This is a genomic window from Fredinandcohnia onubensis, assembly GCF_002734215.1.
GTDB lineage: Bacteria > Bacillota > Bacilli > Bacillales > Bacillaceae_L > Ferdinandcohnia > Ferdinandcohnia onubensis.
Window position 1 is genome coordinate 1 of the sequence record NZ_NSEB01000011.1, and the last position, 230686, is coordinate 230686.

Annotated in this window: 222 protein-coding genes and 1 other annotated feature (1 of these 223 cut by a window edge); of the genes, 29 read left to right on the forward strand and 193 right to left on the reverse strand. The window is 37.1% G+C overall.

Features of this window, described 5'->3' with window-relative positions; genetic code table 11:
• Positions 1-317 precede the first annotated feature (317 nt).
• The 17 genes from CKK03_RS12400 to CKK03_RS12480 all read left to right on the forward strand — a co-directional run bounded on the left by CKK03_RS12400 (position 318) and on the right by CKK03_RS12480 (position 22808).
• Entirely contained in the window at positions 318-1853 is a 1536-nt protein-coding gene (locus CKK03_RS12400) for a carboxypeptidase M32 (RefSeq protein ID WP_099362893.1), read from the forward strand.
• Positions 1854-2052: 199 nt separating this feature from the next.
• On the forward strand, positions 2053-3327 hold the full coding sequence (locus tag CKK03_RS12405; RefSeq protein WP_281254506.1) for a Na+/H+ antiporter NhaC family protein: 1275 nt from the start codon (positions 2053-2055) through the stop codon (positions 3325-3327).
• Between the two features lie 260 nt (positions 3328-3587).
• The gene (locus CKK03_RS12410; protein ID WP_099362895.1) at positions 3588-4106 is read left to right on the forward strand and encodes a P-loop nucleotide/nucleoside kinase family protein; all 519 of its coding nucleotides are present in this window, start codon (positions 3588-3590) and stop codon (positions 4104-4106) included.
• 243 nt (positions 4107-4349) lie between these two features.
• Positions 4350-5132, forward strand: coding sequence for a glucose-1-phosphate cytidylyltransferase (rfbF, locus tag CKK03_RS12415; RefSeq protein WP_099362896.1), 783 nt, complete (start codon positions 4350-4352; stop codon positions 5130-5132).
• A gap of 17 nt (positions 5133-5149) precedes the next feature.
• Complete coding sequence (locus CKK03_RS12420; protein WP_099362897.1) at positions 5150-6250, forward strand: NAD-dependent epimerase/dehydratase family protein; 1101 nt, start codon at positions 5150-5152, stop codon at positions 6248-6250.
• Positions 6247-7500, forward strand: a complete 1254-nt coding sequence (locus CKK03_RS12425; RefSeq protein ID WP_099362898.1) for a UDP-glucose dehydrogenase family protein — start codon at positions 6247-6249, stop codon at positions 7498-7500. The genes CKK03_RS12420 and CKK03_RS12425 overlap by 4 nt, the downstream gene beginning before the upstream one ends.
• 66 nt (positions 7501-7566) lie before the next feature.
• Positions 7567-9420, forward strand: a complete 1854-nt coding sequence (locus tag CKK03_RS12430) for a glycosyltransferase (RefSeq protein WP_099362899.1) — start codon at positions 7567-7569, stop codon at positions 9418-9420.
• Positions 9421-9437: 17 nt separating this feature from the next.
• Positions 9438-10403 carry an NAD-dependent epimerase/dehydratase family protein gene (locus CKK03_RS12435; RefSeq protein WP_099362900.1) on the forward strand — a complete coding sequence of 322 codons (966 nt, stop codon included), beginning with the start codon at positions 9438-9440 and terminating at the stop codon, positions 10401-10403.
• 54 nt (positions 10404-10457) lie between these two features.
• Positions 10458-10865, forward strand: a complete 408-nt coding sequence (locus tag CKK03_RS12440; RefSeq protein ID WP_180271243.1) for a polysaccharide biosynthesis C-terminal domain-containing protein — start codon at positions 10458-10460, stop codon at positions 10863-10865.
• A gap of 405 nt (positions 10866-11270) precedes the next feature.
• On the forward strand, positions 11271-14216 hold the full coding sequence (locus tag CKK03_RS12445; RefSeq protein ID WP_180271244.1) for a fibronectin type III domain-containing protein: 2946 nt from the start codon (positions 11271-11273) through the stop codon (positions 14214-14216).
• A 545-nt stretch (positions 14217-14761) separates the two neighbouring features.
• Positions 14762-15043, forward strand: coding sequence for a heterocycloanthracin/sonorensin family bacteriocin (locus tag CKK03_RS12450; protein ID WP_245864124.1), 282 nt, complete (start codon positions 14762-14764; stop codon positions 15041-15043).
• A 178-nt stretch (positions 15044-15221) separates the two neighbouring features.
• Positions 15222-17186 (forward strand): putative thiazole-containing bacteriocin maturation protein, encoded by a 1965-nt coding sequence (locus CKK03_RS12455; protein ID WP_099362904.1) that lies wholly within the window; start codon positions 15222-15224, stop codon positions 17184-17186.
• On the forward strand, positions 17186-19129 hold the full coding sequence (locus tag CKK03_RS12460) for a TOMM precursor leader peptide-binding protein (protein ID WP_099363270.1): 1944 nt from the start codon (positions 17186-17188) through the stop codon (positions 19127-19129). Before CKK03_RS12455 ends, CKK03_RS12460 begins: the two co-directional genes overlap by 1 nt.
• 21 nt (positions 19130-19150) lie before the next feature.
• Complete coding sequence (locus tag CKK03_RS12465) at positions 19151-20719, forward strand: SagB family peptide dehydrogenase (protein WP_099362905.1); 1569 nt, start codon at positions 19151-19153, stop codon at positions 20717-20719.
• Between the two features lie 52 nt (positions 20720-20771).
• Positions 20772-21095, forward strand: a complete 324-nt coding sequence (locus CKK03_RS24240; RefSeq protein WP_425432864.1) for a tannase/feruloyl esterase family alpha/beta hydrolase — start codon at positions 20772-20774, stop codon at positions 21093-21095.
• Between the two features lie 229 nt (positions 21096-21324).
• Positions 21325-22104: an SDR family NAD(P)-dependent oxidoreductase gene (locus tag CKK03_RS12475; RefSeq protein WP_099362907.1), complete on the forward strand. Its 780-nt coding sequence runs from the start codon at positions 21325-21327 to the stop codon at positions 22102-22104.
• Between the two features lie 359 nt (positions 22105-22463).
• Positions 22464-22808, forward strand: a complete 345-nt coding sequence (locus tag CKK03_RS12480) for a hypothetical protein (RefSeq protein ID WP_099362908.1) — start codon at positions 22464-22466, stop codon at positions 22806-22808.
• 91 nt (positions 22809-22899) lie between these two features.
• Here the strand turns inward: CKK03_RS12480 and CKK03_RS12485 are convergent, their stop codons facing one another.
• Positions 22900-23157 carry a hypothetical protein gene (locus tag CKK03_RS12485; RefSeq protein ID WP_099362909.1) on the reverse strand — a complete coding sequence of 86 codons (258 nt, stop codon included), beginning with the start codon at positions 23155-23157 and terminating at the stop codon, positions 22900-22902.
• Positions 23158-23293: 136 nt separating this feature from the next.
• On the opposite strand from CKK03_RS12485, the gene CKK03_RS12490 reads away from it, so the two are divergent.
• Positions 23294-24475, forward strand: coding sequence for an alanyl-tRNA editing protein (locus CKK03_RS12490; protein WP_099362910.1), 1182 nt, complete (start codon positions 23294-23296; stop codon positions 24473-24475).
• Positions 24476-24506: 31 nt separating this feature from the next.
• On the opposite strand, the gene ytvI is transcribed toward CKK03_RS12490, so the two are convergent.
• The 4 genes from ytvI to CKK03_RS12510 form a co-directional block, all read right to left on the reverse strand.
• Complete coding sequence (gene ytvI / locus CKK03_RS12495; RefSeq protein ID WP_099362911.1) at positions 24507-25580, reverse strand: sporulation integral membrane protein YtvI; 1074 nt, start codon at positions 25578-25580, stop codon at positions 24507-24509.
• A gap of 137 nt (positions 25581-25717) precedes the next feature.
• Positions 25718-28162: a DNA topoisomerase IV subunit A gene (gene parC / locus CKK03_RS12500; protein ID WP_099362912.1), complete on the reverse strand. Its 2445-nt coding sequence runs from the start codon at positions 28160-28162 to the stop codon at positions 25718-25720.
• Between the two features lie 6 nt (positions 28163-28168).
• The gene (gene parE, locus CKK03_RS12505) at positions 28169-30151 is read right to left on the reverse strand and encodes a DNA topoisomerase IV subunit B (RefSeq protein ID WP_180271246.1); all 1983 of its coding nucleotides are present in this window, start codon (positions 30149-30151) and stop codon (positions 28169-28171) included.
• Positions 30152-30379: 228 nt separating this feature from the next.
• A complete protein-coding gene (locus CKK03_RS12510; RefSeq protein WP_099362914.1) occupies positions 30380-30793 on the reverse strand; it encodes a CoA-binding protein in 414 nt (137 codons plus the stop codon).
• Positions 30794-31074: 281 nt separating this feature from the next.
• On the opposite strand from CKK03_RS12510, the gene plsY reads away from it, so the two are divergent.
• Entirely contained in the window at positions 31075-31686 is a 612-nt protein-coding gene (gene plsY / locus CKK03_RS12515) for a glycerol-3-phosphate 1-O-acyltransferase PlsY (protein ID WP_099362915.1), read from the forward strand.
• Positions 31687-31854: 168 nt separating this feature from the next.
• Here the strand turns inward: plsY and CKK03_RS12520 are convergent, their stop codons facing one another.
• Complete coding sequence (locus CKK03_RS12520) at positions 31855-33639, reverse strand: S9 family peptidase (protein WP_099362916.1); 1785 nt, start codon at positions 33637-33639, stop codon at positions 31855-31857.
• 193 nt (positions 33640-33832) lie between these two features.
• Between CKK03_RS12520 and CKK03_RS12525 the strand changes: the two genes are divergently transcribed.
• A complete protein-coding gene (locus tag CKK03_RS12525; protein ID WP_099362917.1) occupies positions 33833-35020 on the forward strand; it encodes a CapA family protein in 1188 nt (395 codons plus the stop codon).
• Between the two features lie 34 nt (positions 35021-35054).
• On the opposite strand, the gene CKK03_RS12530 is transcribed toward CKK03_RS12525, so the two are convergent.
• The 6 genes from CKK03_RS12530 to acnA all read right to left on the reverse strand — a co-directional run bounded on the left by CKK03_RS12530 (position 35055) and on the right by acnA (position 39872).
• Complete coding sequence (locus CKK03_RS12530) at positions 35055-35480, reverse strand: acyl-CoA thioesterase (protein ID WP_099362918.1); 426 nt, start codon at positions 35478-35480, stop codon at positions 35055-35057.
• Between the two features lie 134 nt (positions 35481-35614).
• Complete coding sequence (tlp, locus tag CKK03_RS12535) at positions 35615-35848, reverse strand: small acid-soluble spore protein Tlp (protein ID WP_099362919.1); 234 nt, start codon at positions 35846-35848, stop codon at positions 35615-35617.
• A gap of 128 nt (positions 35849-35976) precedes the next feature.
• Positions 35977-36114: an acid-soluble spore protein N gene (locus CKK03_RS12540; RefSeq protein ID WP_010282192.1), complete on the reverse strand. Its 138-nt coding sequence runs from the start codon at positions 36112-36114 to the stop codon at positions 35977-35979.
• A gap of 100 nt (positions 36115-36214) precedes the next feature.
• The gene (locus CKK03_RS12545) at positions 36215-36346 is read right to left on the reverse strand and encodes an FbpB family small basic protein (protein WP_099362920.1); all 132 of its coding nucleotides are present in this window, start codon (positions 36344-36346) and stop codon (positions 36215-36217) included.
• Positions 36347-36505: 159 nt separating this feature from the next.
• On the reverse strand, positions 36506-37030 hold the full coding sequence (locus CKK03_RS12550; protein WP_099362921.1) for a TlpA family protein disulfide reductase: 525 nt from the start codon (positions 37028-37030) through the stop codon (positions 36506-36508).
• Positions 37031-37163: 133 nt separating this feature from the next.
• Positions 37164-39872: an aconitate hydratase AcnA gene (gene acnA, locus CKK03_RS12555; protein WP_099362922.1), complete on the reverse strand. Its 2709-nt coding sequence runs from the start codon at positions 39870-39872 to the stop codon at positions 37164-37166.
• Between the two features lie 219 nt (positions 39873-40091).
• On the opposite strand from acnA, the gene sspO reads away from it, so the two are divergent.
• Entirely contained in the window at positions 40092-40241 is a 150-nt protein-coding gene (gene sspO / locus CKK03_RS12560) for a small acid-soluble spore protein SspO (RefSeq protein ID WP_077617929.1), read from the forward strand.
• 45 nt (positions 40242-40286) lie between these two features.
• On the opposite strand, the gene CKK03_RS12565 is transcribed toward sspO, so the two are convergent.
• A complete protein-coding gene (locus CKK03_RS12565) occupies positions 40287-40541 on the reverse strand; it encodes a hypothetical protein (protein ID WP_099362923.1) in 255 nt (84 codons plus the stop codon).
• A gap of 129 nt (positions 40542-40670) precedes the next feature.
• Between CKK03_RS12565 and CKK03_RS12570 the strand changes: the two genes are divergently transcribed.
• Positions 40671-40814: a small acid-soluble spore protein P gene (locus CKK03_RS12570; protein WP_099355277.1), complete on the forward strand. Its 144-nt coding sequence runs from the start codon at positions 40671-40673 to the stop codon at positions 40812-40814.
• Between the two features lie 24 nt (positions 40815-40838).
• Here CKK03_RS12570 and selA read toward each other — a convergent pair whose 3' ends face one another.
• Entirely contained in the window at positions 40839-42254 is a 1416-nt protein-coding gene (gene selA, locus CKK03_RS12575; protein ID WP_099362924.1) for an L-seryl-tRNA(Sec) selenium transferase, read from the reverse strand.
• A gap of 150 nt (positions 42255-42404) precedes the next feature.
• Here selA and CKK03_RS12580 point away from each other — a divergent pair, with 150 nt between their 5' ends.
• Positions 42405-42800 (forward strand): Hsp20/alpha crystallin family protein, encoded by a 396-nt coding sequence (locus tag CKK03_RS12580; protein ID WP_099362925.1) that lies wholly within the window; start codon positions 42405-42407, stop codon positions 42798-42800.
• 22 nt (positions 42801-42822) lie between these two features.
• Here CKK03_RS12580 and CKK03_RS12585 read toward each other — a convergent pair whose 3' ends face one another.
• Positions 42823-44082 (reverse strand): SpoIID/LytB domain-containing protein, encoded by a 1260-nt coding sequence (locus CKK03_RS12585; protein ID WP_099362926.1) that lies wholly within the window; start codon positions 44080-44082, stop codon positions 42823-42825.
• 132 nt (positions 44083-44214) lie between these two features.
• Between CKK03_RS12585 and CKK03_RS12590 the strand changes: the two genes are divergently transcribed.
• Positions 44215-44649: a DUF2621 domain-containing protein gene (locus CKK03_RS12590; RefSeq protein ID WP_099362927.1), complete on the forward strand. Its 435-nt coding sequence runs from the start codon at positions 44215-44217 to the stop codon at positions 44647-44649.
• A gap of 43 nt (positions 44650-44692) precedes the next feature.
• Here CKK03_RS12590 and CKK03_RS12595 read toward each other — a convergent pair whose 3' ends face one another.
• The 3 genes from CKK03_RS12595 to CKK03_RS12605 all read right to left on the reverse strand — a co-directional run bounded on the left by CKK03_RS12595 (position 44693) and on the right by CKK03_RS12605 (position 46350).
• Positions 44693-45154 (reverse strand): CcdC family protein, encoded by a 462-nt coding sequence (locus CKK03_RS12595; protein WP_099362928.1) that lies wholly within the window; start codon positions 45152-45154, stop codon positions 44693-44695.
• A gap of 84 nt (positions 45155-45238) precedes the next feature.
• Positions 45239-45598 (reverse strand): response regulator, encoded by a 360-nt coding sequence (locus CKK03_RS12600; protein WP_099355282.1) that lies wholly within the window; start codon positions 45596-45598, stop codon positions 45239-45241.
• A gap of 44 nt (positions 45599-45642) precedes the next feature.
• Entirely contained in the window at positions 45643-46350 is a 708-nt protein-coding gene (locus CKK03_RS12605) for a cytochrome c biogenesis CcdA family protein (protein WP_099362929.1), read from the reverse strand.
• Between the two features lie 210 nt (positions 46351-46560).
• Here CKK03_RS12605 and CKK03_RS12610 point away from each other — a divergent pair, with 210 nt between their 5' ends.
• Positions 46561-46731 (forward strand): aspartyl-phosphate phosphatase Spo0E family protein, encoded by a 171-nt coding sequence (locus CKK03_RS12610; RefSeq protein WP_099362930.1) that lies wholly within the window; start codon positions 46561-46563, stop codon positions 46729-46731.
• An 11-nt stretch (positions 46732-46742) separates the two neighbouring features.
• On the opposite strand, the gene CKK03_RS12615 is transcribed toward CKK03_RS12610, so the two are convergent.
• Both CKK03_RS12615 and CKK03_RS12620 read right to left on the reverse strand, forming a co-directional pair.
• Positions 46743-48527, reverse strand: coding sequence for an ABC transporter ATP-binding protein (locus tag CKK03_RS12615; protein WP_099362931.1), 1785 nt, complete (start codon positions 48525-48527; stop codon positions 46743-46745).
• 3 nt (positions 48528-48530) lie between these two features.
• Positions 48531-50279, reverse strand: a complete 1749-nt coding sequence (locus CKK03_RS12620; protein ID WP_099362932.1) for an ABC transporter transmembrane domain-containing protein — start codon at positions 50277-50279, stop codon at positions 48531-48533.
• A 164-nt stretch (positions 50280-50443) separates the two neighbouring features.
• On the opposite strand from CKK03_RS12620, the gene CKK03_RS12625 reads away from it, so the two are divergent.
• Positions 50444-50833 (forward strand): VOC family protein, encoded by a 390-nt coding sequence (locus tag CKK03_RS12625; protein ID WP_099362933.1) that lies wholly within the window; start codon positions 50444-50446, stop codon positions 50831-50833.
• A gap of 85 nt (positions 50834-50918) precedes the next feature.
• On the opposite strand, the gene CKK03_RS12630 is transcribed toward CKK03_RS12625, so the two are convergent.
• From CKK03_RS12630 to CKK03_RS12645, 4 genes are all read right to left on the reverse strand, one after another.
• The gene (locus CKK03_RS12630) at positions 50919-51143 is read right to left on the reverse strand and encodes a YneF family protein (RefSeq protein ID WP_099362934.1); all 225 of its coding nucleotides are present in this window, start codon (positions 51141-51143) and stop codon (positions 50919-50921) included.
• Positions 51144-51230: 87 nt separating this feature from the next.
• Positions 51231-51671 carry a sporulation inhibitor of replication protein SirA gene (gene sirA, locus CKK03_RS12635; protein ID WP_099362935.1) on the reverse strand — a complete coding sequence of 147 codons (441 nt, stop codon included), beginning with the start codon at positions 51669-51671 and terminating at the stop codon, positions 51231-51233.
• A 145-nt stretch (positions 51672-51816) separates the two neighbouring features.
• A complete protein-coding gene (gene tkt / locus CKK03_RS12640; protein ID WP_099362936.1) occupies positions 51817-53820 on the reverse strand; it encodes a transketolase in 2004 nt (667 codons plus the stop codon).
• A 112-nt stretch (positions 53821-53932) separates the two neighbouring features.
• A complete protein-coding gene (locus tag CKK03_RS12645) occupies positions 53933-54163 on the reverse strand; it encodes a DUF896 domain-containing protein (protein ID WP_099362937.1) in 231 nt (76 codons plus the stop codon).
• Positions 54164-54570: 407 nt separating this feature from the next.
• Here CKK03_RS12645 and lexA point away from each other — a divergent pair, with 407 nt between their 5' ends.
• Positions 54571-55197: a transcriptional repressor LexA gene (gene lexA / locus CKK03_RS12650; protein WP_099362938.1), complete on the forward strand. Its 627-nt coding sequence runs from the start codon at positions 54571-54573 to the stop codon at positions 55195-55197.
• Positions 55198-55287: 90 nt separating this feature from the next.
• On the opposite strand, the gene glnA is transcribed toward lexA, so the two are convergent.
• The 135 genes from glnA to CKK03_RS13330 form a co-directional block, all read right to left on the reverse strand.
• Positions 55288-56622 carry a type I glutamate--ammonia ligase gene (glnA, locus tag CKK03_RS12655; protein WP_099362939.1) on the reverse strand — a complete coding sequence of 445 codons (1335 nt, stop codon included), beginning with the start codon at positions 56620-56622 and terminating at the stop codon, positions 55288-55290.
• Positions 56623-56675: 53 nt separating this feature from the next.
• Positions 56676-57077 (reverse strand): MerR family transcriptional regulator, encoded by a 402-nt coding sequence (locus tag CKK03_RS12660; RefSeq protein ID WP_099362940.1) that lies wholly within the window; start codon positions 57075-57077, stop codon positions 56676-56678.
• A gap of 110 nt (positions 57078-57187) precedes the next feature.
• On the reverse strand, positions 57188-58468 hold the full coding sequence (locus CKK03_RS12665) for a methionine gamma-lyase family protein (protein WP_099362941.1): 1281 nt from the start codon (positions 58466-58468) through the stop codon (positions 57188-57190).
• A gap of 13 nt (positions 58469-58481) precedes the next feature.
• Positions 58482-59723 carry a GTPase HflX gene (hflX, locus tag CKK03_RS12670; RefSeq protein ID WP_099363271.1) on the reverse strand — a complete coding sequence of 414 codons (1242 nt, stop codon included), beginning with the start codon at positions 59721-59723 and terminating at the stop codon, positions 58482-58484.
• Positions 59724-59855: 132 nt separating this feature from the next.
• Positions 59856-60803 carry a stage V sporulation protein K gene (spoVK, locus tag CKK03_RS12675; RefSeq protein ID WP_245864116.1) on the reverse strand — a complete coding sequence of 316 codons (948 nt, stop codon included), beginning with the start codon at positions 60801-60803 and terminating at the stop codon, positions 59856-59858.
• A 470-nt stretch (positions 60804-61273) separates the two neighbouring features.
• Positions 61274-61498, reverse strand: coding sequence for an RNA chaperone Hfq (hfq, locus tag CKK03_RS12680; RefSeq protein ID WP_057999880.1), 225 nt, complete (start codon positions 61496-61498; stop codon positions 61274-61276).
• Between the two features lie 94 nt (positions 61499-61592).
• Entirely contained in the window at positions 61593-62540 is a 948-nt protein-coding gene (gene miaA, locus CKK03_RS12685; protein WP_099362942.1) for a tRNA (adenosine(37)-N6)-dimethylallyltransferase MiaA, read from the reverse strand.
• Between the two features lie 194 nt (positions 62541-62734).
• Complete coding sequence (gene mutL, locus CKK03_RS12690; RefSeq protein ID WP_099362943.1) at positions 62735-64630, reverse strand: DNA mismatch repair endonuclease MutL; 1896 nt, start codon at positions 64628-64630, stop codon at positions 62735-62737.
• 54 nt (positions 64631-64684) lie between these two features.
• Complete coding sequence (gene mutS, locus CKK03_RS12695) at positions 64685-67282, reverse strand: DNA mismatch repair protein MutS (protein WP_099362944.1); 2598 nt, start codon at positions 67280-67282, stop codon at positions 64685-64687.
• A gap of 121 nt (positions 67283-67403) precedes the next feature.
• The gene (locus CKK03_RS12700; protein ID WP_099362945.1) at positions 67404-67946 is read right to left on the reverse strand and encodes an outer spore coat protein CotE; all 543 of its coding nucleotides are present in this window, start codon (positions 67944-67946) and stop codon (positions 67404-67406) included.
• Between the two features lie 345 nt (positions 67947-68291).
• Positions 68292-68723: a regulatory iron-sulfur-containing complex subunit RicA gene (ricA, locus tag CKK03_RS12705; RefSeq protein ID WP_099362946.1), complete on the reverse strand. Its 432-nt coding sequence runs from the start codon at positions 68721-68723 to the stop codon at positions 68292-68294.
• 1 nt (position 68724) lies between these two features.
• Complete coding sequence (miaB, locus tag CKK03_RS12710) at positions 68725-70254, reverse strand: tRNA (N6-isopentenyl adenosine(37)-C2)-methylthiotransferase MiaB (RefSeq protein WP_099362947.1); 1530 nt, start codon at positions 70252-70254, stop codon at positions 68725-68727.
• 302 nt (positions 70255-70556) lie between these two features.
• The gene (locus CKK03_RS12715) at positions 70557-71423 is read right to left on the reverse strand and encodes a 2-oxoacid:ferredoxin oxidoreductase subunit beta (RefSeq protein WP_099362948.1); all 867 of its coding nucleotides are present in this window, start codon (positions 71421-71423) and stop codon (positions 70557-70559) included.
• Between the two features lies 1 nt (position 71424).
• Entirely contained in the window at positions 71425-73161 is a 1737-nt protein-coding gene (locus CKK03_RS12720) for a 2-oxoacid:acceptor oxidoreductase subunit alpha (RefSeq protein ID WP_099362949.1), read from the reverse strand.
• 324 nt (positions 73162-73485) lie between these two features.
• Positions 73486-74409 (reverse strand): dipeptidase, encoded by a 924-nt coding sequence (locus CKK03_RS12725; RefSeq protein ID WP_099362950.1) that lies wholly within the window; start codon positions 74407-74409, stop codon positions 73486-73488.
• A gap of 109 nt (positions 74410-74518) precedes the next feature.
• Positions 74519-74779, reverse strand: a complete 261-nt coding sequence (gene spoVS / locus CKK03_RS12730) for a stage V sporulation protein SpoVS (RefSeq protein ID WP_029281188.1) — start codon at positions 74777-74779, stop codon at positions 74519-74521.
• A 323-nt stretch (positions 74780-75102) separates the two neighbouring features.
• Positions 75103-75897, reverse strand: coding sequence for a 2',3'-cyclic-nucleotide 2'-phosphodiesterase (ymdB, locus tag CKK03_RS12735; RefSeq protein WP_099362951.1), 795 nt, complete (start codon positions 75895-75897; stop codon positions 75103-75105).
• 131 nt (positions 75898-76028) lie between these two features.
• Positions 76029-77591 carry a ribonuclease Y gene (gene rny / locus CKK03_RS12740; protein ID WP_099362952.1) on the reverse strand — a complete coding sequence of 521 codons (1563 nt, stop codon included), beginning with the start codon at positions 77589-77591 and terminating at the stop codon, positions 76029-76031.
• Positions 77592-77999: 408 nt separating this feature from the next.
• On the reverse strand, positions 78000-79040 hold the full coding sequence (gene recA, locus CKK03_RS12745) for a recombinase RecA (protein ID WP_099355307.1): 1041 nt from the start codon (positions 79038-79040) through the stop codon (positions 78000-78002).
• A gap of 272 nt (positions 79041-79312) precedes the next feature.
• Positions 79313-79960 carry a DsbA family oxidoreductase gene (locus CKK03_RS12750; protein ID WP_099362953.1) on the reverse strand — a complete coding sequence of 216 codons (648 nt, stop codon included), beginning with the start codon at positions 79958-79960 and terminating at the stop codon, positions 79313-79315.
• Positions 79957-80148, reverse strand: coding sequence for a hypothetical protein (locus tag CKK03_RS12755; protein WP_099362954.1), 192 nt, complete (start codon positions 80146-80148; stop codon positions 79957-79959). Before CKK03_RS12755 ends, CKK03_RS12750 begins: the two co-directional genes overlap by 4 nt.
• A gap of 146 nt (positions 80149-80294) precedes the next feature.
• Positions 80295-81542, reverse strand: coding sequence for a competence/damage-inducible protein A (locus CKK03_RS12760; RefSeq protein WP_099362955.1), 1248 nt, complete (start codon positions 81540-81542; stop codon positions 80295-80297).
• A 17-nt stretch (positions 81543-81559) separates the two neighbouring features.
• Positions 81560-82138: a CDP-diacylglycerol--glycerol-3-phosphate 3-phosphatidyltransferase gene (pgsA, locus tag CKK03_RS12765; protein WP_099362956.1), complete on the reverse strand. Its 579-nt coding sequence runs from the start codon at positions 82136-82138 to the stop codon at positions 81560-81562.
• A gap of 90 nt (positions 82139-82228) precedes the next feature.
• Complete coding sequence (locus CKK03_RS12770; protein ID WP_099362957.1) at positions 82229-83137, reverse strand: RodZ domain-containing protein; 909 nt, start codon at positions 83135-83137, stop codon at positions 82229-82231.
• 99 nt (positions 83138-83236) lie between these two features.
• Positions 83237-84022, reverse strand: coding sequence for a YmfK family protein (locus CKK03_RS12775; protein WP_099355313.1), 786 nt, complete (start codon positions 84020-84022; stop codon positions 83237-83239).
• Positions 84023-84196: 174 nt separating this feature from the next.
• Entirely contained in the window at positions 84197-84439 is a 243-nt protein-coding gene (locus CKK03_RS12780; protein ID WP_099355314.1) for a DUF3243 domain-containing protein, read from the reverse strand.
• A 106-nt stretch (positions 84440-84545) separates the two neighbouring features.
• Positions 84546-85271, reverse strand: a complete 726-nt coding sequence (gene ymfI / locus CKK03_RS12785; RefSeq protein WP_099362958.1) for an elongation factor P 5-aminopentanone reductase — start codon at positions 85269-85271, stop codon at positions 84546-84548.
• A 53-nt stretch (positions 85272-85324) separates the two neighbouring features.
• Positions 85325-86611: an EF-P 5-aminopentanol modification-associated protein YfmH gene (gene yfmH / locus CKK03_RS12790; RefSeq protein ID WP_099362959.1), complete on the reverse strand. Its 1287-nt coding sequence runs from the start codon at positions 86609-86611 to the stop codon at positions 85325-85327.
• Complete coding sequence (gene yfmF / locus CKK03_RS12795) at positions 86611-87891, reverse strand: EF-P 5-aminopentanol modification-associated protein YfmF (protein ID WP_099362960.1); 1281 nt, start codon at positions 87889-87891, stop codon at positions 86611-86613. Before yfmF ends, yfmH begins: the two co-directional genes overlap by 1 nt.
• 179 nt (positions 87892-88070) lie before the next feature.
• Positions 88071-89540 (reverse strand): sodium:solute symporter family protein, encoded by a 1470-nt coding sequence (locus CKK03_RS12800; protein ID WP_099362961.1) that lies wholly within the window; start codon positions 89538-89540, stop codon positions 88071-88073.
• A 251-nt stretch (positions 89541-89791) separates the two neighbouring features.
• Positions 89792-90745: an ABC transporter permease gene (locus tag CKK03_RS12810; protein ID WP_099355320.1), complete on the reverse strand. Its 954-nt coding sequence runs from the start codon at positions 90743-90745 to the stop codon at positions 89792-89794.
• A 1-nt stretch (position 90746) separates the two neighbouring features.
• Positions 90747-91811 (reverse strand): ABC transporter permease, encoded by a 1065-nt coding sequence (locus CKK03_RS12815; RefSeq protein ID WP_099362963.1) that lies wholly within the window; start codon positions 91809-91811, stop codon positions 90747-90749.
• Positions 91808-93334 carry an ABC transporter ATP-binding protein gene (locus CKK03_RS12820; protein WP_099362964.1) on the reverse strand — a complete coding sequence of 509 codons (1527 nt, stop codon included), beginning with the start codon at positions 93332-93334 and terminating at the stop codon, positions 91808-91810. The genes CKK03_RS12815 and CKK03_RS12820 overlap by 4 nt, the downstream gene beginning before the upstream one ends.
• Positions 93335-93455: 121 nt before the next feature.
• Positions 93456-94565: a BMP family lipoprotein gene (locus tag CKK03_RS12825; RefSeq protein ID WP_099355323.1), complete on the reverse strand. Its 1110-nt coding sequence runs from the start codon at positions 94563-94565 to the stop codon at positions 93456-93458.
• Between the two features lie 106 nt (positions 94566-94671).
• The gene (locus tag CKK03_RS12830) at positions 94672-95397 is read right to left on the reverse strand and encodes a GntR family transcriptional regulator (protein ID WP_099362965.1); all 726 of its coding nucleotides are present in this window, start codon (positions 95395-95397) and stop codon (positions 94672-94674) included.
• 205 nt (positions 95398-95602) lie between these two features.
• Entirely contained in the window at positions 95603-97933 is a 2331-nt protein-coding gene (locus CKK03_RS12835; protein WP_099362966.1) for a DNA translocase FtsK, read from the reverse strand.
• A 223-nt stretch (positions 97934-98156) separates the two neighbouring features.
• Positions 98157-98366 carry a YlzJ-like family protein gene (locus CKK03_RS12840; RefSeq protein WP_099362967.1) on the reverse strand — a complete coding sequence of 70 codons (210 nt, stop codon included), beginning with the start codon at positions 98364-98366 and terminating at the stop codon, positions 98157-98159.
• Positions 98363-99118: a ClpP family protease gene (locus CKK03_RS12845; RefSeq protein WP_099355327.1), complete on the reverse strand. Its 756-nt coding sequence runs from the start codon at positions 99116-99118 to the stop codon at positions 98363-98365. The genes CKK03_RS12840 and CKK03_RS12845 overlap by 4 nt, the downstream gene beginning before the upstream one ends.
• A gap of 118 nt (positions 99119-99236) precedes the next feature.
• Positions 99237-100106: a 4-hydroxy-tetrahydrodipicolinate synthase gene (dapA, locus tag CKK03_RS12850; protein WP_099362968.1), complete on the reverse strand. Its 870-nt coding sequence runs from the start codon at positions 100104-100106 to the stop codon at positions 99237-99239.
• Positions 100107-100241: 135 nt separating this feature from the next.
• On the reverse strand, positions 100242-101483 hold the full coding sequence (gene dapG, locus CKK03_RS12855; protein ID WP_099362969.1) for an aspartate kinase: 1242 nt from the start codon (positions 101481-101483) through the stop codon (positions 100242-100244).
• Positions 101484-101512: 29 nt separating this feature from the next.
• The gene (asd, locus tag CKK03_RS12860) at positions 101513-102565 is read right to left on the reverse strand and encodes an aspartate-semialdehyde dehydrogenase (RefSeq protein WP_099362970.1); all 1053 of its coding nucleotides are present in this window, start codon (positions 102563-102565) and stop codon (positions 101513-101515) included.
• Positions 102566-102695: 130 nt separating this feature from the next.
• Positions 102696-103301: a dipicolinate synthase subunit B gene (dpaB, locus tag CKK03_RS12865; RefSeq protein WP_099362971.1), complete on the reverse strand. Its 606-nt coding sequence runs from the start codon at positions 103299-103301 to the stop codon at positions 102696-102698.
• A 1-nt stretch (position 103302) separates the two neighbouring features.
• Positions 103303-104202, reverse strand: a complete 900-nt coding sequence (dpaA, locus tag CKK03_RS12870) for a dipicolinic acid synthetase subunit A (protein ID WP_099362972.1) — start codon at positions 104200-104202, stop codon at positions 103303-103305.
• 259 nt (positions 104203-104461) lie between these two features.
• Entirely contained in the window at positions 104462-104722 is a 261-nt protein-coding gene (locus tag CKK03_RS12875) for a YlmC/YmxH family sporulation protein (RefSeq protein WP_099362973.1), read from the reverse strand.
• Positions 104723-104786: 64 nt separating this feature from the next.
• Positions 104787-106028, reverse strand: coding sequence for a M16 family metallopeptidase (locus CKK03_RS12880; RefSeq protein WP_099362974.1), 1242 nt, complete (start codon positions 106026-106028; stop codon positions 104787-104789).
• Between the two features lie 27 nt (positions 106029-106055).
• Positions 106056-107045, reverse strand: a complete 990-nt coding sequence (locus CKK03_RS12885; RefSeq protein ID WP_099362975.1) for a polysaccharide deacetylase family protein — start codon at positions 107043-107045, stop codon at positions 106056-106058.
• Between the two features lie 155 nt (positions 107046-107200).
• Complete coding sequence (gene pnp, locus CKK03_RS12890; protein ID WP_099362976.1) at positions 107201-109318, reverse strand: polyribonucleotide nucleotidyltransferase; 2118 nt, start codon at positions 109316-109318, stop codon at positions 107201-107203.
• A gap of 187 nt (positions 109319-109505) precedes the next feature.
• Positions 109506-109775: a 30S ribosomal protein S15 gene (gene rpsO / locus CKK03_RS12895; protein WP_010282323.1), complete on the reverse strand. Its 270-nt coding sequence runs from the start codon at positions 109773-109775 to the stop codon at positions 109506-109508.
• A gap of 104 nt (positions 109776-109879) precedes the next feature.
• On the reverse strand, positions 109880-110845 hold the full coding sequence (ribF, locus tag CKK03_RS12900; protein ID WP_099362977.1) for a bifunctional riboflavin kinase/FAD synthetase: 966 nt from the start codon (positions 110843-110845) through the stop codon (positions 109880-109882).
• Between the two features lie 29 nt (positions 110846-110874).
• Positions 110875-111801: a tRNA pseudouridine(55) synthase TruB gene (gene truB / locus CKK03_RS12905; protein ID WP_099362978.1), complete on the reverse strand. Its 927-nt coding sequence runs from the start codon at positions 111799-111801 to the stop codon at positions 110875-110877.
• 102 nt (positions 111802-111903) lie between these two features.
• Positions 111904-112269 (reverse strand): 30S ribosome-binding factor RbfA, encoded by a 366-nt coding sequence (rbfA, locus tag CKK03_RS12910; RefSeq protein WP_077617859.1) that lies wholly within the window; start codon positions 112267-112269, stop codon positions 111904-111906.
• Positions 112270-112284: 15 nt separating this feature from the next.
• On the reverse strand, positions 112285-112563 hold the full coding sequence (locus CKK03_RS12915; protein ID WP_099362979.1) for a DUF503 domain-containing protein: 279 nt from the start codon (positions 112561-112563) through the stop codon (positions 112285-112287).
• Positions 112560-114755, reverse strand: coding sequence for a translation initiation factor IF-2 (gene infB, locus CKK03_RS12920; RefSeq protein ID WP_099362980.1), 2196 nt, complete (start codon positions 114753-114755; stop codon positions 112560-112562). The genes CKK03_RS12915 and infB overlap by 4 nt, the downstream gene beginning before the upstream one ends.
• A 19-nt stretch (positions 114756-114774) precedes the next feature.
• Positions 114775-115077, reverse strand: coding sequence for a YlxQ family RNA-binding protein (locus tag CKK03_RS12925; protein WP_099352458.1), 303 nt, complete (start codon positions 115075-115077; stop codon positions 114775-114777).
• Positions 115078-115356: an RNase P modulator RnpM gene (rnpM, locus tag CKK03_RS12930; RefSeq protein WP_099362981.1), complete on the reverse strand. Its 279-nt coding sequence runs from the start codon at positions 115354-115356 to the stop codon at positions 115078-115080.
• Between the two features lie 11 nt (positions 115357-115367).
• Positions 115368-116504, reverse strand: coding sequence for a transcription termination factor NusA (gene nusA / locus CKK03_RS12935; RefSeq protein WP_099362982.1), 1137 nt, complete (start codon positions 116502-116504; stop codon positions 115368-115370).
• A gap of 35 nt (positions 116505-116539) precedes the next feature.
• Complete coding sequence (rimP, locus tag CKK03_RS12940; protein ID WP_099362983.1) at positions 116540-117013, reverse strand: ribosome maturation factor RimP; 474 nt, start codon at positions 117011-117013, stop codon at positions 116540-116542.
• Positions 117014-117273: 260 nt separating this feature from the next.
• On the reverse strand, positions 117274-121584 hold the full coding sequence (locus tag CKK03_RS12945) for a PolC-type DNA polymerase III (RefSeq protein WP_099362984.1): 4311 nt from the start codon (positions 121582-121584) through the stop codon (positions 117274-117276).
• 195 nt (positions 121585-121779) lie between these two features.
• Positions 121780-123483, reverse strand: a complete 1704-nt coding sequence (locus tag CKK03_RS12950; protein ID WP_099362985.1) for a proline--tRNA ligase — start codon at positions 123481-123483, stop codon at positions 121780-121782.
• Between the two features lie 31 nt (positions 123484-123514).
• Complete coding sequence (rseP, locus tag CKK03_RS12955; RefSeq protein WP_099362986.1) at positions 123515-124774, reverse strand: RIP metalloprotease RseP; 1260 nt, start codon at positions 124772-124774, stop codon at positions 123515-123517.
• Between the two features lie 50 nt (positions 124775-124824).
• Positions 124825-125982: a 1-deoxy-D-xylulose-5-phosphate reductoisomerase gene (locus CKK03_RS12960; protein WP_099362987.1), complete on the reverse strand. Its 1158-nt coding sequence runs from the start codon at positions 125980-125982 to the stop codon at positions 124825-124827.
• Positions 125983-126006: 24 nt separating this feature from the next.
• Entirely contained in the window at positions 126007-126801 is a 795-nt protein-coding gene (locus CKK03_RS12965; RefSeq protein WP_099362988.1) for a phosphatidate cytidylyltransferase, read from the reverse strand.
• A gap of 37 nt (positions 126802-126838) precedes the next feature.
• On the reverse strand, positions 126839-127600 hold the full coding sequence (gene uppS, locus CKK03_RS12970; RefSeq protein ID WP_099362989.1) for an undecaprenyl pyrophosphate synthase: 762 nt from the start codon (positions 127598-127600) through the stop codon (positions 126839-126841).
• A 150-nt stretch (positions 127601-127750) separates the two neighbouring features.
• Positions 127751-128308 (reverse strand): ribosome recycling factor, encoded by a 558-nt coding sequence (gene frr / locus CKK03_RS12975; protein WP_099352448.1) that lies wholly within the window; start codon positions 128306-128308, stop codon positions 127751-127753.
• A gap of 4 nt (positions 128309-128312) precedes the next feature.
• On the reverse strand, positions 128313-129035 hold the full coding sequence (gene pyrH, locus CKK03_RS12980) for a UMP kinase (RefSeq protein WP_099352447.1): 723 nt from the start codon (positions 129033-129035) through the stop codon (positions 128313-128315).
• Between the two features lie 114 nt (positions 129036-129149).
• On the reverse strand, positions 129150-130031 hold the full coding sequence (tsf, locus tag CKK03_RS12985; protein ID WP_099362990.1) for a translation elongation factor Ts: 882 nt from the start codon (positions 130029-130031) through the stop codon (positions 129150-129152).
• Between the two features lie 154 nt (positions 130032-130185).
• Entirely contained in the window at positions 130186-130884 is a 699-nt protein-coding gene (rpsB, locus tag CKK03_RS12990; RefSeq protein ID WP_099362991.1) for a 30S ribosomal protein S2, read from the reverse strand.
• A 147-nt stretch (positions 130885-131031) separates the two neighbouring features.
• Positions 131032-131583: a hypothetical protein gene (locus tag CKK03_RS12995; protein ID WP_099362992.1), complete on the reverse strand. Its 552-nt coding sequence runs from the start codon at positions 131581-131583 to the stop codon at positions 131032-131034.
• A 12-nt stretch (positions 131584-131595) separates the two neighbouring features.
• Positions 131596-131901, reverse strand: a complete 306-nt coding sequence (locus CKK03_RS13000) for a hypothetical protein (protein ID WP_142354021.1) — start codon at positions 131899-131901, stop codon at positions 131596-131598.
• Positions 131902-131988: 87 nt separating this feature from the next.
• Positions 131989-132756 carry a FliA/WhiG family RNA polymerase sigma factor gene (locus CKK03_RS13005; RefSeq protein WP_099362994.1) on the reverse strand — a complete coding sequence of 256 codons (768 nt, stop codon included), beginning with the start codon at positions 132754-132756 and terminating at the stop codon, positions 131989-131991.
• Between the two features lie 47 nt (positions 132757-132803).
• Positions 132804-133301: a chemotaxis protein CheD gene (locus CKK03_RS13010; RefSeq protein ID WP_099362995.1), complete on the reverse strand. Its 498-nt coding sequence runs from the start codon at positions 133299-133301 to the stop codon at positions 132804-132806.
• Positions 133294-133932: a chemotaxis protein CheC gene (locus tag CKK03_RS13015; protein WP_099362996.1), complete on the reverse strand. Its 639-nt coding sequence runs from the start codon at positions 133930-133932 to the stop codon at positions 133294-133296. Before CKK03_RS13015 ends, CKK03_RS13010 begins: the two co-directional genes overlap by 8 nt.
• An 11-nt stretch (positions 133933-133943) precedes the next feature.
• Complete coding sequence (locus tag CKK03_RS13020) at positions 133944-134399, reverse strand: chemotaxis protein CheW (RefSeq protein WP_099362997.1); 456 nt, start codon at positions 134397-134399, stop codon at positions 133944-133946.
• Between the two features lie 36 nt (positions 134400-134435).
• Positions 134436-136481, reverse strand: coding sequence for a chemotaxis protein CheA (locus CKK03_RS13025; RefSeq protein WP_099362998.1), 2046 nt, complete (start codon positions 136479-136481; stop codon positions 134436-134438).
• 18 nt (positions 136482-136499) lie between these two features.
• Positions 136500-137564, reverse strand: a complete 1065-nt coding sequence (locus CKK03_RS13030; protein WP_099362999.1) for a protein-glutamate methylesterase/protein-glutamine glutaminase — start codon at positions 137562-137564, stop codon at positions 136500-136502.
• 10 nt (positions 137565-137574) lie between these two features.
• The gene (locus tag CKK03_RS13035; RefSeq protein ID WP_099363000.1) at positions 137575-138444 is read right to left on the reverse strand and encodes a MinD/ParA family protein; all 870 of its coding nucleotides are present in this window, start codon (positions 138442-138444) and stop codon (positions 137575-137577) included.
• Positions 138441-139619 (reverse strand): flagellar biosynthesis GTPase FlhF, encoded by a 1179-nt coding sequence (gene flhF / locus CKK03_RS13040; protein ID WP_099363001.1) that lies wholly within the window; start codon positions 139617-139619, stop codon positions 138441-138443. Before flhF ends, CKK03_RS13035 begins: the two co-directional genes overlap by 4 nt.
• A complete protein-coding gene (gene flhA / locus CKK03_RS13045; protein ID WP_099363002.1) occupies positions 139616-141652 on the reverse strand; it encodes a flagellar biosynthesis protein FlhA in 2037 nt (678 codons plus the stop codon). Before flhA ends, flhF begins: the two co-directional genes overlap by 4 nt.
• 70 nt (positions 141653-141722) lie before the next feature.
• The gene (flhB, locus tag CKK03_RS13050; protein WP_099363003.1) at positions 141723-142805 is read right to left on the reverse strand and encodes a flagellar biosynthesis protein FlhB; all 1083 of its coding nucleotides are present in this window, start codon (positions 142803-142805) and stop codon (positions 141723-141725) included.
• The gene (fliR, locus tag CKK03_RS13055; protein WP_099363004.1) at positions 142806-143582 is read right to left on the reverse strand and encodes a flagellar biosynthetic protein FliR; all 777 of its coding nucleotides are present in this window, start codon (positions 143580-143582) and stop codon (positions 142806-142808) included.
• Between the two features lie 5 nt (positions 143583-143587).
• A complete protein-coding gene (gene fliQ, locus CKK03_RS13060) occupies positions 143588-143857 on the reverse strand; it encodes a flagellar biosynthesis protein FliQ (RefSeq protein ID WP_099363005.1) in 270 nt (89 codons plus the stop codon).
• Positions 143858-143872: 15 nt separating this feature from the next.
• The gene (fliP, locus tag CKK03_RS13065; RefSeq protein ID WP_099352431.1) at positions 143873-144538 is read right to left on the reverse strand and encodes a flagellar type III secretion system pore protein FliP; all 666 of its coding nucleotides are present in this window, start codon (positions 144536-144538) and stop codon (positions 143873-143875) included.
• Positions 144535-145182, reverse strand: a complete 648-nt coding sequence (gene fliO / locus CKK03_RS13070; protein ID WP_099363006.1) for a flagellar biosynthetic protein FliO — start codon at positions 145180-145182, stop codon at positions 144535-144537. Before fliO ends, fliP begins: the two co-directional genes overlap by 4 nt.
• Before the next feature lie 74 nt (positions 145183-145256).
• Positions 145257-145619: a chemotaxis protein CheY gene (cheY, locus tag CKK03_RS13075; protein ID WP_099352429.1), complete on the reverse strand. Its 363-nt coding sequence runs from the start codon at positions 145617-145619 to the stop codon at positions 145257-145259.
• Between the two features lie 19 nt (positions 145620-145638).
• Complete coding sequence (gene fliY / locus CKK03_RS13080) at positions 145639-146856, reverse strand: flagellar motor switch phosphatase FliY (protein ID WP_099363007.1); 1218 nt, start codon at positions 146854-146856, stop codon at positions 145639-145641.
• Positions 146849-147850: a flagellar motor switch protein FliM gene (fliM, locus tag CKK03_RS13085; protein ID WP_099363008.1), complete on the reverse strand. Its 1002-nt coding sequence runs from the start codon at positions 147848-147850 to the stop codon at positions 146849-146851. Before fliM ends, fliY begins: the two co-directional genes overlap by 8 nt.
• 39 nt (positions 147851-147889) lie before the next feature.
• Entirely contained in the window at positions 147890-148315 is a 426-nt protein-coding gene (gene fliL, locus CKK03_RS13090; protein ID WP_099363009.1) for a flagellar basal body-associated protein FliL, read from the reverse strand.
• A gap of 22 nt (positions 148316-148337) precedes the next feature.
• Entirely contained in the window at positions 148338-148532 is a 195-nt protein-coding gene (locus CKK03_RS13095; RefSeq protein WP_099363010.1) for a flagellar FlbD family protein, read from the reverse strand.
• 42 nt (positions 148533-148574) lie between these two features.
• Positions 148575-149354 (reverse strand): flagellar basal body rod protein FlgG, encoded by a 780-nt coding sequence (gene flgG, locus CKK03_RS13100; protein WP_099363011.1) that lies wholly within the window; start codon positions 149352-149354, stop codon positions 148575-148577.
• 82 nt (positions 149355-149436) lie between these two features.
• Positions 149437-149808: a TIGR02530 family flagellar biosynthesis protein gene (locus tag CKK03_RS13105; protein WP_099363012.1), complete on the reverse strand. Its 372-nt coding sequence runs from the start codon at positions 149806-149808 to the stop codon at positions 149437-149439.
• Positions 149809-149819: 11 nt separating this feature from the next.
• Positions 149820-150281: a flagellar hook assembly protein FlgD gene (gene flgD, locus CKK03_RS13110; protein ID WP_099363013.1), complete on the reverse strand. Its 462-nt coding sequence runs from the start codon at positions 150279-150281 to the stop codon at positions 149820-149822.
• Between the two features lie 12 nt (positions 150282-150293).
• Positions 150294-151589: a flagellar hook-length control protein FliK gene (locus CKK03_RS13115; protein ID WP_245864130.1), complete on the reverse strand. Its 1296-nt coding sequence runs from the start codon at positions 151587-151589 to the stop codon at positions 150294-150296.
• 39 nt (positions 151590-151628) lie between these two features.
• A complete protein-coding gene (locus CKK03_RS13120; protein ID WP_099363015.1) occupies positions 151629-152201 on the reverse strand; it encodes a MotE family protein in 573 nt (190 codons plus the stop codon).
• An 8-nt stretch (positions 152202-152209) separates the two neighbouring features.
• Positions 152210-152653: a flagellar export protein FliJ gene (gene fliJ, locus CKK03_RS13125; RefSeq protein ID WP_099363016.1), complete on the reverse strand. Its 444-nt coding sequence runs from the start codon at positions 152651-152653 to the stop codon at positions 152210-152212.
• Positions 152654-152658: 5 nt separating this feature from the next.
• Positions 152659-153975, reverse strand: a complete 1317-nt coding sequence (fliI, locus tag CKK03_RS13130; RefSeq protein WP_099363017.1) for a flagellar protein export ATPase FliI — start codon at positions 153973-153975, stop codon at positions 152659-152661.
• 3 nt (positions 153976-153978) lie between these two features.
• On the reverse strand, positions 153979-154740 hold the full coding sequence (fliH, locus tag CKK03_RS13135; protein ID WP_180271247.1) for a flagellar assembly protein FliH: 762 nt from the start codon (positions 154738-154740) through the stop codon (positions 153979-153981).
• Positions 154733-155752, reverse strand: a complete 1020-nt coding sequence (gene fliG / locus CKK03_RS13140; protein ID WP_099363019.1) for a flagellar motor switch protein FliG — start codon at positions 155750-155752, stop codon at positions 154733-154735. Before fliG ends, fliH begins: the two co-directional genes overlap by 8 nt.
• Before the next feature lie 11 nt (positions 155753-155763).
• Entirely contained in the window at positions 155764-157359 is a 1596-nt protein-coding gene (gene fliF, locus CKK03_RS13145; protein WP_099363020.1) for a flagellar basal-body MS-ring/collar protein FliF, read from the reverse strand.
• Positions 157360-157393: 34 nt separating this feature from the next.
• Positions 157394-157693 carry a flagellar hook-basal body complex protein FliE gene (fliE, locus tag CKK03_RS13150; RefSeq protein ID WP_099363021.1) on the reverse strand — a complete coding sequence of 100 codons (300 nt, stop codon included), beginning with the start codon at positions 157691-157693 and terminating at the stop codon, positions 157394-157396.
• A gap of 10 nt (positions 157694-157703) precedes the next feature.
• A complete protein-coding gene (flgC, locus tag CKK03_RS13155) occupies positions 157704-158147 on the reverse strand; it encodes a flagellar basal body rod protein FlgC (RefSeq protein ID WP_099363273.1) in 444 nt (147 codons plus the stop codon).
• A gap of 8 nt (positions 158148-158155) precedes the next feature.
• Positions 158156-158551, reverse strand: a complete 396-nt coding sequence (flgB, locus tag CKK03_RS13160) for a flagellar basal body rod protein FlgB (RefSeq protein WP_099363022.1) — start codon at positions 158549-158551, stop codon at positions 158156-158158.
• 326 nt (positions 158552-158877) lie between these two features.
• Positions 158878-159657 (reverse strand): GTP-sensing pleiotropic transcriptional regulator CodY, encoded by a 780-nt coding sequence (gene codY / locus CKK03_RS13165; protein WP_099363023.1) that lies wholly within the window; start codon positions 159655-159657, stop codon positions 158878-158880.
• Between the two features lie 23 nt (positions 159658-159680).
• Complete coding sequence (gene hslU, locus CKK03_RS13170) at positions 159681-161078, reverse strand: ATP-dependent protease ATPase subunit HslU (protein WP_099363024.1); 1398 nt, start codon at positions 161076-161078, stop codon at positions 159681-159683.
• 13 nt (positions 161079-161091) lie between these two features.
• Positions 161092-161634, reverse strand: a complete 543-nt coding sequence (gene hslV, locus CKK03_RS13175) for an ATP-dependent protease subunit HslV (protein WP_099352410.1) — start codon at positions 161632-161634, stop codon at positions 161092-161094.
• 16 nt (positions 161635-161650) lie between these two features.
• Positions 161651-162553, reverse strand: a complete 903-nt coding sequence (gene xerC, locus CKK03_RS13180) for a tyrosine recombinase XerC (protein WP_099363025.1) — start codon at positions 162551-162553, stop codon at positions 161651-161653.
• Positions 162554-162713: 160 nt separating this feature from the next.
• A complete protein-coding gene (topA, locus tag CKK03_RS13185) occupies positions 162714-164846 on the reverse strand; it encodes a type I DNA topoisomerase (RefSeq protein WP_099363026.1) in 2133 nt (710 codons plus the stop codon).
• A 147-nt stretch (positions 164847-164993) separates the two neighbouring features.
• On the reverse strand, positions 164994-165875 hold the full coding sequence (gene dprA, locus CKK03_RS13190) for a DNA-processing protein DprA (RefSeq protein ID WP_099363027.1): 882 nt from the start codon (positions 165873-165875) through the stop codon (positions 164994-164996).
• A 66-nt stretch (positions 165876-165941) separates the two neighbouring features.
• The gene (gene sucD / locus CKK03_RS13195) at positions 165942-166844 is read right to left on the reverse strand and encodes a succinate--CoA ligase subunit alpha (RefSeq protein ID WP_099352406.1); all 903 of its coding nucleotides are present in this window, start codon (positions 166842-166844) and stop codon (positions 165942-165944) included.
• Positions 166845-166861: 17 nt separating this feature from the next.
• Positions 166862-168022 carry an ADP-forming succinate--CoA ligase subunit beta gene (sucC, locus tag CKK03_RS13200; protein WP_099363028.1) on the reverse strand — a complete coding sequence of 387 codons (1161 nt, stop codon included), beginning with the start codon at positions 168020-168022 and terminating at the stop codon, positions 166862-166864.
• A gap of 293 nt (positions 168023-168315) precedes the next feature.
• On the reverse strand, positions 168316-168606 hold the full coding sequence (locus tag CKK03_RS13205) for an EscU/YscU/HrcU family type III secretion system export apparatus switch protein (protein WP_099363029.1): 291 nt from the start codon (positions 168604-168606) through the stop codon (positions 168316-168318).
• Positions 168603-169196 carry a hypothetical protein gene (locus tag CKK03_RS13210; protein ID WP_099363030.1) on the reverse strand — a complete coding sequence of 198 codons (594 nt, stop codon included), beginning with the start codon at positions 169194-169196 and terminating at the stop codon, positions 168603-168605. The genes CKK03_RS13205 and CKK03_RS13210 overlap by 4 nt, the downstream gene beginning before the upstream one ends.
• Positions 169196-169972: a ribonuclease HII gene (gene rnhB, locus CKK03_RS13215; RefSeq protein ID WP_099363031.1), complete on the reverse strand. Its 777-nt coding sequence runs from the start codon at positions 169970-169972 to the stop codon at positions 169196-169198. Before rnhB ends, CKK03_RS13210 begins: the two co-directional genes overlap by 1 nt.
• An 83-nt stretch (positions 169973-170055) precedes the next feature.
• On the reverse strand, positions 170056-170898 hold the full coding sequence (gene ylqF, locus CKK03_RS13220; protein ID WP_099363032.1) for a ribosome biogenesis GTPase YlqF: 843 nt from the start codon (positions 170896-170898) through the stop codon (positions 170056-170058).
• Between the two features lie 51 nt (positions 170899-170949).
• Complete coding sequence (gene lepB, locus CKK03_RS13225) at positions 170950-171483, reverse strand: signal peptidase I (protein ID WP_099352400.1); 534 nt, start codon at positions 171481-171483, stop codon at positions 170950-170952.
• 145 nt (positions 171484-171628) lie between these two features.
• On the reverse strand, positions 171629-171973 hold the full coding sequence (gene rplS, locus CKK03_RS13230) for a 50S ribosomal protein L19 (protein ID WP_010282490.1): 345 nt from the start codon (positions 171971-171973) through the stop codon (positions 171629-171631).
• A 134-nt stretch (positions 171974-172107) separates the two neighbouring features.
• On the reverse strand, positions 172108-172845 hold the full coding sequence (gene trmD / locus CKK03_RS13235) for a tRNA (guanosine(37)-N1)-methyltransferase TrmD (RefSeq protein ID WP_099363033.1): 738 nt from the start codon (positions 172843-172845) through the stop codon (positions 172108-172110).
• A gap of 1 nt (position 172846) precedes the next feature.
• Positions 172847-173359 (reverse strand): ribosome maturation factor RimM, encoded by a 513-nt coding sequence (rimM, locus tag CKK03_RS13240; RefSeq protein WP_099363034.1) that lies wholly within the window; start codon positions 173357-173359, stop codon positions 172847-172849.
• Between the two features lie 11 nt (positions 173360-173370).
• Entirely contained in the window at positions 173371-173757 is a 387-nt protein-coding gene (locus CKK03_RS13245; RefSeq protein ID WP_099363274.1) for a YlqD family protein, read from the reverse strand.
• Between the two features lie 65 nt (positions 173758-173822).
• Entirely contained in the window at positions 173823-174053 is a 231-nt protein-coding gene (locus CKK03_RS13250) for a KH domain-containing protein (RefSeq protein WP_099363275.1), read from the reverse strand.
• A gap of 14 nt (positions 174054-174067) precedes the next feature.
• Positions 174068-174340 carry a 30S ribosomal protein S16 gene (rpsP, locus tag CKK03_RS13255; protein WP_077617792.1) on the reverse strand — a complete coding sequence of 91 codons (273 nt, stop codon included), beginning with the start codon at positions 174338-174340 and terminating at the stop codon, positions 174068-174070.
• 148 nt (positions 174341-174488) lie between these two features.
• On the reverse strand, positions 174489-175829 hold the full coding sequence (ffh, locus tag CKK03_RS13260) for a signal recognition particle protein (protein ID WP_099352396.1): 1341 nt from the start codon (positions 175827-175829) through the stop codon (positions 174489-174491).
• A 14-nt stretch (positions 175830-175843) separates the two neighbouring features.
• The gene (locus CKK03_RS13265; RefSeq protein WP_099363035.1) at positions 175844-176173 is read right to left on the reverse strand and encodes a putative DNA-binding protein; all 330 of its coding nucleotides are present in this window, start codon (positions 176171-176173) and stop codon (positions 175844-175846) included.
• Between the two features lie 153 nt (positions 176174-176326).
• Entirely contained in the window at positions 176327-177316 is a 990-nt protein-coding gene (ftsY, locus tag CKK03_RS13270; protein WP_099363036.1) for a signal recognition particle-docking protein FtsY, read from the reverse strand.
• Between the two features lie 17 nt (positions 177317-177333).
• On the reverse strand, positions 177334-180903 hold the full coding sequence (smc, locus tag CKK03_RS13275; protein ID WP_099363037.1) for a chromosome segregation protein SMC: 3570 nt from the start codon (positions 180901-180903) through the stop codon (positions 177334-177336).
• 130 nt (positions 180904-181033) lie between these two features.
• On the reverse strand, positions 181034-181765 hold the full coding sequence (gene rnc / locus CKK03_RS13280; protein WP_099363038.1) for a ribonuclease III: 732 nt from the start codon (positions 181763-181765) through the stop codon (positions 181034-181036).
• A gap of 60 nt (positions 181766-181825) precedes the next feature.
• The gene (locus tag CKK03_RS13285; protein ID WP_099352471.1) at positions 181826-182059 is read right to left on the reverse strand and encodes an acyl carrier protein; all 234 of its coding nucleotides are present in this window, start codon (positions 182057-182059) and stop codon (positions 181826-181828) included.
• A gap of 124 nt (positions 182060-182183) precedes the next feature.
• Complete coding sequence (gene fabG, locus CKK03_RS13290; RefSeq protein WP_099363039.1) at positions 182184-182924, reverse strand: 3-oxoacyl-[acyl-carrier-protein] reductase; 741 nt, start codon at positions 182922-182924, stop codon at positions 182184-182186.
• Position 182925: 1 nt separating this feature from the next.
• Positions 182926-183870 carry an ACP S-malonyltransferase gene (gene fabD, locus CKK03_RS13295; RefSeq protein WP_099363040.1) on the reverse strand — a complete coding sequence of 315 codons (945 nt, stop codon included), beginning with the start codon at positions 183868-183870 and terminating at the stop codon, positions 182926-182928.
• Between the two features lie 12 nt (positions 183871-183882).
• A complete protein-coding gene (plsX, locus tag CKK03_RS13300) occupies positions 183883-184884 on the reverse strand; it encodes a phosphate acyltransferase PlsX (RefSeq protein ID WP_099363041.1) in 1002 nt (333 codons plus the stop codon).
• 65 nt (positions 184885-184949) lie between these two features.
• Positions 184950-185528: a transcription factor FapR gene (gene fapR, locus CKK03_RS13305; RefSeq protein WP_099363042.1), complete on the reverse strand. Its 579-nt coding sequence runs from the start codon at positions 185526-185528 to the stop codon at positions 184950-184952.
• A 115-nt stretch (positions 185529-185643) separates the two neighbouring features.
• Complete coding sequence (recG, locus tag CKK03_RS13310) at positions 185644-187692, reverse strand: ATP-dependent DNA helicase RecG (RefSeq protein ID WP_099363043.1); 2049 nt, start codon at positions 187690-187692, stop codon at positions 185644-185646.
• On the reverse strand, positions 187685-188572 hold the full coding sequence (gene sdaAA / locus CKK03_RS13315) for an L-serine ammonia-lyase, iron-sulfur-dependent, subunit alpha (RefSeq protein ID WP_099363044.1): 888 nt from the start codon (positions 188570-188572) through the stop codon (positions 187685-187687). The genes recG and sdaAA overlap by 8 nt, the downstream gene beginning before the upstream one ends.
• Before the next feature lie 46 nt (positions 188573-188618).
• Positions 188619-189281: an L-serine ammonia-lyase, iron-sulfur-dependent subunit beta gene (gene sdaAB / locus CKK03_RS13320; RefSeq protein WP_099363045.1), complete on the reverse strand. Its 663-nt coding sequence runs from the start codon at positions 189279-189281 to the stop codon at positions 188619-188621.
• 148 nt (positions 189282-189429) lie between these two features.
• Positions 189430-191112 carry a DAK2 domain-containing protein gene (locus CKK03_RS13325; protein WP_099363046.1) on the reverse strand — a complete coding sequence of 561 codons (1683 nt, stop codon included), beginning with the start codon at positions 191110-191112 and terminating at the stop codon, positions 189430-189432.
• Positions 191113-191128: 16 nt separating this feature from the next.
• Positions 191129-191491, reverse strand: a complete 363-nt coding sequence (locus CKK03_RS13330) for an Asp23/Gls24 family envelope stress response protein (protein WP_099363047.1) — start codon at positions 191489-191491, stop codon at positions 191129-191131.
• 271 nt (positions 191492-191762) lie between these two features.
• Here CKK03_RS13330 and rpmB point away from each other — a divergent pair, with 271 nt between their 5' ends.
• Positions 191763-191951, forward strand: a complete 189-nt coding sequence (rpmB, locus tag CKK03_RS13335; RefSeq protein ID WP_010282529.1) for a 50S ribosomal protein L28 — start codon at positions 191763-191765, stop codon at positions 191949-191951.
• Positions 191952-192034: 83 nt separating this feature from the next.
• Here the strand turns inward: rpmB and spoVM are convergent, their stop codons facing one another.
• From spoVM to CKK03_RS13415, 16 genes are all read right to left on the reverse strand, one after another.
• Complete coding sequence (gene spoVM / locus CKK03_RS13340; protein ID WP_010282530.1) at positions 192035-192115, reverse strand: stage V sporulation protein SpoVM; 81 nt, start codon at positions 192113-192115, stop codon at positions 192035-192037.
• Between the two features lie 255 nt (positions 192116-192370).
• Positions 192371-193018, reverse strand: coding sequence for a ribulose-phosphate 3-epimerase (gene rpe / locus CKK03_RS13345; protein WP_099363048.1), 648 nt, complete (start codon positions 193016-193018; stop codon positions 192371-192373).
• 2 nt (positions 193019-193020) lie between these two features.
• Positions 193021-193905 (reverse strand): ribosome small subunit-dependent GTPase A, encoded by an 885-nt coding sequence (gene rsgA / locus CKK03_RS13350; protein ID WP_099363049.1) that lies wholly within the window; start codon positions 193903-193905, stop codon positions 193021-193023.
• Positions 193906-193980: 75 nt separating this feature from the next.
• Positions 193981-195951: a Stk1 family PASTA domain-containing Ser/Thr kinase gene (gene pknB, locus CKK03_RS13355; protein WP_099363050.1), complete on the reverse strand. Its 1971-nt coding sequence runs from the start codon at positions 195949-195951 to the stop codon at positions 193981-193983.
• 4 nt (positions 195952-195955) lie between these two features.
• On the reverse strand, positions 195956-196705 hold the full coding sequence (locus tag CKK03_RS13360) for a Stp1/IreP family PP2C-type Ser/Thr phosphatase (protein WP_099363051.1): 750 nt from the start codon (positions 196703-196705) through the stop codon (positions 195956-195958).
• Between the two features lie 4 nt (positions 196706-196709).
• Positions 196710-197804 carry a dual-specificity RNA methyltransferase RlmN gene (gene rlmN, locus CKK03_RS13365; protein WP_099363052.1) on the reverse strand — a complete coding sequence of 365 codons (1095 nt, stop codon included), beginning with the start codon at positions 197802-197804 and terminating at the stop codon, positions 196710-196712.
• Positions 197805-197809: 5 nt separating this feature from the next.
• Positions 197810-199153: a 16S rRNA (cytosine(967)-C(5))-methyltransferase RsmB gene (rsmB, locus tag CKK03_RS13370; protein ID WP_099363053.1), complete on the reverse strand. Its 1344-nt coding sequence runs from the start codon at positions 199151-199153 to the stop codon at positions 197810-197812.
• Complete coding sequence (fmt, locus tag CKK03_RS13375) at positions 199140-200093, reverse strand: methionyl-tRNA formyltransferase (RefSeq protein ID WP_099363054.1); 954 nt, start codon at positions 200091-200093, stop codon at positions 199140-199142. The genes rsmB and fmt overlap by 14 nt, the downstream gene beginning before the upstream one ends.
• A gap of 8 nt (positions 200094-200101) precedes the next feature.
• On the reverse strand, positions 200102-200575 hold the full coding sequence (def, locus tag CKK03_RS13380) for a peptide deformylase (protein ID WP_099363055.1): 474 nt from the start codon (positions 200573-200575) through the stop codon (positions 200102-200104).
• Between the two features lie 59 nt (positions 200576-200634).
• Positions 200635-203049: a primosomal protein N' gene (priA, locus tag CKK03_RS13385; protein ID WP_099363056.1), complete on the reverse strand. Its 2415-nt coding sequence runs from the start codon at positions 203047-203049 to the stop codon at positions 200635-200637.
• Positions 203046-204248, reverse strand: a complete 1203-nt coding sequence (gene coaBC, locus CKK03_RS13390; protein WP_099363057.1) for a bifunctional phosphopantothenoylcysteine decarboxylase/phosphopantothenate--cysteine ligase CoaBC — start codon at positions 204246-204248, stop codon at positions 203046-203048. Before coaBC ends, priA begins: the two co-directional genes overlap by 4 nt.
• A 57-nt stretch (positions 204249-204305) precedes the next feature.
• Positions 204306-204539 (reverse strand): DNA-directed RNA polymerase subunit omega, encoded by a 234-nt coding sequence (gene rpoZ / locus CKK03_RS13395; protein WP_099363058.1) that lies wholly within the window; start codon positions 204537-204539, stop codon positions 204306-204308.
• Positions 204540-205157: a guanylate kinase gene (gene gmk / locus CKK03_RS13400; protein WP_099363059.1), complete on the reverse strand. Its 618-nt coding sequence runs from the start codon at positions 205155-205157 to the stop codon at positions 204540-204542.
• Positions 205158-205169: 12 nt separating this feature from the next.
• Positions 205170-205433 carry an extracellular matrix/biofilm regulator RemA gene (gene remA / locus CKK03_RS13405; protein ID WP_010282579.1) on the reverse strand — a complete coding sequence of 88 codons (264 nt, stop codon included), beginning with the start codon at positions 205431-205433 and terminating at the stop codon, positions 205170-205172.
• A gap of 60 nt (positions 205434-205493) precedes the next feature.
• Positions 205494-206369, reverse strand: a complete 876-nt coding sequence (locus CKK03_RS13410) for a YicC/YloC family endoribonuclease (RefSeq protein ID WP_099363060.1) — start codon at positions 206367-206369, stop codon at positions 205494-205496.
• Positions 206370-206569: 200 nt separating this feature from the next.
• Positions 206570-209260 (reverse strand): calcium-translocating P-type ATPase, SERCA-type, encoded by a 2691-nt coding sequence (locus CKK03_RS13415; RefSeq protein ID WP_099363061.1) that lies wholly within the window; start codon positions 209258-209260, stop codon positions 206570-206572.
• Positions 209261-209621: 361 nt separating this feature from the next.
• On the opposite strand from CKK03_RS13415, the gene CKK03_RS13420 reads away from it, so the two are divergent.
• Positions 209622-211331: an Rqc2 family fibronectin-binding protein gene (locus CKK03_RS13420; RefSeq protein WP_099363062.1), complete on the forward strand. Its 1710-nt coding sequence runs from the start codon at positions 209622-209624 to the stop codon at positions 211329-211331.
• Between the two features lie 47 nt (positions 211332-211378).
• Here the strand turns inward: CKK03_RS13420 and pyrE are convergent, their stop codons facing one another.
• The 18 genes from pyrE to CKK03_RS13510 form a co-directional block, all read right to left on the reverse strand.
• Positions 211379-212011, reverse strand: a complete 633-nt coding sequence (pyrE, locus tag CKK03_RS13425; RefSeq protein ID WP_099363063.1) for an orotate phosphoribosyltransferase — start codon at positions 212009-212011, stop codon at positions 211379-211381.
• Positions 212008-212724 (reverse strand): orotidine-5'-phosphate decarboxylase, encoded by a 717-nt coding sequence (pyrF, locus tag CKK03_RS13430; RefSeq protein WP_099363064.1) that lies wholly within the window; start codon positions 212722-212724, stop codon positions 212008-212010. The genes pyrE and pyrF overlap by 4 nt, the downstream gene beginning before the upstream one ends.
• On the reverse strand, positions 212724-213635 hold the full coding sequence (locus tag CKK03_RS13435) for a dihydroorotate dehydrogenase (RefSeq protein WP_099363065.1): 912 nt from the start codon (positions 213633-213635) through the stop codon (positions 212724-212726). Before CKK03_RS13435 ends, pyrF begins: the two co-directional genes overlap by 1 nt.
• Positions 213632-214411 (reverse strand): dihydroorotate dehydrogenase electron transfer subunit, encoded by a 780-nt coding sequence (locus tag CKK03_RS13440; RefSeq protein WP_099363066.1) that lies wholly within the window; start codon positions 214409-214411, stop codon positions 213632-213634. Before CKK03_RS13440 ends, CKK03_RS13435 begins: the two co-directional genes overlap by 4 nt.
• Positions 214408-217620, reverse strand: coding sequence for a carbamoyl-phosphate synthase large subunit (carB, locus tag CKK03_RS13445; RefSeq protein ID WP_099363067.1), 3213 nt, complete (start codon positions 217618-217620; stop codon positions 214408-214410). Before carB ends, CKK03_RS13440 begins: the two co-directional genes overlap by 4 nt.
• Complete coding sequence (locus tag CKK03_RS13450; RefSeq protein WP_099363068.1) at positions 217605-218705, reverse strand: carbamoyl phosphate synthase small subunit; 1101 nt, start codon at positions 218703-218705, stop codon at positions 217605-217607. Before CKK03_RS13450 ends, carB begins: the two co-directional genes overlap by 16 nt.
• Positions 218702-219988 (reverse strand): dihydroorotase, encoded by a 1287-nt coding sequence (gene pyrC / locus CKK03_RS13455; RefSeq protein ID WP_099363069.1) that lies wholly within the window; start codon positions 219986-219988, stop codon positions 218702-218704. Before pyrC ends, CKK03_RS13450 begins: the two co-directional genes overlap by 4 nt.
• Positions 219985-220887, reverse strand: a complete 903-nt coding sequence (locus CKK03_RS13460; protein WP_099363070.1) for an aspartate carbamoyltransferase catalytic subunit — start codon at positions 220885-220887, stop codon at positions 219985-219987. Before CKK03_RS13460 ends, pyrC begins: the two co-directional genes overlap by 4 nt.
• Positions 220888-221048: 161 nt before the next feature.
• Positions 221049-222365 (reverse strand): solute carrier family 23 protein, encoded by a 1317-nt coding sequence (locus tag CKK03_RS13465; RefSeq protein ID WP_099363071.1) that lies wholly within the window; start codon positions 222363-222365, stop codon positions 221049-221051.
• A 147-nt stretch (positions 222366-222512) separates the two neighbouring features.
• Entirely contained in the window at positions 222513-223061 is a 549-nt protein-coding gene (gene pyrR / locus CKK03_RS13470) for a bifunctional pyr operon transcriptional regulator/uracil phosphoribosyltransferase PyrR (RefSeq protein WP_099363072.1), read from the reverse strand.
• A gap of 220 nt (positions 223062-223281) precedes the next feature.
• The gene (locus tag CKK03_RS13475) at positions 223282-224190 is read right to left on the reverse strand and encodes an RluA family pseudouridine synthase (RefSeq protein ID WP_099363073.1); all 909 of its coding nucleotides are present in this window, start codon (positions 224188-224190) and stop codon (positions 223282-223284) included.
• The gene (gene lspA / locus CKK03_RS13480; RefSeq protein ID WP_099363074.1) at positions 224165-224653 is read right to left on the reverse strand and encodes a signal peptidase II; all 489 of its coding nucleotides are present in this window, start codon (positions 224651-224653) and stop codon (positions 224165-224167) included. The genes CKK03_RS13475 and lspA overlap by 26 nt, the downstream gene beginning before the upstream one ends.
• A gap of 103 nt (positions 224654-224756) precedes the next feature.
• Positions 224757-225131, reverse strand: coding sequence for a TraR/DksA C4-type zinc finger protein (locus CKK03_RS13485; protein ID WP_099363075.1), 375 nt, complete (start codon positions 225129-225131; stop codon positions 224757-224759).
• A gap of 463 nt (positions 225132-225594) precedes the next feature.
• Entirely contained in the window at positions 225595-228357 is a 2763-nt protein-coding gene (gene ileS / locus CKK03_RS13490) for an isoleucine--tRNA ligase (protein ID WP_099363076.1), read from the reverse strand.
• A 103-nt stretch (positions 228358-228460) separates the two neighbouring features.
• Positions 228461-228716, reverse strand: a binding site (T-box leader).
• 65 nt (positions 228717-228781) lie between these two features.
• Positions 228782-229282, reverse strand: coding sequence for a DivIVA domain-containing protein (locus CKK03_RS13495; protein ID WP_099352353.1), 501 nt, complete (start codon positions 229280-229282; stop codon positions 228782-228784).
• A gap of 107 nt (positions 229283-229389) precedes the next feature.
• Positions 229390-230163: a YlmH family RNA-binding protein gene (locus CKK03_RS13500; protein ID WP_099363077.1), complete on the reverse strand. Its 774-nt coding sequence runs from the start codon at positions 230161-230163 to the stop codon at positions 229390-229392.
• A gap of 54 nt (positions 230164-230217) precedes the next feature.
• Positions 230218-230478: a YggT family protein gene (locus CKK03_RS13505; RefSeq protein WP_099352351.1), complete on the reverse strand. Its 261-nt coding sequence runs from the start codon at positions 230476-230478 to the stop codon at positions 230218-230220.
• A 5-nt stretch (positions 230479-230483) separates the two neighbouring features.
• Positions 230484-230686: the 3' portion of a cell division protein SepF gene (locus CKK03_RS13510; protein WP_099363078.1), read on the reverse strand. It continues 232 nt past the right edge of the window; only the last 203 of its 435 coding nucleotides appear in the window; the start codon falls outside the window, past its right edge — the gene reads right to left on this strand; its stop codon occupies positions 230484-230486.

Here is a 230686-nt window from a genome sequence, read left to right on the forward strand (position 1 = left end):
AAATGTCCTTTACAAGGGGTACACTTTATTATAAGCCTCATGCTTTTTTCTATTCTAATAGTGAATGTCTGATTTAGTAGGATAATGGTGGTGAAACTTAGAAACTATTACAATATAACACCCGCTATTTTATTTCCCAACAGTTTGTCGAAACGCAAGAGCGAGGTGTTCGTAATAATGAACATTTGCAATGTTAATAGATTTTGTAAAAAATGTTATTTTTTATTATTAATTTTCAAAATTTTTATTTATAATAGGTAATAGACTGAACAGTCGATTTTATTTCTTCGAGATGAAACTCGAAATGGGGGTATAGTATGTCTAGCCAACAAGTAATAAATGCTGAACTTCAAGAAAAGGTCGATCAATTTAAAAAATTAGATGAAAAAATCACACATCTAAATAGTGTACTTGCTCTAGCAGATTGGGATCAAAAAGTCATGGCTCCTAAGAAAGGACGTTCTCTTTTTGCCAATTCCATCGGAACATTATCAACTGAGATATTTAAGCTATCCATCTCGAAAGAAATGGGTCAGCTATTAGAGGTATTAACAGATGATAAATTGTATGCGCAACTAGATGACGTGACAAAAGCAACTGTACGAGAAAGAAATAACTTCTATAAACAGTCAAAAAGCATTCCATCGGAACTGTATAATGAATATATCGTGTTAACTTCAAATGCCAACGATGCATGGGAGGAAGCAAGAGAAACAAATAATTTTGATATTTATCTTCCATATCTTGAACGAATTGTGGAAATTAAAAAGGACTTCACGAAGTATTATGGGTATGAAGGCCATCCATATAATGCATTATTAAATGAATTTGAGCCTGGATTAACAGTTGAAGTGCTGGACCCACTTTTTGCAAATTTACGAAAAAGCAGCATCGATTTATTAAATCGAATCAATCTTTCATCTTCTAAGCCAAGTGGCGAGGTTTTTGAAAAGCTTTACAATCCAGAGATTCAAAAAGAGTTTAATAAATTCTTACTACCGCGAATTGGATTTGATATGAATGCAGGACGACTTGATGAAACTGTTCATCCATTTGCTCAATCAATTAATACAGGGGATGTCAGAATTACAACTCGCTATCTTGAGGATAATGTTCGGTCTGCGATCTTTGGTACAATCCATGAAGCAGGACATGGTATTTATGAGCAAAACATAAATCATGAATTAGAAGGAACATCAATCTGCAATGGAGCATCTTTTGGAATCCATGAATCACAATCAAGATTTTTAGAGAATATGGTCGGACGTAGTGAAGAGTTTTGGAAGTTCTTTTACCAAGATCTCCAAAATCATTTCCCTGACCAATTAGGAAATCTGGATGTGAACGATTTTTATCGGGCAATTAATATTGTTGAGCCTTCATTTATTCGAGTTGAAGCAGACGAATTAACCTATAATCTACATATCATGCTTCGTTATGAAATAGAAAAAGGACTCATCAGTGGGGATATTGCCGTAAAAGACCTTCCGAATGTATGGAATGAGAAGATGAAGGACTATTTAGGGATTGTACCTCCAACTGATACTTTAGGGGTACTGCAAGATGTTCATTGGTCATTTGGCGGCTTAGGATACTTCCCATCATACTCACTAGGAAACTTATATGCAGCCCAAATTTTGAATACGATTAAGAAGGAGCTCCCTGACTTTTACGGACATATTGAAAGAGGAGAGTTTAGCGTCATTCAAAACTGGCTTAAAGAGAAAATACACCAATACGGTGCTATTTATACACCTGATGAATTAATTAAGAAAGTCACTGGCGAAAGCTTAAATGCTACTTATCTAGTGAACTACTTAGAAGAGAAGTATTCAAAGGTTTACCATTTATAAGTTAAATTAGTTTATACAAAAATGGAAGATAAAACATACTAAACCTCGTCCCTATATTGGGACGGGGTTAGTTGTGGTTTTATCGAAAATGAATGAATGGTATAATGCTTTTTGGACAGTACAAGTAAGATAGAAGTAGGAGTGAAAAAAACTGAACAAAGATAGATTTACAATAAGTCAGATATGTATACTCATAATTATTACACTTGCAGGAGTTTTATTGTCTGTAAGCTTTCATATCCCATTATTTATTGGATTTTTACCTGGATTTGTATTTCTCATTTCATTAATAAAAGGGAAAGGAAGATCTCTTCGTGAAATATGGAAAATATGTAAAAAGGGAATAAGCAAAACACAGACTGTCATTCTCATTCTATTTCTAGTTAGTTTTATCCTTCCTTCTTGGTACGAAGCAGGTACAATTCAAGTATTAGTTTCTGTTGCATTACAAATTATTACGCCTGGTCATTTCTTTTTGCTCTCCTTCATCATTGCTATGCTTTTTTCAATGACGCTAGGTACTTCTATAGGAACACTAAGTGCAGTTGGGATTCCGATCATGAGTAGTGCTATTTCGATTGATTTGGCACCTCATATAGTTGCTGGGGCATTGTTATCTGGAGCATTTGTTGGGGATCGAACCTCACCTTTTTCAAGCGCTTTTCAGTTATTATCACACACGGTTGAGATTTCTAATAAGAAGCAATTTCATGCATTGTCGCTAACTACTATTCCAGCAATTTTAATTAGTATCGTTTTTTACAGTTATTTAGATTCCCAATATGGCCTGAAACAAGGTGAACTAACAGCATTTAGCTGGGAAGAATTATCCTTAATGAAGTTATTACCACCGCTCATTTTAATCGTCGTGGTATTATTTCGGAAAGGAATTGTCTATGCTTTTCTATCAAGTATAATCGTTGCTAGTATCATTTCATTCATCGATGGAACTACCCTTTACCAACTTTTTCATGCCCTATTCTTTGGCATAAAGGGAATGGGTGGGGGCCTTATTAATATGTATATGCTTCTTATCTTTTTAGCATTGGCTGGCGCATATAATGGGCTTTTAGAAGAATATCGTGTTATCCAACCATTAGTCGATGGATGGTTACATCAATCAAAAACATTAATTGAAGATTCCGTAAAAACAATCATTGCTACTTTTGGGATCTCTCTAATTGCCGCAAATCAGACATTACCGATTATCCTTACAGGTAGAACGCTGCTTCCTCATTGGATAAATAACCGAACAAAATCTGACCTAGCAAGGGTTATGGCAGACTCGACCATGCTATTTCCAGGCATGATTCCATGGAGCGTACTAACGATTATGTGTAGTACGGTATTGGGATTACCAGTAACCACTTATCTTCCTTATGCCATATTTTTATGGAATTTACCTTTTATTACGATAGTCGTTTCTATCTTGATACAGTCTAGATCTAACAAAAGAAGTAAAGGGTATGTATAAAGGGCCTCATAGCCAACAAAAACTTACTTTGTATATATGCTAAGGCCAAACTAGCTAACGTCTTGTCAAGGACGTTGGCTTTTTTTATAAGAATACTAACTCTCCAACATTAGGTTTACTCAATGTTTAATTGATAAGCACAGGATAATAGGAATACGCATATCCTTAATATAAAATTGAAAAACCATTTAGTAAGGGACAAGACCCAATAAAAAAGAAAAATTTCCCCAATTAATAAGGATTTTGAAAGGAGATTTAATATGAATAATAGAACCAATAGTTCCATTTACATCATTTCAGGTCCATATGGAGTTGGTAAATCGACATTGTCGAGGGCACTTGCCCAGGAGATGGATAAAGTTGTTTTAATCCAAGGGGACCGAATTAAATCAATGTTCGTAGGAAAAGAGCCACTACCTAGGGAAAAACAGCGAGCACTACTTTGGAAAAATATCCTTTCCTTAACAAAGAATTGTATAGAGAATAACATGAATGTAATTGTTGATTATGTTGTTAGAAGTGAATTACAGTGGTTTTGCAAACACATTGCGCAATTTGATGTGAATATTTATTATGTTGTATTACGAGCAGATAAGGAAACACTTATTAGACGGTTAAATAAGCGAGGGGATGATTTTTTAATCCAAGGTTCTTTACATTTATTAGACCTTCTTGAAAAAGGTTTACCGAACAAAAACCATCTCTATGATACAACGAATAAACAGCCTGTTGAGATTGTTACTGATTTACAAAGTCGTTTTGAACAATTTTCTCTGTGATTTTGCCTAGTTGAATCTTTTACACTAACTGTCCTTTCCTCACTTGATTTTGTATCGTTCATTTGAATGGACTACCCCATAACTTAATGAATAAAAACCATCTTCAAAAGAAAACCCATTTAATTATCTCTTTATATTTGCTTGCCTACGTGTCAGATGCACATTTCTTTATACAGTATGTTTATACCTATACAATACTAGGTTTTAAGAATATGTTAATAAGAAATGAAAAGGAGGGAAAACATGAAGGTCGTAATTTTGGCAGGAGGATTGGGGACAAGAATTAGTGAGGAAACCCATTTAAAACCCAAACCTATGATAGAGATTGGCGATAAACCCATCCTATGGCACATTATGAAACTGTACTCTAGTTATGGTTTTAACGATTTTATCATCTGTTTAGGATATAAAAGCCATGTTATTAAAGAGTACTTTTCAAACTATTTTCTCAATCATTCCGATGTAACCTTTGATTTTAAAAATGAGAATAAGTGTATAATCCATCAGAGTTTTACAGAACCATGGAAGGTTACTTTAGCTGATACAGGTCTAAATACATTGACAGGTGGCCGGATCAAGAGAATCCAAGATTATATTGGGAATAACCCTTTTATGCTGACCTATGGAGATGGAGTTGGTGATATTAATATAAAACAATTAGTTGAGTTCCATCAGTCCCATGGAAAACTAGCGACAGTAACGGCGACACAACCGAAGGGAAGATTTGGAGCTTTGTCGTTATCACCTGATCAACAAGTAGAGAAATTTCAAGAAAAGCTACAAGGTGATGGCGGTTGGATAAACGCAGGCTTTTTTGTATTACAACCGGAAGTATTTAATTATATAAATAATGGTGATCGAACAATTTTTGAAAAGGAGCCATTAGAGGATCTCGCTAAAGATAGCCAATTAATGGCATTTAAGCATTCGGGTTTTTGGCAACCGATGGATACGTTAAAAGATAAGAGGTTTTTACAAGAGCTTTGGGATTCGAATAAAGCCCAGTGGAAGGTATGGAATAAATAAAATGGAGGTGGATACAGGTGGATAGGAATGAAAAACACACAATCTATCAGACAGATCTCCAGTATATCTTTGATGATCTTACACAGTCTGAAAGAGAAAAACTAAAAGATGCATCAATATTAATAACAGGTTGTGCTGGATTTCTAGGATATTATTTAATGTCCTTTTTATCTGAATACGCAGATGAACTAGGAATTAGAAGGATTATAGGAATTGATAATTTTAAACTAGGAAAACCAAAATGGATTACGGAAATAAACAGATTAAATTCAAAGATTGAATTATTCACTTTTGACATTACTGAATTTTCACTGTTCGATTCAACAAAAATTGCTGATGTAGATTTTATAATTCACATGGCTTCCATTGCTTCACCGACCTATTATAGAAAATTCCCATTGGAAACAGTGGATGCAAATATTTGGGGATTAAGAGCATTGCTTGATTTCTATCGGGATAAAGAAGTTAAAGGATTTTTATTTTTCTCAAGTAGTGAGATCTATGGTGATCCTTTTCCAGAGTATATTCCGACTACCGAGGATTATCGAGGAAATGTGTCTATGATTGGACCACGTGCATGCTATGATGAGGCAAAAAGATTTGGGGAGACACTTTGTTATTTATATGCTGAAAAATACCAAATGCCAATTTCTATTGTCAGACCATTTAATAATTACGGACCAGGAATGAGATTGAATGATAAGCGGGTTCCAGCTGATTTTGCAAAAGCAGTTATTGAGAATCAAAAACTAATCATGCATTCTGACGGAAAACCAACTCGAACATTTTGCTACGTAAGTGATGCTATTACTGGTTATTTAAAAGCTTTACTCTATGAACCGTTTGACTACTTTAATATTGGCATAGACAAACCGGAAATTTCAGTAAAACAATTGGCCGATATTTATAAGGATGCAGGCGAAAGAATTTTTAATTATAATCAATCAATCGAATTTAAAAAATCGGAAGAGAAGAGCTATTTAACACATAATCCATTAAGAAGATGCCCGGATATTTCAAAAGCTAGAAAACTATTAAATTATACTCCTTCCATTTCAATTGTCGAAGGTGTAGATCGCTTTCTAACCTTTTTAAAAGAAAGTGGTGAAATTCATTGATTACCGTTATCGGTCTTGGTTTTGTTGGATTAACAACAGCTTTAGGATTTAGCGAAAAAGGATACAGTGTTTATGGCTATGACATTGATCAAAGAAAAAAAGAGAAGTTAACAAAAGGGACTATTCCTTTCTTTGAACCTAACCTTGATGAGAAATTAAACCAGCATTTAAATAAAGGTTTTAAGATTGTAGATCATTTACAGGAAGCAGTAGACAATAGTGAAGTCATTTTTCTTTGCGTAGGAACCCCGAGTAAAGCAGATGGGAGTGCTGATTTACGTTATATTTTCGATGCCGTTAAAAGTATAACCGCATGTATAAAAAAGCCAGATTATAAAGTATTGGTTCTTAAATCAACCATTCCTCCATCAACAACAAGTGAAAGTATAAAACCATTTATAGAAAATCTAGGCTTTAAGGTTGGAATTGATATTGGCATAACCAATAATCCTGAATTTTTAAGAGAAGGGTATGCCTGGGAAGACTTTATGGTTCCAGATCGAATTGTGATTGGTCAAGAAGAAGATAGAAGTGGCCAAATAGTAGAAAGTATTTATCAATCATTTAATGCTCCAATCTATAGGGTTAGCCTTAATACAGCAGAGTTTATTAAGTATTTATCTAACACTTTACTTGCCTCTCTCATTAGTTTTGCTAACGAACAGTCATTGATCGCTAAGAGCATTGGGGAGATTGATATAAAAAAATCATTTCAGGTTTTGCATCTTGATAAAAGATGGTTTGGAGATCCGGCAAAAATGACATCCTATGTTTATCCAGGCTGTGGATTTGGTGGTTATTGTCTCCCAAAGGATACGATGGCCTTAGTTAACCAGTCATTAAAAAACTCCTACTCACCTGAACTATTAAAAGGAACCTTAAAAGTAAACGAGACAATAAAAGAATATGTCGTAAATGATATTGCTGAAAAAACAGGGGAGAAAGAGCCTATCGGAGTTCTTGGTTTAGCATTCAAACCAAATTCTAATGACATAAGGGATACACCAGCAAAGTCAATTATTGAGGGTTTATTGCAAAAAGGATATCAAAATATTATCGCCTATGATCCGATGGCGATCGAAGAGTTTAAAGTGGCATATAACCTCCCAATTGAATATTCCCCGAACTTAAAATCGCTACTTGCGAAAGTAAATCATGTGGTTATTTTAACAGCGTGGAATGAATTTTTAATAAATAAAGAATTGATAGAGCAAAAGAATGTTTTTGATTATCGTTATATATACGATTAATCAACTTTTATGAAAACTTCCTGATTACTCATTTAGGAAAATTTAATTCGGAAGGGGTTTAGACACTTGAAACACTATTATTGTTCAACATTTAGCAAGGATTATACCTATAAAGGTCTATTACTATACCATTCTCTAGAAAAGCATGATAAAGATTTTGAGTTTTTTATGATTTGTCTTCATGAAGAGGCCAAAGCTTTGTTCGAGAAAATGAACCTCCCACATGCAACGATCATTAGTATGGAAGAAATCGAAAAGGATGATAAGGAATTACTATCCGTTAAGAACTCACGAAATGACAAGGAGTATATCTGGTCATCTAAGGCATCCATATGTCTATATTTATTTAAGCATTTCTCTGAAATTAATCATATTGTATGGCTAGATGGAGATACTTTATTTCTCTCTGATCCAGAACCTATTTTTACCGAATGGGGAGACTATTCCATTACACTGACAGAGGAAAAGTGGCGTGAAGAGCATAGTTTCTTAGGGGATACGAACGGTGTCTATAATACTGGGTATATGGGTTTTAAAAGAGATGAGCATGCGATGGAGTGTCTCCACTGGTTTAGAGAGAAGTTAATAGAATGGTGTTTTGATAAGTGGGAACATGGACTCTGGAGTGATCAAGTATATGCAAACGATTGGATGAAAAGGTTTAAAAATGTAGGAATAATCGAAAATATCGGAGTGAATCTTACTCCTTATATCATAAATTATCGGTACAATGATCGTTCAATCATTAAATCCGGTAATGATATTTATATCGATCATGAAAGGGTCATATTTTTCCATTATTATGGGTTTAAATATTATGATGGCAATGTATTTGACATATGCCACTATGTCATGAATCAAAGAGATGATGTAATTGAGCATCTTTATATTCCTTATCTAAATGCCTGCAACGAAATAATGGATAAAATTAAAGCTGTTGACAATACCTTTACTATCGAAAAAAATAGCAAAGATTATCATGTTAGAAATTACTTTAACCTTCAAGCGAACATGTCCACTGATGAGACCTATGACCTTTGTACAATCATTAGCGTAAAAAACCTAGCACAAGGCTTAGCTCTATATCATTCCCTCAAAAAACACACACCTAATTTTCGACTTTGGATTTGTTGTCTGGATGATCGTACCTATTCCTTACTGAACAAAATGAATTTAGATCATGCCATTCTAATTACTTTAAAAAATATCGAGGGCAATGAGTTATTAAGTATTAAAGATAGTAGAAGCTTCGATGAGTATTCTCGGACCCTAAAAGCTTCATTTATTTCATATATATTAAAAAATCACTACACTGTAAAATCTGTCATCTATACGGATGCGGATATGTACTTTTTCACAGATGTTAGAAATGTATTTCATGAGTTGAATGAACAACATCCTGTCAGTATTGTTCCACGAAGGGCTTCTGCTGAAGAAGAAAAAAAATATGGAGTTTACGATTCAGGGCTTATCGGTTTTTACAGAAATGAAATCTCGTTTGACTGTCTTTTTAAATGGAAAAAAGATTGTGTCAACTGGTGTTTTGATGTAGTAGAAGACGGCCGCTGGGCCGACCAAAAGTATTTAGACCAATGGATTCACCATTTTCCGACTGGGAAGGTAATAGAGACACCTCATACAACAGCGGGGCCTTGGAATGTGAAAGAAAGTCTACATGCTGATAAACTTTTTGCCTATCATTACAGCGGGTTCGTCATTCTAAATCAGATTGAATTTGATTTGTGCAACACAAATACTTTAAATGAAAATATGATCAATTCCATTTATTCGCCTTATGTTAAAGCTGTAAAAGAGGAAATGGAAAAAATAAAATCAGTAGATGAACACTTTTATAAGAGTGATCATCGAAGTAATGCCGATTACAAAGCTTTAAATTATTTTCAAATTGATCATCTTTAACTACGGGAGAGATTATCGTGGAAAATTTTTTTACTAATCAAAGGGTTTTAATTACAGGGGCCAACGGATTTATTGGGTCTCATGTAGTCCAAAGAATGGTACAAGAGAAAGCTCTTGTATCAGTTCTAGTTAGAGAATCATCTGATTTATGGAGAATTGAAGAATATAAAAAAGATATCGATATTCATCTGGTGGATTTAAGAGATTCATCCGCAATAGATAAAACTGTTAAACAAATTAAACCCGATTTTATTTTTCATGTTGGTGCTTATGGAGTAGATTCAAGACAAAAGGATTATTTTACTGCTGCTAGCACAAATATTATGGGGACAATGAATTTACTAAATTCTGTAAAAGACATTGGATGTAAGAAATTTATTAATGTTGGTACATGTATGGAGTACGGTGATAAACAGGAGATTATTAGGGAGAATTCATATTTAGAGCCCGATAGCATTTACGGAAGCACGAAAGCATCAGCCACGATCATTGCTCATCAAATTGCAAAGGAAAACAACATAAATCTAGTTACGCTAAGGCCTTTTGGAATTTTTGGTGAAAAAGAGGGTAGTCATAAATTCTTTCCGTATATTATTCTCTCAATTTTAGAAGGGAAAGAAGTGAACTTAACACCTTGTGAACAATACCGGGATTATTGTTATATCGAAAATATTATGGATGGATTTGTTTTAGCTGCCAAAAATGAAGCTGTTAACCATGAAATCCTCAATATTGGGAACGGTGAAATCTTCAAATTAAAGCATTTTGTAGATCTTATTTACAAAGAAATGGGATCACAGAAACAACCCAATTATGGAGCTATACCTAATAGAAAAAATGAAGTTTGGAGACAGCAACCAGATACAACTAAAATTAAGAGACTTTTAAATTGGGAACCAAAGGTAAGCCTAGAAGAGGGGATCAAAAGAACAATTAATTGGTATATGGCAAATGAAGAGAAATTCATCGGTACAAAGAGATAAAGAAAAAACGGTAAACCCCCTTTTGGAAATATAGAGCGGAGAGGGAGTGTAAAGTTGAAAAAAGGTTATGAGTTAATTTCTATAAAGCCTTTCGAAGATAAGCGCGGAAGTCTCAAAAAAATTATTATGAAGAGCCAGCTTGAAGAAAATGAACAAATCGAAGAGGTTTACATGTTATATTCTGAAAATAATAGCGTTAGGGGAAATCATTATCATAAAAAAACATTAGAATATTTTGTGGTTGTTAGTGGAAGAGCAAAAGTGGCACTGAAGAATTTAGATACAGGAATGGTAGATGAACTCTATATTTCGGCGGAAGATCATGTCGTTTTAAAAGTACCGCCGCAGGTAGTCCACGCTTTTAAAAATGAAGAGGATTATCCGTTAATCATGCTTGCTGTATCTTCTAAGGAATACAACAAACTGGATACAGATACATTTCCATTGGTAATCTTACAGTAGGTCGAGATTCAATTAAAAAAAGACTTATAAAGAAATATAATGTGGAAGGCAAAAAAGTACAGCCCTTCCACATTTGAATTTCTAACCGGACACTTAACCTAGCAACGTTTTTTTCGAATTATAGATTTTATGTTTAACAAGATAGTCATTTCATTGAACGGTAATCATTTCCTCATACAGGACTTTTTGTATAGGAAAATGTAACTATAATAGTCTAAATATTCAATAAAATGATTGTATACGTACTTATATGGAAGAGATTAACATAGTTTTGAAATCCTAATTTCCCTTTTAATAAACTTTTGAGTGCCATTCAGCATAATAAAAGTTTATATAAATTTTTTTAGAGAGGAGGAAAAGTAGTTTCATATTTTTATTAATTAGATGGGAAGGGTGGAAAAGTATTTGAAGAGATATAATGTAATTTTCTCTGTGTTTTTGATTTTATTATTAGTTAATAGTAGCTTTAGTGTCGTAGCAGCAAAGGCAAACACGGACACGTCCCCAAATGCACCTGCATCACCTGTAAATTTACAGATTCCAAACCTTGCTTCTGATGAGGACAGCATCACTCTTGTGTGGGAAAAGCCGGAGCATTATAAAGACATCGTTGATTTTAATATCTACATGAACAAGAAGAAAATTGGAAGCGCTTTAGAGGATAATAGTGGACCAGCAAAAGCCTATATCGATAATTTCTATAAAAATATTGATAAGGATGATTTCCACGAGAAGATATTAATCCATAATTTTCAGGTTAATAATCTTAAACCTAATAAATCCTACGAATTTTATGTTACTTCAGTAAATGCTGAAGGAGTGGAATCAGCACCTTCCAATATCATTGTAGGAAAAACAACAAAAACACCCGAGGTTTTTAATATCGTAGATTTTGGGGCAACCCCAGATGACGGTACAAAAGATACGGAAGCTATTCAGGCAGCAATTGACGCTGCTACACCTGGTTCAAAGGTGTTAATTCCAGAAGGTAAATTTATCTCTGGAGAATTGTGGCTTAAATCTGATATGACATTACAAGTGGATGGATATTTACTTGGGTCTCCAGATGCAGAAGATTACAGTATGAATTTTTGGCTTTATGATTATTCAACAGATGAGCGCTCATATTCACTCATCAATGCACATACATACGATTATGGAAGTTTAAAAAACATTCGTATCGTGGGCAACGGTATCATTGATGGAAACGGATGGAAGTATGATAAGAATCATCCCACAATCGATGAACTAGGAAATGAATTACCACGTTACGTTGCAGGGAATAATTCAAAAGTAACCGGGAATGTCAAAGTAGAAAACGGGAAAATGAGCCCATTAGATCTTGAATCTGAAAGTACATTGGGCATCCTGGCAGCAAACCAATCATATGCCGCACAGGAATCGGGCATGATTGTGAAATCTGCTTATGCTGCACGTTCAAATCTGATTACTGTTCGTGGTGTAGATGGCATGTACTATGAAGGCATCACACAGCTAAATCCTGCAAATCACGGGATTGTAAACCTTCATAGTAAAAATATCGTTATAAATGGCACCATTTCTAAAACATATGATGGAAATAATGCCGATGGTTACGAATTTGGTGACTCTCAAAATATCATGGTTTTCAATAACTTTGTTGATACTGGTGATGATGCTATTAACTTCGCATCAGGTATGGGACAAGCAGCAGCTAATAGTGAACCTACAGGAAATGCTTGGATATTTAATAACTATATACGCGAAGGGCACGGTGGGGTTGTTACCGGTAGTCATACAGGTGGTTGGATCCAGGACTTCTTAGTAGAAGATAATATCATGTATAAAACGGATGTTGGTTTACGTAGTAAGACAAACACACCAATGGGTGGTGGAGCAAAAAATATCCTCTTTAGAAACAATGCCTTAGAGGGTATTGATGGAGACGGCCCATTTGTCTTCACATCTTCCTATACGGATGCAAATGCTTCAATCTTATACGAACCAGCGGAGATTATCTCACAATTTAAAGACATGGAGATTGTAGATACAACCGTTCGAAATCAAGGTGGTAGTAAAAAACAATCTATTCTTGTTAATGGTAATAATGATGCTGGAGAAGTCTATCATGAAAATATTACCTTTAAAAATGTGAAATTCGATAATGTTTATTCTGTTAATATGAATTACGCAAAAGGCTTCAAATTTAGTAATGTATCGTTTACAAATGTGAAAGATAATGGTGGAAATCCATGGAGAATTAAAAACTCTACTGGACTTATCTTTGAAAATACGACAGATGCTCCAGCAGATGCAACTCAACAACCCGAATGGTCTGAGAATGCAGTTATTGAAGCTCACTCTTCTCCTGACGGAAAAAGTGTTACTTTAACTTGGGATGAAGCTACTGATAATGTTGGAGTTTCGGGGTATACCATCTTTAAAGATGGTGAAAAACTCAATGAAGGCTATACAACAACTAATCAAACAAGGTTTACTGTTGATGGGCTCACTCCTGCTAAAGATTATACATTTAAAGTTGAAGCTACTGATGCAATCGGAAATCGAACTGCTAATGGTCCAGAAATCAAGGTGAAAACAAGTGGTGAGGCTGACCAAATAGCTCCAGTTTTACCTGAGAGTACAAAGATCTCAGAATCAACTACTAAAATTCCTTCTAGTGACACTTTTAGTGGGAAAGAAGTAGATGTTGTCTATACAGGGTTTACTTGGACTTCTATCACTTGGGATGCTGCTAAGGACGACACTGGTATAGCCGGTTATAATATTTACGTAAATGGAAAAAAACATGGATTTGCAACATCTAATAAATACACATTAACAGGTCTTAAACCTGGCACAACATATAATATTGAGGTTGAAGCAGTGGATCTAGCTGGTAACAAATCTCCATATAATAGTGACCTAGAGTTTGAAACAACTAAATCTTATCCAATAGGGGCACCGTCTTTTGCAGGCGACTTAAAAGCAAAGATTAATACAGACGGAACAAGTGTTTCCCTCTCATGGAATGAAGCAGAAGCAGAAAATCAAGATGTTATCGGATACCGAGTATATGTGAACGGTCAACCTATCAAACCTGATGGCGCGACATTTACACCGATTAATTCGGAAAAGACAACATCTAATACTAACTATACCGTAACTGGACTAAAACAAGGAAAACGCTACACCTTTAAAGTGGAAGCAGTAGGCCACGGTATTAAATATTCTAAGAGAGAAAGACTCTCAGATGTGCTACCAAACGGTCTTGTCGAAGTCTCAGGTTACAGATGGAGTGGATTTGGACCAAGTGTCGATGTTCACCTGATTCCTGGTAAAGCAAAGAGTGAAGAAGCTAAATCTAAGTAGTATATAAGGCAAAGAGGTTGAAATAAGCCAATGTCATTAAATTGACATTGGCTTTTTAGTTCATAAAAATACTGTTATGAAAATGACGTTAATCTTTATAACAATGAATAAGAATGTGCGTTCCCACCCCCTTAATAAGTGATATATCCTTTAGTTATTGTCTTTTATTTTTGACAAATTAACACGTTTTTGAAGGACGAAAATATTCTAAAAATAGTTTATTAGATATAGCGTGATGATGGATAAGAGGAATCTAAACTGGCTTAAAATGAGGTCATTTGCATGGACAAGCTGTTCTATAAGCATTTCTTTTTGGTAAAGTCATAGTCTTAACTTTTTCCAATTAAAAATAGGCATTAGAATCAGGCACAATACCCACTAATCGTTCATAGTTTGTTGGGGAAAGACTTTGAATTATTTCCAATATAACGTAAACATATTACTTTTCTATTTTGATCGTTCTATTTTTTAAAAAGTACTTTCACCCCTTATTAAATGAATAATCGGAGGTAATGTTCGTGAACAATTTTCAAAATGAGCTACAAATGTTGAATGTTGGGGATTTCCATTCGAGTGATGCGGTTCCTTGGGACCCAAACCAGTATTACGATGAATCTGCCCGACAAATAGGTGGATTTGGTGGAATTGGTGGATTCGGTACATTTCACCGTTGTTCAAGTTGCTTTAGTTGTTTTCGGTGCTTCTTTAATTGCTTTAATTGTTTTAATTGTTTCCGTTGTTTTAGTTGCTTTAGTTGCTCTAATTGTGGTGGACGCTGTGGAGGTGGACACCGTTGTGGAGGCGGTGGACACCGTTGCGGAGGTTAAAAATTAGAATTTAATTACAAAAAAAATCTAGTCTATTAAAATGTGCAGCCCCTGAAAAAATTACTTTAGGGGCTTTCTCTTTAAGATTAGACATATAAGACAAATTTCTGTACATAGGATTATAGTGACAGTGAAGGTACAGAATCTAAAACTGGATATTTAGTAAAGGAGGAGCGAAATGACAAAATTAACCCCTTCTATGCGTCTCAAGGTAAAAAGAGACATGTTTTTTCTCTCTAATGCAAACAACGGAGTATATTTTCGGAACAATACAAGTTCGTTCAGTATGGAAGGAAATACAATCGATAAGTGGGTTGAAAAACTAATACCGATGTTCAATGGAGAGTATACGTTGGGGAATTTAACAGAAGGATTACCCGGCCCATACCGAGAGCGGGTATATGAAATTGCGGAAGCACTGTATCGTAACGGATTTGTTCAGGATGTGAGTCAAGATTTGCCGCATCAATTGCAATCTCATGTTACTAAGAAGTATGCTTCTCAAATTGAATTCCTAGAAAATTTCGGGGATTCAAGTGCTTACCGCTTTCAACTTTATCGTCAGTCAAAAGTTTTGGCAGTTGGATCCGGTCCATTTTTATTATCTTTGGTATCTGCATTACTCGAATCCGGTTTACCAAAGTTCCATGTACTAATTACTGACCAGGTATCTACTAACAGAAAAAGGTTGTCAGAACACGTCGCACATGCACGTCAAACCGACCCCGAAGTTATGGTTAATGTGTTAAACCTTCAAGAGGATTCGACGAGTTCATGGAGGGAAATTGTGCAAGATTTTCATTTCATTTTGTATGTGTCACAAGAGGGTGATGTTGAGGAATTGCGGGCTCTTAATGAGATTTGTACGGAAGAGAAGAAGGGATTTCTACCCGCTATTTGTTTAAATCACATTGGTATGGCTGGTCCTCTAGTGCGTCCTGAATCTAAGGGATGTTGGGAATCGGCATGGAGGCGCATACACGAATCTGCACTTCACAACGAACAGCCTTTATCCAATTTCTCTCAAATAGCAGGAGCAATGCTTGCAAATGTAATCGTCTTTGAATTATTCAAAGAGGTTACCAGAAGAACTAAACTGGAAGAAGAGGATAATCAATTCTTTTTGCTTAATCTAGATACACTGGAGGGTAACTGGCATTCCTTCATCCCACACCCCTTTGTGTCGGGATTTGCAGAAGCTAAACGGATACACGATTTAGATTTGCGGATTAAAGAAAAAGTTAGCGGTGGTGATGTGGATATATTGTTTCTATTATTCAATCATTTGACATCACCTGAAACAGGAATTCTTCATACCTGGGAAGAAGGGGATTTGAAGCAACTTCCCTTATCACTCTGCCAGGTTCAGGCAGCAAACCCTTTGTCAGAGGGTCCGGCTAAGCTGTTGCCTGAGATAGTCTGTGCTGGTTTGACTCATGTGGAGGCTCGGAGGGAAGCAGGTTTGATTGGAATTGAAGCCCATGTGTCTCAACTTTTTAATCATTTCTTTAAAACTCTACCACAAAATGAAGTAGATGCTAGTATTGAAGAAAAGAACGAATTTATCGGTGTAGGAATGGGGGAAACGTTAGCAGAAAGTGTATGCAGGGGATTGCAAAAGTGTTTAGTTAAGGAACTAAGTGAAAAAAATGTAGATCGGAAGAATACTGTTTCACTTGTTGAATTGAAATCATTAGAAGATAAGCACTGTCAGTTTTATATGCAGGTATTGACTAGGTTGAATGGAGCACCGGTTGTCGGCTTAGGGGAGAAAGTTTCTGGATTCCCTGTTGTTTGGATTGGTACTAATAACAGCTGGTATAGCGGTATAGGATTGACTATCACAAAGGCATTGGAAAACGCGTTAGAACACGCGATTATGAAGGCAGAAAACATTGGGGATTTACGAACATCTCATGCATTGGAAGTTTCTTCGGTACATCTGGAGGAATCTGTTCCACTTAGCCTTGAAATTCCTTCTTCTGAAGGGATGATACATGCTGAGATTTTGAATTCCGCTTTAAAAGTATTAGAACGTAACAATAAACAAATATTGGTATTTGAACTTCAAATCGAACCATTTTGGAAAAAGGAACAAGTTGAACTGTGTAGTGTTCTTTTGCGAAAGGTGGAGTCAACATGATGAATCCTAACGTGGTGATTATCGGAGAAGGTTTTTTAGCGGATCATGTGTCTGAAGAATTGGCCTCCCATTACATGTTAATTCGTCATTCCGATCTCGACTCAGGAATACCAGAAGAGACTAATTTGGTTTTAGTATTGCATGAAGCCTGGAATCCCTCCATCTATCAAAAGGCAGAAGAGTTACTACGCCCTAAGGGAATCCCCTGGTTACGAGGTTTTGTTTCATTTGGTGAGGGTGTGGTTGGTCCGTTGGTTCGTCCAGGTTCCACAGGTTGTTCCCAATGCGCTGACATGAGACGACTCATGGCTGGACGTGACCGAATAGAAATGCAGGATATGCAGAAACACCTTGCCGAACAAAGAGGAATTACTCGTGATGTTTGGGCATCTAACACGGGTCTTTTGCAGATGGCTTATTTGATTGTTGGAGAGGTCCAGAGGATTCTAGGCGGAAATATCCCTCACTCAGAAGGAAAACTGCTATTAATGAACTTGCAAACTCTAAAAAGCTCATGGCATTCCTTTCTTTCTAACCCTCTTTGTTCAGTTTGCGGCGGACTTCCCGAAGATTCAGCAGATGGTGCCAAAATTACTCTCCAACCAACTCCTAAGACCAGCCTTGACAGTTATCGATGCCGTTCTATAGACGACTTAGAAACATTCTTAGTAAATGACTATTTGGATCCTAAGACTGGCTTTTTAAATGGTAAGATGTATGACCTCTTGCCGCCTTTTGCCGATGTAGGTGTTAATTTGCCATTGTTGATAGGTGACGAGGGAGTTGCCGGACGGACTCATTCATACAAAGTAAGTGAATTAACTGCAATATTAGAAGGCTTGGAGCGGTACTGTGGTCTTGCTCCACGTGGCAAAAGAACTGTCATACATGATAGTTGCCGCAATTTAGAAGGAAAAGCACTTAATCCTCTCACAGTAGGCATTCATGAACCGGAAAAATATTCTCAACCTGGTTTTCCATTTAAACCGTTTGATCCTGATCGCTCAATGAATTGGGTATGGGGCTATTCACTTTTGCATGACCGACCAATTCTTGTTCCAGAGTTGCTTGCCTATTACAGTTTAGGCGATGGGGAGGGGTTCGTCTATGAAACCTCAAACGGATGTGCATTAGGTGGAAGCTTAGAAGAGGCTATTTTCTACGGAATAATGGAAGTAGTGGAACGTGATTCATTTTTGATGACCTGGTACGCGCGAATGTCCCTCCCCCAAATAGACCCATATTCATCTAACGATCGAGAATTGGAGTTAATGGTAGATCGTATACGTGCAGTGGCAGGATATGAAATATTTTTGTTCAACTCGACGATGGAACACGGAATTCCAAGCGTATGGGCATTGGCAAAAAACAGAAAGAAAGTTGGATTAAATATTATTTGTGCAGCAGGAGCGCATCCTGACCCTATTCGAGCTGTAAAAAGCGCAGTTCATGAATTGTCCGGTATGATGCTCACGCTTGACGAAAAATTCGAGGAGAACAAGGGAGAGTATGTTAATATGTTGCAGAATTCTTCTCTTGTTCGGAAAATGGATGACCATGGCATGCTCTATGGATTGCCACAGGCGGAAGAGCGACTAAAGTTTTTGCTGCACGAAAATCGTCCTTTGCGAACATTTGCCGAGGAGTTCAAGTTGAAGATGCCACATTCAGACCTTACCGAAGATCTTAAAGACATACTCCAGGAGTTTCGTCGATTGAAACTCGATGTAATTGTTGTGGATCAAACAACATCGGAAACCCTACGAAATGGACTTCACTGTGTAAAGGTAATAATACCAGGAATGTTACCGATGACATTCGGACACCATCTTACTCGAATAACTGGACTTGAGAGAGTATTGAGGGTACCGATGGAACTAGGGTATGAGAATCATCTTCTTACACTAGAACAGCTTAACCCACATCCACACCCGTTTCCATAAGTATGACTAGGAGGTAGTAGGATGAGTCTGGATGAATTTCTGCACAACTTACATTTTGACATTGATAAAGTAAGCCCGCCAGATAAGGTAGTCGATTGGGATGATTCACCTTTGACATATAAATTATACCGTGATTTGCAGAGTTTTCCGATGACTTTAGATGTCCCGTTGAAGCTAGAAGAGCAGGATGTCCCCAGCAAACCTACTCATAGCAGAATGGGGCATTTTCTTTGGTATGTATTCGGTCTTAGTCAAATAAGCCAATCCGCCTTCACAACGGATCAAGACGTTGAACTAATGCAGTCGTACAGACGGTATGTCCCTTCCGGTGGAGCTTTATATCCAAACGAATTATACGTTTATCTGAAATTGGAGGATTTGCCTGTTGGGGTATACCACTATGATGTAGCACACCATCGATTGGTATTACTACGAGAAGGCAATTTCGATTTTTATATCAACCAAGCTCTTGGTAACCGCATTGATTTGTCTACATGTTTTGGTACGGTTTTTATATCAACAATGTTTTGGAAAAATTTCTTTAAATACAACAACTTTTCCTTCCGTTTACAAGGGTTGGATACGGGTGTTCTGATTGGACAGTTACTCGAAGTAGCAAAACGGTTTGGGTTTGAGACAGGGGTGTACTTCCAATTCCTTGATAAGGCAATCAATCATCTTCTTGGGCTATCTGAAAAAGAAGAAAGCATATATGCGGTAATTCCACTTACTGTAGAAGCGACAAACTGGAATATTATTCAAAGTGACAGATACGGAAACGTCAATTCTGTGGAATTGGCTACTAAATTGAATGAAATTAATAATAATTACTATTTACGATCACAGAGGATACAAGAACACCCAATCTTAACAAAGTTGAATAAAGAGTCTTTTATTGAATCAACGGAATCAGTTTATAAAATCAAGCCCGAGGAGAGAATATTTTGTCGAGGTCCTAAAGTGACTCTTCCTAAAGTGAATCGTTTATCGTACGACCTTGCGTCGGTCCTGCAAAAGCGTTTTTCACCCGACATGGATTTCACTATTGGAAAGGTAACCCAATTGGAATTGGCTAGTTTACTACAAGAGGCAACAGAATCATTCGCATATCGAAATGACTTGGACAGCGAAATAAAAAGGAAAGATTCCCGTATCTCATTGTATGGCTGTTTCCATAATATAGAGGGAATTCCGGATGCTGCTTATTTTTATGATAGCAATAATCATTCGTTACGACAGATAGAGCCTGGAGACCATCGAATTACCCTTCAATACGGAATGTCTGCAGATAATGTAAATCTATTCCAAGTACCACTCTGCTTTCACGTGGCAGGAGATAGAGATCACTTTAAAACGTCACTTGGCCTAAGAGGATACCGAATTCAACAAATGGAAGCTGGTATGCTGGTGCAGAGATTACTTTTGGCGGCCACAGCAATTGGGTGGGGAGGACACCCACTTCTTGGATTTAATGCGAATATTAGCGATAAGATTTACAAAATGGATTCACATAAAAAAACAAGTTTAATCCAAATACCAATAGGTCCTTATCGACCTCGTCCATGGTTACGGGGTAGCTTACGTTGCTAAATTCCAAAAGAATGGTGGCAAATTAATTTTACTCCATGGCACGGAAGACGAGATGGTAACTCCATACTGCTCGATTGACTACTATAACCAACTTGTTGAGAGGTTTGGCCAAAACCAAATAGTTGATTTCCTGAAGTTTTACTTGGTTCCTGGATTCTCTCACGGGCGAGGAAACTTCATGGTAAAGGTAGATCTAGTAAAAGCGCTGGACACTTGGGTCACACAAGACAAGGATCCGGGCACTCTTAAAGGAGCGGATCAAAACCCTAACACCTTCGGACGTACCAGACCGGTGTGTCAGTATCCTACTTATCCGGAGTATAAAGGCAGCGGTGATATCAATTCTGCCTCTAGCTTTAGTTGCGAAAAACCATAGAATACAAGCAAAACCCGTGGATATTATATTGCCGCGGGTTTTGTTGTTTAACTCTATCACCTGTAACAATTTCTAATAGTTTAGTATTAATAGTAGGAAGCAGTACCATAAGTAATAAGTTTTTTATAATAACTAGTAACAGCACCTAGCATTCCATTAAATAAAGTTTTTTGTTATGGTTCCCTTTGTGTTAAAATTTAGATAATTCTAACCACAAGGGGTGGATGGTGTGAAATTTGAAAATCAAGTGGCGCTTATTACCGGAGGCACTTCTGGAATTGGACTAGCCGTAGCAGAACGATTACTTCATGAGGGGGGAAAAGTTGTCATAGTAGGTCGTAATAGGGAACGCGGAATCACAGCCCTAGAAAAACTCAAACAGATTAGTCCACATGTTCTTTTTCTATCAGTTGATGTAAGCAAAGGAATAGAAGTAGAACAGATGGTAAAAGAAACAGTGAACACATTTGGAAGAATCGACTTTGCATTTAATAACGCGGGAAATGCGGAAGGTACACCTGCATTGACACATGAATTCAGTGAAGAAGACTTCGATCATATGATGGGTTCTACAATCAAAGGAGTTTGGTTGTGTATGAAGTATGAGCTGCAAGCTATGATGGAAAATGGTGGTGGTTCAATCGTTAATACATCATCCCTGGATGCCTTAATTTGTTCGGCATACACGACAGCATATGCAGCTGGGAAAAGTGGCATTCTGGCATTAACCCGCGGAGTCGCCCAAGAATATGGAAGTAAAGGAATTCGAGTTAATGCCATTACACCTGGTGCAATCAGGACTCCGATGATCGAACGAAAATTTGATAACTTGACTGAAGAGCAATCAGAAAGGTTAGAAGAAAAGTACAACAGTCTGAATGCCCTAGGAAGAATGGGGACCTCTTCCGAAGCGGCAGATGTGGTAACCTGGTTATTTTCAAAAGAATCTTCCTTTGTAACAGGTCAAAATATCATTGTTGATGGTGGAGTTTCCATCGTGACAAAATAAAGCTGTTGGAACCTAGAACCTAGAATGGTCAAAAAGTGAAGTAAATAATAAACTAATCTGTTTCTCTTTAAAGTTACTCGTATTTGAAAAACTAAAAACAAACCATATATAGAATAGAAGCAGTGGATTCCGCAACAGAAATCACACTGCTTTTAACCATATATTAACCTAAAGGATTACTTATGTTTGGTGAAGTTATTATTTAGTTTACATAATATCTATTCTAGGAACTTAGATAAAATCACAAAATAAACAGCAAATCCATGATATAATCAAGTTAACATAACTTACTATTTGCGTTCTTCATTAACTTACATATCCAACTACACACTTTGATTCATTCAGGAGCTGATCTACAAATGCCTTATGAAAGTAAAATTAGACATCATAATGCCGATCGTGTTACCAAAAATACTACTGTTAGCCGCAGTTTACTTGAACAAATTAAAGAAATTGCAAACCACAAACAAGTTCCGTTTAATCAATTATTAACTGAAGGAATTGATTACGTATTAGAAACATATAAGAAACCAAAAGAATTTAAAGCCCCGATTAAACCTAAAGATCGCATCAAAATGGGCACAACTTTTAGTAATACTCAATATGAACTACTGAAAGATCGTGCACGGAGACTTCATACGCACGCAAACACATTAATTGAGATTGGAATGGAATTTATCATTAATAAATATCAAAATGGTTAATTCCAGCCTCCCTCGTATTTCTTTAGATTTTAGTTTACATAATATTATTATGATAAACTCTTTGTTTTTTTCTGAACTATTTTGTTCCTTTTTAATTTAACTTCCCACGTATGTTCATAAACTCATCTAATAACTCCTTCATCTCAGTTTGATTAAGCCTAATTGGCATTTGGTCATTTAACGTAATATAATGCTCCTGTTCCCCACTATCTACTTCTCTTGATAAGTAATCACAAATCGCTCCTATCCTCTCCTTGCTTATTACAGATTGTGTATTCATGTGTTTGAATTGCGTTAACACAAATGCTTCTTCTTCAATTTCTCCCATAATCAGCTTATTCTCATCCATTCATTGTTCCACCTTTCTTATCATTAAATTGCTCTTCCTCCCTCTTATTTATAACAACTAACAGCTTTAATCATTGAATCTTTATTTCTTTTCTTGTATGTTTTAATTATCTGGTATTGAAAGGATCGAGAATTAGATGACAAAAAAGTTATATTATGAAAATCCCTATTTAACACAATGGACAACCACAGTAACAAATATTATAAAAAAAGATAATTATTGTCTTGTAACCCTTGAGGACACCGCATTTTACCCTGAAGGTGGTGGCCAACCATCTGATTCTGGACAAATTGACCATATTCAAGTTTTAGATGTCTATTCAGAAGCCGGAGAGGTGTACCATAAACTTCCCCATCCCCCGGAAAACCGGACTGTAGAATGTCAAATTGACTGGAAGCTGCGATATGACCATATGCAACAGCATACAGGCCAGCATTTGTTATCAGCTATCTGTATTGAAGAGTATGATGCCCACACATCAAGCTTTCATTTAGGGAAAGATACCGTATCAATTGATTTGAGTGTTCCTGAATTTGATGCTGATCAGCTCCTACATATTGAAAATCAGGTTAATAAAGCGATCTATGAAAACCGTGAAATTAAAACATATTTTGTTTCTAAAGAACAAGCGAGTACCCTTCCTCTTCGAAAAACACCTGACGTTGAAGGAGATGAAATGCGTATTGTTGAAATTGATGGTATTGATACATCTGCATGCGCAGGCACACATGTGTCAAGTACTGGCGAGTTAGGACTTATGAAGCTTTTAAAAACGGAAAAAAGCAAAGGAAATACACGTGTATACTTTATTTTTGGCGGCCGTGCTTTAGAGGATTATCAAGCTACACATAGTGTTTTAACAACCTTAGCAAACAAATATAGCACGAATCGTGAAGGGCTAATCGAAAAAATCACTAAAATAGAAACAGATAACAAACAATTCCAGAGAGATATCGAGGAGTTACAAGGGAAACTTAATCAGTTCCTTGCTCAGGAGCTTATTCAAACTCATAATGATTTAATCATTATCCAATCATTCGATGAAAAAGCTTTAAAAGAACTTCAAGGAATTGCAAAACAAATTAATGAAGCGTCCAATCAATGTGTGATTTTTACATCAACACTTGAAAATAAACTACTTATCTCCCATAATGGAACGCTTCCCATTGAGTGTGGAAAGTTATTTAAACAAGAGCTTAAAAACTTTAATGGAAAAGGTGGCGGCAATAATACAACCGCACAAGCTGCATTCGATAACCTAGAAGATATGGAAGCATTTAAACGCTTTTTAGAAACAAAAATAAAAGATTCTTTATAAGAAAAAAGCTACCTTCAATGGTAGCTTTTTTCTATAGTTTATCTGATTTAAAGTTTAGATTAATGACACCAGCTTTTGTTAAAGAATCATAAAGAATCACTATTAGTGGACCAAGTAATAATCCAACAATACCGATTATTTTAAACCCTAGGTACATACTGATCAGTGCTGCTAAAGCACTTATACCGAAACTTTGCGAATAAACCTTCGGCTCGATAATTTTTCGAATCACGGTTATAAGTACAAAAAGAATCAATAATCCAATTCCAAGTTTCGTATTTCCGTTAATTAATACAAAAATGGCCCATGGAACGATAAATGATCCTGTACCTAATATCGGAAGTAAATCGACTAGTACAATGAGCAATGACACAATTAGAAGATACTTAACATCTAAAATCCAAAGTCCAATATATGTGATAACAAAAGTTACTCCACTAAGAACTATTTGAGCTTTTAAAAAACCGACAAATATCTTTTTCAATTGGGTTGTCACAATCTTCATTTTTTCAATTGAGCTTTCCTGCAGCATATCTTTAAGCCTGTTTTTAATTCCAGGTAGATCATTCATGAAAAGAAAAGCTGCCACTAAATATACAATAAGCTCTAATAATAGCTGAGGAAGACTTGAAACAAAACTAAACGTTCCCTCTGTTAAATTCCTTGCAGCAACGATTAATAAATCCTGGAAGGAATACAGGGTATTCATAATAGAATCCAAGACTTCCTTAGGTAAATCTTCAAAATAAGTTTCAAACTTTTCAAAGGTTGCAATAATTTGGTCTGTATCAATACTTGAAACATAAAACGGTATATTTTTCACGACTGTGATCAGTTGATTAATGATGACATTGACTAATAAGTAGCCCAAAAATAAAACAAACACCATAAAAATAACAAACGTTACTGTAACCGAATATATTCGTTTAAACCGGTATTTAGTTATTAATAAATTGACAATTGGCTCCAATAAAAGAGCAGTAAGAAAGGCCAAAATCAATGAAATTGACATTGGTAATAAATACAATAAAACAACAGCCAATATAACAAGAAGAATATTTCTTTTATTAATATATTTTTTAATCATTTTCGCAAAATTACCCACTCTCTATCCTTATAAAATTATTGTACAGTAAAGCAGGCATATTTAAAATATAAATATTTTTCAAAATAGATGCTTATGAGTTGACAATATTATTTCACAATTAAAAACAGCTACCTTATAGTAGCTGTTTTCGATTTTTATTTTATTTCGTCGGAATTTTCCTCATATGTGACAATCCATGTATCAATTACTTCTCCCGCTTCATCTGTATCAACTACGAATGAACCGTTGCTATAACGATCATTTGGACGTAAGGATTTTATTTCGACTGATTCGATTTTTCCATTTTGTGTTTTAAGGAAAAGTTCATCTAGATTTGTAACTAAATGTGCGCCTGCAATACGATGTGGATGATTCTTCAACTCACGAAGCATAACTAATCCACGTTTTGCTCTTGTTGCTTTTTCGAATTCTGTGATTTTCATCTTCTTGACTGCTCCACGCTGTGTAACAATACTTATCTCTGCTGGCGTTGATGGTGGTACTATAGAACCGGCAACAACATAATCGCCATCCTTAAGGTTGATACCTTTAACGCCTGCTGCTCTTGCACCAACAACGTTGACTTCTTCTTCTCCAAACCAAAGTCCATACCCTAGATGTGTAACTAAAAAGACATCCATATTGCCGTTTGTGATATGAACAGATACAACTTCATCATCGTTTTTCAGATTAATTGCAACGAGTGGTTTTGAATAACGTTGTGCTTTGTACATTGTTAGCTCTGACTTTTTCACCATACCGTTTTTGGTGATAAAGAGTAGATATTCTGGCAACTCGAAATTCGTAACTGGGAGTGCCTCTATAATGAATTCATCACGATCAATACTTATGATATTGGCAACGTGTTGTCCTAGATCTTTCCACCTTATATCAGGTAACTCGTGCACTGGAATATATAAGTAATTCCCTTTGTTTGTAAAGAGTAATAATGTATCGGTTGTATTGATTTCAAATTTGTGTAACAGTCGATCTGTATCCTTCATGCCAAAATCTTGGCCGTTTGATGCAGCATATGATCGAGGACTTGTCCGTTTAACATAGCCGTCCTGGGTGACAGTTACAATTACATCCTCAGATGGGATTAAAACCTCAAGATTAATCTTGATTTCTTCAATCTCGTCTTCTATTTTTGAACGACGATCATCTGCATAGGTTTTTTTCACTCGCTTCAGGTCATTTTTTATGACCTGAAATAGTTTGCGTTCATTTTGAAGAATTTCAACTAATTCACTTATCTTTTTATTTAACTCATCATATTCTTGCTGAAGTGCTGTGATGTCAGTATTTGTTAAGCGATATAATTGCAAGGAAACGATTGCTTCAGACTGCGGTTCTGTAAATCCAAATTTATCGATTAAATTATTTTTTGCGTCTTTTTTATCCTTTGAGGCACGAATTGTCGCAATTACCTCATCTAAGATGGATAATGCCTTAATAAGACCTTCAACAACATGCTGACGTTCACGTGCTTTTTCTAGTTCATAATGAGACCGATTGGTAATAACCTCTTTTTGATGGGCAATGTACGCATCCAATATTTTTGGCAGGCTCATCAATACTGGTCGTCTGTCCATAATAGCAACCATGTTAAAGTTATAGGTTATTTGAAGATCAGTATTTTTATAGAGGAAGTTTAGCACTCCCTGTGCGTCTGCCTCTTTTTTCAATTCAATCACGATTCTTAGACCTGTTCGGTCAGTTTCATCACGTACCTCATTTATGCCTTCTACTTTGCGGTCTAAACGAATCTCGTCAATTTTTTTAACCATATTTGCTTTATTCACTTCATATGGTATTTCAGTGACAACGATTTGTTGTTTTCCACCGCGAAGATCCTCAATCTCTACTTTTCCACGGACAATGATTTTTCCTTTTCCTGTTTCATAGGCTTTCTTTATCCCTTCAATCCCTTGAATAATACCACCTGTTGGGAAATCAGGGCCCTTAATCACTTCCATGAGTTCATCGACAGTTGAGTTTGGATTATCTATACGCTTGATGACACCATCTATTACTTCTCCTAGATGATGAGGCGGAATATCTGTAGCATAACCTGCTGAAATTCCTGTAGAACCATTTACAAGTAAGTTTGGGAACATCGCTGGTAATACGACTGGTTCTTTGCTTGTATCATCAAAGTTCGGAATGAATTCAACAGTGTTTTTTTCAATATCACGTAACAGCTCGGAAGCAAGACTTGAAAGACGTGCTTCCGTATAACGCATGGCTGCTGGTGGATCACCATCATTACTACCATTATTTCCGTGCATTTCCACCAGGACATTCCGAACTTTCCAATCCTGACTTAGACGAACCATTGCATCATATACAGATGTGTCACCGTGAGGATGGTAGTTACCAATTACATTACCAACCGTTTTAGCCGATTTACGAAAGCCTTTTTCAGCTGTATTACCTTCAACATGCATGGCATAAAGAATTCGTCTTTGAACGGGTTTAAGACCATCCCTTGCATCTGGTAAAGCACGATCTTGAATAATATATTTACTATATCTACCGAAGCGATCTCCAATTACCTCCTCTAGAGGTAGATCACGGAATTGTTCTGTTTGTACCATTTTTTGTTACTCCCCTTCTACGACCGATAAATTTTCATTGTCCAAAATATTCGAATCATCTTCAAGACCAAAGGCAACATTTGATTCAATCCACTTACGGCGCGGTTCAACCTTATCGCCCATGAGTGTTGTTACTCTTCGTTCAGCCCTTGCTACGTCATCGATACGGACTCGAATTAGCGTTCTCGTTTCAGGGTTCATTGTTGTATCCCAAAGCTGGTCGGCATTCATTTCTCCTAAACCTTTATAGCGTTGAATCATATACCCTTTTCCGACTTTAGCGATAGCATGCTTTAATTCATTATCATTCCATGCATACTCAATGACTTCTTTCTTACCTGTTCCTTTACTTACCTTATAAAGCGGTGGTAAGGCAATATATATCTTACCCGCTTCAATTAATGGCTTCATATATCGATAAAAGAAGGTTAAAAGCAATACTTGAATATGTGCACCGTCGGTATCTGCGTCAGTCATGATAACAATCTTATCATAATTGATATCAGCAATAGTAAAATCAGCTCCAACGCCACCGCCAATTGTATGAATGATTGTATTAATCTCTTCATTTTTAAAGATATCGGCAAGCTTTGCTTTTTCTGTATTAATAACTTTACCTCTTAACGGAAGTACTGCTTGGAAACGACGATCACGTCCTTGTTTAGCAGACCCTCCGGCAGAATCACCTTCGACAAGATAAAGTTCATTTTTATCTGGATTTTTAGATTGAGCAGGAGTTAGTTTACCACTTAATAACGCTTCGGATTTCTTTCGTTTCTTTCCGCTTCTTGCTTCTTCTCTTGCTTTTCTTGCTGCCTCTCTTGCTTGAGCAGCTTTTACCGATTTTTTAACTAGAAGGGTACTTACATCCGGGTTTTCCTCTAGAAAATAAGCGAGGTTTTCAGAAACAACTGAATCGACAGCTGAGCGTGCTTCACTAGTTCCAAGCTTTCCTTTTGTTTGTCCCTCAAATTGCAATAATTCTTCAGGAATACGAACGGATACAATCGCCGTTAATCCCTCGCGAATATCAGAACCATCAAGATTTTTATCTTTTTCTTTTAATTGTCCTGTTTTACGAGCATATTCATTAAAAGCACGGGTCAATGCTGTTTTTGATCCAACTTCATGTGTACCTCCATCCTTTGTTCTTACGTTATTTACAAAGGATAAGATATTCTCTGAATACCCATCATTAAATTGAAACGCAAAATCTACCTCAATTCGGTTCTGAACCCCTTCAAAAGAAACGACAGGATGTAGCACATCCTTTTCCTCATTCAAGTATTCTACGAACGCTTCAATCCCATTTTCATAATGATAAACCTCATGGAGATCATTGCGGTCATCAAAAATCTCAATCTTTAGCCCTTTTAATAAGAACGCTGATTCTCTTAAGCGCTCACTCAATGTTTCAAAATTAAATGTAGTCGTACTAAAAATCGTAGGGTCCGGCTTAAAATGAATAGTGGTACCCGTTTGATTTGTTTTTCCGATATTCTCAAGAGTAGTAGCAGGTTTGCCACCATTTTCAAAGCGCTGTTCATATACGAATCCATTACGCTTAATCGTGACTGTAAGCCATTCAGACAATGCATTAACAACCGATGCTCCAACCCCATGGAGACCTCCACTTGCCTTATACCCACCTTGTCCAAATTTACCGCCTGCATGTAGCACGGTAAAAATAACCTCAGGTGTTGGTTTACCCATTTTATGCATGCCAGTTGGCATTCCACGTCCTTTATCCTGGACACTTAAACTATTGTCTTTATGGATTCTAACAATGATGTGATTCCCATAACCTGATAGGGCTTCGTCGACCGAGTTGTCTACAATTTCATAAACAAGGTGGTGAAGTCCTTTACCATCAGTGCTTCCAATATACATACCAGGTCTCTTTCTAACAGCTTCAAGGCCTTCTAGTACCTGTATTGCATCATCATTGTAGTCAAATTGTTGCTTCGCCAAAAAACATACCCCTTTCATATACAAAACACTTGGGCTTTTAACCTTTCACCCAAGTACATAGCTAATAAATAGCCTCTCTCTATATAAGTAGTATCACTAATTTAGTTATTTCTTACTTAACAGAACAAATGTTTTGTTTTTTAATGCCTCACCTTTTATTTTATATCTTTATCAAAATTTCGCAAACCTTTCTCGCGAAAAGGATAAAATCCTTGTATAAGAACAAGGATTTTATCTCATGGTTTGTTATTTTGTCAAAGCATGTTCAACTTTTATACAACGATCCATTACAACAGTAATCCCACGTTCCTTCAAATAGTTGTATGCTTCTTCACTAACACATCCAAGCTGCGACCAAAACACATCCGCATCAATACCTTCAATTTCTTTCGCAACATCCATTAAATATTCCGATCTTCGAAAAACATTAACAATATCAATATGTCCTTCGATATCTTTTATTGATTTAACGGCTTTTACACCTAATGCTTCGTCAATAGTTGGATTTACAGGTATGATTTCATACCCAGCATCCTGCATAGCCTTACTCACCATATTGGAAGTTCTTTCAGGATTATCAGATAAACCAACAACAGCAATCCTTTTACTTTTCTTTAAAATGTTACCGAGTTCAGCACGAGTCGGAATTTCCAATGACATTTTATTGGGTCCTCCCTTTAAATATTCTAACAGATATTATCTCTCATAGTATTTCGGTCCCAAGCCTAGATATTCCTGCATTAATTTTGATTTTCAACGTATTTGAATATTTCTTAAGCGTTTTTCAATATTTTTTTGTCGAAATTAAAAGAAAAAATCAATGTAAGTAAAAATATCTTGTATAATGAGAATACTTGTACAAGCATGGTATTATCCATAAAGAATGATACAATGTGTCAGGAAGCACTTATCTTTATTATTTTATTAAAGGAGTTAAGAGTATGGTACTTAATATTATTATTATACTCCTTGCTTATCTTCTTGGTTCGATTCCTTCTGGATTAATCGTTGGGAAGATTGGCTATGGTATAGACATTCGGGAGCATGGTAGCGGAAATTTAGGTGGGACAAATACGTTTCGGACACTTGGAAAAAAGGCCGGCTTAATCGTTACTAGTGCAGACATCTTAAAAGGGACATTAGCAACTCTACTTCCCACTCTATTATTGAATGGGTCATTTCCAGATTATTTTCCTTTATTAGTTGGGATGGTAGCTGTTGTAGGTCATATGTACCCAATTTTTGCAGGTTTTAAAGGTGGAAAAGCAGTCGCAACCTCTGGTGGGGTACTGTTAGGTTATAACCCAATCCTTTTTATTACAACTTTACTATGCTTTTTTATCTTTTTAAAATTGACGAAAATGGTTTCACTATCTTCTATGCTAGTTTCCATTTATTGCGTGTCATTCAGTATTGTTTATAGTATTTTTATTAAAACTGATTACCCGCTAATCATTGTTGTCTCATTACTTGCCGTTTTCGTGTTCTATCGCCACCGAGCAAACATCGCTCGAATTAAGAATAAAACAGAGCCAAAAATTAAATGGCTATAAGAAATGCGCAAACGCCTTGTTCAGACCCGACAAGCTTAAGAAAAGCCGGCGAGAAGGATGCCTTCTATCCTTCTTGATGGATTGGCTAATGACCTCGAGGGACTAGGCGTTGGAGCTAGACATCAAAAATGGACGTGTGACCCTTCGAAAGTCACACGTCTTTCTTTTTTAAATAAATCGATCAAAAAACTCTAGTATTTTTCGATTTACTTTGATTTCATTTTCCTTCTTCGAGAAGCCATGCCCTTCATCTTCAAGAACCAAATATTCAACTTCCCTACCTTTATCTTGCAATGCCTGTACGATTTTATCAGATTCCGCTTTTACAACACGCGGGTCGTTTGCCCCTTGGATAACTAACATCGGTTTTACCATACCTTCTAAGTGGGTAATTGGTGAAAACTCTATTAACTTCTCTCGATCTTTTACCGGATCTCCAACCCATTGGTTCATAACAGGCTTCCAGTGCTCAGGAACCGAATTAATAAACGAGAACAAATCACTTGGTCCAAAGATGTCAATGACAGCTTTAAAGTAGTTTTGGTGCTTACCATGAAGCAAGAGTGCCATATATCCACCATAGCTACCACCTAACAGAAGAATTTTTTCACGGTCTGCGTATCCGTTCGCAATTAACCATTCAAGTCCTTCGATATTATCGAGACGAGGACCATATCCCCAGTCACCCTCTACCATTTTCGCAAATTTCAAGCCGTATCCAGTTGAACCACGGAAGTTCGGCGCAAAAATACTATAACCCCGATTCACTAGGAATTGAAACATCGCCCTAAATGACTTTCGTTCTGCAGCCTGTGGCCCACCATGAGGCCATAAAATGACATGTCCATTTGAAACATCCTCGTTTGCCTTAAACAATAACGCCTCGATCTCTAAACCCTCAAAAGAAGGATAAGTGATTACATCAGGTTGAACAAGTTCTTCTTCTTTTACTCCAGGAACTCCATAGTTCGTAATGGCTTCCCACACATTTTCAGTAGCCTTACGCTTATAGATGTTAAACGGATTTGTAGCAGAACGCCCAAGGACATACAGGTTGTCATTTTCTGTTACAATTAGTTTCTCAATTACGGATGAAGGCATATCATACTTTTCTACTTCTCCTGTTTCAATATGATATCCGTACAGAAAATCCTCAACACCCTTTTCACTCACAATGTAGATTGTTTGAGATTGTTTGTTATATTTAATTGATTTCATTTCTTCCTTTTCGAACGAAACAACTTTAGAGAATGTGTTTGTTGTCACATCATATTTAGCAAGATATGAAAAATCATCATCATAATCCGTTACTAGGTAAAGCGTAGTATCAGATGTAAATAGAACATCAGATACGGTGTGCTGTTGCTCTGTCTCTGGTGTTAAGCGTACTTCGTTGCCTTCTTTATGTACAAAGGCTAATGAATATGTATTGGCAAAATGCTTTAAGTATATTTGACTGCTTTCATCTGGGCTAAGCGCTAACAAGTAGGTGGCTGCATCTTTTCCTTCGTTGATAACCAACTCTTCTTCTGTTTCGAGGTTATAGCAATATGAATTCAAACACATTGCATTATCCTTCGTTGAAGTATAGTATAATTTCTTCCCATCCTTGGACAGGTGTACAATCATATGTCGGTGCCCTTCCTGAATTCGTATAGGCTTTAATTCCCCTCCTTGCGGCTGAAAGGCAAATAACTGTGTATTTTCATCGCCATCCTTATCAAATCCCGCAATTAAAAATTCACCATTTTTATCATAAGTAAGCTCTTGACAGCTTTGATCATTAAAAGTCAATGGATATGGAAAATGATTAGGCAGGTCGATTCCCCAAAGATTATATTTTCCACTTAAGTTTGTACTAAATACTACCTGTTTTTCGTCGGGACTAATCGTAAAATTCTGAATCCCAAAGGTTTTAAAAAATTGTTCTACATCAGGCTTTTGAAATTTCATCCTTAAACACCTACTTCTTTAGATTTCAATCCACATGCAAATAATTCGACAGTTTTCTATATTCTCCTGCCCATTTATTTCGACAGATGAAATATTCTTCAAATCATTGACAATATTCGATAAATTTCTAACATTTTTTCATAGTTTTGTATTATAGTAGAATTATCATATTCTGGTGAGGAGCAAATGTTATATGAGACGAAGCAGAAGGAAGAAAAGAGCATTATTTAGCACCAAATATCTCATTAGTACAATGATTCTATTACTTATTCCATTAGGCATTTATTTCTCTCTAACTAATGTGAATGCAAATACAAAAACCGAGGGATACATTACTCAAAATCATGAATTCAAAAAGACTGAGCAAAATTTCAAACCGTTTACAACATCAATGTCACTAGCAGCAATTGGAGATATTTTAATTCATTCTACCGTGTATAATGATGCAAAAACTGACAATGGCTATGATTTCAAGCCAATGATTGCAAATGTGAAGGACTTACTTGAGAACGCAGACATCACGATTGCCAATCAAGAAACAATTGTTGGTGGAACAGAAATCGGATTATCTACTTATCCGAGTTTTAACAGCCCCTATGAGGTAGCTGATGCATTTAAGAATGCTGGTGTAGACATTGTTTCTATTGCGAATAACCATACCCTAGACCGCGGTGAAAAGGCGATTATTAGTGCTACAAATTATTTAAATAAAATCGGAATGGAATATACAGGGGGGTACCAGAGTCCTGAAGATAAAAGTAGAATTAGGGTATTAAATCAAAATGGAATTAACATTGCATTTCTTTCCTACACTTATGGGACAAATGGGATTCCTGTCCCTAAGGGAAAAGATCACCTTGTTAACTTAATTGACATGGAACTCATAAAAAAAGATATAAAAGCAGCAAAAGAGATTGCTGATGTCGTATCAGTAAGTATGCATTGGGGAAATGAGTATCAATTACTCCCGAATGATCAACAAAAACAATTAGCACAACAGCTTGCAGATGAAGGTGTTGACCTCATTATTGGTCACCATCCTCATGTCTTACAACCGATGGATTGGTTAACAGGTAAGGATGGAAATCAAACCTTCGTTATTTACTCATTAGGTAATTTCTTATCTGGACAGATGTGGGATTATAAGGATATTGGTGGGGTTTTAAAAGTTGAAATTATCAAAGAAGTAAAATCAAAGGATGAATCCATCATTCGCATTCAAAACCCGCAATTTACACCAACGTTTGTATCAAACAGTCATAACAGAAACTTTAAGGTAGTACCTCTCGAAAATGCCGGCGCCGTCGGATTAAGCAATGCTTCAAGTAAATATGATGAAATGACCCACCATATGAATCAATGGCTTAATCAAGAACAGTAACTAAAAGACAAGGCACTTAAATGCCTTGTTTTTTCTATTCAACCTTCTTTTTTGCATTTTCATATGCCTTGTGCCATTCTGGGTAATGTTTTCTAATCGAAATTGGACGAAATGAATCTTTTTTCACACAAACATGTGATGATGTCGCATTTACGGAAACTTCTCCATCTGGGCGTACAATTTCATAGCCATATATGACTCTTAGTCCGTCATAATGTTCAATCCACGTCTTCACTAAAGCTGTTTCACCATATCGTAATGGTTTTTTGTAGGAAACCTGTAGATCAATTACAGGAGAAATAATGCCATCGCTCTCCATTGATGCATAGCTAAAACCTAAATCTTTAATTAATTGGGTTCTACCTAGTTCCATCCAAACTAAATAATTGGCATGATAGACAACACCCATTTGGTCTGTTTCAGCGTAACGTACTTCGACTTCTTTTTTTGAAATGAGCAATTCTAACCTCTCCCTATTTTGTTCTAAAGATGCTTTACATATATAGTAACATAAGTTGGAAAAGCCCTAAAAATGATTTCATTAGAAATTACAAAAATAGAGTACGCCATAAAAGGTGGCATACTCTACAAGTTTTACTTATAACCATTTTCGCGAGCGGCAGCTTCGTCCTTTATTTCTTCGCGCATTGCAGCTATAGATTCTTCACGGCGTTCGTTCTTTGCCTCGATTCTCTGGCGCTCTTCTTCATTTGAAAATTGCATTGAATCATGTGACTCCTCGATGTTCTCAATCGTGTTTTGGACCATGTCTTGTAGTCTTTCTACATTATCACTTCTATCATCTGGTTTAGATCTGTTGTGCGTCATTTCTTTTTCCTCCTATGTATTAGTAATACATCTCTATTTTGCTTCAGTTATGATCATTTTATTTCTGGAAAAAAAATAAAAGGACGTTTTTGAAAACGTCCTTTTACCCGTTTGTGCTAATGGTAGCATTATTCACCTTTAGTTTGCATAACTTGAGCATGCTTTCCTGATGTATCTTGCATTTTTTTCCCTTTATTTCCACCAAATCCACGTGGTTGTGTACCTATTTGGTTATTTTTAAATTGGTTATGATAATTTTTCGGCATTTTATTTACCCCTCCTCCTTTACATTATCACCCGGAAAGGGCTTTCTCATGTAAAAAGAAGAGTGGATACTCTATCCAAATAAAAGATTTGATGGGAAATTTACTCAGCTTTTTCTAATCTTTTTTGCTCAATTCTCGCCTCAATACGCTCCATTGCTTCTTGGTCCTTTAATAATTGCTGTTTGTTTTCATTAACCAAATCTGCAAATGAAACCTTTCTTACTTTTCTCAATATTCTCACCTTCCTCTATCTACCATTGTAATAGTAATAATCTCCAAAAAACGATTAAATTATTACAAATTTTCGAAAATTTATTTAAAAATTAGAAAGAAGTGCATTTTCACTAAAAAAGGCATAAAAAAAGAACCAAATCGAGTTGGTTCACATTTTTTACTTTAATTTTTCTACTTTAGCTTCTAACATTTCTAGGTCCATCTGTCCTTTTATAAAATCATTAATCGTTCCATCGGAGTTAATGAAAAAAGTTTCAGGTAATCCTAATACCTTATAATCACTACTTGCTTGATTTTCTGGATCTACTAAAAGTGGAAATGTATAACCTTTTCCTTCAACAAATTTATGTGCGTTTTCTGCCTTAACTTCAGAAGCTGTCATGTTGACTGCAAGCACTTCAATGTCATCACTTTTCGTTTCATAAAACTCTTGAATCTCAGGCATTTCCTCACGACATGGTTTACACCATGATGCCCAAAAGTTCACAACAACTTTCTTGCCCTTTAAATCCGATAAACGTATTGTTTCATTTTCATCATTTAATAGTTGAAGTTCAAAATCTGGGGCCATATTACCAATTTCAATACCGGTTGTCCCCTTTTTTTTATCTTCTACAAAATCAAAAATAGTATATCCGATAAGGCCAATTAGAATAAGTGGAATAATAATTTTTTTAACCATTTGAATCCTCCGTAAATTTAAGCAAAATCAAAGGTTTTCCCTATTATCATTATATCAATTTATCCATGCAAAAGGACAATATTAAAAGGCAGTTTTGTGAAATCCACAAAACTGCCTTAGATAGAAAAGGGTATTAACCCTTCATTTTTTCGCGAAGTACCATTTGTAGGATACCACCGTGACGGTAGTAATCAATTTCAACTTCACTATCGAAACGAACAAGTACTTCAAATTCTTTCTTGTTTCCTTCTTCGTCAGTAGCTGTTACTTTTACATAGTCACGAGGTCTTACATTTTCGTCAATTTGAACTTCAATTGTTTCTTTTCCAGTTAAGCCAAGAGTTTCAGCATTCTCACCTTGTTTGAATTGTAGTGGTAGTACACCCATTAATACAAGGTTACTGCGGTGAATACGTTCGAAGCTTTCAGCAATAACTGTCTTAATGCCAAGAAGGTTAGTACCTTTCGCAGCCCAGTCACGAGAAGATCCCATTCCATAGTCGTTACCAGCGATAACAACTAAGCCAGTATCATCTTGCTTGTATTTCATACATGCATCATAGATAGACATAACTTCGCCTGTTGGCCAGTGAGTAGTCCATCCACCTTCTGTTCCAGGAGCGATTTGGTTACGAATACGGATATTCGCAAAAGTTCCTCTTGTCATAACGCGGTCATTACCACGACGTGAACCATAAGAGTTAAAGTCACGAGGTGTAACACCTTTTTCTTGTAGGTATTTACCTGCTGGTGTATCTTTACCAATTGAACCTGCTGGTGAAATGTGGTCAGTTGTTACGGAATCACCGAATTTACCAACTACACGTAATCCACTTAATGGTTTAACTTCACCAGGTTCTTTAGATAAGCCTTCGAAGAATGGTGGGTTTTGAATGTATGTTGAATCTTCATCCCACACATAAAGCGCTTCGTCAGTACTTTCAATTGCGTTCCAACGCTCATTATCATCAAATACACGCTCGTATTCTTTTCTGAATAGCTCAGGTGTAACAGTCTTTTTAACTTCTGCCTTAACTTCTTCTGCAGTAGGCCAGATGTCTTTAAAGAATACATCGTTACCGTCCTTATCTTTACCGATTGGTTCTTTTTCAAGATCGACATCAACAGTTCCAGCTAGTGCATATGCCACTACAAGTGGTGGTGATGCAAGGTAGTTACCTTTTACTAATGGATGGATACGTCCTTCAAAGTTACGGTTACCAGAAAGAACAGATGTAATTACTAAGTCATTTTCAGCTACTGCTTTTTCAATTTCAGGAGCTAATGGACCTGAGTTACCAATACATGTAGTACAGCCATAACCAACAGTGCTAAAGCCAAGCTTTTCAAGGTATGAAAGTAATCCTGAATCTTCTAAATAGCCAGTAACAACTTTAGAACCAGGTGCTAAAGACGTTTTTACATATTTAGGAACTTCTAGGCCTTTTTCAACTGCTTTCTTCGCAACAAGACCAGCACCTAACATTACGTATGGGTTTGAAGTATTTGTACAACTTGTGATTGCAGCGATTGCAATGTCACCAGTCTTCATTTGTACTTCTTCGCCATCGTTGAACTTTACGGTAATTTCCTTATTGATTTCTTCAGGAGTTAAACCGTATCCTTGGTTGCCAGTTGCTGTTAATGCAGTTTGGTAAGCTTCTTTCATTTTTGAAAGTGGAATTAAATCTTGTGGACGCTTAGGACCAGAAAGATTCGCTTCAATTTCAGAAAGATTGATTTCAACAACATCTGTGAAAGTTGGATCTTCAACATCTGGTGTATAGAATAAGCCGTTAGCTTTACTATATTCTTCTACAACTTTAACTTGCTCTTCGTCACGGCCTGTTAAACGAAGATATTCTAACGCTTCGTTGTCTACTGGGAAGAATCCGCATGTAGCACCGTATTCTGGAGCCATGTTAGAAATCGTTGCACGGTCTGCAAGTGGAAGTTGAGAAACTCCAGGACCGAAGAATTCAACAAATTTACCTACAACGCCCTTTTGACGTAATACTTGAGTTACTTTAAGTGCTAAGTCAGTAGCTGTTGTACCGTTTGGTAATGTACCTACTAATTTCACACCGATAACTTCAGGTACTGGGAAATATGAAGGTTGACCAAGCATTCCTGCTTCTGCTTCAATTCCTCCAACACCCCATCCAAGTACACCGATTCCGTTAATCATTGTAGTATGAGAGTCAGTACCTACAAGTGTATCAGGGAATGTTTCAAATTCACCGTTTTCACCTTCAACAGCATGAACAACATTTGCTAAATATTCAAGGTTAACTTGGTGAACGATACCAGTTGCTGGTGGTACAGCACGGTAGTTATCGAATGATTTTTGAGCCCAGCTTAAGAATTTATAACGCTCTGCATTACGTTCAAACTCTAGATCCATATTGAACTTTAATGAATCTAGTGTACCTGCTTTATCAACTTGTACAGAGTGGTCAATAACAAGATCAACTGGAATTTCTGGGTTGATTTTTTGTGGGTCTCCACCCATGTCAGCCATTGCTTTACGAAGTGAAGCTAAATCAACTACAGCTGGTACTCCAGTAAAATCTTGAAGAATTACACGAGAAGGCTTAAATGGTACATCAACCTCTTGTAATTCATCAGTTCCCCATTTTGCTAAGTTTTCAACATGCTCTTTTGTAATTACTCTTCCATCAACTTGACGTAATACTGATTCTAAAAGAACCTTAATGGAATACGGCAATTTTGAAACGTTACCAATTTTCGCATCTTCTAATGCTTGTAAGCTATAATAGTTATACTTTTTGCCGTTTGCTTCAAAAGAAGAACGTGCATTAAATACATCATGCTTTGCCATATGTATGCCCCCTTTGTATAAATAATAACGCAATTTTAAATAATTGTCGAAATGTAAGAGATTTTATACTCTCCCATTTAATTTCCCTGCATACATATATTAATATAACTATATACATAAGTAAATAACAAGATTGTTATAATGCTCTATAAGTTTTTCTTATTGACTTGTAGGATAATTTAGTGAAAAATGAATAAAATAAGGTCGGAGGTGAAAAGCATGTCGAAGCGTAAAGCGAACCATGTACGACCAGGAATGAATGACGCAAGTGCTCAAGGTATAGGTGCGGGATATAATGAGGAATTTGCTAATGAGCCATTAACGGCAGAACAACGACAAAATAATAAAAAGCGAAAGAAAAATCAATAATCATATATTTTGGCGAGCCCGCTTACGCGGGCTTATTTTCGTATTTTATTCGTAAACTTCATTCATGATGGATTGCAAGTCCGATTGAAACTGTTCAAGTTGGGCCTTCTGATGCTCAGATGCCACTTCTAATGCATTTTCAATTTGTTGATAGGCTTCATTCACTTCATTTTTCAATCGCTTTAAATGAGCACCATAGTCAGGATCATTGCTTACGATATTTGCATACACATCTTTCGCTTCCTCTGTTCCTTGTTGTGCTGCTTGGAAAGCTTGCTGTTTATCCTTATAATACGGCATATTGTTCAACTCCCTTAAGGTTATTACTGCAATTATAGCTTACCTTTTTTCCAGAAAATCATTCAGAACTTAGGTCGCATAAAAAAGTGGAAAAACATTATCCTAATACATATGAAGGGGGGATAAAACATGGGTGAAAAGAATACATTCAAGGATATTAGAGCAAACGGCGGCCAAAGTACAGGAAGCCAACCACAACCATTAAGTGGTTCAAAAAAAGTAAAAAATCGCAATCACACAAGACAAAAAAATAACCAAGGACATGATATGTAATAAATCATGGATAATAAAAAGCCGCTAATCCTGCGGCTTTTTATCAATTTTCGCAAAAGCGACTGCCATTTCTTCAATTTCATCTTGTTCTATGGTACGAAAATCTAGAAGTATTTCGTCATTTTTTATTCGTACAATAATTGGTGTTGATTGCTTACGAAGCATTGTTGCAATTTCAACAGCTGTTTTTTTAGGATGTTTTAAACAAACCACGAAAGTTGGCACTTCCACCCCAGGCATTGTTCCGCCACCGATTGGTGAACCGTCTTTTTTTAGTTGAAATTGATAATGATTCGTTTTTTTAATTAAACAAGCTATAAACTGTTGACAACGTTCTTTTATCTCTTCTTCAGTAGCCAATATATCCCGAATCGTTGGAATCGTCGAGGAATTGCCTTTAAGATATGAAAATAACGTTGCTTCTAATGCTGCATATGTCAATTTATCAACTCGCAATACTCGAGCAAGCTGGTGTTTTTTTAATTGGTCTATCCATGTTTTTTTCCCTGCAATAATTCCCGCCTGTGGTCCACCGAGAAGCTTATCACCACTAAAGGATACAAGGTCAACCCCTTGTGCTAAAACATCCTTTATAACAGGTTCATCCCCAATTCCTTGTCCTTTTAAATCGTATAGAACACCACTTCCTAGGTCTTCATAAATAACAAGGTTTTCTTTTTTCTCCTTTAATGTGACTAGTTCTGAAATACCAACAGTCTTTGTAAAACCAATTGTTTTGAAATTACTTGTATGTACCTTAAGGACCATCGATGTTTTTTCTGTAATGGCATTCTCGTAATCTTCAAGATGTGTTTTATTGGTTGTCCCCACCTCAACTAAACTTGCACCGCTTTCCTCCATAATCGCTGATATCCGAAATGAACCGCCAATCTCAACTAATTGCCCCCGAGAAACAATGACTTCTTGACTCTCAGCCAAGGCCCGTAATATTAAAAAAACGGCTGCAGCATTATTGTTTACTACCATCGCACTCTCTGCACCTGTTAATTCCGTCAGAAGTGACTCCACAATCGAATGTCGTGAGCCACGAGTACCCTCTAACAAGTTATATTCTAAATTAGAATACCCCTTCGCGATTTCTACAACATGTTGAATAGCATCATCGCTAAGTCGAGCCCTTCCTAAATTGGTATGTAAAACCGTCCCGGTCGCATTGACTGTTTTTGTTAGGTAGTATTTCGTTCTGTGTACTAGCTCCCCTTCGCTCTTTCGATATATAAAACGAACCATATCTTCCTTTGAAGACGCCTTTTCAATCGAGTCCCAATTTATGATTTCATTCCGAACGTCATTTACGACATCCCTTAAGACGTTAGTCAGATATTCCTTATCCACATCATATTTATTTTGAAACTGGTCAAAGTCTGGATAAGCTTGCAGCTCATGAATTGCAGGGAGCAGTTGAAACAAATTTTTCATACTCAATTCCTCCACTAAAGCACGTATACGTCTATTTTTACATGATTACCGCCTACTTTACAAACAGATTGTACCGTTTTTATTATTTCACTATCACGAACATCTACACTTGTGAATATCCTGAATATAGAATTCCATGGAGGTCAAGACATGAAAAATTTTGATAATTCCAATCCCCTTTCCTTAAATGGTTTGGAGGACTGGATGAAACAGTTTCTCGAAGACCCATATTTATTAGATGATTATCAATTTCGAATTGATTTATTTGAAACACAAAATGAGTATATAATCGAGGCTGAACTATCAGGATATCAGCCCGATCAGATTCAGTTAAACGTCCAGAACGATGCATTCTATATAAAATTAACAGATTGCGAAAAACCTCCAAATGACACAATATTAACTGAAAGAGTTGTAACCCTTCCTTTCGAATTAGAAAAAAAGAAGATAGAAGCTCTATTTCGAAATGAAATACTCGAAATTTATATCAAAAAGAACGAAAAACGGAAAAAAAAGAAGAGCAAAATAAAAATAAAAGTCCTGTGAAAGCTACAGGACCCTTTCTATTTTATTTACGCTCATAATTCGTAATTGTCGTTCCGGGAAAATAAAATTGGATAATCTCATCATAGTTTTTGCCTTTATCCCCCATTATACTTGCTCCCCATTGACTCATTCCCACACCGTGCCCGTATCCCCTGCCACGCATCACATATTTCTTATCATCTGAATCAAGAGAGTCTATATAATAGCTCTTAAAAATCGTACCACCAATCATCGGTCGTATTCGATTTAGGTTCACATCATGGAGGGTCACATTTCCTAAAAGGATCGTACCATCAATTAATCTTTGTAAAAATTCCACTTCAATTGAACCTGTCATGGAACGTTTTGAGTGATATTTCTTTGGATTCACCTCAAATTTAGGGATTGAAAGGATGGCTATATCTCCTGGGTAACCTTGACGATTTATTGATCTTTTCATAACAGCTGCTATCTCTTTATCTTTTTCCTGGAGCCCATCAAATCCATCAATAGCATCCCAATCTATGTCTTCTAGATTTATTTGGGTTTTCGATAATGTAAATTCCCACGGGTGGATTGGATCAAATGGATCTTCTTTAATTGGATAGAATGACCTGCTTTTCCCTCCCCACACATTTTTATTATTCTCGGTCATACCACCGTTGCTTGCTGAATAAAAAGCATCAATTAATTTATTATTATATGTGATAACTTGACCCCTTGTAGCTTCAACAGCTTGTGTGGTACGTGCATTCCAAGCATATCCCCCATATACCTGATAGAAAGTCGTATCATCCATGTCTTCTTTCATACGGGAAACTGCATATGTTCTTGCTGCTAAGGCTTGAGCCTTTAATGCCTCAATATTCCATGAGGAAAATACCTCAAGTGGGACAACCCCTTTTAAGTAATCTTCCAAAGGGAGCTGATTAACAGGACGCACATAATGATTATTTTCCACTTGAAACTCCATTGCACCTAAATATGGCCGTTCATCAATATAGACACGATGATTCTCATCATAGTTTCGGGGAATTAATAAAAAGCTAGGGTCTACTTGTTGATTGACTTTTCCTCCTCTAAGATACAGATTCCCTTTTTTGACATATAACCGGTAGTTCACTCCTTCTCGTAATGATAGTGTCGGGTCTATAGTGAAATAATCTCCAGTGATGCGCATCTGAATTTCTTTCGTATCCCCGACAAAATTTTCAAGACGAACACGTACTAATTCTTCGGCACTCCCCTGATAAAGATCGAATGCAAATAAAAACATACACGTAAAAAATAGTATCTTTTTCATATCCGTATATTTCCCAATCACAAAGAATTATATGAAGTCTTATTCGACTCGAAATTTTCATATAAAAGAAGGTTTCTGTCTTTTAAAAAACTTGACAGTTAAGGTATAATGAAGCATTGAGGTGAACAATTCATGCAGTGGGAGTTAACTGGTTGGTTTTTATGGTTTATATTGATATGGGTATTCATTTTTATTACACTTCTTGCAATTGGCGGCTTTTTTATGTTCCGAAAGTTTTTGAAAAAGCTTCCAAAGGAGGATGGAAAGTCTGATTTAGATTGGCAGGATTATTACATAGAGGAAACACGTCATTTGTGGCCAAATGAGGAGAAAGCGTTATTGGAGGATTTAGTTAAACCAGTTCCAGAGCTTTTTCGTGATGTTGCTAGACAAAAAATCGCTGGAAAAATTGGTGAGTTAGCTCTAACAGAAAAAGCAAAAAAAATCTCACAAGATTTGGTGGTTAGAGGTTATATCATAGCCACACCGAAACGGGACCATAAATTCCTATTAAAAACATTAAAAGAAAAACAAATAGACGTCACTCCTTATAAAGAATTATTTTAGATTATAAGAAAAAACCTCGGTATTGGCTACCGAGGTTTCTTCTTTATATAGATGAAGCAAGCTTTTTATATTTTACATACATCGCAATTCGCCAAGGTACAATCATGGCAAAAGCAAGAATCCAAAACATACCACTCAATTCTCCGAAATCAATCGATGTACTTAAAACTGATTTTAAAACAATCCGAATGACCAATAACCCTACCAAAATATAAATAAACGCCTTTGAACGTTTCATATATATATCATTTTCCCTTATTTCAAATGATGACGTTTTGATTAATAGGATTGAAAAAAGCATTCCTACCATAACGGCCTCTAAGACCTCAAGTGGTGTTACGCGAAACATTGGATGGACAAACATGAGTGCCCCTGTGCTCATGAAAACGGGAGGCAGAATTATTTTTTTAACTGAAGCGGGTTTTTGGGCAGATTTTGCTCTTAGAAAGGTTACGAAAATCGCCATCATGATCGCGACAACAGAAGATGCAATAACCAAATAAATCAGTCCTTTTTATGAATCGTCTAGAAATTTCACTTTTAGCAAATGAAACCCACTTAAGACGATTAATCTTAAATGGGTTTATATCTAATTTAATACTCTATTAACCGCCTCTACAACCCGACTAGCATCAAAAGGCTTTACAAGATAATCTTTAGCTCCAGCTGAGATTGCATCAACGACCATTTTTTGCTGACCCATGGCAGAACACATAATAATACGTGCCTTTGGATCGATTTCCTTGATCATTTTGACGGCCTCAATGCCATTCATTTCAGGCATCGTGATATCCATTGTGACTAGGTCTGGATTTGTCTCTTTGTATTTTTCAATCGCCTCAATACCATTTACAGCCTCTGAAACAACCTCATGACCAGCTTTAACAAATATATCCGTGAGAGTAAGTCTCATAAATTTAGCATCATCAACAACTAGAATTCTAGCCACTATTCTGGTCCCCCTTAAACTACTTCTTAAGTAGCTAACTTCGACTAAAAACCAGTAAATCCTCCAAAAATAGCAGTTGCGTATGCAATTATTTTTGTCATCCAGTCAAAATAAAGAACAACACCCATAATTATCATTGCATATCCGCCGATTTTTACAATTTTCATGCTGTTTTTGCGAATCCATTGTAACCGTCCGATGAAAAATGAAAGGACAAGAAATGGAATCGAGAATCCTAAAGAGTACAACACCATATACAACATTGCAGAATCTGGATTTGTACCAGCAATTGCAATAACGGACATTAAAATAGGACCCATGCATGGTGTCCAACCTGCTGCAAATGCCATACCGATAAAAACAGATCCTACATAACCCGCTGGTCGATTCTTAAATTCGATTTTGCGGTCTTTCATTAAGAATCCAGGACGAATGATCCCAAGCACAACAAGACCAAAGAATATAATAAAAATTGCACCAATTTGGCGAATTAAGTCCTTATAGTCACTGAAGATTTGCCCTACATAGGATGTCCCGAAACCGAGCATAACGAAAATAATCGAGAATCCAATTAAAAAGAAAATTGTATGTAAAATACTCCGTCTTTGCAACATTGCATTGTCTGATTTCAATTCACTTACTGATGCACCCGTTATATAAGATAAAAATGCTGGATATAACGGTAAACAACAAGGCGAAATAAAGGATAAAAATCCTGCACCAAAAGCAAGAAATGCATTAACATCTGCCATTTTAACAACTCCTAATTCGTTCATCAATATCATTCTAGCAAAAATACCTTATTAATCATAATTATTAATATGAACGTTTTGTGTCATAGCCCTAGTCTTATGTTGAATATATTTCCAAATAAGTTATTTACCATCGATTTACCATTATATGTTATACTATAAAAAACTCGTCCATGACGGAGCTTAATAACAATTGAGAGGGTTATTCCTGTGTCTAAAGAACAACTTCTACTTAAAATTGAACAAAAAAGAACTGAGCTGGTTGAAATTGTCTTGAAACACGGTTTTACAGCAACACCTACCATTAAAGTAAGTCAAGATTTAGACAATCTATTAAATCAATATAATACGGGTAGATCGGAAAAAAGCCTTTCAAATTAATGAAAGGCTTTTTACATAACTGCATTTTCGACATGATCTACACTGCCATTCTGCAGTAAATACATTTTGTAATATAACCCCTTTTGGGTTAATAATTCTTTATGTGTTCCCCTTTCTACAATTTCCCCTTGATGTAATACCAAAATAAGATCCGCGTCTTGAATTGTTGACAATCGATGGGCGATTGCGATTGTCGTTCTTCCTCTCCTCATTTTTTCGAGTGCCTTTTGAATCTCTTCCTCAGTTTCTGTATCTATGTTTGCGGTTGCTTCATCCAATACCAATATTTTCGGATTCGTCACAATGGTCCTTGCGAACGCGAGAAGTTGCCTTTGGCCACTTGAGAAAGTCGACCCTCGTTCTACTACCTGAAAATCATATCCACCTTCTAGTTTTTTAATAAAAACATCTGCCTGAACAAATTTAGCTGCTTCTTCAATATCGTGATCTGTAATATCTGGATTATTTAAACGAAGATTGTCTTTAATGGTCCCAACAAATAAAAATGGATCCTGGAGCACTAAGCCCATTTTATGACGAAGTTCATTATTTTCATACGAGCTAATAGAATGTCCATCAATTAAAATATCTCCACGTTCAATATCATAAAATCTCATTAATAAATTTATAATCGAACTTTTCCCACTACCTGTATGACCAACAAGAGCAACTGTTTCACCTTGTTTGGCTGTAAAAGAGATATTTTTTAATACATCGCGTTTTCCATCATAAGAAAAGCTGACATTTTTAAATTCTATTTCCCCTTTTTTAACCGATGGATTTTCGCTCCCAATTGTTTGTGGTGCCAGCTCATCATGATCAAGAAGTTCAAATACCCTTCCTGATGCAACAACTGCTTGCTGCAGCAGAGATAAACGCATCATCATGTTATTTACTGGCTCAAAAAACCGTTCAAGATAATTTACAAATGCATAAAGTACACCAATTTCAATCGGACTCTCAAGTGAAGAAATACCGAAAAAGCTAAGCACAAGAATAATTGTCACGATATAGATGAAATCAACTGCCGGTCTCAGTAACAAACCATCTAGCTTAATATTTTTAATTCCCGCTTGATAATGCGCATCATTGATTTCAGCAAACTCACGACGTAGTCTTTTCTCTTGACGGAACACCTGAATAATAGCCATTCCTTGAAGTGATTCATTAAGCTTTGCATTTAACTGACTAATCCGTTCTCTCATATCGTGGTAATATTTAGAACTGAATTTGCGATAAGTTTGCATTAAAATAAATAGAATTGGAATTAATAGTAAGCAAAAGAGAGCAAGCTGGACATTAAGATAAAACATCGCAATAAAAATGCCGATTAAAAAGACACCGTTTTGTACAAAAGTCGCAACAACCTCTACAAACATATCCTTGATTGCTTCCGTATCATTCGTAACCCTAGACACAATACTGCCACCTGGTGTTTTATCAAAATACTTTAATCCAAGCTTGTGAACCTTTGAAAATACCTCAATTCGCATTTCACGAATGATTTTCAAAGCGATTTCTTGAAACTTTACCAATTGAAAATACTGAAGGATTACCTTTGAAAAATGAATAAAAAGGTAAATGGCCCCCAAATAGATTAATGGTTGAACTGGTAAATGTCGTGGTGTTAAATAATCATCTATGAAAATTTTTATTAATATTGGTCCAACAATGTCCGCAATCGTTGCAAGTAATAGCAAGAGGAATGCAAAAATAAACTCTCGAGTATGCGTTTTCGTATAGGAAAGCAGTCTTATTAATGCAACCCTTTGGTCTTTCTTCGTCATTTTGTCCATATTCTACCCTCCATGCTCAACAAGAGATTCAAGCTGTTGACGATGATACATATCACGATACCATCCATCATCCTCCATAAGCTCGTCATGCGTACCATGTTGAGCGATCCTGCCATCCTCTATGACAAGAATCTGATTGGCGTGCTGAATTGCACTTAAACGATGAGATGTGATGATCGTTGTTTTTCCTTGTCGATTTTCTCGTAAAGCACGTAAAATTTCCTCTTCAGTTTTAGCATCAACTGCAGATAAAGAATCATCAAGAACTAATATTTCCGGGTTCATTAAGAGAGCTCTGGCAATTGAAATACGCTGCTTTTGTCCTCCTGATAAAGACACCCCACGTTCGCCAACAACTGTTTCATATCCGTCAGTGAACTGCAATATATCATCGTGGATATTTGCAAGCTTTGCTGATCCGAAAACTTCAGTTATTGTTGCATCCGGTTTTGCAAACGCGATATTATCCGCCACTGTTGCCGAAAAAAGAAAATGATCCTGCGGAACATACCCAATACCTTTTCGTAAGGCGTCTAAGGTATATCCTTTAATCTCTTTTTCCCCTATTAATATCTTACCTTCATAGCCTTCTATTTCACGAATTAATAGTTTTAACAATGTCGTTTTTCCTGCACCCGTTTTCCCAACAATACCAAGTGTATGGCCTTGTATTAAGTGAAAATAGATCTCTTTAAGAGTCTGTTTTTGTTCTCCAGGATATGCAAATTTAGTAATCGAATAAGCGACATTACCTGAAGGAGTCGTCTCACTCGCATTCTCACAATCTTTTATTTCCATAGGTTCAGCCAGGAGCTTTGAGACCCGGTCATAGGATGCTCTTCCACGCTCAACAATATTAAATAGCCACCCAAAAGCTAGCAGTGGCCAAATTAACAGACCTAAGTATGTTGTAAAAGTGACCAATTCTCCTAGTGTCATTTCACCAGATAGCACATACCTGGAACCGAACACAAGTGCTAGAAAAAAAGAAATACCTACAATTAATGAAATCGTTGGATCATAAAGAGCATCAACCTTGGCTACGGAAAGATTTTTTTGAACAACATCATCAGACTGCTTACGAAAGACATTTGTATCCTCTTCTTCCTGCCCAAAGGTTTTAATAACCTTTATTCCACTAACACTCTCTTGTACTTTATCATTAAGGCTAGAAAAAGCTTCCTGCGCCTTATGAAACCGTCTATGCAATAGTGTTCCATAATAATTCGTAGAGATTGCCATAAACGGCAATGGAATGAGACAAATTAAAGTAAGCTTCCAATTTATTGTAAATGCCATCGTCAATAGTACAAACCCACCTGTTGCAAGTGAGTCAACTAAAGTCAGAACACCTGAGCCCGCTGTCTGTTGAATCGCTTGCAAATCATTTGTGGAATGTGCCATTAAGTCACCAATTCTTCTTTTTTGGAAAAATCCTTGCGACATCTTCGTAAAATGTTCATACAAACGGTTCCTAAGTAATCTAGCTAATTTGACGGACGAACCAAAAATCATAATCCTCCAAAAGAATCGAACGATATAAACGGTACACGCAGTTCCTAACAAAATAGCCAACCACTTAAATAAGATTTCTTTGGTCAGTGTACCCTGTGCAATAAAATCAACCGTCATACCAATTACTTTTGGTGGAACTAGTTCCAATAAAGCAACAATCATTAATAAAAAAATACCAGTAATGTAAGATTTTTTTTCTTGTTTAAAAAACCACATTAAATCTTTAAAGATTTTCATCCTATAGTCCTCCGAAAGACGAAATAAGTGCCATAATAGTTTACCAAATTTTTAAAATTCTAGGAAGATGCTTCCAAGCTTTTAGTGAGAAATAAGTGTAAAATATTCTATTTGCTTAAAAGTTTTACTATAATGGGTTTAGAGAATAAATGAGGTGAATATTCATGATTAAATACAAGGAACTCCATCATGTGAGTTTGACGGTAACGAATCTTGAAAAGGCAAAGGATTTTTACAGCAATATTCTATGTTTAAACGAGATTGAACGGCCTAATTTTGATTTCCCTGGAGCCTGGTATGCGATTGGAAACCAGCAGTTACATTTAATTTACCTACCAGAATCTCAAACAATTCGAAAGGATAAAAGCATTAGTAGTCGCGAAGGACATTTTGCACTAAGAGTTGAGAACTATTATGACACATTAAATTGGTTATCCATAAATAATGTGACCGTCCTAGAAAAACCGGATAGTGTCAGTGGTTTTGCTCAAATCTTTTGTGCGGACCCTGATGGAAATTTAATCGAGCTTAATGTAGATCAAATGGAATTATAAGAATGTAAACAAAAAAGCCATTTTTCCAGTGAAATTCTCACTAGAAAAATGGCTTTTTATGGTAGTTGGATGCATGTCCAAGTTATTATTGCTTGTCCATTTGACCGTTCATTGCTTTTAGCATTTGATTGATCTTCTTTTGTGATGGCTTTTGACCCATTTGCATCATCATTACTTTTAGCATTTGCTCATTGATTGGTGGATTTTTCTTCAAGTAATTCATCATGTATTTACGTGCAATAAAAAATCCTAATGCAACGCCACCAAGTAAAGCTACCACGATTAGTAAGATAGCTAACCACATTTGCATAAAAAAACTTCCTCCTTCATGTTGTCTCATTACAGTGTACTAAACCATTAGCTATTATACAATATTTGTTTTATGTTTTCCTAGCTTTTATACAAACTTTCTTTCTTTAATCGGGTTTAGCCACCCATATTTGTTTACTTTAAAATCCATTGCTAGGAAACAACGATCATATTTACGAAGGATTTCAAAAAATGCCGTCTCAGCTTCATAGCTGCCCGTAGACTCTAAATGGATGTAATCATTATGTATCGTTAGTTTTGCAAAGCTATTAAATTCATTCCATTCGAGAGTGTGCATATGACTTTGACGCCTATAATAGGAATAATGAGCTAGGCTTCCTTCAATTTTTTGGTGGATACGTAATGATGGAATCGCCCTTGTAATAAATTCAATTTGCTTATTGAGGATTTCTTTGCGTTCATGTTTAGATTGGTTATGCTCTAAAAATAAATGATAGATTAGTGATTCACGACCAAAGTAATGAGTTGCAAATTCTTCTTCTATTAAATAAATGTGGTATTCTCTCATACTCTTTCCTCCTAATACTACCTATTAAGAATAGTATATTCGAAAGAGTCTGTGATTTTTGTCTGACGTTGGAGTAAGAATCGTCTAGTTTTGTCGAAACTTTTGTTTATGTAGAAAAGGGGCCCGAATCGACCCCTATTTATTTTTATTGAAGCAGTTGTTTAACCCGGTTTACTACATTTTCAACTGAGAAGCCATATTCCTTCAGTACGATTTCCCCGGGAGCCGAAGCACCAAATTCATGGATACCAAGGATTTCTCCCTCATCACCAGTATATCTTTCCCATCCAAGTGGTGTTGCCATTTCAATCGCTAAACGTTTTTTCACATTTGTAGGAATAACGGACTCTTTATATTCTTTTGACTGTGTCTCGAAGCGGTCCCAAGAAGGCATACTTACAACTGAAACCTCAATATTTTCACTTGCGAGTTGTTTTTGCGCCTCAACTGCTAGACTAACCTCAGATCCTGTTGCTAATAAAAGAGCTGCCGGCTGTCCAGATTTTGCAGGTGATATAACATAAGCACCTTTCTGCACACCTTCATAAGCTTTCTCAGCTGTTCCTTCTAATGTTGGAAGGTTTTGTCTCGTTAAAATAAGAGCTGTTGGAATTTCTTTCGATTCAATAGCCGTTCTCCATGCAGCCGCCGTTTCATTTCCATCCGCTGGTCGAATGACAGATAAATTTGGCATTGCACGTAATGCTGGCAATTGTTCAACAGGCTCATGTGTTGGTCCATCTTCTCCTACCGCGATACTATCGTGGGTGAATACATAAGTTACTGGAATTTTCATTAAAGCAGCTAATCGAATGGCCGGTCGTAAGTAATCAGAGAATACGAAGAATGTTCCCCCATATACCTTAACACCGCCATGAAGTGCCATCCCATTTAAAGCAGCACCCATTGCGAACTCACGTACCCCAAACCATATATTCCGACCACTGTAATCCTTAGGCATAAAGTCAGCAGCACCGTTAATCATTGTTTTATTTGATCCCGCTAAATCAGCTGAACCCCCAAAGAATTGCGGCACACTTTTTGCGATTGCATTTAATGCTTCACCAGAAGATGCTCGGGTTGCAAGCTTCTTACCCTCTTCATAAACTGGTAGTGTGTTCTCCCAGCCATCAGGAAGTCTACCCTCTATCGCCATTTCTAACTGCTTTCCGAGCTCTGTGTTAGTTTCCTTATAACGGCTGAACATTAGGTTCCATTCTTGTTCGCTTTGTTCTCCAGTTCTTTTCACTGTTTCCTCAAAATGAGTATAGACCTCACCAGGAACGTGAAAATCATTTTCAAACGTCCAGTTATACGCTTCCTTCGTTAATTTTAATTCATCGGCTCCTAATGGTTCTCCGTGTGCCTTTGATTTTCCAGCCCGATTTGGAGAACCATAACCAATTGTCGTACGAACCTCAATGAGTGCTGGACGTGATAAATCTCCTTTAGCCTCTTCAATCGCCTTATCAATCGCTTCTACATCATTTCCATCCTCAACACGTAGATATTGCCAGCCATAGGCCTTATACCTTTGTTCGATTGATTCTGAGAAAGCTTGATTAAGATCTCCATCAAGAGAAATATCGTTGGAATCATATAAAACAATTAGTCGACCTAATTTTAAATGTCCAGCTAATGATGAAGCTTCACCTGATACACCTTCCATCAGGTCACCATCACCACAAATGGCATATGTATAATGGTTAACAATTTCAAATGAGTCTTTATTGTAGACACCTGCTAAATGGCGCTCTGCCATCGCCATTCCAACAGCCATGGCAATACCTTGACCGAGCGGGCCAGTTGTTGCATCGACACCTGCAGTATGGCCATACTCAGGATGCCCAGGAGTTTTACTGCCCCATTGGCGAAACTGCTTTAAGTCATCAATGGTTAAGCCGTAACCGGATAGGTGTAGCATACTGTACAATAATGCAGAGCCATGACCCGCAGATAAAACAAATCGGTCACGGTTGAACCAATTTGGGTTCTTCGGGTTATGTTTCATATGACGAGTCCACAGAGCATATGTCATGGGTGCGGCTCCCATTGGCATTCCCGGGTGTCCTGAATTTGCTTTTTCAACTGCATCAATAGAAAGTGTTCGAATTGACGCTATCGACAAGTCAGTTAGTGATTGTGTCATAAAAGTAAACATCCTTTCAAAAGTTTCTTATGAACTAACATTAAACATAGCAGTACTTTCATTGATAGTATGCACAAAAAAAAAGAATACATAGAAATCTATGTATTCTTTATTAATGTAATCTTTTCCGTTTACTGTCTTTCAGTTTTTCTGGGGTTACATCATTACCCTCAGGGTCAACGACTTTTACAGAATGTAATGTATTAGTCATTGAACTTCTAAAAACACGTAAGTACTCTTGTCTAAGCTCGTGCTGTTCTTCTTTTTCTTTATCCGTAAGACCAACTGTCTTCGCTTTTTTTGAAAGAGCATTGATCCGATCAATTTTATCTTTTGAAAGCATAATTTTTACTCCTTGTTTATTCTTTTCTAAATCATAGTTCATAGTACTAGATGAAAAGATATTTTACAAGTCATCCACATTACGCATTTAGCTTGCACTAATAATAACCATTCCCATACTTAATAAAAAAAATAGTACATAATAGATAAATCCGCCTTGTAATTTCCTCAACATCTTTATTTCACTCCTATAGAATGTTTGTTCGTATTTTATATTTTTATTATAGACCGAACATTTGTTTTGTGTCAACATAAATTCGAACTTATGTTTGTATAATCTAGTAAAACATGCTATACTCAACTTAAGAAATTCGGTATTTGTCGAAATAACTTGGTCACCTGAACCGAGAGATTATGAAAAGAAGATTTACATACATATAAAATATAAATGCAAGGGGATGAGCGAAGATGACAACGAAGCTTTCTAAAAGACAGCAGGATATATTGAATTACATAAAACAAGAAGTTAAAGATAAGGGCTACCCACCTTCCGTAAGGGAAATAGGTGAAGCTGTTGGTTTAGCATCAAGTTCAACAGTACACGGACATTTGTCCAGACTTGAAAGCAAAGGGTTGATTCGAAGAGACCCTACAAAACCTCGTGCCATCGAAATTTTGCAGGTTGACGAAAATGAAACAATTCCAACTGCTAACGTTGTGAATGTTCCGGTTATTGGTAAGGTTACTGCAGGCCAACCAATTACAGCTGTGGAAAATATTGAAGAGTACTTCCCATTACCCGATCGTTTTGCTGCACATGATGACCAAATCTTTATGCTTGAGATTATGGGTGATAGTATGATCGAAGCGGGAATTCTTGACGGAGACTATGTGATTGTCAGACAACAACATTCAGCGAACAATGGGGATATTGTTGTAGCTATGACGGAAGAAGATGAAGCGACTGTAAAACGTTTCTTTAAAGAAAAAGACCATTTCCGCTTGCAACCGGAGAACTCGATGCTCGAACCGATCATCCTCAAGAACGTATCCATACTAGGAAAAGTCATCGGCGTTTACCGTACAATTCATTAATTTAAAAAGGGAACATTTCTTAATGAAATGTTCTCTTTTTTATGTAACAAAAAAAACCCTTAACACAAGGATGTGTTAAGGGCTCATTTATTAATACATCGTCAAATACTGCTCTCTCTCCCATGGATGAACCTGGGTTCTGAACATATCCCATTCAATCTCTTTTGCTTCAATGAAGTGTTCGAACAGATGTCCGCCTAAGGCTTTGATTAACACTTCATCCTGCTTAAGCATATCTAATGCAAGAGATAAGGTTGGTGGTAAATCCACAATACCTGCTTCATTACGCTCTTCTTTATTCATCACATAGATATTTCTGTCAACAGGTGCTGGTGGAGTCAACTTGTTCTTGATACCATCTAATCCTGCAGCTAATAATACAGCCATTGCCATATAAGGGTTTGCTGCTGGGTCAACTGAACGCACCTCAACACGAGTGCTTAAACCACGTGAAGCCGGGATACGAACAAGTGGACTTCTATTTTGAGCAGACCAAGCCACATAACAAGGTGCTTCATAACCTGGTACTAGTCGTTTATATGAGTTTACAGTTGGATTTGTAACAGCTGTAAAATTAGGAGCATGCTTTAGAATACCCGCAATGAAATGTCTTGCATTATCACTTAATTGTAGGTCCGCATTTGGATCAAAGAATGCATTTTCTCCACCTTTGAATAACGATAGATTACAGTGCATTCCTGAACCCGCTACGCCAAACAATGGTTTTGGCATAAAGGTTGCATGTAAACCGTGTTTACGGGCAATTGTTTTTACAACAAGCTTAAAGGTCTGAATTTCATCACATGCAGTTAAAGCATCTTCGTATTTAAAATCAATTTCATGTTGTCCAGGTGCAACTTCATGGTGAGAAGCTTCAATTTCAAATCCCATTTCCTCGAGCTCTAACACGATATCACGGCGGCAGTTTTCACCAAGGTCTGTTGGCGCTAAGTCAAAGTAGCCACCATTATCGTTAAGTTCAAGTGTTGGTTCACCTTTTTCATTTAACTTAAATAAGAAAAATTCAGGTTCAGGGCCAAGATTGAAATCCGTAAATCCTAGTTCTTCCATTTCTTTCAAGACTCTCTTTAAGTTGTTACGAGGGTCCCCTTCAAATGGAGTACCATCCGCATTATGAATATCACAAATTAAACGAGCAACCTTCCCTTTTTCCGCAGTCCACGGGAAAACTACCCATGTATTTAAATCAGGAAATAGGTACATATCTGATTCTTCGATACGAACGAAGCCTTCAATTGAAGAGCCATCAAACATCATCTTGTTGCTCAATGCTTTTTCTAATTGACTTACAGGAATTTCAACGTTTTTGATTGTTCCGAGAATATCGGTAAATTGTAAACGAATAAATTTTACGTTCTCTTCATTTGCTAAACGAAAAATATCATCTTTCGTATATTTGGACATTGTGTTTCCTCCCCAAGCCTAGTTGTAAGTATAGTTTTGTAATCTATATGCTATTAATGAAAAAATCTCGACATATCATTATGATGCGGACCTGATTGCTTTTTAAATCTGCCAGCTTGTAATAATTCATTCCTTAAAAGTTTCCTCAGCTCAGAATTCGTTATTTCCTGTTTTACAGGCTCCACAGGTTTTTCTTCCGTAACTTGCCCGGAATTTCGGACTGCGAATATTTGCTTAATTCCTGCCAAATTGACCTTTTGTTCGATCAAGCTCTTTATTTCAAGTAATCGATCAACGTCATTAAATGAATATAGTCTTCGATTTGTTTCAGTTCTTGCTGGAGAAATCAAACCATTTTCCTCATAATAGCGAATTTGCCTTGCAGATAATTCAGTTAATTGCATGACAATTCCAATCGGAAAGAGTGGCATGGAACGTCGAATTTCGTCACTCATATGGGACCCTCCTTTTCGCAATGAATAAGTTAATATTATATGATGTTAGATTATCTGTCAACAACATGTTAGAAAATATAACATGAATATATAAATAAAAAAAGAGGAGTTTAATCATCAATTTTTATTGAAATTAGTTGTTGTGAAAGCAATTGGTTAAGCGCTAGGCAAATGGCAATTTTTACATGAGAATAGGTTAGTCCACCTTGTACATATGCAACGTATGGAGGACGTGTTGGACCATCCGCTGTTAATTCAATGCTAGCACCTTGAATAAACGTTCCTGCTGCCATGATCACATCATCCTCATACCCTGGCATGTAACTTGGATATGGCGTTACATGTGAGTTAATTGGAGAAGCATATTGGATTGCTTGACAGAAGGCAACCATCATGTCTTTGTTATCAAATTGAACAGATTGAATTAAATCTGTCCGTTCACTATCCCAGCTTGGCTCTGTTTTCAGACCTATTTTTTCTAATATCGCAGCTGTAAATACGGCTCCTTTTAATGCTTGTCCCACAATATGTGGTGCAAGGAATAATCCCTGATACATTTCCTGTAGAGAATATAGAGATGCCCCTGCCTCTGCTCCAATGCCAGGCGACGTCATTCGATATGAGCAAGCTTCAACAAGCTCTTTTTTCCCCACTAAATATCCGCCAGTTTTTGCAAGTCCGCCTCCTGGGTTTTTTATAAGCGAGCCAGCAATTAAATCAGCTCCAACATGACACGGCTCTTGTAATTCAACGAATTCACCATAACAATTATCAACAAAAACAACAACATCAGACTTAATTTCTTTGACGAACCGGACCATTTCTTTTATTTCTGCAATCGTGAAGGAAGGTCTTGTTGCATATCCTTTTGAACGCTGAATTCCAATCATTTTTGTATTTTCATGAATGGCCTTTTTAATTGCTTCAAAATCAGGTCTTCCTTCAGGTGTTAGATCGACTTTATTATAGCCAATATGAAACTCCTTTAAGGACCCATTTCCTGTACCCCTAATGCCCACAATTTCTTCTAATGTATCATATGGATTTCCTGTAATATAAAGCAATTCATCATTAGGTCGCAACACTCCAAACAATGCAATCGAAATAGCATGTGTCCCTGAAATGATTTGTGGACGTACAAGTGCTGCTTCACCCCCAAAAATATGGGCGTACACCGCTTCCAATGTATCACGTCCAATATCATCATAGCCATAGCCCGTTGAAGGAATGAAGTGAGAATCACTTACTCGATTATCTTGAAAGCTTTTTAATACTTGATATTGATTGTAATCGATATTTTTATCAATCTTCGTATGTACCTCTTTAATTTGTTGTTCAGTTTCTTCAACTAATTTTGTAATTAGTTTACCATAATCTAATTCTGTAAACATGATGTTTTCCCCTTTATGAATGAAAATCTTCAAGTTGACCATTCAATGAGTGACTAGGAAAAATAAAACCTGTGCAATCGTATTTTTCCGCTTCTTCATTGTAACGTAGTTCTTTCAAAATCGTTTCTTGTTTTAAATGCGCTAATAGTCTACCTTCCGAGCTAGGTAGAGAAACCTTGTATTCTTTCATCTCCTCGATCATTGAATCCTCTACCTTTGTCTTAACCACCACTAAATCATTTTCATCAAATGCACTGACTAAAATGGATTTGGAGGTTGAAGAAGGAACAAAATCAGGATGAACTTTATCTTTCTTATTATAGATGGTAAGAACCGGAATTGATTCAACACCTAGTTCATCTAAAAGCTTTATTACCGTTTTCTCATGATTAAAATAATCAGGATTTGAAGAATCAACCACATGAACAATTAAATCTGCTTCTTTTACCTCTTCTAGAGTAGAGCGAAACGCGGCTATTAGCGAAGTAGGTAAATCTTGAATAAATCCTACTGTATCCGTTAATAGTGTAGTTAATCCGCAAGGAAGAATCATTTTTCGAGTCATTGGGTCAAGTGTCGCAAACAATAAATTTTCTTCAAATGAATCTGCCTCAGTTAGTCTATTAAATAATGTCGATTTCCCCGCATTCGTATAACCTACCAATGCGATTTGATATGTATTATTTTTCTTTCTTCGTTCACGATAGCGCTCCCGGTGCTGTACAATAACTGATAATTGATTTTTGATATCATCAATCCGCTTATGAATATGTCTTCTATCGGTCTCAAGTTTTGTTTCCCCTGGCCCTCTCGTCCCAATACCGCCACCGAGTCTCGATAATTCAATCCCCTTTCCTGTTAATCGGGGTAATAGATACTGGAGCTGGGCTAACTCTACCTGTAATTTTCCTTCTTTTGAATTTGCTCTAGAAGCAAAGATGTCAAGAATCAGCTGGGTTCGATCAATCACTCTAGCTTGTAGACTAGAAGATAGATTCCTTACCTGGCTTGGGGATAACTCATCATTAAAAATGATCACATCAGGTTCTAGTTCTTCTTCAAGATGCACTAACTCTTCCACTTTTCCTTTTCCAATGTATGTAGCTGGATGGACTTTTGCACGCTTTTGCGTAACAGTCATCACAACTTGGCCCTTGGCAGTTTTAGTTAATGATTGTAATTCTTCGAGCGAGTATTCAAACCGACTTTCGTCTTCATTTTGAATGTGACAGCCTACAAGTATCGCTTTTTCCATCTCTTTCTTTTGTTCGTTTACCAATCAATTTACCTACTTTCATGGAAGGTGTTTTTCTTACGTTATCATATCAAATTTATTGAAACTATACCAATTGGAAATAAATAAACCGCCTAGTAATAGGCGGCACGTTTATTCTTTGAAAATCAAATCCTGTGTTCTAATTGTCTGAAGGTCCTGTTTACTATACATATCGTCGATTAATAATCTCATTGCCTGACTTCGAATTGATTTTTCGATGATATTCCGAACATAACGCCCATTGCTAAATTTTCCGGGATAAGAATCCATTTTAACAGCGAGTAAATGCTCGCGTAACTTTCTTTCTGCCTCTGGACTGAAGACATATTCACGTTCCACCATCATTTTTGCTGAAATTTCCATTAGTTGTTCAACAGTATAATCCGGAAAATCAATAACAAGTGGAAAACGGGAGTATAATCCTGGATTTAAAGATAAGAAATGGTCCATTTCTTTTGAGTATCCAGCTAAAATCAAAACAAATTCGTGCTGCTTATCTTCCATATGTTTTACTAACGTATCAATAGCTTCTTTACCAAAGTCTTTTTCTCCACCTCTAGCTAGGGAATACGCCTCATCAATGAATAAAATGCCACCAATAGCCTTTTTAATTAAATCTCTTGTCTTTTGAGCAGTATGACCGATATATTCCCCAACCAGGTCGGCTCTTTCAGCTTCAATGAGATGCCCCTTTGATAGGACGTTCATTTGCAGAAATAATTTCCCTAATAATCGAGCAACAGTCGTCTTTCCTGTTCCAGGGTTTCCTTTAAACATCATGTGTAATGCTTGTTTTCCAACCTTTAAACCCTGTTCTTCTCGCTTTTTATTAATATAAATCCAAGCATAGATTTCCTTTACCATTTTCTTCATTTCATCCATACCTACAAGAGCGCTCATTTCTTCCTCTATTTCTTTTAGAGCTGTATGTTTTGTTTGGATTTTCGTTGAAATGGCTTCTTTAGATGTCGAGTGTAAAACTTTTAATTTCTTTTTCTCTCCATTTAAAACGACATTTATTTGTCCATTGTTCTTCATTGTAATGGGTTGTTGATCCAAGAGCTCTCACCTCTCATTTCAGTACATTATACGTTGTTGGGTTAATTTCGTGACAAAAGCCCAAGGAAAAAACAAAAGTGCAAGCGCCTTGAATAGCGGAACATCGACTAACTACCGCCACGTCCTGTGGCGAACATCGATGTCAGCACATCATGTGCAAGTCCGACAAGCATAAGACGATTTAGAATAGAAGGCGCTCTTTGCCTTCATTTCTAAAGTGGCTTATGACCTCGAGGGGCTAGGCGCTGGAACTGGACGTAAATTGTTAGACTTTTCCTTTTCCCTTTTTATTTCTACAATTTTCTCACTTTTATTACAAAAGACTCTTGCTTTTTGTCAAAGATTGCGCTTTCCCGGAAAATATTCCATAACACTATATGTATATGAGCCAATTTACAAATCTTGAAGAAAAATTAGACAAGATGAAAAAAACAACCTTACTGATAAAAGAAAGGTTGTTTTTTCGGTTATTATTCAAGCTCAAGTTTAATGTTTTTTTGTGGAGCGAAAGTAGAGATTGCGTGCTTATAAATTAGCTGCTGCTTCCCTTCAGTTTCTAATAGAACTGTAAAGTTATCAAAGCCTTTCACTAATCCTCGTAATTGGTATCCATTTAATAAGAATACTGTTACAAATGTCCCATCCTTACGCAGTGTGTTTAAAATTTGGTCTTGGATATTGATTGCTTGTTTCATGAAATGTCCTCCTCTAGAATCTTCGGCACAAAATGCCGAAACTGTCATTGCCCAATTTTGGACAATCGAATACATCTTATTATTATCTATTCTCTTAAATTCCTAGCTTTCCTGCTATATATTTATAAATTTCATTAAATTTTTCTTTAAACTCATTATTTGCTGACATATCAAACCATTTTACATCCATTTTATTTCGAAACCATGTTAATTGTCGCTTTGCATATCTGCGAGTATTTTGTTTCAGTTGTTGGATTGCTTCTTCTAGCGATGTAGACCCATCTAAATAACTATAAAGTTCTTTATAGCCAATTGCTTGGATGGATTGGCAATCTCGTAAACCTTGAGAATGGAATGTTGTAACCTCTTTAAGCAGTCCTGACTCTATCATCAAGTCAACCCTATGGTTAATACGATCATACAATTTCTCTCGTTCCATTGTTAATCCAATTAGGGCAACATCATAGATAAGTTCATGCTTCTGCCCCTCCAAATATTCGGTCATTGTTTTCCCGGTTGTTTTATAAATTTCTAGGGCTCGAATGACTCTTCTTACATTGTTAGGGTGAATTCGCTCTGCGCTGGCCGGGTCTATTTCTTTTAGTTCCTGATAAAGAGGTTCAACTCCCCTTTCAGCAACTTTTTGTTCAAGTATATTCCGATACTCGGGATTTGAGGCATCATCTGTAAATTGATAATCATATAAGACAGATTGTATATAAAGCCCTGTACCTCCAACAATCATCGGTAATTTACCACGATTATGTATTTCCGTTATTAACTTTCTTACAACCTCCTGAAACTCCGCTACCGAAAAACTCTCATGTGGCTCCTTAATATCAATGAGATGATGTGGTATCCCATCCATTTCATCTCTTGTTATTTTGGCAGTACCGATATCCATCCTTTTATAAATTTGCATGGAATCTCCACTTATAATTTCGGCATTTAGCTTTTTGGCAAGCTCTATACTTAGTTTCGTTTTTCCAACAGCGGTTGGACCAATTAGAACGACTAGCTTTTCTTTTTTCAATTCTTCCAATCAATCACTACCTTTACCTCAATTCATACTATTATCGTAACATAGATAATAAGACGAATACTAAATTATTATAACCAAATTGACTTAGAAAATAACAATTTTCTTGAACCTTATCAATAGTTTTCTACTACTTTTGTCTTATAAAGCGAAAACTCGCCTATTTAGCGAGTTTTCCGCCATCTTCTATAGTATATTTACATGACTCGTTTGAACATTTTTTCCATTTCATAGGTCGAATGGTGTATGATGATTGGTCGACCGTGCGGGCATGTAAACGGATCACTTGTTTTACGGAGCGTTTCAAGTAATGCAAATATTTCATCGTTGCGTAAATGATGGTTCGCTTTTATAGAAGCTTTACAACTCATCATAATCGCTGCTGCTTCTCTCAATTTCTTAATATCTATTTTTTTATCATTAAGCACTTGTTCGATAATTTCCTCAATGACTTCCTTTTCATCACCTTTTGGAAACCATTGTGGGTGTGAGCGTACAATGTAACTATTATGGCCGAATGGTTCTAGGAAGATTCCAACCTGTTCTAAATCTTGCTTATGCGCATTTATGTTGATACATTCGTCCGTTGAATATTCCAATGTAATCGGAAGAAGAAGTTCCTGAAGATCAGAAATATTTTCTCCAACCCTTTCTTTGAAATATTCATATTTAATTCGCTCCTGAGCAGCATGCTGATCGATTATATATAAACCTTTCTCATTTTGAGCAAGAATATATGTTCCATGCATTTGACCGATTGGATACATAACTGGTACCCGTTCAGCTTCGTTTACGTTGATTTCAGTACTTTCAAAATCCGTTTCTTCATTCTCATCCAAGGCAACAGCAGTTGTGTAGTCACTTTCTTCAACTACCAGTTTTTCCCTATCGTATGATTTTTCTTCATAAATAGATGGAATTACCCCAGTTGGTGTTTCAATTTTAGGTTCTTCTTTCCTCGAATCCTGTTGAATTGTCTCTACAAATTTAGGGACAAATGGTTGCTGTTCTCTTGGTTCTGTTTTTATCGAATGCTGAAATACAAAATGTTGCTGCTCCGATTTTTGAACTTCCTTCTTCTTCGGATTTATAGCATCTGGAATTAGTTGTTTATGTTTAAAAACATCCTTAATTCCTTGATCAATTAATTGATTAAGTTCTTGTTCTTTACTAATTCTAACCTCTAGTTTTGCTGGATGGACATTCACATCAACTAACAATGGGTCCATCTTGATATCGAGCAAGACAATAGGAAATCTTCCAATCGGTAATAGGGTATGGTAGCCTTGCTGAATAGCTTTAACTAGTGGATAATTCCTTATATATCTACCATTAATAATGGTTGAGATATAGTTTCTCGATGCCCTTGTAACTTCGGGCATAGATATATAGCCTTCTACATTAAAGTCTAATGATTGCAAATGAACAGGCACCATTTGCTTTGCAATTCCTGGACCATAGATTGCAGCAAGTACTTGTCTAACATCTCCATTACCACTTGTATATAAAAGACGTTTTCCATTATGCAATAACCGAAAGGAAACTTCTGGGTGAGCAAGAGCAATCCGGTTCACAGCATCCGTAATATTGCCAAGCTCTGTATGAACGGTTTTTAAATATTTTAAGCGAGCTGGAGTATTAAAGAAGAGATTAGAAACCGTGATGTCAGTTCCTTTCCGACTATTTGTTGCCTTCTTCTCTACAAACTGACCACCTTTTATGAGAATATGAGTACCTGAATTGTCTCCTGTACTCGTCTTCATTTCAAGTTCAGAAACAGAGGCAATACTAGGTAGTGCCTCACCTCTAAACCCTAATGTCCGAATCCGAAACAAGTCATTTTCGTCCTTTATTTTACTTGTTGCATGACGATGAAAGGCATTTACACAGTCTTCACTATCCATGCCATCACCATTGTCAATAATTCGAATTTTGGAAAGGCCCGCTTCTTCTATTTCAATTTCAATAACAGTACTGTTTGCGTCAATGGCATTCTCAACTAATTCCTTCACAACTGAGGCTGGCCTTTCCACTACTTCCCCTGCTGCTATTTTATTTGAAAGAAGGTCATCTAGTAGGACGATTTTCCCCATACCTTCACCTCATTTTCTATAAGGTTATTCAAAAATTCATGAACCTTTATTTTTTTAGCCTTTAAGTTGTTTTTGAATTTCATATAACTTATTGATGGCCTCTAATGGTGTAAGTCCTAAAATATCCATATCTTTGATGGATTTCAAGACATCCTTTTCCTTAGTAGACACATGCTTTTCTTCTTTTTGGTAGGACGACTTCGTTTCCCCAAAAAATGAAAGCTGTAGATTGTCTGTAAGGTCCATCGATTCTTCCTTTGTAACAGCTATTTCTTTTTCACCTTGCTCAAGATGATTTAATATTTCTTTTGCTCGTTCAATTAAGTTCTCAGGAAGCTCAGCAAGTTTTGCTACATGAATCCCATAACTTTTATCTGCTGCACCTTCTTTAATTTTATGAAGGAAGACTACATTATCATTTTCCTCTATCGCACTTACATGAACATTTACTAAGTTTTCTAGCCCCGCTTCTAAATCGGTTAGCTCATGATAATGCGTAGAGAACAATGTGTGGGCTCCGATATTTTGGTGAATATATTCAATAATAGCTTGTGCAAGCGCCATTCCATCATAAGTAGATGTCCCACGCCCAATTTCATCAAATAATAATAAGCTTCTAGATGTTGCGTTGACAATGGCATTTTTTGCTTCAAGCATTTCTACCATAAAAGTACTTTGTCCAGAAATTAAGTCATCCGCTGCTCCGATACGAGTAAATACCTGATCATATATCGGTAAAACAGCCTCACTTGCTGGAACAAAACAACCAATTTGTGCCAAGATAGAGGTAAGTGCAATCTGTCTCATATACGTACTCTTACCAGACATATTTGGTCCCGTGATAAGAAGCAACGACCGTCCCTGCTCCATCACACAATCATTTGGAACATATTCCTGTGCCTGCATCACTTTTTCAACAACCGGATGACGGCCATCTTTAATATAGAGCTTGTCCTCAGAAAAATGAGGCATACAATAATGGCGTTCTTCACTAATCGTTGCAAAGCATTGCAGCACATCAAGCTCACTAATAACCTTTGCTAAAGTCTGAAGTCTTGGGATATAGCTCTTAACTTGTTCGCGAATATCAAGAAAAAGATCATATTCTAATTGGACAATCTTTTCCTCTGCTTCAAGAATTAATGTTTCTTTTTCTTTAAGCTCAGGAGTTATAAAACGTTCCGCATTCGTTAGAGTTTGTTTTCTTTCATACAGACCTTCGGGTAAGTGCTGTAAATTGGACTTTGTCACTTCGATATAATATCCAAAGACACGGTTATATCCAATCTTTAAAGACTTTATTCCCGTTTTCTCTCGTTCCTGTTTTTCTAAGGATGCAATCCATGTTTTACCATTTCGACTTGCATCACGATATTGGTCAAGGGTGGCATTGTAGCCATCTTTAATGATATCTCCTTCTTTGATAGACATCGGAGGTGATTCCTTTATGGAACGTTTAAGAAGGTCAGTTAATGATTCACAACGGTCCATTTGCTTACTGAGGTTGTCCGCATATGGATGCTTCAACTGTGTTACAAGTTGATAAATTCCTGGAACCTGCTCAAGTGACTTTTTGAGTTGTAAAAGGTCTCTTGCATTTACATTTCCATAAGCTACACGTCCAGCCAGTCGTTCAAGGTCATATACTTCCTTCAATAGTTCCCTTAATTCTAATCTTTCAAAATAGTGTTCAATAAAGGTTTGAACCATATTAAGCCGGGCTTCTATTTCATTTTTATTTAATAACGGTCTGTCAATCCAGTGTTTTAACAGACGCCCACCCATTGCTGTAACTGTTTGGTCTAGAAGCCAAAGTAATGAACCCTTTTTCCCTTTATTACGAATCGTTTCAGTAAGCTCAAGATTACGTTTTGAATATAAATCAATTTTCATGAATTGATTCGTATAAAAAATACGTACCTGTTGAAGGTGATCTAGTGAGCGCTTTTGCGTTTTTATTAAATAATTTAATAATCTTCCAAAGGTAAGGATCAATTTCTCGTCCTCAAGCCCCTCAGTAAGCTGTTGTAAATGTTCAACAACTGTGCAATTATCTTCATACGAAATCGTTACCTGGCACCGTTCTATCATTGCTTTTTTATATTTATCGGCAAACTCAGTTGAAACAACAACCTCTTTTACACCATTCGCATAAATTTCTCCGATAACCTCTTCAAACTGGGTAGACAATAACGAGACCCGGTTTTCACCTGTTGTTAAGTCAGTTAATGCAAATCCGAAAGAATCGTCTGAAAAGCTTGAAACAGTTGCTAGAAAATTATTTTCTTTATCTAGTAGGTTTTTACCATCCATCACAGTTCCAGGTGTAATTAATTGAATGACTTCACGTTTTACGACACCTTTTGCTTGTTTTGGATCCTCTGTTTGCTCACAAATCGCAACCTTATATCCTTGATTCACTAATTGTTCTATATATCCAGCAGCTGAGTGATAAGGAACCCCGCACATCGGGATTTTTTCATCGACACCACCATCTCTAGCTGTTAACGTTATTTCTAAAATTTGTGACGCATTAATGGCATCATCAAAAAACATTTCGTAAAAATCACCTAGTCTAAAAAATAAAAAGGCATCCTGATAATCTGCCTTAATCGTTAAATATTGCTTTATCATCGGCGTATACTCTGCCATTTAAAAATCCCCCAACACTTTCATTCTTCCAATATTATAACATAACTTAAAAAAGGAAAGGGCAGGACTTGTCTTCCATTAAATGAAAAAAAACTAGGAAGTCGTGCCTCCTAGTTTCCAATTATTCTTCTAAATCGCCAACTAAGAAGTCAGGATTTAAATCCTCAAATTCTTCGTCGTCTACATCCCAATCCTTATCATCATCATAGCATCCATCTGGGTTCACATGTACGCAAACCTTTGTTTCTCCAATAATTTCTGCAAGTAATTCTCTTTCAACTTCAACGAGAATTTTGTTGCCGTTTGGAGATATCGTACATTCTAAGCAGTTTGGCTGTTGTAACACATTAACAATCACGTCACAGTCATCACCTAAGAAGTTCTCATCTCTATACTTAAGTTTGATGTGGTCTGTGTATGAAAGTGTTTCGGTAACAACCTCAGTTTTTGTATTGTTACCAAAAGAATACCAAACGTTGACATCAAAAGCACCCTTTACAACTACCTTGTTACCCTCTTTCTCAGCTTCATAACGATGGTTAATGATCCAGCATCCCAAAATGCTTGATGGGTGGTGAGGTGGAGAAATGGTATAAGTAGACTGTGAAAATTTACGTCCTTTACCTACAACAGCTTTTGTGATAATTTCTCTGTATTCAGACATTCGAACAAACCCTCCTCAATCAATCTTCAATTCATCCTATGCGGGACATTTGACTAGTGTGCTAAAGACTGATTTCTTTTTAAAAACTTTTTGCAAGTCCTTCGATGCTTTTCTTATGAGTACACCGAAAAAAGTTGAATAAACAAATCAAAGTAAGTACTAAAAAAATGCATTGTCGTTCTCTTTATACTTCACCTTACGATTACCGTATAGTTCATTGTATGCGGGTTCGCCCATTTATGTACCTTTTTTTCAAAGCCGTACAAGCAAAAAATAAAACCTGATGAATGACATGCTCTACAAATAAAAAAAGACAAAAGCTTATCGCTTTTGTCTTCTTCCTATTTAGTGGCAGCCACAGCCGCTATTGTTATTCACTTTTGAACCAGTTTCTCCCGCTAACAAATCTCCACCAGTAGATGTAATAATCTCATTTGTTACATTGTTAGAAATGGTATGTGCCACAAGCTGTAAAAGATCATTCACTTCAATCTGTGAATTCTTAAATTCTTCTACAACCGGAATGCTGTCTAGTTCTGCTTGAAGATTATCAATCTTTTCTTCAACTTGCTTTAATGCTTCAGACTTTCCAAAATGCTGAAAATTGACTGCTTGTTTTTGTAAGCTCTTAATGGTTTCAATAATTTCTTGAACCTTTTTGTTCTGGTTTATTTGTGCTTCTGCACGCTTGAAAAAGTCAACTTCTTGTGTTTCTGCAATCATTTTTGCTAATTCTGTTGCGCGTTCAACGATTTGTTCTTTTGTAAATTGTGCCATTTTAGTTCACCTCTACCGCTTCTTCGATCATTTCTCCATCTAGTGTCCAGGTCTTCGCTTGGATAATTTTCACTTTTACAATCTTACCAATTGCAGACTTTGGACCTTTGAAGTTAACCAATTTATTTTTACTTGTGTATCCAGCAAGTACTTCTGGATTGTTTTTGCTTTCACCTTCAACAAGAACTTCTACAGTTTGACCTTTGTATGCAAGATTTTTCTTTGCAGAAATCTCATTAACAAGTGCGTTTAAACGTTGAAGTCTTTCCTTTTTAACTTCCATTGGAATATTATCTTCCATTTTGGCAGCTGGAGTTCCTTCACGTGGTGAATAGATGAAGGTATAAGCTGAATCAAATTCTACTTCTCTATATAAGGAAAGTGTATCTTCAAATTGTTCATCCGTTTCATTCGGGAAACCAACAATAATATCAGTTGTAAATGAAGCATTCGGAATTTGTTCTTTCATTTTGCGAACTAGCTCTAAATAGGATTCTCTTGTGTATTTACGTGACATTAATTTTAATACCTGTGAGCTTCCAGATTGTACTGGAAGATGAATATGCTCCATAAGATTTCCGCCTTTAGCGAGCACTGAAATTAAATGATCATCGAAATCACGTGGGTGACTTGTTGTAAAACGGATACGCGGGATATCAATCTTACGTAACTCGTCCATTAAGTCTCCTAAACCATACTTAATATCTTCAAAATCTTTACCATACGCATTTACGTTTTGGCCAAGTAAGGTAATCTCTTGATAGCCTTGTCTTGCTAAGTGACGTACCTCTTCAATAATATCTTCTGGGCGACGGCTACGTTCCTTACCACGAGTATATGGAACGATACAGTACGTACAGAATTTGTCACATCCATACATAATGTTTACCCAACCCTTGATATTTCCTTTACGTACTTTTGGAAGGTTTTCAATGATGTCCCCTTCCTTAGACCAAACCTCAACAACCATCTCTTTACTGAACATTGCTTCTTTAACAATATAAGGAAGGCGATGAATATTATGAGTACCGAAAATCATGTCAACGAATTGATGTTTCTCAAGGATTTTATTCACAACTGATTCCTCTTGGGACATACACCCACAAACACCAATTAAAAGATTAGGATTTTCAAGTTTTAAAGGTTTTAAATGACCGATTTCACCAAATACTTTGTTTTCAGCGTTTTCACGAATCGCACATGTATTTAGTAAAATGATGTCGGCATCCTTCGTATTTTCAGTTGGCTCATAGCCCATTTCCATAAAAATACCCGCCATTATTTCCGTATCATGTTCATTCATTTGACAACCATACGTACGGATTAAAAAGCGTTTTCCTTTTCCTGCATTCTTCATGTCCTCAGGAATCGAAAATTCTTTTAAGTAATTGACTTGTTCTTTACCACGTTTCTTCGCATCTTTTAATGAAGGTGGTTGGTAAACGGATTGAAAATACTTGCTGTAATCCTTTTCGGATTTTTTGTCCGCAGGTTTTACTTGAGTACTTTCAAGACGTTGTTTTTCGTTCATGTTGTATCTCCTTTCTTAATCGAAAAACTACATTTTCAAAAAATAAAATTCCATTTTACTAGTATAAGGTTTAACAAGTATTAATACAATAAAACCGTATAAATGTAGAAAAATGTACAATTTCAGCAGTTTTAAGGACTTTATTCTACTAACAGACACACATGCCTATTTTATCATTCAACAATTAACGAGTAAAGATATAAAGAATTGTGAAAGACTAGTGTAGTCATAAGGCTCATTTTGACTGAAACTATATTAAAAACCCTACTAAGAGAATAATTCTTAGTAGGGTTTGGTTTGTATTACATAAATTCGGCAACTAGTTTATTAAACTTTTCTTCATCTAAATTCAAGTCTGCATGTACAAGCGGCGCTTCACCATATCCATGAACAAGTTCTTGATACGAAGGTTTTTCTGTATTTTGATAGATGAGCCCAGTAACAAGACTGTTATGCTTCATCAACGTTTGCATAGCTACTGATCGGTCTGAAGGATCATATCCCTCAACATCACCTAATTTTGTCAGATTTTCTTTAAACCAGTCATATGTATTGACTTTATTATAAGTTACACATGGGCTAAATACATTGATTAAAGAAAAACCTTTGTGCTTAATTCCAGCCTCAATTAGTGCTGTTAAATCTTTAAGGTCAGTAGAAAAGCTTTGTGCAACAAAAGTAGCACCAGCTGTTAATGCCATTTCCATGACAGAAAGTGCAGACTCAATGGAGCCTTTTGGAGTACTCTTTGTTTTAAAGCCCATTTCACTTCTTGGCGAAGTTTGACCTTTTGTTAGACCATAGATTTGGTTATCCATAACAATGTATGTGATGTCTATATTACGACGAATAGCATGGATTGTATGGCTCATCCCAATTGCATATCCGTCACCGTCACCACCAGAAGCTATAACAGTTAAATCACGGTTTGCCATTTTTACGCCTTGAGCAATTGGTAAAGAACGTCCATGAATCCCGTGTAATCCATAAGCATTGATATATCCAGAAATACGTCCAGAACATCCTATCCCTGAAACCACAGCTAGCTGTTCAGGCTCAAGTCCAACATTAGCAGAAGCACGTTGAATCGCTGCTTGTACGGAGAAGTCTCCACAACCTGGACACCAGTTAGGTTTTACATTATTCCGAAAGTCTTTAAATGTTGCCATATTAGAACAACTCCTTACATTTTGTGTGAACTTCATGAGGTAGGAATGGATTACCGTCATACTTTAAGAAGTTAGTAATCTTGTCTGCATGTCCTACATTCATCTTCATAATGTTTGCGAGCTGACCAGTAGCATTATTTTCAACCACTAATACTTTCTTAGCTGATTGAATTAACGGTAACATTTCTTCAGTTGGGAAAGGATGGATTAAACGAACTTGAGCATGGTTCACTTTAATACCATCATTTTCAAGACGAGTCATTGCTTCTTCAATCGCACCACGAGTTGAGTTAAAACCTACAACTAATAGGTCCGCCTCTTCATATTTAACGTTTTTATGAACAGGTGAATTGAAACGAATGTTTTTAGTCTTTTTAAGTCGTTTTTCCATTTGATCCTTACGGTTGCTTGCAGCCTCAGATGGCTTACCTTGTTCGTTATGTTCAACACCAGTTACATGGTGAATTCCATTCTTCACACCAGGTACTACACGTGGAGAAATACCACTCTCTGTAACTTCATAGCGTTTGAAGTATTCTTTATTCTCTAATTCTGGTAATTCGTCGTCAAGAAGTAGATTGCCACGTCTGATTTCAATTTTTGAATAATCAAGTGGTTCAACAGTTTGCTTTCCTAATGAAAGCTGTAAATCTGTTAGGAAAATAACCGGACATTGATATTCTTCTGCTAGGTTAAATGCTTCGATAATGTCATAGAATGCTTCCTGAACAGTACTTGGAGCCATAACAATCTTAGGTATTTCACCATGTGTTCCATAAATCATTGCCATTAAGTCTGATTGCTCTTGCTTTGTTGGAAGACCAGTACTTGGACCTCCACGTTGTGTATCAATAATAACAAGCGGAGTTTCAGTAATACCTGATAATCCGATTGATTCCATCATTAACGATAATCCTGGTCCAGCAGAAGCAGTAAACGCGCGAACACCCGCGTAGTTAGAACCAATTGCCATTGTGCATGCAGCAATTTCATCTTCTGTTTGGATAACTGTTCCACCAAATTCAGGTAACTTGCTAATTAAGTATTCCATGATTTCAGAGGCTGGTGTAATTGGATATGCAGGCATAAATCTTGCTCCACCCGCTAGAGCACCCAAAGCGATAGCATCATTTCCTATCATGAACATACGTTGCTTGCCGTCTGCTTTTTCTAATTTCATTATTACATCTTCACTAAGTAGATCATTTAGAAATTCTGCACCGGCTTTGATTGCTTCCATGTTCTTCTCAACAACTTGCTGGCCCTTACGTCCAAAGATTTCATCAACCACATTTAGGTACACATTTAAATCAAGATCTAATAATGAGCTAGTAGCTCCAATTGCGACCATATTTTTCATTAGAGACGTGCCAAGTTCTGTTGCAATTTCAGTAAAAGGAACAGAATACAGATGAACATTAGTATTTTCAGGAATGGTTGGGCCGAATTTAGCATCTGCCAATACTACCCCACCATCACGTAACTCATGAAAATTAAAATCAATTGTTTCTTGGTCAAAAGCTACTAAAATATCAAGATCATCAGATATTGCACGAACTTGAGTTGTACTTACACGTATTTTGTTGTTTGTATGTCCACCTTTAATACGTGATGAAAAGTGACGATAACCGTATAAATAGTAACCTAAGCGATTCAGAGCGATGGAAAAGATTTCCCCGGTACTTTCGATTCCTTCCCCTTGTTGTCCGCCAACTTTCCACGAAAGTTGATTGATCATGACTTACACCCCTTTGGAATACGTTATATATAAGATTTTTATTCATTTTTAAGCATAGCACTTTCCAACTGAGTTGTATTGAAGGTAATATGTAAATTCTATTGAATGAAAATGGACCATTTCTTACGACGAATTCGGAAAAAAATGCCAAATTCGAAGTGAAAAACTCTATCCAAATTTATACTGTTGGATATGTACTAAACGCTTTCAATTCTAGACCTATCAACGAAAAAAAGCAACCCTTAGCAAGCAAATTATGGTGAAAAATGCATATTTTTTTATTTTTCAATTAATTTTATATTAAACCGATATAAAATGATTAATTTATGCCGGTAAATTCGCCACAAAATTTTGATACAAAAATTTCTTCACTTGGATTTCAGAGTAATATTTCAGTAATTTATTTACAAGTCCTTCATACCCCGCAAAGTTTTCAAGTCCAATCGTTGTATCTGTTATTCCATCAAAATCAGACCCAAATCCAACATGATTTTCTCCGCCTAATGAACAAATATAATCAAGATGCTTGATTACATCGTCGATCGTTGCTGTTTCTCGATTGCTTAAAAATTGGGGGACAAACGTAATCCCAATCATACCGTTTTTTTTAATTAATGCTATAATTTGCTCATCTAGCAAATTACGGCGGTGATTGCAAATTGCCATAGCATTTGAATGAGATGCAATCGGGTAATCTGCCACTTCCATGACATCCCAAAATCCTTTTAACGATAGATGTGATACATCTGTCCATATCGACGCCTTATTGTGTTCTTTGACAACTTCTATACCAAAACTTGATAACCCTGCTCCACGCGGTTCACCCACGCCATCTGCGACAAAATTGGCATAATTCCATGTTAATCCAACAGAGGATACTCCTAGCCTCAATAATGTTTGTAACTTTACAATACTTTGATCAATTGCATCGCAGCCTTCCAACGTTAAAAAAGCACCTATTTCTTCCTCTTTTAAACCTAAAATATCTTCTTTTGTCCTTACCACCTTTAATAACGGAGAAGGCGCAACTACTTTATTATAAAAAATTTCTACCATCTCTAATGCCACTTCAAATCGACTTTCTGGTTTTACTTCCTCTGGGATATAGATTGCGAAACTTTGCACTTTGCTGCCAGATGCTTTTAATTGATCATAGTTAATATGTAATTTTGATGAATTTGCAAAATTAATAGTAGGGTCCATCCACATTTTATATAATACATCAGAATGGGCATCGAATATTTTCAACACAAATCAGCTCCTTTGCCTTTATTTTACACAAAAATACCTGTCTGTCACATTCGACAAACAGGCCACTTATCCACTACTTAACCACTTTATATAAAAGTACATAGTATTATCGTGGTTCAATGATTAATTTTATAGCAGTTCTTTCTTCACCATCAATTAGAATATCAGTAAACGCCGGAATACAAATTAGGTCCACTCCACTCGGTGCCACAAATCCTCTAGCTATCGCTACTGCTTTCACTGCCTGATTCAATGCACCAGCACCAATCGCTTGGATTTCTGCAGCTCCTCTCTCACGTAAAACACCCGCAAGTGCCCCTGCTACAGAGTTAGGATTAGATTTTGCTGAAACTTTTAATATTTCCATTTCTACTTTCCTCCTTGTTCTTTACAATGTTCCCTGAGTGACCGGTAGAACCATACAAATGAATCACCACCGCTAAAGTTTGCGATCTAGTTTTCATACTCTCTTAAATTTTTAAATCATCGCAAACCATTCCAGAGGCTATCTTTATTCAACCAGGGATTACCCGAGTCTGAATTGAATAACGAATAATGATCCCATAACTACTATATTCACTAGAAACTACCAGTATTCCTGCTTGTTTCTAATCTTTTTCTAAAAATTCAAAAACTTAGTGAAATCAAGAAAAAACCAAGGTATCTCAGTGATACCTTGGTCAGAAATAATTAATCAAAAAATGGATGATCATCATTAATAAGTATTCGTTGAATGCCCTTTGCAGTCCCACTTTTAGGGTCTACTTCAATAAGTACTCCGTTTAATTGAGTTCTTCCTTCAACGACCTCAAAACGAACAGGTAATGCCGTCTTAAATTTATGAATCACAGCTTCTTTATCCATCCCTAGTATTCCATCATACGGGCCTGTCATTCCAACGTCAGTGATAAATGCAGTACCTTTTGGCAATACACGGTTATCAGCGGTTTGTACATGTGTGTGCGTGCCAACAACTGCTGTTACCCGTCCATCAAGGTACCAGCCCATAGCGATTTTTTCACTTGTCGCTTCCGCATGAAAGTCTACAAAAATAATGGAGGTTCTCTTATGTGCTTCCTCAATCAACTCATCGCACTTTTTAAAAGGATCATCAATAGCAGGAAGAAATGTGCGCCCTTGCAAATTAATAATCGCAACTTCATGTCCATTGACCTTGCTATACATGATCCCCTGACCAGGCGTTCCTTCAGGGAAGTTAGCAGGTCGTATCATGTTTTTAGCTGTATCAATAAACTCAAAGATATCTTTGTTGTCCCATGTATGATTACCTAATGTAATGGCTTGTGCACCATTCTCTAAAAATTGATTATATATTTTCTTCGTTATTCCCCTACCAGACGCTGCATTTTCTCCATTAATAATGGTTAGTGCTGGATGGAATTTCGCCTTAAGTTTCGGAAGATATTCGCGAATCATATCTCTTCCTGGTGAGCCAACGACATCACCAATAAATAAAATCTTCATGTAAAAGCCCCTTTCACTATAAAGTGAAGCACAAAAATAAAAAAATCTCAACGTCCCAGTCGATATTTATGAAAAAATTAAACAAGTATATGTTAAGTAAAACAAAAAAAGTGGTCAAAAATCGACCACTTTTATTTTGCGTATTCAACTGCTCTTGTTTCACGAATTACAGTAACCTTGATATGACCCGGATAATCCAACTCTTCTTCGATTCGTTTACGGATGTCACGAGCTAATCGATGTGCATTTAAGTCATCGATTGCATCAGGTTTTACGATAATTCTAACTTCACGTCCTGCTTGAATTGCAAAGGATTTTTCAACGCCTTCATACGACTCTGAAATTTCCTCAAGCTTTTCTAAACGGCGGATATAGTTTTCAAGTGTCTCACTTCGTGCACCTGGTCTTGCTGCAGATAACGCATCGGCTGCTGCAACCAATACAGCTATAATTGATGTTGGTTCTGTATCACCATGGTGAGAAGCAATACTATTAATTACAACTGGATGCTCTTTATATTTCGTGGCGAGTTCTACACCGATTTCAACGTGACTACCTTCCACTTCATGGTCAATCGCTTTACCAATATCATGTAGTAGTCCAGCACGTCGAGCCAATGTTTCATCTTCACCTAACTCAGCAGCCATTAAACCTGCTAAGAACGATACTTCCATTGAGTGTTTTAAGACATTTTGGCCATAGCTTGTACGATACTTCAAGCGACCTAAAATCTTAATTAAATCCGGATGGAGTCCATGAACACCAACCTCAAAGGTTGTTTGTTCACCCACTTCACGAATATATTCATCTACCTCACGTCTTGATTTGTCTACCATTTCTTCAATACGTGCAGGGTGAATACGTCCGTCTTGAACAAGTTTTTCAAGTGCGATTCTCGCTGTTTCACGTCGAATTGGATCAAAGCCAGATAAAATAACTGCCTCTGGTGTATCATCGATGATAAGGTCAATACCTGTTAATGTTTCAAGTGTACGGATATTTCGCCCTTCTCTACCAATAATACGTCCCTTCATCTCATCATTAGGCAAGTTAACTACAGATACTGTAGTTTCTGCGACATGATCAGCGGCACATCTTTGAATAGCAAGAGAAAGTACTTCTTTTGCTTTCTTATCAGATTCTTCCTTTGCACGATTTTCTGCTTCTTTTACCATCATAGCTATATCATGGGAAAGCTCGTTTTCAATACGTTCAAGGATGATTTGCTTTGCTTCTTCACGTGTTAAGCTAGAGATACGCTCGAGTTCGGCTTGTTGCTTGTTTACCATCTCTTCCACTTTGCTTTCCATCTCTTCAATATGCTGTTGTCTTTGAGCGAGAGAATCCTCTTTCTTTTCTAGCATGGATTCGCGTTTATCTAATGTTTCATCCTTACGATCAAGGTTCTCTTCTTTCTGCAATAAACGATTTTCTTGTTTTTGTAGTTCGTTTCTTCGATCACGGATTTCCTTTTCTGCCTCTGTACGAAGTTTGTGAATTTCATCCTTTGCCTCTAACAGTGCTTCCTTCTTTAATGAATCTGCTTCTCTATTCGCATCTTCAATAATTTGTTCGGCAACACTTTTTGCACCAGCAATTTTAGTTTCGGCAATAGACTTACGAACATAAAAGCCAACAATCGCACCGACGATCAGGCCAACCAAAGCGGAGATGATTATAGAAATGGGATCCATCTTCTTCACCTCCTCTTGCTATAAACTTTTTCTTGCTAGATCAAAATGTCGGCATGTACATTTTACAATATACAGCACAAAGCCTTTTTAAGCTAATCAGATTCTTAGGTTACGACCGAAAGCAGCTCAGACTACTCCGGGTCTGAATAGCAAAAGCTCAAACCGAGTTTTGCTTCTAACGTTTTAATTCTAACAAAATGTAAAATATACATTTTAATTGTAAATCTGTGAATTTTTATTGTCAAGGCCTGTCAGAAATAGTATTACATGAAAATGGAAATTTTATTGAGTAACCATGTGATTTTAAAGGGTTTAAGAAGGAAATGCGGTTTTTCGATCGTGTTGAAAAAAGTAAGTTAATGGGGAAAATAAAGAAGAGACACATTAACTGTGCCTCGACTTTGGTGATTAGTCTTGTAAATCAAACTCTTCCTGTTCCTCATCAGCTGGTGCTACTTTAACACCGTCAAGTCCATAATGATTTCTAATTTGCTGAAGGATTTCATTTCGAACATCAGGGTTTTCTTTTAAGAATTGTTTTGCATTTTCGCGCCCCTGACCAACTCTTTCTTCATTATAAGAATACCAAGAGCCGCTCTTTTGGACGATATCAAGTTCCGATCCGATATCAATGATTTCGCCCTCGATTGAAATTCCTTCTCCGTACATAATGTCTACTTCAGCTGTTTTAAATGGTGGTGCTACTTTATTCTTAACAACCTTCACTTTTGTTCTATTACCAACAAGTTCATTACCTTGTTTTAATTGTTCCGCACGACGAACCTCTAGTCTTACAGAAGAATAGAATTTAAGCGCACGTCCGCCTGGGGTTGTTTCTGGGTTTCCGAACATAACCCCAATTTTTTCACGGACCTGGTTAATGAAAATTGCAATTGTATTTGATTTATTAATTGCACCTGAAAGCTTACGTAATGCTTGTGACATTAAGCGGGCTTGTAGACCCATATGGGAATCTCCCATTTCACCTTCAATTTCTGCTTTTGGAACAAGTGCTGCAACAGAGTCAACTACTAAAATATCGACTGCACCACTACGTACTAATGCTTCAGCTATTTCTAATGCTTGTTCACCAGTATCAGGCTGCGATAATAATAGTTCATCAATGTTTACACCTAATTTTTGTGCATATGCTGGATCAAGCGCATGTTCCGCATCAATAAACGCTGCTTGTCCACCAGTTTTTTGTACTTCAGCAATCGCATGAAGTGCTACAGTTGTTTTACCAGAGCTTTCTGGTCCATATATTTCAATTATCCGTCCTCTTGGATATCCTCCAACACCTAATGCTACGTCTACTGCTAGTGAACCACTTGATATAGTGGAAATTCTACGATCAGTTTGTTCTCCAAGCTTCATGATTGAGCCCTTACCAAACTGTTTCTCTATCTGCTTTAATGCCATTTCTAAGGCCGCTTGACGATCACTCACTATATTTCCTCCTTTATTCGTGAAACTATTATTACTATACAATGTTTTGTTCGATTTGCCAAGCAAAAAGTCGAACATTTATTCGCTTATTTTTATTAATAGTTTTTTCCCTTAAATCCAATTTTTGATAGTCCAAAATCATATTTTCAAAGAGATAGAGACCAACAAAATTTGAATTTTAGCTCTTCAAAAATAGTAAATCGATGATAAAAAATGACGTAAGCATATGCACACTTACGCCATTTTTATAAATGTTTACAAACGATTCCATTCTATTTCTTGGAATGTTCTTCTTCCCATACCTTATCCAGAACTTGATTAAACACTTCAACTGGTTGAGCACCAGAAACAGCATACTTGTTATCAATTACAAAGAAAGGAACACCTTGTACACCAACCGAACGTGCCTCAGAGATGTCATTTGTCACCTGGGCAGTATGTTCTTTACTTTCCATGACTTTGCGTACTTGCACCCCATCAAGACCTACATCTTCAGCCAAGCGAACAACTGTTTCTGTGTCGCTTAAGACTTCACCTTCAGTAAAATGGGCAGCATAGAAACGATTGAAAAATTCATTTCCTTTTCCCTGCTCCTTTGCATATTGAAAAACGCGATGTGCATCATATGTGCTTGTAAGTTTAGCTTTATCATAGTTGATCTCAACACCAGAATTTTTAGCCATTTCTGTCACTTGTTTAAGCATTGCTTCGGCCTGTTCTAATGGAACTCCTTTCATACTAGAAAAGGTTTCAGCATAATTTTGACCAGAAACATATTGCGCATCTGGCATAAGTAAAAAGCTTTTATATTCTATTTCAACATCTTTTGCATGTGAAAAATTTTCTAATGCTTTATCTAAATGGGACTCCCCTATAAAACAGAAAGGACATACAAAGTCTGACCAAATTGTTATTTTCATTCTTTTCCCTCTTTCTTTTGATTTACTGGACCACAAATTCCAGTATTAATATCACAGACGAACCCTGAGGAACTGTCAAAGTCAAAGCTTTTTAATTTCTTGATGCCATTTAGTTCTTTCAAGGCCCCATTAACATCTTTTCCATCTGTTGAGGATGCTTCAGATTTAGACTGCTTGTCATTTAACATCATGTATTCCTCCTTTTCGACAATATGATTATTGTAAATGATATTTCATTTGATTTCTAATAATTAAACTGAAATGTATAAAACCCGTTTAAATTTGCAAAAAAAGACGACCAGCATGATCGTCTTTTTGAAGTGATAGTGAAAAATCAGTTTTTCTGTTCATTTAATAATTGCAGTAAATAATAAAAACCATATTTAACCGTTCTAGCTCGAATTCCTTGTCGGGAACCCGCTAATTGCAACGAAAATACCTTAGTCTGTTGATCTAAATAAGAAATCCCAATATATACTGTCCCTACTGGCTTTCCTTCCGACTCACTCGGACCGGCTACACCTGTAAAACTAATCCCTATATCAGATTTTAAAAGTTTCTTTACATTCTCTGCAAGCTGCTCCGCTGTAGAACTGCTAACGGCCCCATCTGTATCTAGTGTTTCTTTCTTTACATGTAACACATGTTCCTTCACTTCGTTTGTATAGCAAACTACTCCACCCTTCACAACTGCTGAAGAACCTGCTAAATTGGTAAGCTCCTCGGCAAATAAGCCACCAGTTAAGCTTTCTGCACTCGAGATTGTAAGCTTTGAGGTTTTAAGCTTATTCATGAGTTCATTAACAAGTGAAGTCGAGTTATACCCGTATAAGAACTTGCCCACTCTTTTTACTATTTCAGCCTCGGTACGATCTAGTAGTTGGTTTGCAACATCTAGTGAGTTGTGCTTTGCTGTAAGTCTAAGTGTAACTTCACCATCGCCAGCTAATGGGGCTATTGTAGGGTTTGTTTGATTGTCAATTAAATCCTCAATCTCTGTTTCAAGTTGTGATTCTCCAATCCCGAAGAAACGCAGCACCCTGGATTCAATTCGTTCTACAACACCAAGTGATTTTAATAAGAATGGTCCACCGTATGAGAGGAACATCGGATTCAGCTCTTTTGGTGGTCCAGGAAAGAGCATATATGTAATCTTATCAACTTCAAATCCCATTCCAGGAGCCATCCCATGGTCATTTGGAAGGATTTCAGAACCCTCAAGTACGAGTGCTTGTTTTTTATTATTCTCGGTCATATGGCGATTGGTTTTCTTAAAGTAATCTTCAATACTCCGTAAGGCAGCTTCATCAAATACAAGCTGTTTACCTACTACCCTTGCAATTGTTTCTTTTGTTAAATCATCCTTTGTTGGCCCCAAACCACCAGTAAAAATGATTAAATCCGAACGAGATTGAGAGATTTTTATTGCATCCTCTAAACGGTTGGGATTATCACCAACAACTGTATGGTAATACACATTGACTCCAAGCTCAGCAAGCTGTTTGGAAAGAAACTGCGCATTCGTATTTGCGATTTGACCTAAAAGAAGCTCAGAACCTACAGCAATTATTTCAGCATTCATTGAAGAACCCCACCATCCTATTTAGAGTTTGCAAAGACACCTTTGTTTTTCGCAAAATAATCCCAACCAGACACAATTGTAAATATAACTGCTACCCAGAGGGCAATCATATCAAATGGGATAGAAAGATATTCAAACGGCCAGTTATGTAATAATAATGCAGAAACGGCTACGACTTGAGCCCACATTTTAATTTTCCCGAGCATTTTTGCTGCTGAAACCTCTCCACCTTCGGCTAGTAATAAACGTAAGCCAGTTACAGCAAATTCCCTACTTATAATAACAACGACCATCCAGGCAGGTGCTAGCCCAAACTGAACTAAACTAACTAATGCAGCTGATACAAGTAGCTTATCTGCAAGAGGATCTAAAAACTTTCCAAGGTTCGTTACTAAGTTATGCTTTCTTGCCAAATGACCGTCAATCCAATCAGTGCTAGAAGCAACAATAAAAATAATCGCTCCTACTAAATGGGCAACTGGAATGGACATAGAGCCAATCGAAACATCACCCCAGCCAAACGGAACAAACATAACAATTAAAAAAAGTGGAATTAAGCAAATTCTTGCTACCGTAATCTTATTTGGTAAATTCACAATCTTATACCTCCAACATTTACTAAAATTCTTATAATAGTGATAATACCACTTATACGAAACAAAAAGCCATCATAATGATGACTTTTGTTATTCTTCAGTTCCTGGAGTATACTTTATCGTAATAATTTGACGAACAATTTGGCCCGTATCAAACGGATACGTAAAAGGCTCTCCATTGATTTCGACTTGAAGATCAGACGACCTTCCAACTGTTAAAATCACTTCAGATTGATTTGTTAAGTCAACCTCTTTTGTTGCACCATTCGCAATGGTTTCATAAATAAATCTTTCGTTTTGGGGATTTTGAAGTGTGACCCAAGATTGACCAGCATCTGCCGCCGTTACTTTTACCTTAAATGAATCTGCATTCTTTAACTCAAAGGTTGCAGTACTGGATTTTTTTTCAACCTCTACAAGCTCCTGAGCAGGAGTTTCTTCCACAGGTTCCTCTTCTTCTGAAGGGGTATTATCCGTTTCACCGGCTACCTGCTCCCCTTCTTTCGGCTCTTCTTTTTGTTGTTCTTGAACAGGAGGTGGTTCATTTGATTCGTCGTATTCCGTTTCCTGACTCTCTAGTTGTGTTTCTGGTTCTTCGGCAACATCCTTTTTAGAAACAAACCAGTAGATTGTCATTGCACCACCAAGAAGAAAAAGAGCCAATATGATGATTGGTACTTTATCAACAATTTTAGAATTCGTTGTAGAAATTTGTCTTCTTGATTGCACTCTTGATATTTGTTCAGGAATTTCATCGTTATTTGTACCAGGAATTTCTGACTTGTACTCTTCAAATAATTCTTCAGGGTTAAGTCCCACAGCCTCAGCATATTGCTTTATGAATGCACGGACATAGAATTTACCTGGCATAACATTATAATTTCCTTCTTCAATCCCAACCAAATACCTTTTTTGGATTTTTGTCATTTGCTGTAAATCATCAAGGCTTAAATCTTTTTGCTCTCTTGCTTCTTTAAGCCGAGATCCTAATTCAGTCATTTTTTTCACCTACCAATTCCGGGATACCTATTGGTCTATTCGCGTTCATAATACTAGCATTTTTCTCTTTTTCAGTAAAGGATTAATCGATTAAGACATTCAAAAATTAAAACCGGAAAAATCAGAACTAGAAAACTGTTGGTCTTCTATATCGTATGTAATTTCCTCTTCAGGATTATTTCGAAGTTCAATAATATAGTCAAAATCATTCAACGTATACTCTGTATGACGTACAAATATATCCGGATGCTCGACTAGTTTAACAGCGGGCAGTCTCATAATTTCCCTAACAAGCTGTAGATGCCTTTCAGTTGCCCTTCTTGTTGAAACAATGCCATCAATAATAAAAAGGTTATCAGCATTATATTCATCCTGGATTAATTCATTTCGCATCGTTTGTTTCAATAATGTCGATGACACAAACAACCACTTTTTATGCGCACAAACACTAGCAGCAACAACTGATTCGGTCTTACCAACCCTCGGCATACCCCGAATTCCAATTAACTTATGACCCTCTTGCTTAATCAGCTCTGCCATGAAATCAACAAGCAGCCCTAATTCATCACGCGTAAAACGGAATGTTTTTTTATCATCAGCGTCACGTTGAATATAGCGTCCATGTCTAACAGCAAGCTTATCACGAAGCTTCGGTTCCCTAAGCTTTGTAACGGTTATCGTATCCATTGTATGTAAAATTGATTCAAGTCTCTCGATTTGCTCATTGCTATCACTTAATAAAAGCATGCCCCTTCTGCGATCGTCTACACCATTTATTGTAACAATATTTATCGAAAGCATTCCTAGTAAGGAAGAAATATCCCCTAGGAGTCCTGGGCGATTTTTTGCTATTTCATATTCCAAATACCACTCTTTTTTCTCCAAGTGTCCCAGCCCCTCATACAATCAGTGGTTATAATTCCAACTATGAAATATTGCATCATTATTATTATAAACTAATCAATTCATATTTTATAGTGGGGTATAAAAAATTTGAGGGGAATTTACTTAAATAAAAAAGAGAGGAAAATCCTCTCTACATTCAACCTACTACCAAACCTATTGGACAAGTTTAATCATTACATTGGCAATCGCTTGTTGCTCTTCTTCAGAAGCAACGGTCCAGAGGTCCCGTAATACTTTTTCCTGAGCATTTTTTGGCTCTACTTCATTAGCTAAGTAATCACCTAATTGTTGAGCCATATTACTGATAACTTGTTGATCCATTCCTTCGGATTTAGCATGCTGCAAGCGATCACCTAAAAAATCTTTCCACTCTTCAAAATTGTCTAGTACTGACATAAGTGACCCTCCTTATAAGGTTAATACAATGTTAGTTTGTCGATTGTAAGATAAATTATTCATTGAAATTTATGTCGCGTTTTCACACTTGCACTCATTATAAAAACTAACAATGCCAACCACCATTTACAGACAAAACTTGTCCGGTTATATAAGAAGCTTTGTCGGAGAGTAAAAATCCAACTGTATTTGCTATCTCAATTGGTTCACCTATTCTTCCCATTGGAATCTCTTCACTTATACCTTGTAAATCATCTTCAGTGAACTCCTGGAGCATGTTTGTATTGATGGCACCAGGTGCGACCGCATTCACTCGTATTCCACTTAACGCAACTTCCTTCGCTAATGCTTTTACAAACGAGAGTTGTCCTCCCTTTACCATAGAATAAAGCACTTCACAAGACGCTCCTGTTAGTCCCCAAATGGATGAAATAACAATGATATTCCCACTTTTTTTCGTTATCATAGCAGGAAGAAGGGCTTGCGTTAACATATAAGGTGTACTTACATGAAGCTGCACCATTTGATCAACCGTTTTTTGATTAAAATCAGTCATTAGGCCAAACACGCTTTTCCCTGAATTATGAACAATTGTGTCAATTGGATGCTGTAATTGAGTTACCACAGATTCTACACCGGTTTTTTGACTTAAATCAGCCTTTATGAGATATGTTTCTACACCTTTACTATCTAAGTCTCCCGCTAAACTCTTTACCGCCTTTTCATTTTCATTGTAATGTAAGTATAACGAATAACCTAGACTGGCAACTTCTTTCGCAATAGCGCTTCCGATTCCTCCACTGGCACCTGTAATTAATGCGTATTTCTTCATATTCATTTCCCCTTAAAAAAGCATCCTTTTGGTAAAGGATGCTTAAGCATTTACTACTTTTTAGGTATTACCTGACACTCCGTCATTCTAATTTCATCGAAAATTTCATTTCCAGTTTTCATAATATCGTCAACAGTTATACTTTCCATTATAGGAACGACGTCAAATAAATTCATATCATTAAATGCGTATCTTGTAAACTGGTTTGCAATATAATCTGGTGAGTTTAAAGAGCGTAAAAATGCTCCAATTTTTTTCTTTTTAACACGGTCCAATTCTTCTGAAGTGATTCCTTGTTTTTTACTTGAAAGCATAATATTTCGTAATTTTGCTGATAATTCATCGGGATTTGAGGTATCTCCTCCCACAATCGCAAAACCAAATCCTTGTTCTTCCGTGTAATCATACGAGAAAGTATCATCAATTAAGCCTTCATCATACAATGCCTGATAATGCTTGGAACTTTTTCCAAACAGCCAATCCAAGAGAATCGTCATCGATAATTCCTGTTTAAGTAATTCATCACCTTTACGTGAAGGATTTAGAGCCTTCACACCAACCATACACTTTGAAGATTGGACGTTCATTTCTAGTACTTTCTTCTTTTCGTTTACTTCAATTGGTTCATCCTCAAAATGGCGCTCGATTTCTGACTGATCCTGATAATCTTTTTTGGCTTGATTAGATTTGATTTGCGCCATTATTTTTTCCGGGTCAATCGGACCAACAACAAATAGAACCATATTACTCGGATGATAAAAGGTTTCATAGCATTCGTAGAGCATATCTTTTGTAATCTTGGCGATGGAATCAATAGTTCCAGCAATATCAATTCGGACCGGATGATTTTTGTACATATTTTCAATTACACCGAAATAAAGTCTCCAGTCAGGGTTATCATCGTACATTGTAATTTCTTGACCGATGATTCCTTTTTCTTTTTCAACTGTCTTTTCTGTAAAATAAGGACTTTGGACAAAGTCAATTAATGTTTCTAGATTTAGTTCAACATTGGATGTACTCGAAAAAAGATAGGCTGTTCTTGTAAATGATGTGAAAGCATTCGCAGAGGCACCTTGTTTACTAAAATCCTGAAACACATCTCCATCTTCTTTTTCAAATAACTTATGCTCTAAAAAATGAGCAATTCCATCAGGTACTGTCGTTAATTCATTCTTCCCTAATGGTACAAATTGGTTATCAACTGAACCATAATTAGTCGTGAAGGTTGCATATGTTTTATTAAATCCTTTTTTCGGAAGGATGTAAACGTTAAGACCGTTTTCAAGCTTCTCGTGAAAAAGAACCTCTTGAAGTTGATCAAATGTGATTTTATCCATTATGACCGCCCCTCCAATCCAGTAAGGAAATAAATCGTATCAAGTTCGACTTTCTTGGCAACATTGACTACTTCCTCCTTTGTGACTGCTTCAATTCCAGCTATCCAATCCTGAAGCTTTCTTGATTTCTGTGAAATAACATTATGATATAAAACTTCAGCGATACCACGGGATGTATCGATTGTTTCAAGTAACTGATTTCGAATGACGGCTTTTGTTTGAGCAAGGATATCCTCTGTAAAATCTCCATCAATCATTGCTTTCATTTGTTCTTTAATAATGGTTACTGCTCGGTCATAATTATTTACATCAATGCCGGACATTACCATCAGAAGACCCTTATGACTTTCCACCCTAGATGCTGCGTAGTATGCAAGGCTTTCTTTTTCACGAACATTTATAAATAATTTTGAGTGTGAAAAACCACCATAAATTCCGTTGAACACTTGGAGTGCATCATAGTCTGGGTCACTATAAGTCGTATTTGTCCGATAGCCAATATTGAGCTTACCTTGTTTTACATCTTGGTTTTCGATTACTTCATTCACTTTTTCAACTTGCTTGGTTTTAGATTCAATTTGTGGACGTGTGCTACGCTCAGAAAACGTGAATGTTGATGAGACCACTTCTTTTACTTTATCAGGTTCAATGTTTCCGATAATATATAGATCAATTTCATCTTCAGCCAATGCTTTTTGATAATAATTATAGAGAGATTCTGCAGAAATACTGTCTAGATCTTCAATTCTTCCATTCACATGGAGGTGATAGGGTTCATCCTTACACATTTCTTCAACTAAACGTAAATTCGAATATCTCATTTTATCATCATAGACAGCTTGAATTCGTTGTTTAAGGCTTCGTTTTTCTTTTTCTACAACTGTGCTTTTAAAAGCGCCATTTTCTGTTACAGGAGATAGTACAATTTCCTGCAACAAGGTGATTGCTTTGTCTAGCAAAGGTGTTTGATCTTTTAAAAATAGCTCATTTGCTATTTCCACGAAAAAAGTAATAATATGGTGTTCCCCTTTTTTTGCTAGGTCCACATATAATACAGCACCATATAATTCATCTAAATAGGAGCGCAAACTCGTTGTTGAGGGGTAGCTAGGTGTTTCACTTTGCAATACATATGGAAGTAATGCTCTTTGGGTAACATATTCCTCTTCCAGCGGGGCTTTCATTCTAAGTACAATTGTATTCGTTTTAAATTTATCTGTTTTAACCGTATGGAGCGTGAAGCCGTTTAATTTATGCTCATTTTCATCCAATAAAAACATCTTATACATAGCCTCCTTTTTGGTCATAGCAAAACACTATATGGCTATATTTTAACCAAAACTAATTTTTAATCTTAGAATCACTATAACCTCAAATTAGTAATAAATTCAAGTTCACCTCCTAAAATTTACTTAATAAAGAAAAACAAACCAGTACTAGTACTGGTTTGCTAATGAAATCATTGATTTTTTGAAAGTTCACTTTTTAAATACGATAAAAATTCATTCGCTTTCTTTTCAGGTGGTCTAGTTGCGAGACTCACCCCTACAAATAACACGATAGAAAGAAGCAGTCCCCATACACCTGACCCATAGCCAAATGGTTTATACTTCATAGCTTCAAGCAATATTACAACTAATCCACTTATCGTAACACTAGTCATAACCCCTATTGCGGTTCCTTTTTTCCAAAAGAAAGCTCCGATAATTGCTGGAACCACTACGATTAAACCTGCCGACGATGCAACAGAAAGAACGGCAATTAAATCTAATTGTAATTCTGCGAATCCATAAGCGAGAATTGCGATGACAGGAATAATGATTTTTCCTACCTTTAATTGTTGTCTTTCATCCTTCGCTTTAGAGGACATGCCATATACATCTCTCGCAAAAAGAGAAGAAAGGGTTAATAATATCGAATCGATTGTAGAAATAGCTGCTGCCATAATCGCTACCATGACAATCACCCCTAAAACGACTGGAACATGTTCGGAAGACAGAAGATTAGGCGTTGCTACATCCGGATTCTCAAGTCCTGGGAATAATAAAATCGCCGAATATCCCCACATTACCGATACAATCGTATAAATAAAGCCGAATACGAGGAAACCTAATAACATTTTTCGTAAACTTCCTAAAGATGAAGGCATATATAAACGCTGACTCACCTGAGGATTAGAAAGACTAAAGAAAATCCATGGAATGGTTAATGATAAAAAGGTAGGAAAACTAAAGTACCCATTCCCCGGTACTGTTAATGAATCTGGGTGACTTGTCCGCAATTCGTTGAAGAAGCTACCAAACCCACCTAATGCATTTACTAATAAAATAACAACTAGGCTCGAGGAAACAATCATCACAAGCGCCTGGAGGGAATCAGTCCACATGACAGAGCGAATTCCAGAAATATATGTAAAAATTAGTGCTAAAATAGTTGCTATAATTGCTCCAGTAGTAAAGCTTATCTCCCCATTTGTAATCCCTTGTAATAAATAGCCAACACCCGCTAATTGAACAGCGCTATACGGAATTAGAAAAATACAGCTTGAAATCGAAATAATAGCTGCAACCCTTTTATCATCATAACGATCCCCTAACATCTCAGACGGTGTCACATAGCCAAATTTCTTTCCCACAATCCAAAAACGAGGTCCAAAAAAGGCAACAAGAGTAACCCCCATAAAATAAACAATTTCAAAACCTAATGCACCTACACCACCACGATAGGTTAAACCAGCTAATCCAACCATCATAAAAGCACTATAAGTCGTTGCGCTATAACTTAAGGCGGACACAAAACCGTTCATTTTTCGGTTCCCTAAAAAGTAGCCCTCCATATTTACTTGCTTTTCACTTCTTGATAAATAGGCGATAAAAATTGACATCACAATATAAATGGCAATTCCCCACCAAACATAAGTAGCACTCATCAATCCTCACCTCCAGTTCCGTGTCAGTATGTAATTTATAATAATAATGACTAATGCCAAAACAATCCACAATAGAAAACTGCCGTACCATGCGGTTACATCTGTTAAAAAAACATAAGGAATGACATAGGCCAACATCACTAAGAAGAGGCATAATAGCCCCCAAAACGATTCTTTTTTGCTCATTATTGTCCTCCCATTTCAATTTAAAAAAGGAATGACACTTCTGCCATTCCTTTAAAAGTATAATCTTATCGTTTCCCAGAATCAAATGGCTCTCCCGCTGCTTTAGGTGCTTGAGAAGATTTAGAAAAGATAACCAATGCAATTAAAGTTACCACATATGGGAAAATCTTCAATATGATTGGTGGGACAACTGCAAGCTCTGGGATAACTTGTGAAACGTTCGCAACTGTACTTGCAAAACCAAAGAATAAAGTTGCTCCAAGAATCCCAAGTGGTTTCCATTGTCCAAAGATTAAAGATGCAAGTGCCAAGAAGCCTAGACCTGAAACTGTTCCAGTAAACTCCCCTGCATACGTTACGATGATAAGTGCCCCTCCCAAGCCTGAAAAAGCACCTGAAAGTATAACACCTAGATAACGAATTTTTCTAACATTTACACCAGCTGCTTCTGCCGCCTGTGGAAATTCACCACAAGAACGTAAACGAAGCCCTGTCTTTGTTTTATATAGCACGAACGAGCTTATTAATAAAACAAGTAAGATAAACCAAGTAGTTGGATAGGTTTTCGTAAAAAACAAATCTCCAATAACAGGAATCGAGGATAGCCCCGGAATATCTGTTGGTGTAAATCCACTAGTAATACGAATATTCCCACTACCTGTAATATTTCTAGCTAAAAATACGGTAAGTGCACCTGCAATCATATTGATAGCAGTACCACTGATAATTTGGTTGGCATTTAAGTTAATGCTAGCAAATGCGTGTAAAAGAGAAAAGAGGATTCCCACAATCGCAGCAACTAATAAACCGATCCACAGAACTAAATTATGGTTTGACATTGTATCTTGAAGATAATAGATCGTTAGGGCACCTGCAAAAGCTCCAAAGATCATTAGCCCATCTAAGCCAATGTTAACAACACCACTTCGTTCACTGAATAGTCCTCCAAGTGCTGTTATTAGAAGAGGGATTGTAAAAACAATTGCGTATGGAAAAATCTGTTCAACTAAAGCCCACATTTTACGCTTCCTCCTTTTTCACAGCTGAACTGTCAGTACGACGTTTTTTGAACTTATTCAATAAGCGCTCAATCAAAATACTGGTAGCAGCGAAATAGATAATGATAGCTATAATTGTATTTGCAATCTCTGGAGGGATTTCCGTCATTGCATTCATAAACCCTGTTCCAGAATATAGGATTCCAAAAAATACTGCCGCAAAGAACACACCGATTGGACTGTTTGCTCCTAACAATGCTACTGCTATACCATCAAAACCTTGAGATGGTAAGATCCCGATTTGCATGCTCGTTGCATTTCCTGTATACATCGCAACACCTGCGAGACCAGCTAGTCCACCAGAAATTAACATAGATAAAACAATATTTGTATTAACACGCATACCAGCATATTCTGCAGCGTGACGGTTGAAACCAACTGCTTTCAATTCAAATCCCAACGTAGTTTTGTTTATGATAAACCCAACAATAATAACCGCAATAACACCTAAAAACAAACCTAAGTTAATATAAGACCCTTGGAACATATCTGTTAAAAATGGTGACCTTAACGTTGCTTCATCTGGTAACTTTTTTGATTCTGTTTCAAGGAATTCACCTTTGAAATATCCAGGAACTACATAATATACAGTCCAATAAGCAACCCAGTTCATCATGATCGTTGAAACAACCTCATGAACATTAAATCTTGCTTTAAGCAATCCTGGTATAAATGCCCATAGAGCACCACCAAGGAATCCTACTAAAATCATTACAAGGAGAAGAATTGGTCTCGACCAGTCAAATGTTAAGCCAACTGCAGTTGCTAGCAGACCACCTATCAGCATTTGGCCAGAGGCTCCGATATTAAATAAACCCGTACGGAAAGCAAAAGCAACCGATAAACCAGTAAAGATTAATGGTGTTGCTGTCGCCAATGTATCCCCGATTCTTGATATATTTTTTAATCCGCCTTGGAAAAGGTAAGCATACCCTTCAAAAGGATTACTACCGATAAATAGCATTAATAATCCACCGGCAATTAGCCCCAACAGTACCGCGATTAATGAAATAATTGTATTTCTCATACACTTCTCTCCTTACCTACACCCGCCATCATGAGGCCAACCTCATTTTCGTTCGTCTCTGAGGCATTAACAACCCCAATGAGTTCACCGTTGTTGACGATGGCAATTCGATCAGATAGCTGCAATACTTCATCTAATTCGAGTGAAATTAAAAGTACCGCTTTTCCTTTATCTCGATGAGCGATCAATTGTTGATGAATATATTCAATTGAACCAACATCTAATCCACGAGTTGGTTGAACAGCTACTAGCAATTCAGGATCTAATTCAAGCTCACGTCCGATAATTGCTTTTTGTTGGTTACCACCGGATAAGGTTCTTGCAATTGAAACTTCTCCTTCACCTGAACGCACATCGAAGTTTTCAAGAATCTTCTTTGCATACTCTTTCATTGCTGATACATTCAGAAGTCCGTGTTTTGAAAATGGACGTTTGTTATATACCTCTAACACCATATTGGATTGAAGTGTGTAATCTAAAACAAGTCCACGTTTTTGTCTATCCTCCGGAATATGGGCAATCCCTTTATCAATTCGTTGACGGACAGGGAGATTCGTAATATCTTCCCCATTTAATAGGATTTTTCCTGACTCTGCCTTGCGAAGTCCTGTAATCGCTTCCACTAGCTCAGATTGACCATTTCCTTCAACACCAGCGATCCCTACTATTTCACCTTTCTTAACAGTCAGTGAAAAGTTCTTTAACCCCATTACTTTTCTGTTATTTTTCACAGAAAGAGAATCTATTTCTAATACCATTTCACCTGGTTTGCTTTCTTCTTTATCAACTTTAAATGATACATGTCTACCAACCATCATTTCAGCTAAACTAGCTTCACTTGAATCAGCAACATTAACTGTTCCAATATATTTTCCACGACGAATAACTGTACAGCGGTCTGCAACTGCTTTGATTTCCTTTAATTTATGAGTAATGATAATGATTGATTTTCCTTCTTTAATTAAATTACGCATGATTTTCATTAATTCATCTATTTCATTTGGAGTTAATACAGCTGTAGGCTCGTCAAAAATAAGCACATCCGCTTCACGGAAGAGCATTTTCATAATTTCAACCCGTTGTTGCATACCTACTGAAATGTCTTCTATTTTCGCATGCGGGTCGACATTTAGCCCATAATACTTTGACAATTCTTCAATACGTTTTGCCGCACTATCAATATCAAGGACCACACCGCCCTTTAATGGCTCGCTCCCTAATATGATGTTTTCAGTAACTGTAAAATTTTCAACAAGCTTAAAGTGTTGATGCACCATACCAATCCCTAGACGGTTTGCCACATTAGGGTTGTTAATATGAACTTGTTCACCATTTACCTTAATGATTCCTTGTTCCGGTTGATACATCCCAAATAATACGCCCATTAGTGTGGATTTTCCTGCCCCATTTTCACCAAGTAGAGCATGTATCTCTCCCTTTTTCAAAGTAAGAGTGATATTATCATTTGCCACAATACCAGGAAATTCCTTCCTGATATTCAGCATTTCTACAACATATTCCATAGTAGCACTCACCTTTTTAATAGACTCAAATCCTTTTTACACCAGACTTGTGTAGATATTGACATTTGAGGTTATATACAAAAGAGACGGATGAAAACAACCGTCTCTTTTTCAACTAATCTTACTTGATTAAATTACCTTGTTCACCAGAGACTTTGATTTCATCAGATTTAATCTTTTCAAAAATCTCTTTAACTTGGTTGACAGTTTCTTCGCTTAAGTTAGGATTTTCTTCTGGAATACCAACTCCATCATTTTTAACATCATATGTTAGAGTTTCTCCACCAGGGAATTTTCCATCAAGCTCTTGTTCAATTATTTCTTGAGTTGCATGTGCAAGCTTCTTCATTGCAGATGTTAAAGTAATTGATTTTTCACCTTCATAAATTCCTTCAGAATATTGGTCAACGTCAACACCGACCATCCAAACTTCTTCTCCTGCTTTAGCGCGGTTTTTAGCTTCAGTAAACGCACCTACACCAACACCACCAGCAGCAGCAAAGATTACATTTACACCACGGTCATACATTTGAGCAGCAATTTGTTGACCAGCTGCTGAGTTATCAAATGAACCTTGATATACTACATTGTCTTCTTTAATACTAAAATTCGTTCCTAGGTTTTCATTTGCATAAGCTAAACCTTGTTGGAAGCCCCAGTTAAATTTTTGAACAGCTGGAATTTCCATACCACCGATAAATCCAGCTTCTCCTTCTTTTAATTCAAGGGCAGTAGCTACACCAGCTAAGAAACCAGATTCATGTTCAGCAAAAAATACTGCAACACTGTTGTCAGCAACTGCTGGAACAAAGTCACCTTTGTGTGGGTTACCATCTAGAATGACGAATTTTGCATCTTCATATTTAGATTGTGCTTGATAGATTGCTGTTTCAAATTTGAAACCTGGTGCTACGATGAATTTATAACCTGCATCGTAAAGGTTGCCCATCTCTTTTAAGTACTCTGCTTCAGTTGTACCTGCTGGCTTAAGATATTTTTCTTGAATGCCAAGCTCTTCTTTAGCAGCTAGAATTCCTTCCCATGTACCTTGGTTAAATGATTTGTCATCAATTGTACCTGCGTCAGTTACCATACCTACTTTAAGATCGGCACCTTTATTATTACCTTCTCCTGAACCTGTTCCTTCTTCGTCTGCGCCTCCACATGCACCTAATAATGTACCAGCTGCAAGAAGAAATGCAAGACCAAAACCAGCTTTCTTTTTAAACATGGATTAACCCCCTATAAATTTTAATAAAAAACAAATCCTTATTCTAAATATCTGTTAGTAACGGATTACTTATTCACCTCCTTAAAGTTTGCTTTTTACTTACAATTTATAACACACGTTTTCTAACGACATGGAATGAAAACTTATCCGCTCTAAAATAGTTTTGTGAAAAAAGAATTGGTTCATCTTTTTCATCATAATGCATTTGTTTTAATAACAATAATGCTGTCTCAGGGTCACAGTTTAAGATTGGCGAAATCGTATCGTGATACCCAATCGGCTCAATATAGGTAACCGCGTAGGTTATTTTTCTTCCTGCTTTTTTTTCCAATAAATCAAAGAGAGATTCCTCATGTGAATAATTGGCTGGTAAATTTTTTGAAAGAATTTTGTCTATACAGTACACCACAGGCTCGCCATTTGCGGTACGGACTCTTTCTATTTTTGTAAGTTCTTCAGTTTCCGGACAATTAAAACTCTTTATGTCATTATCCGTAGGTTCTTTTACCGTTCTCGATAAAAAGATCGTCCCAGGTGACATACCAGCTTGAATAATCATATCTGTAATACTACTTATTTGCTCAATTCCTGAATTAAACAGAGGTTTCGCATTTACAAAGGTACCTACACCATGTCTTCTAATAATGACGTTTTCTTCTTCAAGAATTCGTAACGCTTCTCTTAAAGTTGCTCTACTAACTCCTAGCTGCTTTGCTAAGAGAAATTCTGATGGTAGTTTTTCTTTCTCTTTGTAGACACCATTTTCGATATCAAGTCTGATTTGATCTATTACTTGCAAGTACAATGGTCGATTATCTAACTTGATAGTCATCTGCTACTCCTCCATTTTTATGTATAGTCATCAGACCTCTGATGTTAGACCGATGTTAATCCGAATTAAATATATCATCTTTTCAAAAAGAAATAAATAAGAATTGCGTAATTTGTCGAAAAAAAAGAAGAGCAACTGCTCTTCTTATGTCAAGAATAAGTCAAATGACACTTGCTTTTCAAACTGGAACTTTACTCAAAAAAAACTAACTTCCTACTTCTTCATTTTTTGAAGAAATTAGCACTGCTCTTGGCTTGCTACCCTCGTAAGGACCAACTACACCTCTTGCCTCCATAGCGTCAATCAATCTTGCAGCTCTTGTATAACCTACTCGAAATCTACGTTGTAACATTGAGACAGATGCCGTTTGCATTTCAATTACAAGCTGAACAGCATCATCATATAATTCATCATCCACTTCTTCTGTTGTTTCAACGGTATCGGTAGGAATCATTTCTTCTTGATATTGAGCTTTTTGCTGGGCAATTACAAAGTTAACAACCTCTTCAACTTCGTCATCTGATAAAAAGGCTCCCTGAACACGTACAGGTTTTGATGCTCCAACAGGTAGGAATAGCATATCACCTCGTCCTAACAGCTTTTCTGCTCCACCCATATCTAAAATCGTTCTTGAATCAGTTTGAGAGGATACACTAAAAGCTATTCGGGAAGGGATATTGGCTTTAATAACCCCTGTGATAACATCTACTGATGGTCTTTGTGTTGCTATGATTAAGTGAATTCCAGCAGCTCGTGCCATTTGTGCTAGACGAGTGATAGAATCCTCAACATCTGTTGAAGCGACCATCATAAGATCTGCTAGTTCATCTACGATTACAATAATATAAGGAAGAGTTGGTTGTTTCGCCTCTTCTTCACTATTATGGCGACGAACATATTCATTATAACCTTCAATATTTCTTGTGTGGGTATGGGAGAATAATTCATATCTTCGTTCCATTTCATTTACGACTTTCTTAAGAGCTTGTGACGCCTTCTTAGGATCGGTCACAACAGGAGCCAATAAATGTGGTATTCCATTATAGACATTTAACTCAACCATTTTCGGGTCAATCATCATCATTTTTACTTCATGTGGTTTGGCCCTCATAAGCACGCTAGTAATGATGCCATTAATACAAACACTCTTACCACTACCTGTTGCACCTGCTACTAACAAGTGAGGCATTTTGTTTAGTTCAGCGAATTTGGCTTCACCTGAGATATCCCTGCCAAGTCCAATTAACAATTTAGCATCTGAGCGCTGGGGTTCAGTATCTTCAAGTACCTCCCGTAAAGATACTACAGCAATTTCAGAATTAGGAACCTCGATTCCAACTGCCGATTTTCCAGGAATTGGAGCTTCAATCCGGATATCTTTTGCAGCTAATGCAAGGGCTAGGTCATCACTTAAATTTACGATTTTACTAACTTTAACGCCAACATCCGGGTATACCTCATATTTTGTTACAGCAGGACCAAGGTGGACTTTTGTAACCTTTGCCTTTACACCAAAGCTATGGAATGTTTTCTCTAGCTTTCTAGCATTTTCATAAATATTTTCATGTTCTGCGCTTTGACTAGTTTGCTTTGGTGGATGTAGCAACTCAATCGGTGGTAACTCATAATCAACATTCTCAAGCTCACCTTCTGTAAAGGTGATTGGCATCTTTTCATCATTATCTTCTTCTGCGACTTTTTGTTTTTGCTGATGTTTTTCAGGTTGAGCAACTTGTTCTTTTGTGTAGGCCTTATCCGCAAAGTTTGAAATAATCGGTTCAATAGGAATTTCAACTGGTGCTTCATCGATATCATCATCTGTTGAAACTTGAGCATCCTTACTTTTATGCTCCTTTTTCTTTTTCTGCTTTTCTTTTTTAGGCTGGTTCTTGCGTTGATGAAACCAATTCACTATGTCATCCATAAATGCAATCCATTGATTTCGTATAAATGAAACAACTGGGCCAAAGATTTTTGCAATTGTATCGTGAAGTGATTTTCCAGTAACAAGTACACCACCAATGACGATTAAAAAGACAGAGATAATTTTTGTCCCCGCTTCATCAAATAAAAAATAAGAAGCTGCAAAAAGGATTGAACCAATCATTCCTCCGCCTAAATCAGTAGTACTTGTATCACCATTTACAACAGCCCAAAACATGCTCCAGGTATTTTTAATAACACTTGGATCAGTAAATTTGCCTTCGTTAGTTTGTAAATTAAATAATGGAATATGACTTAATAACAGCATGGCGCTTATAATTAAGTAGACACCAATCAATTGCCTAGTAATAATTTTCGGAAAGGATCGATTCCAAATAATATACAGTGAAATAAGCAATAATCCAATTAATCCAAGAATGTCCCAATTTCCAAGGAAAAATCGAAATAAATAGACAAGACCTGTTCCTACCGTGCCAAGTCTTGCTAAACCAATACAAGCTAAAGCTAATAATAATAATCCTAGCAATTCAAATTTAAGAGTTTTTTTCCATTCATCTTTCCGCTTCGACTGTCTACGTTTTCGTTTTGCCATACTACACCTACTCTACCTATCAATAATAAGAAAGAAGCAGCCACATTATGGCTGCCTACGTGATGAAATTAGTTAAATTATAGCACATTATACCAATTTAGGACAATTGATGAAATGATAGGTTTAATTCTATAAATGTTCACTTTAGCAACCTTTCGTCCCAGCCTGAAACGTCTTGTGAAACCAATGATTTCACAAGAATCAGCAAAAAATGTTTTGTAAACTATAATTTGATTTTCTGCCCAGGCGAGTATCTTCCGTCTAAAAAGTGCTGAGGATCAGTACTCATAACTCTTTCAATTGTGTATTCACCATTTTGGGCATGGCTAACAGCAAGTGAAACACCGTTAATATCGACATACTTAAAATTACTTTCTTCCATTTCAGTTTGTGGATAAATTAGCTCTTGTGGCATCATAGTATATAGAATCATTGAATCATCTGCCCGCTTTCTTCCGTAACATTTCTCTCATCAATTAACTGATTTAGTTTCTTAATCGCCTGTCCAATTCCACCAATTTCATTAATGAGGCCATATTTTACCGCATCAGAGCCTATAACGTTGGTTCCAATATCCCTTGTTAAATTACCCTTAGAAAACATCAATTCCTTGAACTTATCTTCGGTTATTTGCGAATGCCCTGTAACAAAATTAACCACGCGCTCTTGCATTTTATCTAAGTACTCAAACGTCTGAGGTACACCGATAACTAGACCCGTTAGTCTTACTGGATGGATTGTCATCGTCGCCGTTTCAGCCACAAAAGAATAATCACAAGCCACGGCAATTGGAACACCTATCGAGTGACCGCCTCCTAAAACAATTGAAACAGTTGGTTTTGAGAGCGACGCAAGCATTTCTGATATTGCAAGCCCTGCCTCAACATCTCCCCCAACTGTATTTAAAATAACTAATAAACCTTCAATTTTTGGGTTTTGTTCAATCGCAACAATTTGAGGTATAACATGTTCATATTTAGTTGTTTTATTTTGAGGAGGTAATTGAATATGTCCTTCAATTTGACCAACAATTGTAAGGCAATGTATTTTACTGTCATTTGACATTTGAGGGACATTGGTTTGTCCTAGTTGTTGAATCTTATCAACTAATGATGAGCCCTTTGTTTCATTTTTATCCTGATCCCCTTGTGGTTGATCTGCATTTATGTATTGATTATTATTCATCGTATTCTCCTTTCAACCCATTTACCATTTAGTATAAACACATGGTTCTATTTCATTCTCGAAAGTGGGTGAAAGAAAAAAAGCCAATCAGTAAGATTGACTTTTTAAACATGTTTTTTTATTTCCCTATTAATTTTGTTAATTCAATTCGTTCTTGTTCGTTTAACGGAACTAGTGGTAAACGAACAGAGCCAACGTCTAATCCCTTGATTTGAAGAGCTGTTTTTACTGGAACCGGATTTGGTGCCGTAAATAGTCCCTTCATAATTGGTAGAAGTTTTTGATGGTGTCTAGCTGCCTCAGTATTGTTTCCTGTTAAAAATGCTTTTACCATTTGCTGCATTTCATTACCAATCACGTGGGCAGCAACTGAAACAACACCTTTTGCTCCAATTGAAAGAGCCGGCAATGTGATTCCATCATCCCCACTGTATAAATCAAAACTTTCATCAGTATTAGCAATTATTTCAGTCATTGCTTCAAGGCTTCCACTTGCTTCTTTAACAGCAACGATATTTTGTATCTTCGACAATTTAATAATGGTTTCTACTGACATATTAATAACCGATCTACCTGGAATATTGTAAAGCATAATAGGTAGTTTTGTACTTTCAGCAATTGTTTTAAAATGCTGATAAAGTCCTTCTTGACTTGGCTTATTGTAATATGGAACAACAAGCATAATTGCATCGACACCGGCTTCTTGTGCTTTTTTTGATAACTCCATGGATGCATACGTATTATTGCTGCCTGTTCCAGCTATTACTGGAACCCGACCATCCACAACTTTTACAACGTGACGGAAAAGAGCTACTTTTTCCTCGGAAGATAACGTAGGAGATTCACCAGTTGTCCCTGCTACAACCAGAGATTCTGTACCATTATTTATTAAATAATTAATCAACTGAGTTGTTTTACCGAAATCGATATTTCCTTTATTATCAAATGGTGTCACCATAGCTGTAGAGATTCTTCCAAAATCAATCATGCTTTTACACCTACTCCCATCAATTGCGCTAGGCTTATTTCCTAAAAACCTAGGCTTGCTCTAAAAAATTATACATGAAACAAATATGTTAAAGAAAGGGACTCCTCCATCACGGAGGTTCCCTTAATTGTCCCCTTAAAAGTCTACCACTTCTGCTCCAACAGGTCCATCAGATAAATGGAATGCTTTATGAAGTGCGTTAATGGCTTCCTTCATTTCAGATTCCTTAACAAGTACCCAAATGGTTGATAGACTATCTGCTGATTGCAAAATTTGAATTCCTTTTTCTGAAAGTGCTGTTACAATTCGTGCAGTCACTCCAGGTACGCCGTTCATTCCCGCTCCAACAGTCGCAACCTTCGCACATTTTTCAGTTACCTGAGGTTCATAACCCAATTCTTTCAGTTTATTAACCGCGCGGGCTGTCATTTCTCCCGAAACCGTATAAACAACACCATTGGGTGTGATGTTAAAGAAATCCACACTTATTTTTTCATTGGCCATTGCCTTAAATACTTCTGTTTGAAGATTATATTGGCCTTTTTTTGCTTGAACTTTTAATTGCGTTACATTTGTCACGTGTGCAATACCTGTAATTAATCGATCCTTAACCTCGACACCTCGACGTTTATCAATTGTTGTTACAAGTGTACCAGGTGCATCCGAATATGTTGAACGCACCCTAATGGGTACCTTTGCATCCATCGCAATTTCAACTGCGCGTGGATGAATGACTTTTGCACCTTGGTATGCCATGTTCACGATTTCGTTATATGTGACGACTGATAATGGCTTTGCATCACCAACGATTCGTGGGTCTGCTGTCATAACACCTTCTACATCTGTAAAAATATCAATCCACTCAGCTTGTAATGCAACACCTAGTGCCGCAGCAGATGTATCACTTCCACCTCTACCTAATGTCGTAATGTCACCTATTTTAGAGATCCCTTGAAATCCTGTGACTACTACCACATCATGGGTTTCGAGTGTTTGCAGCAGACGGTCACACTTCATTTCAATAATTCTAGCATTTGTGTGATCACCATTGGTCCGGAAACCCGCCTGCCCACCATTTAAAGCAGCTGCAGAGATTCCAGCTTGATTTAACATATTGGTAAAAACGACACTAGAAATAATTTCTCCGCAGGACACGAGCATATCCATTTCCCTATCACTAATAGTTGGATTTTGCTCCCCTACTAAGCTTAAAAGTGTATCAGTTGCATATGGGTCACCCATTCTCCCCATAGCTGATACAACGACAACTACTTTATATCCATCCGAGACGGCACTTTCAATATGTTTTTTTGCTCTTTCCCTTGATTCTTCATCCCGTACTGAGGTTCCGCCAAATTTTTGAACAACGATATTCATGAAACCACCTCATGTTTTGGTTCAAACGATTATTTTGCTACTAAGCCTAGCTTTATAAGACTTCCAGCAATTTGTACGGAGTTCCATGCAGCGCCTTTTAGTAGATTGTCAGATACAACCCACATATGGAACCCATTATCTTGGTCTAAGTCTTTTCTGATTCTTCCTACGAACACATCTTTTTTACCAACTGCATGAATTGGCATTGGGTACACTTGCTCTGCTGGATTGTCTTCTAGTACAATTCCTGGTGCAGAAGATAATAATTCTTTTACGTCTTGTGCAGACACATCATTTTGTGTTGTTTCAAAATAAACAGATTCTGAATGTCCTGTTTCAACTGGTAAACGAACACAAGTCGCAGCTACATGAAGATCAGGTAAATGCATAATCTTCTTAGTTTCGTTAATCATTTTCATTTCTTCAAAAGTGAACCCATTATCCTCAAATTTATCGATTTGTGGAATCGCGTTAAAAGCGATTTGGTAATGCTTTTTGTCACCTTTTACAGGTAAGATCTTTGGAGTAACTTCATTACCTTCGATAATATCCTTCGTTTGCTCATTCATTTCTTGAATCGCAGCAACGCCGGAACCTGAAACTGCTTGATATGTTGAAACAATAACCTTAGATAAACCATAAGCCTTACGAATTGGTTCTAAAGCGACAACCATTTGAATAGTAGAACAATTTGGATTTGCAATAATACCATTGTGTTTTAAAAGGTCATTTTCGTTTACCTCAGGTACTACTAATGGTACATTTTCATCCATTCTAAATGCACTTGTGTTATCAACTACAATTGCACCTCGCTTAACTGCTTCAGGAGCAAGTTCTTTTGATACTCCTCCTCCAGCACTAAACAAGGCAATATCAACACCTTCAAATTTTTCTGGTGTTGCTACCTCAACTGTTATTTCTTGACCCTTATACTCTATCTTTTTACCAGCAGAACGTTCTGATGATAATAAAGTTAATTTAGTTAATGGAAAATCCGTTTCTTCAAGTGTTTTGATCATTTGCATTCCTACAGCACCTGTAGCACCTACAACCGCAACATGTAATTCTTTTTCTACTGTCATTTGAAATTAATTCCCCTTCCTAGTATTACTAGAACGTCTAATTTACGTTTAATGATATATATTTTACCACATACAAGTACTAAAGGAGAGAAGAATTTTCATTCTTTCTCCTTTATTCAAAAAATTTTCGTTATTCTTCACCGTCACGGAATCTTTCTACAATTACCGGTTGTAATTGCCTTCCTTCAATTGCTGCAGCAACAGTGTCCCTTAGCATTGTCATACGTGCAACCATTGAATTTGGCTTTTTCGTTGGCGCATCTTGGCCATACGGAATAAAGTATATATTTTTTGTTGCCATTAACCTCATTAGGTTCACACCATTTAAACCTAATGCGTCATTTGTGGATATTCCCAAGACAACCGGAGATTGATTACGTAATGTTGCTTTAGCTGCCATTAAGACTGGAGAATCTGTTAACGCATTCGCGAACTTACTCATTGAATTCCCTGTAAGTGGTGCAATGACCATGCAATCAAGTGGAAGTTTTGGACCTAATGGTTCTGCTTTTACAATCGAATCAATGGCTTTATTCCCTGTCGCTTTTTCAATTCTTTCAATCCACTCTGCGCCTTCTCCAAAACGTGTATTTGTTGATTGAACAGTCCATGATACAACAGGGATCACTTCTGCACCCTCATCTACCAGTCTAACTATTTCTGGAAATACAGCATCGTACGTACAATGAGATCCTGTAAGACCAAATCCGATTCTTTTTCCTTTTAATGAAGTCATATTATTCGTTCTCCTCTCTTTGTTGTAATAACTCAAGAAGTAGTTGGGATAATACATTCGCAACAATTTGACCGGCTGTCTTTGGAGCGACAATACCAGGTAACCCAGGTGCTAATAAGGCTTTAATCCCTCTTTTTTCTGCATATCTAAAATCAGTTCCCCCAGGCTTAGAGGCTAGATCAACAATCAATGTATGGGCAGGCATTTTCGAAATCACACTTGCCGTCACGATTAAGTGTGGGATCGTATTAATACAGACGTCGACATCCTTAACCTCTTCAGCAATATCTGAAAGATGAAAAGGCGTTAATCCCATTTCCGTAATTCTTGCAATATGCTCTGTTTTTCTGGCACCCACTTTAACATTTGCCCCTAAAGCAGCAAAGCTTCTTGCAACACTCATACCGACTCTGCCAAGACCAAGTACAGCCACTCTTGAATTATGAATGGTTATATCTGTATGTTGAATCACCATCATAATGGTTCCTTCAACTGTTGGAATGGAATTATAGATTGCAACATCGTCTCTTTCAAATAAACGCACTAATTTTCGATTGGTTGCCTTAATAATTCCATCTAAATAAGAATTGCTAATTCCCGAGTAAACAACACAGTGATCAGGTGTTTGTGATAAAATATCTTCAGTTAAGACGACTGTTTCATTTGAAAAAATCGTTTCAACCTCTCCCGCACTGTTTGTTCCTGATACCGGTAAAATAATCGCATCTATATCTGTAAAGTCGATTTCGTCTAAACGTTCTTTTGAAGCTCCAGTGAATCCATGATCTAGTTGATCAAATCCAATTAAAGAAAGCCTTGCATCTAATTCAATTAGTTTACGAATTACTTCCAACTGTCGTGCATCTCCACCTATAATAGCCACATGCATATCAGTTAACATACGTTTTATCACCTTCTTTTACCTAAAGTGAACCCCGAGTGTATGTTAGTCATCACGTCGGTGAACTTCGGTTTCTTCATATCGTTTTTTGAGGGATAGCCCCTCAACAATCCATAAAATCACCATAATTTTATTTACTTCACCATACTATGAGGCATTGCTTAAATAGGTGAAAGAACAAGCTGAAATTTGCTCAGAATAACATTTTCCTAAAAAAAATGAAAAAACCCACGGCATCCCGTGGGTTTACATTGTATGACTATTCAGCTTCTTCTGGTCCAAAATCATCTGGAATATCAATGATGATCATATCTGTACCAATTTTACGTATATGCTGCCATGATACGCGAACTTCATTACCTTGTTTCTTTAATCCAAACCATTTTAAAGACGGAATGATGAGTGCCTTTATTTGACCGGTTCTCTCATCAATTTCTAAATCAGTTTGACCTAAAACACCTAGTCTTTCAGCTCGTTTTACATCAACAATTTCTTTTCCACTTAATTCACTTAGCCTCAAAAAGACCACCCCTCACATGTCCTTTTTACAGTGTATGGAGTAGTCCACATTTTTAGAATCAAAATCAATTTGAAAGCTTAATCGGTAAATCATCTGTAGGGCTAATTAACGCAAGTGAAAAATCGTCTGTGAAGACTCGTTCTGCCATTGCATTCACGCTATTTTCACTAACGGCGTTAATTTCATCTAAAATTTCATCAAGGTTTTTATGTTCCTTTAATAATAATTCATTTTTACCGTTTCGGCTCATTCTACTGTTTGTACTTTCAAGTCCGAGCATAAGGCTACCCTTCATTTGCTCTTTGCTGTTCTTTAATTCCTTCTCGGTGATACCTTCTGCCTTAAGCTTTGCTAATGTATCCTGAATTGTTTCGAATAACAAATTAAGTTGTTTACTTCCTGTGCCCCCATAAATGGTGACCATCCCAGTATCCTTATAAGAGGAATGATAAGAGAATACAGAATACGCTAATCCTTTTTGCTCACGTACGTCTTGGAATAAACGGCTACTCATACTACCGCCAAGAATATTATTTAACACGATTAGATCGTACACATCTTTATCTCCAATTTGTAAGCCATTAAAGCCTAAGCAAAGATGGGCTTGTTCGGTTTCTTTTTTTCGTGTGATCTTATTAGTATGGAAAGAAGGTTTTTGTAACTCATATTTCGTCTGGTCTCCTGAATAACTACCAAAGTATGACTCAACCTCAGAAATAAAGTTCTCATCAATATTACCAGCTATAGACACAACCACATTTTCTGGAGTATACATAGCATTCATATATTGACGAAGTTTATCACCATTAAAGGTTTCCAATGTTTCTTCTGTTCCTAAAATTGGATAACCTAATGGATGATTTTCATAAGTAGCTTTACTTAATAAATCATGGACGATATCATCTGGTGTATCTTCGTACATTTTAATCTCTTCTAGGACAACATTTTTTTCTTTTTTCAATTCTTCTTCATCAAAGTTCGAATTGAAGAACATGTCCGCTAGAACATCTAGTGCATATTTTGCATGTTCATCTAATACCTTTGCGTAATAACAAGTGTATTCTTTAGAGGTGAATGCATTTACCTGTCCACCAATACTATCAAATGACTCCGCAATTTCTCTTGCAGATCTTGTTTTCGTACCCTTGAAAAACATATGCTCTAGAAAATGAGAAATACCGTTATTCTCAGGGCTTTCATTTCGTGATCCTGTCCCGATCCAAACACCAATTGCAACTGATCGAACAGTTGGGATGTTTTCTAATACAATTCTTACACCATTTTGACAAGTATACTTTTTAATCAATGCTGGATTCCTCCTGTTCTTACACCACTACTTTTTCTTTAGTATGATACGATCTTCGTTTAATAATGTAGAAACGTTGTCGATAGCAAGATCTTTTTGTTTAATAGATATAATTAATCTTTCAAGACTTTGAGCAGTTGGTGATGTTGGATGCATTAAAACCATGGCACCAGGATGGACTTTGCCCATTACCCTTTGAACTAAAACATGGGGTTGTGGACGCTGCCAATCGATTGTATCCACACTCCACATAATTGTTTTCATACCGAGTTCATCTGCAATTTTAACGACCTCATCGCGGTAGCTTCCACTAGGTGGAGCAAAGAGGGTAGGCTTTTTCCCTGTAGCAGCCTCAATGACCTGATTTGTCTTCATTAATTGCTCTCTAACAAGATCTGAAGACAAGGTTTTCATATCAGGATGTGTATAAGAATGGTTGCCTACTTCATGTCCAGCATCCACAATCATTTTAGCTAAATCTGGATTTTCCTTTACCCATCTTCCTTCTAAGAAAAAAGTTGCTTTTACATTATGCTTTTTTAACGTCGCAAGCATATCAGGAATATATTCATTCCCCCATGCAACATTTATGATAAATGACACAAGCGGTTTGTTTGGATTCCCGCGATAAATCGGGGACGAAGGTAAATCTTCAAGATGAACTTTAGGGGATAGCTGCTTAAATACCAGCTTATTTGCATCAAATTCGCCTTCTTTTTTCATCTTTTCATATGAAGCTTTAATATTTACCTCTAGTCCATTGAGGCCAGGTGTTGCTTTCCAAACAGGGTCAATCTTCGCATCTTCTGCAGGAATACTATATTCAATTGCCCTTTTTTCAATTTCTTTTAAAAGTTGATCACCTTTGCTACTAACAGGGATTGCGTCAGCGCTTTCTTTTAGTGAACTTTCTTTTAATCCCTGAACGTAATCATTTGTGAACGGATTATGTAATGATCCAATTGAAACCAATAATATGCATATAAAAGCAATAAATTGTATATACCTTTTTTTCATAACAATCCCCCTCTTTACTAGAAAATATGTAAGGGAGGGACAAGGTAGAACACAAATTGAGAAAAGTGTAATAGCTACTGTTCAAACTTTAAAAACGATGTCATAACATAAATAAAAACCTAAAAAGCCCGGTTTACCAGGCTTTAGAAAGTTTATTATTGTTGTTGCTTTTCTTTTTCCTTTTGTTCACGTAAAACGGCTTTTCTTGAAAGGTTTACACGGCCTTGCTTATCAATTTCAGTGACTTTTACAAGGAGTTCATCACCAATTGAGACAACATCCTCAACTTTTCCAACTCGTTCTTCAGCAAGTTCAGAAATATGAACAAGTCCATCTTTTCCATTAAAAATTTCAACAAATGCGCCGAACTTTTCAATACGTTTTACTTTTCCAAGATACATTTGGCCAACTTCTACTTCACGAACAATATCTTCGATGATTTTCTTGGCTTTCTGGTTCATTGCTTCATCAACTGAAGAAATAAAGACTGTACCGTCTTGTTCAATATCAATTTTTACGCCAGTTTCGTCAATGATCTTATTGATCTGTTTACCACTTGGCCCAATAACATCACGGATTTTATCTGGATTAATTTTTAATGTTAAGATCTTCGGTGCATATTTAGAAAGCTGAGATCTAGGGGTTGTTAGTGTTGCTAACATTGAATCAAGAATTTGCATACGGCCTTTTTTAGCTTGCTGCAATGCTTCCTCAAGGATTTCACGTGAAAGACCAGCTATTTTAATATCCATTTGTAAAGCAGTTACACCCTTTGATGTTCCCGCAACTTTAAAGTCCATATCTCCTAAGTGGTCTTCCATCCCTTGAATATCAGTTAATACTGTATAGTGCTCTCCTGATTTAATGAGCCCCATTGCAATCCCAGCAACAGGAGCTTTAATTGGAACACCTGCATCCATCATCGCTAATGTACTTGCACAAATACTCGCTTGGGAAGTAGAACCATTTGATTCTAATACTTCAGAAACCAGGCGGATCGTATATGGGAAATCCTTTTCAGTAGGTACAACAGGTTCCAATGCACGCTCACCCAAAGCACCATGTCCAATTTCACGACGTCCTGGGCCTCTCATAGGACCCGTTTCACCGACACTGAATTGAGGGAAATTATAGTGGTGCATAAAACGCTTTGTTTCCTCTATACCTAACCCATCAAGAATTTGCACATCACCTAATGCGCCGAGTGTACAAATACTTAATGCTTGGGTTTGTCCACGTGTGAAGAGTCCAGAACCATGTGTACGAGATAATAATCCTACTTCTGATGAGAGTGGACGAATTTCGTCGATTTGTCTTCCGTCAGGACGAACCTTTTCGACAGTGATTAAGCGTCGAACTTCTTCTTTTACAAGTTTATTTAAAATTTCTTTCACTTGCTTAAGTGTCGCATCGTCAACTTCTTGATCTGTGTATTCTGCTAAGATTGCAGCTTTTACTTCATTAATTGCATCTTCTCTTGCATGCTTTTCAGCAACTTGTACAGCTTTATTAATATCCTCTTCCGCTTTCGCACGAATTTGTGCTTCTAATTCTGAATCAAGCTCGTAAAGGACAATCTCTCTTTTTTCTTTACCGATTTCTGCAACAATTTTTTCTTGAAAGGCAATTAATCGTTTAATTTCTTCATGTCCAAACATAATTGCTTCAAGCATCACTTCTTCAGGAACTTCTTCAGCACCTGCTTCAACCATATTGATCGCATCTTTTGTACCGGCAACAACTAGATGGATATCGCTCATTTCCTGGTCTTTCACTGACGGGTTGATAATAAATTGATTGTCAACTCTACCAACAGTAACACCTGCTATTGGACCTTCAAATGGGATATCTGAAACAGATAACGCTAATGATGAACCAAACATTGCTGCCATTTCTGAAGAGCAATCTTGGTCAACACTCATAACGATACTGACAACTTGAACTTCATTTCTGAATCCATCAGCAAATAAAGGTCGAATCGGTCGGTCTATTAATCGACTTGCTAGAATCGCCTTTTCACTTGGTCTACCTTCACGTTTGATAAATCCTCCAGGGATTTTCCCAACTGCATATAATCGTTCTTCATAGTTTACAGTAAGCGGAAAGAAATCCAATGGTTTTGGCTCTTTCGATGCTGTTGCTGTACTTAAGACAGCAGTCTCTCCATAACGAACTAATGCAGCCCCGTTAGCTTGCTTTGCTAGTTGACCAATTTCAACGGTCAGCTGTCGGCCTGCCCAGTCCATGGAAAAAACTTGCTTTCCTTGTTCCATATAATAGTACCCCTCTCTAAATCACATTCAAATATATGTAATGATAGTATGAACTAATTTATTCGAACATATCAATACTCGTTAAATATGTAAAGTGAATTTTTGTTCAAATAGTAGAAATGGAGGAAAAAAATCCCTCGTTTTTTTACCTAATAAAAAAGCGGGAATGCTCCCGCTTTTTCGTAGATTATCGACGTAGTCCAAGCTTGTTGATTAATTCACGGTAACGAGTTACGTCTTTATTACGAAGATATGTTAATAAATTACGACGTTTACCAACCATCTTTAATAGACCACGACGTGAATGATGATCCTTCTTGTGTGTACGTAAATGATCATTTAACTTATTGATTTGCTCAGTTAGGACAGCGATTTGAACTTCTGGTGAACCAGTGTCATTTTCATGAGTTTTGTACTCGCTGATAATTTCGTTCTTACGCTCTTGTGTGATAGCCATCCTATTCACCTCCTATTATAAGTATCCCCGATTACCTAGCAGACGTTGGTGATTCGAACTGCCACGCAATGGTTCTTTTTCATACTTAACTAGAATACAACTTTTTACGATAAAAAGCAAGTATGTTCGTCTATTTTCTCAAAGTATTCCTTTGCCTGTTCCTTATCAAGTCCAATTTGTTTCACCAATTCGTCAATGGAAGAAAACTTTCTTTCCGAACGAATTCGTTTGTGCCATTCAACAATAACCTTTTCCTCATAGATATCTTCATTAAAATCAAACAGATGAACTTCAATTGATGGCAACTTTAAATTGTCATGAAAAGTTGGTTTAACCCCAAGGTTACATACTCCATTATACCATTTTGATCCAACTTTTAAACGAACAGCATACACGCCCATTTTAGGAATTATATAATCTTCATTCGTTTTAACATTTGCAGTTGGAAAGCCGATGGTTCTACCACGCTTTTCACCATCAATTACAATTCCATTTACTGTGTAAAATCTACCTAATAAAGGGGGAAGTTGGTCAACCTCACCACTCTGTATAAATTCCCGGATAAGCGTTGAACTCACCTTTTCATTATTAAAGGTTAATTTCTCTACAGTTGTTTGGGTAAATCGTCCATTAGCATGTTCCGCAAGAGTTTCCATTGTTCCTTTTCCAAACCGTCCGTACGTAAAATCAAATCCTGCAACAACATGTTTTACATTAAGACCGATAATGTATTGCTCAACAAATTGTTGAGGCGATAGACTCGCAAACTCAGATGTGAAATTGACTATATACAAATAGTCGATGTCAAATTGAGCAAATAACTCTTCCTTATGATGCAAAGGAGTTATATATTCAACATGTGTAACATCTTTTTTTAGGACGATTGATGGATGAGGATCAAAAGACATAACAGAGCAAGCAATTCCTTGTTTCTCTGCTTCCTTTTTTGCAGTTTCAACAACTTTTTGGTGGCCCAAATGGACACCATCAAAATATCCCAATGCCAATACTGTTGGCGGCAAATCTGTTTGATTAAAGGATTGTGGATGTGTGATATATATCGTCTTCACTTCTATTTCACCTTTTCTACACGAATAACCTATTTTAATTCTTGATTATTGACTAATACTTTAATAGGTTTTATCAAGTTGGGTTTTTCTGGATGCCTTTGATATATTGCTAGGATATCACCATTATGTAGGGTAGCAATAGGTTCTCCAACCTGGAGCTGATTTAACTCCTGAGGAACCGGCAAGACAGACCCATTTTTTACTTTCTCTGCTACTTTATCATTAATTATTATTTTGGGCAAATGGGAAAGAGCATCTTCAATTGATAGGAGATGTTCCTGAATGCGTCCATTTTTCACCATGCCTTCTAGTTCTTCAAGTGTCATACATTGTTGGAGTTTAAACTCACCAGAAGAGATCCTTATTAAATCAGACATATGAGATGGATACCCTAGCTTTTCACCAATTTGTACAGCGAGCGTTCGCACATACGTACCCTTGCTGCAGGTGACACGGAAACGAAATGATACTGTATGATTGGTTTGAACAATATCGCTTAGTAGCTCCAGCTTATGTATGGTAATTTTACGAGATGGTCTTTCAATTACCATTCCTTGTCTAGCATACTCATAAAGGCGTCTTCCATTGACTTTAACAGCAGAATACATTGGAGGGGTTTGAATGATTTCACCAGTTAACGAATGAAGTACATTCAATACTTCATCTTTAGTTATATCACGGTCTACTCTTTTTTCTTCTACCACTTCCCCGGAGGCATCTTCCGTAGTAGTTGAGAACCCTATTTTCACTTCACCTTCATAGGTCTTATTAGCTGCGGTTACATATTCTACGATTTTAGTCGCTCTTCCTAAACATATTGGTAGAACACCCGATACGTCAGGGTCTAATGTTCCTGTATGTCCTACTTTTTTCATTTTCACTAACTTCCGAACCTTGAAGACACAATCATGGGAAGTCATCCCTTTTGGTTTATTAAGCAGTAAAATTCCATCCACTTAGAGCCACTCCCCTAAACTTTTAGATAGGTGTTTTATATACACTTTTCTTAAATAGATTGAAAAAAGGGATAGACTTTATATTAAAGCCTATCCTCTACACTATTCTCGGTTAGATTCTTGATTTGAATCTTTATTTATTTCATGTAGGATCGTTTCAATTCGATTCCCATAATCAATTGATTCGTCAAATTCAAAAAGAATCTCAGGTGTTTTCCGTAAACGAATACGTTGACCGATTTCTGAACGGATAAAACCTTTCGCTTTGGCAAGACCTTTTAATGTGTTTTGCCTTTGCTCTTCATCACCTAAAACCGAAATAAAAACTTTCGCTTGCTGAAGGTCTCCAGTAACTTGAACGTCGGTAACAGTTACAAATCCAATACGTGGATCTTTTATCTTCCGTCCAATTATGTCACTCAATTCCTTTTTCATTTGTTCTCCAACACGATTTGGTCGTAAACTCATCTTTATATCACCTCGTTATAACCACTCAAAATCGGTTACTGTTCGATCTAATTCCGGGAACGAATCAATAAACTTTAGAGCATTGTTTAATTCGAGTTCAGAGTGCTTTCGACTTGAAGATACAGTAACAATGGCTAGTTTGGTGCGTTGCCATGTATCTTGATGGTCTACCTCCGCAACTGAAATATTAAACTTTTGTTTGAGTCGAGTAATGACACTTTGTAAAACGGCACGTTTTGCTTTTAAAGAATTCGCATCATAAATGACGCATTCACACTCTACATAGCCGATCAATGTCGATCAACTTCTTGCATCACGAAAGCTTCAATGATATCTCCTTCTTTAATATCGTTGAATTTCGCAATTGTTATACCACACTCATAGTTTTGCGCAACTTCTTTCACATCATCCTTGAAACGTTTTAATGTATCAATTTCTCCTTCAAAGATAACGACTCCATCACGAATTAGGCGAACCCCGCTGTCACGAGTGATTTTACCATCTGTTACGTATGAACCAGCAATTGTACCAATCTTCGATACCTTGAAGGTTGTACGTACTTCTGCTTGCCCAATTACTTTCTCTTCAAATTCAGGATCAAGCATACCCTTCATTGCAGATTCGATTTCTTCAATTACTTTATAGATAATGCGGTGAAGACGGATATCGACCTCTTCAGCTTCTGCAGTTCGTTTCGCATTTACATCAGGTCGTACATTAAAGCCGATTACAATTGCATTTGAAGCTGATGCAAGTGTAATATCGGATTCATTAATCGCACCGACTCCAGTATGGATAATCTTAACTTTAACACCTTCTACATCAATTTTTTGAAGAGAAGCTGCTAAAGCCTCAACAGAACCTTGAACGTCAGCTTTTACGATTAAGTTAATTTCCTTCATTTCACCTTGTTTAATATGCTCAAATAAATCTTCTAGACTTACTTTCACTTTGTCGCTACGTTGCTCGACTACTTGCTTCTGAGCTCTGGCTTCTCCAACTTGTCGTGCTTTCTTTTCATCTTCAAAAACAACGAATTGATCACCGGCTTGTGGGACATCACTTAGTCCAGTGATTTCAACTGGAGTTGAAGGACCTGCCTCTTTAACACGACGGCCTAAATCATTTACCATTGCACGGACACGACCAAATGTGTTTCCAACTACGATTGGGTCACCAATACGTAACGTTCCGTTTTGGACTAGTAGTGTAGCAACAGAACCTCTTCCTTTATCGAGCTTCGCTTCAATTACAGTACCTGTTGCTCTTCTCTTAGGGTTTGCCTTATATTCTTCAACTTCACTCACTAGAAGAATCATTTCAAGCAGGTTGTCGATTCCTTCTCCTGTTAACGCCGAAATCGGAACGAAGATTGTGTCTCCTCCCCAAGCTTCAGGAACTAAACCATGTTCAGTTAATTCCTGCATAACCCGATCAGGATTTGCTGTTGGTTTATCCATTTTATTCACTGCTACGATAATTGGCACCTCAGCAGCCTTTGCATGGTTAATCGCTTCAACTGTTTGCGGCATTACACCATCATCTGCTGCGACTACTAAAACCGTAATATCGGTAACCTGAGCACCTCTTGCACGCATAGTGGTAAAAGCAGCGTGTCCTGGTGTGTCTAAGAAAGTTATTTTCTTTCCGTTATCAACAACTTGATAGGCACCAATATGCTGTGTAATCCCACCAGCTTCCCCAGCCGTAACCTTTGTATTTCGGATGGAATCAAGGGTAGTTGTTTTACCATGGTCTACATGTCCCATGATTGTAACAATCGAAGGTCTTTCAATTAGGTCTTCTTCTTTATCTTCCTCTACATACTGTTCGAATTCGGTAACGTCAAAGACAATTTCCTCTTCGACCGCAACACCATATTCAGAAGCAATTAATTCGATTGAATCTTTATCAAGCTCCTGGTTAATTGTCGCCATAACACCTAACATGAATAACTTTTTAATAATCTCAGAAGGCTCTTTACCTAATTTTTTTGCTAATTCCCCAACGGTTAATGAACCAATGAAAGTAATCTTTTCAGGTAATTTTTTTTCAGGCTTTGGTTGAACCGGTTGTTGTTGATGATTTGGACGGTTATTACCTTTTTGTCTGTTGTTTTTATTTCTTCTGTTATTATTGTTATTATTTGACTGAAAACCTTTTTTCTGTCCTTGATTTTCAGGCTTTTTACCGTCACGGTTTTTAGGAGTTGCAGGCTTATTCTTAACTTCTTTTTTGTCAACCACTTTAGTTGTAGCATTATTATTAGCTGGTGGTTTTGAGTTATTATTTTTACTTTGCTCGCTTGTAGCCTTAGCAGTTTCTGTTTTTTTACCAAATGTTTGATCCAATTTTTTCAAAATATCTCCCTCAATTGTTGCCATATGATTTTTAACCTCTATGTCCATCTCTTTAAGCTTTGTAATAACTTCTTTACTTGAGATATTTTGTTGTTTTGCATATTCGTATACACGCATTCTACTCATATGTTCACCCCCAAATATGTTAATCGAGCAAGTGACTAATTTTTTTTGCAAACCCACTCTCCGTTATCGCGACAACTACTCGGGCATCCTTACCAATCGCATGTCCTAGTGTATACCGATCGCTTACAGTACGAAGTTGAACCTGATAATACGTGCTTTTATCCGTAATTTTTTTTGTAGTGTTTGCTGATGCATCTTCAGATAAGAGAACAAGTTTTGCGTTTCCATTGCGAATTTCTTTCACAACGAGTTCTTCACCTGAAATGACCTTTCTTGCTCGATTGGCAAGACCTAATAATGAAAACCATTCCTTATTTTCCATCTATGAAGGCTTCTCCTTATCTACTAGTTGGAGTAATTCTTCATAAAGTGAATCATCAATCGTGGCTTTCAGCTGACCAGCAAGAATGTTCTTTTTCTTTGCTAGTAAGATACATTCTTTATCTTTACTTAGGTATGCACCGCGGCCAGACTTTTTTCCAGTAAGGTCAATGGAAACTTCACCCTCTTTGGAACGCACGATTCGTACAAGTTCCTTTTTCGGCTTCATTTCACCACTGGCAATACATTTACGTAATGGTATTTTTTTATTTCCTACCAATTTTCTTCACCTCACTCGATTTCTTCAGACTGCAAATCGAATGCTTCTTCCTCATGTTCATCTTCGTGATCGTCGTCAAATAATCCAAAGCCTTCTCTAGGGTAAATTCCAACTTGCTCTGCATCTGTTTGACTCTTAATATCAATTTTCCAACCAGTTAATTTTGCTGCTAAACGAGCATTTTGCCCACGCTTACCGATTGCTAATGATAATTGATAGTCAGGAACAACAACTGTTGTTGCTTTTTCTTCTTCATTCACAATAACATCAAGTACTTTAGATGGGCTTAGAGCGTTTGCTACAAAAACAACTGGATCATCTGACCATTTTACAATATCGATTTTTTCACCTTTTAGTTCATTCACAATAGCTTGAACGCGTTGACCCTTAGGACCAACACAAGAACCTACCGGATCTACTTCTGAATTATCAGAGTGAACAGAAATCTTAGAACGATCTCCCGCTTCTCTGGCAACTGATTTAATTTCAACAGTTCCGTCATAGATTTCAGGAACCTCGATTTCGAAAAGGCGTTTTAATAATCCAGGATGTGTTCTAGAAACAAAGATTTGTGGACCTTTCGTCGTTCTTTCAACCTTTGTTATGTAGACTTTTATTCTGTCGTGAGGCTTATATTTTTCATTAGGCATTTGTTCATTCAATGGAAGCAATGCCTCAATTTTTCCTAAGCCAACATAGATAAACTTGGAATCCAGACGCTGCACAATCCCTGTCATGATGTCTTCTTCACGGTCAATGAATTCTGAGTAAATAACTCCTCTTTCTGCTTCACGTACACGTTGAGTTACAACTTGCTTCGCAGTTTGAGCAGCAATTCTACCGAAGTCTTTTGGTGTTACTTCAATTTCGACAACGTCCTCGACCTGGTAATTAGGGTTGATGGTTCTTGCCTCTTCTACGGAAATTTCAAGTCTAGGGTCAAACACTTCGTCTACTACATCTTTTCTAGCAAACACACGCATAGAACCGTTTGCTAAGTTTAAATCTACTCTTACATTCTGAGCCTGGTTAAAATTCCGCTTATATGCAGAAATAAGTGCTGCCTCTATTGCCTCAATAATAATATCTTTGCTAATGCCTTTTTCTTTCTCGAGCAATGTTAAGGCATCTAATAATTCACTACTCATTAGTTTCCTAATCCCCCTTTATTCTCTCAAACCTATTAATGAAAAGTAACAGCAAGTCTTGCATTTGCAATTTTTTCATACGGAATTTCTACAGATTTTTTGCGTGTTTTGACCACTACATTGATTGTTACTAGCTTTCCATCGAATGAAGTAAGCACTCCTTCAAAAATCTTTTCACCGTCGATTGGTTCGTATGTTTTCACATACACTTGTTTTCCAATTGCCTTTTCAAAGTCACTGTCCTTTTTTAACGGGCGTTCAGCACCAGGGCTAGAAACTTCTAGAAAATAGTTATAAGGAATGGGATCTACTTCATCAAGCTTTTCGCTTAATTTTTCACTTACTAATCCACAATCTTCAATATCTACTCCTTTTTCGGAGTCGATAAAGACACGTAGAAACCAGTCTTTCCCTTCCTTTACATACTCAACGTCAACAAGTTCCATCTGTAAATCAGTTACAATAGGTATCACTAATTCTTCCACTATTTGTGTTACCTTTTTACTCATGTTTTTCCTCCTAAGCTGATAAGGAATTCCTTTGTTTTATTCATAGTATTTCCTAAGTAGTGTAAAAACACCCTGCTATAATAGCAGGGAGGCAGTTGGAAAATATAGTGAAGTTCCATCTAAATAAACGTTGTTACACAATTTTTAGCCTCAGCCAAAGAATAAAGAGTGGGAAGCCCCACTCTTTTACCAGTAATATACATAGCATTTCCATAAAAACTATAACATAATCGCTATTTATATGCAAATAAAAGTCCTGATTAGAACAAGGATAATTGATTTTGTTCTGGCATATCTTCAAGGCAGCCATGGTTTTCGAGATATTCCATAATTGTTTTAGATACTTTACCACGCTTCTGTAAATCTTCTTTGGATAAAAATTCACCTTGTTCTCTTGCTTTTACAATATTGATTGCAGCATTTGTTCCTAGTCCAGGAATCGAATTGAACGGTGGAATTAAGGCATCTCCATCGATTATAAATTCACTTGCACTCGAACGGTATAAATCAATCTTATTAAAAGCAAATCCGCGTTCACACATTTCTAGAGATAACTCTAAAACTGTTAAGAGGTTCTTTTCTTTAGTTGAAGCTTCAAGCCCTTTGGCATTGATTTCCTCAATTCTAGCGCGAATTGTACTAGAACCACGTACCATAGCTTCTACATCAAAATCATCTGCACGAACTGTAAAATATGCTGCATAGTAAAGCAACGGTAAATGAACCTTAAAGTATGCAATCCTTACGGCCATTAAAACATATGCGGCTGCGTGGGCCTTCGGGAACATATATTTAATTTTTAAACATGAGTCAATATACCAATCAGGGACATCATTCTTCTTCATTTCTTCAATAAACTCGTCCGTCAACCCTTTACCCTTACGAACGGATTCCATAATTTTAAACGCTAGAGATGGTTCTAGACCTTTATAAATAAGGTAAACCATTATATCGTCACGACAACCTATAACTTCACTTAATGTACAAATATTATTATGGATAAGCTCTTGTGCATTACCCAACCATACATCCGTACCATGTGAAAGGCCTGAAATTTGAACTAATTCCGAGAAAGTAGTCGGCTTTGTATCCTCAAGCATTTGACGTACAAAGCGTGTTCCGAATTCCGGAATCCCAAGAGTACCCGTTTTACACATAATTTGCTCTTCGGTTACGCCTAGAGACTCAGTACCACTGAAAATTTTCATTACCTCAGGATCATCGGTTGGAATAGTTTTTGGATCAATTCCACTCAAGTCCTGGAGCATACGAATGACTGTCGGATCATCGTGCCCGAGTATATCAAGTTTTAGTACATTGTCATGGATAGAATGGAAATCAAAATGTGTGGTTTTCCACTCAGAACTTGTATCATCAGCCGGAAATTGAATAGGTGAAAAATCAAAGATATCCATGTAGTCCGGGACAACGATAATACCTCCTGGATGCTGACCCGTTGTTCGTTTAACTCCTGTACAACCTGCTACCAAACGGTCAGTTTCTGCACCACGCATCGTCAAATTATGATCATTTGCATAACCTTTAACATAGCCATAGGCCGTTTTTTCAGCTACTGTACCAATAGTTCCAGCACGATATACATATTCTTCACCAAACAGTACTTTCGTATAGTTATGAGCACGAGGCTGATATTCACCAGAGAAGTTTAAGTCGATATCAGGTACCTTATCTCCCTTAAACCCAAGGAACGTTTCGAACGGAATATCATGTCCATCTTTCTTATACTTCGCTCCGCAATTTGGGCAATCTTTATCTGGTAGGTCAAATCCCGAACCAACTGAACCGTCATTAAAAAACTCTGAATGCTTACAATCTGGGCATACATAATGTGGTGGTAATGGATTTACCTCTGTAATTTCCGTCATCGTTGCAACTAAAGAAGAACCAACCGACCCACGTGAACCTACGAGATATCCATCATCAAGTGATTTTTTAACAAGCTTATGGGAAATTAAGTAGATTACTGCGAATCCATGCCCAATAATACTTTTAAGCTCTTTTTCTAACCTTTTCTCAACGATTTCAGGTAATTCTTCTCCATAGATGCTTCGGGCCATACTATAGCTCATATTCCTAATTTCATCTTCCGCACCTTCGATTTTAGGTGTATACAGATCATCCTTAATTGGCTTCACTTCACCAATCATGTCTGCGACTTTTTGTGTATTCGTAACAACAATTTCCTTCGCCTTCTCTTTTTCAAGGAAAGAAAAACAGTCTAACATTTCATTGGTCGTGCGGAAATGAACTTCTGGCAATGAATGTCGATTTAATGGATTTGCACCACCTTGGGACCGAACTAAAATTTTTCGATAAATATGGTCATTAGGATTTAAATAGTGCACATTCCCCGTAGCAACAACCGGTAAATTCAACTTTTCCCCAAGGTTAACAATATTTTTTAAGATGTCTTTTAGTTCACGCTCATTTTGGATTAAATCCAATTCGAGTAAATGTCTATAATTTGATGGTGGCTGTACTTCTAGATAGTCATAGAATTGAGCAATGGACTCAACTTCCTCAGGTGACTTCTGCATCATACCTTCAAATACTTCCCCTTTGTCACAGGCAGATCCCACTAAAATACCTTCTCGATATTTTTGCAACTGGGATCGTGGAATCCGTGGTACACGGTAATAATAATTAATATGTGAAATCGAAATTAATTTAAATAAGTTTTTTAGTCCTACATCATTTTGTGCTAGCAAAGTCGCATGATAAGGTCTAGAACGTTGGTATGCTTTACCTTGACCCATATAATCATTTAACTGATCATGAAATTGAATCTCTTTTTCTGCAGCATCTTTTAATAATTTCATGACTAAATAACCTGTTGCTTCTGCATCATAGATCGCACGGTGATGCTGGGTTAATTCAATATCAAACTTTTTACATAATGTATTTAATCGGTGGTTTTTTAATTCTGGATATAAAAATCTCGCGAGTTCCAGTGTATCAATTACTGGATTTGTTGCTTGTTCAAGCCCCGCCTTTTTATAACCAACATTTAAAAAGCCCATATCAAAGCTTGCATTGTGGGCAACGAATATTGCATCCTCGGACCAGTCCTTGAATTTTACCAGTACTTCACTAACTTCTGGTGCCGTTCTCACCATATCATCTGTGATTCCAGTTAAGTCAATGGTTGTTGCACTTAATCGGTGATGAGGGTTTGCAAATGATTCAAATCGATCAATGATTTCACCATTTTTCACTTTAACAGCAGCTAACTCAATAATTGTATTATAAACTGCAGATAAACCTGTCGTTTCTACGTCAAATACGACATACGTATCCTCTTCTAAATTACGATGCTGTGAATTATAGGCAATCGGGACACCATCATCTACTAAATTTGCTTCGACACCGTAAATCATCTTTATCCCATTTTTCTTTGCTGCTGAATAAGCTTCAGGGAAAGATTGAGCTACCGCATGGTCTGTTAATGCAATCGCTGTATGACCCCATTTTTTAGCTTGGCCAACTAATTGACTAATAGAAGTTACAGCATCCATCTGACTCATTGGAGAGTGTGCATGCAACTCGACACGTTTTTCTCCTTCTGGCGCAGTGTCTTTTCTTTCGTTCATCGGCTGTATCTCATTAATATCATTTGCCAGCATCACTAAATCTCTTACAAATGTATCATTTTGAATACTTCCACGACATCGGACCCACATACCTTTTTTAATGGATTGTAGTAGATGAACATCTTCTTTATCCCGTGAGAATACTTTAACAAGAATTGAATCCGTATAGTCTGTGATTTTAAAGGTTAAAAGAGTTCTTCCACTTCGCAATTCTTTTGTTTCAGCAAAGAAAATATATCCCTGGATTGCAATTCTACGTTCTTCATCAAGAATTGAACTGATTTCTTTAAAATCTTCTTCATCTTTGATTGTATATCCAATTGTAATCGGTCCAGTAACATTATTCTGATCCTTTTCCTTCTCTTTCTTTTGCATATCAGCAACAGCTAATAACGCTCTTTCCTGATCTTCCTGTTGTTTTTTCTCTAAAAACTGTTCGTACTCTTGATTAGAAGCCTCAATTTCTGTTTCAAGAGTGAACATAGGAAAGCCGTAGGATTGATACACATTTCCTAATAATTGCCCGTACTTTTTCTTAATCGCAATTGATTCCGTGTCATTTCTTGTCTTGATATGAAGCTTAAGACCTTGTTGTGTTGGAAGTTGATTATGCAATAAAGATAGAATAGGTGGTGCAATTCCATCTAACTCTTGTAAGCAAAGCGGCCAATAGGCTTGTACCATTTCTTCAGTTACGTGTTGTGATTGTACATGCAATGAAAAGGTTACGGATGCTATATGTGTGAATTTTGTTCGTAGTTGCGTTGAAAATATCCTCATGACATCTGCTGGAATTACTCTTTCAAAAGAAAATAAGAAATGCCATGCTTTCTTCTCTTTATCGATCATAAGTTTTTCAATACCTGCATTTGCAAAGTGTGCAACTATTGCATCTTCGGTTAATTCAAGCTGTTGCAGCAAGACCATAAACCGTTCTTTTTGCTGTGGTGATAATTCCATCCTCGTTCCCCCTCTTCAGACAGAATGTCTAGTTTCAGCGACTAGAAACTCGAGAATTTTCAACTCCTCCGGCAGAAGCAAAAATACGCTTCTTTGTCGGAGTATCCAGATTTCTCGTTTCTGGGCAAGTCGCTGCCACATTTCAAATATTTAGGGTACCCCATACTACCGAGGTACCCTTTTCTTTTCTACTATTTATTTTACTACATATTTGTTAATTGTCTCGATAAGATTTTCAATATTTATTTCCAATGTTTCCCCTGTCTTACGAACCTTCACTTCAACAATCCCTTCGCCCGCACGTTTTCCAACTGTGATACGTAGTGGCAGACCAATTAAATCAGAATCTGCAAACTTCACACCTGGGCGTTCGGCACGGTCATCAAATAATACATCATAGCCGCTTTCCTTAAGAGTTACATATAAAGATTCGGAAATTGCTTTTTGTTCTTCATTCTTCATGTTAACAGGGATTAAGTGTAGATCAAATGGTGCAAGATTTGCTGGCCAAATCAGACCATTTTCATCATTTGATTGCTCTGCTACTGCAGATAAAGTTCTGGAAATCCCAATACCATAGCAACCCATAATCATCGGTTGTGATCTTCCATTTTCATCAAGGAAGGTTGCATTCATTGCCTCACTATAACGTGTTCCGAGCTTAAAGATATGACCTACTTCAATGCCCTCAGCAAATACTATTTTCCCTTCACCATCAGGAGATGGGTCTCCTTCTTGGATGAAGCGAAGGTCTGCATATTGAATTCCTGAAAAATCACGGTCTGGATTTACATTTATAAAGTGATAATTCTCTTCATTTGCCCCACATACACCATTAACAACTGATGCTACAGCATGGTCCGCAATTACAGTAATGTCTTCCGATACTTGAATCGGTCCTAATGAACCAACTGTGCAGCCCATAACGCGATTGGTATCCTCTGGACTTGCCAATTCGACATTCGTAGCTTCTAGTAAGTTCTTCACTTTAATATCGTTTACTTCATGGTCCCCACGTGCTAATACAAGTACAAATTTTTCATCTACTTGGAAAAGGAGTGATTTAATGCATTTTTCCTTTGTTACATCAAGGAAAGCAGCAACCTCTTCAATTGTCTTCTTCTCAATTGTTTCTACTTTTTCTAATTCTTTTACTGACTCATTGCTTTTTGGATATTCCATAACAACAGGCGCCATTTCAATATTAGCTGCAAATGTAGACGTATCAGAATAAGCAATTGTATCCTCACCAATTTCTGAAAGCACCATGAATTCATGGGTATCCTTTCCACCCATCGCACCAGAATCCGCAATCACGGCACGGAAGTTCAGTCCACAACGAGCGAAAATATTGGAGTATGCAGTATACATTTTTTCATAGATATCGTGAAGGCTTTCTTGATTAGCGTGGAATGAATATGCATCCTTCATGATAAATTCTCGTCCTCGTAATAACCCGAAACGAGGTCTTTTTTCATCGCGGAACTTAGTTTGTATTTGATAAAGGGTGATTGGTAGTCTCTTATAGGATTTAATTTCATCGCGAACAAGACTCGTAATAACCTCTTCATGAGTTGGTCCTAATACGAAGTCACGTTCATGACGATCGTGTAGGCGCATTAGTTCTGGACCGTAAGAATACCAACGTCCTGATTCCTGCCATAACTCTGCAGGCGTTAATGCAGGCATGAGTATCTCAGCAGCACCTGCACGCTCCATTTCCTCACGGACGATTGTTTCAATTTTTTGTAAAACACGCTTTGCTAAAGGTAGGTAACTATAGACCCCACTCGCATTTTGTCGAATAAAACCTGCTCGAATTAAAAGCTGGTGACTCTTGACTTCGGCATCAGCTGGTACTTCTCGTAGTGTAGGTATAAGCGTCATACTTTGTTTCATATCTTGCACCTCATTATAATTTCAGCTTATTTTATAAAAAGAATCTTTGAATATCGTTCCACGTTACCACCAACATTAAAAGCATTAATAAGGCGAATCCAATAAAATGAACCATACCTTCTTTTTGCTTATCAATTGGTTTTCCACGAACGGCCTCTAACGCAAAGAACACGAGTCTCCCTCCGTCAAGGGCAGGCAATGGCAAAAGGTTCACGATTCCAAGGTTAATACTTAGAATTGCGGCCCATTTCATTACATAATAGATTCCAGATTGAACAACTGTATCAGTTGACACATATATTCCAACTGGTCCAGAAAGCATATCAATCGAGAACTGACCTGTAATAAGCTTTCCAAGTCCAAGTAAAATCTCCTTTGTCCACATGAAGGTTTCCATAACCCCATATTTCAAGGAAGGCAATACTGATTTTTCAACAGGCCCATAAACACCTATGATACCAATTGTTTGGTCCTCAATTTGTTGAGCTTTTGGAGTTACAGGTATATCCAGTAATTCTCCATTACGTTCAACTACGAATCCAATTTCTTCTTCCGGATTTGCGCGAATAATATTTACAATATCATTCCATGTAGAAACTTGTTCATTATCAATCTCACGAACAATATCACCTTCATGGAGACCTGCTTGAAGTGCTGCCCCATCCTCGGTTAGCTTCCCTAGAATCGGCTTATCAATTGGTGTACCTTGTAATAAACCAATTGCAATTAAAATGATAAATGCTAGGACAAAATTCATTGCCGGACCCGCAGCAATTGCCAGTGTCCGTTGCAATAATGTTTTGGAAGCGAATTGGCGATTATATGGAGCAATTTGAGTTTCTTGTCCATCGGCCACAAAAAACGCAGTCTCACTAACTTCAAATCTTTTTAGAACCTCGTCCTCTCCATCTTCATAGCCCGAAATAAAAAGATTATGCTCTAAATCTGCTTCCTCAACCTCAATTACTCTTAAATCTGGATACTTATCCTTATTATTTAAGATAATTTTCTCTACTTTTCCAGCATTATCGAATAACAAACCGATATTATGACCGGGTTTAATTTCAACCATTTCCGGGTCTTCGCCAGCCATTCTAACATATCCGCCAATTGGAAGGAGACGAATCGTATACAATGTTTCATTTCTTCTAAAGGTAAATACCTTTGGCCCCATCCCAATTGCAAATTCACGACAGAGAATTCCTGCTCGCTTTGCTAAAACGAGATGTCCTAACTCATGAAAAAATACGAGTGCACCAAAAATAATGATAAAGGCTATCACAGTCTCCACATATTTAACCACCTTTTGTTAGTTTGACTATAAAAAGTGTATCTAAATCTTTATTTTTTCTCTATTAATCCACGAACATAGGCCCGTGTTTGTTGATCTACCTCTTGGATGACATCTAAGCTTGGGTGTTGTACAGTATCATGCTTCTCAATTGTTCCCTCAATGATTTCTTCGATTTGTAAAAACGAGATTTTTCCATTTAGAAACCCTGAAACTGCCTCTTCATTTGCGGCATTTAATACAGTAGGTAAGGTTCCACCTGTTTTTCCGGCTTGAAAAGCAAACCCAAGACATCTAAATCTGTCAAAATCGGGCTTTGAAAAATGTAGTTTACCTATCTCCCAAAGTCGTAGTCTCTCCTTTGATGCAGCCATTGGAAATCGGTCTGGATACGAAAAGCTATATTGAATGGGTACTCTCATATCCGGTGTACCTAGTTGTGCAATGACACTACTATCATGGAACTCGACCATTGAATGAATAATGCTTTCTTTATGAAGAAGTACTTCAATTTGTTCATATGGAAGATTGAATAACCAATGAGCTTCAATTACTTCTAACCCTTTATTCATCATTGTCGCAGAATCAATTGTAATTTTAGCACCCATTGACCAATTCGGATGATTTAAAGCATCCTCAATTGTAACATTCTTAAGTTCGTCACGTGTTCGGTCACGGAAACTTCCACCTGAAGCGGTAAGAATGATTTTCTCGACATTTTTTTCTTTTTCGCCTTGAAGACACTGAAAAATAGCCGAATGTTCACTGTCTACTGGTAAAATTGGAACCCCATTCCGATTTGCTGCATCCATTACTAGATGTCCTGCAGTAACTAACGTTTCCTTATTAGCAAGGGCAATCGTCTTCTTTGCTTCGATAGCTCTTAATGTAGGTAACAGCCCCACACTTCCTACTACTGAATTTAGGACAATGGTCGCTTCATCGTAAGTAGCCACCTCAATTAATCCTTCATCCCCGTAGACAAATCGGATATTACTTGAAAATTCACTTTTGAATTTTTCACATATTTCTTTTGACTTTACAGATACAAGCTTTGGTGAAAACTTTTGGATAATTTGTCGACCTAGGGTAACATTTTCACCTATTGACATGGCTACAAGCTGTAGTTTTTCAGGATGCTGTTCAATTACATCCAACGTTTGTTGCCCAATCGAGCCCGTAGCTCCTAATAAACTTACTTTTTTCACAAACTCACTCCTAATAAACAACCACTACTGAATAATTGCACTTAAGAAATAAAGGATTGGCAGGATGAATATCATGCTGTCAAATCGATCTAATATTCCGCCATGGCCAGGTAGTAATGTTCCAGAATCTTTCACATTATAATGCCTTTTAAGTGCAGATTCTACTAGATCCCCAATTTGTCCAAAAAAAGACACAAACAATGTCACGATAATTAGTGATAAGAAGGAATCAAATAAATCTGTAATCATGTTAAAAATAAATGCAAATACAATAGCAGTCACAATACCGCCGACAAAGCCCTCAATGGTCTTATTTGGACTAATTTCCGGCCATAACTTATTTTTACCAAGCTTTCTCCCTACAAAATAGGCACCTGAATCGGTTGTCCAAATAACAACGAATGCATAGAATATATATGCTAATCCCATCGCTCTTATTTCAATCATATAATAAAAACCAAATCCTATGTATAGAGCTGACAGGATCACAAGGCCAGCATCATCAAAGCTGAAGCTATTTTTTGAAATAACAGTATACGTTAAAATAAATAAAACAATTAGAAGAACTATTTCAATCTTCGTAAATTGAAGGGTCTCAAAAAAATTATTGTATTGACTGGGAACTAAAATAACCCATAACAATATAATCGAGATTACGCCAGGGATTGATGCAATATTTATTTGCTTCATCCGTAAAAGCTCAAATATAGCAATTGCTCCCATCAAATAGACTAAAATAGTAAACGGGACGCCACCAAAAATAACAATCGGTAGGAAGACTGCTGCTGCAATTATTGCCGTTATAATTCTTTGTTTCATTGTATCATTCCTTTTTTATACGATTTGGTAGTAATGGTTATATACCACCAAATCGTCTACCTCTCTTTTGAAATGCATGAATGGCCTCTAATAAATGATGTTCCTTAAAATCAGGCCATAATACATCGGTGAACCAAAATTCAGTGTATGCAAGCTGCCAGAGCATAAAATTACTTAAGCGAATTTCCCCGCTTGTACGAATTAATAAGTCGGGATCTTCTAAACCAGCACTCATTAAATATTGATTAAAAAGATCTTCATCAATCTTATTGTGGAGGTCTTTCTCACGATAGTCTGAAAGAATATGATTGACCGCATCCAGGATATCTGCACGGCCACCGTAGTTAAGTGCAAAATTCAATACTAAGCCTGTATTGTTCTTCGTATCGTTTACCGCTTTATCTACCGCTTTTTGAGTATGTGCAGGTATCGCATCTTTATTCCCCATGATTCGAACCTGTACATTTTCTTCTATAAGCTCTGGTAGAAATGTGCCCATAAATTCTTGGGGAAGTTTTAATAAATAATTAACCTCATCCTCTGGACGCTTCCAGTTCTCTGTTGAAAATGCGTAGACGGTTAAAGTCTTCACCCCAAGTCTACTTGCAAGCTTTGTAACTCTCTTTACTACTTTCATTCCTTCATGATGACCAGCAGTTCGTGGCAATGATCGTTTTTTTGCCCATCTCCCATTTCCGTCCATGATAATTGCTATATGGTTAGGTATTGGCCCTTTTACTATTTCGTCTTCAGAAATAGAAACTGGTCCCTTTTTTGTCTTTTTAAATTTTCCAAACATGAACAAGTCCTCCAACACCCGTCTCAATCGAGTTTCACTCATTTTACCATTTGTTTCGTTCGAGGTAACTAATTAGTAGACAGTATTAACAAAAAAACCCCCTGTAAACGTAAGAGGGTCTTTTTACAATATATTGTACATTGAAATGGATTAGACTTCCATGATTTCTTTTTCTTTTTCTTTTGCAACTGAATCAATTTTATTAATAGATTCATCTGTCAATTTTTGAATATCATCTGTAAGGCTACGTAATTCATCCTCTGTGATTTCACCATTCTTCTCAAGCTTTTTCAAATCATCATTGCCATCACGACGAACATTTCGAACCGCAACTTTTGACTCTTCTGCATACTTCTTAACAAGCTTGACCAAATCACGACGTCTTTCTTCTGTTAATGGCGGAATTGAAATACGAATAATAGAGCCATCATTTGTTGGGTTTAAGCCTAAATCAGCCTTTTGAATCGCTTTTTCCATATCTCCTAATGCTGACTTGTCATATGGTTGAATAACAAGCATTCTAGCTTCAGGAACATTAATAGAAGCTAACTGATTTAAAGGTGTAGGTGCCCCATAATAATCAACCGTAACTTTATCAAGTATTGCCGGATTCGCTCTACCAGCTCTTACAGTTGCTAGTTCACGAGACAATGCTTGGACTGCTTTAGACATTTTATCTTTCACTTGATTTAATGTGTTATTTGCCATAAAGTTATTTCCCCCTTACAATTGTTCCGATATTTTCTCCTAGTACGGCACGTTTAATATTTCCTTCTTCCATAATTGAAAAGACAATTAACGGAATATCGTTGTCCATGCAAAGTGAAGAGGCAGTGGAATCCATCACAGCTAAACCTTCTTTAATAACATCAAGATAGGTTAACGATTCATATTTCACAGCTGTTTTATCTATGGATGGATCAGCGCTATACACACCATCAACATTATTTTTAGCCATTAAGATAACCTCTGCTTCAATTTCAGCAGCACGTAAAGCAGCAGTTGTATCTGTTGAGAAATAAGGATTTCCTGTACCCGCCGCAAAAATGACAACTCGCTTCTTCTCAAGATGACGAATCGCTTTTCTTCTTATGTATGGTTCTGCAACTTGTCGCATTTCAATAGATGTTTGGACACGAGTTTGGATTCCTTGATTCTCCAAGCTATCTTGTAACGCTAAGGAATTCATCACTGTAGCAAGCATTCCCATGTAATCAGCATTTGCACGGTCCATTCCCATTTCACTACCAATTTTACCTCTCCAGATGTTTCCGCCACCTACAACTACAGCAACTTCCACTCCAAGTTCAGCAATTTCTTTTACTTGTTTTGCAACAGACTGGATTACAGATGGATTTATACCAAATCCCTGTTCACCCGCTAATGCTTCCCCACTTAATTTTAACACTACACGTCTATATTTGGCACCGCTCATCGAATAAAAAACCTCCATCTTTTAAAGAAAAAGTACTAGCGCTTAAATAAAAGCCAGCGCTAAAACTAGACATTTCAAAAAGAGGGAACACATAATGTGTTCCCTGTTATCTTTTTACTTCTTCACTTGGCTCATTACTTCTTCAGCGAAGTTATCTTGGCGCTTCTCGATACCTTCTCCAACTTCGTAACGAACAAAGCTCTTCACTGTAGCACCTTTAGACTCGACAAACTTACGAACTTTTTGATCTGGGTCTTTAACAAAGCTTTGGTCAAGAAGACATACGTCTTCGAAAAACTTACCAAGACGTCCTTCTACCATTTTAGCTACGATATTTTCAGGCTTGCCTTCATTTAATGCTTGTTGTGTTAACACTTCACGCTCACGCTCAACTTCTTCAGCAGAAACTTGATCACGTGTTACATATTTAGGATTTACAGCAGCAATGTGCATTGCAACATCCTTTGCAACATCGCTATCTGAAGTACCACCAAGAACAGTTAGAACACCGATACGTCCACCCATGTGAAGGTATGCACCAAATGCATCACCGTCTTCTTTTGTTACAACTTCAAAACGACGAAGTGATAGCTTTTCACCAATTTTTGCGATTGCAGCATTTACATGCTCAGCAACAGATGTACCATTGTCCATCTGTTGTTCTAATGCTTCTTCAACGTTAGCTGGCTTTTTCGCTAATAGATGAGCAGCTAATTCTTTTACTAAAGTTTGGAAACCTTCATTTTTTGCAACGAAGTCTGTTTCAGCGTTAACTTCTAAGATAACTGCTTCATTACCTTGAACTTCAATAGAAGTTAAACCTTCCGCAGCGATGCGATCGCCTTTTTTAGCAGCTTTCGCAATACCTTTTTCGCGAAGGTAATCAATTGCTTTTTCCATATCACCATCAGTTTCTGTAAGAGCCTTCTTACAGTCCATCATTCCTGCTCCTGTTTTTTCACGGAGCTCTTTTACCATTTGTGCAGTAACTGCCATTATGTTTTCCTCCTTATTTAACACTATGTACTATTTCATTTTTACGATTTAATATCGTGTAGACAATCTGTTTCTATTATGACTTATTTCGCAAAAATATATAATTCTTAAAAAAGGTGATAAAAGGCATAACCCTCTTATCACCTTTCGCTCATTAAGCAGATGTTTCTTCACCTTGTTTAGCTTCTAGGATAGCGTCTGCCATTTTTCCTGTTAAAAGCTTAACTGCGCGAATTGCATCATCGTTTGCAGGGATTACATAATCAATTTCATCTGGATCACAGTTAGTATCAACGATACCAACGATTGGGATGTTTAATTTATGTGCTTCTGCAACAGCAATACGCTCTTTACGAGGGTCGATGATGAATAAAGCATCTGGTAATCGCTTCATATCTTTAATTCCGCCTAAGAATTTCTCAAGACGTTCTAATTCTTTCTTAAGACCTACAACTTCTTTCTTAGGTAAAACGTCAAAAGTACCGTCTTCTTGCATTCTTTCGATGTCTTTAAGACGCTTGATACGCTTTTGAATTGTTTCAAAGTTTGTTAATGTACCACCTAACCAACGTTGGTTAACAAAGTACATTCCAGAACGTTCAGCTTCTTCTTTTACAGAATCTTGAGCTTGCTTTTTTGTACCAACAAAAAGCATAGTTCCACCATTTCCAGCTAATTCCTTAACGAAATTATAAGCTTCTTCTACCTTCTTAACTGTTTTTTGAAGGTCGATGATGTAGATTCCGTTACGCTCTGTAAAGATGTAACGCTTCATTTTTGGGTTCCAACGGCGAGTTTGGTGACCGAAGTGAACACCAGCTTCAAGCAATTGCTTCATAGAAATTACTGACATGAATAAATCCTCCTAATGGTTTTTTGTCCTCCGTTCATATCATCTTTAAGCAAAACTGTTTGAACAGCACCAATGCTTAAATCTACGAACGTGTGTGATAACACCAAAAATTAATATATCATAATAAAATCTTTCAATCAAGAAAAATTAGTTGTTTTGACGAAATTTGTGTAAAAGTTCAATTTCAGTTTGACCTTTATTTAATTTTTTTGCAATATCTTCATATGTGAGTCCTAATTTGATGAGATGGTCAATGTCTTTGACAATCACATCTTCATTACTTTCAGTATCCCCTGTTTTTTTTTGTGTGGATTCTATTTCTGATATAGTAATTTGTTCGGTTTCGTTTTGTTTTGCATAAGCAGGTAGAAGATCTTGAATATCCTCAGTTGTTAAATCCGGTTCTATTATTTGTATCGATTCTTTATTTTCTCCATCTAGTTCAGAGATATCAATATTTCCTCTTTTTGCTGACTTGTTCGGAGTTTGTTGAACTTGTTGAATTCTATTTAAAAACACTTCATTGTCTTCTTTGATTTCCATTACATATGAAGTGATTACATTTTCAAATTCTTTGAGTAACCGTTCTTGTTTGATTTCAATTTCTTTTAGTTGTGTCATTTTCAAATATAAAAGAATAATTAAAAAAAAAGCTAATGCAAGCAATGCAAAGCAGGTTATAAATAAAATGGTTGTCATTCAAATTTCCCTCTATCCCACGAAATCAATAAAATTACCCTTGTATGGATGTTGTTCTTTTTCTTCTTGTTCAGGGTTCTGAGTCTTATGTGGCGGTTGTTTTGAAAATGTATTTGATGATGAATCCTTATGTAGTTGTGCATTTTCTGGATTATTGTTCTCGTTTACAATGGTACGGTTCCTTTTCTCTATTTTTTCGCTTTCTGCAGAAATGTGATCTTGCATGTGCTGGCCACGCATCATCAGTTGTTCATGAATTTTTCCCGCATCTTGTGTCCTTGGGATTGCAACTTGTAATTCAACTAATTTTAGACTCAATTGATTCACTTCTTCCGTTTCCTAATTTTAAGAAATGCATTGATTGAAATCTTCTTTTTGTTGTACTTTCACGTTTGATTAAGTAATCTAATGGATGTGTTTTTGTAATATATCCTTCAGTTTAAAAAGTGCTTTTGAGTGAATTTGAGATATTCTAGATGTCGATAAGCCCATTACCTGTCCAATTTCAGTTAATGTTAGTTCTTCCTTATAAAATAAACTAATAATTAGCTGCTCTTTTTCATTCAATTGTTGGATAACATTGATAAGTTGATTGATTACTTCTTTTTTTACGACATGTTCTTCTGGCGTTAAAGTTGCATGATCCTTAATTGAGAATGCTGATTTTTCACTGCCCTCGTCATCATGTTGGTAATCGTCCATAGAAAGAACATTGGCAAAAAAGCCTTCATTAATCGTTTGATAAACTTCATCCTCGCTCATTCCGACTTCTGCTGCTATTTCAGGAATTGAGGCATTTCTCATTAAATTTTGTTCTAGCTTTTCAACGGCAGTTTCAACTTTCTTTGTTTTTTCTCTTGTACTCCTAGGTAACCAATCTTCCTTTCTAAGCCCGTCAAGTATTGCGCCTCTAATTCGAAAGGATGCATATGTATCAAATTTCAAATCACGAGAGGGATCGAATTTTTCCAGTGCATCATATAAACCAATCATCCCAAGACTTTTTAAATCATCTTTATTTACACTCTTCGGAAGTGTCACAGAGATTCGTTGTACATGATATGAAACGAGCGGCATATATTTTCTGACAAGGGCATCCCCTGCATCTGTGTCTCGTGAGTCGGTCCATTTCTGCCAATATTCTTGATGATCTGTAGATGATAATCTGGACATTCTACTCCTCCTTTTCTTTTATTGTGAATGTATTATATTTTCACCTTCTATATTTCCTTAATTCCTTGATTGACAGTCCGGATTTTGAGGATGGCAGTTTCAGGGTCAAATTCAATGGTTCGTCCATTATTCCCACCAATATCTGATGCAATCATCGTGATGTTAAAGCGTTTTAGCTCTGCTTTTACCGCCTCAACGTTACGAGGACCAATCCGCATAATATCACTAGTAGATTGAAATTGGAACATTTGAGCACCGCCGGCGATTTTGGCTTTCAAACTCTTGTCTCTACCGCCGATTTCTATGATTTTCTTTATAAGCTCCTCAATTGCAGTATCGGCATATTTCGCAATATTCATGTTCCCAGCTTTTGTTGAAGCAGAACTTGGTAGCATGATATGGGCAAGTCCTGCAACCTTTTTTGGTTGATCATAAATGACTACACCTACACAGGAACCTAATCCAGATGTTCGGATTAAGTTTGGTGCAGTTATGACATTCATATCTGCTATCCCAACCTTTATAATCTGATTAAGTTCATTCATGTGTTTGAACTCCTAATGCAGTAAATATTTTTCCAAAAGAATCGGGATCTGGCAACAATAGAAAATGCCCATTAATATTATTGTGTTCATGTTTTTCAGTTTCACTAATAGCCGTTTCGATCACGATTGCATAATCACTTATTTGTGAAAGTTCGATTAAACCATATCCTATGATTGCACCAACCATATCAATCGAAAAACCTGGAACAGAAGGATATAAATTTAATTGGGTAAAATCAGATAACGATGTAAGATAAGAGCCGAACAAGATATTTCCGACTTCTTGTAAAGCAGATATCCCCATGTCACTCTGTTTACTTTCAAATGAGAAGTTCTCGTCGCCTAAGAGATCTTGGATTAGTTTTGTAGCTTGTGGGAGCTGTAAAATAAAAAACATATTTCCCGTTATATCCCCCTCAATTCGAAAAAAAATACCCGCAACAACATTTTCAGCCCCTCCAGCAAAATCCATCATTTCATCAAAAGAAACAATTTTTACATTCGGTACCTGCATATCAATTTTTCGATTTAAAAGCTTTGAAAGAGCAGTAGCAGAATGCCCCACTCCGATATTTCCAATCTCTTTTAAAATATCTAAATGAGTAGAATTAATACATTGAAAAAATGACATACTCTTTTCCCTTACTCTTTTCCCTTACGAATATCGGGGGTAAGAACCTTTTCTAAATTTAATAGGATCAGTAATCTTTTATCGAGCTTAGCTACACCTTCTAAGTACTCGACCTCTACACTCCCAACAATCTCAGGAGGTGGTTCAATTGAATCAACTGGGATATCCATTACATCATTAGCCGTATCCACAATTAATCCTACTTCAACATCATCTGTCGCAACTATAATAATTCTTGTGCTATCCAGATACTCAGTTTCATCCATACCAAAACGGGTTCTTAAATCAATAATCGGAGTAACAACTCCTCTTAAATTAATCACACCTTTTACAAATGGCTCTGTTCTAGGAACCCGAGTTATATGTTGCAGTTTTTCAATTGAACGTACCTGTGAAACTGGGATTGCATATTCTTCATCCTCGAGTGAAAAGACAATGACCTTTAACACAACAGCTTGTACAGACATACTTATCCTCCTTAACTTGCTATAATCCATACATTTCTATTTGATTAAAGCATTACAATCAATTACGAGGGCAACTTGCCCATCACCTAGTATTGTTGCCCCTGAAATTGCAAACACATTTGTTAAATAGTTTCCTAGTGATTTTAATACAATCTCTTGTTGTCCGACGAAGGAATCAACGATGAGGCCGGCTGATCTATCGCCTTTTTTCACAATTAGAATAGAAAAGTCTTCATCATCTTCAGTAATTGTTGGAACCTCAAAAATATCTATCAAGTTTACCAATGGGACGACTTTACCTCTATAATCAATTACCATTTGATTGTGCGCAAAAAGAATCTCGCTTTTCTTAATGATGGCTGTTTCAATAATAGAAGAAAGTGGGATTGCGTACTTTTCATTCTGAATCGTAACGAGCATTACAGAGATGATCGATAAAGTGAGCGGTAACTGTATAGAAAAAGTTGAACCTTTGCTCATTTCAGAATGAATCGTGATTGACCCGCCTAATGACTCTATCGTATTCTTCACAACATCTAGCCCAACTCCGCGACCTGAGACGTCTGAAATTTGTTCAGCTGTTGAAAACCCAGAAGAAAAAATAAAATCAAATACTTGACTATCTGTTAGAGACTCTACCGTTTTTTCCTCAATCAGTCCTTTGTTAACAGCCTTTTTGATAATTTTTTCCCTACTAATTCCTGCACCATCGTCTTCTATTTCGATAAATACATGATTTCCGCTATGGTAAGCACGTAAAATGACCGTACCTTCTTCTGGTTTTCCATTTTGCAATCTAATTTCTGGTGTTTCTATGCCATGGTCTAGTGCATTTCGTAATAGATGCACAAGTGGATCACCAATTTCATCAATTACAGTTCGATCTAATTCTGTTTCTGCGCCAATAATTTGAAGATTAATTTTCTTATGTAAATCCTTCGCTAATTGACGAACCATACGAGGAAAGCGGTTAAAGACAGTCTCGACCGGAACCATTCTCATTGTCAGGATAATATTTTGTAAATCTCCAGATATTCTTGACATTCTCTCAACAGTTTCATTTAACTCTGAATGTTTTAAATCATGAGAAATCTGTTCTAAACGCCCTCTATCGATGACTAATTCCTCAAATAGGTTCATCAGAGTATCAAGTTTTTCAATATTTACTCGGATTGTTTTTTGATTTCCACCATGCTTGCTGTTCGATTTTGAAGAACGATTTTCCTTTTTATCGGTTATTTGTTTCTCTTGGGGAGCAAGAGCTGGAGCAACTTCAGCCTGTGCCTGTATTTGTTCTTGTACTTGAGTCTTATTTGAATTAATTTGAAAGTCGTAAACAATTACCTTGTTTATTTCAGATACTTTGGTGATTTGTTTTTCAATATTTTCGGGTGTTTCCATTGAAACGACCGTTACACGAAATTCACTATCAAATTGTTCTTCCTCAAGCTGGCCGACTGATGGAAATGACTTGATGATTTCACCGAGTTGTTCAAGAACCTCAAATACCATGAAAACTCGAGCAGCTTTTAATAAACAATCTTCACGAAGTTGAATCGATATTTCATAACAATTAAAACCTTGTTCTTTTGATTGTTGGATAACCGTCAGTTCAAAATCATCATAATTAGTTATATATGGGGCAGGTTCATCCACATTATTTTGATCAACTGAACCAGTAGCTTCTTCTGCCGTTGTTTTATCTCCGCTCTCTACTTTTTTAAGTAATAAAACGACATCTGTAACATCCTTTTTTCCATCACCACCATCAGCAATAGAAAAGATCATATCCTCTAAATAATCAACTGACTTAAAAACAACATCCAAAAGAGATGGGGTTACTTTAATTTTCGAATTACGAATGCCATCTAGAACATTTTCCATCTGATGCGTAAGACTCGCTAGATCTTCATATCCCATCGTAGCGGACATCCCCTTTAATGTATGGGCAGAACGGAAAATTTCGTTGACAATTGCAATGTTTTCAGGCTCTTTCTCTAATTTCAGTAAGTTTTCATTACATGCCTGGAGATGCTCTTTACTTTCTTCAATAAATACCTCTAAATATTGATCCATATCCATTTATCAACACCCCTTTACTTATGAAAGGCTAAGTACGGTCCTTGCTATATCCTCTAAATTTTCAACTCTATCAACTAAATTTGTTTCAATAGCTGCCTTTGGCATACCAAAAACGATTGAAGTGTCCTTCGATTCTGCTATCGAAACAACTCTTCCAGTCTGTTTTAGTTTTTTTAATCCACTTGAACCGTCCGTTCCCATTCCTGTCATGATGATAGAAATTGTTTGAATCCCCTTCATTTCACTAATTGATTCAAATAGGACATCAACAGATGGTCTGTGTCCATTCCGTATTTCACTGTCATCGAGATTGACAGCGAGCATTGTGCCAGTCTTTTTTATTTTCATATGATAACCCCCAGGGGCAATATAAGCTGTACCGGCCTTTAACATTTCCCCATCTTCAGCTTCTTTAACGGTAATATTACATAAACCATTGAGCCTGTTGGCTAAAGATTTAGTAAAACCCGCTGGCATGTGCTGAACAATTACAATTGGTGCTGGATAATTTTTCGGAAACTCTGGGAGGACCTGTTGCAAAGCCCGAGGTCCCCCTGTTGAAGTACCCATGCAAACAATTTTAGTCATACTATTAGTTGGTTCTAGGTCTATTTTACTATAATCTACTATTCTATTATTAGAAATTTCTTGTATTTTTATTGGACTTTTTAGTAAGGTTACGTTTATTTTTCCAGCATTAAGTACTTTTGTTACTATTTCATTTTTTATCAGGTGAAGATCAATAGAAATAGGTCCTGATGGTTTTTGAATAAAATCAACAGCCCCATTTTGCATCGCAAGTAATGTTTTGTCTGTTCCTTCTTTTGTTGTACTTGAAAGCATTACAACTGGACGGGGATGTTCATTCATGATCCGTTGTAATGCTTCAATTCCGTTCATTTCAGGCATTTCAACATCCAACGTTACAACATCCGGATTGTGTTTTTCAATTTTGTTCAGGGCATCGATTCCGTTTCTCGCAGTTCCAATAACGTTAATTCTTGAATCTTCCTGAAGGAAATCTGAAATAAGCTTCCTCATAAATGCTGAATCGTCTACAATAAGAACATTTATTTTTGTCATCGCTAAACTCCTATCTACCACGTACGAAAAAACGCTGTAACTTTGATATAAAGGACGTATGTTGATTTTTCTCCTGATTTTTTTCACTACCAAGATAACTTTTGCAAATATCAAGTAAATTTTTGCTGATTACTGCTTTAGGGGCATATAGTAAGAATGGCTCTTGGTGACTAACTGCCTTTTGGACAGTTTTGTCATCGAGCAATACACCTAGTAGTTTGATCTCTTTTATTAAAAATTGCAGAACAGCCTGTTTTAATCTTTTCAAGGTTTGCATTCCTTCAGACTCATTATCAGCCCGGTTCACAATCAAATACATAGGAATCGATTGGTCAAATAAACAAATATATTTAATGACTGAGTATGCATCTGTAATAGAGGTTGGCTCAGGTGTTGTAATGACAAATATCTCATCCATTGCCATAAGAAATTTAACACTTTCCTCGGACATACCAGCGCCCATATCAAAAATAATGTAGTCATAATCATGTAGTACGGATTGTAATTGGTCAATTAAATACTGCGATTTGCTTTCATCCAGCTTGAAAAGCGAAGATAAGCCATTACCACCCGCAATATAATCAATGCCATCTGGACCTTTGATTAACAGATCTGTGATAGATAGTTTTTTTTCAAATAAGTCCACAATCGTATGGTGGGCTGTTATTCCCATTAAAATATCAATATTCCCCATTCCAATATCCATATCAAACAACAAAGCCTTCTTGCCAAATTGTGATAGGGCAATGGAAAAATTCAATGAGAAATTGGATTTACCAACTCCACCTTTTCCACTGATTACAGCTATTGTCTTCGGTTGGTCTTGTTCGTTATTCATCGATCCTAGCTTGTTACGAAGAGCTGTAGCTTGGTCTATCATGATTCATCGACTCCAAGGATAGTATTAGTGATAAGAGCTGGTGTAGCCACGACAATATCATCTGGCACATTTTGACCATTCGTTAAATATGCGACACCGATACCAGAATCAGCAATTAAATTGACCATCGCTCCGTAGTTTGCCGTTTCATCCACTTTTGTAAATATGAATTTGGAAATTGCAATTTTAGAAAACTGTTCATAAATCACTTTCATGTCACTCATTTTGGATGTTAGTGAAAGCACTAAAAATGTTTCCATATCATTTGAAAAATGGATTAAATCATTCAAATCGTCAATATATTTTTCATTTCGGAAGTTCCTGCCTGCAGTATCAATGAATATAACATCATAATCCTTATAGGCTTCCTTTGCTTTTTTAAAATCATCAAAAGAATAACAAACCTCAACAGGAGCACTAAGAATTTTTGCATATGTTTTTAGTTGCTCAATTGCAGCGATTCGAAATGTATCCGTTGTAATAAAGGCAATTTTCTTTTTGTCCTTCAACATGCTGTCCGCTGCAATTTTAGCAATGGTCGTAGTTTTTCCAACACCTGTTGGACCAACCACATTAATATATTTTTTTTGAAAGGTTAAGCCACCGTATTCAACTCCGGAAATGACGGAAGCCATACATTCCTTTGTCCATTTCTTGACTTCTTCAAATGATGCTTTTTCTGATTTCATGTACCACTTTTCCATTAAAGTAGTCATCATTTCTTTTCGAATGGATGGATTAATTTCTTGATCGACCAGCAATTGATTTATTTCCTGTAAAGGTGCTGGATAAGGACTACTATCAACAGATAATTCTTTTATTGCAGCTCTTAGTTCTTTCATTTCTTTTACAAGTTCAGGTGTCGACTCTGACGATTCTTTTGCTTGTTGTGTATTTACAGGTTTGGGAACCTCTTGTTTAATTGAAATTGGTTCAGATTTTATATCGATAACCGCTGGTTTTTTATTTTTTTCTTTCGGTTGCATTGTTTGATTCTTAGGGACTTCAGAATCAATAGCTGCTATCACTTCAAAATTCTTTTTTCGAAAAAGGCCGAAAAATCCTTTCGTTTGAACAACCTTAGAATTTAAGATCACCGCATCACTACCTAATTCAGCACGAATCATTTTCATTGCTTCTGGCATAGTAGTAGCTATATATTTTTTTACTTTCAATCTATATTCACCACCCCAACACTTTGAACTTCAACATTCGCCTCAAGCTCATTATAGGAGAGTACAGGAACTTGCGGAAAATATCGTTCAATTAATTGTCTTACATACATTCTGACCGCTGGAGAACATAGTAAAATCGGAGTTTGCTCTTGTATACTAACACTTTCGATTTGTTTCGCTATCGCTTCAATGATGGATTGGGACACATTTGGATCAATTGACAGATAGTTTCCATGTTCCGTTTGTTGAACACCATCTGCGACAAACTTTTCAACTCTACCTGATAATGTTACAACCTTCATTGTTTGACCTTGGACAATGTATTGATTGGTTATTTGTCTCGCAAGCGATTGTCTCACGTATTCAGTTAATAAATCTGTATCAGTTGTCATTCGTCCAAAATCTGCGAGTGTTTCAAAAATGATAGGCAGATTTCGAATGGACACATTTTCTTTAAGTAATTTAGCTAAAACTTTTTGAACATCTCCTACCGCTAGTGGGTTTGGCGTAACCTCATCTACTAATATTGGATATGATTCTTTTAGATGGTCAATTAGTTGCTTTGTTTCTTGTCTACCCAGTAATTCATGGGCATTCCTTCGGATAACTTCAGTGATATGTGTTGACACTACAGAAGGAGGGTCAACGACCGTATATCCTAGCATTTCTGCCTGATCTTTCATATCCTCAGATATCCATTTTGCAGGCAATCCAAAAGAGGGCTCGATGGTATCGATTCCTTCAATCGAATCATCCTCATAACCTGGGCTCATTGCTAAGAAGTGATCTAGTAAAAGTTCCCCTCTTGCCATTTCACTACCTTTAATTTTCAAGCGATATTCATTTGGTTGTAATTGAATATTATCCCTAATTCTAACAACTGGGATGACTAACCCCAACTCAATCGCCAATTGTCTTCGGATCATCACGATTCTATCCAGTATATCTCCACCTTGGTTTGTATCAGCCAATGGTATCAATCCATAACCGAACTCAAACTCAATGGGGTCAACATTTAACAGGCTCACGACGCTTTCTGGACTTTTTAAATCCTCTACTTGTACTTCTTCTTCAGTGTCAGGCTCTAATTGAGTCTCCTGATCCTTACTTTTAGAAATCATATAGGCACCAATAGCTAAAAAACTTGAGATAGAAATTGTTAAAAAATCATGGATTGGAGTAAACAAACCTAAAAGGAAAATCGTCCCTGCAGTCACATATAGCATCTTTGGATAAGCAAATAATTGCTTTGTAATATCTGTTCCTAAATTACCTTCAGACGCAGCACGAGTAACCACAATTCCTGTTGCTGTTGAAATTAATAGAGCAGGAATCTGGCTGACAATTCCGTCCCCTACAGTTAAAAGGGTGAATTTAGAAAGCGCCTCTTGGAAACCCAAACCATGCTGTGTCATTCCGATGATAAATCCAAAAATTAAGTTGATAAGAACAATAATAATCCCTGCTATTGCATCCCCTTTTACAAACTTACTTGCCCCGTCCATTGCCCCGTAAAAATCGGCTTCTCTACTTACTTTATCACGGCGCTCACGGGCCTCAGTGTCAGAAATCATACCAGCATTTAAATCAGCATCGATACTCATTTGTTTTCCTGGCATTGCGTCTAATGTAAAACGCGCAGCAACCTCAGAAACACGTTCAGAACCTTTTGTAATAACAACAAATTGAATAATAACAAGGATTAAAAAGACAACAAATCCAACAACCACATTCCCACCAACAACAAAGGTACCAAAGGTGTGCACAACCCCACCGGCATCCCCTGTAGCGAGAATAGATCTAGTTGTCGAAACGTTTAACCCTAATCTAAATAAGGTTAATAGAAGTAATAAAGAAGGGAAGATTGAAAATTGAAGTGGTTCCTGCATATTCATTGAAGTTAAAAGAACTAACAATGCAAGAGAAATATTAACAATAATTAAAATGCTTAGCATCCAAGATGGAAATGGAATAATAAGCATCGCAACTATTAAAATGACACTTAATAAAACTGATAAATCTCTTGCTCGCATTGTTTTCTCTCCTTTAAGTCAAAAAACACATAAGTTGATGAGGAATTTGTAATAATCTCTTAAATTTTGTTTAAATCTTTTCTTTCAAGCGGTATACATAAGCAAGAATTTCGGCTACCGCTTTAAAATACTCTTCTGGTATGGCATCCCCAATATTTGTCCCGGCATAGAGGGCTCTTGCAAGAGGACGGTTTTCGATGGTCGTGATTTCATGCTCTTTTGCAATTTCCTTAATTCGCCCAGCAACAAAATCTACACCCTTTGCAACTATAAAGGGAGCATCCATTTTGGATTCATCATATTTTAAAGCAATTGCATAATGAGTTGGATTTGTAATAATGACATCTGCTTTTGGCACCTCTTGCATCATTCGACTCATTGCCATTTCACGTTGCTTTTGCTTTATTTTTGATTTAATTAGGGGGTCTCCTTCCGTCTTCTTATATTCATCTTTAATATCCTGCTTAGACATCCTTATGTTTTTTTCATAATCATAACGTTGATAAAGATAGTCTAAGAACGATAAGAATAAAAGTGCCCCACCCGCAAATAACCCCATCTGAACTGTAAGTTTGGCAAGAACAATCAGTGCTGCTCCAACGGTTTTCTGTGACAAAGACAAAATATCTTCCAAGCGGAACCAAAGAATCGAAATCGTAACGCCACCTACGATAACAATTTTTAAAATTGATTTAAGCATCTCAACAAGCGCACGTATCGAATAAATTCGTTTAAATCCTTGAATCGGATCAAGCTTATTTAACTTCATTTGAATCGCTTCTGTTGAAAATAAAAAACCAACCTGCATCAGGTTCGATGCAATTCCAACGATAAGGGCAACTATCATAATCGGTGCTAATATAATTGCTGCCTCTAGAGATAGTTCAATAAAAATTTCTTGAACACTTTGTTCAGTCGGTGTAATCAATAAATAATGACTAAATGAATGACTAATAAAAGTTAATATACGATCTAAAATGAAACCACCAAAAACAAGCAGTGTAAAAAAGATCGAAATCAGCAGGAGGGCGGTGTTAATATCTGCACTTTTTGCAACTTGCCCCTTTTTTCTAGTTTCTTGACGTTTTTTAGGAGTGGCTTTTTCTGTTTTTTCACCTGCAAAAAATTGCAGGTCAAGACGAACAAAATACATCTAGCTTCCTCCTAATAGTTCCATTAAACCTCGCATCGTAAATAACATATTGTCGACCAGGTTTCCTATGAGCATAAAAATCATCGTCATCGCGATAAATAATACAACAAAACTAACCCCGATTTTTAAGGGAAGACCTACAACAAATACATTTAATTGTGGGACTGTTCTTGCCACTATACCTAGAGCAATATCTACTAAAAACAATGCACCAACGACTGGCATTGACATTTGAAATGCAATGATAAACATTGTACCGAAGGCTTTTAGAACAAATTCCACTATATTTTCATCACCAAATGGCAGAGTTTGTTGTTCCATTGGAATAAATTCATAGCTATAAAAAATTCCGTCCAACAATAAATGATGACCATTAATAGCCAATAAAAAGAGTAGTGCAAACGTATATAAATATTGTCCCATCAATGGACTTTGCGCCCCCGTCTGCGGATCAATAACATTGGCGATGGCAAACCCCATCTGAAAATCTATAAAGCCTCCCGCAATTTGAATTGCAGCGAAAATCATATAAGCTGTTAACCCAATTAGGAGACCTACCATAGCCTCTTTAAGAATTAACATGATAAAAAAGCCATCAATCTGGAGAATCGGTTTTTCCATAGATAGGAACATAATCCATGAAATAAAGAAAGCAATTCCGATTCGATGTGATGCCGGTAATGTCCGATATGAAAACAATGGCATCGTTACAAAAAAACTCGTTACCCTTACTAGTACAAGTAAAAAGGCAGGAAAATAGGTATATACCTCAGTCATTTTTTTTACCCTACAAATCTTGTTAAATTACTAAAAATATCATGCGTATATGCGAGCATCCTTGACAGCATCCACGGTCCAAAAAATACCAACCCGACTAGAACGGCAATAATTTTGGGGATAAATGCCAGCGTTTGCTCCTGAATTTGGGTTGTCGCCTGGAACACACTAACTATCAACCCAACAACTAATGCCACTAATAATAGTGGACCACAAATCATTAAAGTCGTATATACACCTTTTTCTGCTAATGAAATAACTGCTTCAGGACTCAAACTGTTCACCTACTCTTAGAAGGTCTGTAATAAGGATTTAACAATTAAATACCATCCGTCCACAAGGACAAATAATAATATTTTAAACGGCAAAGAAATCATTACTGGCGGAAGCATCATCATCCCCATGGACATAAGGATACTTGCAACAACCATATCGATTACAAGGAATGGAATAAAAATCATAAAACCAATTTGGAACGCTGTTTTAAGCTCACTAATCGCAAAAGCTGGTACCAAAGCAGTCAAAGGAATATCCTCTATTGTTTCCGGCCTATCGGCTCCTGAGTAATTTAAAAATAACTCCAAATCCTTCTGCCGGGTATGTACGCTCATAAATTCCTTGAACGGTAAAGAGGCACGATTATAGGCTTCCTCTAAATTAATTTCCTCATTAAACAAAGGGGTTAAGGCTTGTTCATTGACCTCACTTAATGTCGGAGCCATCACAAAAAAGGTTAAAAATAATGCCAGTCCGATCAAGACCTGATTTGGAGGCATTTGTTGTGTCCCAAGTGAAGTTCGAACAAATGACAACACAACAATTATCCTTGTAAAACTCGTCATTAAGATCAAAATACTAGGACCTAGTGAAAGAACAGTCAAAAGAAGTAGAAGTTTAACTGATGTCGATACATTTTCGGGGGCACTAGTATTAAAAAATTCCATAAATTCATTCATTCTTTACTAGACTCCTTATTTTCAAGTTGCTCGACAATTTTCTTTCTCCCTTGTTTTAATTCTGATAATTGCTTTTGTAACATGGAGGAAAAATGAGTTTGGTCTCCAGCTTTGACTTCTTTTCTTTTTTGAATCATCCGGTTAAGAATATCTCTAGGCTGAATCATGGAATCCAATGATGCATTATGCTGTTCCAAAATTTCATTCATTTCATCCGTGTCTTTGATTTCCTTGAGAAGTTGAACGGTATCTCCAACCCCCACTACTAAAATCCTCTCCCCAACCTTCACAATTTGAATGGATCGGTTTGTTCCTAAACTGGTCCCACCTAGATTTTCAATGAACCTATGCTGATTAAACATGCGATTTCTTTTATTGACAAACTTTAATAATAGGTAAATGAGTGCAATGACAAATAGCGTTGTAAAGATCATTTTAATAAAATCGCCTGCTGTTAGTTCATTGGCAGGTTCTGCGGTTTGAATAACGTCCGTTTCCTGCTCTTTATCTACTTGTTTTTCTTGATTTCCAAGTGCATCACTTACACTTTTATCAATGTGACCATCTTCAGCTTGTACAGGAAAAGTGACAAGCAAGGCATGAAAGAAGATAAGTGCAAGAATAACTTTTTTAATATATTTCAATTTTGTTGCCACTCTCCTGAATAAATAGAATTACAAAGCTCGACTTAGGTGTTATATTATTCGGTAAGTTATTGTTAACTTAGTGTTTTGCTGATAGCTTCAATCACACGGTCTGCTTGAAATGGCTTTACAATAAAATCCTTCGCACCCGCTTGGATGGCATCAATAACCATGGCTTGTTGGCCCATAGCTGAACACATAATAACTTTTGCATTTGGATTAATTTTTTTAATTTCTTTTAATGCTGTAATTCCATCCATTTCTGGCATCGTAATATCCATTGTTACGAGGTCAGGTTGAGTTTCTTTATACTTTTCAACAGCTTGTGCTCCATCGGCTGCTTCTGCTACAACTTCGTATCCATTTTTAGTTAGGATGTCCTTAATCATCATTCTCATAAATGCTGCATCATCTACAATAAGAATTCTGTGTGCCATTAGAATAGCCCCCTACTTTTTAATTCAATTTTTTTAATCGATCACTTTGGCTAATAATATCGGTGATCCTAACACCAAAGTTCTCTTCAATAACAACTACTTCACCTTGTGCGATAAGTTTCCCGTTTACTAAAACATCTACCGGCTCTCCCGCAAGCTTGTCCAACTCAATTATGGAACCCGCAGACAATTCAAGAATTTCTTTAATCGAACGTTTGGTTCTACCTAATTCGACCGTAACCTGAAGTGGAATATCGAGTAACATATTTAGGTTTCTAGATTCAGCTTCTTGTAAATGGATCGATTCAAATTCTGAGAACACCGCAGGTTGAATTTCGGGTTGTTTCACCTGGAATCCTCCTAGATGCTGCGGGCCACTATTTGAAACTGGCTGATTATATTCAGGTTGTTGAACATGCTGAGTCGGTTGATAGGATGTATTCTGTACATCATGGTGATCAGTATTATGTTGATTCTGCATTAACATCTCATCGTCAACATGGGAAGACGATCGTTCCATTGTTGGGGCTGCCACTTCTGCCTGTGGGGAGAGAAGCTCTCCAACAAGGTCTTTTCCAAATTGAACTGGCACGAGTTGCATGATTGTGGAATCAATAAGTTCACCAATTTTTAATCGAAATGATATCTTCACTAAAATATCATCAAGCGGAAGATTTTCTACACCGTTGCTATGGCTCATGTCAAGCATGTCAATGCTAGGTGGAGAAATATCAATTTTCTTGCTAAAGACAGTTGACATTGAAGTTGCGGCAGAACCCATCATTTGATTCATCGCTTCTTGTACAGCACTTAATTGAAGTTCTCCTAAGTGTGTTGGTGCTGCAAGACCGTTCCCACCAAGCATCAAATCAGCAATGATGGATGCATCACTTTGTTTAATGACTAACAGATTTGTTCCTGTAAAACCTGCTGTATAGTTTACATAGACCGTTACACATGGGTGAGGAAACTCATCTGCAAGTTGAGAACTCTGAATAAGCGTTACATTTGGGGTAGTAATTTCAACCTTTTGGTTAAGTAATGTAGAAAGAGCTGTTGCCGAACTCCCAAAAGATATGTTCCCAATTTCCCCGAGTGCGTCCTGTTCAATTAAAGATAAAAAATCCTCGATAAGGGGTCTATTATTGTCTGCTACCGGTTCTTCGTTGTCTAAGTCTGCTGTACCTCTAAGTAATGCATCAATTTCATCTTGAGATAGCATATTACCATTATTCATCTTCACTGCCCCCCTCTTTTATTTCCTTTAGGATTTGAATGGCTTGTTTCTTATTTACCTTACCAACCTGCGCATAAAATTTCGGGATACCTTCAATTTTTACATCAATTGGCTGTTCAATCATTTTGTCAAGCTGGATTGTATCGCCAACGTCTAATAATAAAAACTCCTGAATGGCAATATTGGCTGTACCTAATTCTGCAACAATTGGTAATTTTGTGTCCTTAAGATTGTTTTTAATAGTGGCCAGTTCCTCTGTATTCCGTTCTTTTCTAGGAGCCGTTTGCATCCAGTAGTGTGCCGAAAGTTTAGGAATAATTGGCTCAAGAATCACATGGGGAATACAAATATTAATCATCCCACTTGTCTCACCAATTTGAGTATTTAGCGAGATAACAACAACCGTTTCATTTGGAGAGACCATTTGAAGGAACTGTGGATTCACTTCAAAATCAGTTAAAATTGGGTCAACTTCAACTAAATTAGCCCATGCTTCCCTGGCTTGATCAAATGCTTTTTCGAACATATTACTCATAATTTTTGTTTCTATTTCAGTTAAACTCTCAATCTTATTTATTCCTGTTCCTCTACCTCCAAGTACTCGATCGAGCATGGCATAGGCAATATTAGGGTTGACTTCTAATAAAACTCGCCCTTCGAGTGGAGGCATTTCGAACACATTTAGAATGGTCATTTTGGGAATCGAACGTATAAATTCTTCATATGGCACTTGATCAGCTGTTCCTACTGTGATTTGTACATACGTTCGAAGCTGAGCTGAAAAATAGGTTGTTAATAATCGTGCGAAATTTTCATGTATTCGGGTGATACTTCGAATCTGATCCTTCGAGAATCGAAGCGCCCTCTTAAAATCATATACTCTAACTCGACGCTCACTTTCTTCTTTCTTTAGTTCTTCCGGATTCATTTCACCGGTTGACAAGGCTGAAAGCAAAGCATCTATTTCACTTTGCGATAATATTTCACCAGGCAAGGTTCCACCTCCGCTCATTACGTCATTTAATTAAATTGGTTACTGCGGAAGAAAGGATGTCGCATAGACATTAACGACAGTACCATCTTGCATTAATTTATTTATTCGGTCCTTTAATCTATTTTCAAGATTCACAATTCCTTCTTCACCTTTAAATTCTTCAGAAGTCATATTGGAAAGTTCCTTAATAATGATGTTGCTTACTTGGAATTCTCGTTTCTCCAATTCTTCTTTGCCTTTTTTACCATCTGTTTGAATGTTAAAGGATATACGGATATAATCATCACTTAATAGTTTTGTTGTAATTTCTGGAATTTCCACAGTCGCTTTAAGTACCTGATCAATCGATGGTTCCTTTTCACCTTCACCCGCTGTCACCTTCGTTAAAATGACAAATGCAGTGGTACCAACTAATGTGATCGTACTTAAAATGATGACCATTACCACAAGAAGCTTATTTTTCATAGCACCCTATCCTCCCCAAGCATTAACGAAGGCCAAGTACATTTATTTTTTGATAAAATTCATGAACCTTCACATGTAAATCCTCTTCTGTTTCTTTTACAACAAATTTTTTACCATTTGTTAAGGTAATGGTTGTATCAGGAAAGGATTCAACCTGTTCAATATATAATGCATTTAATGTAAACTTTTTATCATTTAATTTCGTTAAAGTAATCACTTTTTGTCGGGGTTTTAGTGTTGACTAAAACCCCTTACCCCCTTAACGTTTTAGGTTTACGAGTTCTTGAAGGATTTCATCGGATGTGGTGATGATACGAGTGTTCGCTTGGAATCCACGCTGAGCAACAATCATTTCTGTAAATTCTTCAGACAGGTCAACGTTAGACATTTCAAGAGCACCAGCCATTAATTTTCCACTTCCCCCATTTCCAGCTGTTACTGCTGTAGGAGTTCCCGAGTTGAGCGTTTCAATAAAAAGGTTATCCCCAAATTTTTCAAGACCATCAGGATTCGCAAATATACTGATTTCTAATGTTCCTGCCGTTTGTAAATTACCAGCATTGTCTACATAACTTACTACACCAGCTGAGTCAATACTAAAACTTTGGGCATCTGAAGGTATTGTAATATCTGGCACAACATTTAGTCCGCTGCCATTTACTAATTTTCCTGTTTCGTCTAAATAGAAGTTACCTGCTCTTGTATAAAAGTCAGTTGTACCGTCAGATACAGTAAAATAACCAGATCCGGAAATAGCTAAATCAAGTGGACGGTTAGTAGATTGAATACTTCCTTGTGTAGAAATAGTATCAATTGTAGATAATGTTGAACCTAAACCAACCTGCTTTGGATTTACACCGCCTCTTGTACCATCATTAGCTTTTGCACCTTGAATCGTTTGACTCATCATATCGGAAAATACTGCTCTCCCCTTCTTGAATCCGTAAGTATTGACGTTAGCGATGTTATTACCAATTACATCTAATTTAGTTTGAAAGTTTTTCATTCCACTGATTCCTGAATACATTGAACGTAACATGTTATTTTCCCCTTTCAATTATAGGTGGCGTCTGTCGGTCGGCACACCTTGGCTTCCTGTTAAGGTCCAGCCTGATAAATGATTAATCTAAAATAATGGTTCCATTAATATTGGTAAATATCTGAGAATTTGCTTCATCACGATTCATTGCTGTGATAACTGTATTATTTGGGACATTTACAATTAATGCTGCATTATTGGTAACCACCAATGAATCTCGAATTCCCTTCGTTTTTGCTTCTGTTATTTTTGTTTGGATTTCTTTCCATTTAGAATCTTGAATGTTAATGTTTCTTTCATCTAATCTTTTTTGTGCATGCTTACTTATTACTAAGCCTGACTCTTTTGCTAGAGTATCTTTAAAAGAAACGGTAGGCTGCTCTCTATGCTGCACTTTGTTCCGTGTTTGTAATGACAAAGGATGATTTTGTATTTGTAGAATACGATGATCCATCTTTACACCTCCTATTCTTCCTCGTTAGAAGGCTCCTTCACTTTTAAAATTTCATCACTATAAATCTTAGTTCCGCCCTTTAACTCTAGCTCAATATATCCTGATTTTTGTGATACAGATGTTACAATTCCTTGTCCTTTATTGATGATTTCATTTCCATTCTCATCTTCAGTTTTAAAGCTGTATTCAACTTCTTTTCCTATCATAGAGCTATATTTTAAAAGCTGTTCACCCTTCTGGCTAGTCACGAATTTCTCTAACGTACTATTCATATTTGTCATTTGTTCAAGTGAAGTAAAAGTCGCCATTTGAGCAATAAAATCCTTATCTTCCATTGGATTCATCGGATCTTGGTTTTGGAGCTGTGTCATTAAAATTTTCAAGAAATCATCTTTTCCTAAAATATCATTTCCAGTTTTTCTTTCTTGCTTCAGATTTGAAAGGTAAAGACTTGAATCTATTTTTGTAGTCACATTCATCACCACCTAAACTTTAATATTGACGAGCTCATCCAATAGAGCAGTTGTAAAGGAAACATCCTCATTAGGTTCTTGATTATTTTGTTCCTTCTGTTGTCCTCCTGATTGCTGACCTTGTTGTTCATTTTCTCTTTGCAGATTTCTTTCAGTTTGATACTGAAGCTGTGTTGAAACTTCAATTTTTTCGACCGAAATGTTTTGTGCTAAGAAGGTATGTTTTAGGTTTGTTAACTGTGACTCTACTAAATCCTTTGCCTGACTCGTTGAAGCCAAGATTCTTGCAATCATACCTGCTTCACTTTGAAGAATTTCAATTCGTAGTGAACCAAGATGTTCTGGATATAAGTTAATTAATAATTTTTGTTGCCCGCCGCTATTCAAAAAGCTACTTCTTGCTAGGATGTTTTGAAACTGTTTAATGAATTGTTGCTGATTCGGTAACGGTTTACTCGTTTGTTCAACGTGTAAAGTAAATTGCTCAACCTTAGAAAATTGGTTGGAATTGATATCACCTACAGAAATGGCTTCATTTGAAGTTCCTATAACTTGGTGTGAACTTGCTTTTTGCATTAATTTATCAGCTGTAACCGCCTGTGTCGTTTCAATCCCTTTTGGTGCCGCAAAATATCTCGAGTGCACAGTTTGCAAATATTGAAGACGCGACTGAGATTCAGTCAATGGTTTCTCGACTAAAGCAGTCTTGTTTTCTAGCGATTGCATCAACTCTTGAATAAGCTTAAGTGACTTTAAATCGGTTGGGTCCTTTGAAACTTGAGGACTTGTAGTCAATTCCTCGTTAGACGCGATCTTCATTTGCTTTAGTAGTTTTAATAGATCAACGCTATCGATGACTGGTTTTTCTTCTACTAAATGTGTAACGACTAAAAGCAATGCAGATTGTTCAGCCTCTCCATACGTTTGTCCAACTTCCAGCTTGATTTCACCATTTTGAATTCCAGTGATAAATCCTTTTATTTGGTCGACCAAATCAGATGGAAGTGTAAGAAATACATCTTCTAAAACAGATAAATCGAATTCTTCCTTTATAAAAGACTGAAATTCAGATAAAACTTGGTTGGTTGAAGCCATAGATAAGGAATCCTCTTCTTTTACTGCGCCAAAACTAGGAGTAAGCTTTAGCTTAGAATCTTTGAAAAGTTTAGGATCGCTCTCTGTAATAGCATCTAATTTTTCGCGAAAAGACAATTGTAAAGTACTATTTCCTTGGAGTAAGCCATTACCCAGACTTGAATTAACAGCCTTTCTAATTGTTCCTGTTGATGGTTCCAAATTCACTACCATATTCACATTACTTCACCTCCTTTCAAGTCTGTCCAACCATTATTGGGTAATTAATTGAGTGAATTTCGCTGCATCCTCAGGCGACATTTTTTCAAAGATTGCGGCTAGTTTTTCTGTATCAATACTTGTAAGTATCTCCCTTGCCTCATCTTCTTTTAAATTTGGAATAATTTTTGCCGCATTTTTCGGAGACATCAGCTCATACATTTTGGTTAATTCATTTAATGATTTGCTTTTAGCTAAACGTTCTTCCTGGAGTTTTGCAAGCTCATCTGAAAGGTTATTAATTTCATTCTCTAATGTCTCAATTTCATCGCTCTTTGTTACCAATTCATTTTCCAATTGCGTAATTTTCTTTTCTTTTTCCTGTATCTCAGACTCTAAATCAGCGATTGCTATTTCATCCTCTTCTGGATTCTGCTCTTTTTTTTCATCACTAATAAGAGAACTAATTGCTGGTACTTTGGCAACGAAATCTTTCATAGCTCCAAGTGGCTTTAAACCAGCAACAGAAAGAAGTGCAAAAACTACAACTAAAGTAAAGATAGACGGTATAAGAATGACAAACAGGAACCATTGAAATCTGCTGTATTCTTTTTCGTTTGTCTCCATTTGATCACCTATCTTCCTTTTGACATATATTGTTGGATTGAAATTTCATCCATCATATGACTTTCTTGCATTTTTAATAGTCCCTCATGTATAGCAAAATCTTTTTCATGCATGATTTCGTATTTCTTAACCTCAATATTTTTTTCGGTTAGCAATGTTTGTAGCTGTTGCATTTTGTTCCTTGCTTTTATAACAAGATTTTGGTAATACATTATTGTTTTTTCTAAGCCAGTAATGAAAGACTGTTGTTGCCGAATGCTCTGAATGGATAAACCACTTTGTAGCTGCTGTCTTTGATTTTCTTCTAGTATTTCCTTCTTTTTTAAAGAATCGTATAAAGCTTCTGCAGCTTCTTCGAATTCTTTAACAGATGATTTATAATCTGAGAGAACTTGATTCTTCTCATTTTCTTTTATCGACATAACTTTTTGAAATTTAAACTTATAACTCATTTGTTTTATTCACCTTTTTCGGCCAATTGTGCCAATAAGTGTAAACTTTCTTCAAACGTGAATTTCTCATCAGTTTGTTGTTTTAAGAAAGAAAGAATCTTTGGATAATACCTGATTGCTTCATCAACCTCAATTGAAGAACCCCTTTTATAAGCCCCAATATTGATTAAGTCTTCTGAATTGAGGTAAGTGGCCAAAATCCCTCTAATTTTTTCAGCATAAGATTTATGTTCGCTTGATGTAATTTGATTCATTACACGACTAATCGATTTTAATACATTTATTGCAGGATACTGACCTTTGTTAGCTAAACTTCGATCAAGAACAAAATGCCCATCAAGTATACCCCGGACCGTGTCCGCAATCGGTTCATTCATATCATCACCGTCTACCAGTACTGTATAAAAAGCAGTAATTGAACCTAAATGATTGGTACCAGTTCTCTCCAATAGTCTAGGAAGTGTTGTAAACACACTCGGTGTATATCCCTTTGTGGTTGGTGGTTCCCCAATCGCTAAGCCAATTTCCCTGCTTGCCATTGCAACTCGGGTGACAGAATCCATCATTAACATGACATCTAAACCTTTATCCCTGAAATACTCTGCAATCGCTGTAGCAGTCATTGCTGCCTTAATTCGAAGAAGAGCTGGCTGATCTGAAGTTGCCACCACAAGAATCGATCTTTTAAGACCCTCTTCACCCAAATCCTTTTCTATAAACTCTCTTACCTCTCGACCACGCTCTCCAACAAGTGCAATTACATTAATGTCAGCAGTTGTATTTCGAGCAACCATTCCCAATAATGTACTTTTACCAACACCACTCCCTGCAAAAATACCAACACGTTGTCCTTTACCAACCGTTAAAAGGGTATCAATCATTTTGACACCAACCTCAATTGGCTCTTGAATTGGAGGACGAGATAGTGGGTTAGGAGGATCCTGTTCAGTAGGTGCCGACGACAATCCTCGAGGCAGTCCACTTCCATCAAGGGGATGTCCTAACGGGTCTAATACTTTACCAAGTAAACCTGAGCCTACTTTTATATCTAGTGGATTGCCAGTCGCTTCGACAATGCTGCCTGGTGAAATATCCTTCACATTTGAAAATGGCATTAAGATTACATGCTCCTCACGGAAACCGACTACCTCAGCTTGAATACATCTTTTATGTGTTAAGCCCACATAAATATGACATAAATCGCCGATCGAACATTCCGGCCCACGAGATTCTATCATTAAGCCAACAACTCTCGTCACCTTACCGTACCGCTTATATGCATCGATTGTATGGATTTGATCTAGCAGCTCGATTGCCTTCACAAACTATTCCTCCAATAGCAAAGAAAGAAGTTTTTCTTTTATCTCTGTAAGCTGAATGTCTACACTTGCATTAATCTTTCCAAAGGATGATTCAATCACACAATCTGCTTCTTTGAAATCTTCATTCGGATAGATAAAAAGATCAGTTTCCCGATTAAGGATGGCAATTAACTCCTCTTTTTGCTCTATTACATATTGAAAATAATGTGGGCTGACCTGAATTGTAATGTTAGAATGTTCCTTTACTTCTTTCGTCGCCTTTTTAACAAGAAAAACAAAGTCCTCCGGTTTCTCAGAAAGATGAGACCCGATAATTTTTTCTGCTACTGTCAAGCCGAGCTTAACAATGACTTCTTCGGAAGAATCAAGGTATTGATCATAATCTTGCTTTGATCGATCAATAATTTTACGAGCCTCAGAAAGTAAATCTCTATATTCTTGATAGCCATGTTCTCTACCCTCAATCAATCCAGCTTGAAAGCCATCTTCTGATGTTTTTTTGCTTAACAATTGTTTTTCTTCTTCCCATTCACGTTTTTCTACTAATATTTGTTGCCTAAGTGAGTTGGAATAGGAAATCGCATCTTTCACAATTTTATCCGCTTGTTCTCTAGCCTCATCTATTATTTCTTGAGAGACTAACTGTGGATTTAGCTGTGGTTCGACTTGATTCGTCTCTTTTGTTTGTAGAACTTTAAGTCCGATAACTCTCTTAGGAGAATCATTTGTCGTCTGCAATGAACCTGACTTAATTACGTTAGACAATAATATCATCTCCTCCGCCACGAGCGATGACAATTTCACCTGCTTCTTCGAGTCTACGGATAACCGTTACTATACGAGTTTGTGCTTCTTCAACGTCACGCAATCGAACCGGCCCCATATATTCCATTTCTTCTTTAAATGTTTCAACCATTCGCTTCGACATGTTTTTGAAGACAATTTCCTTGACTTCCTCACTTGCAACACGAAGGGAAAGCATAAGATCTTCATTCTCAACATCCCGAATCACGCGTTGGATTGCACGATTATCAAGTGTCACTATATCTTCAAATACAAACATTCTCTTTTTAATTTCTTCAGCAAGTTCTGGATCTTGTATTTCGAGTGCATCTAATATCGTTCTTTCAGTCGAGCGGTCGACACCATTTAATACCTCGACAACTGCCTCAATACCACCTGTTTGTGTATAATCATGTGTCACTGTAGCAGAGAGTTTTCGCTCTAAGATTTGTTCAACCTCATTGATAATCTCAGGTGAAGTTCGATCCATAATGGCGATTCTTCTTGCGATATCTGCTTGAACTTCTTGCGGCAATTCAGATAATATTTGTGCAGCCTGCCTTGAATCCAAATACGATAAAATTAAGGCAATTGTCTGTGGGTGTTCATTTTGAATGAAATTCAAAATTTGACCTGGGTCTGCTTTCCTTGCAAAATCAAACGGTTTAACCTGTAATGAAGATGTTAGTCGATTAATGATAATTCCTGCTTGCTCCTCACCCAGTGCTTTTTCGAGTACTGTTTTTGCATACCCAATCCCACCTTGAGTGATATAGTCTTGGGCCATCGCAATTTGATGGAACTCTTCCATAATTTGTTCTTTCGTATTGGCTTCCACCTTGCGAACGCCTGAAATTTCTAATGTTAGTTTCTCAATCTCTTCCTCTGAAAGATGCTTATACACTGAAGCTGAAACATCCGGGCCAAGTGAAATGAGGAGAATGGCCGCTTTTTGTTTTCCAGTAAGTCCCATTTGCATATCTCGTTTTGCCATTTCTCCACCTCCTACTCGTCTGCTAACCAAGAACGTAATAATTTCGCAAAATCTTCAGGTTTATCTTTCGCAAGCTTCTCCAATTGCCTTCTTCTAACCGTTGTTTCCGATTCTTTTTCTTCATTAACGTCTGGAATATGATCAAAGAATACAGGTGCTGATTGAGGGATTTCTTCTTCAATCTCTGTTTCTTTCTTTTTACGTAAAAATAAGAATAATAGAATGATTAGGCCAAGGACTAAAATACCACCTACAATATAAACCCATAAAGGGATTGCTTTAATGGTAGGTGATTCAGTAACAGTGGTCGTTTTCCCACTAAATTCTTGAACAGAAACGACAATTTTATCCTGAATCTCTTCTTGTGTTAATTCAGTATTTTCATCTTGGTTAATACTAGTACTTACGATAGTGCTCAATATTCTCTCGATATCATCGACACTTTCCTGTGGCATAGTGGTCGGATTTTTCGGGTCTGGCGCTTCAACCATTACCTGGATTCCTAAATCTCTAATTTTATAAGGTGCTTCAACAATATTTTTTGTAATACGGTTCACATCTTTATTCACACGTTCTTCGATTCGTTCATAATCCCCATTACCAGCTTGTCCATCAGCATTATAGGATGGAATATCTGTTTCTCCGGTCCCAACAACTCCACCGGCCTGTGCCCCTTCACCTGTATAGGTTTCAGTAATACGCTCAACACTAATTTCGATCCCATCCATATTTTCAGGGTCAACTGGTGTGACTAAATTTTCTTGACGGTTTTCTTGTGTGAAATCAATATCCGTAGTAACAGATACAAAAACCTTATCTGGTCCCATCATCGTTCCAAGCATTTGCTGTACCTGTCTTTGAATATCTCTTTCAATCTCACGTTTCAAATCAAGCTGTGAGGCTACATTTCCAACAACTGATACATTTCCTTCATTTTCTAAGTCAAAATACTCAAAGTTTTGATTCGTTATGACGATATTATCAGTAGGCAAGTTAGGAATACTTTTTGAAACTAAGTGATATAAGGATTTTATTTGCTGTGCGTCCAACTTATATCCAGGTTTCGTGTTAAGAACGATTGATGCGGAAGCCTCTGCTTGGCTATCCTTCACAAAAATCCCTTCGTTTGGCATACTGATCATAACGTTCGCATCGTTTATCCCATCGATGCTCTTGATCATATTTGCTAATTCAGTTTGAGTGGATTCTAGTTTTAACATATTAAATTCATTATCGGTCATCCCAAAACCAGCATTTTGACCAAAAAATGAATAATCAATGTTACCACTATCCGGTATTCCTTCTGCCGCAAGTTCGACCATTAAGGGTTCTACCAATTCCTCTGGAACCTTAATGGTCGATCCATTATCCGCTATTTCAGATTGAATTCCTCTTGAATCTAACGTCGCTTTTATTTGCCCTGTTTCCTGTGGAGATAAATTGCTATACATAGGAACTAGGTTTGTTTTCGTTGTAAAAAACACAGTAAGCGAAATAATGAAAATGAAAAGCAATGGCAACCCAATTATTGTAGCTTTTTGAAAGCCGGACTGTTTTTTCCAAAACTCTCCTATTTTTGTCTTATATAATAGTAGTTTCTCTTTCATGACATACCCCTAAGTAGAATATTTAAATCCCGGATTAAACCTGCATCCTCATGATTTCTTGGTATGCTTCCACAACTTTGTTTCGAATTTGAAGTGTCGTTTGCAATGACACACTAGCTTTCTCAGAAGCAATCATTACTTGGTGTAAATCTACATTTTCACCCTTAATAAGCTTTTCGGTCATTTTATCCGAAGTCTGTTGAGCTTCATTTACATTATTTATGGCATCTTTTAAAAAGCTGCTAAATTCCTTTTGAACAGCATTCGCAGTCTTTGGCTGCATAATAGGCTTCGACAAAACCTGCGATGTTGCAATATTTATCTTATCAATCATGACTAATCACCTATTTTCCTATTTCTAAAGCTTTCATTAACATTCCTTTTGACGCATTAAAAACTGTTACATTCGCTTCGTAGGATCTAGTAGCACTCATCAGGTCGACCATTTCCTTTAGAGGGTCTACATTCGGAAGAGCCACATATCCGTCAGCATTTGCTTCAGGATGATCTGGGTTATAAACGAGCTGAAATGGGGTTTGATCTTCGACGATACCTGTCACCTTAACGCCATTTCCTGCTTTTGATTGATTCATTGCTTTTGATAAGTGGGAAGAAAAGCTGTTACCTTGTGGCTGCTGAACAACCATTTTCCTTCTATACGGTTGCCACTGCCCATCTACAAGTTTCCCTCTTGTTGTATCCACATTTGCCATATTAGAAGAAATAACGTCCATTCTAAGTCGTCCCGCAGTTAGGGCTGAGCTACTTGTATTGAGGCTATGAAAAATTGACACCTTTAGTTCCCTCCTTTTACGACTGTTTTTAATGTATTGAATTTCCCGCTAATTCTTTGTGTTATCGCATTATAATAGATTTGGTTTTCTGCTAATAGTGCCATTTCCTTATCGATATCGACATTATTACCATTATGGTTATATGCAGTATCATTCTTTGCAATGAGTGGACTGTTCGAACGTTTGCTGTTTGTAAATTCCATATGTTTTTCATTTGTTCGATTAGCTCGCATTAGGCTGTCCGTCTCATTAGCAAGAAGGTTTTTAAAGCTCACATCTTGTGCTTTATAATTTGGTGTATCCACATTTGCTATATTATTTGAAATGACCTTCTGTCTTAAAGCTGAATAATCCAAAGCTTTTTCAAGCGAATGTATTGTATTTGAAAAAAGTTTCATATAGACCCCTCACAAAAAAGTACTATCATTCGAATAAATATAACGAATCGTATTAACTCCTTTATCATTGTAATGAAATTAATTCTATCTGTCTATGAAGCTTACGATAAAAAGTGATAATTTTCGACAATTTAGGACTTTCTACTCATGGTTTCTGTTTATAATTATAGAATTTCATAGGAGGAGTTTCATCTGTTTTTTACAAAAATCGTCAAGTACATATTTCCACTTCAAATAATCGACAAATTATGTTACGAATCGCTTTTATGATAATCATACAAATAAAAAAACGAAGATGGGAAATCCATCTTCGTTTTTCTTATTATTTAATGTGATTTTAGTTTTTCTAATTCAAGTAAGAATTTATCGTTTAGTACTTTAATGTACGTACCTTTCATTCCTAGTGAACGAGATTCAATTACACCAGCACTTTCAAGCTTTCTTAATGCGTTAACGATAACTGATCTTGTAATTCCCACGCGGTCTGCAATTTTACTTGCAACTAGTAATCCTTCGTTGCCATTTAACTCTTCAAAGATATGTTCAATTGCTTCAAATTCACTATAAGATAATGAGCTGATCGCCATCTGCACAACAGCTTTACTTCTAGCTTCTTCTTCAATTTCTTCCGCTTTTTCACGGAGAATTTCCATACCAACAACTGTTGCACCATATTCAGCTAAAATAAGGTCATCATCTTCAAATCTTTCATCTAGTCTTGAAAGGATGAGTGTTCCTAATCGTTCTCCACCACCGATTATAGGTACAATCGTTGTTAATCCATTCTTAAACAATTCCTTATTCTCGATTGGAAAAGCAGTATAATCACTTTCAATATCGAGATTAGATGATGTTTCGTGAATGTTGAATAAGCTTTGAGTGTACTCTTCAGGGAAATGACGATCCTCAATCATTTTCTTAATTCTTTCGTTTTCAATCGTTTGCTTGATGGCAAAACCAAGAAGTTTTCCACGACGACTTAATAAGAAGGTATTCGCTCCAATTACGTCGGTTAAAGTTTCTGACATTTCCTTAAAGTTAACTGGTTTACCTGCTGCATTTTGCAGCATTGCATTAATTTTTCTAGTTCTTTCTAATAATTGCATTTTTCTTGTTCCTCCTGATAATCTTACAAAATAAACTGACTTAAATCTTTGTTCTTCACAATTGTACTCAATTTCTCATCGACATATTGAGGAGTAATTGTGATTTGTTCCATCGTAATGTCCGGCGCTTCAAATGATAAATCCTCTAATAGCCTCTCCAAAATTGTATGTAGACGACGAGCACCAATATTATCTGTATCCTGATTCACTTGAAAGGCAACTTCAGCTATCTTACGAATAGCATCGTCAGAAAATTCAAGTTGTATACCTTCTGTTTCTAATAATGCTGAATATTGTTTCAATAGTGCATTATCTGGCTCAACTAAGATACGGTAGAAATCATCTACTGTTAACTTAGTTAGCTCAACACGAATCGGAAAACGACCTTGTAATTCAGGGATTAAATCTGAAGGCTTTGACATATGAAAAGCTCCAGCTGCAATAAAGAGCATATGATCTGTTTTAACAGAACCATATTTAGTGACAACTGTTGAACCTTCTACAATCGGTAAAATATCACGTTGGACTCCTTCCCTTGAAACATCTGCAGAAGAAGAATTATGACTTTTACCTGCAACCTTATCGATCTCATCGATAAAAATAATACCTGACTGTTCAGCACGGTTTACAGCTTCTTGTGTTACCTCATCCATATCAATTAGCTTGGCTGCTTCTTCATTTGTTAAGACTTTACGAGCTTCTTTAACTGTTAATTTACGCTTTTTGCGCTTTTTCGGCATGAGGTTGCTTAGTGCATCCTGCATATTCATTCCCATATTTTCCATACCAGAGCCTTGTAATAGGTCGAACATAGATGCCTGTTGTTCCTCTACTTCGACAGTTACATAATAATCCTCGAGTTCACCAAGTGCAAGCTTATGCGCCATTCGCTTTCTTCGTTCACTCAAGCTTTCTTCTTCATTTGTTTTCTCTACTTCAGGCTCAGTGTTATTGCCTCCAAAAAGCATCTCAAGTGGGTTTTTATAAGATGTTTGCTTTTTAGAGCTTGGGACAAGTAGTTCAACAATTCGTTTATTTGCATTTTCCTCAGCACGTTCGGAAACTTGAACCACTTTATCCTCTTTAACGAGGCGAACTGACGTTTCTACTAAATCTCGAACCATTGATTCAACATCGCGTCCGACATATCCAACTTCAGTAAATTTCGTTGCTTCTACTTTGATAAAAGGTGCACCAACTAGTTTTGCTAGTCGTCTTGCTATTTCAGTTTTACCAACTCCAGTTGGCCCGATCATCAAAATATTCTTGGGTACAATTTCATCTCTTAGCTTTTCATTAAGCAGGTTACGACGATATCGATTTCTTAATGCCAATGACACAGCTCTTTTTGCTTCATGTTGGCCAATAATGTATTGATCTAATTTTTCTACAATCTGTCTTGGGGTTAGATTCGTCTTCAAAGTAGTCCCCTCCTTATAGTTCCTCAACTATAATATTTTCATTTGTATACACACAAATTTCACTTGCAATTTCTAATGAAGCTTTTGCAATTTCTCTTGCAGTTAAATGATCACCTGAATATTTTTTCAATGCACGTCCTGCAGAAAGCGCGTAATTCCCACCAGAGCCAATTGCCAAAATCCCATCATCTGGCTCAATTACTTCACCAGTTCCAGATATAAGAAGCAAATCCTTCTCATCCATCACAATGAGCATTGCCTCTAATTTACGAAGAACTTTGTCGCTTCTCCATTCTTTTGCAAGTTCAACTGCTGCCCTTTGCAAATTTCCATTAAACTCTTCTAGGCGTCCTTCAAACATTTCAAATAGGGTAAACGCATCTGCGACCGACCCTGCAAATCCGGCAATAACCCTTCCTTGAAATAGTTTTCGTACCTTTCTTGCTGTATGTTTCATAACAACGGCATTTCCAAAGGTAACTTGACCATCACCTGCCATTGCTGATTTTCCTTTGTGTTTTACAGCGAATATTGTTGTTGCATGAAAATTAGACATTTCTCAAACAACCTCCTTATGCACGTGGATGTGAGGACTTATAGATATTTCGCAAATGATCCTTTGTAACATGTGTATACACTTGTGTTGATGACAAACTTTCATGACCCAGCAGTTCTTGTACAGACCTCATATCAGCGCCCTCGTTTAAAAGATGTGTAGCAAAAGTATGTCTTAATACGTGTGGACTAATATGAATTGTAGAAGATGTGTTCTTTATCATATTATTTAAGATTAACCTGACTCCTCTTGTTGTTAGAGGTCCACCCCGGAAATTAAGAAATAAATGGTTTGTATGTACTGAAGCTTTTTCAAGTAATTCCTTGCGACCTATGGATATATAGTTCGTTAGTGCTTGTTCAGCATAGCTTCCAAAAGGGACATATCGCTGTTTATTTCCCTTCCCGTGAACAAACACAATCCCAGTTGAAAAGTCCAAGTCCTGGAGTGTAAGCTTACAGCATTCACTCACACGGATTCCAGTCGCATAAAGTAACTCAAGTATAGCTTGATCCCGTTGCCCTAAGCTAGTTGAAACATCTGATACTCTAAATAGCTTTTCCAATTCTTCTTCATATAAAAAATGGGGAAGTCTTTGTTCCCTTTTCGGTAATGACACCAGAATAAAAGGATTTTGAGAAATATGCTTTTCCCTTAAGAGGAAATTAAAAAAACTGCGCAATGTTGATATTTTTTTTGCAACAGTACGTCTTGCATATTGTTTCTTATAAAGCTCAGTTAGATACAAACGCACATCGGAATATGTTACGTCAGTAAGATTTGAGATCGTTTCTCGTTTCATAAATAAGAAAAAGTGTTCAATTGACTGTTCATAATGCACAATAGTATATTCTGAATAATTTTTCTCGATTTGTAAATATTCTTTGAATAACTGTAACGATTTGTTCACATCTTCCAATATTTTCACCTCACAAGGGCTACTAAATATTATCACAATTTAGTAGCCCTTGCAAATAAAAACTCTGATTTTTTTACAAAATTCTGAATTGCGTAAGAAATCCACTTTTTTCTGATGAAAAATGGAAAGTGGTGAGCTGTAAGTTGCTCACCACCACATGTTACTTCTGCGTTTCTTCTTTATAATCACAATGGGCACATTGTACCTGAATTCCTTTTTTGAGTTTTTTCTCAACTAACAGGTTGTCACACTTCGGACATTTCCGAGCAAGTGGTTTATCCCAAGATAGGAAATCACATTCTGGGTATTGATCGCAACCATAAAAAATTCTTTTCTTCTTGCTTTTTCTCTCAACAATATTCCCTTTTTCACATTTCGGACAAGGAACCCCGATTTCTTTAACAATCGGTTTTGTATTGCGACAATCTGGAAAATTGGAACAGGCCATGAATTTGCCATAGCGACCCATTTTATAAACCATAGGATGACCACAGTTTTCACAATCCACGCCTGCAGGCTCATCCTTAATTTCTACTTCCTTCATTTCTGATTCTGCAATTTCTAATCTCTTTTCAAAGTCCTGATAAAATTCATCAATTATTTTGATCCATTCTGTTTTTCCTTCTTCAATTTCATCAAGGTCATGTTCCATTTTCGCTGTAAATTTTACATCTAAAATTCTCGGGAAGAATTCAAGCATTAACTCATCCACGATTTCCCCTAATTCGGTAGGAACAAACCGTTTATTATCTAAGGACACATAGCCCCTTTTCTGAATCGTATCAAGAGTTGGTGCATAAGTGGAAGGTCTTCCTATTCCAAGTTCCTCCATGGTTTTAACAAGTCGAGCTTCCGTATATCTAGGAGGTGGCTGTGTAAAGTGTTGCTTCGGATCAATATCTGTAGCAAATACACGGTCACCCTCTTTTAAATCAGGTAGCATATTCTCTTTTTCTTCAACATTGTCATCATTACCCTCAACATAAACCTTCATAAATCCAGGGAATTTAACTTTTGAACCAGTGGCTCTGAACACAACGTCTCCATAATTTAGGTCAACGCTCATCGTATCCATAATTGCGGAAGCCATTTGACTTGCTACAAATCGTTCCCAAATCAATTTATATAATCTTAATTGATCTCTGCTTAAATATTGTTTCACACTATTTGGTTCTCTGAAAACTGAAGTCGGGCGAATCCCTTCGTGAGCATCCTGTGTATTCGCACCTTTTTTCTCTTTTCTTTTCGTATCTGTTAAAAATTGTTTTCCAAACGTCTGTTCAATATATTGGGAGCTTTCCTCAACGGCTGTATCTGAAATTCGAGTTGAATCTGTACGCATGTATGTGATTAGACCAACTGTTCCTTCCTTACCTAGGTCAATTCCTTCATATAATTGTTGTGCTAGCATCATTGTTTTCTTTGCACGGAAATTTAATTTACGTGCTGCTTCCTGTTGTAGGGAAGACGTAATAAATGGTGGTGCAGGATTTCTTTTTCGCTCTTTTTTTGTGACAGAAGTAATGGTAAATGACTTCGCTTTCTTAGAAATCACTGCTGTTAACTCTTCATCGCTTCCAGAGAATTCAGCTTCAATTTGAGAAAGGATATCTTCTACCTCAGTCACATTTGTTAACTCTAATTTTTTTCCATTTACACCGTAAAATTGCCCTTCAAATTGTACATTTTCATTTTCTTTTAAAAAGTTCGCTTTGATTGACCAATATTCTTCCGGTTCAAAATCTTGAATCTCTTTTTCTCTATCAATAATTAATCTAACTGCAACTGATTGAACTCGTCCTGCACTTAAACCCTTCTTTACTTTCTTCCATAGCAATGGGCTAATATTATAGCCTACTAATCTGTCAAGAACACGTCTTGCTTGTTGTGCATCTACTAGCGCCTGATTAATTGGACGTGGATGTTTAAAGGACTCTTTAATGGCATCCTTTGTAATTTCGTTAAAAACAACTCGACAATCAGAGGTTATATCAAGATCTAACGAGTGAGCCAAATGCCAAGCGATTGCTTCCCCTTCGCGATCGGGGTCAGCTGCTAGATAAACTTTCTTTGCCTTCTTTGCGGCTGTTTTTAATTCCTTTAATACAGGGCCTTTTCCACGAATTGTAATATATTTTACTTCAAAATCGTTTTTTGCATCTACACCCATTTGACTTCTTGGGAGATCTCGTACATGCCCCATTGAAGCCTTTACCTTGTATTTTTTTCCCAAATATCTCTCAATTGTTTTTGCTTTTGCTGGTGATTCAACTATGACTAAATAGTCCGACATGTATCGCTTCCTCCTTAGAGGTTAAATTAATTTTCCATTTATAATAAATTTTACCTAAGTTAATAATAAATCCTCCATATTATTAAATATTCATGTACCGTTTGTCAAACTGTTAAATTTATTTTTATACATTTTAACTAGTTGTTTTTATTCAAAAGTACGAATTTCTGATAAAATATCCTCGCTTGTAAGGACTAATTTTGCTCCAGATTGGATTAACTTATTTGTTCCTACACATGAAGGTTCTAATATCGAACCTGGTATCGCAAAGACCTCTCTGCCTTGGTTTAGAGCTTGATCAGCGGTAATTAAAGAACCGCTTCTTTCTTTTGCTTCAACAACAAGAGTTCCTTGAGTTAAACCACTAATAATTCGATTTCGCATCGGAAACTGCCATTTTTCAGGCTTTGTGGATGGGGGATATTCAGAAATAAGTATATGATTCTGAGTGATGGTAGTTGCCAACTCTTTGTTCTCGTGAGGATAAATATGATGAAGACCGCCAGCGATGACTGCAATTGTCTTTCCATTATTTCGGATTGCTAATTGGTGTCCCATTGTATCAATACCACGCGCTAAACCACTAACCAATACCCAATTTTGCTTAATCAAAGGTTCTAAGACCTTTTTCATACTCTGTAAACTTGTTGATGATGGTGTACGTGAACCAACAACACTTAATAATTTCTTACTATTTAATAAGGATTTGTCTCCAAGCGTATAAATGACCCATGGTGGATCAAAAATCTGTTTCAATAGTCTAGGATACTCTTGATCAAATATGGTAATAATCCCAACATTATTATCGCTATATTGTTTTAGCATACTTTGGATTGATAAAGAATGCAAATCTTTTAGAAAAATAGTTAGTTGATTTTTAGACAATGGAAGGATTTTTTCATAAAAGGATGGGGAGTATTTATAGATATTGGAGAGGGTCAAATCATGCTGTAGAATTTTATAAATTGATTTCCAACCTATTCCTCGACAGTGATGAAGGTGTATTAATTTTTCTCGAAATTTGTCCATATATTCTCCTTTTTTTCATCAGAAAAAGACAGTTCTTAGACAAGAACTGCCTCTTTCAAGTATTTATTAGTGAGTTTTACACTTTTCGTATAAACCTTTTTCTTTAAGAACAGAAATTAAAGTTTCACCCATTACTGATGGTGTTTCAGCGACCTTAATTCCACATTCATTCATTGTTTTGATCTTTTCAGCAGCAGTACCTTTACCACCCGAAATAATCGCACCAGCATGGCCCATACGCTTTCCTGGAGGTGCAGTTTGGCCACCGATAAATCCAACAACTGGTTTAGTCATGTTTGCTTTAACCCATTCAGCAGCTTCTTCTTCAGCTGTTCCACCGATTTCACCAATCATGATAACCGCATATGTTTCTTCATCTTCATTAAATGCTTTTAATACATCGATGAAGTTCGTTCCGTTTACAGGGTCTCCACCAATACCTACTGCAGTTGTTTGACCAATTCCAGCTTGAGTTAATTGATGTACAGCCTCATATGTTAATGTACCAGAACGTGATACAACACCTACATGCCCTTTTTTATGGATATACCCAGGCATGATTCCGATTTTACATTCATCAGCAGTGATTACACCTGGACAGTTAGGACCTACTAAACGAGTCTTCTTACCTTCCATATAGCGTTTCACTTTCACCATGTCTAATACTGGTATATGCTCAGTAATACAGATTGCTAAGTCTAATTCAGCATCAACTGCTTCGATAATTGCGTCTGCTGCAAATGGAGCAGGAACATAAATTACTGATGCTGTTGCACCTGTTTGTTCTACTGCTTCTTTTACAGTATTAAATACAGGAACACCTTCTACTTCAGTTCCACCTTTACCAGGTGAAGTACCACCAACAATTTTAGTACCATATTCAAGCATTTGTTTTGTATGGAATAATGCAGTAGCACCTGTTATCCCTTGAACAATTACTTTTGTATCTTTATTAACAAAAACACCCATGTTTGTCCCCTGCCTTTCTATCCTACTAGTGATACGATTTTTTGTGCACCGTCTGCCATTGATTCAGCAGCTGTAATGTTCAGACCAGATTCTTGTAAAATCTTTTTACCTAAATCTACGTTTGTTCCTTCAAGACGTACTACTAGAGGAATTTCCAAGCCTACTTGTTTCGTTGCAGTTACAACACCTTCAGCGATTACATCACACTTCATAATTCCACCAAAGATATTTACGAAAATACCTTTAACGTTTTCATCAGATAGAATGATTTTGAATGCTTCAGTAACTTTCTCAGCAGTAGCGCCGCCCCCAACATCAAGGAAGTTCGCGGGGTCGCCACCGTAGTGCTTAATAATGTCCATTGTAGACATAGCAAGACCTGCACCGTTTACCATACATCCGATGTTTCCGTCTAATGAAATATAGCTTAAATCATATTTAGATGCTTCAATTTCTTTCGCATCTTCTTCGTCTAAATCACGGTACTCAAGTACGTCTTTTTGACGGTATAATGCGTTAGAATCAAAGTTTAATTTAGCATCAAGTGCCATTACTTTACCATCGCCTGTTACAACTAATGGGTTAATTTCAGCAATTGAGCAATCTTTTTCAACGAAAGCAGTGTATAAAGCAGTCATGAATTTAACGGCTTGATTCACTAATTCTTTTGGAATGTTAATGTTGAAAGCAATTCGACGAGCTTGGAATGGTAATAATCCAACTACAGGATCGATTACTTCTTTGAAAATCTTTTCAGGTGTTTTTTCAGCAACCTCTTCGATTTCTGTTCCACCTTCTTCAGATGCCATTAAAACAACGCAAGAAGTAGCACGATCAAGTACTAGTCCAACATAGTACTCTTTTTTAATATCGCAGCCTTCTTCAATTAGAAGACGTTTTACTTCTTTACCTTCTGGTCCTGTTTGGTGTGTTACAAGCGTTTTACCTAGGATTTCATTAGCATATGTACGAACCTCATCTAGGTTTTTCGCTACTTTAACTCCACCCGCTTTACCACGACCCCCTGCGTGAATTTGTGCTTTAACAACACAAACTTGGGAACCAAGTTCTTTTGCAGCTTCAACAGCCTCATCAACCGTGAAAGCAACCTTACCATTTGGAACAGCTACCCCATATTGTCTGAGGATCTCTTTTCCTTGATACTCATGGATATTCATTTCCCATCCTCCATTCTTATGTAAAAAAGCAAAGAATTTTTTGTCAGTCCAAATGTTATTATACATTTTCTTTTTTCAACTTTCTATGACAATTATAATTTTTCCGAAAAATCTTATTTGCATAGAAATTTACATCATACTGAGATAGGGTTTTTTTCCCAAATCTTTATGACGTTAACTCGACAAAATTAGACTGCGCTTTCATTTTATAACTGAATTAACTACTTGTCTACCATTTCGCTTGAATTTGTTCTTTTTTCTGCAAATAATGACTAATTTACTATACCACGAAACTATTTTTTCGATTCTTCAAGGTTTTTATCCATTTGATAAACAAAAGCAAAAATTTCTGCAATGACTTGATATAAATCTTCTGGAATCCCCTCATTTATTCTAAGTTCCCCTAATATCTCAACTAAAGCTGTATCCTCTTGGATTGGGACTTTATGTTCCTCGGCCTTATCAATTATATTTTTAGCTACGAGCCCTCTACCTTTTGCAACTACCTTAGGCTCAGAATCTATTTTTTCGTTGTATGATAAGGCAACAGCCATTTTCACTTTGTTCTTTTGTATTTTTTTCATATTTTCAAATCTACTCTTTCATGAACCTTAGTTGAGTCAGTTTGACTAATCACTTTTTCCCTGTCTATCGGGTTACATATTTTTACAGATGAAAGCTGATACCCTAATGGTTCCAAATTAGTTTGCAGTGTTGATTTCAAATCACTAACTATCGACTCAATTCCTTCTGATTGATTATAGATGACTAGTGATAAAATGCGATTTTGAACCTTAACATCAATGACTACTTCATTTAAATTTTTGAGTTCTAGCGAAAAAAGTAGACGACAAAAATCAGAGTCAATTTCCCCATTTTTCTTCCTACCAGACATCCGAAGTGAAATGTTCTTATTATCTGGGGTATGAAAGTTAAATTGTTGCTGAAGAAATTGGCTTAAATCATTTGATGTTAGGTCAACTGTGTCCATTTGATGTAATGGACTATGTTGAGAGGTACTAGAGATTTCACTCGTATTAGCTGATAATAAGATTGGTAGGTTGGTGGATGAACTCTGTGTTTTTTGTTCTCTTTGACTTGAATTCGAAAGAGAGTGAAGCTTTTGTACTGCTCCACTCTTAAATATTGCTTGAATTAAATGAATTGGAATCATCATTTTACCTCTATTAACTCTCGAATGGGTGCATATGAACGTCGATGTTCGCTTGTAACGCCATATTTTTTTAGCGCATCAAGATGATATGCTGTACCATATCCCATATGCTTTTCGAACCCGTATTGTGGATATTCCTGACCTAAGCGAACCATTAAACGGTCTCTAGTCACTTTTGCAATAATTGAGCTCGCTGCTATTGAAACACTTTTTGAATCGCCTTTAATGATTGACGTTTGTGGGATATCAATTGGTATTTCCATTGCGTCTACTAAAAGTTGATCGGGTTTTTTAGAAAGAGCCAAAAGTGCTTTTTTCATTGCTTGTTTTGTTGCTTGATAAATATTTACTTCATCAATAACTTCTGCCGGTATGATCCCGATACCGATCGAAATCGCGCACTCTGTTATTTGTTGAAATAATTCTTCTCGCTTTTGTTCCGTTAGTTTTTTTGAATCATTTACGCCCGGTAAAAAGGCGTCTTGAGGTAAAATGACAGCAGCCGCAACTACAGGTCCTGCCAAGGGGCCACGACCGACTTCATCGACACCTGCTATAAAACGATACCCTTTATTATAAAGGCCTTGCTCGTATTGGGTCATTTCTTTAAATTGTTGCTCTAAGGCCTTTTCTTCGGCTTTTTTCTTTCTCCATCGTTGCAATAGAACTTGAACCCCTTTACGGGAATCATTTTCACAGTCTTTTAGAAACTGCTCTTGTTCGTTATGTATCGTGGATAATTTATTTTCGATATCTTTGATTGTCAATTGTGACATGCTTTCACCTTCAATTTCTAGTGCTGTATGTATGTTTTATCGTCATCTTTTTAAAAAAATGAAGGTTCGCTATAAAGCGAACCTTAAGGTTTCTCAAATGTAAGCCTGCCTAATTTTTCAGTTCGAATTTCTCGAATAATTAATTCAGCTGTTTTATCATAGTCTACCAATCCACCAGACATCATGCTACCACGACGTTTGGCAATTTCATCAAATAGCAATACGATATCATCTGGAATTTCTTCAAGACCAAAACGTTCTTTTAAATTCTCAGGATAATTCTCTTCTAAAAACCGAAGGGCATACACAGCAATATCCTGCAGATTTAGAATTGTATCTTTAATAGCTCCAGTTGTTGCTAATTTTTGACCCACTTCTTGGTCCTCGAATTTTGGCCATAGAATTCCCGGTGTATCAAGGAGCTCTAACTCTTTACCAACCTTAATCCATTGCTGAGCTTTCGTAATACCAGGACGGTCGCCCGTTTGTGCAATGTTTTTCTTTGCTAGGCGATTAATTAATGTCGATTTACCGACATTCGGAATCCCTACGATTAATGCTCGGATTGCTCGTGGTCGAATCCCTTTTGCAGCCATTTTGTCAAATTTATCTTTTAAAATTACTTTTGCTTCACTAACGATTTGCTTCATGCCATTACCTTCTTGTGAATTAATAGCAAGGGCATGTATGCCATTTTCTTTATAATATGAAATCCATTCTTTTGTTACTTTTGGATCGGCCATATCTGCTTTATTCAAAAGGAGAAGTCTTGGTTTATTTTTAATTATTTCATCAATCATTGGGTTTCGGGATGATGCGGGAATCCTAGCATCTACAAGTTCGAATACAATATCGATGAGAGAGAGTTTTTCTGTAACCTGTCTTCTCGCTTTTGCCATATGGCCTGGAAACCATTGAATTGTCAATATCTTCACCAACTTATATGGTTAATTTTTTTGGAAGTTGTCTCTTATAACCTATTTTACAATACCAAAATCAGATAGTGGCCAGTAGATTAGGCTCGTCTCACCTAGGACTTCACTGATTGGAACTGGGCCGATATGGCGTGAGTCCTTACTGTAACGGCGATTGTCCCCCATGACAAACAGGTGACCCTCTGGGACTTCCTCTAAAATAAATGGATCTGTAAGTGGTCCATCAATTAGGTTTTTCTTATATTCATCAAGATAGGGTTCTTCGTACGGTTCATCATTAATGTAGAGGATATCGTTTTTATATTCAATTCGATCACCAGGTAATCCTATTATCCGCTTGATGTAATCTTTTTCGACGGTTGCATGGAAGACTACGATGTCAAAGCGATCTGGTTTACCAACCTTATAGCCAATCTTATTCACAATCATGCGGTCTTGGTGATGTAAGGTTGGCATCATTGAAAGCCCGTCTACTACAATCGGTGCAAAGAAAAAATAACGGATTACTGCTGCTAATATGACAGCAATGGCTAGCGCTTTAATCCATTCCCAAAGTTCATTTTTTTGTTTGGCCATCATTGCTCCTCCACCTGTTCTTTTCTCATCTACCAAATAGCTTTTTTATATAAGAATAGAGTATGTATTATCCTACTATTATAAATAGAATTTGCGCAAATGTAAAAGGAGCTTGTTAATTTTATACAAGCTCCTTTCTCGTTTATTATCGAATTTCTTTAATACGTGCTTTTTTACCACGAAGTTCGCGTAAGTAGTATAATTTCGCACGGCGTACTTTACCACGGCGTACTACTTCAAGCTTCGCAATTTTTGGTGTATGCACTGGGAATGTACGTTCAACACCAACTCCGTAAGATACCTTACGAACAGTGAAAGTTTCGCTAATTCCACCACCACGACGCTTAATCACAACACCTTCATATACCTGAATACGCTCACGAGTACCCTCGATAACTTTAACGTGTACACGTACTGTATCTCCAGGACGGAAAACAGGAAGGTCAGTTCTTAATTGTTCTTTTGTGATTTCTTCAATAATGTTTTGCATCGTCTTTTCAACTCCTTCCAACAGATGCTCTTACCAATATTCATTCATTGCAGCGGAACATCTTAATAAGACAACGGACAATTTGCCCAAGTCACAAAGAGTATATTACCATAATCCTGTTACCGTTGCAATAGTTACTCTTCATCTATTTTAATTTCTTTTAACCATTTTTCTTGCTTTGGCGAAAGTTTATAGCTTTCAAGTAAATCAGGCCTTCTATTATATGTTCGTCTAAGCGATTCTTTTTCCCGCCATTCTTCAATATGCATATGATTACCAGATAAAAGGACATCAGGTACAGTCATGCCTCTAAAATCTGCAGGTCTTGTATAATGAGGGTGTTCTAGTAATCCCGTACTATGAGAATCAAGCACTGGTGAGTCCTCATTACCTAATACTCCTGGTAAAAGTCGAACAACACTATCTGAGATAACCATTGCTGCCAGTTCACCACCAGTTAAGACAAAATCACCAATTGAAATTTCCTCCGTACTTAGATTTTCTCTTATCCGTTCATCATAGCCCTCATAGTGACCACAAATAAAAATCAAATGATCTTCCTTTGCCAATTGTTCGGCTTTCTGTTGGGTAAATCTTTCTCCCTGCGGGCATAAGAGTATAACTTTAGGTTTTGATTCCGTTTGTGTAGTAAGGTCTTCCACGGCATCAAAGATGGGCTGTGGCATTAATACCATTCCAGCTCCACCACCATAAGGATAGTCGTCAACTTTTTGATGTTTGTTATCGGCATATTCACGAAAATTTACGACCCTAAATGAAACTTTCTCTTTTTCTTGTGCCTTTTTTAAAATGGATTCACCAAGTACACCATTAAACATATTTGGAAAAAGGGTTAAGATATCAATTTTCATGCTAGATTAATCCTTCCATGAGGTGAATGGTGATTCTTTTTTCTTCAATATCAATTTCTTTCACGATATCATCAATAAACGGAATCAATATTTCCTTACCCTTTGCACCTTTTACAACCCACACATCATTCGCACCTGGTGTTAATATTTCTTTGATAGCACCTAGTTCTTCGCCTTCCTCTGTTACAACAGTACAGCCAATAATTTCGTGGAAGTAATATTCTCCTTCCTCTAATTCACCGAGTTGACCTTCATGTACTTTCACTAGGGAGTCTTTAAACTTCTCCACATCATTAACGTTGTCGTAGCCCTCAAAAGTAACTAGATCAAAATTTTTATGAGTTCGGTGCGATTGGACTGTAACTTCTATAGGTTCTTTATCTGCTATAAAGATATGTAATGTATTTCCAACCTTATAACGTTCTTCAGGAAAATCCGTTCTCGAAATTATGCGAACCTCGCCTTTGATTCCATGTGTATTTACAATTTTTCCGACGTTAAACCATTTGTCCATTTATTTCACCTCTAACGAATTTCTTCAACTATTCCTTCTTTAATTATAATTGTTCGTGCAGTTGTTACTTCATCCCAGTTATCCCCTACATTTATATCAATAATAGATTGTACTTCTTTTTCTTTTATTTCACTGCCTATGGGTAGCATATGTATTTGTTCGATTTGGAACTCAAATTGTTTGATTTTTTCTTGCCTAAGGTTCATTTCATTAGTGAAATAAAGGTTAATTTTTGCAGAATCAAATTTCTTAAGCTTTTCCATCTTTTTTAGTTCAAACTTGAGCTGCTCGCATTCTTTAAGTAGTTGATCTTTATTGGTTTGTAATGAATCAATGAGCTTTGTTTTGCTATTATCCGTTAAGATTTGTTTAACTTCAACTGTTTGGATGATTTTCACACGCACACAACCCTCATGATTTTTTATAGAAAAAAAGGGGGAGGTTGCCCTCTCCCTTTTAGTGATTATTCGTTAATTTCTAGATGAATTCGTTTATTATGTCCTGTTCCTGCTGCATAGACAACAGTTCTAATCGCCTTAATAACACGGCCTTGTTTCCCGATAACCTTACCCATATCATCTTTATTTACGCTTAGCAAATAAGTGATATTACGGTCGTCAGAGTCTTCAGTGACTTCGACTTCTTCAGGATGATCAACAAGTGGCTGTACGATCGTTTTAATTAACTCTTTCATCTGTAAGTTACCCATTACTTACCGTTTTTTGCGTTATGGAATTTCTCCATAATTCCTTGTTTTGAGAACAAGTTACGAACTGTGTCAGATGGTTTAGCACCATTTTGTAACCATTTTAATGCTAATTCTTCATCAATTTTAACTTCTGCAGGTTGAACAACTGGGTTGTAAGTTCCTACTGTTTCAATTTGACGTCCATCACGTGGTGAACGAGAATCAGCTACAACGATACGATAGAAAGGAGATTTTTTTGCTCCCATGCGTTTTAAACGAATTTTTACTGCCATTTTATATAGCACCTCCGAAAATATTTCAACAAGATATAATATTAACTGTTCCACATCTGTTTGTAAAGTGTTTTTTCTTTACATCAATGAAATGGTTATTATTACTACATTTTTTCAAGAAAAAGCTGTACCTTTTCTTATTTTTTTCTTACATAAAAGGAAATTTGAATCCTTTTTTCTTACCTTTTGTCATGTTTGTCATTTGCTTCATCATTTTCTTCATATCTTCAAATTGCTTTAAGAGACGGTTTACTTCTTGAACAGTTCGACCGCTACCTTTTGCAATTCGCTTTTTACGACTCGAATTGATGATCTCAGGTTGTTCTCTCTCGGCCTTCGTCATAGAACGGATGATAGCCTCGACATGACCGATTTGTTTATCATCAACCTGAACATTCTTCAGCCCCTTCATTTTGTTAGCACCTGGGAGCATACCAAGAACCTCATCAAGAGGACCCATTTTACGCACCTGTGCTAACTGTTCGAGGAAATCGTCAAATGTAAAGGACATTGACTTAAATTTCTTTTCTAGCTCTTTCGCTTTATCTTCATCAACGGAAGCTTGGGCTTTTTCGATGAGTGAAAGCACATCCCCCATCCCTAAAATACGTGAAGCCATACGTTCAGGATGGAATGGTTCTAGAGCATCTAATTTTTCACCTAGACCCACAAATTTAATTGGTGTGTTTGTAACAGCTTTAACTGATAATGCTGCACCACCGCGGGTATCCCCATCAAGCTTGGTTAAAACAACACCCGTTAAACCCAGTAGATCATTAAAGCTTTGTGCGACATTGACTGCATCTTGACCTGTCATTGCGTCAACAACAAGGAAAATCTCATCAGGCTGAGTCACTTCTTTGACTTGTTTAAGCTCGTCCATCAGTTCTTCATCAATGTGCAAACGTCCCGCTGTATCGATCAACACATAATCATGATGCTCTTCTTTTGCCTTATCGATTGCTTGTTTTGCTATTTCAACAGGACTTACCTGATCGCCAAGTGAAAAGACTGGCATATTAAGTTGTTTTCCCAATGTTTGTAATTGGTCAATCGCAGCTGGACGATAGATATCTGCAGCAACAAGAAGTGGTTTACGATTGTGTTTTTTACGTAATAGGTTGGCAAGCTTCCCAGTAGTTGTGGTTTTACCTGCACCCTGTAAACCAACCATCATAATAACGGTTGGCGGTCTTTTGGCAACCGCAATTTTGCTTTGCTCACCACCCATAAGGGCTGTAAGCTCCTGCTGAACAACTTTTATAACTTGTTGTCCTGGTGTTAAACTTTTCATTACCTCTTGTCCAACAGCTCGTTCGCTGACACGCTTTACAAAATCTTTTACAACTTTGAAGTTTACGTCAGCTTCAAGTAGTGCTAGACGTACTTCTCGCATCATTTCCTTTACATCGGATTCTGATACTTTTCCCTTACCGCGAATTTTCTGTAGTGTCCCTTGCAGTCGGTCGGCTAATCCTTCAAATGCCATTTTTTCACCGCCCCTTATTCTAATTTCTCAAGCAACTGTATCACATTTTGAAGCTCTGCGCTATCATCATATTGATGTGAAAGTCGTTTTAGCTCGGTAATCAGTTTTCTTCGCTCTTGAAATTTCTGAAATAGTAACAGTTTTTCCTCGTACTCTTCAAGCATTGTCTCTGTACGCTTGATATTATCATAGACAGCTTGACGACTAATCTCATATTCCTCTGCTATTTCACCAAGGGAAAAGTCATCTAGGTAATATAAAGACATATAGTTTCTTTGCTTTGGCGTTAACAACGATTGATAGAAATCATAGAGATAATTCATTCTCGTTGTTTTTTCAAGCATAGTATCTCCCCCTTGTTAAGTGAAATACCTTTACAACTCAATAGTTTACCTATTTCACAATGGGTTGTCAAGTTAATTTACTTTACTATCAAATACTAATTGTCAAACTTCCTAAAAAAAAAGAGCCTGAATAATCAGGCTCTAAATTGTTACTTATTCTTCTGTACTCTCGACAAGGTCTGCAAATAGACCGTACACGTAGTTTTTAGCATCAAATTCCTGAAGGTCGTCTACTTTTTCCCCAAGTCCGATCAGTTTTACAGGAATGTTTAGTTCATTACGGATTGCCAGGACGATTCCGCCTTTAGCTGTACCATCTAATTTCGTTAATACAATTCCCGTTACATCTGTAGCTGCTGAGAATGTTTTAGCTTGGGTTAATGCGTTTTGTCCTGTTGTTGCATCAAGAACAAGTAAGACTTCATGCGGAGCACCTGGTAATTCACGTTCAATGACGCGTTTAACTTTTTCAAGCTCTTTCATCAGGTTGACCTTATTTTGAAGACGTCCCGCTGTATCACATATTAACACATCAACATTTCGGGATTTTGCCGCTTGAACAGCATCATACATAACTGCTGCTGGATCTGAACCTTCTGATTGTTTGATTACATCTACACCGACACGGTCGCCCCAAACTTCAAGCTGCTGAATTGCACCTGCACGGAATGTATCTCCCGCTGCTAAAAGGACAGTTTTCCCCTCATTTTTTAAGCGGTTTGCAATTTTACCAATTGATGTGGTTTTACCCACACCGTTAACACCCACAACTAAAATGACAGTAAGGCCTTCCTCCTGAATATTTAGCTTGGGTGATTGTTCCTCGTTTCCTTGGTAAATCTCAACAAGTTTCTCCGAGATCACACTTTGGACGTCTTTTGTGTCTTGAATGTTTCTTCGTTTGACTTCCATCTTCAATTCATCAATAAGTTCCATCACAGTAGATACGCCAACATCTGCAGCGATTAATATTTCTTCAAGTTCTTCAAAAAAGTCCTCATCAACCTTTCGATAGCGTGCAACTAAATCATTAACTCGCTCTGAAAAGGAATTACGAGTTTTTGATAATCCATCCTTAAATTTTTCGGTTACTGAGTCTGCCTGATTTGAAATCTTGTCTTTTAATTTTTTAAAGAAACTCATGTAAATCCCCTTTCGTTCTATGTTTGCGATACAAATTCCTTCGATTCTTCAAGTCGAACCGAAACAAGTTTAGAAACACCAGATTCCTGCATCGTTATCCCATATAGCACATCAGCTTCTTCCATTGTACCTTTACGATGAGTAATAACAATAAATTGTGTTTCATTGCTAAATTTCTTTAAATATTGCGCAAATCGGAACACATTTGCTTCATCAAGTGCAGCCTCCACCTCATCAAGTACACAGAATGGAACGGGACGTACTTTAAGGATTGAAAATAGCAATGCTATTGCAGTTAATGCTCTTTCCCCACCAGATAAAAGCCCTAAGTTCTGTAGTTTCTTCCCAGGAGGCTGAGCAACAATTTCTACCCCTGTATTCAATAAATCATTTGGGTCAGATAGACGAAGGTCTGCTCGTCCACCACCAAATAAAGCCTGGAAAACCTTTTCGAAATGGGAACGAATACTTGTAAAAGTAGTTTCAAATCTCTTTTTCATTTCGTCATCCATTTCATCAATCACTTGGAACAACGTATCCTTTGCTTCCTGCAGGTCATTTTGTTGTTCTGTCAAGAATGTAAAGCGTTCAGATACCCTCTCATATTCGTCGATTGCTCCAAGGTTGACAGTACCAAGCTCTTCAATTGCAAGCTTTATCAGTTTTACCTTCTTTCTTGCTTCGGAAACTTCGATTTGAAGAGGAAATTGTTCTTTTGCAGCCTCATAGGTTAATAAATACTCCTCACGAAGATGTGTTAAACCATTCTCAAGTTCAACATCTAAGCGATTCACCTTTACCTCTTCATCTTGAAGTATGTCTACGAGCTGCTTATACTGTCGTCTTGATTCCTTTAATTCACGCTCTAAATCTTCAAGTGTCATTTGTAATTGGAGGCGATGGTCTCTCTTGTTGCTAATCATTTGGATCGCTTCGTTCTTATCATTTAATTTTTTCTTTGCTGCTTCTTCAAGCTCTAATTCACCTGAGTTACTAGAAGTCATTTCATTATCAAGAAGCGCTAAATCCTCTTTTAAGTCAGTATGCTTAGCATGCACATCATTAAACTCTTCCTCTAATCGATTCACCTTTTCTTGTTGATGTTCAAGTGCTTGTTTTTTTCTAGCTAAAATAATCTTTTGCTCTGTTATTTCTGTTTGTACCGTTTCACGTGAAGTTTGCTGGTCAGACTTTTGTGAATTCAATTGGGCAATCGTCTCGTCTAAAGAGTGAAGCTCTTCATCAAGAGCAGCTAATTTATCCTTAAGCTCTGCTAATCGAGTTGTCATCTTTTCTTTATCCAGTTGATATTGTTGCTTCTCATCATCATACAACTCTAAATGCTCATTCACATTTTGCTCTTTCAAAGCAACTTCTCGATATTCACCTTTAATAGTTTGCTCTTTTAAGCGTAATGTTTCTCCTGTTTGACGGAGCTTTTCAAGCATTTCTTCTTGCTCGGCAATTAGCTTTTTGTTATCTTTGACCGTTTTTTCGAGTTCTGTTGTTTTAACTTCCATATCCGTTAATTTTGTTGTTATTGCCTCAAGTTCACGGCCTCTACTTAATAAAGAATTCGACTTTTGTTTGACAGCTCCCCCAGTCATCGAACCACCAGGATTTACAACATCACCATCAAGCGTGACAATTCGATACCTATGTCCAACAAGCGATGCCAGTTCATTCGCACCTTTTAAATCTTTTGTGATGATAATTGTTCCTAAGAGATTGGAAATGACAGATTGATATTTTCCTTCGTAGGAAATTAATTCAGAAGCTACTCCAATAAATGCTTGATGTCCTTTAATTGCGACAAGTTGAGTTGCAGATATAGAACGTTCTTTTATGACATTCATCGGTAAAAATGTCGCTCGACCATACGAATTTTTCTTCAAATACTGGATTGCAGATCTTGCATTTTTTTCATTGTCCACGACAATATGCTGTGTCGCCGCACCCAATGCGATTTCAACAGCGGTCTCATATTCTTTTGGAACCTGAATTAATTCTGCAATCGCACCTTCGATTCCTTCGAGTTGATCATTTCTTGCTTTTAAAACTTCCTTAACTCCTTGGAAGAATCCAGAATAATCATCTTGCATTTCTTCAAGCATTTCTTTTCTAGACTTCGTTTGTTGCAGGTATTGATATGCCTGATAAAGCATGCTCTCTTGCTTCTGATAGTTTTTCTTTCCATTCTCAAGCTTTGCTTGTAAGTCCCTAAAAGAAACAATTTGGTGATTAATCTCTTGTTCGATTACAGAGAGCTTTGTTTGTAGACGTACTTTTTCATCAAGAATTTCTTTGCGCTCTACTAAATATTTTTGATTTGACTCATCTAAACGGGTTACTTTCGCTTCCTGCTGTGAAAGTTGCTCCTTAATATAGCCAATTTCATTTCGATAAGAAGCCTGTTTATTAAGCAACTCAAAAAAATCGCTCTTCAAATTCTCAATTTTCTCTTCAATATTTTGGTCATACGAAGCAAGTAACGTTTGTTTTTCTTTTAACTGCTGCCCAAGTACTTTAACTTCTTCAATTAGCTTCGAAAGCTCTTGCTGCTCTGTTTGTTTACTTTCTTTTAGGGTCTCCAGCTTTTGTGAAAGTTCAAGAATTGAATTTTCAAGCTGCCCTTTGTTTTGCGATGCATTTTTTTTACGTTCTTTTAAAACTTCTTTGCGACCTTCTAATTTTTCAAGCTCTTCACTTGTCCTTAATAGGAGTTGTTGAAGTTCATGAATTGATGAATCAGCCGCTTCAATTCCAGTTCGTAGTTCTTCAATTTTGGCTTCCTTGCCTTGGAGTTTTGTGTTTAAAGAAAGTTCTTGGGCTTTATGCTCTTCGACAAGCTTAGATAGCTTCACCCATTTTTCATGAAGATCTTCAATTTCATAAACAGTTAAGCCAACTTCAATTGTTTCTAGCTCTTTCTTTTTTTCAAGATAATCTTTCGCAACCGAAGACTGGATTTGCAGTGGCTCTATTTGTGATTCAAGCTCATGAATGATGTCGTTAACACGATTTAAATTTTCCTGTGTTTCAGCAAGCTTATATTCTGCTTTCTTTTTACGGGTTTTGTATTTTAACACCCCTGCTGCTTCTTCAAAAATGCTTCGTCGTTCTTCCGCTTTACTGCTTAAAATTTCTTCTACTTTTCCTTGACTGATGATTGAAAAAGCTTCACGGCCAAGTCCAGAATCCATTAATAAATCAACAATATCTTTTAAACGACATGCTTGTTTATTTATTAAAAACTCACTTTCACCAGACCGGTATACACGACGAGTTATACTCACTTCATGATAATCGATTGGTAAAAATTGATCTTCATTATCCAACGTTAATGTTACTTCAGCCACATTTAGTGCTTTGCGACTATCACTTCCTGCGAAAATGATATCTTCCATTTTCGACCCACGCAATGATTTTGCTGACTGTTCTCCGAGAACCCATCGTATACCATCAGTAATGTTACTTTTACCACTACCATTTGGTCCAACGACCGCCGTAACCCCAGGTACAAAATCTACTGCAATTCTTTCAGCAAACGATTTAAATCCTACTATATCTAAACGTTTGAGGAACATAAACTTCCCCCTCAATTACAATTTAAAGTCCTACATATTTTATCATAAACAAGTATTTTATTGGATTACTTTTTCTATCCATACTTGTATAGGCAAAAATATAACCCCACGATATCGTGGGGTACGCTACTTATTTTTGTTTGTTCTTCAGCTTTATTAAGGCAATTTCTGCCGCATGCTGTTCAGCTTCTTTTTTCGATCTTCCTGTGCCTATTCCAAGTTCCTCGCCATTTAAAGAAACGCGTGAAACGAATTCACGACTATGGGCTGGCCCTTTTTCTTGGAGAACCTTATATTCGATAACTCCAGTTCCATCCCGTTGGACAAGTTCTTGTAGTTGACTCTTAAAATCCATCACATGAGAAAAAGCACCCGCATTAATTTTAGGTATGACTGTTTTATCTAAAAACTGGTTGACAACCTCTAAGCCATGATCAAGATAAAGTGCTCCAATAAATGCCTCAAATACATCAGCAAGTAAGGCTGGTCGCTCTCTACCACCCGTCATTTCTTCTCCTTTTCCTAGTAAAACAAGTTCCCCAAATTTTAATTCATTCGCAAAGGTTACTAATGATGGCTCACAAACTATTGCCGCCCGCATCTTTGTTAACTCACCTTCACTCATGATTGGAAACTTTTTAAAAAGGAATTTGGAAATGGTTAGTTCTAAAACAGCATCACCTAAAAATTCAAGCCGTTCATTGTCTTCGTGAGGCTTTTTTCGATGCTCATTCACATAAGATGAATGTGTAAATGCTTGAATAAGTAATCCTTCATCATGAAACTGAATTCCAAGTCGCTCCTGAAAAGCTTTGAATTTTAGAGCGAATTTATTACCTTTGTCTTTATTTATCCGCTTCACCTTATGAACCTCCAAGGAGAAAGCCCCGTTTAATTAACGGGACTTACATTCTAAGAAATATTATAGCTGGCTTTTTATGTAATTTACAGCGTCACCAACTGTAGCAATTTTTTCAGCCTCATCATCTGAAATTTCCATGTCAAACTCATCTTCAAGTTCCATAACAAGTTCAACTACGTCTAGTGAATCCGCTCCAAGATCATCTTTAAAAGAAGCCTCTAAAGTTACTGCTGATTCCTCAACACCTAAGCGGTCAACCACGATTTTTGTAATTCTCTCAAACACATCTGCCATTTCCATTCACCTCCCCTCAAGGTATTATATTTTGTTTTACTAGAAAAGCGCAAGAGCCTTTCTTCATCTCAGTAATATTCGTTATACCTTTTACCCTAGCAAAAATAGCCATGGGGCTCTTTAATTACATTACCATTCCACCGTCAATATGCAAGGTTTGACCTGTCATATAATTGCTATTATCTGATGCAAGGAATAGAACAACTCCAGCGATATCGGTAGTTTCACCAAATCTATTTAGAGGAATTAGTTTTAACATTTCATTTTTAACGTCTTCAGGAAGCTTATCTGTCATATCAGTCGTAATAAATCCTGGCGCTACAGCGTTCACCGTAATATTACGGCTAGCTAATTCCTTAGCGGCTGTTTTAGTTAACCCAATTACACCAGCCTTTGCAGCAACATAGTTAGCTTGTCCAGGATTTCCACTAACACCCACGATTGAAGCTATATTAATTATTTTTCCAGAACGCTGCTTCATCATTTGTCTAGTGACTGCTTTCGTGCTTAGAAATACACCTTTTAGGTTAATATTAATAACATCATCCCATTCTTCCTCTTTCATTCTCATCAATAAATTATCCCTAGTAATTCCTGCGTTATTAACGAGAATATCAAGACTGCCGAAAGTGGAGATAACTTCTTTGACCATATTTGTCACCGAATCTGCATCTGACACATTCGCTTGAATCGCAAATGCTTCTTGACCTAATGCTTTAATCTCATCAACAACTTCGTTTGCTTTTTGTTCACTACCAGAATAGTTTACCGCAACTTTTGCACCTGCTTTTGCCAACTCAATTGCAATTGTTCGGCCTATTCCACGTGAAGCACCGGTAACCAATGCTACTTTGCCATTTAACATCCTAATTTCCCCCCTTTAAAGCACGAATTGTTGCTTCGAGTGTTTCTGTATCACTAATTGCATATGTTGTTACTCTGCGATTTACTTTCTTAATTAAACCAGAAAGAACTTTTCCAGGGCCAATTTCGATAAAAGTATCTACGCCTTGGTCAAGCATATATTGAACAGAATTTTCCCATAAAACAGGTGAATATAATTGCTTTACTAGATTTTCTTTTATTTGTTCAGCCGAAGTCATTTCTTCCGCATTTACATTAGCCACTACTGGAACAGATGCATCAATAATCTCAATTTGATCCAATACGGAGCGTAATTTTTCAGCGGCAGGCTCCATTAATGATGAATGAAACGGTCCACTTACTTCAAGTGGAATCGCACGTTTTGCTCCTTTTTCCTTTGCTAATTCACAAGCTCTTTTTACTCCTTCGGTAGAACCTGAAATAACAATCTGGCCAGGACAATTAATATTCGCCAGCTGTACTGGATGACCCAAACCAGATATCTCTTCGGTTACAGCGTGTAAGTCATCACTACTCATCCCTAAGATTGCTGCCATTGTGCCTTGGCCAGCAGGTACAGCTTCCTCCATAAATTCGCCACGTTTGCGTACTGTACGAACAGCATCTTCAAAGCTCAGAGCGCCAGCAGCTACTAATGCCGTATACTCACCAAGACTATGTCCCGCTACGTACTCAGGTGTTAGATTTGCTTGCTTGAATTTTTCAAGAATCGCTATACTCGTCGTTAAAAGAGATGGTTGAGCATTAGTAGTCAGTGTTAATTTTTCCTGTGGTCCATTAAAGATAAGTGAGGACAGTTCCTCTCCTAGTGCTCTGTCTGCTCTAGTAAAAATATTTTGAGCCGTTTCTGAAGAATCTGCTAATTCCTTCCCCATCCCCACGGTCTGAGAACCTTGTCCTGGAAAAACGAATGCAATCTTACTCATTCTCTATTCCCCCTATTCGTCTACTGTAGGATTCATATCCTCTAATGTTTTACGTATTGTTCCAGCTACATCTTTTTCTACCATTTCATAGGTTTGACGGATGGCACTAAATAAACCATTTGCATCTGAAGAACCATGTGCTTTAATAACAGGAGCCTTTAATCCAAATAATCCTGCTCCTCCGTATTCTGAGTAATCTAATGTCTTTTTTAATACCTTTAATTCTGGCATTAATAGACCAGCAGCTATTTTACTTTTTAGATTGCTTGTAAAAGCTGTTTTCAACATTTTAAACATGGAAAGTGCAGTACCTTCAATTGTCTTTAAAGCCACGTTGCCTGTAAATCCATCTGTAACAACAACATCAGCAACTCCATCAAGCAGATCTCTTGCCTCTACGTTTCCAACGAAATTAAGATTTGTAGCTTTCATCATTTCAAATGCATGTTTCGTTAATTCATTCCCTTTTTTATCTTCTGTACCGACATTTAATAGGCCTACTCTAGGATTTGCAACTCCACGTACCTTTTCAGAATAGATGGAGCCCATAATCGCATATTGAAGCAAGTGCTCAGGCTTTGCATCAACGTTTGCACCAACATCAAGCATGAGGAATCCCTTTTTATCTAGAGTTGGTAAAGTCGGTGCTAAAGCTGGTCGATCAATTCCCTCAATTCGGCCAACGATAAAGAGTCCAGCAGTCATTAATGCCCCAGTATTTCCTGCAGAAATACAGGCATCTGCACGTCCCTCACTAACCTCTTTCGCCATTAAAACCATCGATGCGTTCTTTTTTCTTCTAACAGCCCTTACAGGTTCATCCGTACCTTCAATTACTTCTGTTGTATGTATAATTGTGATTCTTTCATCTTCAGTTAAGTATTTGCGAATTTTTACTTCATCACCAATTAGAGTAACTTCAAGGTCTTTATAATGCTTTAAAGCGGTTATTGTTCCCTTTACAATTTCCTCCGGGGCATGATCTCCACCCATTGCATCAATTGCAAGTTTCATCTTTGTATCATTCCTTTTGTTTGCTTTTAGGTAGTCCGATGCTCAATACCTGAGTTTGTTCTCTATTATGAATCAATTTTTACTTGTTTATTAGAACGATACATCGTAAATTCACCGGAAAACACCAGTTCATTTCCGACATAGCTATTTACATCTACGATAGTTCTCCCTTTTTCCTCAGAACCGTTCACTTTTGCTTTCGCGACGACACGCTCGCCTAGTTTTACTTGTCGGGTAAAACGAATATTCGCTTTTGCCGTAAGTGCTAACTCATCATTAATGACAGCAACTGCTAGTGAATTTGCTTGGGCAAAGAGATGATGTCCACGAGCTATATGGTTACGTTTAAATACATGCTCCTGTGTTACATCAAAGATAGAAATTGCATTCTCATCTAATTCAATATCAATAATCTCACCAATAACCTCGTCAATTGGTAAAGCTTTAACTTCATCTTCTAATTTTTTTTCAGCAACATTCTTGATTCGCTCACGTAGTTCAGGAATTGATAGTTCTAATCGGTCCAATCGAATTGTTTGAACACTTACCATGAACTTTTCCGCTAAGTCTTCATCAGTTATAAATGGATTTACCTGGATCGTTTCCTGCAGTAGTTGTTGCCGTTCTTTTTTACTCTTTCTCATTTAAAAACACACCGTCCGCACTCTTAAGACTAGGTACTAATAGTTAGTATATAATTAAAAAAAGCAGATTGCAAGAAGAAATCCTCCTCACAAGCTGCCCTAAACGAAATGGGTTTTAATCAAGTTTTTCACCATCTAAAATACCGGATTGTAATAAATCCTCCCTAAGGTGTTTGTATGATTGGTCTTTCCAAAACACATGAGAATTTATGAGTTTAGTAGCATCATTTCTCGCGACCTCTAGGGTGCGGTAATCGTGGACCATATCCGCAACTTTAAATTCGGGAACACCACTTTGTTTTCGTCCAAAGAAGTCACCTGGTCCACGAAGTTCTAAATCTTTTTCTGATAAGACAAAGCCGTCATTTGTTTCCGTCATGATCCGCATTCGTTCTTTTCCCACTTCAGATTTTGGATCAGCAAGAAGGATACAATAAGACTGTTCACTTCCCCGTCCGACACGTCCACGCAATTGGTGAAGTTGAGATAGTCCAAATCGTTCTGCATCATAAATCACCATCAAAGTCGCATTGGGAACGTTCACACCAACTTCAACTACTGTTGTCGAAACTAGAATTTGAACTTCATTTTCACTAAATTGTCTCATTACATCCTCTTTTTCGTCTGCGGACAATCGACCATGCATTAAACCGACCTTTGCTTTGTTTTGAAAATGAAATGAAAGCATTGAATGAACATCAATTGCATTTTGTACATCGAGCTTATCTGATTCCTCAATCAGAGGGCAAATTACATAGGCTTGTCTACCTTTAGCAAGCTCTTTTTCGATAAACACCAATATCCGTTCTAGTAACTCATGCTTCACCCAATATGTTTCAATTTTTTTCCTTCCCGCTGGCATCTCATCGATTACCGAGACATCCATTTCGCCAAAAACAGTAATCGCAAGAGTTCTTGGAATTGGTGTTGCAGTCATAAAAAGCACATCAGGATTTTCACCTTTTTCCCGCAAAATCCTGCGCTGTTCAACACCAAAGCGATGCTGTTCATCTGTAATTACCAGTCCAAGCTTATGGAAGTTAACTTCATCTTGAATTAGAGCATGAGTACCAACTAAAATATCAACTTCACCAACTTTAAGCTGCTCGAGGATTTCTCTTCTTCGTTTCCCCTTGACAGAGCTTGTTAACAGTTGAATATTTAACCCGTACTCGGAAAATAACCCCATTAACGAATGTGAATGCTGTTCCGCTAAAATCTCTGTTGGTACCATTAATGCTCCCTGATACCCTGAAAGGATTGCGGCATATAATGAAATAGCTGCAACAACCGTCTTACCTGAACCTACATCACCTTGTAGCAAGCGATTCATTCGATATGGAGAGCGGAGATCATTGATAATTTCAGTAACAACCCGATTTTGGGCATTTGTTAAAGGAAATGGCAGTGCCTTCATGAATCCTTCTAATTTGTCTATCTGAAAGTCCATTGCTGAACCCATCGTTTGTTCCCGTTCAAATTTCCTAAGTGCCTGCATCTTCAGCTGAAAAAGGAGAAACTCCTCATACACAAAGCGTCTTCTAGCCTGTTTTAAATCTTGATGGCTTAATGGATGATGCATGATTTTTATAGCATCTTTCTTAGGTAAGAGCTTGTATGTGGTTAATAATTGTTCTGGGAGATTGTCCTCAATTTGATCACCAAACTGCCCAAGAGCAAGTGCCATAAACCGCTTCATTCCTTTAGCGGTGATCTTCCCTTTTGTTGAATAAACCGGTTCAATCCGATTGTCTTTTGTCATTGGACCAAAAACAATTTCACTAACGGTTATTGTTTGACGATGTTGATCCCATTTTCCGGAAATTGTAATAGTATCATTTAGCGATATTTTATTTTTGTAATATGGCCGATTAAAGCAGGTCGCTGTAATAAGGTAACGACCAACTAAGACCCTAAAAGTTAAGCGCGAGCGTTTACGATTGTAATAGGTTAATAGTGGTTCACTATGAACTTTTCCCTCAATCGTTATTTTCTCCTCATGCTTAACCTCTGCAAGGTCTCTTAGACTATAGTCTTCAAATCGATATGGAAAGTACAAAAGTAGGTCAAGAATGGAATAGATGTGCATCTCGTTAAGCTGTAATCCTGTCTCCTCGCCTATTCCTTTTACTTCAGTGACAGGTTGCTTGAGTTGACTATTCACTTTTGTTTAGCGAAATCCCAAAAATCTTTGCTTCTAGAGCACGACCTGTTGGGGTTGCCGCTAGTCCTCCCTGCGCTGTTTCTTTTAGTGCCGTTGGCATTGTCTGACCAATTCTATACATCGCATCGATTACCTCATCACATGGGATTCGACTTGTAACTCCTGCTAATGCCATATCTGCAGCAACCATTGCATTCGCTGCTCCCATCGCATTCCTCTTAACACAAGGGACCTCGACAAGTCCTGCCACAGGGTCACATACTAGTCCAAGCATATTTTTTAAAGTGATCGCCATTGCTTCTGCAGATTGCTGTGGAGTACCACCTGCCATCTCGACAATCGCTGCAGCAGCCATTCCAGCAGCAGATCCAACCTCAGCTTGACAGCCTCCAGCAGCACCCGAAATAGAAGCATTGTTTGCAACAACAAATCCAAATGCACCAGCAGTAAATAAAAATTGAACCATTTGCTCTTTAGTTGGATTCAATTTTTCTTTCACAGCAAATAAAGTACCTGGTACAACACCTGCAGAGCCTGCAGTTGGAGTCGCACAAATCGTTCCCATTGCTGCATTAACTTCATTAGTCGCAACAGCTTTGCTAACAGCGTCCAAGACTGTTTTACCCGTTAAAAAGTTTCCTTTTTGTATATAATTCTGTAAGAGAACAGCATCTCCACCTGTTAAACCGGAATGCGACGAAACGCCAGCCAATCCTCTCTCGACAGCTTTTTCCATTACTTCAAGATTTCGTTCCATTTGCGTGATGATTTCTTCACGAGTTTTTCCTGTTACTTCAACCTCTTGTTCAATCATCACTTCTGCTATTTTCATATTTTTAGAAGTAGCAAGCACTACTAACTCAGCAACATTACGAAACATATAAAATCCTCCTGTCGATTAAACTTGTATCCAATTAACAATGAACTTAGTCGACAATCTTAGCTACCTTAATAATATTGGGTAAAGAAGATAATTCATCTAAGACAGGTCCTTCGATGTTTTGATCCACTTCAATTGTCATAAGGGCTTGCATCCCTTTTTCTTTTCGAGCTACTTCCATATGCCCAATGTTGATCGCATATTTTGCAAGTACGTTGGCAACACCTGCAATCGCACCATAACGATCATTGTGGACAACAAGAATTGCCGGATGATTACCTGATAAGCGCAGCTTAAAGCCGTTTAGTTCAGTAATCTCAATTTTTCCCCCGCCAATGGAAATACCTACAAGCTCTAGTTCCCCTTCATCATCACCAATCAGTACTCTGGCTGTATTAGGATGTTCAGGAACAGCTTCTTCTTCGATGAACTTTATCTGAATGCCTGCTTCTTTGGCGATATCCAATGAAATTTTAATTCTTTCATCAAATGTATCAAAATCAAGAAGACCACCAATAATTGCTACATCTGTTCCATGGCCTCTATATGTTTCTGCAAATGATCCATAGAAGGAGATGTTTGCCCATTTTGGTTCACGACCAAATAAGCTTCTTGCAACCCTTCCAATACGAGCTGCCCCAGCTGTATGCGAGCTTGAAGGACCAATCATAACCGGACCAATAATATCAAAAACACTTCTATATTTCATATTATCTCCTCCTTACATACTATAGAATTATGGAGTTAGGTCAAACTATGTTCCTACATATTACTCTATTTCTCTAAAACTATTTTAGCTACAGGAAATTGTCCCCAAACATTGAAATAGAAGGGATAAATCCCTTCTATTTTATAGCTTATTCAACTGAGAAAATAAATGCGTAAAGCGGTTGTTCACCATTATGCACTTCAACTTCGATATCTTCAAACTCATCCTCAAGATATTCGACAATTGCATTCACATCATCTTCTGAGGCATCTTGTCCATATATGATGGTAACAATTTCATCCTCCTCAGCAGAAATGATTTTTGCTAAAAGATCTTTTGCCGCTTTCAGCTTATCTTTATCTGTAACAACAATTTTACCTTCAGCAATCCCCATGAAATCATCTTTTGAAATATCAATTCCATCTATATTTGTATCACGGACTGCATATGTGATTTGACCCGTTTTGACATTACTTAATGCATCTGTCATGGATGACTGATTTGCTTCCAATTCACCGGATGGATTAAATGCCAACAATGCAGACATCCCTTGTGGCACTGTTCTTGATGGGACAACAACAACATTTGCTTCAACAACAGCTGCTGCTTGTTCTGCCGCCATAATAATATTTTTGTTATTAGGTAGAAGAATGAAGTTCTCTGCATGTACCGATTCCATTGCCTTTACAAAATCTTCCGTACTTGGATTCATCGTTTGTCCACCCTCGATAACTACATGAGCACCGATACTCTTAAAGAGTTCAGTAATTCCTGAACCCATTGCAACAGTGATAATTGCAAATTTTTCTTTTTCTTTACTACTTTTAACTTGTACAGGTGTTTGTGTTTCATCTTCATTTAGAATTGCAGTATGCTGCTCTCGCATATTTTCGATCTTCATTTTAATCAAGCTTCCATACCGTTGTCCATATGATAAAACTTCACCCGGTTGTTCGGAATGAATATGTACTTTTACGATATCATCGTCTGAAATAACTAATAAAGAATCACCATATTTGCTTAAATCATTGCGAAACTTTTCTTCAGCAAATGGATTTCTGCTCGTTTTTTCAGTTTCAAACTTCACCATGAATTCTGTACAGTAACCAAACACGATATCTTCAGTATTCATATGGCTTTGAACACTTTTATGATGTTCTGCGTTAACAAGTTCGTTCATTGATGGTGAAGAAATGGACATATTATCAATTGTTTCACCTTTTAGTTCTGAAAGGAAACCTTCATAAACAAGTAATAAACCTTGACCACCACTGTCTACAACCCCAACCTCTTTAAGTACTGGGAGCAGATCAGGTGTACGATCCAATGAAGCTTTTGCTTCTTTCACTAATTCTTCCATCACGATAATGATGTCAGTTTCATTTTTTGCTACATCAACCGCACGTTTCGCAGCATCCTTAGCAACTGTTAGAATCGTCCCCTCAACAGGTTTCATAACTGCTTTATAAGCCGTTTCTACACCATTTTCAAATGCATGGGCAAATTCAGCGGCAGTTAAAGTCTCCTTCTGCTCAATTGCCTTAGAAAAACCTCTGAAGAGCTGAGAAAGGATAACACCTGAGTTACCTCGTGCACCCATTAATAATCCGCGCGCTAGGGATGCACCGACCTTCCCGATATGTGGGGTAACATTATTTTTTACTTCCTTTGCACCAGATGTCATGGAAAGATTCATGTTCGTTCCTGTATCACCATCTGGGACAGGGAAAACGTTTAGTGCATCTACCATCTTTGCGTTATTAGATAAGTGAGTAGCACCTAATAACACCATTTTCGCAAAACGTTTTCCATCTAATGTAGTAATTGACACTCAAAGTTCCTCCTTCTTATGGGTTCGTTACACGAACTCCTTGCACGTAAATATTAACCGAACTAACAGCAAGTCCTACTGTTTGGTCTAATGTATATTTCACCTTTGATTGAACATTGTGGGCAACCTCAGAAATTTTCGTGCCATAACTTACGATTATGTACATGTCGATATGTACTTCGTCATTTTCTTGACGAACAACAATACCACGGGCAAAATTTTCTTTGCGTAAAAGCTCAGTAATACCATCTTTAATTTGCTTTCGAGACGCCATTCCAACGATTCCATAACAATCGATAGCAGCTCCTCCTGCAACTGTTGCAATTACATCGTTCGATATATCAATTTGTCCGTATTTCGTTTTTAATTCGATGGACATGTCAGTTCCCCCTTTATAATTGTTCACCTTGGCTACAGTCATTTTACTATAACATTACAGATTTTTAAAGTAATTCATCAGGTTGGTTCATGTATTCATTACCTTTTATTATATAGCTTTACCGAAATTCTATGTCTTGACAAGTATTTTTCCTTTAAACCCACGTTAAGAAGTATTGCAATATCCGATTTTGTATGATAAATTATATAAGTATTTCTATGAAGAAAGCGATATGTATGATTGTTGCTGTGCAAGTAAGGAGGGAAATAGAATGGCACGTAAATGTGTAATCACAGGTAGAAAAACTACTACTGGTAATGCTCGTTCCCATGCAATGAACGCTTCAAAACGTAAATGGGGAGCTAACTTACAAAAAGTTCGTATTTTAGTTGACGGTAAACCAAAACGCGTATATGTTTCTGCAAGAGCATTAAAATCTGGTAAAGTAGAACGCGTGTAATAAAGAAAGACCTTTAGCTCTTACAAATGTGTAAGAGCTATAATTTTTGCCACAAAAAAAGGCACCTAAGGGCGGTGCCTCTTTTATCCTTTTTTAAATGATCCTAACATGGCACGAACGATACCACCTAAGAACTTTGGCAACTTAATCGTATAAAATTTCATACTTTCCCTCCTCAATGCAAATATCCACGTACTTTCATTGAATTCATACAGTCTACTTTATAATATTATTCAAATGAAAAAAAATAGTACCATAGTACATACATATAAATAAAAGCAATTTCTTTTATCCTACTTAAAACATTCATATGCCCTTTTGATAAAAAAAAGTACAATTCAATCTATTTTTTCATTTCGAAAACATAGTATGCCTCGTTAAAAAAGTATGAAAAAAAAGAGCAGACATTCTGCTCTTTTTTACATATTACGGATTTTTTCAATTGCTGCTTTCCGATCCACTTGATTGTATACAGCTGATCCAGCAACTAAGACATTAGCACCAGCCTCGACACAAAGCCTTGCTGTTTCTTCATTGACTCCTCCGTCAACTTCAATTTCAACATTCAAGTTTTTTTCTTTCACCATCCTGGCAACTTCCTCAATCTTAGGAAGCACGGAATGAATGAATTTTTGCCCTCCGAATCCAGGGTTCACTGTCATTAGTAACACTAAATCAATATCCTCAATAATATGCTTAATTGTATCTACAGGAGTTGCAGGATTTAATACAACTCCAGCTTTTACGCCATGAGATTTAATTAATTGAATGGTACGATGAAGATGAGGGCATGCCTCGACATGTACCGTTATAATGTCAGCTCCTGCGTTAGCAAAAGCAGAAATGTATTGATCAGGGTTTTCAATCATTAAATGAACATCCAATGGCAGTTTAGTAATTGGTCGAATTGCTTCTACAATTAATGGACCAATTGTAATATTAGGAACAAAGTGACCATCCATGACATCCACATGAATATAGTCTGCTCCTCCATTTTCAACATCCCTAATCTCTTCTCCAAGCTTTGCAAAATCAGCTGAAAGAATGGATGGTGCAATTTTGATCATCCTTAGTACCTCGGCTTTCTATCCTTGATTTCTTCAAAAAAACTCACATAATGGTCATATCGGAACTTAGCAATACTCCCTTCCTCTATACCCTGTCTAACAGCGCATTTCGGCTCAGAAATATGGGTGCATCCTCGAAACTTACAATTTGCTCCTGCATCATAAATTTCCGGAAAGCAGTATGAAAGTTCATCTAATTCGATTGTCAAAAATTCCAACGAACTAAAACCCGGCGTATCTGCGACAAGGCCACTACCCACCTCAATTAATTCAACATGTCTAGTTGTGTGCTTTCCTCGACCTAAAGATGATGAAATTTCATCCGTTTTCAATTCAAGATCCGGTCGTAGCGTATTCAATAATGAAGATTTTCCAACCCCTGATTGCCCCGCGAAAACTGAAATTTGATTATCCAGTAGAGGCAGAAGCTGATCCAGACCTTCACGTTCCTTCGTTGAAGTTAACAGGACATGATAGCCAATTTCCCGATAGATATCTGCATACTCCCGGATCTCCTGTAACAACTCATCGGAAATTAAATCCGTTTTACTAATACAAATAATAGGTTTTATATCGTTGGATTCAACTAAAACAAGAAAGCGATCTAACAACAATGGACTGAAATCGGGTTTAATTGCTGAAAATACCAAGATAGCTTGATCAACATTAGCAATAGGTGGCCTTACTAATTCATTTTTCCGTTCTAATACTTCTAAAATATACCCATCTGTTTCGTTTTCTGCTTGAAAAACAACATGGTCTCCCACCAATGGAGTAATTTTATTTTTACGAAATACCCCTCTACCACGACATTGAATCAGTTCACTGTTTTCACCTTGGACATAATAAAATCCGCTTAATGCTTTAATAATTTTGCCTTCTGGCATAGTTTCACTCCTTGTTTCATTTCATTCGTCACGACATATGTCAGGCAGATTAAAATCCCATCTACCTGTTGACGCCTATTGTTCTGGATACGGAATTTTATCTCGCTGATCTAATACTCCATTTATTAAAACCATGTATTCGGCAGTTTCACCTGGGTTAATCACAAAGGTAAGTTCAATTGAACGTTTTTCCTTGAGCTCAAAATCATCATAAACATTGTTGATGTTATTATTCGCATCCCCAATATAAATTTCCACTAACTGCGGGCTTTCCTCTTCATCCGGCGTATAATCAATCGTTATCGGGTGTTTTACTTCTTTGGGCTCCTTGGGCTCAGGACCTTTTGACATAATTACTTTTACCTTGTCACCCTTTGTTAATTCAGTACCTGCTGCAGGAGTTTGAGAAATCGCCTGGCCAGCAGAAATTTCATCCGAGTATTGCTCCTCAGCAGAGTCAATATTCAAACCAGTCCTATTCGCATATTCAGCGAGTGCATTTGCAGGGTATTTTGTTAAATCAGCAAGTTTAATAGTTTCAAGTCCCTTACTAATCGTAAAAGTTACTTCTGTTTCTTCTGGTACAACCTCTTCTCCTTCATCAATTGATTGGCTAAGAATTGTTCCTGGGGCACTATCAGAAAATTCTTCTTCTGAAAACACAGCTAAATATTTTTCTTTATTAATTAATTTCTCTTTTACTTCCTCGAAATCCTTACCGACATAATCCTTAAAAGCCACTTTCTTTTTACCAGTACTTTCATATAAATCAATAGTGGCGCCTTCCTTAACCGAATCTCCTGCTTCAGGATCAGTACGAACAATATAGCCTTCTTCTACTTCTTGGTCACTAATTTCAATCGTGTCACCAATCGTAAATCCGGCTTCCTTCAATTTGTTAACGGCTCGATCGTAAGTCATGTTTGAAACATCTGGAACTTCGACATCCTTCGGTAAAAACAAGGCTGGAAAAATTGTTACTGCAGCAACTCCAGCGGCAAGAATTAAGAAAAAGATGATGGCAAGAGAAACTAAAAGCTTATTTTTCTTTTTCTTCTTTTTCTTTGGTTTTGGTTCGTCCTGATCAACTGATTTAGAGTTCTTTTGAGAATCTCTCACCATTGTTTCAGCACTTGTTAATGGACCATTATCCTTAATGATTGGAATCGCCTTTGTAACTTCATCATCCATATCAGGTATCACGAATTTTTCTTCATTTAATCGATTTGGAAATAACGCAGTTTGCAAATCCTCTTCCATCTCTTCAACAGAATCATATCGATGAAATGGATCTTTTGCAGTTGCCTTTAAAATAACATTCTCAACACTCTGTGGTATGGTCGCATTCCATCTTTTTGGTGATGGGGTATCTGATTGAAGATGCTTTAAGGCGATAGATACCGCTGATTCACCTTCAAAAGGTACTCGACCTGTCAATAATTCAAACATCACGATACCTAGTGAGTAAATATCTGACTTTCTAGTAGACATTCCACCCCGCGCTTGTTCTGGTGATAAATAATGAACCGAACCAAGTACAGAGTTTGTTTGAGTTATTGTTGTTGAACTTAGCGCCACTGCTATCCCAAAATCTGTTACCTTAACGGTTCCATCGTGATCAATTAAAATATTTTGTGGTTTGATATCACGGTGAACAATTTGATTTTGATGGGCATGTGTGATTGCAGATGTCAACTGCAACATAATATTAATCGCTTCTTTTGGATGAAGCGGTGCATTTCGTTGTATGTATTGTTTCAAAGTTTGGCCAGGAACATATTCCATTACAATATAATAAATGTCCTCTTCTTCACCAACATCATAGATACTTACAATATTTGGGTGTGCCAAGCTTGTAGCCGCATGCGCTTCTCTTCTAAATCGTTTGATAAATTCTTCATCATTGGAGAAATCTAACCGAAGTACCTTAATGGCTACGTCTCTTTCAAGAATAACATCTCGCGCTAAATAGACATTGGCCATTCCGCCTCCACCAATAACCTCGAGAATTTTATATCGACCACTTAATCGTCTTCCAATAAGCATAGGGTTATTCTCCCTCACTTTCAGGTGTGTAATCGACGATTACGAGTGTGATATTATCTTCTCCACCATTATCATTGGCTAATTGGATAAGTTGTTCACTCTTGTTTTCAATACGTTCGTCACTTTCTAGAATGCTTTTTAATTCAGCCTCGGATACTTTATTAGATAACCCATCAGAGCAAATTAAAAGCATGTCCCCTTCATCTAAAATAAGGGTTTTCAGATCCATTTGCACATGTGTTTCTGTTCCTAACGCACGTAAAACGACATTTTTACGTGGATGATGCTCTGCATCTTCCTTCGAAATATGGCCAGAACGAACAAGTTCGTTGACTAATGAATGATCCTCGGTAATTTGTTGGAACCCATGACTGTTTAGAACATAACAGCGGCTATCTCCAATATGAGCTACAGTTGAGAACAACTCTGTACAAATAGCAGCTACAACAGTCGTTCCCATACCTTTGCATTCATCATTTTCCTGTGAATGTGTATACAGGTTTAAATTTATTTTGGAAATATGCTCTTTTAACCACTTTTCTGCTGATTCTGATGTCGCGATCTTGTCAACTTGCTCCCAATAAGACCGTAGCTGGGATGTTGTCATACTACTCGCAACATCACCAGCTCGGTGACCACCCATGCCATCAGCCACTACAGCTAATACTTGTCCTGCTTTGTTATGGTATACACCACAGCTATCCTCATTGATTTGTCTTACTTTTCCCCGGTTTGTCAAAAAGAACGACCTCATATGTTCACCTCGTCTCCTCTTTACGCTCCTTTGCACGTAATTGACCACAGGCCGCATCAATATCATGACCTTGTTCACGTCGAATTGTCACATTCACACCATGCTTCTTTAATGTCTTTTCAAATTCAAAGATTTGCTCTCGCGGTGTTCGAACATAATCGCGCTCAGGAACATAATTGACTGGAATTAAATTCACATGACACTTAATTCCTTTTAGTAGCTCTGCTAGTTCTTCAGCATGTTCAACTTGATCATTGACTCCACCAAACAACCCATATTCAAAGCTAATTCTTCTCCCTGTTTTATCAATATAATAACGTACAGCTTCCATTAAATCAGGTAGTTTATATGCACGATTAATCGGCATTAACTTACTTCTAATTTCAGTATTAGGTGCATGTAAAGAGATTGCAAAATTTATTTGTAATTTTTCATCTGCAAACTTATAGATTTTTGGAATGATTCCACTTGTTGAAACGGTAATGTGACGAGCACCAATATTTAAGCCTTTATCATGGTTTATAATTTTTAGGAATGAAAGCATTTGATCGTAGTTATCAAATGGCTCACCAATACCCATTATGACCAAATGGCTTACACGTTCATCTAGCTCATCTAGTGCTTTTTGCACCTTTACAACTTGAGCCACAATTTCGCCAGCCTCTAAATTACGTTTAAGTCCCCCTAACGTTGAAGCACAGAACGTACAACCAATGCGGCAACCAACCTGTGTTGTTACACAAATGGAGTTCCCGTAGCTATGTCTCATAAGCACTGTTTCAATCGAATAGCCATCATGAAGTTCAAATAAAAATTTCATTGTACCGTCAGCTGATGTTTGCTGAATGATTGTTTTAAGGGTCGTAATTGTAAAATGCTCAGCTAGCTTTTGTCTTAATGAATTTGAAAGGTTCGTCATCTCGTCAAATGTTGTAACACGCTTCATATAGAGCCATTCAAAAATCTGATTCCCACGAAATTTCTTCTCTCCATTTTCGATGAGCCAGTTTTCAATTTCCTCTAATTGAAGTGAATAAATTGATGGTTTTGAACTCGGTAAATTTTGTTTTTTTCTTCTCGTTGTTTGTACTTCTTCCAATTACATTACACCTGCTTTCTTAATCTTGCAATATAAAATCCATCCGTACCAAAATAATGTGGATAAAGCTGAAGTTGTCCATTTTTAATATATGGTTTCACTATTTCAGGAAGATCATTTTGTATTGATTCATCTAGTATAAAATCGGGATTTTGTTCTAGAAAGGTTTTAATTACACCTTCATTTTCTTCGTAATCTATTGTACATGTGCTATACACGAGTATACCATCTTTTTTTAATAAAGATGAAACCTCTGTTAGTATGTCTAACTGTATTTTTGCAAGGTTATGATTGTCTGATAACGATTTTGTATATTTAATATCCGGTTTTCTTCTTATAACGCCAAACCCTGAGCACGGTGCATCCACAAGAATTTTATCAAACATTTGACCTTCAAAGATTTCCCTTGCTTTTCGACTATCATGGGCTTTTGTCTCAACATTTTCAATTCCTAAACGCTTTACTGCTTCATTAATCAATTTTATTTTATGCTCATGTAGATCAAGTGAGTAAACCTTGCCCGTGTTTCCTAGTAATTCGGCGATATGTGTTGTTTTACCACCAGGTGCCGCACAGCTATCGAGGACTTGATCACCTTTTTCAACACCGAGTGCTCTTGCAACAAGCATAGAACTTTCATCTTGGATCGTAAAATATCCCTCTTTAAAGGTCTTTGAATGAACCAAATTCCCACGAACAGACTTAATCGCATCAAGAGACACATCACCTTCGACAGCTTCAATATCCTCTTCTTTTAGCATTTGAATAAGCTTTTCTCTCGTTGTTACCAGATTATTAACACGTCCTGTTTGCTCTGGTGGGGTACAATTCACTTCACACATTTTCCGGGTTTCTTCTATTCCAATTTGTTGGGCCCAACGTTTGACAAGCCAGATAGGGTGACTGGTTTCAATAGCTATTCTTTCAACTTCATCAGTAATTTGTTCTAATGAAGGCAAGCCCTCTCGTTGAATGGAACGTAATACACCATTCACCAGTGAAGCTGTACCTTTATGCCCTCTTTTTTTGGCGATTTCGACTGCCTCAAAAAAGATAGCTCGTTCAGGTACTCGGTCTAAATAAATCATTTGATATAAGGAAAGTCTTAATAAGATTTTTACCCATTGATCGAGTTTTTTACTCTTTTTCAAAAACGGGGCTAAATAAAAATCCAATGTTTCACGGCGTTGAATTGTTCCGTATACAATCTCTGTAAGTAAACCTACATCCTTTCCTTTCACCTCATGCTTTTTTATCATTTGGTTTAAAAGTAGATTGCTGTATGCTTGGTCTTTTTCAATTTGCAATAAGATTTCAAGCGCTACATTTCGAACATTAGTTTTCGTCATTTTTGTCTCCTAGCTGAGTTCCCACCTGTATAGTCGACCCCATCAGGAATTGCTCTGCACTCATCTTTTTCTTACCGGCAGGCTGAAGTTGGGTGATTTTTATAAAAGTAGTATTCCCAGTCGAAACAATAAACCCATCTTTTTCGATTGAAACAACCGTTCCGCTCTTTGCAGAAGTTGAGGAAGGTACCTTTTGGCCCCACCATATTTTCATTACATCGCCATTTAAAATAGTATAAGCAACTGGCCAAGGGTGAAGTCCACGAATATGGTTGTATATATCCTCTCCATCTTTTGTCCAGTCTATCTTTTCCTGTTCACGCTTAATATTTGATGCAAATGTTGCCTTAGAATCATCCTGTTTAATTGGTGTTATTTTACCTGCTAAAAGCAAAGGTATCGTTTCAGATAATAGCTTTGAACCTGCAACACTTAATTTATCATGTAAAGAACCTACATGGTCTGTATCTAATATTGGAATTTCAACTTGAGTTAAAATATCCCCTGCATCTAGCTTTTCAACCATATACATGATCGTAACACCTGTTTTTTTCTTTCCATGGAGAATTGAATAATGGATTGGTGCACCACCTCTAAGCTCAGGAAGTAAGGATGCATGTACATTAATACAACCAAACTTAGGTGCATCCAATAATTCATTAGGGAGAATTTGTCCGAAAGCAGCAGTTATAATTAAATCAGGTTTATAACTTAAAACTTTTTCAATTTCTTCTTTTTCACGAATTTTATTTGGTTGTAAGACTGGAATATTGTGTTTTAATGCCTCTACCTTAACAGGAGGAGGGGTTAAAACTCTTTTTCTACCAACTGGTCTATCAGGTTGCGTTACAACAGCAACAACTTCATATCCATCTTCTATTATTTGACGTAAAACAGGTACTGAAAAGTCTGGAGTACCCATAAATACTATACGTTCCATGTAATTACCTACCCTTCAATTTCTCCTTCTTCATAATAACGGTTCACCTTCGAAGTAAATAAAATACCGTGGAGATGATCGATTTCATGTTGAATTGCACGGGCCAAGAATTCTCTTGCCTCAATTATGTATGTTTTCCCTCTTCGGTTCTGCGCTCTAACCTTTACGTAATCATTACGCGTAACTTCACCAAAAAGGTCCGGAAAACTGAGACAGCCTTCTGGACCTACCTGTTCACCTTTACGTTCAAGGATCACGGGATTAATAAGTTCAATAAGTCCGCTCTCGTCTCCGATATCAACGATTGCGATTTGTTTTGCAATGCCAACCTGAGGGGCTGCTAAGCCAACACCGTCCGCCTCAAGCATTGTATCATACATATCTTTAATTAGTTTTGACAATTTCCGGTCAAAGGTGGTTACCTTTTCACATTCTACCTCTAGTATTTCATTAGGGTATTTAACAATTGGTAATACTGACAAGTGTGTTCCTCCAACATTCTACTTTTTTACTAGTCTCTCTCTTTTCACTTAACTTTAAACTACATCATAATATATGGGTTTAAGTCAATTGATAATGTAAGTGAGTTTTGAGAAATTTCTCGTTGATAACGATCTAGTATTCCTTTTAAAAGCTTATTAAGATTTGGCTCATTTTTGTATTTTATCATGCATTGGTATCGATATCTATTATTAATCCGAGCAATCGGTGAGGTTACCGGCCCTAGGATGATGGATTGATTAGATAAGGACTTTCGTAAATAGATTGCAATCTTCTCGGCAACATCCACCGTTTTCGTTAACTCTGGATGTGTCACGGTTACTAATGCGAGATAATAATATGGTGGATAGGCATGAGCTTTTCTGATTCTCATTTCATTTTGATAGAAGGTGTCATAATCATGATGACTCGCGAGCTCTATACTATAGTGCTCAGGAGTATAACTCTGAATCACAACCTCGCCTGGCAACTCATGACGTCCCGCTCTTCCACTAACTTGTGTCAGAAGCTGAAACGTTTTTTCGGATGAGCGAAAATCTGGCAGGTTAAGCATGGTATCAGCCGTTAATACACCAACTAATGTAACATTTGGAAAATCTAATCCTTTTGCAATCATTTGTGTACCTAATAAAATATCAGCTTTTCGATCACCAAATTCTTTTAATAACTTCTCATGAGCACCTTTTCGGCTTGTTGTATCTACATCCATTCGAATGACCCTTGCTTCTGGTAACACTTTAGCAAGTTCTTCTTCCACCTTCTGAGTGCCTGTTCCAAAGAAGCGAATGTGCTCACTTCCACACTCTTGGCAAGTATTAGGCATGAATGTTTCGTAACCACAATAATGGCATTTTAAACGGTGATGTGTCCTATGATAGGTTAGCGAAATTTCACAATGTGGGCAATTTGCGACATATCCACAATCCCTGCACATGACAAACGAGGAATGTCCACGCTTATTTAAGAATAAAACCGATTGTTCATTTCGTTCAAGTCGCTCTGTTAATTTTTCAAATAGAGAGCCTGAAAACATGGAGCGATTACCATTGCGCAATTCCTCGCGCATATCGACGATTTCAACACTCGGTAGTGGCCTTTGATTAACTCTTTCCTTTAATGTTACAAGCTCATAAACATTCTTTGAGGCTCGCGCGAAGGATTCAAGCGTCGGTGTCGCACTGCCTAAAATAACAGGAGCGTTATGGAGTTGCCCACGAAAAATAGCAACATCTCTCGCATGATATCTTGGATTGTCTTCCTGTTTATAGCTTGATTCATGTTCTTCATCAATAATGATGATTCCGAGATTCTCAAACGGTGCAAAAATAGCAGATCTTGCCCCAACTACAACACTAACTTCCTTACGGTAAATCTTTCGCCATTCATCATATTTCTCTCCGATTCCTAGGCCACTATGCATAACGGCAACCCGAGAACCAAATCGGCCCTTAAAGCGACTCACCATTTGTGGGGTCAGAGAGATTTCTGGCACAAGCACAATCGCTTCTTTACCTCTTTTTAAGACTGCATCAATTGCCTGCATATAGACCTCGGTCTTCCCACTTCCTGTAACACCATACATTAAAAACACCTTATGAAGAACATCCTCAATTGAGGAAAGAATCGGAGATATCACGTTTTGTTGTTCAGTTGTTAGTGGCATTGGTGTAGTCTGTTCAAAATGCTTGTCCGCATATGGATCCCTGTATACCTCAACATTTTTTTCTGAAAGAAGGCCCTTTTTGACCATTGTTCGAATCGTGCTATCCGTCACGCCAACCTTCTGTAAAAGTTCCTTTAAAAAGATTGGCTTATTGTCCTTTAAAAAATAGTCCAGGACATCTTTTTGTCTTTTAGCAGTTGCAGGTAGTTCGTGGATTACTTTTTCAGTTTCATCTGCTGAAATCGAAAGCTTCACCTGCTTCATTGTCTTCTTGTTACTACGATTTTTTACTTTGTAGACAACTTCAAGGAGGCCTTTTTTTATATCCTTTTGGTAAATATGTAGTAAATCATTTTTTTCCGCATCTTCCCAGTTCACCACATCATGTTGGATAAATGAAGCTTGTATAGCTGGCTCCAATTCACTTCTGGTTGAAGGTTCAAGTAGTCTTATTTCTTTTTCATATTTCGCCCGCATGGCTGATGGAAGCATCGCTTGTAATGCAGAGATTGTAAAACAAAGCGTTTTTTCTGTTAACCATTTCCCAATATGAAGAAGCTCCTCGTTCAGGGCAGGTGTAAGGTCAAGCAAGGAATGAATTTCCTTTAGCTTTTCCACTTCTCCCTCAGATGATAGGCTCATAACGAATCCCTGCACTTTGCGGGGACCAAATGGAACAACGACCCTCATACCAGGTACGATGATGTCCTTCCATTTATCAGGAACTAGATAATCATAGGTTTTATCTGTTTGCATTGCCGGAACATCAACGATTATGCTTGCGATTTTCATTTTTTCTCGCCATCCAAGAGTTTTTTCACTTCTTGAAGAATTGCTTTTGCAACTTCAAGTTTAGTCATCATCGGCAAATCTTTTTGTGTTCCATCCTTCTTATAAAGAGTTACTAAATTTGTATCAGTACCGAAACCGGCCCCCTGTGTCGTCACATTATTTGCAACGATCATGTCAAGGTTTTTCGAGGTAAGTTTGCGTTTTGCATATTCATCTATATGATCTGTTTCAGCAGCAAACCCAATTAATAATTGATGATCCTTTTTTTCTCCTAACGTTTTTAATATATCGGTTGTTCTTTCTAGTTCTAGGACAAGGTCACCCGTTTTCTTTTTCATTTTTCCATCATAGACTTGCTTTGGACGATAATCCGCAACAGCGGCAGATTTTATGACAATATCACTTTGTTGATAGTGGGACATCACTTGTGTAAACATCTCTTCTGCAGATTCAACTGGAATCATTCGAACATTAGGTGGAACCAGAAGATTAGTTGGTCCAGAAATCAAGGTTACTTCTGCACCCGCTTTACCTGCAGCCTCTGCAAGAGCATACCCCATTTTACCGGTTGAACGATTTGTAAAGAATCGGACAGGGTCAAGTTTCTCACGTGTGGGCCCAGCAGTTATTAAGACCTTTTTACCGTGTAGTAGTGGTTTTTCAGAAAAATGAGCAGTAATAAGTTCAACAATTTTTTCAGGCTCTTCAAGACGTCCTTTTCCAACATAACCACATGCCAAATACCCTTCAGAAGGTTCAATAAATTGATACCCATCCCGAGCTAAGATCTCGATATTTCGTTTTACAGCAGGATGATCATACATATGGACATTCATTGCAGGAGCTATCCATACAGGGACAGTGTTTGCAAGCAATGTTGTCGTGATCATATTGTCTGCAATTCCATTTGCGAGTTTGCCGATTATATTTGCTGTTGCAGGTGCAACTACAACTAAATCGGCCCAATCTGCAAGATCAATATGGGCAATAACAGCCGGATTTTTTTCATCAAATGTATCAAAATAAACATCATTCCTTGACAAAGCTTGGAATGTTAAGGGAGTAACAAATTTCATAGCAGATTCGCTCATGATTACTTTTACTTGAGCTCCTGCTTGGGTCAGCTTGCTTGTCAAAGCTGCCGCCTTGTATACCGCAATCCCACCACTCACGCATAGTAATATTTTTTTATTTAGCACTTGAATCCCCCATTTCTTAAAAAAATAACAACCTACATGAGAGGTTGTTATTTTTGGTTATTCAGTAATTGTTGGTTTTGTATCAACGTCGGCTTTATTATCAGTCGAATAATAAAGTAAACCGGCATCAATTTCTTCTAATGCTTTACCAACTGATTTAAAGGATACAGGCTTCTGTACCATTCCATTATTCTTCTCTTGCATTTCTCTTGCCCTTTTTGATGCAACAGTTACAAGTGTATACTTGGAATTTAATTTATTTAATAATGAGTCAATAGATGGATTTAACATTTAAAAATCACCCTCCAGCATTTTTTTATAGCGTCTTGACACTCGATCTCTTCGACAATGTTCAGCCGTTACAATTGCATTAATTCGATCGCACGCAAGTTCTACTTGATCATTTTCAACGACATAATCATAAGCGTCCATCATTTCAATTTCTTCTTTTGCTACCTTCATTCTGTTAAGAATTAAATCATCAGTTTCAGTACCCCTCGTTACGATCCTGTTCTTTAATTCCTTCAAACTTGGCGGCGCTAAGAAAATGAATAACCCCTCTGGGAATGCTTTTCTTACTTGCAGTGCACCTTGTACCTCTATTTCTAGAAAGACATCTCTACCATCCTGTAAGGTTGACTCCACATAGTCAATTGGGGTTCCATAATAGTTCCCTACATATTCCGCCCATTCTAGAAGCTTGTCGTTTTTTATTAATTCCTCAAACTCTTCTTTCGATTTAAAGAAGTAATCTACACCATCTACTTCTCCCTCGCGCGGTTTTCTCGTCGTCATCGAAATGGAGTATTGAAATTTTGTATCAGGCTGAGAAAAAATAGCTTTTCGAACAGTCCCTTTCCCGACACCAGATGGACCTGATAAAACAATTAGTAAACCTCTTTCTTTCATTCGTTCTAATACCTACCCTTCGTCTGTTAGCTCATCTTCTTTTGATAGTCTTTGTGCAACCGTCTCTGGCTGGACCGCGGATAGTATAATATGGTCACTATCCATAATCATAACCGCACGGGTTCTTCTTCCGTATGTAGCATCAATGAGCATTCCTCGATCACGAGCGTCTTGAATGATTCGTTTAATCGGAGCAGATTCGGGACTCACAATCGATATAATTCTGTTGGCCGAGACAATATTCCCGAATCCGATATTTATTAATTTGATTTGCACGTAAACTCCCCCAATAAGTACCCCTCTATTTTTGCCGTGATAATGGCTTTATAATCAAGCTTATTCAATATTTTGAACTTGCTCTTTTATTTTCTCTAGTAAACTTTTTATCTCCACTACATGTTTAGCAATCGTAGGATCATTCGCCTTTGAACCGATTGTATTGGTTTCCCTATTCATTTCTTGAACGATAAAATCGAGTTTTCGACCAATAGGTTCATTCGTACTTACAGTTTCTTTAAACTGACTAATATGACTTTCGAGACGGGTCAGTTCTTCACTGATATCAGCTTTTTCCGCAAATAGAGCGACCTCCGTGAGGATACGATTTTCATCAAATTCATTCCCCACATATTCTTTGATCCTTTTTTCAATTCGATCCCGATACTGAGTAACCACAATTGGTGCATATTCTTTAATAGTATGTACATTTTCTACAACTAGGTCGAGAAAAGAGAAAATCACTTCGATTAATGTCTTTCCTTCAGCTTCCCTCATTTGTTTTAATTGGAGTGTAGCACTTTGAATCACCTCAAGGACCGTTGATTCCAGTTCATTATTCTCCATTTCCTTCTCTTCGATAGATAGAATATTATCGTTTGAAAGTAGCTGTTGTGAAGTAATTTGATCACTAAGTTGGTATTTTTCTTGGATGACTTTGGTTGTTGTAACGAGCTCTTCTAATAAATCCCAGTCAATGGAAATTGCTTTCGTGACTAGTCCTTCACCTTCAATATTTAAAAAAACTTCGACGCGTCCTCTTTTTACATGCTCTAATATCGCTTTTTTTATTTTATCCTCAAGAAACAGTAGTTGTCTAGGTAATCTTATATTGATTTCACAGAATCGATGGTTTACAGATTTCAGTTCTACATGAACGGTGTAGCCATCCATTTCCTTATTGGCACGACCATAACCTGTCATACTTGCTATCATCTTTTCACTTCCTATCTAACATAAAAGAGACATTACTTTATAGATAAAATTTCTTCATTCTATACTTATTTTACCATTGTTTATTAAAATCGAATAGTTTTTAAAGATTTCAACAAAAAAGAAAAAAGGTAATAGAGTGTATCCTCCATTACCTCATGAATTATAACATAGTTTTATAACTAAAATCCAAACCTTACACTTTAGGCACGAGCTGTGGAACGCTTGCTTGTTAATAATGATCCCGCTAAAAGGAATGTTGGAATTGCTGACATTCCTATAACTAGGAGCCAATCTCTTGGTTCAATTGCGAATGTCTTGAAGACCGGTTGTAATGGTGGATAGTAAATTACAATTAACATCAATACGATAGATGAGATGACCGCCCATACTAAATACATATTTTGGAATGGGTTCCGGTGGAAAATAGACCGCTCACTACGACAATCAAATACATGAATAAGTTGAGCCATTACAAGTGTTGCAAATGCAATGGTTTGGGCATATCCAAGATTGCTTGGGTCCCTATGATAGACAACCATAAAGGCGGCTAGGGTTGCTATCCCAATTAAAAAGCCGCGACTGACAATTTTCCAGCCTAATCCTCTTGCAAAAACTCCTTCTTTTGGATGGCGTGGCCCATGTTTCATCAAGTTCCCCTCTGGTTGATCAAGTCCAAGCGCCATTGCCGGTAATCCATCCGTTACCAAGTTAACCCAAAGGATTTGGATTGGTACGAGTGGTAATGGTAAGCCCATTAGCATCGCAAATAACATAACAAGTATTTCACCAACATTAGAAGCTAATAAATATCGGATAAACTTTCTAATATTTTCATAGATATTTCGGCCTTCTTTTATCGCTGCTTTAATCGTCGCAAAGTTATCATCAAGTAAGACTAGGGATGATGCTTCTTTTGCTACATCTGTACCTGTAATGCCCATAGCAATTCCGATATCGGATGCTTTAATCGCCGGCGCATCGTTTACACCATCACCTGTCATTGCAACAATATGTCCCCTGCTTTGAAGGGCTTTTACGATTTTTAATTTATGTTCAGGTGACACCCTTGCATATACATAGACATCATCAACGATCTCCTCTAGCTCTTCTACATCCATTTTTGAAAGAGCATATCCATCTAACACTTTACCCCCTGGAGGTAGAATGCCAAGTTGTGTAGCAATCGCTTTTGCTGTAATAAGATGGTCTCCTGTTATCATAACCGTCTTAATGCCAGCATCCTTACACTCTTTAACTGCATCCTTTACTTCCGGTCTTGGTGGATCGATCATACCTTGAATCCCAATAAAGGTTAATTCGCTTTCGGCTTCGCTTTCTGACACTAACTTTTGATTAGGCCGTAATTGTTTAAAGCCAACTGCAATCGTACGAAGCGCATCCGAGGCTAAGTCCTCAATCGCGTCCTTAATCTCATTCTCGTACCCTGCTGTTAATGGCTGCTGTTTATTATCCCAAAGGACCGATTTACTAACACCTAGTAATACGTCTGGTGCACCCTTTGTAACAACAAATTGATTTCCAGCTCTATCTTTTACAATGACACTCATCATTTTTCGTGCAGAATCAAATGGGAACTCTTCAACAATATCAAATTGCTCTAGTAATAATTGATTTGTAAGTCCTGCTTTAATTCCTGCAACAAGTAAAGCTCCTTCAGTCGGGTCTCCATCAAGGATAATATCATCATCCTTCTGCTTTAATGATGCATTATTACACAACACTCCAAAAGTTAATAATTGTTGAAGAGTCTTATGTTCTGAAGGTTTGATTTCTCTATCTCCCGAGAAAAACTTCCCATCTATATCATAGCCTGTACCGGTAACAGACCAAGTTTTGCCACCAGACCAGAGATGTGTAACCGTCATTTTGTTTTGAGTCATTGTTCCAGTTTTATCTGAGCATATGACCGAGGCACAGCCCAAAGTTTCAACAGCTGGCAAGCGTCGGACAATTGCGTTCTTCTTAATCATTCGTTGAACACCTAAAGAAAGCGCAACAGTAACGATGGCCGGCAATCCTTCAGGTATTGCAGCCACAGCCAATGAAACTCCCGCTAAGAACATTTCATAAAGCTCATGTCCATTGATAACACCTACGACTACAACTAAGAGAGTTAAAATTAAGGCAACGGTAATTAAAATCTTACCTAATTGCTCCAACCTTCTTTGCAATGGAGTGATCATCGCTTCGGCTGATTGAAGGAGTTCTGCAATTTGGCCCATCGCAGTATTCATACCAGTTCCTACTACGATACCTACACCACTACCACGTGTAACCATTGTACCCATAAATGCCATATTTTCTTGGTCACCAAGTGATACATCACCATCACGAATCGGTTCAACATGCTTTGTAACAGGAACAGATTCCCCCGTAAGTGCGGATTCTTCAATTTCTAAGCTTTTCACATCAATTAAACGTACATCCGCACCAATACGGTCACCACTGGTGAATTTAATGATATCCCCTATAACAAGTTCCTTTGAAAGAACACGACCCCATTCATTACTTCGAAAAACATTCACCTGTGGTGCAGAGAGTTCCTTTAAGGCTTGAAGCGATTTTTCTGCTTTTCGTTCTTGGAAAAAACCTAAAAATCCATTAATTAAAACAATGGCCATAATTGCGATAGCATCAATGTATTCCCCTAACAACCCGGAAATCAAGGTTGCAGCAAGTAATACAAGAACCATAAAGTCCTTAAACTGAGCTAAGAAAAGCAAAATTGCTGAAGGGCGTTCGGCTTCCTTCAATTCATTATATCCAAATTGCTTTTGTCGCTGCTTTACTTCTTGGTCGGAAAGACCATGAGAAAGGCTTGTATTAACTTTTTTTTCGACCTCTTCTGATCTAAGCTCATACCACTTCATCCGTCTTTTACACACCCCTCACATTAAATCATAATCAAATGCGCCTTGGCGTATTTGCCGCCCGATTTTTAGGCCCACACGATGTGGGTCACAAAGACGTTGCCAAAGGACGTGGCGATCTTAGTCTTTGATCTTATGCTCGAAAAATTACCTTTGAAAAATCGTGGCATCCGCCGGAGGCTGAATTACTTCATCAGAAGTGGCGCACTTCTGATGAAGTAAATTCTATCTATGAAAGCTTATTCAGTCTCGTCCAAAAAAATGCTATACTTTTTCTAAGTTACCTATTTATTGGTACAATAACATTGAAGAGGAACTAGAAGACCTTGTCTTCTATTGTTATGGAAAAGAGGAAACACATATGACATTCGATGGAATCTTCACACATGCAATTGTGAATGAATTACAAAAAACATTAGATAGTGGTAGGATTTCAAAAATCTATCAACCATATAAAAATGAACTTATCTTTCAGGTTCGTGCAAATGGAAAGAATCATAAACTACTACTTTCAGCACACCCAAGTTATGCCCGGATCCATGTAACAAATGAACTATATGATAACCCACATGAGCCGCCGATGTTTTGTATGTTACTCCGCAAACATCTAGAAGGCAGTATCATCGAAAACATTCGTCAAGTTGATATGGACAGAATCATCATTTTTGATATAAAAGGCCGAAATGAATTAGGTGATGTTTCTTTAAAACAACTGATTATTGAAATTATGGGCAGACATAGTAACATCATCCTTGTGGATTCGGAAAAACAGACAATCCTTGATAGCATCAAACATATTTCACCAGCAGTCAATCGTCACCGCACTGTATTACCAGGGTATACATATGTTTTTCCGCCTGCTCAGGAAAAGATAAATCCTTTTACAGTCGATGAAGAGACATTCTTGAGGAAAATTGATTTTAATGCTGGTCGATTGGATCAGCAGATTGTAAATAAATTTTCTGGGATCTCCCCTGTATTTGCAAAAGAAGTTATATTTCGCGCTGGAATAGCTAATCGAAAAACATTACCTAATCCTTTTTTATCGATGATTACAACGATTAAACAAAATCAAATTACACCACAGTTCATAACAAAGGGTCAAAAGGATTTTTTCTATATCCTTCCTTTAGATCATATTGGTGGTGAGGCTAAGGCATTCGCTACGATTAGTGAAATGCTCGATCGTTTTTATTTTGGAAAAGCAGAACGTGATCGGGTTAAGCAGCAAGGTAATGATTTAGAACGGTTTATCCAAAATGAAAAAACAAAAAACGTGAAAAAAATCAAAAAACTTGAAGCAACCTTAGTCGAATCTGAAAAAGCTGAAAAATATAAGCTCTTTGGTGAACTTCTGACAGCGAATATGTATGCGATCACTCGAGGCGACAAGGAAATTGAAGTGTTGAATTACTATTCACAGGAAAATGAGATGGTGAAAATTCCTCTACACCCACAAAAATCACCATCTGAAAATGCGCAAAGTTATTTTTCAAAGTATCAAAAAGCAAAGAATGCAGTTTCCTATGTAGAACATGAGATTGCGAAAGCTAATGAAGAAATTACTTATTTCGAGTCTTTATTACAACAAATCGAATCAGCTGCACCAAAGGATTTGCAGGAAATTCGTGAGGAACTTATGGAAGAAGGTTATCTGAAGAAAAAGCAACAAAAAGGCAATAAGAAGATGAAACCTATGAAACCTTCTGTTGAACACTATGTAGCAAGTGATGGGACAGAAATCCTTGTTGGTAAAAACAATAAACAAAATGATCATTTAACAAATAAACTAGCTGCAAGAGATGATATATGGTTGCATACAAAGGACATACCTGGTTCACATGTGATTATTAGAAGCAAACAACCATCTCCGGATACAATTCTTGAGGCAGCGACAATCGCAGCGTATTTCAGTAAAGCAAAAAATTCGTCCTCTGTACCGGTTGATTACACACTGGTGCGCCATGTTAAGAAACCGAATGGTTCAAAGCCTGGCTATGTCATCTATGATAATCAACAAACTGTATATGTGACACCACAAGAAGATTTAATTTTACAGCTAAGAAAGTAAAAAAAAAATAAATGCCCTAGGATCACTTGATTCCTAGGGCTAGTTTATTATGCTTTGGTTGTATACCAGTCAACTGGATTTTCTCTCCAGCTCTTTAGGCTTTCAATATCGTTATCAGACACGACATTTTTTTCAAGCGCAACATTAATTAAGGTTGGATAATCGGTTAAGGTGTGAGCTGAAATATTTGCTGCTTCTAAGCTAGCTGTTGCTGCTGGAAGTTGATAAGAGAAGATTGCAACAATACCTAGTACTTCACACCCTGCTTCACGAAGTGCTTCAGCTGCTGTAATAGCACTGCCACCCGTTGAAATAAGGTCTTCTATAACGACAACTTTTTGTCCTTTAACCACTTTTCCTTCAATTTGATTACCTTTGCCATGTGCTTTTGCTTTGCTGCGTACATAGCACATTGGGCTATTTAATACATCACTTACCCATGCTGCATGAGGAATCCCCGCAGTTGCAGTTCCAGCAATTACTTCGACCTCAGGATAATGAATCTTAATTAATTCAGATAATCCCTTTGCAATTTCCCTGCGAACCTGTGGGAAAGAAAGAGTCATTCGATTATCACAATAAATAGGAGATTTTAAACCTGAAGACCATGTGAATGGCTCATTTGGTTGTAAAAATACGGCCCCAATTTCTAATAAATGTGCTGCTATTTCTTTATTCATACTCGTACCCCTTCCCATGCTGCTTTCATTTGTTTATATGTGTGTAATGGGTTATTTGCTCGTGTGATTGATCTACCAACGACAATTGCAGTTGATCCCAATTCTCTTGCTTTTTCAGGTGTAACAACTCTTGCTTGATCCCCTACTTCATCACTAGCTTGACGAATCCCAGGCGTAACGGTCATAAATTCGTTTCCTAACTTTCTATTGATTACCGGAACTTCAAGAGAGGAACATACGACACCGTCTAGGCCACTATCCTTTGTCAAAGTTGCAAACAGGGCAACCACATCTAACAAATTACGTTCGATTAGCAATTCGTTTCTCATCACTTCTTCAGTTGTACTCGTAAGCTGTGTGACGGCAATACACTTAGGTCTTGACTGTCCCATTGTAGTTCCTGCCTCAAGTCCTTCGCGGGCTGCTACCATCATTCCCCGTCCTCCAGCAGCATGAACATTGACTAAGTCAACACCAAGACCCGCCAGGCGCTTCATGCTAGAATATACGGTATTTGGAATATCATGAAGTTTCAAATCTAGGAAAATAGAATGACCTTGTTCTTTTAAAAAATGAATGACAGATGGTCCTTCTTGATAATATAACTCCATTCCAACTTTCACAAAAAGTGGCTCTTCCCCAAAATCCTTGAGAAAGTCTTTCGCAGATGGTAAGTTGGGAAAATCCAGAGCAATAATTAACGGTCGTTGCATCACTTCCAGCTCCTTCCATGACATTCCGAGATATGCCCAAAACCATATTTATCTAGTAATCTTGGAAGATCCTCAATAATTGTCGGGCAAACATACGGGTCCACAAAATTGGCAGTCCCAACTGCAACAGCACTTGCACCAGCATAAAAATATTCAAGAACATCTTCAGCTGATTGAACGCCACCCATTCCGATAATCGGTATCGACACTGCCTGACTCACTTCATGAATCATACGGATTGCAACAGGTTTGATGGCTGGACCTGATAAGCCCCCCGTTTTATTTGCTAAAATTGGGTTTCCTGTTTTAAGATCAATCCGCATACCGATTAATGTATTAATCATTGTTAAACCATCTGCACCCGCTTCTTCAATTGCTTTTGCCATTTCAACGATGTTTGAAACATTCGGTGATAATTTAACGTATACTGGAACACTAGATGCTTCTTTTACATATTTCGTAAGCTCTGCAGCCACCTCAGGAATCGTACCGAAAGCAATTCCACCCGTTTTTACATTGGGACACGAAATATTTAATTCTAATGCATGAACGTTAGATGCTTTCGAGATTTCCCTTGCTACCTCGACATAATCTTCAATTTGGGAACCGGCAACATTCGCAATAATGGGTACATCAAATTGATCAAGCCATGGAAGCTCGTCAGCCATGACTTTCTCAAGTCCTGGATTTTGTAATCCAATTGCATTTAACATCCCTGCACTGGTCTCTGCTACTCGTGGAGTTGGGTTTCCGAATCTTGGTTCTACAGTTGTTGCTTTTATCATAATCGCACCTAATGTACTCAAATCGTAAAACTTCGAGTATTCTTTTCCGAATCCAAAGCAACCGGATGCTGGCATGATGGGATTTTTTAGTGATAAACCTGGGAGTTCAACTTGAAGTCTGTTCATAGTACCACCTCTCCAACCTTAAATACTGGCCCATCACTGCATACTTTTTTATAGGTATAACCGTCTGGGTCATCTTGAAGATGACATACACATGCAAAACATGCGCCAATTCCGCAGCCCATTCTTTCTTCTAATGAAATATAAGCATTTCGATCAGGGAAGGCAGCTTCAAGTGCCCTTAGCATTGGAGTTGGTCCGCAGGAATAGAGTGTGTCAAATGTAATTCCGTTATTTGAAATCACATCTGTTACAAATCCTTTCGTTCCAACTGTTCCATCTACTGTTGCGATATAAGTTTCACCTAACCAATTAAATTTTTCTTCATAAAACACAGCCGATTTTGATTGGAATCCAAGGACGTGAATCACTTTAACACCTTTTGCAACGAGGCGCTTCGATAATTCATAAAGTGGCGGAACTCCAATTCCTCCACCGACAAGCAGGGCAGTTTCACCAACACCTACTTCATCAACAGGAAAGCCGTTTCCAAGTGGACCTAATACATCGACTGATTGATTGATGTTTTTTTCAGAAAGGACTCGTGTGCCGAGTCCTTCCTTTCGGTAAATCAGTGTGCACTCTTGCTTTTCTTGATCAATATTTGCAATACTAATAGGTCTTCTTAGCAACGGGTCAATTCCATCACTGACTTTTACATGGACAAATTGTCCAGGATCGTTCATTGCCTGAACCAATTCCCCTGCTATTGTTAGTTCAAAAATATCCTCTGCAATTTGAGTGTGGCTCACAATTTTCATTTGTTCCTTTTTAATCATGAGTGTACCACCTCACGCTTTTGCACGTGAGAACCCATCACTTCACTTGAGAATGTCATGGATTCTAGAACTTTCACGATTGCTTTTGCCGTATCAAGTGAAGTTAAACATGCAACTCCATTCTCAACTGTTTCACGACGGATTCTAAAGCCATCTCTAGCAGGCTGTTTTCCTTTTGTTAATGTGTTAATAACAAATTGAGCTTTTCCTTGACGAATGACATCAATTAAATTTGGAGCCTGTGCACCAATTTTATTAACGACGGTAACAGGAATGTTTGCTTTTTGTAAGTAGCTAGCAGTTCCACTTGTTGCTAAAAGTTGATAGCCAATTGTGTGGAATCGTTTTGCAATTTCAAGCGCTTCTTCTTTGTCTTTATCAGCTACTGTTAATAACACAGATCCATATTTAGGAATCGTGATTCCGGATGCAACTAGGCCTTTATATAATGCTTTTTCTAACGTATAGTCTTTGCCCATTACTTCACCAGTTGATTTCATTTCTGGTCCAAGCGAAATGTCCACATTGCGAAGTTTTGCGAACGAGAAGACTGGGACTTTCACATAAACTCCTTCAATTTCCGGGTGTAATCCTGTTGTAAAACCTTGTGATGGTAATGATTGTCCAAGAATTACCTTTGTCGCGATATTTGCCATAGGTACGCCAGTTATTTTACTTAAGAATGGGACTGTACGGCTTGATCTTGGGTTTACTTCGATAACAAAGACTTCTTCGTTATAAACCACAAATTGAATGTTTAATAGACCGATAATATTTAATCCTTTTGCAAGTGCAATCGTATGGTCAATGATTTGTTGTCTTACATGGTCTGATAAAGTTTGTGGTGGATATACGGCAATCGAGTCACCCGAGTGTACTCCAGCACGTTCGATATGTTCCATAATCCCAGGAATATATACTGTTTCTCCATCAGAAATGGCATCTACTTCAATTTCCTTACCAGTTAAATAGCGGTCGATTAGGACTGGATGTTCCGGGTTAATCTTTACTGCATTTTCCATATAATGAAGAAGTTCTTCTGTTTGATAAACGATCTCCATGGCTCTTCCACCTAATACATATGAAGGTCTCACAAGCACTGGATAACCGATCGCTTCCGCAATGACAACTGCTTCGTCAACCGAAGTTGCTGTTTTTCCTTTAGGTTGTGGTATACCAAGTGAAATAACCGTTTGCTCAAATTTATCTCTATTTTCTGCACGGTCTAAATCCTCTAAAGACGTACCCAAAATTTTCACTCCGCGCTCAACTAAAGAACTTGCTAGATTGATAGCTGTTTGACCACCAAACTGTACAACTACACCTTCAGGCTGTTCAAGGTCAATGATATGCATAACATCCTCAATAGTTAATGGCTCAAAATAAAGCTTATCTGAAATACTGAAGTCAGTTGACACTGTTTCAGGGTTATTGTTGATAATGATTGCTTCATAGCCAGCTTGTTTAATCGCCCAAACAGAATGAACGGTTGCATAATCGAACTCAACACCCTGCCCGATTCGGATTGGACCTGAACCTAGAACGATAACACTCTTCTTATCCGTTACAATTGATTCATTTTCATCCGCATATGTTCCATAATAATAAGGTGTTTCTGATTCAAATTCAGCTGCACATGTATCGACTATTTTATATACCGGGACTATTCCTGCTTGTTTACGAGTTTCATAAATTTCACTTTCTGTTGTATTCCATAACTCCGCGATGATGGAGTCAGCAAATCCTTTCTTTTTTGCCACCGTCAATGTTTCTAAATCACCTTTATTTTCCCGTATTGTGTTTTCGAGCGTGATTATATTTTCAAATTTTTGGAGGAAGAATAAATCAATTTCACTCCACTCATGAATTTGTTGGATGGTGATGCCACGTCTAATCGCTTCCGCAAGATAGAATAGACGCTCATCTCCTGCTTTCCTAATTCTTTTTTCAATTGTGGCAAGATCTGCATTGGCTGCATCCTCTAATTGGATATGAGAAACATTTGACTCGAGGGATCGTACTGCTTTAAGTATGGATTCCTCGAAATTACGTCCAATCGCCATGACTTCACCAGTGGCTTTCATTTGCGTTCCAAGTCGGCGGTTTGCAGACTCGAACTTATCAAATGGAAAGCGGGGGATTTTTGTAACGATATAGTCAAGTGCAGGTTCAAAGGCTGCATATGTTTTTCCTGTAACAGGGTTAATCATCTCATCAAGCGTTAAACCTACTGCAATTTTTGCTGCAAGTTTGGCAATTGGATAACCCGTCGCCTTAGATGCTAACGCTGAAGAACGACTCACACGTGGGTTTACCTCGATAATATAGTAATTGAAACTATACGGATCAAGTGCTAGCTGTACATTACATCCACCTTCAATCCCAAGTGCGCGGATGATTTTTAAAGATGTATTTCGTAATAGTTGATATTCTCGGTCACTTAAAGTTTGACTCGGTGCAACAACAATTGAATCACCAGTGTGAATTCCAACTGGATCTACGTTTTCCATGTTACAAACTACAATTGCAGTATCTGCTGAATCGCGCATTACTTCGTATTCAATCTCTTTAAACCCTGCAATACTCTTTTCTAGTAGACATTGGGTTACAGGACTATTTTTCAATCCGCTTGTAACAATTTCAATCAATTCTTCTTCATCGTTACAAATTCCACCACCAGTACCTCCTAAGGTGAAGGCTGGTCTAACAATTACGGGGTATCCTACTTTTTCAATAAATCCGTACGCTTCGTCCAGGTTATGGATAATTTCACTTTCTGGCACAGGCTCATTCAGTTCGTTCATTAAGGTTCGGAATAAATCACGATCTTCGGCTTTTTCAATCGCTGAAAGAGTTGTCCCTAGAATCTCGACATTACATTCTTCAAGAACGCCTGATTTTGAAAGTTCTACAGCCATATTTAAGCCGGTTTGGCCACCTAGTGTTGGCAAGATTGCATCCGGTCTTTCTTTACGAATAATTTTGCTTACAAATTCTAATGTAATGGGTTCTATATAAACTTTATCTGCAATTTCAACATCTGTCATAATTGTTGCAGGATTTGAGTTAACCAAGATTACCTTATAGCCTTCTTCTCGTAAAGCTAAGCAGGCCTGAGTCCCTGCATAATCAAATTCTGCTGCTTGCCCAATAACGATTGGACCTGATCCGATTACTAGAATAGTATTAATATCTAAGCGTCTTGGCATAGCTCTTCGCCTTCTTTCTTGAAGTTTTCAATCATCTGTAAAAAGTCGTTAAATAAGCTATTTGCATCCTCAGGCCCAGGTGAGGCCTCTGGATGATACTGAACAGTGAATGCGGGATAATCTAAATGGCGCAGTCCTTCTACGGATCCATCATTAAGTGCTATATGTGTTACTTCCAGTCTAGTAGAAACTAAAGACTTTGCATTAACTGTATAGCCATGGTTTTGAGAGGTAATAGCAACCTTTCCAGATTTCAGGTGTTTAACCGGATGGTTCGACCCTCTATGTCCAAATTTCATTTTTTCAGTATCGGCACCACCTGCTAAGGCAAATAATTGGTGACCTAAGCAAATTCCAAATAAAGGAACCTTCCCTAAAACGCCATTAATCATTTCAATAGCTTCAGGTACATCTTTTGGATTCCCAGGTCCATTACTTAGCATGATTCCGTCAGGTTTTAGTCGAAGAATTTCTTCGGCTGTTACATTGTAAGGAACGACAATTACATCACAGTCACGGTGATTTAGTTCGCGTAAAATTCCGTGTTTCATGCCAAAATCGACTAAAACAACACGATGTCCTCTACCTGGGCTTGGATAAGAACCTTTTGTAGAAACCTGTTTTACTTGGTCAGTGGGTAAAGTGCGATCACCAAGTTGGTTGATAGCGTCACTTACATTGACATCCATTCCACAAATAGCACCTTTTAATGTCCCATATTGACGGATAATTCTTGTAAGCTTTCTTGTATCGATTCCAGAAAGTCCTGGAATACTTTTTGACTTAAAATACTCGTCTAAATTAAATTGACTTCTAAAATTTGATGGATGGTCACACACTTCATTCACAATAAAACCACTTATAGCTGGGTTGATTGATTCAAAATCATCTCTATTAATACCGTAGTTTCCAATTAAGGGATAGGTTAATGTTACGATTTGGCCACAATAAGATGGGTCTGATAAAATTTCTTGATAACCTGTCATTCCAGTATTAAAAACAACCTCACCAAACTTCTCAGTCTCACTTCCGAATCCTTCACCAACAAAAATGGTTCCATCTTCTAAAATAAGCTGTCGCTTCATACTAGAACACTTCCTTTCTGCCATACAATGTTGCCATTTACAAGTGTCATGACCGGCCATCCTTTACATTCCCAGCCAGTAAATGGTGTGTTTTTTCCTTTTGAAACAAAGCTTTCTGGATGAATTGTTTCTGTAGCGTTTAAATCAATTACAGTTAAATCAGCATTCTTACCAATTTCTAAGGTTCCAGATGGTAATTTAAATGTGTTTGCTGGTTTACTGGTTAAGAAGTCTACTAATTGCTTTAATGTCATTCTGTTGGTTTCAACAAAATGTGTATAAAGAAGTGGGAATGCTGTCTCTAAACCAACGATGCCAAACGGCGCTAGAGCCATTCCTTGTGCTTTTTCCTCACTTGCATGTGGTGCATGGTCTGTAGCAATAAAATCGATTGTTCCATCCAAGAGACCTTCAATAAGGGCCTCTAAATCCTCTCTTCCACGTAATGGAGGATTCATTTTATAATTTGTGTCGAGGCTAGGGATGTCTTCATCACATAGTAATAAATGATGTGGTGTAACCTCAGCTGTTACATGGATACCAGCACGTTTTGCATCTCTGATGACACGGACTGATTCCTTTGTACTTACATGACATACATGGTAGTGACAGCCAACTGCTTCAGCTAATAAAACATCCCTTGCAATATGTACGGATTCGCACACAGAAGGAATTCCATTGATTCCATGTTTCTTCGAAAATCCACCCTCATGTACAGAACCTTTATTGATTAACGTATTTTCCTCACAATGGGCTACAATTGGCATATCAATCGCGGCCGCTTGCTTCATGGCTTCAAGCATCATCCCAGCAGATTGAATTCCAACGCCGTCATCTGTGAATGCAAATGCTCCTGCTTCCTTTAATCCATTCATATCCGTAAGTTCTTGACCAAGCTCACGAATGGTAATAGCCGCATACGGAAGAACATTCACATGAGCCGTATCCTTGATTCGTTGTTGTAGCCAATTCATTTGTTCAACTGAATCCGGAACTGGTCTTGTGTTAGGCATTGCTGCAATTGTTGTGAATCCACCTTTTGCTGCCGAAAGACTTCCTGTTTCAATTGTTTCTTTATGTTCGCCTCCAGGTTCACGAAGGTGGACATGGACATCAACAAAACCTGCTGATACAAACATTCCTTCTACATCAATTACCTCACAATTTGTTGAATCAAGGTTTGTACCCACCGCTTCAATCAAGTCATCCGTGATTTTGATATCTGCACTTACTAATTCACCTTGTTGGTTTAAAATTTTTGCATTTTTTAATAATGTGCTCATATTAAAATTCCTCCTTCAACCTGTTGTAACACTCTTTTAAGTACGGCCATTCTTACGAATACACCATTTTCCATCTGTTTAAAAATTCTTGAGTTTTGTGCTTCTACTAATTCACTTGCTATTTCAACTCCACGATTGATGGGAGCTGGATGCATAATAATGCTACCCTTTTTCATGTTTTTGCTTCGCATAATCGTTAAACCATATTGTTCATGGTATTCTTCTTTCGATAAGCCCATCGATGACTCATGGCGCTCATGTTGAATACGTAGCAACATGACGACATCTGCTTCTCTAATGCCATTATCAAGGTCTACATATTCACCATTAGGATTTGTATCATCTTGCCATTCTAATGGAGCTGAAAAACGAACATTCGCGCCTAATCTTGTTAGGACTTCGGCATTGGATCTTGCAACCCGACTATGACGAATATCGCCAACGATTAACACATTTAAATCTTGGAATCTAGCAAACTCTTGTTTAATGGTTAATAGATCAAGGAGAGATTGTGTAGGATGATGACCACATCCGTCACCTGCATTAATGATTGGAATATGGATGCCATTTATTAATTCCTTAAAATACTCATCCTTTGGATGACGAATCACGACTGCATTTGCCCCGATTGATTGAAGGGTTTTAACTGTGTCATATAGACTTTCTCCCTTTTGAACACTTGACGTCATTTCATCTAACTGCAGGATGTCTGCACCTAATCTTTTCTCGGCTACTTCGAAACTAAAGCGTGTACGTGTACTTGGTTCGAAGAAAAGATTGGCAACAAATGTTTGTTTTTCAAGCTTCCATTTGTTTCCTTCGGCAAACAGGCTCGCATCAAATAGAATTCGGTCAATATCCTCAATGCTTAACTCGGTCATCGTAAGTAAATGATTCATTTTCTCTCCTCCAATTCTTATAAAAAAAACACCCTTACCTTTTTTGGGTAAGGGTGTAAAACAAGGTTTTGTTTGAAAAAGGGTATAATAAAGCCATTACCCTTTTCGCAAAAACCTTACACCCTTAATAACCTCTCTGGGTAATTTTAAAAGGTGAATCATTATGCAACAGAGTTATCATCCTCAAGATGAGTCTCATATATATCTTCGTCTTCCGGAACTACTCCGCCAGGAAGGATTAGGTTAAGTAAAACACCTATGATTGCGGCTAATGCCATGCCGTGAACTTCAAAGCCAAGTACGCGGATAAATGCTCCGCCGATTCCGATGACAAGGATAACTGATGAAATCACCAAGTTACGATTATCGCCAAGATCAACTTTGCTATCTACTAACATCCGTAAACCAGATGAAGCAATAATTCCGAATAAGAGAATGGATACCCCACCCATAACTGGTGTTGGAATCGTACTAATTAAGGCGTTGATTTTGCCAATGAAACCAAAGACAATCGCCACAACAGCTGCACCGCCGATTACATATACACTAAATATCCTAGTGATGGCTAAAACGCCAATGTTTTCTCCGTATGTTGTATTTGGGGGACCACCAAGTAGTGAAGCAATCATCGTTGCTACTCCATCACCCATAATTGAGCGATGTAATCCAGGTTGTTTAATTAAATCTTTTTGAACAACCTTACTTAAGACCATTTGATGTCCAATATGCTCTGATAAGGTAACTACCGCTACTGGAACGATTAATGCAATCATATCTAATGAAAACTGCGGTGTGTATGAAACAAACGGGATAATAAAGTCTGGCATTTCAAACCACTTTGCTTCTCTTACTGCAGTAAAATCCACTAGTCCGATTGATAATGCGTATACGTATCCACCGATAATCCCGATTAGGACCGGGATTAGGTTTAAGAAGCCTTTAAAAAAGATGGTTGCAATAATCACGATTGCTAGTGTAACTAATGCTACTGAAAAATGCTGTAGACTATATGCGCCGCTAGCATCATTCATTGCCATCCCAACTGCTGTACCAGCTAGGCTAAGACCTATTACGATAATAACTGGTCCAACAACAACAGGTGGTAAAATCTTCACAAGCCATTTATGTCCTGTTGCTTTTATTAACAGAGCTACAATCCCATATACGAGCCCAGCAAGTAAGCTTGCCATCATAGCAGCACCAGGACCGTCAGCAGCTATTGCTGATTGAAGTGGGATAATAAAAGCAAAGGATGATCCTAAGTATGCTGGAACCTGACCCTTTGTGATAAGTAAAAATGCTAGTGTACCTAACCCACTTGAAATGAGAGCTACACCAGGACTAATTCCTACTAAATACGGTACAAGGATTGTTGCACCGAACATGGCAAATAAATGCTGCAGGCTCAGTATTGCGAATAGTCCTGGAGATGGTTTATCTTTTATCCCTAATACAATCTTTTGGTTATCATTACTCATTTTTGAATTTCCCCCTCATATTAAGATACCCAAAACAAAAAAATCTTTGTGTTTTTTACACAAAGAGGTATACAAATCCCTATCTTTTGAGAAGGAATGTTTACCCCTTTGTTAGCCTCTCTGGACTACATTTAAAGGGTACTTTATTTACTTTTTATGAATCGTTACTTGATCTAAATTGTCTATTTCTTCTAGTTCAACCACAATTTTTTCCGAGTTAGAAGTTGGAATATTTTTCCCAACATAATCTGCCCGTATTGGGAACTCTCGATGACCTCTGTCAATTAAAACAGCTAACTGAATTTGTGCTGGCCGACCAATGTCGATGAGGGCATCGAGTGCCGCTCTCACTGTTCTACCTGTGTATAAGACGTCATCAACAAGAATGACTTTTTTATTCGTAATGTCAACTGGTATATCGGATCCATTTACAATTGGTTCGCGATCCTCTGTTTTTGTTGTTAAGTCATCACGGTACAAGGTAATATCTAATTCACCAATTGCAATCTTCTTGCCTTCGATTTGTTCAATTCGGTTGGCAATACGCTTTGCTAAGTAAATACCTCTTGTCTTGATCCCAACAATCACACAGTTCTCTATTCCTTTGTTTTTTTCAATGATTTCGTGAGCTACTCTTGTTAAAGCCCTTCGAATTGCTTGATTGTCTAAAACTACAGCTTTATCAGTTTCAGCCATTTGTTACACCTCACTTAACATTGATTCCCTCTTTAAAATAAAAATGTCCTCTCACCGTAAGTGAAAGGACATAGACACTCATACATGAGGATACAATGATCCAAATGTAATTCCGTTTCCTTCTCAGCCTCACGGGACTGATCTTAAAGGGGCTCATTTAATTAAGTTCATTCTACGTTCATTATCGAAATTTGTCAATCCTTTTTTGTAAGGAACAAAATCAATGTCGCAGCTTCTCAAGAAGTTCCTCAAAATAAGCAGGAAGTGGAGATTCAAATTCAAGATATTCATTCGTTCTAGGGTGAACAAAGCCCAATAGCCCTGCATGAAGAGCTTGTCCACCAAGTTCTAATATTTTCTTTGGACCATACTTTGGATCACCCGCTAATGGGTAACCAATATATTTCATATGAACTCGTATTTGATGGGTACGCCCCGTTTCTAGCTGACACTCAACAAATGTAAAATCTTTAAATCGTTCTAATACATTAAAATGAGTCACTGCATCTTTACTGTTCTCATCTGTAACAGTCATACTTTGGCGATCCTTTTTATCCCGTCCAATGGGTGCATCAATTGTACCTTGGTCATGCGGTATGACGCCATGGACTAGTGCTTTATATTTACGAGTTACTGACTTTTCGACCAGTTGATTCACTAAGGATTCATGCGCAACATCATTTTTTGCAACCATCAATAAGCCTGAAGTATCCTTATCGATTCGATGAACAATCCCCGGGCGTAGAACACCGTTGATTCCTGATAAATCGTTGCAATGAGCCATAAGACCGTTTACCAACGTTCCACTAACATGGCCTGGAGCAGGATGTACGACCATTCCTTTTGGTTTATTGACAACGAGAACATCTGCATCTTCATAATAAACATCTAAGTTCATCTCTTCTGGTACCACATCCAACGCTTGAGGTTCAGGAATATCAATTTGAATATGGTCCCCTATATTAACTTTATAATTGGTTTTAACATTATTCCCGTTGACTTTTATATTCCCATCCTTTATCCAAGACTGGACTTGTGTCCTCGACCAGTCAGAGTTAAAGGCTGAAACGACTTTATCAATTCGGTCATTTTGCTGTTGATCCTCAATCGTTAGTTCGAATTGATTCATTTGTTTTCTCCTTTTCTAATTTCCCTTCAAAAATAGTTAAAATTAAAATCAAGCCAACACCAATTACAAGTGCTGAATCGGCAATATTAAAAATAGGGAAGTTATATGTAAAAATGTATGTATCTATAAAATCGACAACTTCTTTACGAAAGATACGGTCAATAAAATTACCAATTGCACCTCCGAGCATAAATGAAAGCGCAATGCCAAACAGGCGCTGGTTTGGTTTGAGGCTCCGTATGTAGATAACGAGCATAACAACCACGATAATGGTCACAATATAGAAAAACCACATTTGCCCCTGTAGTATCCCCCATGCTGCGCCACGGTTTCGATGCGACGTTATATACAAAAAGTTAGGAATGATTTGAATCGAATCTCCAAGCTCCATAAAACGGACAATTATCCATTTTGTAACCTGATCTAATAAAATGATAAATAAAGCAATTAAATAATAATACACGAATACGCCCCCATCCATACAAACTATACTTTTGAATTTTAGCATATGAATGGACGGCTGTACAATCTATTTAAGGGATTAAAGCAGAGCAAAAGCAAAGGTTTCACTTTTGCTCCACTAAAGAAAGATGGTTTTTACGCTGAAGGGGTATGACATTACTTCTGTCATATAGATCAGTGAAGGAAAATTCGAAAATGGTTCGAGCTGTTGGAAGTATCCGTAGTTTCTCAATCGGAATCTCAGCACCAGTCTCTTCACAAATTCCAAATGTGCCGGAATTAATTTTATTTATAGCTCTTTCGACGTCGCTTAAATCTTCTTTTATATGATTCATTACAATTTTTTCTTTCTCAGATTGTTCATTCTGAAAAAGTAGTTCTTGACTTACCTCATATTGTGCTGACTTCATTAACCTGGATATTAGTTCTTTCTTTGTTAATTCCAACTCCGCTTTAATCTCTGCATACTGATCGTTCATTGGAACGCCTCCTTATCATGCTTTTGATTAATGCTTAAGATCATCTTTATAAGGTAGTAGAAATAGTATTATCCATAATGGTTTTCGTTAAAGCCAACAAGTTTTTCCTGTAGGATAAAAATGACGCATCGAATTTCTGTGTTGGCTTGCTTCTCCGTTCCTCACGTATTAACTGCATACGTTCCGGTACTCAAAGCTTCGCCGCCTTGAAATTTCGACGCACAGGACGTGCTAGTGTCGACAATGCCACAGGAAGTGGCGTTTTTGTCGACGCGGTCCTTTTCATCCTCCTATCTTCAAATCTTTTTCATTGTTTCTAATTACATACTACGCATTTCTCATTTATTTTTGACGGCAGACGAGCAAATTGTTGGGTTACAGTTCTATTAATGAAATATTTCAAGATACCAATTTTTTGCAAAAAAATGCCATGAACCTATGGATTCATGGCGTTTTTCCTATTTTAGTTTTGGTAATTTTCTTTTACAACAGATGCACAACGTGTGCAAAGTGATGGGTGATCTGAGTCTTCACCAACTGTTGGTGTTACGACCCAACAACGATCACAGGTTTCACCTTCTGCTACACCTACAACGATTTTTACTTGATCGAAAACTTGTGCATTTTCTGGAGCTTCTTCATACCCAATTTCAAATCCTGATACAATAAATAACTGCTTTAAGTTCTCCTCCACTGAATTGAGAAGAGCTTTTGTTTCGTTGTTTGGATATAAAGTGATGCTAGCAGCTAATGATTTTCCAATAACTTTCTCATTTCTCGCTGTTTCTAAAGCTTTTAGAACGTCATCACGAAGTTCCATGAATGAATCCCATTTCGCTTCCAATGCATCTGCATTTGGAATCTCAACTGAATTTGGCATATCAACTAATTGAACACTTTCCTCTTTAACAGAATCGATATGCTTCCATACTTCATCTGCTGTATGTGGAAGAATCGGTGTGACAAGCTTAGTTAAGCTTAATAAAGCTTCATATAAGACAGTTTGAATTGAACGGCGATCATGTTGATCCGCTGCCTCGATATATAAAATATCCTTTGCGAAGTCTAGGTAGAATGAGCTTAACTCGATTGTACAGAAATTATGAACGGAATGATAAACACCTGCAAACTCATAATTTTCATAAGATGTTTTTACCTTATCAATTAATTTGTTTAATTTAACAAGGATATAACGATCTACCTCACGCAATTCATTCACAGGAATTGCATCTGTTTCCGGATTGAAGTCACTTAAATTACCAAGTAAGAAACGGAATGTATTTCTAATTTTTCGGTAAACCTCTGCTACTTGTTTTAGTATTGCGTCGGATACACGCACATCTGCCTGATAGTCAACTGAAGCTACCCAAAGACGTAGGATATCTGCTCCTAGTTGCTTCATTACCTTTTCCGGAACAACAACGTTTCCTAATGACTTACTCATTTTACGGCCATCACCATCAAGGGCAAAACCATGGCTTAGTACACCTTTATATGGTGCTTTACCTGTTACAGCTACAGCCGTTGATAGAGATGAGTTAAACCAACCACGATATTGGTCAGAACCTTCTAAGTAAAGATCTGCCGGACGTTGTAGATCATCTCTTTCTAATAAGACTGCCTGATGGGATGAACCAGAGTCAAACCATACGTCCATAATGTCATCTTCCTTCGTGAAGATACCATTTGGACTTGATTCATGTGTAAATCCGTCTGGCAATAAGTCTTTAGGTTCACGTTCAAACCAAACATTTGACCCATATTCTCTAAATAGGTTAGAGACATGATTAATGGTTTCATCTGTGATAATGGGTTCCCCATTTTCACCATAGAATACTGGGATTGGGACTCCCCATGCACGCTGACGAGAAATACACCAATCTCCTCTATCTCGAACCATGTTATAAAGTCTTGTTTCACCCCATGCCGGAACCCATTTCGTTTCTTTAACAGCGTCCATTAGTTCGTTTCTAAAATCTTTAATAGAAGCAAACCACTGAGCTGTAGCTCTAAAGATAGTTGGTTTTTTCGTACGCCAGTCATGTGGATAAGAGTGAGTAATGAAGGCAAGCTTTAGAAGCGCTCCAACCTCATTTAATTTTTCAGTGATTGGTTTGTTAGCCTCATCATAGAATAAACCTTCAAACCCTTCCGCCTCTGCTGTCATATAGCCTTTTTCATCTACAGGGCAAAGTACGCCGATGCCATATTTTTGTCCAACGATGAAGTCATCTTCCCCGTGACCAGGTGCTGTATGTACACATCCAGTACCTGCATCAGTTGTAACGTGTTCACCAAGCATTACAAGGGAATCGCGACCATAGATTGGGTGGCTGGCTACAACATTTTCTAATTCACGACCTTTAAATGTTTTCACAACAGATACATTTTCCCATTCGATTTCTTTAGTTACTGCTTCTAATAATGCAGAAGCAACCACGTATTTGTTGTTGTCAACATTAACAACAGAGTACTCTAGATCAGGATGTACACTAATTCCAAGGTTTGCTGGAATTGTCCATGGTGTTGTTGTCCAGATGATGATTTTTTCGTCACCTTCTAAGACACCTTTACCATCCTTCACTGGGAACGCTACATAGATAGAAGGTGAACGTTTATCTTGGTATTCAATTTCTGCTTCTGCTAGTGCTGATTCAGATGAAGGAGACCAATAAACAGGCTTAAGTCCTTTGTAGATATAACCTTTTTTAGCCATTTCACCAAATACTTTGATTTGCTGAGCTTCGTATTCTGGTTTTAATGTGATATACGGGTTTTCCCAATCACCACGAACCCCTAGACGTTTAAATTGTTCGCGTTGGTTATTGATTTGCTCGTAAGCATATTCCTCACAAAGTTTACGGAATTCCGCAACGCTCATTGCTTTCCGATTAACCTTCTTATTTTTTGTAAGAGCTGTTTCAATTGGAAGTCCGTGAGTATCCCATCCTGGAACATATGGGGCACAATACCCGTTCATTGATTTGAAACGAACAATCATATCCTTAATGATTTTGTTTAATGCATGCCCCATATGAATGTCACCATTCGCATATGGAGGCCCATCATGAAGAACGAATAATGGACGACCTTTCGTACGTTCCTGAACCTTTTGGTAAATATTCATTTCTTCCCATTGTTCTTGAATCTGTGGTTCGCGATTTGGAAGGTTTCCACGCATTGGGAAATCTGTTTTTGGCATTAATAACGTGTCTTTATACTCCATTACCATTTCCTCCTAATAATAGTTCCTAATTATTTGCAGCTTGTTACAGTATGGATGATTTGTGATACCTTTAATCAGAATAGAAAAAGGCCTTCTCATCCCAAAAAGGGACGAGAAGGCCTCTCGCGGTACCACCCTTATAGACGAATTTCCATTCGTCCACTCGACATTCGTAACGTGAATGATACGCGAAATGCTTACTTAGAAATGTTCAAAAGACAATCTCTTTTGAATCAATTTATGTGTTCAGCACCGAACTCCAGGGTGATTTTCATTCTTATCACTTATATCGGGCTTCCACCATCTCCGACTCGCTAAATAAGTTTGACAAGAACTACTGTCCCTTTCAAAGCTGCTTGTATATTAAAGTAATTAGTTGTTTTAAAATTATATGCGTATTAAACAAAAGAGTCAAGTGTCAATACTAGTTTTCTTCTGATTCTGCAAAAACAGGCTCTACATTATATTCCATGAGATGATCCCAATCATCATTATTAAGCATATCTAACTGAGCTTCCACTAACATTTTAAATCTGTTTCTGAATACTTTTGACTGTTTCTTCAAATCTTCAATTTCGATTGATATCTTTCTAGATTTAGATAACGATTCATTAATAATACGATCTGCATTTTTCTCTGCTTCCTTGATGATAAGCTTTGCTTCCTTTGAAGCATTACGTTTCACTTCTTCAGCTGTTTCTTGCGCAATCAAGATCGATTTATTTAATGTTTCTTCGATATTTGTAAAATGACCTAGTTTTTCGTTTAGCTCTGAAAGTTTTGACTCAAGTTCTTTTTTCTCACGAATAACCATTTCATAATCTTTAATAACTTGATCAAGAAACTCATTAACCTCGTCCTCATCATAGCCGCGAAAACCTTTGTTAAATTCCTTATTATGAATATCTAATGGCGTTAAAGGCACGAATGCCACCTCCAAAAATTAATAAATGCGTTGTTTTTCAAACATTCTTTAAACAAATGATACTTTACAATTCGACAAAAAAGAAGAAATTCCTGCATTATTTACAATTATTTTTGTCTTCCTACAATGATTCTCCATTTTTCTCTCTTTGTTTTCCCTTCAATTGAATGAAGTCTACTTCTTCCGTATCCACGAACAGAAAGAACATCTCCTTCCTTACATTCAAAGGAAGATTGTTCGACTTTTTTCCAATTTACTTTTACAAGTCCATTTTCAATTAAGACTTGCACTTTTTGCCTAGACAAATTTAAAATCGATGCCAATATAACATCTAATCGTAAGGAGGAAACAGTGACTGTTTGCTCAGTCCATTCTTCATGAACGAATACAAGTTCTGAAGCAACAATCTCTGATAATGAGATTGTTGCCTTACCAACGGATGTTAAATTCATTCGTACGTAATCAGCAACTTCCTCGGCAACAACAATTTGAATACGCTCGTCCTGTGTTAGGATATCACCAAATTTGGAACGTTTTAGACCGAGAGACATTAATGAACCAAGAACCTTTCGGTGGTCAACAGAAACAAATTTAACAGGGTATTTCACCTCAAAATAGGATAGATTAAAATCTGTTTCAGTTGGTTCAAAATAAGATGGATACAATAATGCACGTTTTCGTTCAAGTCCTTCTTTTCCACCAGAAAAATGAACAAGGACATCTCCACTGGTTCCTACCACTTGCTTCACAATTTCTTGTTCACGTGGATCAAGAAAGTCGGTTAACCTAGGACTATACTGATTCAGGACAGTCTGTTGCCATTCCAACACCTGATCAATGAACGCATGCTCTTCTTTTCGAAAATGTTGATATAAATTCATATGTATAATACCTCGTTTATAATGAAGAAAAGGGACCTTGAATCAAGGCCCTTTTTAGAACATGCTTTGCAAAGCATGAATTCCTCTACCAGCGAAATTTAGCACTAGGATTGCAACAATTGGGGAAATATCTATCATCCCTAGTGGTGGAATAAATCTGCGGAATGGCTCTAGATATGGTTCACAAATTCTTGTTAAAAATTGACCAATTCCAGATTCACGTGCATTTGGAAACCAAGACATTAAAATATAAATGATCAGCGCATACGAATAAAGTACCAGCGCTTGACTTAAGATACCGAAAATAATACCCATTTTCATTACCACCCCTTTTCAGCGAATTCTTCGTTAGAAACAATCTCTGAGATATTTCCAGACACATCGATATTGTCAGGAGTACATAAGAAAATATTTGCACCAATGCGTTGAATATCCCCACCAATGGCATAAACAGTTCCACTTAGGAAATCAACGATTCTCTTTGCTTGATCATGTTGCACGCGTTGGAGATTAACAACAACCG

What these genes read in the sequence shown, in the direction of transcription:
- pyrC (WP_099363069.1), bottom strand. Translation starts at nt 219,988, where the DNA reads ATGAGCACATTATTAAAAAATGCAAAAATTTTAAACCAACAAGGTGAA.
- CKK03_RS12620 (WP_099362932.1), bottom strand. Translation starts at nt 50,279, where the DNA reads ATGAAAATCTTTAAAGATTTAATGTGGTTTTTTAAACAAGAAAAAAAA.
- CKK03_RS12755 (WP_099362954.1), bottom strand. Translation starts at nt 80,148, where the DNA reads ATGTTAAATGACAAGCAGTCTAAATCTGAAGCATCCTCAACAGATGGA.
- CKK03_RS13420 (WP_099363062.1), top strand. Translation starts at nt 209,622, where the DNA reads ATGACATTCGATGGAATCTTCACACATGCAATTGTGAATGAATTACAA.
- CKK03_RS13475 (WP_099363073.1), bottom strand. Translation starts at nt 224,190, where the DNA reads ATGAATCAATTCGAACTAACGATTGAGGATCAACAGCAAAATGACCGA.
- tkt (WP_099362936.1), bottom strand. Translation starts at nt 53,820, where the DNA reads ATGACACAATCACTAACTGACTTGTCGATAGCGTCAATTCGAACACTT.
- dapG (WP_099362969.1), bottom strand. Translation starts at nt 101,483, where the DNA reads ATGAATATCGTTGTTCAAAAATTTGGCGGAACCTCAGTACGGGATGAA.
- lexA (WP_099362938.1), top strand. Translation starts at nt 54,571, where the DNA reads ATGACAACGAAGCTTTCTAAAAGACAGCAGGATATATTGAATTACATA.
- sdaAA (WP_099363044.1), bottom strand. Translation starts at nt 188,572, where the DNA reads ATGTTTCGTAATGTTGCTGAGTTAGTAGTGCTTGCTACTTCTAAAAAT.
- infB (WP_099362980.1), bottom strand. Translation starts at nt 114,755, where the DNA reads ATGAGTAGAATGCGTGTATACGAATATGCAAAACAACAAAATATCTCA.
- CKK03_RS12925 (WP_099352458.1), bottom strand. Translation starts at nt 115,077, where the DNA reads ATGGAAAATAAGGAATGGTTTTCATTATTAGGTCTTGCCAATCGAGCA.
- rny (WP_099362952.1), bottom strand. Translation starts at nt 77,591, where the DNA reads ATGGATCCCATTTCTATAATCATCTCCGCTTTGGTTGGCCTGATCGTC.
- CKK03_RS13205 (WP_099363029.1), bottom strand. Translation starts at nt 168,606, where the DNA reads ATGAAAAAAATACAAAAGAACAAAGTGAAAATGGCTGTTGCCTTATCA.
- rpsO (WP_010282323.1), bottom strand. Translation starts at nt 109,775, where the DNA reads ATGGCTATCACACAAGAGCGTAAGAACGAAATTATCAGCGAGTACAAA.
- sirA (WP_099362935.1), bottom strand. Translation starts at nt 51,671, where the DNA reads ATGAGAGAATACCACATTTATTTAATAGAAGAAGAATTTGCAACTCAT.
- parE (WP_180271246.1), bottom strand. Translation starts at nt 30,151, where the DNA reads ATGAAAGGGGTATGTTTTTTGGCGAAGCAACAATTTGACTACAATGAT.
- hfq (WP_057999880.1), bottom strand. Translation starts at nt 61,498, where the DNA reads ATGAAACAAGCAATCAATATCCAAGACCAAATTTTAAACACACTGCGT.
- rbfA (WP_077617859.1), bottom strand. Translation starts at nt 112,269, where the DNA reads ATGAGTTTACGACCAAATCGTGTTGGAGAACAAATGAAAAAGGAATTG.
- CKK03_RS13435 (WP_099363065.1), bottom strand. Translation starts at nt 213,635, where the DNA reads ATGAACAGACTTCAAGTTGAACTCCCAGGTTTATCACTAAAAAATCCC.
- fliF (WP_099363020.1), bottom strand. Translation starts at nt 157,359, where the DNA reads ATGAAAGAGAAACTACTATTATATAAGACAAAAATAGGAGAGTTTTGG.
- CKK03_RS12715 (WP_099362948.1), bottom strand. Translation starts at nt 71,423, where the DNA reads ATGGCAACATTTAAAGACTTTCGGAATAATGTAAAACCTAACTGGTGT.
- topA (WP_099363026.1), bottom strand. Translation starts at nt 164,846, where the DNA reads ATGTCGGACTATTTAGTCATAGTTGAATCACCAGCAAAAGCAAAAACA.
- CKK03_RS12585 (WP_099362926.1), bottom strand. Translation starts at nt 44,082, where the DNA reads ATGAAAAAGATACTATTTTTTACGTGTATGTTTTTATTTGCATTCGAT.
- rpsP (WP_077617792.1), bottom strand. Translation starts at nt 174,340, where the DNA reads ATGGCAGTAAAAATTCGTTTAAAACGCATGGGAGCAAAAAAATCTCCT.
- CKK03_RS13010 (WP_099362995.1), bottom strand. Translation starts at nt 133,301, where the DNA reads ATGAATGAACTTAATCAGATTATAAAGGTTGGGATAGCAGATATGAAT.
- CKK03_RS13285 (WP_099352471.1), bottom strand. Translation starts at nt 182,059, where the DNA reads ATGGCAGATGTGTTTGAGAGAATTACAAAAATCGTGGTTGACCGCTTA.
- CKK03_RS13330 (WP_099363047.1), bottom strand. Translation starts at nt 191,491, where the DNA reads ATGTCCATCGAATTAAAAACGAAATACGGACAAATTGATATATCGAAC.
- spoVM (WP_010282530.1), bottom strand. Translation starts at nt 192,115, where the DNA reads ATGAAATTTTATACGATTAAGTTGCCAAAGTTCTTAGGTGGTATCGTT.
- dpaB (WP_099362971.1), bottom strand. Translation starts at nt 103,301, where the DNA reads ATGACTTCATTAAAAGGAAAAAGAATCGGATTTGGTCTTACAGGATCT.
- pyrE (WP_099363063.1), bottom strand. Translation starts at nt 212,011, where the DNA reads ATGAATAAAGAAATAGCAGCACATTTATTAGAAATTGGGGCCGTATTT.
- rsmB (WP_099363053.1), bottom strand. Translation starts at nt 199,153, where the DNA reads ATGACGAAAACTAATGTTCGAAATGTAGCGCTTGAAATCTTATTGCAA.
- fliJ (WP_099363016.1), bottom strand. Translation starts at nt 152,653, where the DNA reads ATGAGTTATAAGTTTAAATTTCAAAAAGTTATGTCGATAAAAGAAAAT.
- cheY (WP_099352429.1), bottom strand. Translation starts at nt 145,619, where the DNA reads ATGGCACACAGAATTCTTATTGTAGATGATGCAGCATTTATGAGAATG.
- CKK03_RS13505 (WP_099352351.1), bottom strand. Translation starts at nt 230,478, where the DNA reads ATGGGTATTATTTTCGGTATCTTAAGTCAAGCGCTGGTACTTTATTCG.
- CKK03_RS12490 (WP_099362910.1), top strand. Translation starts at nt 23,294, where the DNA reads ATGACAAAAAAGTTATATTATGAAAATCCCTATTTAACACAATGGACA.
- fliL (WP_099363009.1), bottom strand. Translation starts at nt 148,315, where the DNA reads ATGAAAAATAAGCTTCTTGTGGTAATGGTCATCATTTTAAGTACGATC.
- fliG (WP_099363019.1), bottom strand. Translation starts at nt 155,752, where the DNA reads ATGGCAAAACGAGATATGCAAATGGGACTTACTGGAAAACAAAAAGCG.
- CKK03_RS13250 (WP_099363275.1), bottom strand. Translation starts at nt 174,053, where the DNA reads ATGAAAGAGTTAATTAAAACGATCGTACAGCCACTTGTTGATCATCCT.
- priA (WP_099363056.1), bottom strand. Translation starts at nt 203,049, where the DNA reads ATGAAAATCGCAAGCATAATCGTTGATGTTCCGGCAATGCAAACAGAT.
- CKK03_RS12995 (WP_099362992.1), bottom strand. Translation starts at nt 131,583, where the DNA reads ATGACAACCATTTTATTTATAACCTGCTTTGCATTGCTTGCATTAGCT.
- rnhB (WP_099363031.1), bottom strand. Translation starts at nt 169,972, where the DNA reads ATGTCACAATTGACAATCAAAGATATCGAAAATAAATTATCCACGATA.
- frr (WP_099352448.1), bottom strand. Translation starts at nt 128,308, where the DNA reads ATGGCAAATAACACATTAAATCAAGTGAAAGATAAAATGTCTAAAGCA.
- CKK03_RS13005 (WP_099362994.1), bottom strand. Translation starts at nt 132,756, where the DNA reads ATGTCCAGATTATCATCTACAGATCATCAAGAATATTGGCAGAAATGG.
- uppS (WP_099362989.1), bottom strand. Translation starts at nt 127,600, where the DNA reads ATGTTTGGAAAATTTAAAAAGACAAAAAAGGGACCAGTTTCTATTTCT.
- pyrR (WP_099363072.1), bottom strand. Translation starts at nt 223,061, where the DNA reads ATGGCTGAAACTGATAAAGCTGTAGTTTTAGACAATCAAGCAATTCGA.
- CKK03_RS12810 (WP_099355320.1), bottom strand. Translation starts at nt 90,745, where the DNA reads ATGTGGGCTTTAGTTGAACAGATTTTTCCATACGCAATTGTTTTTACA.
- CKK03_RS12965 (WP_099362988.1), bottom strand. Translation starts at nt 126,801, where the DNA reads ATGAAACAAAGAATTATAACGGCAATAATTGCAGCAGCAGTCTTCCTA.
- CKK03_RS13120 (WP_099363015.1), bottom strand. Translation starts at nt 152,201, where the DNA reads ATGGAGACAAACGAAAAAGAATACAGCAGATTTCAATGGTTCCTGTTT.
- fmt (WP_099363054.1), bottom strand. Translation starts at nt 200,093, where the DNA reads ATGGAACGTATAGTATTTATGGGTACTCCAGACTTTTCAGTACCTGTT.
- dprA (WP_099363027.1), bottom strand. Translation starts at nt 165,875, where the DNA reads ATGGACAAATTTCGAGAAAAATTAATACACCTTCATCACTGTCGAGGA.
- spoVS (WP_029281188.1), bottom strand. Translation starts at nt 74,779, where the DNA reads ATGGAAATATTAAAAGTTTCAGCAAAATCTAATCCTAACTCTGTAGCA.
- CKK03_RS12605 (WP_099362929.1), bottom strand. Translation starts at nt 46,350, where the DNA reads ATGGCAGATGTTAATGCATTTCTTGCTTTTGGTGCAGGATTTTTATCC.
- CKK03_RS13210 (WP_099363030.1), bottom strand. Translation starts at nt 169,196, where the DNA reads ATGATTCCAATTCATTTAATTCAAGCAATATTTAAGAGTGGAGCAGTA.
- nusA (WP_099362982.1), bottom strand. Translation starts at nt 116,504, where the DNA reads ATGAGTAGTGAATTATTAGATGCCTTAACATTGCTCGAGAAAGAAAAA.
- mutS (WP_099362944.1), bottom strand. Translation starts at nt 67,282, where the DNA reads ATGGCAGAGTATACGCCGATGATAAAGCAATATTTAACGATTAAGGCA.
- CKK03_RS13015 (WP_099362996.1), bottom strand. Translation starts at nt 133,932, where the DNA reads ATGTCATTTTTTCAATGTATTAATTCTACTCATTTAGATATTTTAAAA.
- CKK03_RS13020 (WP_099362997.1), bottom strand. Translation starts at nt 134,399, where the DNA reads ATGTCTGTACAAGCTGTTGTGTTAAAGGTCATTGTCTTTTCACTCGAG.
- rsgA (WP_099363049.1), bottom strand. Translation starts at nt 193,905, where the DNA reads ATGCCAGAAGGCAAAATTATTAAAGCATTAAGCGGATTTTATTATGTC.
- sucC (WP_099363028.1), bottom strand. Translation starts at nt 168,022, where the DNA reads ATGAATATCCATGAGTATCAAGGAAAAGAGATCCTCAGACAATATGGG.
- yfmH (WP_099362959.1), bottom strand. Translation starts at nt 86,611, where the DNA reads ATGGATAAAATCACATTTGATCAACTTCAAGAGGTTCTTTTTCACGAG.
- rimP (WP_099362983.1), bottom strand. Translation starts at nt 117,013, where the DNA reads ATGAGTAAAAAGGTAACACAAATAGTGGAAGAATTAGTGATACCTATT.
- asd (WP_099362970.1), bottom strand. Translation starts at nt 102,565, where the DNA reads ATGACAGTAGAAAAAGAATTACATGTTGCGGTTGTAGGTGCTACAGGT.
- CKK03_RS13025 (WP_099362998.1), bottom strand. Translation starts at nt 136,481, where the DNA reads ATGGATATGGATCAATATTTAGAGGTATTTATTGAAGAAAGTAAAGAG.
- hslV (WP_099352410.1), bottom strand. Translation starts at nt 161,634, where the DNA reads ATGTCTAATTTTCATGCAACAACAATATTCGCTGTAAAACACAAAGGA.
- CKK03_RS12815 (WP_099362963.1), bottom strand. Translation starts at nt 91,811, where the DNA reads ATGAGAAATACAATTATTTCATTAATCGCGGTACTGTTGGGGCTAATT.
- CKK03_RS12485 (WP_099362909.1), bottom strand. Translation starts at nt 23,157, where the DNA reads ATGGATGAGAATAAGCTGATTATGGGAGAAATTGAAGAAGAAGCATTT.
- dpaA (WP_099362972.1), bottom strand. Translation starts at nt 104,202, where the DNA reads ATGTTAACTGATATGCATGTGGCTATTATAGGTGGAGATGCACGACAG.
- CKK03_RS12570 (WP_099355277.1), top strand. Translation starts at nt 40,671, where the DNA reads ATGGGTGAAAAGAATACATTCAAGGATATTAGAGCAAACGGCGGCCAA.
- CKK03_RS12720 (WP_099362949.1), bottom strand. Translation starts at nt 73,161, where the DNA reads ATGATCAATCAACTTTCGTGGAAAGTTGGCGGACAACAAGGGGAAGGA.
- ricA (WP_099362946.1), bottom strand. Translation starts at nt 68,723, where the DNA reads ATGGCACAATTTACAAAAGAACAAATCGTTGAACGCGCAACAGAATTA.
- pknB (WP_099363050.1), bottom strand. Translation starts at nt 195,951, where the DNA reads ATGCTTATTGGAAGACGATTAAGTGGTCGATATAAAATTCTCGAGGTT.
- CKK03_RS12700 (WP_099362945.1), bottom strand. Translation starts at nt 67,946, where the DNA reads ATGTCTGAATACAGAGAAATTATCACAAAAGCTGTTGTAGGTAAAGGA.
- CKK03_RS12400 (WP_099362893.1), top strand. Translation starts at nt 318, where the DNA reads ATGTCTAGCCAACAAGTAATAAATGCTGAACTTCAAGAAAAGGTCGAT.
- fliE (WP_099363021.1), bottom strand. Translation starts at nt 157,693, where the DNA reads ATGATTGATAAGATAAATATTGCAACATCGCAGGTTTTGTCGAAGCCT.
- fliP (WP_099352431.1), bottom strand. Translation starts at nt 144,538, where the DNA reads ATGAATGAATTTATGGAATTTTTTAATACTAGTGCCCCCGAAAATGTA.
- CKK03_RS13465 (WP_099363071.1), bottom strand. Translation starts at nt 222,365, where the DNA reads ATGAGTAATGATAACCAAAAGATTGTATTAGGGATAAAAGATAAACCA.
- dapA (WP_099362968.1), bottom strand. Translation starts at nt 100,106, where the DNA reads ATGATTGATTTTGGAAGAATCTCTACAGCTATGGTGACACCATTTGAT.
- CKK03_RS13030 (WP_099362999.1), bottom strand. Translation starts at nt 137,564, where the DNA reads ATGACAAAAATAAATGTTCTTATTGTAGACGATTCAGCATTTATGAGG.
- CKK03_RS12800 (WP_099362961.1), bottom strand. Translation starts at nt 89,540, where the DNA reads ATGAGTGCTACTTATGTTTGGTGGGGAATTGCCATTTATATTGTGATG.
- CKK03_RS12410 (WP_099362895.1), top strand. Translation starts at nt 3,588, where the DNA reads ATGAATAATAGAACCAATAGTTCCATTTACATCATTTCAGGTCCATAT.
- fabD (WP_099363040.1), bottom strand. Translation starts at nt 183,870, where the DNA reads ATGAGTAAGATTGCATTCGTTTTTCCAGGACAAGGTTCTCAGACCGTG.
- CKK03_RS12770 (WP_099362957.1), bottom strand. Translation starts at nt 83,137, where the DNA reads ATGACTGAATTAGGATCTCGGCTTAAAGAAGCAAGAGAGCAAAAAGAT.
- CKK03_RS12625 (WP_099362933.1), top strand. Translation starts at nt 50,444, where the DNA reads ATGATTAAATACAAGGAACTCCATCATGTGAGTTTGACGGTAACGAAT.
- CKK03_RS12820 (WP_099362964.1), bottom strand. Translation starts at nt 93,334, where the DNA reads ATGGAATATGTTGTAGAAATGCTGAATATCAGGAAGGAATTTCCTGGT.
- acnA (WP_099362922.1), bottom strand. Translation starts at nt 39,872, where the DNA reads ATGGCAAAGCATGATGTATTTAATGCACGTTCTTCTTTTGAAGCAAAC.
- flgG (WP_099363011.1), bottom strand. Translation starts at nt 149,354, where the DNA reads ATGTTACGTTCAATGTATTCAGGAATCAGTGGAATGAAAAACTTTCAA.
- glnA (WP_099362939.1), bottom strand. Translation starts at nt 56,622, where the DNA reads ATGTCCAAATATACGAAAGATGATATTTTTCGTTTAGCAAATGAAGAG.
- CKK03_RS12780 (WP_099355314.1), bottom strand. Translation starts at nt 84,439, where the DNA reads ATGTCAGTACTAGACAATTTTGAAGAGTGGAAAGATTTTTTAGGTGAT.
- lepB (WP_099352400.1), bottom strand. Translation starts at nt 171,483, where the DNA reads ATGGCCAAACAAAAAAATGAACTTTGGGAATGGATTAAAGCGCTAGCC.
- CKK03_RS13105 (WP_099363012.1), bottom strand. Translation starts at nt 149,808, where the DNA reads ATGGATCATCGTATTCTACAAATACAAAATCATCCTTTGTCATTACAA.
- CKK03_RS12590 (WP_099362927.1), top strand. Translation starts at nt 44,215, where the DNA reads ATGCAGTGGGAGTTAACTGGTTGGTTTTTATGGTTTATATTGATATGG.
- rpmB (WP_010282529.1), top strand. Translation starts at nt 191,763, where the DNA reads ATGGCACGTAAATGTGTAATCACAGGTAGAAAAACTACTACTGGTAAT.
- sucD (WP_099352406.1), bottom strand. Translation starts at nt 166,844, where the DNA reads ATGGGTGTTTTTGTTAATAAAGATACAAAAGTAATTGTTCAAGGGATA.
- CKK03_RS12885 (WP_099362975.1), bottom strand. Translation starts at nt 107,045, where the DNA reads ATGAAAAAAAGGTATATACAATTTATTGCTTTTATATGCATATTATTG.
- fabG (WP_099363039.1), bottom strand. Translation starts at nt 182,924, where the DNA reads ATGTTAAATGGCAAAGTAGCATTGGTTACCGGTGCTTCACGTGGAATA.
- CKK03_RS12835 (WP_099362966.1), bottom strand. Translation starts at nt 97,933, where the DNA reads ATGGCAAAACGAAAACGTAGACAGTCGAAGCGGAAAGATGAATGGAAA.
- ffh (WP_099352396.1), bottom strand. Translation starts at nt 175,829, where the DNA reads ATGGCATTTGAAGGATTAGCCGACCGACTGCAAGGGACACTACAGAAA.
- selA (WP_099362924.1), bottom strand. Translation starts at nt 42,254, where the DNA reads ATGAAAAATTTGTTTCAACTGCTCCCTGCAATTCATGAGCTGCAAGCT.
- CKK03_RS13450 (WP_099363068.1), bottom strand. Translation starts at nt 218,705, where the DNA reads ATGAAGCGACAGCTTATTTTAGAAGATGGAACCATTTTTGTTGGTGAA.
- plsX (WP_099363041.1), bottom strand. Translation starts at nt 184,884, where the DNA reads ATGAAACTTGCAATTGATGCAATGGGTGGAGATCATGCCCCGGAGGAA.
- CKK03_RS12520 (WP_099362916.1), bottom strand. Translation starts at nt 33,639, where the DNA reads ATGAAATTTCAAAAGCCTGATGTAGAACAATTTTTTAAAACCTTTGGG.
- fapR (WP_099363042.1), bottom strand. Translation starts at nt 185,528, where the DNA reads ATGAGAAAGAGTAAAAAAGAACGGCAACAACTACTGCAGGAAACGATC.
- tlp (WP_099362919.1), bottom strand. Translation starts at nt 35,848, where the DNA reads ATGACGCACAACAGATCTAAACCAGATGATAGAAGTGATAATGTAGAA.
- tsf (WP_099362990.1), bottom strand. Translation starts at nt 130,031, where the DNA reads ATGGCAGTTACTGCACAAATGGTAAAAGAGCTCCGTGAAAAAACAGGA.
- CKK03_RS12510 (WP_099362914.1), bottom strand. Translation starts at nt 30,793, where the DNA reads ATGTCATTGGAAATTCCGACTCGTGCTGAACTCGGTAACATTTTAAAG.
- CKK03_RS12630 (WP_099362934.1), bottom strand. Translation starts at nt 51,143, where the DNA reads ATGCAAATGTGGTTAGCTATCTTACTAATCGTGGTAGCTTTACTTGGT.
- CKK03_RS12615 (WP_099362931.1), bottom strand. Translation starts at nt 48,527, where the DNA reads ATGGACAAAATGACGAAGAAAGACCAAAGGGTTGCATTAATAAGACTG.
- CKK03_RS24240 (WP_425432864.1), top strand. Translation starts at nt 20,772, where the DNA reads ATGGTAACTCCATACTGCTCGATTGACTACTATAACCAACTTGTTGAG.
- CKK03_RS12480 (WP_099362908.1), top strand. Translation starts at nt 22,464, where the DNA reads ATGCCTTATGAAAGTAAAATTAGACATCATAATGCCGATCGTGTTACC.
- gmk (WP_099363059.1), bottom strand. Translation starts at nt 205,157, where the DNA reads ATGAAAGAAAGAGGTTTACTAATTGTTTTATCAGGTCCATCTGGTGTC.
- fliY (WP_099363007.1), bottom strand. Translation starts at nt 146,856, where the DNA reads ATGAATAATGGTAATATGCTATCTCAAGATGAAATTGATGCATTACTT.
- CKK03_RS12760 (WP_099362955.1), bottom strand. Translation starts at nt 81,542, where the DNA reads ATGAATGCTGAAATAATTGCTGTAGGTTCTGAGCTTCTTTTAGGTCAA.
- rimM (WP_099363034.1), bottom strand. Translation starts at nt 173,359, where the DNA reads ATGGACAAATGGTTTAACGTCGGAAAAATTGTAAATACACATGGAATC.
- CKK03_RS12540 (WP_010282192.1), bottom strand. Translation starts at nt 36,114, where the DNA reads ATGCCGAAAAATTATCATAACCAATTTAAAAATAACCAAATAGGTACA.
- fliR (WP_099363004.1), bottom strand. Translation starts at nt 143,582, where the DNA reads ATGACTGAGGTATATACCTATTTTCCTGCCTTTTTACTTGTACTAGTA.
- CKK03_RS13360 (WP_099363051.1), bottom strand. Translation starts at nt 196,705, where the DNA reads ATGAGGTCGTTCTTTTTGACAAACCGGGGAAAAGTAAGACAAATCAAT.
- pyrF (WP_099363064.1), bottom strand. Translation starts at nt 212,724, where the DNA reads ATGCAACGACCGTTAATTATTGCTCTGGATTTTCCCAACTTACCATCT.
- plsY (WP_099362915.1), top strand. Translation starts at nt 31,075, where the DNA reads ATGGTACTTAATATTATTATTATACTCCTTGCTTATCTTCTTGGTTCG.
- smc (WP_099363037.1), bottom strand. Translation starts at nt 180,903, where the DNA reads ATGTTCCTCAAACGTTTAGATATAGTAGGATTTAAATCGTTTGCTGAA.
- ileS (WP_099363076.1), bottom strand. Translation starts at nt 228,357, where the DNA reads ATGGAGTATAAAGACACGTTATTAATGCCAAAAACAGATTTCCCAATG.
- rplS (WP_010282490.1), bottom strand. Translation starts at nt 171,973, where the DNA reads ATGCAAAACATTATTGAAGAAATCACAAAAGAACAATTAAGAACTGAC.
- CKK03_RS12565 (WP_099362923.1), bottom strand. Translation starts at nt 40,541, where the DNA reads ATGCCGTATTATAAGGATAAACAGCAAGCTTTCCAAGCAGCACAACAA.
- CKK03_RS12950 (WP_099362985.1), bottom strand. Translation starts at nt 123,483, where the DNA reads ATGAAACAAAGTATGACGCTTATACCTACACTACGAGAAGTACCAGCT.
- CKK03_RS12465 (WP_099362905.1), top strand. Translation starts at nt 19,151, where the DNA reads ATGAGTCTGGATGAATTTCTGCACAACTTACATTTTGACATTGATAAA.
- CKK03_RS13115 (WP_245864130.1), bottom strand. Translation starts at nt 151,589, where the DNA reads ATGGTAGTGAATTTGGAACCATCAACAGGAACAATTAGAAAGGCTGTT.
- CKK03_RS12450 (WP_245864124.1), top strand. Translation starts at nt 14,762, where the DNA reads ATGTTGAATGTTGGGGATTTCCATTCGAGTGATGCGGTTCCTTGGGAC.
- yfmF (WP_099362960.1), bottom strand. Translation starts at nt 87,891, where the DNA reads ATGTTTTTATTGGATGAAAATGAGCATAAATTAAACGGCTTCACGCTC.
- trmD (WP_099363033.1), bottom strand. Translation starts at nt 172,845, where the DNA reads ATGAAAATTGATATCTTAACCCTTTTTCCAAATATGTTTAATGGTGTA.
- sdaAB (WP_099363045.1), bottom strand. Translation starts at nt 189,281, where the DNA reads ATGAAATATAGAAGTGTTTTTGATATTATTGGTCCGGTTATGATTGGT.
- CKK03_RS12460 (WP_099363270.1), top strand. Translation starts at nt 17,186, where the DNA reads ATGAATCCTAACGTGGTGATTATCGGAGAAGGTTTTTTAGCGGATCAT.
- pyrH (WP_099352447.1), bottom strand. Translation starts at nt 129,035, where the DNA reads ATGAGCGGTGCCAAATATAGACGTGTAGTGTTAAAATTAAGTGGGGAA.
- rpe (WP_099363048.1), bottom strand. Translation starts at nt 193,018, where the DNA reads ATGATCAAAATTGCACCATCCATTCTTTCAGCTGATTTTGCAAAGCTT.
- CKK03_RS12840 (WP_099362967.1), bottom strand. Translation starts at nt 98,366, where the DNA reads ATGATTCTATATACTATGATGCCACAAGAGCTAATTTATCCACAAACT.
- CKK03_RS12525 (WP_099362917.1), top strand. Translation starts at nt 33,833, where the DNA reads ATGAGACGAAGCAGAAGGAAGAAAAGAGCATTATTTAGCACCAAATAT.
- CKK03_RS12945 (WP_099362984.1), bottom strand. Translation starts at nt 121,584, where the DNA reads ATGGAATTATCACCACAGCAAAAAGAACGGTTTATGGTCTTGCTGCAA.
- CKK03_RS12830 (WP_099362965.1), bottom strand. Translation starts at nt 95,397, where the DNA reads ATGACTATCAAGTTAGATAATCGACCATTGTACTTGCAAGTAATAGAT.
- rpoZ (WP_099363058.1), bottom strand. Translation starts at nt 204,539, where the DNA reads ATGTTAAATCCATCTATTGACTCATTATTAAATAAATTAAATTCCAAG.
- CKK03_RS12455 (WP_099362904.1), top strand. Translation starts at nt 15,222, where the DNA reads ATGACAAAATTAACCCCTTCTATGCGTCTCAAGGTAAAAAGAGACATG.
- CKK03_RS13035 (WP_099363000.1), bottom strand. Translation starts at nt 138,444, where the DNA reads ATGATAGACCAAGCTACAGCTCTTCGTAACAAGCTAGGATCGATGAAT.
- pnp (WP_099362976.1), bottom strand. Translation starts at nt 109,318, where the DNA reads ATGGAACAAGGAAAGCAAGTTTTTTCCATGGACTGGGCAGGCCGACAG.
- ymfI (WP_099362958.1), bottom strand. Translation starts at nt 85,271, where the DNA reads ATGAAGAAATACGCATTAATTACAGGTGCCAGTGGAGGAATCGGAAGC.
- rpsB (WP_099362991.1), bottom strand. Translation starts at nt 130,884, where the DNA reads ATGTCAGTAATTTCTATGAAGCAATTGCTTGAAGCTGGTGTTCACTTC.
- mutL (WP_099362943.1), bottom strand. Translation starts at nt 64,630, where the DNA reads ATGGGGAAAATCGTCCTACTAGATGACCTTCTTTCAAATAAAATAGCA.
- miaB (WP_099362947.1), bottom strand. Translation starts at nt 70,254, where the DNA reads ATGAACGAAAAACAACGTCTTGAAAGTACTCAAGTAAAACCTGCGGAC.
- codY (WP_099363023.1), bottom strand. Translation starts at nt 159,657, where the DNA reads ATGCAATTATTAGAAAGAACTAGAAAAATTAATGCAATGCTGCAAAAT.
- CKK03_RS12550 (WP_099362921.1), bottom strand. Translation starts at nt 37,030, where the DNA reads ATGGTTAAAAAAATTATTATTCCACTTATTCTAATTGGCCTTATCGGA.
- CKK03_RS13415 (WP_099363061.1), bottom strand. Translation starts at nt 209,260, where the DNA reads ATGAAGTGGTATGAGCTTAGATCAGAAGAGGTCGAAAAAAAAGTTAAT.
- CKK03_RS12645 (WP_099362937.1), bottom strand. Translation starts at nt 54,163, where the DNA reads ATGCTTTCAAAAGATAAAATTGATCGGATCAATGCTCTTTCAAAAAAA.
- CKK03_RS13440 (WP_099363066.1), bottom strand. Translation starts at nt 214,411, where the DNA reads ATGATTAAAAAGGAACAAATGAAAATTGTGAGCCACACTCAAATTGCA.
- CKK03_RS13265 (WP_099363035.1), bottom strand. Translation starts at nt 176,173, where the DNA reads ATGCTTGAAAAAACAACGAGAATGAATTATCTCTATGATTTCTATCAA.
- sspO (WP_077617929.1), top strand. Translation starts at nt 40,092, where the DNA reads ATGTCGAAGCGTAAAGCGAACCATGTACGACCAGGAATGAATGACGCA.
- ymdB (WP_099362951.1), bottom strand. Translation starts at nt 75,897, where the DNA reads ATGAAGATTTTATTTATTGGTGATGTCGTTGGCTCACCAGGAAGAGAT.
- CKK03_RS12580 (WP_099362925.1), top strand. Translation starts at nt 42,405, where the DNA reads ATGAAAAATTTTGATAATTCCAATCCCCTTTCCTTAAATGGTTTGGAG.
- hflX (WP_099363271.1), bottom strand. Translation starts at nt 59,723, where the DNA reads ATGGAAAAAGCGATACTTGTAGGCTGTCACATTCAAAATGAAGACGAA.
- CKK03_RS12845 (WP_099355327.1), bottom strand. Translation starts at nt 99,118, where the DNA reads ATGAATAATAATCAATACATAAATGCAGATCAACCACAAGGGGATCAG.
- flhB (WP_099363003.1), bottom strand. Translation starts at nt 142,805, where the DNA reads ATGTATTTTGTTCGTCTTGACCTGCAATTTTTTGCAGGTGAAAAAACA.
- CKK03_RS12665 (WP_099362941.1), bottom strand. Translation starts at nt 58,468, where the DNA reads ATGTTTACAGAATTAGATTATGGTAAACTAATTACAAAATTAGTTGAA.
- carB (WP_099363067.1), bottom strand. Translation starts at nt 217,620, where the DNA reads ATGCCAAGACGCTTAGATATTAATACTATTCTAGTAATCGGATCAGGT.
- CKK03_RS13460 (WP_099363070.1), bottom strand. Translation starts at nt 220,887, where the DNA reads ATGAATCATTTACTTACGATGACCGAGTTAAGCATTGAGGATATTGAC.
- flhA (WP_099363002.1), bottom strand. Translation starts at nt 141,652, where the DNA reads ATGCGAGCAAGAGATTTATCAGTTTTATTAAGTGTCATTTTAATAGTT.
- CKK03_RS13485 (WP_099363075.1), bottom strand. Translation starts at nt 225,131, where the DNA reads ATGAACGATCAGTATGCAGAGATTAAAGCGGAGTTGGAATTAACAAAG.
- parC (WP_099362912.1), bottom strand. Translation starts at nt 28,162, where the DNA reads ATGGTACAAACAGAACAATTCCGTGATCTACCTCTAGAGGAGGTAATT.
- CKK03_RS13500 (WP_099363077.1), bottom strand. Translation starts at nt 230,163, where the DNA reads ATGAATTTATATCAACATTTTCGAAAAGAAGAGCATGCGTTCATTGAT.
- CKK03_RS12750 (WP_099362953.1), bottom strand. Translation starts at nt 79,960, where the DNA reads ATGAAAATAACAATTTGGTCAGACTTTGTATGTCCTTTCTGTTTTATA.
- rfbF (WP_099362896.1), top strand. Translation starts at nt 4,350, where the DNA reads ATGAAGGTCGTAATTTTGGCAGGAGGATTGGGGACAAGAATTAGTGAG.
- flgB (WP_099363022.1), bottom strand. Translation starts at nt 158,551, where the DNA reads ATGAAACTTTTTTCAAATACAATACATTCGCTTGAAAAAGCTTTGGAT.
- CKK03_RS12825 (WP_099355323.1), bottom strand. Translation starts at nt 94,565, where the DNA reads ATGTTTAAAAAGAAAGCTGGTTTTGGTCTTGCATTTCTTCTTGCAGCT.
- CKK03_RS12660 (WP_099362940.1), bottom strand. Translation starts at nt 57,077, where the DNA reads ATGAGTGACGAAATTCGACGTTCCATGCCACTCTTTCCGATTGGAATT.
- ftsY (WP_099363036.1), bottom strand. Translation starts at nt 177,316, where the DNA reads ATGAGTTTCTTTAAAAAATTAAAAGACAAGATTTCAAATCAGGCAGAC.
- CKK03_RS13410 (WP_099363060.1), bottom strand. Translation starts at nt 206,369, where the DNA reads ATGATAGCAAGTATGACAGGTTATGGTCGTGCCAATAAGGAAATGGAT.